This is a genomic window from Paenibacillus sp. plas6 (assembly GCF_057221655.1).
Map to the genome: position 1 here is coordinate 1007672 of NZ_CM170151.1, position 230686 is coordinate 1238357.

188 protein-coding genes, 1 pseudogene and 2 riboswitches (2 of these 191 cut by a window edge) are annotated in these 230686 nt (G+C 38.1%); of the genes and pseudogenes, 46 read left to right on the forward strand and 143 right to left on the reverse strand.

The window, feature by feature from the left end:
* From AC2TDL_RS04620 to AC2TDL_RS04700, 17 genes are all read right to left on the reverse strand, one after another.
* Nucleotides 1-542 carry the 5' end (the start) of a PH domain-containing protein gene (locus tag AC2TDL_RS04620; RefSeq protein ID WP_484699014.1) on the reverse strand. 1111 nt of this gene lie to the left of the window's left edge, so 542 of the gene's 1653 nt are visible here — the first part of the coding sequence; its start codon is at nucleotides 540-542; its stop codon lies beyond the left edge, outside the window.
* Nucleotides 535-1014 (reverse strand): PH domain-containing protein, encoded by a 480-nt coding sequence (locus AC2TDL_RS04625; RefSeq protein ID WP_484699015.1) that lies wholly within the window; start codon nucleotides 1012-1014, stop codon nucleotides 535-537. The genes AC2TDL_RS04620 and AC2TDL_RS04625 overlap by 8 nt, the downstream gene beginning before the upstream one ends.
* Before the next feature lie 28 nt (nucleotides 1015-1042).
* Nucleotides 1043-1528: a hypothetical protein gene (locus AC2TDL_RS04630; protein ID WP_484699016.1), complete on the reverse strand. Its 486-nt coding sequence runs from the start codon at nucleotides 1526-1528 to the stop codon at nucleotides 1043-1045.
* Between the two features lie 43 nt (nucleotides 1529-1571).
* Nucleotides 1572-1994: a hypothetical protein gene (locus tag AC2TDL_RS04635; RefSeq protein ID WP_484699017.1), complete on the reverse strand. Its 423-nt coding sequence runs from the start codon at nucleotides 1992-1994 to the stop codon at nucleotides 1572-1574.
* Nucleotides 1991-2137 carry a hypothetical protein gene (locus AC2TDL_RS04640; RefSeq protein WP_484699018.1) on the reverse strand — a complete coding sequence of 49 codons (147 nt, stop codon included), beginning with the start codon at nucleotides 2135-2137 and terminating at the stop codon, nucleotides 1991-1993. Before AC2TDL_RS04640 ends, AC2TDL_RS04635 begins: the two co-directional genes overlap by 4 nt.
* A 113-nt stretch (nucleotides 2138-2250) precedes the next feature.
* The gene (locus tag AC2TDL_RS04645) at nucleotides 2251-2400 is read right to left on the reverse strand and encodes a hypothetical protein (protein WP_484699019.1); all 150 of its coding nucleotides are present in this window, start codon (nucleotides 2398-2400) and stop codon (nucleotides 2251-2253) included.
* A gap of 41 nt (nucleotides 2401-2441) precedes the next feature.
* Complete coding sequence (locus AC2TDL_RS04650) at nucleotides 2442-3335, reverse strand: hypothetical protein (protein ID WP_484699020.1); 894 nt, start codon at nucleotides 3333-3335, stop codon at nucleotides 2442-2444.
* 43 nt (nucleotides 3336-3378) lie between these two features.
* On the reverse strand, nucleotides 3379-4326 hold the full coding sequence (locus AC2TDL_RS04655) for a type II secretion system F family protein (protein ID WP_484699021.1): 948 nt from the start codon (nucleotides 4324-4326) through the stop codon (nucleotides 3379-3381).
* Nucleotides 4316-5677: an ATPase, T2SS/T4P/T4SS family gene (locus AC2TDL_RS04660; protein ID WP_484699022.1), complete on the reverse strand. Its 1362-nt coding sequence runs from the start codon at nucleotides 5675-5677 to the stop codon at nucleotides 4316-4318. The genes AC2TDL_RS04655 and AC2TDL_RS04660 overlap by 11 nt, the downstream gene beginning before the upstream one ends.
* A 28-nt stretch (nucleotides 5678-5705) precedes the next feature.
* Nucleotides 5706-6554, reverse strand: coding sequence for a CpaE/TadZ family protein (locus AC2TDL_RS04665; protein WP_484699023.1), 849 nt, complete (start codon nucleotides 6552-6554; stop codon nucleotides 5706-5708).
* Nucleotides 6544-7266 carry an SAF domain-containing protein gene (locus AC2TDL_RS04670; RefSeq protein ID WP_484699024.1) on the reverse strand — a complete coding sequence of 241 codons (723 nt, stop codon included), beginning with the start codon at nucleotides 7264-7266 and terminating at the stop codon, nucleotides 6544-6546. Before AC2TDL_RS04670 ends, AC2TDL_RS04665 begins: the two co-directional genes overlap by 11 nt.
* A 143-nt stretch (nucleotides 7267-7409) precedes the next feature.
* Complete coding sequence (locus AC2TDL_RS04675; protein WP_484699025.1) at nucleotides 7410-7760, reverse strand: type II toxin-antitoxin system PemK/MazF family toxin; 351 nt, start codon at nucleotides 7758-7760, stop codon at nucleotides 7410-7412.
* Nucleotides 7761-7763: 3 nt separating this feature from the next.
* Entirely contained in the window at nucleotides 7764-8045 is a 282-nt protein-coding gene (locus AC2TDL_RS04680; RefSeq protein ID WP_484699026.1) for a CopG family ribbon-helix-helix protein, read from the reverse strand.
* A 257-nt stretch (nucleotides 8046-8302) separates the two neighbouring features.
* Nucleotides 8303-9478 (reverse strand): alanine racemase, encoded by a 1176-nt coding sequence (alr, locus tag AC2TDL_RS04685; protein ID WP_484699027.1) that lies wholly within the window; start codon nucleotides 9476-9478, stop codon nucleotides 8303-8305.
* A 220-nt stretch (nucleotides 9479-9698) separates the two neighbouring features.
* Nucleotides 9699-10934, reverse strand: coding sequence for a DUF4367 domain-containing protein (locus AC2TDL_RS04690; protein ID WP_484699028.1), 1236 nt, complete (start codon nucleotides 10932-10934; stop codon nucleotides 9699-9701).
* A gap of 180 nt (nucleotides 10935-11114) precedes the next feature.
* Nucleotides 11115-12464 carry a DUF4179 domain-containing protein gene (locus AC2TDL_RS04695; protein WP_484699029.1) on the reverse strand — a complete coding sequence of 450 codons (1350 nt, stop codon included), beginning with the start codon at nucleotides 12462-12464 and terminating at the stop codon, nucleotides 11115-11117.
* Complete coding sequence (locus tag AC2TDL_RS04700) at nucleotides 12457-13011, reverse strand: RNA polymerase sigma factor (RefSeq protein WP_484699030.1); 555 nt, start codon at nucleotides 13009-13011, stop codon at nucleotides 12457-12459. The genes AC2TDL_RS04695 and AC2TDL_RS04700 overlap by 8 nt, the downstream gene beginning before the upstream one ends.
* A gap of 509 nt (nucleotides 13012-13520) precedes the next feature.
* On the opposite strand from AC2TDL_RS04700, the gene AC2TDL_RS04705 reads away from it, so the two are divergent.
* Nucleotides 13521-17447, forward strand: a complete 3927-nt coding sequence (locus AC2TDL_RS04705) for a sialidase domain-containing protein (RefSeq protein WP_484699031.1) — start codon at nucleotides 13521-13523, stop codon at nucleotides 17445-17447.
* Nucleotides 17448-17529: 82 nt separating this feature from the next.
* Complete coding sequence (locus AC2TDL_RS04710) at nucleotides 17530-18546, forward strand: S-layer homology domain-containing protein (protein ID WP_484699032.1); 1017 nt, start codon at nucleotides 17530-17532, stop codon at nucleotides 18544-18546.
* A 161-nt stretch (nucleotides 18547-18707) separates the two neighbouring features.
* Here the strand turns inward: AC2TDL_RS04710 and AC2TDL_RS04715 are convergent, their stop codons facing one another.
* The 12 genes from AC2TDL_RS04715 to AC2TDL_RS04770 form a co-directional block, all read right to left on the reverse strand.
* Nucleotides 18708-19349, reverse strand: a complete 642-nt coding sequence (locus tag AC2TDL_RS04715; RefSeq protein ID WP_484699033.1) for an SGNH/GDSL hydrolase family protein — start codon at nucleotides 19347-19349, stop codon at nucleotides 18708-18710.
* Nucleotides 19350-19369: 20 nt separating this feature from the next.
* Nucleotides 19370-19834 carry a NanQ anomerase/TabA/YiaL family protein gene (locus AC2TDL_RS04720; protein ID WP_484699034.1) on the reverse strand — a complete coding sequence of 155 codons (465 nt, stop codon included), beginning with the start codon at nucleotides 19832-19834 and terminating at the stop codon, nucleotides 19370-19372.
* A 75-nt stretch (nucleotides 19835-19909) separates the two neighbouring features.
* Entirely contained in the window at nucleotides 19910-20764 is an 855-nt protein-coding gene (locus tag AC2TDL_RS04725; protein ID WP_484699035.1) for a MurR/RpiR family transcriptional regulator, read from the reverse strand.
* 51 nt (nucleotides 20765-20815) lie between these two features.
* Nucleotides 20816-21700, reverse strand: a complete 885-nt coding sequence (locus tag AC2TDL_RS04730) for an ROK family protein (protein WP_484699036.1) — start codon at nucleotides 21698-21700, stop codon at nucleotides 20816-20818.
* Entirely contained in the window at nucleotides 21700-22416 is a 717-nt protein-coding gene (locus AC2TDL_RS04735; RefSeq protein ID WP_484699037.1) for an N-acetylmannosamine-6-phosphate 2-epimerase, read from the reverse strand. Before AC2TDL_RS04735 ends, AC2TDL_RS04730 begins: the two co-directional genes overlap by 1 nt.
* Nucleotides 22417-22445: 29 nt before the next feature.
* A complete protein-coding gene (locus tag AC2TDL_RS04740) occupies nucleotides 22446-23303 on the reverse strand; it encodes a carbohydrate ABC transporter permease (RefSeq protein ID WP_484699038.1) in 858 nt (285 codons plus the stop codon).
* A gap of 11 nt (nucleotides 23304-23314) precedes the next feature.
* Nucleotides 23315-24070, reverse strand: coding sequence for a carbohydrate ABC transporter permease (locus tag AC2TDL_RS04745; RefSeq protein WP_484699039.1), 756 nt, complete (start codon nucleotides 24068-24070; stop codon nucleotides 23315-23317).
* 219 nt (nucleotides 24071-24289) lie between these two features.
* On the reverse strand, nucleotides 24290-25717 hold the full coding sequence (locus AC2TDL_RS04750) for an ABC transporter substrate-binding protein (RefSeq protein WP_484699040.1): 1428 nt from the start codon (nucleotides 25715-25717) through the stop codon (nucleotides 24290-24292).
* Between the two features lie 30 nt (nucleotides 25718-25747).
* Nucleotides 25748-26659, reverse strand: a complete 912-nt coding sequence (locus tag AC2TDL_RS04755; protein ID WP_484699041.1) for a dihydrodipicolinate synthase family protein — start codon at nucleotides 26657-26659, stop codon at nucleotides 25748-25750.
* Between the two features lie 402 nt (nucleotides 26660-27061).
* Complete coding sequence (locus tag AC2TDL_RS04760) at nucleotides 27062-27910, reverse strand: carbohydrate ABC transporter permease (RefSeq protein ID WP_484699042.1); 849 nt, start codon at nucleotides 27908-27910, stop codon at nucleotides 27062-27064.
* Between the two features lie 3 nt (nucleotides 27911-27913).
* A complete protein-coding gene (locus tag AC2TDL_RS04765) occupies nucleotides 27914-28849 on the reverse strand; it encodes a carbohydrate ABC transporter permease (protein WP_484699043.1) in 936 nt (311 codons plus the stop codon).
* 13 nt (nucleotides 28850-28862) lie between these two features.
* On the reverse strand, nucleotides 28863-30155 hold the full coding sequence (locus AC2TDL_RS04770) for an ABC transporter substrate-binding protein (RefSeq protein ID WP_484699044.1): 1293 nt from the start codon (nucleotides 30153-30155) through the stop codon (nucleotides 28863-28865).
* A gap of 211 nt (nucleotides 30156-30366) precedes the next feature.
* Here AC2TDL_RS04770 and AC2TDL_RS04775 point away from each other — a divergent pair, with 211 nt between their 5' ends.
* Both AC2TDL_RS04775 and AC2TDL_RS04780 read left to right on the forward strand, forming a co-directional pair.
* Nucleotides 30367-31326, forward strand: coding sequence for an IS30 family transposase (locus AC2TDL_RS04775; protein WP_484696739.1), 960 nt, complete (start codon nucleotides 30367-30369; stop codon nucleotides 31324-31326).
* A gap of 227 nt (nucleotides 31327-31553) precedes the next feature.
* Nucleotides 31554-32468 (forward strand): ArsR/SmtB family transcription factor, encoded by a 915-nt coding sequence (locus AC2TDL_RS04780; protein ID WP_484699045.1) that lies wholly within the window; start codon nucleotides 31554-31556, stop codon nucleotides 32466-32468.
* 123 nt (nucleotides 32469-32591) lie between these two features.
* Here the strand turns inward: AC2TDL_RS04780 and AC2TDL_RS04785 are convergent, their stop codons facing one another.
* Genes AC2TDL_RS04785 through AC2TDL_RS04825 form a run of 9 tightly spaced genes read right to left on the reverse strand, consistent with a single transcriptional unit; the run spans nucleotide 32592 to nucleotide 40919 of the window.
* Complete coding sequence (locus tag AC2TDL_RS04785) at nucleotides 32592-33005, reverse strand: 6-pyruvoyl trahydropterin synthase family protein (protein WP_484699046.1); 414 nt, start codon at nucleotides 33003-33005, stop codon at nucleotides 32592-32594.
* Nucleotides 33006-33021: 16 nt separating this feature from the next.
* Entirely contained in the window at nucleotides 33022-33933 is a 912-nt protein-coding gene (locus AC2TDL_RS04790) for a pseudouridine-5'-phosphate glycosidase (protein WP_484699047.1), read from the reverse strand.
* A 24-nt stretch (nucleotides 33934-33957) separates the two neighbouring features.
* Nucleotides 33958-35151: an amidohydrolase family protein gene (locus AC2TDL_RS04795; RefSeq protein ID WP_484699048.1), complete on the reverse strand. Its 1194-nt coding sequence runs from the start codon at nucleotides 35149-35151 to the stop codon at nucleotides 33958-33960.
* Nucleotides 35152-35158: 7 nt separating this feature from the next.
* Nucleotides 35159-36103, reverse strand: coding sequence for a carbohydrate kinase family protein (locus tag AC2TDL_RS04800; RefSeq protein ID WP_484699049.1), 945 nt, complete (start codon nucleotides 36101-36103; stop codon nucleotides 35159-35161).
* Between the two features lie 4 nt (nucleotides 36104-36107).
* Nucleotides 36108-37241 carry an ABC transporter ATP-binding protein gene (locus AC2TDL_RS04805; protein WP_484699050.1) on the reverse strand — a complete coding sequence of 378 codons (1134 nt, stop codon included), beginning with the start codon at nucleotides 37239-37241 and terminating at the stop codon, nucleotides 36108-36110.
* A 14-nt stretch (nucleotides 37242-37255) separates the two neighbouring features.
* Entirely contained in the window at nucleotides 37256-38062 is an 807-nt protein-coding gene (locus AC2TDL_RS04810; RefSeq protein ID WP_484699051.1) for a nucleoside phosphorylase, read from the reverse strand.
* 27 nt (nucleotides 38063-38089) lie between these two features.
* Entirely contained in the window at nucleotides 38090-38887 is a 798-nt protein-coding gene (locus tag AC2TDL_RS04815; RefSeq protein ID WP_484699053.1) for an ABC transporter permease, read from the reverse strand.
* Nucleotides 38884-39765: an ABC transporter permease gene (locus AC2TDL_RS04820; protein WP_484699054.1), complete on the reverse strand. Its 882-nt coding sequence runs from the start codon at nucleotides 39763-39765 to the stop codon at nucleotides 38884-38886. Before AC2TDL_RS04820 ends, AC2TDL_RS04815 begins: the two co-directional genes overlap by 4 nt.
* Nucleotides 39766-39806: 41 nt before the next feature.
* Nucleotides 39807-40919 (reverse strand): extracellular solute-binding protein, encoded by a 1113-nt coding sequence (locus AC2TDL_RS04825; RefSeq protein WP_484699055.1) that lies wholly within the window; start codon nucleotides 40917-40919, stop codon nucleotides 39807-39809.
* Between the two features lie 215 nt (nucleotides 40920-41134).
* Here AC2TDL_RS04825 and AC2TDL_RS04830 point away from each other — a divergent pair, with 215 nt between their 5' ends.
* Complete coding sequence (locus AC2TDL_RS04830) at nucleotides 41135-41935, forward strand: creatininase family protein (RefSeq protein WP_484699057.1); 801 nt, start codon at nucleotides 41135-41137, stop codon at nucleotides 41933-41935.
* A gap of 114 nt (nucleotides 41936-42049) precedes the next feature.
* Here the strand turns inward: AC2TDL_RS04830 and AC2TDL_RS04835 are convergent, their stop codons facing one another.
* From AC2TDL_RS04835 to AC2TDL_RS04875, 9 genes are all read right to left on the reverse strand, one after another.
* Nucleotides 42050-44320 (reverse strand): glycosyl hydrolase family 65 domain-containing protein, encoded by a 2271-nt coding sequence (locus AC2TDL_RS04835; protein WP_484699058.1) that lies wholly within the window; start codon nucleotides 44318-44320, stop codon nucleotides 42050-42052.
* A 15-nt stretch (nucleotides 44321-44335) separates the two neighbouring features.
* Nucleotides 44336-44980 carry a beta-phosphoglucomutase gene (pgmB, locus tag AC2TDL_RS04840; RefSeq protein ID WP_484699059.1) on the reverse strand — a complete coding sequence of 215 codons (645 nt, stop codon included), beginning with the start codon at nucleotides 44978-44980 and terminating at the stop codon, nucleotides 44336-44338.
* Between the two features lie 24 nt (nucleotides 44981-45004).
* Nucleotides 45005-47320 carry a glycoside hydrolase family 65 protein gene (locus AC2TDL_RS04845; protein ID WP_484699060.1) on the reverse strand — a complete coding sequence of 772 codons (2316 nt, stop codon included), beginning with the start codon at nucleotides 47318-47320 and terminating at the stop codon, nucleotides 45005-45007.
* A 184-nt stretch (nucleotides 47321-47504) separates the two neighbouring features.
* The gene (locus AC2TDL_RS04850) at nucleotides 47505-54425 is read right to left on the reverse strand and encodes an S-layer homology domain-containing protein (protein ID WP_484699062.1); all 6921 of its coding nucleotides are present in this window, start codon (nucleotides 54423-54425) and stop codon (nucleotides 47505-47507) included.
* An 89-nt stretch (nucleotides 54426-54514) separates the two neighbouring features.
* Entirely contained in the window at nucleotides 54515-55969 is a 1455-nt protein-coding gene (locus tag AC2TDL_RS04855; protein ID WP_484699063.1) for an ABC transporter substrate-binding protein, read from the reverse strand.
* A gap of 124 nt (nucleotides 55970-56093) precedes the next feature.
* On the reverse strand, nucleotides 56094-56966 hold the full coding sequence (locus AC2TDL_RS04860) for a carbohydrate ABC transporter permease (protein WP_484699065.1): 873 nt from the start codon (nucleotides 56964-56966) through the stop codon (nucleotides 56094-56096).
* Entirely contained in the window at nucleotides 56963-57892 is a 930-nt protein-coding gene (locus AC2TDL_RS04865) for a carbohydrate ABC transporter permease (protein ID WP_484699066.1), read from the reverse strand. The genes AC2TDL_RS04860 and AC2TDL_RS04865 overlap by 4 nt, the downstream gene beginning before the upstream one ends.
* Before the next feature lie 146 nt (nucleotides 57893-58038).
* Nucleotides 58039-59373, reverse strand: a complete 1335-nt coding sequence (locus AC2TDL_RS04870; protein ID WP_484699067.1) for a response regulator — start codon at nucleotides 59371-59373, stop codon at nucleotides 58039-58041.
* Nucleotides 59374-59409: 36 nt separating this feature from the next.
* Nucleotides 59410-61236: a sensor histidine kinase gene (locus AC2TDL_RS04875; protein WP_484699068.1), complete on the reverse strand. Its 1827-nt coding sequence runs from the start codon at nucleotides 61234-61236 to the stop codon at nucleotides 59410-59412.
* Between the two features lie 322 nt (nucleotides 61237-61558).
* On the opposite strand from AC2TDL_RS04875, the gene AC2TDL_RS04880 reads away from it, so the two are divergent.
* From AC2TDL_RS04880 to AC2TDL_RS04905, 6 genes and pseudogenes are all read left to right on the forward strand, one after another.
* The gene (locus tag AC2TDL_RS04880) at nucleotides 61559-65356 is read left to right on the forward strand and encodes a discoidin domain-containing protein (protein ID WP_484699070.1); all 3798 of its coding nucleotides are present in this window, start codon (nucleotides 61559-61561) and stop codon (nucleotides 65354-65356) included.
* A gap of 170 nt (nucleotides 65357-65526) precedes the next feature.
* A complete protein-coding gene (locus AC2TDL_RS04885; RefSeq protein ID WP_484699071.1) occupies nucleotides 65527-66501 on the forward strand; it encodes a LacI family DNA-binding transcriptional regulator in 975 nt (324 codons plus the stop codon).
* A gap of 124 nt (nucleotides 66502-66625) precedes the next feature.
* Nucleotides 66626-67969, forward strand: coding sequence for an ABC transporter substrate-binding protein (locus AC2TDL_RS04890; protein ID WP_484699072.1), 1344 nt, complete (start codon nucleotides 66626-66628; stop codon nucleotides 67967-67969).
* An 83-nt stretch (nucleotides 67970-68052) separates the two neighbouring features.
* Nucleotides 68053-68937 (forward strand): annotated as a pseudogene (locus AC2TDL_RS04895) (carbohydrate ABC transporter permease).
* Entirely contained in the window at nucleotides 68937-69773 is an 837-nt protein-coding gene (locus AC2TDL_RS04900; RefSeq protein WP_484699073.1) for a carbohydrate ABC transporter permease, read from the forward strand. The pseudogene AC2TDL_RS04895 and the gene AC2TDL_RS04900 overlap by 1 nt, the downstream one beginning before the upstream one ends.
* Nucleotides 69774-69804: 31 nt before the next feature.
* A complete protein-coding gene (locus tag AC2TDL_RS04905; RefSeq protein ID WP_484699074.1) occupies nucleotides 69805-71271 on the forward strand; it encodes a glycoside hydrolase family 32 protein in 1467 nt (488 codons plus the stop codon).
* A gap of 83 nt (nucleotides 71272-71354) precedes the next feature.
* On the opposite strand, the gene AC2TDL_RS04910 is transcribed toward AC2TDL_RS04905, so the two are convergent.
* The 6 genes from AC2TDL_RS04910 to AC2TDL_RS04935 form a co-directional block, all read right to left on the reverse strand.
* Entirely contained in the window at nucleotides 71355-72686 is a 1332-nt protein-coding gene (locus tag AC2TDL_RS04910; protein WP_484699075.1) for an ABC transporter substrate-binding protein, read from the reverse strand.
* Nucleotides 72687-72803: 117 nt separating this feature from the next.
* A complete protein-coding gene (locus AC2TDL_RS04915) occupies nucleotides 72804-73658 on the reverse strand; it encodes a carbohydrate ABC transporter permease (RefSeq protein ID WP_484699076.1) in 855 nt (284 codons plus the stop codon).
* A gap of 2 nt (nucleotides 73659-73660) precedes the next feature.
* Nucleotides 73661-74611, reverse strand: a complete 951-nt coding sequence (locus tag AC2TDL_RS04920; protein ID WP_484699077.1) for a carbohydrate ABC transporter permease — start codon at nucleotides 74609-74611, stop codon at nucleotides 73661-73663.
* Between the two features lie 221 nt (nucleotides 74612-74832).
* On the reverse strand, nucleotides 74833-76470 hold the full coding sequence (locus tag AC2TDL_RS04925; RefSeq protein WP_484699078.1) for a response regulator transcription factor: 1638 nt from the start codon (nucleotides 76468-76470) through the stop codon (nucleotides 74833-74835).
* Nucleotides 76471-76476: 6 nt separating this feature from the next.
* Entirely contained in the window at nucleotides 76477-78222 is a 1746-nt protein-coding gene (locus AC2TDL_RS04930) for a cache domain-containing sensor histidine kinase (RefSeq protein ID WP_484699079.1), read from the reverse strand.
* 182 nt (nucleotides 78223-78404) lie between these two features.
* On the reverse strand, nucleotides 78405-78593 hold the full coding sequence (locus tag AC2TDL_RS04935) for a hypothetical protein (protein WP_484699080.1): 189 nt from the start codon (nucleotides 78591-78593) through the stop codon (nucleotides 78405-78407).
* Nucleotides 78594-79309: 716 nt separating this feature from the next.
* On the opposite strand from AC2TDL_RS04935, the gene AC2TDL_RS04940 reads away from it, so the two are divergent.
* The 6 genes from AC2TDL_RS04940 to AC2TDL_RS04965 all read left to right on the forward strand — a co-directional run bounded on the left by AC2TDL_RS04940 (nucleotide 79310) and on the right by AC2TDL_RS04965 (nucleotide 85179).
* Entirely contained in the window at nucleotides 79310-80344 is a 1035-nt protein-coding gene (locus AC2TDL_RS04940) for a YncE family protein (protein WP_484699081.1), read from the forward strand.
* A gap of 76 nt (nucleotides 80345-80420) precedes the next feature.
* Entirely contained in the window at nucleotides 80421-82469 is a 2049-nt protein-coding gene (locus AC2TDL_RS04945; RefSeq protein WP_484699082.1) for an S-layer homology domain-containing protein, read from the forward strand.
* A 353-nt stretch (nucleotides 82470-82822) separates the two neighbouring features.
* Nucleotides 82823-83311, forward strand: a complete 489-nt coding sequence (locus AC2TDL_RS04950; protein WP_484699083.1) for a pyridoxamine 5'-phosphate oxidase family protein — start codon at nucleotides 82823-82825, stop codon at nucleotides 83309-83311.
* Nucleotides 83312-83616: 305 nt separating this feature from the next.
* Nucleotides 83617-84150 carry a GNAT family N-acetyltransferase gene (locus tag AC2TDL_RS04955; protein ID WP_484699084.1) on the forward strand — a complete coding sequence of 178 codons (534 nt, stop codon included), beginning with the start codon at nucleotides 83617-83619 and terminating at the stop codon, nucleotides 84148-84150.
* 82 nt (nucleotides 84151-84232) lie between these two features.
* Entirely contained in the window at nucleotides 84233-84865 is a 633-nt protein-coding gene (locus AC2TDL_RS04960; protein WP_484699085.1) for a hypothetical protein, read from the forward strand.
* Nucleotides 84866-84954: 89 nt separating this feature from the next.
* Nucleotides 84955-85179, forward strand: a complete 225-nt coding sequence (locus AC2TDL_RS04965; protein WP_484699086.1) for a hypothetical protein — start codon at nucleotides 84955-84957, stop codon at nucleotides 85177-85179.
* Between the two features lie 24 nt (nucleotides 85180-85203).
* Here AC2TDL_RS04965 and AC2TDL_RS04970 read toward each other — a convergent pair whose 3' ends face one another.
* From AC2TDL_RS04970 to AC2TDL_RS05060, 19 genes are all read right to left on the reverse strand, one after another.
* Nucleotides 85204-86094, reverse strand: a complete 891-nt coding sequence (locus AC2TDL_RS04970) for a cell wall hydrolase (protein WP_484699087.1) — start codon at nucleotides 86092-86094, stop codon at nucleotides 85204-85206.
* 166 nt (nucleotides 86095-86260) lie between these two features.
* A complete protein-coding gene (locus AC2TDL_RS04975) occupies nucleotides 86261-87976 on the reverse strand; it encodes a methyl-accepting chemotaxis protein (protein ID WP_484699088.1) in 1716 nt (571 codons plus the stop codon).
* Between the two features lie 223 nt (nucleotides 87977-88199).
* Nucleotides 88200-88679, reverse strand: coding sequence for a hypothetical protein (locus AC2TDL_RS04980; protein ID WP_484699089.1), 480 nt, complete (start codon nucleotides 88677-88679; stop codon nucleotides 88200-88202).
* Nucleotides 88679-88879, reverse strand: a complete 201-nt coding sequence (locus tag AC2TDL_RS04985) for a helix-turn-helix transcriptional regulator (RefSeq protein WP_484699090.1) — start codon at nucleotides 88877-88879, stop codon at nucleotides 88679-88681. The genes AC2TDL_RS04980 and AC2TDL_RS04985 overlap by 1 nt, the downstream gene beginning before the upstream one ends.
* Before the next feature lie 210 nt (nucleotides 88880-89089).
* A complete protein-coding gene (gene rfbD / locus AC2TDL_RS04990; protein ID WP_484701044.1) occupies nucleotides 89090-89938 on the reverse strand; it encodes a dTDP-4-dehydrorhamnose reductase in 849 nt (282 codons plus the stop codon).
* Complete coding sequence (gene rfbB, locus AC2TDL_RS04995) at nucleotides 89938-90948, reverse strand: dTDP-glucose 4,6-dehydratase (RefSeq protein ID WP_484699091.1); 1011 nt, start codon at nucleotides 90946-90948, stop codon at nucleotides 89938-89940. Before rfbB ends, rfbD begins: the two co-directional genes overlap by 1 nt.
* Nucleotides 90949-90960: 12 nt before the next feature.
* On the reverse strand, nucleotides 90961-91518 hold the full coding sequence (gene rfbC, locus AC2TDL_RS05000; protein WP_484699092.1) for a dTDP-4-dehydrorhamnose 3,5-epimerase: 558 nt from the start codon (nucleotides 91516-91518) through the stop codon (nucleotides 90961-90963).
* Between the two features lie 16 nt (nucleotides 91519-91534).
* A complete protein-coding gene (rmlA, locus tag AC2TDL_RS05005; RefSeq protein WP_484699093.1) occupies nucleotides 91535-92407 on the reverse strand; it encodes a glucose-1-phosphate thymidyltransferase RmlA in 873 nt (290 codons plus the stop codon).
* Nucleotides 92408-92496: 89 nt separating this feature from the next.
* Complete coding sequence (locus AC2TDL_RS05010) at nucleotides 92497-93480, reverse strand: glycosyltransferase family 2 protein (RefSeq protein ID WP_484699094.1); 984 nt, start codon at nucleotides 93478-93480, stop codon at nucleotides 92497-92499.
* Nucleotides 93481-93506: 26 nt separating this feature from the next.
* The gene (locus tag AC2TDL_RS05015; protein ID WP_484699096.1) at nucleotides 93507-95801 is read right to left on the reverse strand and encodes a glycosyltransferase; all 2295 of its coding nucleotides are present in this window, start codon (nucleotides 95799-95801) and stop codon (nucleotides 93507-93509) included.
* A gap of 20 nt (nucleotides 95802-95821) precedes the next feature.
* Nucleotides 95822-97369 (reverse strand): class I SAM-dependent methyltransferase, encoded by a 1548-nt coding sequence (locus tag AC2TDL_RS05020; RefSeq protein ID WP_484699097.1) that lies wholly within the window; start codon nucleotides 97367-97369, stop codon nucleotides 95822-95824.
* Nucleotides 97370-97398: 29 nt separating this feature from the next.
* Nucleotides 97399-98607, reverse strand: coding sequence for an ABC transporter ATP-binding protein (locus AC2TDL_RS05025; RefSeq protein WP_484699098.1), 1209 nt, complete (start codon nucleotides 98605-98607; stop codon nucleotides 97399-97401).
* Nucleotides 98597-99352, reverse strand: coding sequence for an ABC transporter permease (locus tag AC2TDL_RS05030; RefSeq protein ID WP_484699099.1), 756 nt, complete (start codon nucleotides 99350-99352; stop codon nucleotides 98597-98599). The genes AC2TDL_RS05025 and AC2TDL_RS05030 overlap by 11 nt, the downstream gene beginning before the upstream one ends.
* Before the next feature lie 327 nt (nucleotides 99353-99679).
* Nucleotides 99680-101455 carry a glycoside hydrolase family 2 protein gene (locus tag AC2TDL_RS05035; RefSeq protein WP_484699100.1) on the reverse strand — a complete coding sequence of 592 codons (1776 nt, stop codon included), beginning with the start codon at nucleotides 101453-101455 and terminating at the stop codon, nucleotides 99680-99682.
* Between the two features lie 41 nt (nucleotides 101456-101496).
* Nucleotides 101497-101751, reverse strand: coding sequence for a hypothetical protein (locus tag AC2TDL_RS05040; protein ID WP_484699101.1), 255 nt, complete (start codon nucleotides 101749-101751; stop codon nucleotides 101497-101499).
* 489 nt (nucleotides 101752-102240) lie between these two features.
* The gene (locus AC2TDL_RS05045) at nucleotides 102241-109302 is read right to left on the reverse strand and encodes an S-layer homology domain-containing protein (protein WP_484699102.1); all 7062 of its coding nucleotides are present in this window, start codon (nucleotides 109300-109302) and stop codon (nucleotides 102241-102243) included.
* A gap of 47 nt (nucleotides 109303-109349) precedes the next feature.
* Nucleotides 109350-110189 (reverse strand): carbohydrate ABC transporter permease, encoded by an 840-nt coding sequence (locus AC2TDL_RS05050; RefSeq protein WP_484699103.1) that lies wholly within the window; start codon nucleotides 110187-110189, stop codon nucleotides 109350-109352.
* Nucleotides 110190-110202: 13 nt separating this feature from the next.
* Nucleotides 110203-111141 carry a carbohydrate ABC transporter permease gene (locus AC2TDL_RS05055; protein ID WP_484699104.1) on the reverse strand — a complete coding sequence of 313 codons (939 nt, stop codon included), beginning with the start codon at nucleotides 111139-111141 and terminating at the stop codon, nucleotides 110203-110205.
* Nucleotides 111142-111227: 86 nt separating this feature from the next.
* Nucleotides 111228-112586, reverse strand: a complete 1359-nt coding sequence (locus tag AC2TDL_RS05060) for an ABC transporter substrate-binding protein (RefSeq protein ID WP_484699106.1) — start codon at nucleotides 112584-112586, stop codon at nucleotides 111228-111230.
* Between the two features lie 280 nt (nucleotides 112587-112866).
* Here AC2TDL_RS05060 and AC2TDL_RS05065 point away from each other — a divergent pair, with 280 nt between their 5' ends.
* Together AC2TDL_RS05065 and AC2TDL_RS05070 are read left to right on the forward strand one after the other, a co-directional pair.
* Nucleotides 112867-114645: a sensor histidine kinase gene (locus tag AC2TDL_RS05065; RefSeq protein ID WP_484699107.1), complete on the forward strand. Its 1779-nt coding sequence runs from the start codon at nucleotides 112867-112869 to the stop codon at nucleotides 114643-114645.
* Between the two features lie 29 nt (nucleotides 114646-114674).
* On the forward strand, nucleotides 114675-116300 hold the full coding sequence (locus AC2TDL_RS05070; RefSeq protein WP_484699108.1) for a response regulator: 1626 nt from the start codon (nucleotides 114675-114677) through the stop codon (nucleotides 116298-116300).
* A gap of 22 nt (nucleotides 116301-116322) precedes the next feature.
* Here AC2TDL_RS05070 and AC2TDL_RS05075 read toward each other — a convergent pair whose 3' ends face one another.
* Nucleotides 116323-117021, reverse strand: a complete 699-nt coding sequence (locus AC2TDL_RS05075; protein WP_484699109.1) for a TM2 domain-containing protein — start codon at nucleotides 117019-117021, stop codon at nucleotides 116323-116325.
* 395 nt (nucleotides 117022-117416) lie between these two features.
* On the opposite strand from AC2TDL_RS05075, the gene AC2TDL_RS05080 reads away from it, so the two are divergent.
* The gene (locus AC2TDL_RS05080; protein WP_484699110.1) at nucleotides 117417-117851 is read left to right on the forward strand and encodes a CHRD domain-containing protein; all 435 of its coding nucleotides are present in this window, start codon (nucleotides 117417-117419) and stop codon (nucleotides 117849-117851) included.
* Nucleotides 117852-117976: 125 nt separating this feature from the next.
* Here AC2TDL_RS05080 and AC2TDL_RS05085 read toward each other — a convergent pair whose 3' ends face one another.
* The gene (locus AC2TDL_RS05085; protein ID WP_484699111.1) at nucleotides 117977-118507 is read right to left on the reverse strand and encodes a hypothetical protein; all 531 of its coding nucleotides are present in this window, start codon (nucleotides 118505-118507) and stop codon (nucleotides 117977-117979) included.
* 121 nt (nucleotides 118508-118628) lie between these two features.
* Nucleotides 118629-118808, forward strand: a riboswitch (cobalamin riboswitch).
* A gap of 188 nt (nucleotides 118809-118996) precedes the next feature.
* Here AC2TDL_RS05085 and AC2TDL_RS05090 point away from each other — a divergent pair.
* The 4 genes from AC2TDL_RS05090 to AC2TDL_RS05105 are packed head-to-tail and all read left to right on the forward strand — an operon-like array spanning nucleotide 118997 to nucleotide 122739.
* On the forward strand, nucleotides 118997-120010 hold the full coding sequence (locus AC2TDL_RS05090; RefSeq protein WP_484699112.1) for an ABC transporter substrate-binding protein: 1014 nt from the start codon (nucleotides 118997-118999) through the stop codon (nucleotides 120008-120010).
* Between the two features lies 1 nt (nucleotide 120011).
* Nucleotides 120012-121043, forward strand: a complete 1032-nt coding sequence (locus AC2TDL_RS05095) for a FecCD family ABC transporter permease (protein ID WP_484699113.1) — start codon at nucleotides 120012-120014, stop codon at nucleotides 121041-121043.
* Nucleotides 121040-121834, forward strand: coding sequence for an ABC transporter ATP-binding protein (locus AC2TDL_RS05100; protein WP_484699114.1), 795 nt, complete (start codon nucleotides 121040-121042; stop codon nucleotides 121832-121834). Before AC2TDL_RS05095 ends, AC2TDL_RS05100 begins: the two co-directional genes overlap by 4 nt.
* A complete protein-coding gene (locus AC2TDL_RS05105; protein WP_484699115.1) occupies nucleotides 121831-122739 on the forward strand; it encodes a LysR family transcriptional regulator in 909 nt (302 codons plus the stop codon). Before AC2TDL_RS05100 ends, AC2TDL_RS05105 begins: the two co-directional genes overlap by 4 nt.
* Nucleotides 122740-123136: 397 nt before the next feature.
* Here the strand turns inward: AC2TDL_RS05105 and metE are convergent, their stop codons facing one another.
* Nucleotides 123137-125407 (reverse strand): 5-methyltetrahydropteroyltriglutamate--homocysteine S-methyltransferase, encoded by a 2271-nt coding sequence (metE, locus tag AC2TDL_RS05110; protein ID WP_484699116.1) that lies wholly within the window; start codon nucleotides 125405-125407, stop codon nucleotides 123137-123139.
* Nucleotides 125408-125631: 224 nt separating this feature from the next.
* Here metE and AC2TDL_RS05115 point away from each other — a divergent pair, with 224 nt between their 5' ends.
* Complete coding sequence (locus tag AC2TDL_RS05115) at nucleotides 125632-127161, forward strand: FAD-dependent oxidoreductase (RefSeq protein ID WP_484699117.1); 1530 nt, start codon at nucleotides 125632-125634, stop codon at nucleotides 127159-127161.
* Nucleotides 127162-127289: 128 nt separating this feature from the next.
* Here the strand turns inward: AC2TDL_RS05115 and AC2TDL_RS05120 are convergent, their stop codons facing one another.
* The 3 genes from AC2TDL_RS05120 to AC2TDL_RS05130 form a co-directional block, all read right to left on the reverse strand.
* The gene (locus AC2TDL_RS05120; RefSeq protein ID WP_484699118.1) at nucleotides 127290-128429 is read right to left on the reverse strand and encodes an ABC transporter permease; all 1140 of its coding nucleotides are present in this window, start codon (nucleotides 128427-128429) and stop codon (nucleotides 127290-127292) included.
* Between the two features lie 13 nt (nucleotides 128430-128442).
* Nucleotides 128443-129198, reverse strand: a complete 756-nt coding sequence (locus tag AC2TDL_RS05125; protein WP_484699122.1) for an ABC transporter ATP-binding protein — start codon at nucleotides 129196-129198, stop codon at nucleotides 128443-128445.
* Between the two features lie 725 nt (nucleotides 129199-129923).
* Nucleotides 129924-130922, reverse strand: coding sequence for a cell wall hydrolase (locus tag AC2TDL_RS05130; RefSeq protein ID WP_484699123.1), 999 nt, complete (start codon nucleotides 130920-130922; stop codon nucleotides 129924-129926).
* Between the two features lie 505 nt (nucleotides 130923-131427).
* Here AC2TDL_RS05130 and AC2TDL_RS05135 point away from each other — a divergent pair.
* Nucleotides 131428-131859: a GreA/GreB family elongation factor gene (locus AC2TDL_RS05135; RefSeq protein WP_484699124.1), complete on the forward strand. Its 432-nt coding sequence runs from the start codon at nucleotides 131428-131430 to the stop codon at nucleotides 131857-131859.
* A 73-nt stretch (nucleotides 131860-131932) separates the two neighbouring features.
* Here AC2TDL_RS05135 and AC2TDL_RS05140 read toward each other — a convergent pair whose 3' ends face one another.
* Together AC2TDL_RS05140 and AC2TDL_RS05145 are read right to left on the reverse strand one after the other, a co-directional pair.
* A complete protein-coding gene (locus tag AC2TDL_RS05140) occupies nucleotides 131933-134131 on the reverse strand; it encodes an alpha-galactosidase (protein WP_484701047.1) in 2199 nt (732 codons plus the stop codon).
* A gap of 76 nt (nucleotides 134132-134207) precedes the next feature.
* Nucleotides 134208-135248, reverse strand: coding sequence for a LacI family DNA-binding transcriptional regulator (locus tag AC2TDL_RS05145; RefSeq protein ID WP_484699125.1), 1041 nt, complete (start codon nucleotides 135246-135248; stop codon nucleotides 134208-134210).
* A 238-nt stretch (nucleotides 135249-135486) separates the two neighbouring features.
* Between AC2TDL_RS05145 and AC2TDL_RS05150 the strand changes: the two genes are divergently transcribed.
* Nucleotides 135487-135876, forward strand: coding sequence for an MmcQ/YjbR family DNA-binding protein (locus AC2TDL_RS05150; protein WP_484699126.1), 390 nt, complete (start codon nucleotides 135487-135489; stop codon nucleotides 135874-135876).
* Nucleotides 135877-135978: 102 nt separating this feature from the next.
* On the opposite strand, the gene AC2TDL_RS05155 is transcribed toward AC2TDL_RS05150, so the two are convergent.
* From AC2TDL_RS05155 to AC2TDL_RS05305, 31 genes are all read right to left on the reverse strand, one after another.
* Nucleotides 135979-136866 carry a DUF6612 family protein gene (locus AC2TDL_RS05155; RefSeq protein ID WP_484699127.1) on the reverse strand — a complete coding sequence of 296 codons (888 nt, stop codon included), beginning with the start codon at nucleotides 136864-136866 and terminating at the stop codon, nucleotides 135979-135981.
* Between the two features lie 224 nt (nucleotides 136867-137090).
* Complete coding sequence (locus AC2TDL_RS05160; protein WP_484699128.1) at nucleotides 137091-137573, reverse strand: hypothetical protein; 483 nt, start codon at nucleotides 137571-137573, stop codon at nucleotides 137091-137093.
* Between the two features lie 114 nt (nucleotides 137574-137687).
* Entirely contained in the window at nucleotides 137688-138761 is a 1074-nt protein-coding gene (locus AC2TDL_RS05165) for a CobW family GTP-binding protein (protein ID WP_484699129.1), read from the reverse strand.
* A 675-nt stretch (nucleotides 138762-139436) separates the two neighbouring features.
* Nucleotides 139437-140915 carry a methyl-accepting chemotaxis protein gene (locus AC2TDL_RS05170; RefSeq protein WP_484699130.1) on the reverse strand — a complete coding sequence of 493 codons (1479 nt, stop codon included), beginning with the start codon at nucleotides 140913-140915 and terminating at the stop codon, nucleotides 139437-139439.
* Between the two features lie 223 nt (nucleotides 140916-141138).
* Nucleotides 141139-141927, reverse strand: coding sequence for a hypothetical protein (locus AC2TDL_RS05175; RefSeq protein ID WP_484699131.1), 789 nt, complete (start codon nucleotides 141925-141927; stop codon nucleotides 141139-141141).
* Nucleotides 141924-142379, reverse strand: coding sequence for a VanZ family protein (locus AC2TDL_RS05180; protein WP_484699132.1), 456 nt, complete (start codon nucleotides 142377-142379; stop codon nucleotides 141924-141926). Before AC2TDL_RS05180 ends, AC2TDL_RS05175 begins: the two co-directional genes overlap by 4 nt.
* On the reverse strand, nucleotides 142379-143254 hold the full coding sequence (gene galU / locus AC2TDL_RS05185) for a UTP--glucose-1-phosphate uridylyltransferase GalU (protein WP_484699133.1): 876 nt from the start codon (nucleotides 143252-143254) through the stop codon (nucleotides 142379-142381). Before galU ends, AC2TDL_RS05180 begins: the two co-directional genes overlap by 1 nt.
* Nucleotides 143251-144546: a flippase gene (locus AC2TDL_RS05190; protein WP_484699134.1), complete on the reverse strand. Its 1296-nt coding sequence runs from the start codon at nucleotides 144544-144546 to the stop codon at nucleotides 143251-143253. Before AC2TDL_RS05190 ends, galU begins: the two co-directional genes overlap by 4 nt.
* A gap of 44 nt (nucleotides 144547-144590) precedes the next feature.
* Nucleotides 144591-145718, reverse strand: coding sequence for a glycosyltransferase family protein (locus tag AC2TDL_RS05195; protein ID WP_484699135.1), 1128 nt, complete (start codon nucleotides 145716-145718; stop codon nucleotides 144591-144593).
* A 32-nt stretch (nucleotides 145719-145750) separates the two neighbouring features.
* Nucleotides 145751-146842: an EpsG family protein gene (locus AC2TDL_RS05200; RefSeq protein WP_484699136.1), complete on the reverse strand. Its 1092-nt coding sequence runs from the start codon at nucleotides 146840-146842 to the stop codon at nucleotides 145751-145753.
* A 46-nt stretch (nucleotides 146843-146888) separates the two neighbouring features.
* Nucleotides 146889-147995, reverse strand: coding sequence for a glycosyltransferase family 1 protein (locus AC2TDL_RS05205; RefSeq protein ID WP_484699137.1), 1107 nt, complete (start codon nucleotides 147993-147995; stop codon nucleotides 146889-146891).
* Entirely contained in the window at nucleotides 147988-149097 is a 1110-nt protein-coding gene (locus tag AC2TDL_RS05210; protein WP_484699138.1) for a polysaccharide pyruvyl transferase family protein, read from the reverse strand. Before AC2TDL_RS05210 ends, AC2TDL_RS05205 begins: the two co-directional genes overlap by 8 nt.
* Nucleotides 149098-149107: 10 nt before the next feature.
* Nucleotides 149108-149962: a glycosyltransferase gene (locus AC2TDL_RS05215; RefSeq protein ID WP_484699139.1), complete on the reverse strand. Its 855-nt coding sequence runs from the start codon at nucleotides 149960-149962 to the stop codon at nucleotides 149108-149110.
* 8 nt (nucleotides 149963-149970) lie between these two features.
* Complete coding sequence (locus AC2TDL_RS05220; RefSeq protein WP_484699140.1) at nucleotides 149971-150852, reverse strand: NAD-dependent epimerase/dehydratase family protein; 882 nt, start codon at nucleotides 150850-150852, stop codon at nucleotides 149971-149973.
* Entirely contained in the window at nucleotides 150849-151454 is a 606-nt protein-coding gene (locus AC2TDL_RS05225; RefSeq protein ID WP_484699141.1) for a sugar transferase, read from the reverse strand. Before AC2TDL_RS05225 ends, AC2TDL_RS05220 begins: the two co-directional genes overlap by 4 nt.
* A 65-nt stretch (nucleotides 151455-151519) precedes the next feature.
* Nucleotides 151520-153370: a polysaccharide biosynthesis protein gene (locus AC2TDL_RS05230; protein ID WP_484699142.1), complete on the reverse strand. Its 1851-nt coding sequence runs from the start codon at nucleotides 153368-153370 to the stop codon at nucleotides 151520-151522.
* 69 nt (nucleotides 153371-153439) lie between these two features.
* Nucleotides 153440-154138, reverse strand: a complete 699-nt coding sequence (locus tag AC2TDL_RS05235; RefSeq protein WP_484699143.1) for a CpsD/CapB family tyrosine-protein kinase — start codon at nucleotides 154136-154138, stop codon at nucleotides 153440-153442.
* Complete coding sequence (locus tag AC2TDL_RS05240; protein WP_484699144.1) at nucleotides 154119-154868, reverse strand: YveK family protein; 750 nt, start codon at nucleotides 154866-154868, stop codon at nucleotides 154119-154121. The genes AC2TDL_RS05235 and AC2TDL_RS05240 overlap by 20 nt, the downstream gene beginning before the upstream one ends.
* A gap of 115 nt (nucleotides 154869-154983) precedes the next feature.
* Nucleotides 154984-157446, reverse strand: a complete 2463-nt coding sequence (locus AC2TDL_RS05245) for an S-layer homology domain-containing protein (protein WP_484699145.1) — start codon at nucleotides 157444-157446, stop codon at nucleotides 154984-154986.
* Between the two features lie 43 nt (nucleotides 157447-157489).
* Nucleotides 157490-158518, reverse strand: coding sequence for a stalk domain-containing protein (locus AC2TDL_RS05250; protein ID WP_484699146.1), 1029 nt, complete (start codon nucleotides 158516-158518; stop codon nucleotides 157490-157492).
* Nucleotides 158519-158541: 23 nt separating this feature from the next.
* Nucleotides 158542-159297 (reverse strand): tyrosine-protein phosphatase, encoded by a 756-nt coding sequence (locus AC2TDL_RS05255; protein WP_484699147.1) that lies wholly within the window; start codon nucleotides 159295-159297, stop codon nucleotides 158542-158544.
* A 628-nt stretch (nucleotides 159298-159925) separates the two neighbouring features.
* Nucleotides 159926-160864 (reverse strand): diacylglycerol/lipid kinase family protein, encoded by a 939-nt coding sequence (locus AC2TDL_RS05260; protein ID WP_484699148.1) that lies wholly within the window; start codon nucleotides 160862-160864, stop codon nucleotides 159926-159928.
* A 169-nt stretch (nucleotides 160865-161033) separates the two neighbouring features.
* Nucleotides 161034-161666: an FMN-dependent NADH-azoreductase gene (locus AC2TDL_RS05265; RefSeq protein ID WP_484699149.1), complete on the reverse strand. Its 633-nt coding sequence runs from the start codon at nucleotides 161664-161666 to the stop codon at nucleotides 161034-161036.
* Nucleotides 161667-161816: 150 nt separating this feature from the next.
* Entirely contained in the window at nucleotides 161817-162857 is a 1041-nt protein-coding gene (locus tag AC2TDL_RS05270; protein WP_484699150.1) for a Gfo/Idh/MocA family protein, read from the reverse strand.
* A 106-nt stretch (nucleotides 162858-162963) separates the two neighbouring features.
* Nucleotides 162964-164091 carry an NAD(P)/FAD-dependent oxidoreductase gene (locus AC2TDL_RS05275; RefSeq protein ID WP_484699151.1) on the reverse strand — a complete coding sequence of 376 codons (1128 nt, stop codon included), beginning with the start codon at nucleotides 164089-164091 and terminating at the stop codon, nucleotides 162964-162966.
* 85 nt (nucleotides 164092-164176) lie between these two features.
* The gene (locus tag AC2TDL_RS05280) at nucleotides 164177-164743 is read right to left on the reverse strand and encodes a DUF4256 domain-containing protein (protein ID WP_484699152.1); all 567 of its coding nucleotides are present in this window, start codon (nucleotides 164741-164743) and stop codon (nucleotides 164177-164179) included.
* A gap of 260 nt (nucleotides 164744-165003) precedes the next feature.
* Nucleotides 165004-168732, reverse strand: a complete 3729-nt coding sequence (locus AC2TDL_RS05285) for an alpha-L-arabinofuranosidase C-terminal domain-containing protein (protein ID WP_484699153.1) — start codon at nucleotides 168730-168732, stop codon at nucleotides 165004-165006.
* Between the two features lie 162 nt (nucleotides 168733-168894).
* Nucleotides 168895-169698: an ABC transporter permease gene (locus tag AC2TDL_RS05290; protein WP_484701050.1), complete on the reverse strand. Its 804-nt coding sequence runs from the start codon at nucleotides 169696-169698 to the stop codon at nucleotides 168895-168897.
* A 93-nt stretch (nucleotides 169699-169791) separates the two neighbouring features.
* A complete protein-coding gene (locus AC2TDL_RS05295; RefSeq protein WP_484699154.1) occupies nucleotides 169792-170808 on the reverse strand; it encodes a Gfo/Idh/MocA family protein in 1017 nt (338 codons plus the stop codon).
* A gap of 60 nt (nucleotides 170809-170868) precedes the next feature.
* A complete protein-coding gene (locus tag AC2TDL_RS05300; protein ID WP_484699155.1) occupies nucleotides 170869-171708 on the reverse strand; it encodes a sugar phosphate isomerase/epimerase family protein in 840 nt (279 codons plus the stop codon).
* 14 nt (nucleotides 171709-171722) lie between these two features.
* On the reverse strand, nucleotides 171723-172412 hold the full coding sequence (locus AC2TDL_RS05305; RefSeq protein ID WP_484699156.1) for a carbohydrate-binding family 9-like protein: 690 nt from the start codon (nucleotides 172410-172412) through the stop codon (nucleotides 171723-171725).
* A 67-nt stretch (nucleotides 172413-172479) separates the two neighbouring features.
* Between AC2TDL_RS05305 and AC2TDL_RS05310 the strand changes: the two genes are divergently transcribed.
* Entirely contained in the window at nucleotides 172480-173352 is an 873-nt protein-coding gene (locus tag AC2TDL_RS05310) for a helix-turn-helix transcriptional regulator (RefSeq protein ID WP_484699157.1), read from the forward strand.
* Between the two features lie 82 nt (nucleotides 173353-173434).
* On the opposite strand, the gene AC2TDL_RS05315 is transcribed toward AC2TDL_RS05310, so the two are convergent.
* From AC2TDL_RS05315 to AC2TDL_RS05340, 6 genes are all read right to left on the reverse strand, one after another.
* The gene (locus AC2TDL_RS05315) at nucleotides 173435-174004 is read right to left on the reverse strand and encodes a YhcN/YlaJ family sporulation lipoprotein (protein WP_484699158.1); all 570 of its coding nucleotides are present in this window, start codon (nucleotides 174002-174004) and stop codon (nucleotides 173435-173437) included.
* A gap of 80 nt (nucleotides 174005-174084) precedes the next feature.
* Nucleotides 174085-175557: an extracellular solute-binding protein gene (locus tag AC2TDL_RS05320; protein WP_484699159.1), complete on the reverse strand. Its 1473-nt coding sequence runs from the start codon at nucleotides 175555-175557 to the stop codon at nucleotides 174085-174087.
* Between the two features lie 62 nt (nucleotides 175558-175619).
* Nucleotides 175620-176525 (reverse strand): carbohydrate ABC transporter permease, encoded by a 906-nt coding sequence (locus tag AC2TDL_RS05325; RefSeq protein WP_484699160.1) that lies wholly within the window; start codon nucleotides 176523-176525, stop codon nucleotides 175620-175622.
* Nucleotides 176525-177472, reverse strand: a complete 948-nt coding sequence (locus tag AC2TDL_RS05330) for an ABC transporter permease (protein ID WP_484699161.1) — start codon at nucleotides 177470-177472, stop codon at nucleotides 176525-176527. Before AC2TDL_RS05330 ends, AC2TDL_RS05325 begins: the two co-directional genes overlap by 1 nt.
* 21 nt (nucleotides 177473-177493) lie before the next feature.
* Complete coding sequence (locus AC2TDL_RS05335) at nucleotides 177494-178762, reverse strand: Gfo/Idh/MocA family protein (protein WP_484699162.1); 1269 nt, start codon at nucleotides 178760-178762, stop codon at nucleotides 177494-177496.
* 143 nt (nucleotides 178763-178905) lie between these two features.
* Entirely contained in the window at nucleotides 178906-180195 is a 1290-nt protein-coding gene (locus AC2TDL_RS05340; protein ID WP_484699163.1) for an acyltransferase domain-containing protein, read from the reverse strand.
* Between the two features lie 184 nt (nucleotides 180196-180379).
* Here AC2TDL_RS05340 and AC2TDL_RS05345 point away from each other — a divergent pair, with 184 nt between their 5' ends.
* From AC2TDL_RS05345 to AC2TDL_RS05370, 6 genes are all read left to right on the forward strand, one after another.
* The gene (locus AC2TDL_RS05345) at nucleotides 180380-181402 is read left to right on the forward strand and encodes a LacI family DNA-binding transcriptional regulator (RefSeq protein WP_484699164.1); all 1023 of its coding nucleotides are present in this window, start codon (nucleotides 180380-180382) and stop codon (nucleotides 181400-181402) included.
* Between the two features lie 274 nt (nucleotides 181403-181676).
* Complete coding sequence (locus AC2TDL_RS05350; protein WP_484699165.1) at nucleotides 181677-182978, forward strand: hypothetical protein; 1302 nt, start codon at nucleotides 181677-181679, stop codon at nucleotides 182976-182978.
* Nucleotides 182979-183047: 69 nt separating this feature from the next.
* Complete coding sequence (locus AC2TDL_RS05355) at nucleotides 183048-183779, forward strand: ABC transporter ATP-binding protein (RefSeq protein WP_484699166.1); 732 nt, start codon at nucleotides 183048-183050, stop codon at nucleotides 183777-183779.
* Nucleotides 183760-184512, forward strand: a complete 753-nt coding sequence (locus tag AC2TDL_RS05360) for an ABC transporter permease (RefSeq protein ID WP_484699167.1) — start codon at nucleotides 183760-183762, stop codon at nucleotides 184510-184512. Before AC2TDL_RS05355 ends, AC2TDL_RS05360 begins: the two co-directional genes overlap by 20 nt.
* Nucleotides 184513-185952: a sensor histidine kinase gene (locus AC2TDL_RS05365; RefSeq protein WP_484699168.1), complete on the forward strand. Its 1440-nt coding sequence runs from the start codon at nucleotides 184513-184515 to the stop codon at nucleotides 185950-185952.
* Nucleotides 185945-186664 carry a response regulator transcription factor gene (locus AC2TDL_RS05370; RefSeq protein WP_484699169.1) on the forward strand — a complete coding sequence of 240 codons (720 nt, stop codon included), beginning with the start codon at nucleotides 185945-185947 and terminating at the stop codon, nucleotides 186662-186664. Before AC2TDL_RS05365 ends, AC2TDL_RS05370 begins: the two co-directional genes overlap by 8 nt.
* An 88-nt stretch (nucleotides 186665-186752) precedes the next feature.
* Here AC2TDL_RS05370 and AC2TDL_RS05375 read toward each other — a convergent pair whose 3' ends face one another.
* Nucleotides 186753-187463, reverse strand: coding sequence for an HAD family hydrolase (locus AC2TDL_RS05375; protein WP_484699170.1), 711 nt, complete (start codon nucleotides 187461-187463; stop codon nucleotides 186753-186755).
* 194 nt (nucleotides 187464-187657) lie between these two features.
* Between AC2TDL_RS05375 and AC2TDL_RS05380 the strand changes: the two genes are divergently transcribed.
* The gene (locus AC2TDL_RS05380) at nucleotides 187658-188203 is read left to right on the forward strand and encodes a glutathione peroxidase (RefSeq protein ID WP_484699171.1); all 546 of its coding nucleotides are present in this window, start codon (nucleotides 187658-187660) and stop codon (nucleotides 188201-188203) included.
* A gap of 43 nt (nucleotides 188204-188246) precedes the next feature.
* Here the strand turns inward: AC2TDL_RS05380 and AC2TDL_RS05385 are convergent, their stop codons facing one another.
* The 4 genes from AC2TDL_RS05385 to AC2TDL_RS05400 all read right to left on the reverse strand — a co-directional run bounded on the left by AC2TDL_RS05385 (nucleotide 188247) and on the right by AC2TDL_RS05400 (nucleotide 192208).
* Nucleotides 188247-188447 carry a hypothetical protein gene (locus AC2TDL_RS05385; RefSeq protein WP_484699172.1) on the reverse strand — a complete coding sequence of 67 codons (201 nt, stop codon included), beginning with the start codon at nucleotides 188445-188447 and terminating at the stop codon, nucleotides 188247-188249.
* 66 nt (nucleotides 188448-188513) lie between these two features.
* Nucleotides 188514-188834: a hypothetical protein gene (locus AC2TDL_RS05390; RefSeq protein ID WP_484699173.1), complete on the reverse strand. Its 321-nt coding sequence runs from the start codon at nucleotides 188832-188834 to the stop codon at nucleotides 188514-188516.
* A gap of 144 nt (nucleotides 188835-188978) precedes the next feature.
* Nucleotides 188979-190439, reverse strand: a complete 1461-nt coding sequence (locus AC2TDL_RS05395; protein ID WP_484699174.1) for an amino acid permease — start codon at nucleotides 190437-190439, stop codon at nucleotides 188979-188981.
* A 133-nt stretch (nucleotides 190440-190572) separates the two neighbouring features.
* Nucleotides 190573-190753: riboswitch (Lysine riboswitch) on the reverse strand.
* A 246-nt stretch (nucleotides 190754-190999) separates the two neighbouring features.
* Nucleotides 191000-192208 carry an MFS transporter gene (locus tag AC2TDL_RS05400; protein WP_484699175.1) on the reverse strand — a complete coding sequence of 403 codons (1209 nt, stop codon included), beginning with the start codon at nucleotides 192206-192208 and terminating at the stop codon, nucleotides 191000-191002.
* A gap of 342 nt (nucleotides 192209-192550) precedes the next feature.
* Between AC2TDL_RS05400 and AC2TDL_RS05405 the strand changes: the two genes are divergently transcribed.
* Together AC2TDL_RS05405 and AC2TDL_RS05410 are read left to right on the forward strand one after the other, a co-directional pair.
* On the forward strand, nucleotides 192551-193105 hold the full coding sequence (locus AC2TDL_RS05405; protein WP_484699176.1) for an HXXEE domain-containing protein: 555 nt from the start codon (nucleotides 192551-192553) through the stop codon (nucleotides 193103-193105).
* 165 nt (nucleotides 193106-193270) lie between these two features.
* Nucleotides 193271-194737 (forward strand): serine hydrolase domain-containing protein, encoded by a 1467-nt coding sequence (locus AC2TDL_RS05410; RefSeq protein WP_484699177.1) that lies wholly within the window; start codon nucleotides 193271-193273, stop codon nucleotides 194735-194737.
* 89 nt (nucleotides 194738-194826) lie between these two features.
* Here AC2TDL_RS05410 and xylF read toward each other — a convergent pair whose 3' ends face one another.
* The 11 genes from xylF to AC2TDL_RS05465 form a co-directional block, all read right to left on the reverse strand.
* Nucleotides 194827-195930 carry a D-xylose ABC transporter substrate-binding protein gene (gene xylF / locus AC2TDL_RS05415; RefSeq protein WP_484699178.1) on the reverse strand — a complete coding sequence of 368 codons (1104 nt, stop codon included), beginning with the start codon at nucleotides 195928-195930 and terminating at the stop codon, nucleotides 194827-194829.
* Entirely contained in the window at nucleotides 195927-197516 is a 1590-nt protein-coding gene (locus AC2TDL_RS05420; RefSeq protein ID WP_484699179.1) for a response regulator, read from the reverse strand. Before AC2TDL_RS05420 ends, xylF begins: the two co-directional genes overlap by 4 nt.
* Nucleotides 197491-198954: a sensor histidine kinase gene (locus AC2TDL_RS05425; protein WP_484699180.1), complete on the reverse strand. Its 1464-nt coding sequence runs from the start codon at nucleotides 198952-198954 to the stop codon at nucleotides 197491-197493. Before AC2TDL_RS05425 ends, AC2TDL_RS05420 begins: the two co-directional genes overlap by 26 nt.
* A complete protein-coding gene (locus AC2TDL_RS05430; protein WP_484699181.1) occupies nucleotides 198947-199939 on the reverse strand; it encodes a sugar ABC transporter substrate-binding protein in 993 nt (330 codons plus the stop codon). The genes AC2TDL_RS05425 and AC2TDL_RS05430 overlap by 8 nt, the downstream gene beginning before the upstream one ends.
* 251 nt (nucleotides 199940-200190) lie before the next feature.
* Nucleotides 200191-201366, reverse strand: coding sequence for a sugar ABC transporter permease (locus AC2TDL_RS05435; RefSeq protein WP_484699182.1), 1176 nt, complete (start codon nucleotides 201364-201366; stop codon nucleotides 200191-200193).
* Between the two features lie 15 nt (nucleotides 201367-201381).
* Nucleotides 201382-202902, reverse strand: coding sequence for an ATP-binding cassette domain-containing protein (locus AC2TDL_RS05440; RefSeq protein ID WP_484699183.1), 1521 nt, complete (start codon nucleotides 202900-202902; stop codon nucleotides 201382-201384).
* A gap of 110 nt (nucleotides 202903-203012) precedes the next feature.
* Nucleotides 203013-204107: a sugar ABC transporter substrate-binding protein gene (locus tag AC2TDL_RS05445; protein ID WP_484699184.1), complete on the reverse strand. Its 1095-nt coding sequence runs from the start codon at nucleotides 204105-204107 to the stop codon at nucleotides 203013-203015.
* Nucleotides 204108-204331: 224 nt separating this feature from the next.
* Nucleotides 204332-204982, reverse strand: a complete 651-nt coding sequence (locus tag AC2TDL_RS05450) for a hypothetical protein (protein WP_484699185.1) — start codon at nucleotides 204980-204982, stop codon at nucleotides 204332-204334.
* Nucleotides 204983-205138: 156 nt separating this feature from the next.
* The gene (locus AC2TDL_RS05455) at nucleotides 205139-205912 is read right to left on the reverse strand and encodes a DeoR/GlpR family DNA-binding transcription regulator (protein ID WP_484699186.1); all 774 of its coding nucleotides are present in this window, start codon (nucleotides 205910-205912) and stop codon (nucleotides 205139-205141) included.
* A gap of 74 nt (nucleotides 205913-205986) precedes the next feature.
* Nucleotides 205987-206382, reverse strand: a complete 396-nt coding sequence (mutT, locus tag AC2TDL_RS05460) for an 8-oxo-dGTP diphosphatase MutT (RefSeq protein WP_484699187.1) — start codon at nucleotides 206380-206382, stop codon at nucleotides 205987-205989.
* Nucleotides 206383-206692: 310 nt separating this feature from the next.
* Nucleotides 206693-208399 carry a methyl-accepting chemotaxis protein gene (locus AC2TDL_RS05465; RefSeq protein ID WP_484699188.1) on the reverse strand — a complete coding sequence of 569 codons (1707 nt, stop codon included), beginning with the start codon at nucleotides 208397-208399 and terminating at the stop codon, nucleotides 206693-206695.
* Nucleotides 208400-208932: 533 nt separating this feature from the next.
* Between AC2TDL_RS05465 and AC2TDL_RS05470 the strand changes: the two genes are divergently transcribed.
* The 7 genes from AC2TDL_RS05470 to AC2TDL_RS05500 all read left to right on the forward strand — a co-directional run bounded on the left by AC2TDL_RS05470 (nucleotide 208933) and on the right by AC2TDL_RS05500 (nucleotide 216279).
* Entirely contained in the window at nucleotides 208933-209364 is a 432-nt protein-coding gene (locus tag AC2TDL_RS05470; RefSeq protein ID WP_484699189.1) for a hypothetical protein, read from the forward strand.
* Complete coding sequence (locus AC2TDL_RS05475) at nucleotides 209343-211379, forward strand: transglutaminase domain-containing protein (RefSeq protein ID WP_484699190.1); 2037 nt, start codon at nucleotides 209343-209345, stop codon at nucleotides 211377-211379. The genes AC2TDL_RS05470 and AC2TDL_RS05475 overlap by 22 nt, the downstream gene beginning before the upstream one ends.
* Nucleotides 211380-211653: 274 nt before the next feature.
* Entirely contained in the window at nucleotides 211654-212703 is a 1050-nt protein-coding gene (locus AC2TDL_RS05480; RefSeq protein WP_484699191.1) for a siderophore ABC transporter substrate-binding protein, read from the forward strand.
* 22 nt (nucleotides 212704-212725) lie between these two features.
* Nucleotides 212726-213742, forward strand: a complete 1017-nt coding sequence (locus AC2TDL_RS05485) for an ABC transporter permease (protein WP_484699192.1) — start codon at nucleotides 212726-212728, stop codon at nucleotides 213740-213742.
* The gene (locus AC2TDL_RS05490) at nucleotides 213739-214806 is read left to right on the forward strand and encodes an iron chelate uptake ABC transporter family permease subunit (RefSeq protein ID WP_484699193.1); all 1068 of its coding nucleotides are present in this window, start codon (nucleotides 213739-213741) and stop codon (nucleotides 214804-214806) included. Before AC2TDL_RS05485 ends, AC2TDL_RS05490 begins: the two co-directional genes overlap by 4 nt.
* Nucleotides 214803-215558, forward strand: a complete 756-nt coding sequence (locus AC2TDL_RS05495; protein WP_484699194.1) for an iron ABC transporter ATP-binding protein — start codon at nucleotides 214803-214805, stop codon at nucleotides 215556-215558. Before AC2TDL_RS05490 ends, AC2TDL_RS05495 begins: the two co-directional genes overlap by 4 nt.
* 19 nt (nucleotides 215559-215577) lie before the next feature.
* Nucleotides 215578-216279, forward strand: coding sequence for a dihydropteridine reductase (locus AC2TDL_RS05500; protein ID WP_484699195.1), 702 nt, complete (start codon nucleotides 215578-215580; stop codon nucleotides 216277-216279).
* A gap of 134 nt (nucleotides 216280-216413) precedes the next feature.
* On the opposite strand, the gene AC2TDL_RS05505 is transcribed toward AC2TDL_RS05500, so the two are convergent.
* The gene (locus AC2TDL_RS05505) at nucleotides 216414-217259 is read right to left on the reverse strand and encodes a protein phosphatase 2C domain-containing protein (protein ID WP_484699196.1); all 846 of its coding nucleotides are present in this window, start codon (nucleotides 217257-217259) and stop codon (nucleotides 216414-216416) included.
* Between the two features lie 321 nt (nucleotides 217260-217580).
* Between AC2TDL_RS05505 and AC2TDL_RS05510 the strand changes: the two genes are divergently transcribed.
* On the forward strand, nucleotides 217581-223124 hold the full coding sequence (locus tag AC2TDL_RS05510; protein WP_484699197.1) for a sugar-binding protein: 5544 nt from the start codon (nucleotides 217581-217583) through the stop codon (nucleotides 223122-223124).
* A gap of 89 nt (nucleotides 223125-223213) precedes the next feature.
* Here AC2TDL_RS05510 and AC2TDL_RS05515 read toward each other — a convergent pair whose 3' ends face one another.
* From AC2TDL_RS05515 to AC2TDL_RS05545, 7 genes are all read right to left on the reverse strand, one after another.
* Nucleotides 223214-224344, reverse strand: coding sequence for an MFS transporter (locus tag AC2TDL_RS05515; RefSeq protein ID WP_484701053.1), 1131 nt, complete (start codon nucleotides 224342-224344; stop codon nucleotides 223214-223216).
* Between the two features lie 115 nt (nucleotides 224345-224459).
* Nucleotides 224460-224888: a MarR family winged helix-turn-helix transcriptional regulator gene (locus tag AC2TDL_RS05520; protein ID WP_484699198.1), complete on the reverse strand. Its 429-nt coding sequence runs from the start codon at nucleotides 224886-224888 to the stop codon at nucleotides 224460-224462.
* A gap of 82 nt (nucleotides 224889-224970) precedes the next feature.
* Nucleotides 224971-225408 carry a lysozyme inhibitor LprI family protein gene (locus AC2TDL_RS05525; RefSeq protein ID WP_484699199.1) on the reverse strand — a complete coding sequence of 146 codons (438 nt, stop codon included), beginning with the start codon at nucleotides 225406-225408 and terminating at the stop codon, nucleotides 224971-224973.
* A complete protein-coding gene (locus AC2TDL_RS05530; RefSeq protein ID WP_484699200.1) occupies nucleotides 225366-226028 on the reverse strand; it encodes a hypothetical protein in 663 nt (220 codons plus the stop codon). The genes AC2TDL_RS05525 and AC2TDL_RS05530 overlap by 43 nt, the downstream gene beginning before the upstream one ends.
* A gap of 179 nt (nucleotides 226029-226207) precedes the next feature.
* Nucleotides 226208-227185 (reverse strand): helix-turn-helix transcriptional regulator, encoded by a 978-nt coding sequence (locus AC2TDL_RS05535; protein WP_484699201.1) that lies wholly within the window; start codon nucleotides 227183-227185, stop codon nucleotides 226208-226210.
* 186 nt (nucleotides 227186-227371) lie between these two features.
* Nucleotides 227372-227581 carry a hypothetical protein gene (locus AC2TDL_RS05540; protein WP_484699202.1) on the reverse strand — a complete coding sequence of 70 codons (210 nt, stop codon included), beginning with the start codon at nucleotides 227579-227581 and terminating at the stop codon, nucleotides 227372-227374.
* Nucleotides 227582-227583: 2 nt separating this feature from the next.
* Complete coding sequence (locus tag AC2TDL_RS05545; RefSeq protein WP_484699203.1) at nucleotides 227584-228738, reverse strand: DUF4062 domain-containing protein; 1155 nt, start codon at nucleotides 228736-228738, stop codon at nucleotides 227584-227586.
* A 166-nt stretch (nucleotides 228739-228904) separates the two neighbouring features.
* Between AC2TDL_RS05545 and AC2TDL_RS05550 the strand changes: the two genes are divergently transcribed.
* Nucleotides 228905-229687 (forward strand): aminoglycoside 3'-phosphotransferase, encoded by a 783-nt coding sequence (locus tag AC2TDL_RS05550; RefSeq protein WP_484699204.1) that lies wholly within the window; start codon nucleotides 228905-228907, stop codon nucleotides 229685-229687.
* 155 nt (nucleotides 229688-229842) lie between these two features.
* Here the strand turns inward: AC2TDL_RS05550 and AC2TDL_RS05555 are convergent, their stop codons facing one another.
* On the reverse strand, nucleotides 229843-230157 hold the full coding sequence (locus tag AC2TDL_RS05555; RefSeq protein WP_484699205.1) for a methyl-accepting chemotaxis protein: 315 nt from the start codon (nucleotides 230155-230157) through the stop codon (nucleotides 229843-229845).
* A protein-coding gene (locus AC2TDL_RS05560) for a PAS domain-containing protein (RefSeq protein WP_484699206.1) crosses the window boundary here: on the reverse strand, nucleotides 230093-230686 show its 3' portion. The gene runs 63 nt beyond the window's last position; the window shows 594 of its 657 coding nt (coding positions 64-657); the start codon falls outside the window, past its right edge — the gene reads right to left on this strand; it ends in the stop codon at nucleotides 230093-230095. The genes AC2TDL_RS05555 and AC2TDL_RS05560 overlap by 65 nt, the downstream gene beginning before the upstream one ends.

Below are 230686 nucleotides of genomic sequence, written 5' to 3' on the forward strand. Positions count from 1 at the left end.
TCATCGCCAGCAGCTTGATTCTCTCTAAAAACATCCCTGTTACTCATATCAGGTATGTGCTGAGTTCCTTGCTCATTCACTGCAGCTTCCTTTTTACGTAATTGCTTTAACTGCTGCTGCAATTGGAGTGCAAAAGCATGCTTTAATACTCGTAATTCTCCCTCGGGTGAACCAGGTTTACCGCCAGGCGTTTCAATTTGCAGGGAAGCAGCTCCGAAAATTCTAAGTAAAAGCGGCTGCTGAACATTAACAGAGTGGATTCGATTATAATAAATCGTTTTTTCCTCGCGATTAAACACGCCTTTTTGGATAATCAAACGATCATCTTGTATGGAATATTGAAATTTTCTCCACGATAAGTATGCAATAACCGCATTAAAAATTAACGTTGCTGCAAGAATGATTAATATCCCCCAAAACTTCACTCCATCAGTATCTTGTAGCTTTAATAGCAACAGGATGAATATAGGAACAAAGTTACGTAAATTTTTAATAAAAGTTATTGGTATATCTAGTGGTGATAAGCGACGTGGGTTAGTCATGTTGTTCATCCACCTTAGCCAATTCTCCGATACGCAGTTTCAACTGCTCAGCAGCATCCTGTTGAACACCTTTAATTTCATGATCTGTTGCTGCTGTTACAATTTTAACACTGGCTAGCTTATATTTACGCATAATTGGTCCACTGCCCACCTCAACATGCTGTACACGAACCATTGGAATTAAGGTGTTTGTTCGAAAAATAATGCCGGACTGGATTTCGATTTCTTCTTCAAAAACTTCAAACGAAAAGCTACGATACTCATAGTTTGGATAAAACCAAGTAAATATAATGAAAGATAAAATTACGATTCCTCCCGTAATCCATACAGGAATAAGCGTCCATTCCTGCCATAGAGCAATTGCTAACCATCCTCCAACTAGCAGCAACAGAACTAAATGTAAAATTATATTCGACAATCTAGATGCTTTAATATAATCTTGATGAAGCTTTTGCCTAAGCTCTCGTTGCATGTACTTTTATTTCCTCCTGCAATTAAATTTATAGTGGTATTAGTTGAGCGCTTCCCACTATATCCCATTCTACAAGATTATGACTAGAAAATATACTAGGATATGATACATGTAAAACTATAATTACTGCAGGGGAGTAAAATACGGTTTGGAAGGAGTACTGGCTTAGCTCATAAGAATGGGGATAATCTAATGCAGCATTCAATACTTCAAAATAAACGATTTCAACCGGCTTACGAATAAACGAACGTTCTGTAGGATTACCTAATTCATCCAAATTAAGATTACGATAAATATATTGCTCAGCTTGCTGTCTGGCAGCTGCACTGTCAATCTGAAATATTCCATCTGCGAGTAAAGCTTGATCAAGCTGCAGGGCAGCCGCATGCGCACCTCGATTAACCGCCTGTTTCGCTTTATAGTAGGTTTTCATGGATAACTCCTGATCTATCCCGCTGCCATAGAAGGTAAGCCATATGATCATCATTAGCGGTACAATTAACAGCTTGTACATGTTTTCCTCCTAAACTGATAAGGCTAACTTCGAATAGCAGCCGTTACCATTCATGATACTCACTCATTTGCACACCATATGCTGAAATATATTGCTTATCTGGCGCTCCTATACCGATAAGTGCATCAATTGCAAATAAATTTTCCATTGGATAGCTAATGTGCAGTTCAATCCCTTCCCCGCGCGGCACAGGAGGTGCAGCAATAACAGCCTGACCAAGCGTGCTTTTAGCCTTATATTGCACAAGATGAGGATTAAGTCCAAAGCTTGCAAGGCGAGTGCGGGACTGTTCGATTAAGCTAGCAGGAATATAACCGTACTGTCCGCTCGTACTAACCTCTAATAAATAATCAACTTCCTGCTGTAACAGTGCTTGCCGCAAAATATATAAATGTTTATATACAGGGGCAAACATAATCCAGCATAAAAGCGAAGCTAGCATAATAAAGGCAAGTAACTGCTTCATGCATCAATGCCTCGCACATAATCAGTTACAGCTTCCTGTGCATGTTTCTGCCCTAGCTTTAAACCTGTTTCTCCATCAACAACAGCCATATAGATAGCTAACAGGCAAATTAGTAAAGCAACAGCGATTAATAATTGCTGCATGTTATCACAACCTTAAATTTATTGAGCTAATTTCTGTGAATAAGTCATTTTGAAAAAATATTATTCAGATGTGAATTGAGGAAATTGTGGATTTTATTGTGAATAAGAAGCTTCTATGGATTAATATTACCAATTTGTGTATTAGCTGATGCTCCTTTAGACTGGATTTGTGCTCTTGTGCCAGTTCCATCTTGTGCAATAATTGAGTTAAACAGCAATACAACGACAACAAGCAGCATAACTGTCATTAAAATATTTTTCATCGAACTCACCTCCTTTCAAGTCATAGATATTGAGACGAAAATTAGTTCATCATCGACATTAATTTATTCACCTCCTGAACCCACGGATACAAAAACACTTGAAACGTATATAAAATTGGTATGCCTGCGATAATGAATAACACATAGGAGGTTGTTTCCTTACGGCTTGCTTTAGCAAGTTCTAGCCTTTCCTTATAATCGCGTAAATGGGCACGTAATAGCTCATAAAAGCTGCTGTCGTGCTGCTGACGAAGCGCTGCGATTGTCTCAACAAAGCTAACCCCTTCCGGAGTCCCAATTTTTCGTTTGAATGTCTGTAAAGCTGCTGCTGGGTCATGATACCATTCTGCGAGAAGCGTCTCCATATCTTTGCGTAACAGCCTGCTATAAGGTAAACAACGGCGGAGCTTAGAATGAATATGCAAATTGGAATCCTCAAAATAAAGTAACTGATGACTTATTACATAAATTTCAGAGGTTATCGCTACCGCACGAATTTCTCGATATAACTTTAGCCAGTACACATCCCAAAATAATACAAGTAAGCAGACTAGCACTAGCGAGCTTATTCCTATCACCCATACATTTATCTTCCAAACTCCATAACTCATTCCAAGCATAAGCATCACAAACAGTAAGCTGCTTAGGATAATTAATAAACGACGATAAAAGGAATAAGTTAATACTGAAATCTCCCAGCCACAGCTTGCCAGCAATATCGCACGCTCATCCTCTAATAATTTATCCCGCTTTAATAACAGCAAGGCGAGTAGCTTGGCAGAAGGTTCATGCTGCCGCCATCCCCACAATCGCTGGTACCATTGTGAAGGGCGGAATCGTTTCGTAGTTGACAGTAACGAAATAAGCATATAAAGCGCCAGCATAATAAATATCCATTCTCCAATAAGGATGGCATAATCTAACCACATATACACAACCTTTCACTCCCTTTAAATGATTGCTCTGTTTTGAAGCACGCTATAGCTTTCTGCGTGATAAATACAATCCCATTAAAAATGATAAAAAGATCATAACCATCATATGGAGTAACATCTGGCGACCTTGAACATCGTAAAAATAGTAATAAAGCGATTGCTCTCGATTGTAGTAAATATTTATCCCGACAAATAAAGCAAGAAATAGCAGCGGAGTAAAATTGGCAATTCGAATTTCTAACAGACGATGACGTTCCTGCTCATTAGCAGCTCTGGCAGCTCGCATATCTGCAATTAGTTCACGAAGGCTGCTGCTTATGCTAACTCCCTCATTCATCGCAACATTTAGCATTTGTACGAAATAGTCGGCCCATATATGTCCTAAAGCATGACTGAATAGTTGTAAACTTTCCTCATCAGACTCTAACACCGATAAATTGCGATATAGCTGCTCAAATACTCGCTTCATGACGCCTGTCATCATCTTTTCATCAATTAACCGTGCCAGTGCAACCTTTACTTGTCGTTCTCCTGTAATTAAATAACACTGATAAAACGCCTCTAGCGCTGGCAGAAAATCAATTTGTGCTTCCATTCGTCTCTGTACAAGCATCAAGCGTAAAATTAAATAAGGCAATAAAGCTAGCATCCCGCCAAGCAGCAGCATTCCTTGAACTGTAGTAAATATCCAATAACCAAGTAGCATCCCACCTAGTCCGAGTGAAAGCAATAGCATAAACAACTGATCAGCTCTAATCGGCAAATGCAAAGTATGTATTAGCTGAGCTAGATGCTTCCTAATTCCATCCAATAGCTTACTAGCTTTGCCGCCTTTGGCATTTGCTATTTGCTTCGAGCTTGCTAGACCTTGTTTTAAGCGATTATGCAACGTATTGCGCTCGACAATTGATTGCAATATCCAATCTGTGACCATATACAGAAGTAAAAAAATGAAGCACAGTAAGATGAGCAAATATGTATTAATTGGCATCTTTAATTCCTCCATAATGTTGTGGAAAACAACGACGCAGTTCAGCCCAATTCATACGCCACTCATCCTTTTGTTCATCGTATGTAGCCCAATCTGTTACAACAACTTGATCATTCTCCCAGCCAATTCGTGCAATTCGTGAAATGACTCTTCTGCCATTCAAATATTTCAGTTGAATGCCAACCTCGGTAACATATAAGGCAATTCGTTTTGCTAAACGGTGAGGATCCATTGCTCGTCCATCAAGCATGCACATATCAACGATTGCATCTGGAATATCCTCTAATTCATTGGCATGAACGGTTGTCATACTGCCGCGATGTCCTCGGGTACAGGCTCGAACATAAATATTAGCATCATCATCGCGGATTTCCGCATGAATAATTCGTTGAGGAGATTGGCGCAAAGCCAACTTGAACGCTTGCTTAGAGCTGTGTAAATAGTCATCTTCATTAATTTCATATTCAACAACATTACGTTCAGGATAATCTCTGCTAATCATCAGCTCATAGCGTCCTTCGATTGTTATTAAGCGTTCCGTTGCTGGCAGCTCGGCAATTAAAGCTTTGAGTAAGTTCGTTTTCCCCGTATTCGTTTGACCGATTAAGACGAGATTGTATCGAGCGGAAAGAATGTAATGGAGTAATTGAAGAATTTCAGGTGAGAACATGCGATAAGGCTCTGTTGCCAAAACATGCAGAGGAATATTGCGCAGCGTATAAAAGCGTATTGTAAGCGTCGGCAAAGCAGTATATCCATTCCCTGTTATCGTAACCCGTGAACCATCACGCAACATGACCTCTGCCCAACGCTTTTTCATATTATATTGATCATTGTTATATAAGACGAGATTTTGCTGAATTCGCTCAACATCCTTTAGGTTTTCAAAACGGTACGAGGATAATTTTAGCTCGCCTCGGACAACAGTAAATATTTGTGTACCAACGACTTGAATTTCCTCCAAACCTTCTGTTTCTGCAATAATAGCTTCAAGTACATGCAGGCCGACAATCTCTGCAAACACTGCTTCTGCTAAAGTCGCATATGGATGGTGATAACCATCGATCTCTTGAATATGCAGTTGAAGTAAACGGTCTGAGATTAAATGCAAAATATATCGCCTTGCTTCTCCGTATCCTAGCACCGCCTGATTCAACTTCTCACTATACTGTCTGCGCTCTTCTTCTGTATAGCCGCGCGGTGTCGCAAGATAGCCGCGCATCTCATGACATAACCTTTGAAATTGCTGGTAACCTTCATCCTCTTGAATACCATGTACACGCTCTTCATACTTGCGACGCTTAGCCATATAATCAAGCGCTGAAAACTTTTTATTTTGAAGATCATTCATTGATTTTTTTCACCTTCTTCTCTATAGCTTACTTTTGCTTGTACTTCACTGTTGTTACTAGTGATAATGGCCGAAGCAAGTTAATGCTTCTGTTATGTGGAATTGTTGTCCCTGATAGAGGAATAAGCTGAGCTGTAAAGCCGCTAAGCCACTTTTTCCCTTCCCTATGTTGCTTAAGCCATAACGCCAATTCTCCGCGATCTAATGCTTCATATAAAGTGGCTGGAAGCGATACTACTGGCAACGACTGTCCTGTAAGCCCAGTAAAGCAATGACGCGGATGATATAGTCCGCCTGGCTGCTTAATGACGCAACTATAGATAGCTTTGCTGTAAAGCTGAATATGTTCGCCTAATACGCCAATCCAGCTTAAGTAGTCATCTTGAAAATGGGATAATGCATTGGTGGTAGTAATTACAACGCTGTCTGACTCTACTAGAGCACTTATCGTCGCTGCATTGTCCCAATAGGCATTGACGTCAAGCAGCACATAGTCAAACATCTTGCCTGCTGTATGAATCAGTTCCGTCAACTCCTCTACCCCATAATATTCAGCCGTTTCACGATAACGATTGCCAAATAAAATATACAGCTCCTTTTTCTCATCGTAACGATACATGGCATGCTGGAGCACAGCTTGCTCAAAACTTCCATTGCGCAAATGAGGCAGCAGTTCATCCAAGCTTGCTCGCCGCTCACCAACCCCTAGGTAACGATGTAGCTTGGAAGATTTTAAGTTAAAGCAAATATAGGCAACCTTCTTATTTTGTCGTTCAGCAAGCCTGACTGCAGTCGTAAAAGCAATTAACGTTGTACCTATATTGGGAGTAGTTCCAATAAACGTAATAAGATGACTTTGTAGCTCCTTACTTATCATTAAACATCTGTCCCTTCACTGGAGTAGGCAATGAATGATAGGCGATCACAAGCTTATTATCTCCTCCGCGACAAACGGCATCTAACTCTAGCCACTGATTTTCCGTCAAATTAAGGTTAATATACTCAATCATCCCATTCGCTTGTCTCCGAGAAGCATACATATGCTCGGCATTCCCCCATACAATCGTATTCCGCTCAGCTTCCTCTGGAACATCCACCTCATTATTTGCTCCTGTTTTTACAGAGGCGACAACAATCGCATCCGTGAACAATCGCTGTGATAATCCATCAGGTGAAGATACATATATCCATACTTGGTCTCCTGCACGAATGCCATTACTTATCGATTTAATATATTCCTTAGGAATTTGGAATGTCGCCTCTCCTTCACGCGGATGTAAGGCATAAGTGTTTAATTTCCATTCTAAAATTGGTTCATTAACACCAAGCGGAATAACTGCCTCCTGCCCAATAATATCTTCCATGCGATAAATCATATCTTCTGTACTAAGCGAGACTGGAATAGATAACCATGTCAATTGCTCGGCTGTTATCGACTTTCCTGCATCTATCCAATTATTAGGAACAACAACATTTACGCGCTCCTCAGCTTGAACACGAGCTAATTGAACATAGTACAAACCATATACAGCTAAAGCTGAAAGTAATGCAGCAAGAGTAGATAGCAACATGCGTCTTCTGCTTATCATTGAAAAGCTTCACTCCTTAATCCATTGATAAAAAATAAGTAACAAAAAAACGCAACGCTTGCCTAATGGCAAAACGTTGCGTTCTTCACACGTTTACTTATTACTTTTCTTTATCATAGCAAAAAAAGAAAAAATTGTCTATTCTAAAAATCGATCAATCCAACACTAATTAACAAGGCATCGTCGACCTTTCTCATCGTCTCATCATCTAAATGTGTGATTTTATCAGTAAGACGCTGCTTGTCAATTGTGCGGATTTGCTCTAATAACACAACAGAATCTCGATCAAAGCCATGTCTGTCAGCATCCATTTCGACATGTGTAGGTAACTTTGCCTTCTGTATCTGGGCTGTAATTGCTGCGACGATTACCGTTGGACTGAATCGATTGCCAATATCATTTTGAATGACAAGTACAGGTCTTACTCCACCTTGCTCAGATCCGACCACTGGTGATAAATCCGCAAAAAAAACATCTCCGCGTTTTACGATCAATCGCTACACCCCGCTAACAAGACGACCTAAAGTATTGTCGGCTTCTTCCTCCGCTTGAAAAGCTTCCGAGGCAATATTCAAATTAATTCTTGCCATCTCCATATAACCACGCTGCATCTTCTCGCGAATTTGTCTCTTCTTTCTTTCGAGAAGATAGAGCTTCATTGCTTGGCGAATGAATTCACTGCGATTTGAATTTTCAGTTGCAACAATTCCATCGACTTCTTCCAGTAAATGGTCTGGTAAGCTAATCATGATTCGCTTTGTATTATGAATATTGGCCACAGAAATCGCACCTCCAAAACTTTTCCAACACTATACTACACATTATGACATAATCACATCTATTCTATACTTCAATATATATGAAGCAGATATATCTTGTATGCTATACGTTCATTATCATAAAGGAAATTACCAATAGACCGTTCTAATTTCCCACATTACTATTATATTACACTAAAATAGAAGGTTTAGGCTAGAACTAATTAATGGAAAAAACTTCCCAAGGTACCATGGAATGAATAGCTGCACTAATATCCTTACATCCCGTTACTAACAGCAATAACCTTGCCATTTTCAATATAGCGGCGAGGCACTCGGCTAGCAAGCATACAAGTTAGTTCATAATTGATTGTTCCAATTTTATCAGCAAGTTCTTCTGTCGTTATCACTTCATCACCTTGCTGACCAATTAAGATAACTTCTTGATCCAATAATTCAGAAAGCGAGCTTTGTCCTTTAAGCTTTTCTAGCGAAACCATGCATTGGTCCATACAAATTGTCCCTACTACAGGAATTCGTTGTCCTTGCAAAAGAACCTCTGCTTTTCCTGTAAGCATACGGCTGAACCCATCGGCATAACCAATTGGCAATGTTCCTATCCATTCATCTTCCCCTGTATAATAACGAGCGCCATAGCTTATCCCCCATTGTTGCGGAGTTTGCTTTGTATGAACAATTTTAGTTTTCAAACTAAGTACTGGTCGCAATTGAATATGTTCTTTGCTTACTTCTTCAGATGGATATAAGCCATACATGGCAATCCCTAAACGAACCATATCTCCACCCCACTGAGGTGTATCCATACTTCCTGCACTATTCGCAGCATGAATGATTGGAATATCCCAGCCTTGCGCTCGAACATACGATTCAATTTCATGGAAGCGTTGATATTGCAATTTCGTATAGGTTTTATCTGCTTCATCGGCCTTGGAGTAATGCGTAAAGATTCCTTCTACGTTCAAGCTGCGAAGTGCGCGAGCGCGCTTAATAAAATGAATTGCTTGTTCCGTGCCCAGCACACCTAATCTTCCCATGCCCGTATCAACCTTAATGTGCACCTTGAGTGGCTCATGTGTGTTAGACAGGTTGGCTGCCGCTGCCAGTTGATCCTCACGGTACAAGGCAATCGTCACGTCATGCTGTTGAGCAAGCTCAAGATGCTCCGGCGCAACAAAACCGAGCACTAAGATTGGCAAAGTGATGCCTTCTTTTCTAAGCTGCAGGGCTTCATCGAGAAAGGCAACGCCTAAATAATCTAATCCATACCGTTCAACTGCACGAGCAATTTCTACAACACCGTGACCGTACGCATTTGCTTTTACAGAAGCAAGAATCTTTGTTTCTGGTTTTAACTGTTTTCTTACCTGTTCTATATTATGATAAAGGGCATCAAGCGAAATATCTGCCCAGGTTGGTCGATAAAAGGTACTCAATTACTCCACCTACTTCGTTTATTGCTACTTTCCTCAATACGTCAATAGTAGTAATGTTACGCCTACTTACTCATAGTGTCAATGTTCGAAGCAAATATAGAAACAGGCTTGCTAAAAATGTATGCAAGCTCTCCTCCAAACATGCTACAGAGCTAAGCTAGCCGCTGTGCATTTCATTGAAGGAGAGCTTGCCAATATCCACTATAAACGGTGGTGTTGATTATTTAGAAACTTCTGCTTGTACCGATTGAGCAATTTTAATCATTTCAGATTCAGGCAAATTCGCGCTGCTCAAACGATACATATTGCCGTGATAAGTCCAGCTTAATGTCTGCACTTCATCACCAGTTGTAAGTAAGCCAATTGTATATCCTAGGTTTACCAGATCTCCAGATACTAAGGAGGTAGCAACATCTTTAGCAGCAGTTTGGATAAGCGTATAGCTGTATTCACCATCGTAACGAGTCATTAAACCTTTATTACCTGCATATTCGATGTCAGTGGAATCCTTCCAATTCACTCCAGTTGGTGTATAGGTTGGTTCCATTGCAACAAATTCTGTTTGCTTATGTTTGTCTGAGTCTGCTCCTGCTGTCGTTGGTTGCTCGCTATTAGGCACTACATTTTCTTGGTCTGCATGTTCGTTAGCTTCTTCCTCATCTGCAGGTGCTTGTGCATCATCTTGAGCATCGCCTGTCAATTGCTCATCATCTGAAGCATTTTGCACATTGTTTGCGCCTTCAGCGTCTGGCGCAAGGCTTTGTTCTTGTTCAGACGAAGACGGCTGAGAATCTGCAGCTCCCTCAGGTGCTGGTGCTGTTGCTCCAGCTTTCATATTTGCATCCGTTGAGAAAAAGTCTTCCTTGAAGCTTGGATTAAATTCAAAATTATTAAATTTAACATCAACTAACACCGTTGCATTGCTGTCACTTACTTCAACTTGCAACGGATGATAATCATCTTGACTTAACCAAATTTTTTGTCTTGCCAGTGACGCATTGTTATATTGTGCCATGACATCAAATACATACGCATCATCTGTCGTTGTAAATTGACGTGAGCCATCAAGTAAAATGCTTTGCACCAATGTTTGGTACAAGTATACTTGGCCTTGTCTTTGCGGCCAATCACTTTGGAAACGGAACACTTTATTTTGCTCAGGTGTAAGGACAAATACTCCTTCATCATTACGAAGCACAATTTGCGTAATATTTTTTTCTACATTCGTTAATCTAATGCGATAGGATTCTGGTTTTTGGTAAGCTACCTCAACTTGATATACTTGTGGCTGCTGTCCGTTATGAAGCGTCATCGTACCGCTTCCTTGATAACCCTCCATACTATTTAAAAATTTGTCCAAATCCTTCACCACGGATTCGGCGTCCTTCTTGCCGCAAGCAGATAACACTAGTGCAACACTTAGTATAATTGCCGCGATCCATGTCAAGCGACGCATTTAATCATCCCCTCCACAACTTGAATTTTTGCTGGCTGATACATACTTATGAGGGGACTTGACCAATTATGCGGACTGGCATGACAAGCAGGAGAAATTTTTTTATGGAAATATAAAGGCTGCCAAATTTAACAAGAAGAAAGGCGAGAACTTGAAGATGCTCACCTTTTTATAATATGTTCACAGCTCAATTTCAATTGCAATATCATAAGGTTTATTCCAATACATTCCACCGATCATCATCTTCTCAACCTGAATTGGTTGTTGCATTTGTTCTGCAACCGCAAAAAGCAGTGTTCGATGTTTATAAATATTACCGTCGGCATCTTTTTCCCAAGATTCCTTAAACGTTGAAATTAACTCATGTTCGCCTTGCTTAGAAATTAATCGGACATCGTTTAACTGCACATCGGCATTTGTAACGATATCGACTTCGATATGGTGTGACTTTTGTTCAATGCTCCGAATCGTCAATGTTTCTCCCGTAGTCGATAAAGCTGTTGTAACCTCCTCCGCGTATCCCGCAACCAACTTCGCAACATCAAGTTGTTGCTGCAGTTCAATATATCCTGTAAACTTCTCCACCCATATTGACAAAGCTGTAACCTCATTAGGAAGCGGAGCATAACGAAGCTCAAAGGTTTTACCGTTTATATCCGTTCTGACCCCGCTGCCTTCCGTCTCCAGCTTCTTCCCATCAGCAATCAAATGAATGCTTCCTAATTCATTTAACACGGATAAATAGGTCTCTGCCTTTAATTTGCCTTTAACAATCGTCTCTGTAGGGGTAGCAATAATTTCTTTGAATATAATTCTCCCCTCATCTACGTTAACCGTCTTATTCATTCGCTTCTTTAATGACGTTGGCATCGCTTGACTAGGATCATATGCGAGCTTCACTTCTCGATATTCACCCGTTTGCTCATCAATAGGCATATAATAATTCAATTTTAGTTTTTTTGCCCAAGGACTGACAGGCTTAAATGATTGGGTAACGATCATCTCCGTACCGTCTTCATTGACCGTACTTGTTCCATAAGTTTTCAGCGAATTTGTAAAAAAACCTTGAATATCCGTTACTCGAAACCGCTCCTTTATCACGGCTGGAACACCATTAGCATTTTTTAAGCGATAATAAAGAATAAATTGATTTTCATCCGATACTAACGCATCAATCATAAAGCTTGTTCCATCTTCCAGCTCAATAGCCTTATCTACCCGCTGACCTACTCCCGCTTCATGCAGTGCAGCAATATGTTCTGCAACAAGCTCATCATAACCAACAATCTTTTTCCCGTAATAGGCAAACGCATTGTAATTAAAGCTGCCTAACAACATTAACACAACAACGATGCTTGCGATACTTAAAGCTAATTTACGGATAACGATGTTCGGCAACATACGTATTTTTCGTTCTGGAACGGTTGCCAGTGATCTCCGTAAACGTTGTTCAAACTCGTCAGGCGGGAGACTGAACTGGGTTTGTTCTTTTAATTTGCGTAAATGCTCATCAATATTATGTCTATTCATGCCGTTCTCCCCTTTCTACCAACTTAAATAATTGCTTCTTCGCATAATGAAGCCGTGACTTAATCGTTCCTAACGGCATACCCATCACCTCTGCAATATGCTGCAGTTCCAGATCGTACCAATACTTTAACTTTATAATTTCTTGGGTATCCTGTGGCAGTTGCTTTATTGCTGCTTCGAGATCAATCTTCATATCTACTGCTGTCATCTGAGACTGACACGCTGAATCAGTCAATTCATTTCCGTTGTGAAGCTTATCATCCTCTCCGAATGCAACAGCTTCCCTAGCACGCTTTAACAACATTTTCTTGCAAATGTTCACTAATATCGTTTTACTCCAACTGTAAAATGAATCTGGCTTCTTTAAGTATCGAAGCTGCTCATAAACGACAAGCAGCATTTCTTCACAGGCATCCATCGCATCATGTTCATGGTATAAGAAGCTGTAAGCCAAGCCATAGTAATCTTGTTTTTGAGCCATAATTAATGTAATTAATGCTTCTTTATCACCTTTCATTGCTGCTCTTATTAATTTTTTAACCGCCATTTCTTCACCTGCAATTCTCGCTATGTAGTAGTAAGAGTTTTATCTTCGTTAAAAAGTTCAACAAAGTCCAAATAAATTTTTTATTCTATAAAACAAAACCCAGTACTCTGTGAGCTGTACCTCCAACTGTTAGATGGTTTAGGGTCACTTCACTGCTGCATAGAGTGCTGGGTGTTGCATTATTTAACATGTAAAGCATCAACCGAATGCGATTATAAACAAAATATTATATCAATTGTAAGTTCCTCGTTCAATGGTGTTATTTTGACCATCTATAAACATCATCATATGTTTTTTACTACTGCGCCTGATTCTATGACTTTTCAACTTCTTATGTATTATTATAACAACGAACCGAAGGTCCAGTTGATTACAGCAGCATGTGCGACTTTAAAGACAAATCCAACAACTTCAATTCTAAAAAAGGAGGCAATAGTAAAACGCATATTTGATGTACATGTTACGTTAATTTACGCAATGCATTACCGATATGCAAAGGAGGTTGTCCAATGAAAAAAATGACTGCATTGTTATTGTCAATCTTATTAATCATTACGCTGCTGCCTGTACCGATTAGTTCAGCAGATTCTGACTCAAGACTTGTACTTCGTGTGGAAAACCAATCCGTAAACGGCAGCAATTATATCGATCTTACAGATCATCTTGATGAATTGAAGTCACTAGACGAAGGCACGATTGTCATCAAATTTAGAGCTAATTCCATTTCTGATGTGATGTCTTTATTTTCACTTGGTGATAATACGCAGTTTGCTGTCCACTTCAACTTTTATATCCGCGCTTCATTAATTGGCAGTGAAAACCGTACAACGTCAACGATTAAAACTGCTGCCAACTATACGTTCCAAGCCAATAAAGATTATACAGTAGCAATGGTTTTAGATAAAAATGAAGGATACAAATATTATGTAAATGGGGTTTTAGTTGGAGAAAACACGACAGCTAATAGAGTTTTCCTCAGTAATATTCCTAATCCTAACAATGCTAGACTTGGTCACACTGATCGCTCTAGCGGCAATGAATATTATTTCAACGGAGATTATCATTTTGTTGAAATTTATAGTGAACCTTTAAGCGATGATGAACTAACCACACTTACACTCCCTGAAATTGGACCGAATGATCTAGTGCTTCGCGAAGAAAATATGCAAATCTATTCTAGCGGTTTTGTTAGTTTAACTGATCAATTAGATGAGTTAAAGCATCTGGATGAAGGAACGATTATTGCACGTTTTCGTCCAAAAACGACAAATTCCATCATGTCACTGTTCTCTTTAGGAAATAATACGATGCCAAATGGACATTTTCATGTATATATCAGCTCAACAGGCATAGGCTTTGAAAATCGGCGTCAAACAAACCCCAGTGATACTGTTAACACCAGTCTGTTAGCCCAGTATACATTTAAGCCAAATCAAGTCTATACGGTGGCAATGGTTGCAGATCAAGGTGCGGGTTATAAATTATTCGTGAATGGACAATTAGTAGCGAACAATACGACTCTGAATCGAGTATTTTTTAACAATATTTACGAGCCAAATAACGTTAAAATCGGTCATACTGAACGACCTGCTGGTCAAAATCAATATCCGTTCAACGGAGAAATTGATTTTGTAGAAGTTTATAACGTACCTTTGCCAGATGTACTAATTACGGCGATGACGAGTATTACCGATGCACCTGAAATTGTAAATCCGCTTCCAGAAGGTGCATTGCTTACTGAGCCACAAGATATTTTCTATCCTGGTTTGTACGGCTCTAATAACTATCGTATACCAGCTTTACTATACACATCCAGCGGAACGCTGCTGGCTGGCATTGACAAACGTATCCCTCATGGCGGAGATTCTCCAAACAATATTGATATGGCGATGCGCAGAAGCTTAGATAATGGGGAGACATGGGAACCAGATGAAATCTTAATTAATAACTACCCTGGAAGTGCATCTAATATCGACCAGCTTCTTCTTGAGGATGCAACAACGAAACGAATTTTCTCAATTGTTGACGGTTTTCCGCAAGGGTATGGATACCCGCAAGCTAGACAAGGAACAGGTTTTAAGAAAATTAACGGTATTCCCTACTTGGTATTACACCCCAAATCTGGTAACGATATTGATGCAACTGTTCAATATACCGTTAGAGAAGAGGGCATTGTTTATGATCCTGACGGGAATCCAACAGAATATACGTTAGATCAAAAACGCAATTTGTATCAGAACGGAGAATATGTAGATAATGTATTGCTTCCAAGTTCTCCGCTGCAAATGTACAAAACCATCTTCTTAGAGCTGTACTACAGTGATGATGAAGGCTTAACTTGGACTGGACCAATTGATTTGAATGGCATGGTTAAAGAGGATTGGATGTATTTCCTCGGTACTGGTCCGGGCAATGGCATTCAAATTAAAGAGGGTCCATATGCTGGTCGGTTAGTCGCTCCTGTCTATTTCACTAATGAAAACAAAAAGCAAGCAAGTGCAGTAATATATAGCGATGATAACGGTCAAACATGGCATCGCGGCGAGTCGCCTAACCACGGTCGTATCGTCGGCGATCAGGTGTATGATGAAAGAACGTTTAATGGAAACGAAATTACAGAATCACAAGTCGTTGAACTTCCAGGCGGTCAATTAAAACTGTTTATGCGTAACTACTCTGGATTTGCACAAATTGCTACGAGTAATGACGGCGGTCAAACATGGGATGACATTATTGTAACAGAGACTGCCCTTGTTGCACCGTACAGTCAAATGAGCGTTATTCGCTATAACGGTCAAATCGATGGAAAAGAAGCTGTAATCTTCTCTAGTGCAAACCATAGTTCTAATCGCGTGAATGGTACGGTACGGGTTGGCTTAATTGAACAAACAGGTACAGATTCCGAAGGCTATCCGATCTATTCCTTCGATTGGAAATATTCACAATTAGTTAAAGCTGGTCACTATGGTTATTCAAATTTACAAAATTTAGCTGACGGTGAAATCGGTTTGTTTTATGAGGGGACCTCAGATACCGTGATGAGCTTTATTAAATTCAACACAAAATTCCTAAAATGGACAGATCGTTACGGTCAACCGCCTGAACTTGGGTTGGACAGCTTTTACATTACCAATTCTATAGATCATACTTTTGCAGTGGGAGAAACGATTCAAATTGAAGCAAAATTTGATGATTACGCAATGTTATCTGGTAATCGCAGCTTAACTGGATCCATTAACGGCGCGCCCATTTCATTTAACCTTGTGAGTTCGTCTGCTGATGGAAAAACGCATCTATTTGAAGCGATTGTACCTGAATTAGAAAATGGCTCGTATACGTTAACTGCTGAATTCCATAGCGAACTTTCGATTTACAGCAAATATGGTGTGGAATATGGTATGTCTCCTAGTGAGGCACTAAATACAACGATTACGATTGGCGTAAAGGCGACACCAGAGCCGACGGATACGCCTGAGCCCACAGCTTCGCCTGAGCCTACAGCTTCACCTGAGCCTACAGCTTCACCTGAGCCGCCTGCATCGGAGCCGTACTGGTCAACTGCGACACTTGCAACAACCAATCGCACTGTAGCAGGTGGAACTATAACGATTCAAATTGGCGTAGACAATGTTAATCAACCATTTACTACGATTGACGTCGTGTTAGAATACGATCCTGCGAAAGTAAGCTTTGCAACAGTAACGAGTGAATCAGGCACTGTAAGTTTAGCAGAAGGTGTAATTCATTCATCCAGAACGGGGTTACAATTGCTTGGCAATGCAGTGAAAGAGGATCAAGGCTTAATACGAATTCTAGCAATAATGACTGATGAAGAAAATGATATAACAGGTGAATTATTCAATTTACAAGGACAAATCAAAGCTGGTGCACCATTGGGAGGAACAACGATAGCCATTACAAGTTTTGACGTTTCAAGATTAGGAGAATTAGGGACTGTTCAATATCAAGAAGCAACTGATGAAATCATTGTCGTAGATCAGCCTCCAGTAAATACTGATAAGGATGAATTAAACGAGAGGATTGGGCTGATAGAACAAATGCTTTTAACGATCATCGAAGGTACAAAGCTGGGTAAATATGAACTAGGAACAAGAGCAGAGTTGCAAGCAGCGATTCAAGCAGGCATATCCGTATACGAAGATGTATGGGCAACACAAGCTGAGATAGATGCGGCGGTTACTGCATTGAATGAGGCTATTGAACAAGCGAACAGCCGCTTTAACAGTTTCGTTGAAGGTCAAACAACGGTTACGATTCGTGATCTATCGATTATTGCTAGTTATCTTGGCACTACTTCTAGTGATCCAGCATGGTCACAAGTTGAGATGGCAGACTTATTTGATGAGCAAGTCATTACAATACGTTCACTGGCAGCAGCAGCTCAGATGATTCTTGATGAGTGGAGCAACAGCTAACATTAAGCAATTACCAGTATTATTGAGGCTTGCTTGAGAAGGCGCATCAGCGCCTTCTTTTATCAGAAAGGAGGTTTGGCTAATGGTTAAATGTATCCGACATATGCTTTTAATAGTTATAACAAGCCTGTCTTTCATGTTGCTTCAACCTGCTTCTATATTAGCAGAAGAAACTGAACAACCAACGTTAATTCTAAAGTCTAATGTAAGTGAAAATACTGTTGAATTGACTGTACAAGGCAAACAGTTAACCGATGTTTATGCTTTTCAGTTCACATTGACTTATCCGCAGGAACAGTTGTTAGTTGAAGCAGCAACGACTTCTTATTCTGGGTTTTCTGTAAATAAGGAAATCGCTGAAAATGAAATTATGTTTGCGTTCACTAAGATTGGTTCTGCAGCAAGCATTAAAGGTGAGGCGCAGCTAGCGAAGTTTACTTTTTCGTTTTTAGCAGGCGGACAAGCTAGGTTTAAGCTTCAAGATATTCAATTTGTCAACTCTAAATTAGAGTTGCATAAGCAACAGGGCTCGGTAGAGTTTGAGACATCGACGCCTGAATTATTTTCTGATGTAGCAAAACATTGGGCATCAAAGTCTATCTATAAAGGGGTTAAATATGCCATCGCTAAAGGTTATCCTGATGCTACCTTTAAGCCTAATCAACCAATTAGCAGAATCGAATTTCTAGCAATGCTTTGTCGAGCTATAGGACTTCCAAGCAAAACAGCAAACGAGCAGCTTCCTTTCACAGATCATGAGCAAATCCCGCAATGGGCACGACCTTATGTGCATGCTGCCGTGCAGCAAGGAATAAGTGAAGGCTACGCAGACGGTACGTTTCGCCCGAATCAACGAATTACACGGACAGAAATGGTCGCCTTTGTTGTTCGTGCAAAAGGGAGCAATCAGCTTAGCGCTGCAGAAATAATTTCCTTCACCGATCAGCATGAGATTCCAGCATGGGGAATTCCTTATGTAAACATCGCTTCCCAATTGGGGTGGATAGAAGGAGTTGGGGTTCAGCGATTTGCACCATTACAACCTGCGACACGTGCTGAATCGGTTCATCTCATACTTACATCGTTCTTTAACAATTAAGCGGATTATGTGTGCTGGGAATCGATCTCACCGTCAACATCTCAACTACAAGCAGAGCTATGCAGCATAGCGACACTCTGTACGTATAAAAATAAGGAACTGGCATCAGCTTAACTGAACCAGTTCCTCAACTAATGAAACGCAATGCTGTATTAATATCGTCAATTAATAATCGCAGTAATGTTTCGCGACACAAACTCCGCCATTTTACGATGTCCCTCTTCATCGAGATGCATATAATCAATATCATTCATCTCAATCTGAGCAGCAGCGTCAGCAAAATGTATTCCTGTATCTTTGAGCAATTTTTCAAGATGCTTCTCAATCTGCTGAGACTTCACGTCGCACTCTTTTCCCATCGGCTCACCAATTTCAGTACGGATATACTCAGGTTTAATATGCGGCGGGGCAACAACGAGTACTTCTGGATTCTTTCCATTGATGCCCACGGTCATTCCTTTCGCTTTTTGCGCCAGTCTGACAATTCCTTGGGCAATATTATAAGCAGTAAGACCGAATCTTTCTTTTGTATCATTCGTGCCTAGCATGATGATAACAAGCTCTAATGGAGAATGTGACATCAAGCAAGGATAAATATAGTTGTAGCCATTTAGTCCTTCAAACAACGGATCATCGCATACACTTGTTCTGCCGCTCAAGCCTTCCTCAACAACATAATAGGAATCTCCTAAAGACTTGCTTAACAGAGCTGTCCATCTTGTATTTTCATCAAATCTTCCACCAGTCCGTGCATCAAATCCCCATGTATTCGAATCACCAAAGCAAACAATGGTTTTTTTCATATTTATCACCTAAAAAGATTTCATTGTACTTTAATTTTAACAACTGCTTTTTTAATTTTAGTGCCAGCAGCTCCCATACCTGGACGGTGAACATCCTCTGGGTAAAATACAGCAAACATATTTGGCTTCATCGAAAGCATCACTTCATCTTTTGCTGGAGCAAACAGCATATAGTCGTTTTCCTCATCATATGCCTTTGTTGGCTCTGCTGCAGGACAATCTGGGGACCAACCGATGAGTTCTTCTCCAGAAAACAAATAATGGACATCGATATATTTTTCATGCTTTTCGGCAATTTGTTCTTCAGTGGACTTCGCTTCAAGCTCCATCACGTTGATGTACATATTGTCGCCGTCGATTTCAATTCGACCAGGCTCTGGATTTCTTGTAGAAAGCTTAATGAGTTCCTCAACTGCCTTCACAATATGAGCTTGCTGGAACTTCCGTTGCTTATCCCAAGATGCTAAAGCTCCTAGTATCATCATAACCGCTCCTTGTTGTATCGTACGTTATTACATTTCTTTTAGCTTGAAGCATATATTTTTTCATCTATTTGCATGCTACATCAGTTTGCCAATTACTGATTGCGCCGTACTTTCCTTATTTACACTAGACTGCTCAAATGTGCGTTTGAAGTACTCAACGTACAAAACGTCCATTAAATAAAGCTGTGAAATTTTTGCAGATAAAGAGCCGCTTTGCAACGGACCTTCGTTCGCACCACAAAGCAACGTCAAATCAGAATAAGAGGTTAGTGGTGATTTCTCGAATCTTGTAATAGATATAATCTTCGCACCGCGCTCTTTAGCTTTTTTGGCAACTTCAATCGTATCCACGGTAGACCCAGAATACGAAATGATAACTGCAACATCTCGCTCAGTCATTAATGCAGCTTGCATCATCTGTAAGTGAGAATCGATCGAGCAGCCAGTTTTGTTCGTTATCCGCATAAATTTAATATTTGATTCCATCGCGGTCATAAGCGAAGAACCAACTCCGAAAAAGAGAATTCGCTCCGCTTCAATAAAATAGTCAATCGCTTTTGTAATCTTGTCGGCGTTAATTAGACTGAAGGTTTCATTCAATGCACTTATATTTGTAGCCAAAACTTTAGAGGCCACCTGATCAACCGTATCATCCATCAAAATTTTGTCCGCAAGTTGCGGGATTTCGTTGCCTGAGGTTAAACTGTGAGCAAGCGCGATCTTAAAATCCTGATAACCTTTAAAATTTAAAGACTTACAAAATCGAAAAATGCTAGATTCGCCGACTCCGCAAATATCTGCAATATCGGTAATGGACATATAGACGACATCGCTGGCATGCTCAAGCACATAGTCAGCAACCTTCTTCTCCGTATTCGTCAAATTATTATATTTTGAATGAATAGTTGAAAAAATATTAATTCCGCTCAATCTATCTCCTCTTTCTTGTAATGACAAGCATACATAAGCGTGACTGACTGGTTACTCAAAAAAGTGTGAGGCAGCTCCGATTAATCCAGCTTTATTTCCAAGTTCAGCTTTTCTAATTGAAACCCCCGTATAGCTTGGCATAATCAATTGTTTCGTCTGCTGTTCTACGAGTCGAACTAGAAAATCTTGCTCCATCACCCCTCCGCCAACGACTATTGCAGAAGGATTAAAGATATGAATAAGCGATGCGAGTCCAATGCTTACCTCAATAACCCACTCATGTAGAACTTGTGTTAATTTATCGTTTCCATTGTTGATTTTATCAAATAATTGCTTTCCGTTCACTATTTCAGAATCAACTTCCTGAGCTCTACGAATAAGTGCTGTTGTTGATGCATGATGCTCATAAAATGACTGTCTGCCCCTATTCGCAAACCCATTTGAAACATGGGTAAACATATGACCGAATTCAGCGGCAGATCCAGTAGCTCCGCGGTAAATTTGCCGATTAATAACGATTGCGCCGCCAATTCCTGTTCCGAATGTCAAACATAAAAAATCATTGTGATCTTTACCAGCACCAAAGCAAGCTTCACCAAGTGCGGCTGCATTGACATCATTTTCGACCTTTACAGGTTTGACAAAACGGTTTGAGACGATTTCTGCAAGCTTTGTTCCCGTATAGTTTGGAATATTTTCGTTCGCATAAACGATAACACCTGCATGATGATCCACTTGCCCCGCAGTGCTAATCGCAATTCCATCAAACGATTTTCCCTCATATTTCGCTAAGTGCTGCAGCAGCCTTTCCACAACATGAGGTCCTCCCAGATGACTTTCCGTTGCATATTCCATCGCTTCGACAATCGTTCCGTCTTGCTGGCAAATCCCCATCTTCGTGTTCGTACCGCCAATATCTGCTGCTAAGATGTTCATTATACTCCCTCCTGAACTCCTTGAGCATCCTGAACAGCTTTAACATAACGTTTTGTAATTTCCATTGGTCTAGTAATCGCTGATCCGACAACTGCAGAATGAACGCCTAAGTTAAACATTCGTGCCAATTCCTCCGGACTTGAAATGCCGCCTTCAGCAATGATGGGCGCAGTCAAGGTTTTTACTAATTTTTCAACTAACTCAAAATCAGGCAAAACCTTGCCTTTTGTTTTTTCAGTATAGCCGCTTAACGTTGTGCCGATACAATCAAATCCAAGTTTTTCAGCTAGGACTGCCTCCTCATACGTAGAGCAATCCGCCATAAACAATTGATCCTTGTACTTCTCTCGAATAATCGGAAAAATTTGATCAATTGTCGTACCGTCTGGTCTAACTCGATCCGTTGCATCGATTGCGATAATATCTACACCCTCTTGATACAGAGCATCAATTTCCTTCATCGTTGGCGTAATAAATACGCTTGAGCCTTCATAAACCTGCTTAATAATACCGATGATTGGAAGATCTACTTGCTTTTTAATTTCCTGAATATCAGCTACGCTGTTTGCGCGAATACCTGCGGCTCCTCCGCGATAAGCAGCAATCGCCATTCGCCCCATAATAAATGGACTGTGCAAAGGCTCCTCCGGCAACGCCTGACATGATACTACCAGCTTTCCTTTAATTTTATCAAGCATATTTTCATTTGTTTTCATATTATTCCATCTCCAAGTTATCTAGTCTGTTATTCCTTTACTGCTCCGGCAGTAATACCTTGTGTAAAGTATTGTTGGAACAATACGAAGATAATTAGCATCGGAATAGCGGCTACAGTAGCACCCGCCATTTTATAGGCAAAGTTTGGATTCAAATCTTGCATTAATGTTGCTGTACCTACCATTAATGTTTTAATCGTTTTTTCTTGACCAATTACCATTTGCCATAAATAATCATTCCATACTTGTACAAAGTTCAAGATGAACAATGCACCTATACCTGGTTTCACAATCGGAAGCATAATTTGCGTAAAGATTCTCCACTCACCTGCTCCGTCAATTCTTGCAGCCTCTCTTAGCGCATCAGGCGTTGTATCGAAGAAGCCTTTTAATAAGAATACCCCAAAGGCAATAGCGACGTTCGGCCAAATCATCCCGTTTAACGTATTCACCATGCCGAAATTTTGCACAATACGAAACAATGGAACGATCATAATTTCTTTTGGAATCATTAAGCTTGAAATAAAAATGATAAAGATTATATTTCTGCCCTTGAAATTAATTTTAGAAAATGCATAGGCAGCCATTGCCCCAACAATGATAACGAGAATTGTGCTTACACCTGAAACGAACAAACTGTTGTACGTCCAACGCAGCGCAGGCTGATTTTGAAAAATATCTACATAGTTCGAGAATGTAATTGTTTTTGGAAACCAATCTGGCGGCATTTTGACAACATCAGAGCTGTTTTTAAGTGAGCTAGTAAATAACCAATAAAGCGGAAAAAGATTTAGAATGGCAAACAACGTTACAATGATATTGGAGATAATATCGAATCGCTCAAGCCTTCTTTTTTTCGGTTTAATTGTATGTGATACACTTGACATGCTAATACCCCTCACTTCTGCTTAATCATGCTTCGTAATTGAGGCACAGACAGCAATAATGTAATTAGGAACATAATTACCCCTACTGCAGACGCAGTTCCAAGTTGATTAAACTTGAATGCATTGTTGTACAAGTAGTACATCAAGGTTACAGAGGCATTGTTAGGTCCTCCGCCAGTCAACAATTGAATAACAACGAATATTTTTAATACCGCAATAATATTTACGATCGTGATGTAAATTGTTGAAGGTTTAACGGATGGAATTAAGATTTTCGTAATAACATGCCATCTGTTGGCTCCATCTACCTCAGCGGCTTCGAATAAATCCTTCGGAACCCCAATCATTGCAGCAATATATAGAATAATCGCTTGCCCAACATTTGTCGCGAATGTTACGAAAATGATAACGGGCATAACTGATTTTGCATTCCCAAGTAAATTTACATAACCGAAACCAGCTTCTCTGGCAAAGTACGAAATTAATCCGTTTGCTGGATTCAGCAAGAAGCTCCAAACCATACTCATGACAACCATTGAAACCATAACTGGAATATAATAACTGCCTCTAATAAAAGACACATATTTTGCATTTTTATCAAAAACTGATGCTGCTACAAATAGTGCAAAACCTACGGTTAGTAGTACGATAAAGACAACAAATATAATCGTATTCGTTATTGCCTTGAAAAAAACAGGGTCATTAAAAAGCTTAATATAATTATCAAGTCCAACAAATTTTTCACTGTTATAATTGATTTGGTACATACTGAGGCGAATACCCTCAATAATAGGATATACCAAGAAAATAGCGAAAATTAACATTTGAGGTAAAATAAACAAATACCCCGTAATATTTTCTTTAAGAGCATTGCCACGTAGTCTCATAATTGTGTTTACCCCTTTAGTTAGCTGTGGGGTCATCTGACGACATCTGACCTTGCGACATCTGACCTTGCGTCCTCTGACCCCACTGCCTTATTTCAATTAATTATAGATGACAGAATTTGCTTTGTTTTCTTCAATAACTTTATTACCTTTATCTTGATAATCTTTTACAGCTTGCTCTGGTGTTTTTGCGCCCATATACATTGCTTGTAATTCAGGATATAGCACTTCACGAAGTTGGCTGTATCCAGGCACGTTACCAGTAAAGTTGAACAAGTATTTAGAGTTTTCGTTATAAACTTCAAATAGTGGATTTTCTGCTTTATAAGCTTCAGCTACAGAGGCTCTTACTGGAATACCGTTTTTCGATGCTTTCACTAATTCTTCGTCTGTAGAGAAGAATTTAACGAAATCTTTCGCAACTTCAATCCGTTTTTCATCGCCAGTGTTAAATACGCTTGCACCAACTACATATGTGAACGTAAGCGGATCTCCACTTTCAGATGGAATGTTAGCTAAACGGATATCAAATGGTGTAAGCTTGCCTGCATCCATATCTGCTTTAGCATTGTTGAATAGTACTGGGTTAGTAAAGCTGATTGCAAGCTGTTGGTTTTGGAACATGCCGTTAGCATCGTTAGATGATACGGATTCTGCACCAGGGTTGGTGTATCCATTGTCATAGATGGATTTCATCCATTCTGCTGCTTTATATCCTTTTTCATCAGCTAGAATGATGTTGCCGTTTTCATCAAAGAATTGGTTGCCAAACATTCTTAGGTATGCAAGGTTCCATGTATCACCTTGGTTGTTCAATGCGAATAATGCCATTGGATAAGCATTAGAGTATTTGTCTTTTGGAAGGTTTTCTTTAAGCCCTTTCAAAATTTCCATATATTCATCCAATGTCCAAGTTTTGATTTCATTTTCTTCGCCGATATATTGATCTAGTCCTGCAGCTCTGAACATGTCTGCGTTATAAACCAATGTACCTGGGTTGTTTTGGAATGGATAGAAGTAAACTTCTCCGCCAAATGTTGATGCTTCCCAATAATTTTCTGAAATATCGCTTCTTGCAGCATCATCAACAATATCAGTAATAGGAACTAACGCCCCGCGATGTACATAGTCGCCCATCGCAAAAATACTTTCAAAGAAAATATCAGGAGGTGTGTTGCTGCTTAGATTAACATTTAGCATTTGATCTCGTTGATCGCCTGCGATTACTTCAACATTAACTTTCGCATCGTATTTATCATATTGGTTAGCAAATTTCTCAGCCGCGTATTTGAAGAAGCTGTCATAATCTGCTCCTTCCTCTGTTGCGTCAATGACACCTTTCCATTGAGGGGTTAACCAAACACTAATTTCAACTTTTTCTTTGCTTTTGCTTTCTGTATTGCTTGAGTTGCTTGCGTTGCTGCCTGTGGAATTATTCGTTTGATTTGAGTTGCCTGAACATGCAGAAATAATTGCTGTCAGCATCATAAGCGTAATTAAAACCAGTAGAGAACGTTTACTTTTCACAATAACAACTCCCCTTTATATTTATTAAACTTAGTTGCAATAAGCTTCAATCGTTTGATCGATTTTCTTCATTGTTTCTTCGATTTTAGGAAGATCTTCTTCATAAATTCCTTCAAGCGGCCCTCTTACGCTGCCAATGTTAACGCCTTTTCTTTTAAGTACTTCTTTGATGCCTGCATACATCGAACCTTGAAGTGAGCATAGTGCAATAATGATGTCGTTAATATCACTCTGCAGTGCAGTTGCCTCTTGCAATCTGCCTTGCTTAAATAACTCGTCGGTTTTAAGATAAAGCTCTGGCATTGCGCCATATGTGCCTCCGATTCCTGCATCAGCCCCCATAATTCTTCCTGCTACAAACTGTTCGTCTGGACCGTTGAAGACGATCACATTTTTTCCGCCAACACGTTTAAAACGCTCGATGTCTAATGTTGGCATGGAGGAATTTTTGACACCGATTACTTTTTTGCTCTCAAGCATCTTCTCAAACAAAGCTGGAGAAAGCGTATACCCAGTCGTTTGCGGGATGTTGTAGATAATAAAGCTTAGCTCGGTAGAGTCAATAATTTCACTCCAGTAACGATACACTGCTCGGTCAGGAAGCTTAAAATAAATCGGCGGGATTGCAGACAATGCATCATAACCAAGTTGTTCTGCATGTTTAGCTAAGATGATGCTGTCTCTAGTAGAAGGAGCACCTACATGGGCGATAAGTGTCATTTTTCCTTTTAAATATTTCGCAACATATGTCAGAACGTCTTTACGTTCTTCAATGGTTTGATATATACACTCCCCTGAACTGCCTCCTACATACACACCTTGTACTTTTTTTTCTACCATGTAATCACAAAGCAATTTGGTTCGTTCTTCCGAAATATTCCCCTCGTCATCATAACAAGCATAAAAAGCTGGGAATATTCCGTGAAACTTGGTCAAGTCCATCTTTCTCCCCCTTATCTTAATTCTTGGATGCTTTTGCAAGGTTAGTATAGCATATGTAAAAAATTTTCGCCACAATTATTTTTGTGAAAATAATTTCCTATACTATCGTCAAGCTTATTACTGATGAGCATAATTTGGACTTTTTTGTAATCTTTTTATTCATAACAGCGCTACCTATATTTGTTACTCTGCACAAACCGAACATTGCAGCATTTTTAAACATAAAAAAGACACCCGATGGCGTCTTTATCATCTTCAGATTTACTGATATTTCAGCAGCAATCTCCGCAAACAGTTAATAAAAAAACATCTCCAAGCAGTAAACAGAGCTTACGAACTGTTTACATGACTTGAAGATGTTTGAAATAGACATTTAGCAAAATCGGATCAGATTAGTACTGTTTATCCTTTTACTCCTCCAGCAGTCATACCTTCAATGAAATATTTTTGGAAGAATAAGAAAACAATTAATATTGGCAGTATTGCAGCGACTGATCCTGAAATCAGCATATCGAAATTGTTGCCATAAGGTGTAAGCAAGGTTGATAATCCAATTGGAATGGTCAATTGCTCATTCGTTCTAAGCACAATTAACGGCCACAGGAAATTATTCCATGAGAATAAAGCTTGAAGAATTGCCATGGATGAAAACGCTGGCATCATGAGCGGCATCATAATTCTAAAAAATAAGCCAAACTCAGTACATCCGTCTACACGCCCTGCATCAAGAAAATCCTTTGGCAGCCCTCCTGCATATTGCCTAAAGAAAAAGATTGGCAATGGAGCAGCAATAAACGGAATAATTACCCCCCACATCGAATTGATCAAATTTAAATTTATCGATAGCTTATACAGCGGCAGCATAATAATTTCGATAGGGATCATCATTGTAACTAGCACTAATGTAAAAATAAGATTACGGAACTTAAAATGATAGACAGCAATTCCATAACCGACCATCGACGAAATGAGCAGGCAAAGTACGGTAAAAATCGCGGTAATTAATAAACTGTTACCATACCAAGTTAAATATAATGATTTACCCGAAACTAAATATGCATAGTTTTTTAATGAGATAATATCCCAGTCAATTTGAACATTAAGACCGTAACGCATTAGTTCCTGTGCTGGTTTCAGTGATGCGATCGCTAACACAATAATTGGAAACAGTGAAAACAATCCAAATATTGCGAATAAGATGATTAACAATGTACGTTGAATATTTCGTCCGATTCTAACTGAAACATTCATTGCTTAGTCCTCCTTTCGGAACATGCCAACCAGCTTTAATTGCGTGATCGTTATCATGAAAGTTAAAATGAGCAGCACAATTCCTACGGCTGAACCAAGCCCCATATTATTTTGCTCTAAACCATTACGGTACAAGTAACCAATAATTGTTAGTCCAATATCATTCGGTGATCGATTACCGTTCCAAAGCATATAGCTCTCCGTGAACATCGCTAATCCGCCATAGATACTGATCGTTAATACATATACGGTAATTGGTTTTAGCAGCGGTAATGTAATATGGATAAATTGCGACCATTTTGAAGCTCCATCGATCTCTGCTGATTCGTATAGCGACTTTGGTATATTTTGAAGACCAGCCATAAAGTATAGAACATTAACGCCAATCCATCTCCACGATGCCAGAATAACAAGCGTAGTCATAGACAAAACTGCATTGCCTAACCATCGTTGAGGCTCGAAACCAAATAAGCCGATAATGCTATTCATTAATGCTCCTTCTAACTCACCAAACGCTAGACGAAAAATCGTACCTGCAACAACGACTGAAGTTAACGCAGGAATAAATAATGTTGATCGAAAAAAATCTCTTAAAATCATTATTTTTGAGTTCAAAAATACGGCAAGCACTAATGGTACAGGGATTAAAATAGCAATCGTTAATACAGTATACTTCAGACTGTTTAGAATTGCCTTTCCAAAGGTAGGATTCCACAACTGCACGTAATTATCTGTACCAACAAATTTAACCATCCCTGGCAACACTTCTTGAAAACTCATTAAAATCGCAGAGAAAACTGGATAAGCAAAAAATATACAAAAAGATAGAACAAATGGTGCTACAAATATATAGGGAGCTATTCCTTGAGAGTACAGCCACTTCTTATGCTTCACAGTCTTTGTGCTCTGTATAGCTGCTTGGGTATTGGTATTGGCCATACAGGATCTCTCCTTATTTGCTTAATTGATTTTGTGCGTCTCCTAGCACTTTCATCACATCTTCTTGATCTTGAAGTGTTCTTACCAGAATAGATGTTTTTAACTCATCTGAAATAACAGGCGTGTTTTCATTTACGTTAATACCTTCAATTTCATCCTTAACTTCAAGTAAAACGTCAAAAATATCTTTACCAAAGTATTCTGTAAATTTGTTGTCCGCACGCAGTTCATCAGTATCCCAAACATCTGAACGAAGCGGATCAAATCCTAGGAAGTTCCAAATTTCAATATTTCCTTCACGAGACACTTTAGAGAATGCAAGGAAGTCTTTCGCTAATTGTTGGTTTTTCGAAGTTTTAGTAATAGCAGTACCTGTACCCCCCATACCTGCTGAACGCGGATCTCCCTCTTTCCATGCCGGCATTGGTTTGATTACAATTTTATTTTTAAGTTCAGGCATGTAATCTGTAAAGCGACCCATATACCACATAGGCATCCATACAGAAGCTGCTCCTCCGCCATTCATAAAGCCATAATATTCTTCTGCGTGATGGTTAGCACCAGGTGTCACAATCGCAATTCCATCTTTAATTAACTTTTGTTGAAATTGTAAAGCGTTTACAACTTCAGGTCCAGTTAAATTAAGTTGTCCGTCAGCGGTTTGGAAATCGTTAGGACCTGCAGCCTGTGAAACTTGTGGCCAGATTGACCATACATCCGAAGTTTCAATCGTTGTCATAGGAACCCCTGTTTTTTCGACTACGATTTTACCGGCATTGTAATAGTCATCCCAAGTTTTAATATCATCAATATTTACTCCTGCTTTATCCATAATTTCTTTATTATAGTAGATAACAGAAGCACCAACATGGAAATCAATTCCATAATATTTTCCATCTTTTGCATAAATATCAAGACGAGATTTTACTAAATTATTAATTTCTGGTTCAACAATATCATTTAACTCAACTAATTGCGGTTCACCCTTCAAATAGTTTGAAAATTTGTTTAATTCAATGTCCGAAATATCAGGAGCACCTGTTCCTGATTGCAAAGCAAGCAATAATTTATTATGCATATCATCATAAGGATAAACGTTAGCTACTAACTCAATTTGACGATCAGGATTAGCTTCATTCCATCGCTGTGCCATAAACTGATAAAACTGTTCATGCAATTCATTAAATGTCCAAAATTCCAGCTTCGTAGCTGAACCAGATTTTGAGCCTGATTCTTTTGAACACGCTGTTAAGAACGATGCTGCGACAAGCGTAAACGAAAGCAATAGTAACATTATCTTTCTCATACTTATCCCCCTATATCAAATTGTTTTAATAAAGTCTAAAATAAAAACCTTTAATTTCACTTTTATTTCAACCCTTATCATATTCATAATTATAAGTTGAGTAATTTGATTGTGATAGATTGTAATATGAAGTGCGACACCTAAAAAAATAACCCATGACGAATTCGTGTAGAATGAAGTTACCACACACCATCTACAAGGAGAAGTCGTCATGAGCTATAAACATCTTACCATAAACGAGCGTGCAAAAATAGAAACATTACTTAATTTAGGATGGAGTGCTAGAGCGATAGCTCAGCATATCAAACGTCATCATTCTACAGTATCTCGTGAGCTTAATCGCATGACGAGTCTTCCCTCTGCTTATGAGGCTAGCGATGCACAGGCAGATTACCAGCACAAACGCATGCAAAGTAAACCAAAAGGAAAGTGGACAAAAGAAAGAGCACACTACCTTACTCAAACACTGGCTGCAACATGGTCTCCAGAACAAATTGAAGCTCGAATGAAACAAGACTATCCTGAGCAAGCTGTATCTTTCAAAACCATCTATCGCTGGATTTATCATGGTAAGCTTGTCCAAGGCAACACTACCTTCTTGCGGCATAAGGGAAAGCGTAGAAAGCCGCGTGAAAACAGAGGTCGCTTTAATCTTGGGCTATCTATCAGGCAACGTCCAAAAGAAGTTAAACAACGTGAAACCTTTGGTCATTGGGAGCTTGATACGGTCGTTTCTAGCCGTGGTAAAAGTAAAGGTTGTTTGGCTACGTTTGTCGAGCGAAAAACACGCTATTACTACGCTGTGAAAATGCCTGATCGTTCAGCGGCATCCATGGAGCAAGCTGTTGCTACGGCTCTAGAAGAGCTTGCTTTACCTATGTTTACAGCTACCGTTGACCGTGGAAAGGAATTCGCTTGCCATCAAGCATTGTTAGAAGAGCATGGCTTAACGGTCTATTTTGCTGATCCCTACTCATCTTGGCAAAGAGGCAGTAACGAAAATGCGAATGGACTTCTACGAGAATTCTTTCCTAAGAAGTATGACCTAACCACAGTTGATCAAGCTGAACTTGAATGTGCCTTGGATTTAATCAATCATAGACCACGGAAATGTTTGAATTGGAAAACTTCTCACGAAGCGATTATGGAAGAGCTGTCGCACTTAGCTTGACAATCTATCTTGTCAATAAAAATGTAAGCGCTTTATATCAACGTAACAAACTTTATTTTAAATATATCTAAAACTATTTGTCGACTTTTCTTGATCTAAGTCATTTAATTTTTGTATAATGGATTAAAAACCAGTTTTAGTAAAAATAGTTAACAAATCGAGCTTGTTTTCATCACACTTTTCAACATTTGTTTTAAACAAAATAATGGTAAAGGTGGTAAGTAATTGTGCCTCACATTAAGGATTTGCGATCAGGACTTGATATATTTAAAGCATTAGGCTCAGAGGTTCGTATTGAAATCCTTGAATTGCTCTCGGAACACGGCCGAATGAACCTGAATGAACTTGCTAATAAGCTTAATTTGACAAATGGTGCAATTACGATGCATATAAAGAAGCTAAAAGAATGCGGACTTATTGATATCACGAGCACTGTAGGAAAACACGGCATTCAAAAATTATGCTTTCTTAACGAAAATCAAATAACAATAGATTTATATTCAAAAAATAAGACACAACTATATGAGGCTGAAATTAAAGTCGGTCATTATTGTGATTATCATGCGGAAATTACATGCGGTCTAGCTACAAAAGACTATATCATTGGAGAGTTTGACGAACCTAGATACTTGTCAGATCCAGATCGAATCAATGCGGAAATTGTTTGGCTAACAAAAGGCTTCCTTGAATATCGAGTGCCAAACTACTTAAAATCTAATCATGTTCCTAAAGAAATACAGTTTATTTTAGAAATTAGCTCAGAGGCCATCTGTTATAACGATGATTATCCATCTAATATTGAATTTTACGTAAACTCAAAATCTGTAGGTATTTGGACTTCCCCTGGAGATTTCGGTTCAACTAGAGGGCTCAATAATCCCGATTGGTGGCCACCGCATCTCAATCAATATGGGATGTTGAAACTCCTTCGCATCAATAAGTACGGTTCTTATATTGACGGACAACTTATTTCTAATACAACCATTACAGATTTAGAACTGCAAAAGTCACATGATATAAAATTTCGCATAAATGTTGGTCAATATAATGGCACATATAATGGGGTAACAATCTTTGGCAAGGAGTTTGGGAATTTTAAGCAACATATTATTGCCAGAATCCTTTATGATGAGCATCAATAAAGCAGTGAAGTCTAGCATTGACGCTATAACATATAACGAGGCAAAGACCTCCGAGCGTTCTATTTTTGCAGAACACTCGGAGGTCTTTGGTTTTAGGATGGATTTGTCTTACCACTTATTTACTTAAATATCTTCACGATAAATAACATAACTGCTCGGATTCTCTCTGACTAATACTTGCAACAACTTTGGCTGATTCGGATAAGAGAGCAATGCTTCCTTAATCGATTGATAGACAGCTTGAGCGATTCCTTCTGTCGTTGGCGGCACTTCTGCAAACTCTGGGTGATCATTTAATAAAGTATGATCTAATTTATCATGAACCAGCTCATTAATTGTGCCGAAGCTGACTAAAAAACCTGAGTCCAGTAATTCATTGCCGACAATCGTAATGCTGACAATAAACGTATGCCCATGCAATTGACTCGCTTTGCCAGCAGACGGATGGGGATTAAAATGTGCGGCTGACAATGCAATATCTTTAGTTAACTCAAATTTATAAGAATGAGGAATTGACGGATAATATTGAAACAACATTGTGAAAACACTCCTTTTATGTTTTTTGAGCCATAAATTTGGCATTTGCGACGGCAAGCTTGCCAGCAACTTCGGCAGTTGAAATAAGCAAGGCTCGATTTACTTCACCAGAACGTCCCTTTGTATACTCGTCTAACTTGTTAATAATATAGGGCGTAGCTCCTTTCCCTCCTGAAGCTGCTGTATAGCTGCTTAATGACTGCGAAATAACGCGCTCGATTTCATCAGCATCAAACGCTTCTTCCTCTGGCAAGGAAACTCCCAGCACAATCCCTGATTTTAAGCCAAGTTGCCAATGCGCATGAGCCATCGATACGGCTTCCTCAGCATTCGAGATTGTAGTTACTTTGTAGGGTGAACTGTGGACAAAGTATCCAGGAAAATAACTATTTTGATAGGACCAAGTCGGTACGCCCAACGTTTCCAGCACTTCCAAACTCTTGCCAATATCCAGAAATGTCTTAATTCCGCCGCATACCAGCATGACCGATGATTGTGAAACGGCTAGCAAATCGCCAGAAATGTCCCATGTCTCAAGCACATCGCGATGAACTCCGCCTAAACCGCCAACCATTGCCACTTTAATCCCAGCCTGTTCCGCAATCCAAGCTGTCGTAGCTGCCGTTGTCCCGCCGCTTTGCTTTTTAGCTGAGGCAACACCAAGATCTGCCATGGTCAACTTGACACGTTCTGGTTGCTGCGCTAACCACTTCAATTCTTCACGTTCAAGCCCTACGCAGATCTCACCGTTCACCATCGCCACCACAGCAGGCTCCGCTTTGTGCAGACGCACTGTTTCTTCAATATCTAATGTTAAATGCAATGAGCGCGGAAAAGACAAACCATGCGTTAATATGGTAGATTCAATCGCAACAACGGCTTCGTTGTTTGCTAGTTTTTGTTCTATTCTAGGCGAAATACGTATCATTGAACTCCCCTCCGATGTTCATTGCTATAGCTCAAGCATAAAGTTAAAATCTTGGATAACCGTTTGCCCAGCGCAAATAAAATGGCGAATATCGCTTGGCCCAGCACGATGAACGACCGACGAAAGAAGTTGATGCGTATAAACAAAAGCATCCTGTGTTGTATCTAATACGATAAATGAAGCGTCTTTTCCAACATCAAGGGTGCCAAGACGCGATTCCAGTTTTAATGCCTCTGCTCCTGACTTCGTCGCGGATGTAATTAAATATTCTGCACTTATTGCGCGAGGGTCTTTGGTTACACCGCGCGCGACGCGAGAAGCAGTATCCATTTCTCTAAACATATCAGGACTAGAAAACATCATATTATCAGAACCAATAGAGATCGGAATATTGCGAGTATAAAATTCATGCAGCGGCGGTACACCATCACCGAGAATTAAGTTCGTTCGCGGACAGCAGGCGATTTTTTGCTTATGCTCCATTAATAGTTCATAATCTGAAACGGTGGCTTGAGTAAGATGAATCATTAGATCAGGAGAGAAGGCGAAGGCACGTTCAACTTCAGTAGCACCATACTGTTCTAGCGAACGTTCATGATCACGCGGAGACTCACTTAAATGAATGGCCAACACTTTATCTTTACATATTTCACGAATTTGATGATAAATGTGCAGATCAAAAGCTCCAATGCTGGAAATTCCAAAACCATCCGCTTCCTCATAAACTGCTTCAAGCTCTTTTCTCGTCAATTCAAATCCCGCTTTATAATCTGCCATCGGTCTGCCTAAAATGACTGGTGTAATTGGTAAACCGCGACTGGCTGTGCGCAACGCACGAATTCCGTCTAAGCCTCCTTCACGAAAATCGCCAAACGCAGCAATTCCGCTTTTCAGCATTTCCTTTAGTCCTTGACGAATCGTTTCAATGAGTCGCTCCTCAGATAACTGCTGCAAATAACGATGTTTTAATCCGTTCGGTGGAAGTACAGCATCCTCAACAAGCAATCCTGTACCTAGCTCTTTCGCTCCTGTATCGGCGATATGCGTATGCGCATCAATAAAGGCAGGAATCACAAGTCCCCCTTGTAAATCTATCCCGTCAAGCTCACTGTCTTGCATAATAGATACAATTTTTCCGTTTTCTACAACAATCGTTCCATTTTCAATTATGGTAAGCTGATCTCCTACTGCTATTTTGCCATTTTTATAAACTTCCATTGTCTCTTCACTCCAATTCAAGCAAGTGTTGCCCATAATTAAGCAGCATAATGATAATTTCTTCTTCCGTAGGATAATAAACACGAAATTTTGAGCGGCTCACAGCGATCGCTGAAGCTGCAGTGGCACGACAGACTGCCTCATGAAGGGAAAGTCCGCCAACAATATTGGTTGTACATACACTTGCAAAAATATCTCCTGCTGCTAAAGAATTAGAAGTTTCAACAGCGATCGCTGGGTATTCACGCTTGCTCTGTTCACTCTGTACAATACAGCCGTGTTTGCCTCTAGTGCAGATCACGATGTTAACGCCAAAGTTACGCAATTCCTCGATTGCTTGTGTTAACGAAAGATAAGGAAATAACTCGTTAAGCGCTGCTTCATTAATAAATACAATTGAGGCAAGTGAGATTGTTTCAAGCACCGCTTCATTGCCCCAACGTTTAACTGATGAAGGTTCTACGTCTAAAGAGCTTAAAACTCCGTACTTTTTACATTCACGGAGCAGCGCATCTACGTAAGTTTTCAGAAATAAATGGGTATGCACATGATCGAATTGCTGAAAATTAAGATTAGTGAAATTTTGCAAATCAGGTAAGCAGCTCGCATTGATTGGCGGTGATAGCACTACTGCTTTTTCACCAGTACGATCAATCATAATAAGAGCGCTTGGTGTTTGCTCATCGATGATATGCATCACAGAATCTACACCATTTTGCTTTAGTTGCTGCTGCAATTGGCTTCCCATCGTGTCATTGCCAACCCAACCTAACACCTTTACCTGATTCCCCAGTTTTGCCGCTTGATTGGCATAGTGAACTGCTGGTCCGCCTGGCGCCCAGTTCACATGATTAGCAAATACTTTTTGATCATGCCCTGGAAGCTCATCCAACTGATATATGCCGTCCATCACGATATTGCCAAAACTTAATATGTTACACGGTCTGCCCATCTCTTCAACTCCCAATTGCGATCGCGTTGCTGCCCTCTACTAATGAAAAGCCCGGGATTGCTAAGGTCGACTCTTTATCAAACAATAAACAATTATCTAAATGTAATTGCAATGTAACGGTTTCCCCAACGCGCGGAATCCACTTGCTGTGAACTAGCGATGTTAATCTAACTTGCTCTAATTCCGTGCGAACATGAATCAATGCTGATGAACCAAGATGTTCAATCACTTCCACCTTCGCCAAAATTCCTTGTTGTCCAGGAACAACCTCTATATCTTCAGGCCGAACACCTAAAATAAAAGAACGATGATGCCAATTGTCACACTGATAACCCGCATCAACGACAACATTCCAAGCCTCACCAAAAGCTTCGATGCCAATCGAGCCTTGATGGATAATGCCGCTGCACGGATAGAAATTGATTGGCGGATCTCCTAAAAAGCCCGCTACAAACAAGTTAACAGGATTTCGATACAACTCCAGCGGGCTGCCGATTTGCTGAATGACGCCATGCTGTAAAACAGCGATACGATCTCCCATCGTCATTGCCTCTTCTTGGTCGTGAGTAACCATAATTGTCGCAACGCCTATTTCTTGTTGCAGTTGTTTCATTTCTAAACGAATTTGGCGGCGTAACTTCGCATCTAAATTAGACAGCGGCTCGTCTAGCAGTAATAATGAAGGGCGAAGAGCAACTCCGCGAGCAATCGCTACCCGTTGCTGTTGACCGCCTGAAAGTTGTTTAGGGTATCTTTTCTCTAATCCGACCAAACCTACCAGCTCTAATACCGAAGCAATTCTAGCTTTCATTTCATCTTTAGTCGTTTTTTGACACTTCAAGCCAAATGCAATATTTTCTTCTACGGTTAAATGAGGAAATAATGCATAATCTTGAAATACAACCCCAATATTTCGTTTATTAGGTGCAAGATCTTGAATTTCTTTGCCAGCAAGCTCGATAACACCCTCGTCAGGTGTTTCAAACCCTCCGATCATCCGCAAAATCGTACTTTTACCTGAACCGCTTGGACCAAGCAAACAAATAAACTCTGCGGGGTTCACCTCCAAGTTCACATTTTTTAGAACTTCTACCCCTTTAAAAGTTTTCGACAAACCTTTCAGTGCAAGCTGACTCATAGTCCTTCCCTCCTTTAAGCACGGATTTCTTGATCTAACATAACAATCGCTTCAAGCGCAGTTTGAATAGCTCCTGAGAACCCTGCACCCGCTTGGAATTTTTGACCAGTGACAAAATTGTCTCCGATCGCATTGACTACTCCGCCTCTTAATCCGTACAGCGTCGTTAAGGTCAGCAAAATTGCTGCCTCTCGTTCAACATTTAAGACACCGGCATGATACCATTGTTCAAAATCCTGCTTATGCTTTTCCAGCAAATAGCCATTGCGGCTAGGCCGCGCCACGCCGACATATTCTGAATCGACAGAACGCGTTAACCCTAAGTGATGACGATACCCTAACTTGGCAGCAGCTTTTTTCATTGCTAAAAGCAATTGCGGATCAGCAATCGCTGGAAATTGTTTAGGAATATAGCTCTGACTTGTTCCATCATCGCGTACCGCTCCTGTTGCAATAACCAGATCGCCAACCTCGACATGTTCCTGCATTCCGCCTGATCCGCCAACTCGAATATAGGTATGAGCATCGGTATTCATCATAAAATCCATCAAAATAATCTCCAATTCAGGAGCACCGCTGCCGCACGAAACGACCGAAACTGGAACTCCTTTATAAGTGCCTGTATATGTTTTCGCCATACCTGTGTCAGCTACTAACTCTTTCGTATCGAAATAATCAGCAACTTCTTCCGCTACATCTTTCTCACAGCCGTGTAACGGATCTTTAATCACAAAAATGACGTAGGGCGCTGCTTTCTCTTTTGTAATCTGGGTAAACGCTGGTTTTCCATTTATTTGAAAGGGTCCGATTTTGTTGATCATGCAACACAACTCCTTTTTTGTCTTAAATTAGAAATACCGTGACCACTTAGCAAATTTTTCTCCAACAAGCGACAGAAGAAATATAATAACGGTAATCACCGCCGACCAAGCGAGAACAATTTGATTAAGCCCTTCACTTCTTTGTTCAGAGTAGACGCGTACTGGAAAAGTAGGAGAGCCTGAACTTGAAATAAACATCGTCAAGGTCACGTCAGTAAATGACAATAATAATGCAAAGATTCCGCCGACAAGCACACCTGGAAAAATGAGCGGCAGCGTAATTTTGGTAAATACGGTGAATTTGTTCGCACCTAAACTAGATGCTGCCTCCTCGACCCGCCCATTCATTTCTCTTAAACTTTGAATAACGATACGCAAAATAAACGGTGCGACCATAACCGAATGCGCCAGCACGAGTGAAACAAAGCTTCCGCTTAGACCGACGATTCCGTAAAACTGCAATAGTCCTAATGACCAAATTACTAATGGAAAAAATAGTGGCGCAAGCAAAACGCTTTCGATCCACTTCACTTGCCAATGCCTTAACGCCAATGCTGCTGGAATTGACATCAATAATGAAATAACCGTCGATATTGCAGCAAGTTTAAGGCTGGCGATAATCGAGTTACGATACTCATCGTTTTCTATCATTTTCTCGAACCAAGTAAAGCTAAAACCTTCTAATGGAAACGAGAAATAATCTGCTTTATTAAAGGCAACGACAACCATAAGCACAATTGGCGCTAATACAAATGCAAATGCCAAATAAACCAGCAATCGATGAACAATGCGAAGCAATAAATGAGGTATACTTATTGATTTCATCCATGTTGCCCCCTCGTCCCATTGATTAAACGAGTGATAAACACAGTAACAAATAGCACAGCAGCTAAAAGGATAATTGAGATTACTGAAGCAAAGGACCAATCAAACACTTGAATCGCTTGCTGATAAATAATTTGTGACAATAACTGAATTTTCCCTTGTCCAATAATACCTGGCGTTGCAAATGAGCCTAATGTTCCGCCAAATACAAGCGCTGATCCTGCCACCATACCTCCTTTAGACAAAGGCAGTGTTACTTTCACAAAGGTTGTAAATGAATTAGCGCCTAAGCTAGACGCAGCATCAAAAATATTTTCAGGAATGCTTTTCAAAGAATTGACAATCGTCAGCACCATAAACGGTAAAAAGCCATGAATTAATGCAATAATTACCGCAGGATAAGTTCCTAAAAATTGAATCGGCTTTTCAATAAGGCCCATATCTTTCAACAAAGCATTAAGCGGTCCATATTTCGCAAAAACTAAAAACCAGCCTAAGGATTGCAATAAAGCGCCGCTAAATAAAGGGGTTAACACAATCGTAATGTAGCTTGTTTTCATAAAAGATTTTGCTTTATAGATATGGTAAGCGAGCAAATAGCCAATAATTAAGGAACAGAGCACAACGATAATTGAAACAACAACCGTTGTTCCGATTACGTTCATAAAATACGGTTCAGTAAAAAAACGACTATAGCTGCCTAAACTCAGCTCTCTTTCCCAAATACTTTTCTCAAGTTGATTGACTTGAATACTGTTCACAAACAGTACGATGACTGGAAGCAGAAATACAAGCCAATAGATGAGAAAAGCAGGGGAGAGCAGACCTATATTGGACCATAGTCGTTTACGCTCTTGGATTGAGCTTTTCGACTTCACAGTTGCACTCCTCATCTGTCTCTCCCTCTCTTCACGTTAATTTAATTGGATAAAATCTCCATGTTCCATTTTTGTGTCCATTCAGAACGTTTAGATATAATGTAATCCCAATCAAGCACTTCAAGTTTTTCTACGGCTTCAGAGCCATAAACAATGCGTGAAGCGGTATCGTCAGAAACAGTTACATTTTTATTGGTAGGACCGAAGAACAATTGTTCAGCAAATGCAGTTTGAGTATCTACCCCTATCGCTAGACTTACAAATTCTTCAGCAAGCTCTTGTACTTTTGTTCCTTCTGAAATAACAATGGTGTCTTTCGCCATGACAGGACCAGGAGTTGTTGGGTAAACAAACTCTACCTCATACCCTTTGCCGATGTACTCATATGCATAGCTGTTAAAAATCGGTGCAGCATACACACCGCCATTTTTCAATTCAAGGAACAGCTCGTCTAAGTTGTTGTAAGTTAACGGTACAGGACCAAGTTCTTTTAATTTTGCAAAGATTGCATCATCCTCGGTTTGGTCGTATCCAAAAGCCATTCCTGTAAGGGAAACTAAGGACTCAGCTTCAAAGCCAGGGAATGTTGGGAATGCTACATTGCCCTTTAACTCCTCATTCCAAAGGTCTTCCCATTCAGTAATAGGTTCACTGACATATTCAGGATTATAAACAATACCAAGTGCCATGTAAGTCATGCCATAGCCGTTTGCTTGTGCTGACGGATATAAATCTGATACATTCGGAATCTCTGGATTTACAGGTTGAGCAATGCCGTCATCGATTGCTTGTTTGGCTTCATATAAATTAAGAAAAGCAATGTCCATCGTTGGATTTCCTTTTTCAGCATACAACTTCGCTAAGCGATCACCTGTACCGCCAAGCACTAATTCAACTGTTGCCCCTTTTTCCTCAAGCGGTTTAACAACATGTTCTTCTAGCGTTTCGGCATAGGAGCCGCCCCAAACACCAACAACTAGTTTTTGACCTTTGTAAGGTTTTTCATCTGTACTAGCACTTGAACTTGCTGTCGGCTTGGTTGAACCTGAACCAGTTGTATTAGCGCCAGTATCATTGGAGTTTCCGCAAGCAGTTGCTAACAAGCTCATTCCTAGTAGTGCTACCAAACCTAACTTAAAACGTTTCTTCTCCATCCCCAAAAACCTCCTTGAGTGATCTATCTGTTTTTTCACAGGTTCAGTATAATCGCTATTTACTTGTTATGTAAATATATATAACATAATCTTGGTTTTTTGCACGAAAATCGAACTGATTTTTGTTTATTTACACATATTTATCGACAAATTCTAACATATGCATCATTTTAATGTTATATTACTTAACATAAACTAGTTTTAGGAGGTATATTATGCAAACAAGATATGAGGGTTCAGTATGGAATAATCGTTTTTTACCTCGTTTAACGACGAAAGAAATTTCGGACATTAACAAAAAAGAAGCGCTGCTAATTTTGCCGATTGCTTCTGTTGAACAACACGGACATCATCTTCCTGTATTTACCGACTCTCTTTTAAATGAAAGCTTAATTACAGGAGCGTTAAGTTTGCTGCCAGAAAGCACACCTGCTTGGCTGTTGCCTCCGCTTCATTACGGAAAAAGTATTGAGCATCATGGTTTTTCAGGTACATTCTCACTTTCGACAAAAACTTTAAATGCGGTACTAACTGAGCTGTTACAATGCGCACAAGCAGATGGCTGGAAAAAAGTGATGATTATTAATAGTCATGGCGGTAACCCAGAGTTAATTACACTAGCGGCACGTGACGCTCGAGTGGAGTTAGACTTAGAGGTTTATATGATTAATACAGGCGGAATGTATAACGATGAGGCGCTTTCACTAAGGGAATTGGAATATGGAATTCATGGAGGAGCTCTGGAAACCTCGTTAGTGCTTGCTGTTAAACCAGATTGGGTGCATCCAGAGCACTATAAAACGGAATATCCAGCTTATGCGGAATGCTCTTGCTTCAAGCTGGGCGGAGAAATGACGTTCGCATGGGCTACGAGTGATTTAAGCGAAACTGGCGTAATCGGTGATCCAACTCCATCCAGCGCTGAAATCGGTCAGCTCATTTACGATCGAGTAACTAAAAGAATCGCCGAGGCAATTAATGTTGCTATAACGTCTTCATATGCATCGAAAGAATAGGTTGGCTGATTAAAAAGATTAATAAGCAGAGAAAAGTTGCTCCGCCTTTAAAGACGACTGCATCCTTCATTTTTACGATTTGCAGTCGTCTCTAAAGAACGGATAGATGATCAACTATATATTCAATAATCGTTCCTTGCCGTATTCATTTAATGAAAAAAGAACTGTTCTCGTATTATGTTCTGACGGCACGATTTGAATATCTTCGTTCGTAATCGTAATACGATATTGCTGCTTTTCAATCGTCACCATAAAGGTGAGCGACTTCCATTCATTGGGCAAATGAGGATTTAACGTGATTTTCCCATCGCTATAGCTAAATCCAGCGAAACCGTAAATCGCCGCCATCCATGCCCCTCCATTAGCAGCAGGATGCGTACCGCCGATATATAAATCTCCGACGTACAGCTTCGACTCGCCTGTTAAATCAATTGTCGCCGTTCGCTTAAAATAACGATAAGCATAGTCGGTATACCCCAGCTTTGCCGCAACAATGCCGTAGATGCATGGACTTAAACTTGAACCATGCTCTGTTCGCGGCTCATAATATTCCCAATTGCTTTTTATGATTTGTTCACTAAATTGATTAGCGAATAAATGCAACATTAATACAACATCAGCTTGCTTAATGACTTGCGTAGTTGCAGCTAAACCATTTCCACCGCCTAAATATTCATGCGGATGTAACATTCTGCTCTTCATCTCTGGAATTGAAACATCCTCAAGCGAAAAATAAAAATCAAACTGCTCGATCACTCCGCGTGCATCAGGCTGCGGCAAATATAACTTGTTAGCCACATCACGAAGCAATGCGATGTCTGATTGCAAATTCTGCTTCATAATTAATGCATCATACAACTGCTCATGCTCATGTTGCAATCGATCGACCAGCTTTACCGCTTCTTTCAGTACATATGAAGCTAAATAGTTCGTAAACGCATTGTTGTGCACTCGTTCATGATATTCATCAGGACCAGTTACATCGAGCAGCTCATACCGCTCTTTGTCTGGTTTATAATAAGCAAATGAACTTAAAAATCTTGCACATTCAATAACAACCGCAGCTCCCCCATCGAATAGAAGGCTTTGATCGTTGGTTACCTTTATATATTGCAATATCGCATAAGCGACATCTGCGCTAATATGAATTTGTTTATCGCGAAAATAGGTGCGCATCGGTCTGCCTGTAAATACATCATTTACATTAAACAGCGTACACGCATCATCCCCTGTATCTTGGCTTTCCCACGCATAAAAAGCTCCTTTAAATCCATATTCTGCAGCTTTTCGTTTTGCACCGTTCAGCGTATGAACACGGTACATTAGCAAGTTTCTTGCCAGCTCAGGATCTGTGTATAAGAAAAACGGAAGCATAAATAGCTCAGTATCCCAGAATACAGCGCCTTTATATACTTGACCAGAGAGTGCTCTAGCTGGAATGGATAATTTTTCAGAATGATAAGGTGCTGCAATCATTAACTGATATAAGCTGTAGTTTAAAGCAAGCTGATCTTCTTTATTTCCTTCAATCGTTACGCCAGCATACGCCCATCTTTGCTTCCATACTTTACAATGTGCTTCTTTTAGCAGCTCATAGCCTTGATTGCGTAAACTCTCAGTCATTTCACCAGATAAAGCGATAAGCGCTTGATGGTCACTTGAATCGAGTGACGAATAAAGTGTTGTCAGCTTGCTGAATTGTATCCACTGATTCGGTTCACAGGTCAGCTCCATTGTGCGGACAAATTGCAACTGCTCTTCTCTAACCGCAGAAAATTGTCCTTCTGCAGCAATTCCTTCAGCTACAACGACGATTTTTTTCTGCTCCTGCGTTTCGGCAACAACCTGCAAAATACCGTTAACCAACGACGTTTGCTTAATATTTTGTAAATGCGGACCGTTAATATCCCATACATCAGCATCAATGCCTGTGACGATTTTTACGTTGCCTGCGTGAGAGCAGCACACTTGAAAATTCATCGCCAGCAAATGATGATTATGCGCGCTGGCAAAGCGTTCGGATTTAATGATTAATCTGATATTGCCCTCAAGCTCAAATTCCGTATGACGATATAACACTCCTGAAGCAATGTCTAGCTGCAGCTTATGATTTATAATTTTAGTAGTTAATAAATGGATCGGCTGATCGTTATAATAGATGGCAGTATAAAGCGGGTTCGGCGCATTAATCAGCTCACGCCAGCTAGCTCCGACCTGATCGTACAGTCCGCCAACAATTAATGCCGTCAGATGCTCCTTATTACATTCTTCAGCAGTTCCGCGATAACCAAAATATCCGTTTCCAATTAAAAATTTATTGCCAATTGCTGCAATTTTCTCAGGCTTAAAGCTCTGCTCGTATTGTTCTTCAACAATCCAGCTCATCTTCCCGCTCCTTCCCTACAAATGTATAGGTAACAATTCGCTCAAATTTGCGACAACTTGATCTGCCTCGGAAAGTTGACTGACTTGACCTACGCCGATCACCTTCATATTTGCACGCTTGGCCGCTTCGACTCCCGCTTTTGAATCCTCAAACACCACGCAAAGTTCGGGCTCAACGTCTAAAGCACGACTGCCTAACAAAAACACCTCTGGATCAGGCTTCGCGCGAGAAGTATGATTGCCGTCAATAATGGCATCAAACCAATCCAGAATCCCTAGCTTATTTAAGATCATTTGCGCATTTTTACTGGCAGAACCAAGTGCAATTTTAATCCCCTGCTGCTTCAAGCTGCGAATCAGCTCCTTTGCCCCTGGCAACAAATCGGAGCTTTGCAAGCGTTGAATATAGGATACATACAGCTCATTTTTCTCCGTTAACAAAGCTTGCTTTTCTTCCTCATTCAGCTTGATATGACCAATTTCCAGCAAAATATTAAGAGATTCAACACGGCTGACTCCCTTTAACCGTTCATTATCCTCTTCTGTAAATGTAAAGCCTAGCTTACTTGCTAATTGCTTCCATGCGAGGTAATGGAATTTTGCAGTATCAACGATTACTCCGTCTAAATCAAAAATCGCTGCTTTTATTTGAGTTAACATTTTCTCACTCCTATACAATTTACGCTATGAAATTCGTACTTCACCTTTTTTCAGTTGAAGCTCAATAGGCTGCTGGGAAATATGAATGATTTCGCCATACACTTCAATTTCAATTGCTTGCGGCTGATTAGTTGTTATTCGTAAACGATCTTGAGTGACAACAACACTAACGATGCAATTCAAATACGTAAATTTAAATGAGTATTGATTCCAATGCTTAGGAATAATCGGGCTTAACTTCAAAACTTCGCCATCCGAGCGCAATCCGCCAAAGCCATATACGATATTTAACCATGCCGCAGCTAATGAGGTAGTATGCAAGCCTTCTCTTGTATTGCGATTGTAATTATCTAAATCAAGACGAGTGGCAAACTCAAAAAAGCGATAAGCCTGCTCCTCTTTTCCCAATTCAGCAGCAAATATCGAATGGATGGATGGCGATAATGACGATTCATGAATCGTGCGCGGCTCATAGTAATCATAATTTGCCTGCTTCACTTCTTGGGAAAATTCACTATTATATAAGAACATAAACATTAGCACATCGGGCTGCTTAACCATATCATATCGATACAATTTGTCATAAGACCACGAATGATATAATGGGAATTGCTCCACAGGGATAGTCGAAATATCGATATGCGGCATATTAAAGAAACCGTCATGTTGCTCATACAGCAAACGCTCCTCGTCATAAGGAATGCTCATATGCTCAGCAAGATATAACCAATGCTCTATTTCTTCATCGGTTACCTTCGTTTTTAAGCGCAGTTGTTCCAGCTCATCATTCGCTGCTTGCTTCATCTCCTCATAAACTGCTGCAGCAAATTCAAACATTTTTTTCGCCATAAAATTCAAGTAACAATTGTTATTCACCATCAATTGGAATTCATCTGGTCCCATCACGCCAAAGAAACCAAATAATTTCGTTTCTTGTCCCCATTGCCCGCGACTGGCATTAAATCGGTTAATGTGAATGAGCATTTCCATGCCTTCTCGATATAAAAATGCTTTGTCATTCATCATTTTTGTATAATGCCAAATGCCATAACCAACTGCCGTTCCGACTTGTAGCTGCAGGTTGGAATGCTGCCACAGATCGCAACTTTCCGTGCCGTCAATCGTAGCAATTGGATAAAATGCCCCGTCACAGCCAACGGCTTTTGCCCGCTCAATCGCATTTGGCAGAGAGCGATAGCGGAATTGCAACAAACTTTTCGCCGCAGTCGGATTGTTAAATAAATAAAATGGCAGACAATAGGTTTCCGTGTCCCAAAAAGCGAGTCCGCGATACGCTTCCCCCGTCAAACCTTTGGCACCAATATTAAAGCCTTCATTCTTCCCGTGATACGTCTGATAAAGCTGAAAAATACAAAAACGTATGCCTTGCTGATTTTCAGGATCACCGTCGATTTCAATATCTGATTTCTCCCAAACGTGCTGCCAAAATTTCGCTTGCTGCTCGCATAAGCTTTGAAAATCTAGCTCCTTCGTTTGTTTAGAAAGCTCAATGCATCTGTTCCAAACCTCTTCATCTGTAAGCTCTTGATTTTTATGCGCGACATTTGTCACCAATTTTTCAAAGGAGTATGACTCTCCTTTTCCGAGTCTAATCGTTCTTGCCAGTCCAATATATTGCTCCTGCTCTTTAATTAAAACTGAGGTAACTGCTTGCTCGTCATCATTAATGCTCATGCTGGCGCATAGCTGACTTCCTACCGTTTTCGTCTTGGCAAATCCTGTTACAACCCCTCCTTCAAAAGCATGCCGTTCTAATTTCCAAAACGATTGGTTCTGATCCTCATGAATCGTATTAAAATCGATTCCCGCTTCAATGACGACCTCTCCTTCAAAATCGATCGATTGCAGCGTAATCCGTTGTGCGCCAAGGTGTGAGTTGTTCATGCTGACAATTCGTTCAAAGCTAAGCTTAATTGTACCCCCTGCTTGTACATGCCATTGAAACTGGCGAGTATATACCCCTGTTTGAAAATCTAGCTTTCTTGAAAACTGCGAAAACTGGCTTTTTGCTAAATCTAATTGCTCGCCATCGGCAATAATTCTCGTATGGAGCCAATCTGCCGCATTTACCATAAAGCGCAGACTGCGAATCGTGCCTTTATAATGCGCTTGAACAGGAGTTTCTTCATAAACTCCATTAAAATAGCTGCCTATTAATTGATCTCCGCTATAGCCTTCATCAAAATAACCGCGAACCCCCATATATTCATTGCCAAGAGAAAAGATAGATTCAGAGACTCGGTTTCTCTCCATATGAAAGCCTTCTTCTACAACTGACCAAGGATCTACCTTTAAGTAACGATCCGCTATTTTTACCATCCTTTATCCCTCCATTTCACATCTATCTGTAGCATAAAGAAATTAGGAGGCGATAAGAATGTTCATTCAAACGAGAACTATGCGTGATTTTACGTAGTTTGCTTATTAGTAGTTTGCTTATTATAAGAAGAAGGCTGCTTGAATCATCAGGTTATCCTGAATTCAAACAGCCTTCTATTTCCTCTTAATTTTCGTCAAGTAGCTGCATCGCTACTAACAAGCGACCAAGTACAATTACAGCTTCAGCACGGGTTGCTTCTGCTTTCGGTGCAAAGCGTTGACCAAGCTGACCATTCATTAATCCTAGACTAACCATTTGATCAACTGCTGCTTTAGCCCAAGCGCTAACCTCTTGATAATCACGGAACGCATCTGCTGCTCCGTTGCTGCTATCGCTTACACCAAGCGCATTCGCTAAAATAACCGCCATTTGCTCGCGAGTGATTGTATCATTCGGATTGAAGCGAGCTTGACCAACACCTGAGACAATGCCATATTGCGCTGCGATCGATACCTCATTATAGAACCAATCGCTAGGAGCAATATCAGCAAAGCTGCTTGCGCTGTCTTCAGCAGTTAAACCAAGTGCACGTACAAGCAATGCCGTAAATTCAGCTCGAGTAATGGATGCTTGCGGTGCAAAACGCTCAGCAGACTTACCAAACACAATTCGCTTAGAAGCCAGTTGCTCGATTTCTTTTTTAGCCCAATGCGCTTGAACATCAGAGAACGTTTTATTTCCTTCAGCAACGACGAAAATGCCATTAACCGGACTTAAAATCGTCACCGTCGTTTTATTTCCTTGCACCGTAAAGCGCGCAGGAACATAACGAAGTTGCTTAGTCGTCGGATCATATACGAGTGCAGTTGAATTTGTCGGATCAAGCTTTTCATCCAGTGTAATGATATGCTGTATATAGTTACGTCCAAAGTTGGATAGCTCCGTCTGCTGCTCTCCTTGCTTCAACCACAATTGGAATTGAAGCGGCTCCCCAGCAACACGAAGACCCTCTGCTTCTGCTTGAAGTATGATTTCACTGCTTTGCTGCTCCGTGACATCGCTAATTTGCATTACCACTGTTCCGTCTTGTACATCTGTTGCAGCAGATTGACTAGACAATAGTTGTTTAATCCATTGCGCAACCTCTAGCGGCAATAGATAGCTTGCTTGATTTACGTTCATGACGATTGAAGCATTAGGATTTTGCTCTGCCGCAGCTATCAGTGATGCAAGCGGCAATTCAGCGACGCCTTGCTGATTTGCAGACAGTTCAATCATATCTTGTTGCTGCTCTAAGCCTTCTTTTAATTTTTGCTCATTATCCTCCAAGGAACCTGGTTGCGGTAACAACTCTGGAACATCAATTCCGCCAGGGTTACGTGGAGTAGTCGGCTCCTCATTAGCAAGTATATGAATGTTGAACTTATCTCCTGCAGCATTATGAATATTGCCCAGCTTCGTATTGCGAATCGCAACATTTTTGAAATTAATCGCACCTTTTACGGTTGAACCAATATGCACGCCAGTTAAACCTGCACCATCGATGACCATATTTTCAACGGTTACTTTTGCTTTTTTATCATTGATTGAGCCAAGTGTTCTTCCGCCGTCAACTGATAAACCATAATACGTGCTGTCAATAGCAGTATTTTGACGAATAATGACCTCAGTATCGATATCGCGATCGTAAGCATAGATCCAAATCGCTCCTGTATTGTAGCCCGCTCCTGCATCTTTGCTGCCAGTGCGAATGAGTGTATTGCGTTCAACAATAATTGTTCCTTCATATGGTGTCGGTGTAAATTTGGTAGAAACGGAAATACCAGAGCCATGTGTTACGGTATCCAACACGATATTGTCTTGAATCTTATGATTTTTACCGCCGAAAATGATGATATTATTCGCCAGCCAAGGAAGCTGAACTGTATTAAAGCGGTACGTATTATTTTCTGTGAAATCTGTCGGCACATTTTCTACAAATGACCACATCGCCATACCGTCATCGCCAGAATAACGAATATTCATATGCTCAGCCATACTGTTCTTCGTATTTACCGCAAAATTCATGCCGTCTGCCATCACATTTCGCACACGAGAGCCTGCAATGTAGAACTCATTTGTCGACAAATCGGTATTAAACTCATAGCCAAACTTGTTAATCGGACGAGTCAGCCATAAACCTGTTTTCGTATGCTCAATCCATACATGTTGAACGGTAGAGCCCGGACCGAATGCTCCCTCAAACCCATTCGTTTGTGCTTCATCGTCACGAACGCTAATTTTACCGTCAATCATTAGGTCATACACCTGAATATCGCTGCCATTGCCGAAAAATTTCGCTTCATTTAATTTCGTGTGCCACATACCCGCACCGCGAATCGTAATATCATCTAAAATAAGCAGGCCGTCACCAACCTCGAATGTTCCTTCTGGGAACCATACACCTTTATCCTCTTCCTTCGCTGCTTCCATTGCAGCTCGGAAAGCATCGGTATCATCCAGTCCGTCATTCGCCACCGCGCCAAAATCAGTGACTGACAAGAAGCCTTCAGGCATTTCATATGGATCAGGCACTAACTCCAAATCTACTAAATCGATTATATAATAGTCCGCATCGTCTCCATCGCGAACTTCCAGTCGAACTGTAGCTCCTGCAGGAATATCTCCGATCAACGCCTGTACATCATCGAAGAAGCGATGCGCACTGCCTTGCTTAGGATCATTTGACCATGGATAGTTGCCATACACCCAAGCGTACTTGGAAGTCAGCGTTAGTTCAGTACGGAATTCATCATTGACGTATACGCCTAACGTCGCTTCAATACCATCTCCTTGCAGCGCATCTGGAATAGAGTAACGCACGACGATAGAGTTGGCAGGTTTTGCAGCTTCAAATTCCACATAATGTCCTGTCTGATCAAGCTTCACTGCTTGCCGCCCAGAAGCCTCGGATGCAACGTCTAAATACACCCTTGATGGACCAATTAAACTGCCGTTAGTATCCATATGCTCTGCCTCATAGGTAATATACGGCAATGTCGCTCCGCGATAAGCTAAGTTCACATTATTTTCGATTATGACTGCATCGATTTCGACTTGACCATTGCCTGTATCAGCATCCGTTTTTTGCAATGTAAGCGAGTTGTATCCTGTACGAAGCGGCAATGTTACTGCGAGCTCCTGCCAGTTTCCTTTGCCAGTTGGAGCAAATTCAAGCTGATCCAGCACAATACCATTTACAAGCAGGGTCAGTGCTTCTGTCTCGCTTGTTGGATTGCTGTATACGATGTTCGCTTCATAATTTGCTTGCTGTTGTCCATTTACTGCCAAAATAAGACGCGCACCAATTTCCGCAAAACCAGTTGCTACTTCTGAACCGCGAGGCAGACCTGAGGCAGCAAGCTTCGTTGTTGCTCCGCCAGCAAGGAATGCTCTCTCCGCCTCATAACGTACTGTTCCTGCGATTGGCTCGAGCATCCATAAGGAGGCAACATCCTCTGCCGCACTCACATTGATTTGATCGCCAGCCTGTGTTAACCACAGTCCTGCTTCTGCCACACTTTCCAGCTTTTGATAACCAAGCAAGTGATGAACTTTCCACTGTGCGCCTACATCAATACTTCCTGTGGTTGGTTGTTTGACTAACGATAGTCCGCTATCTGTCAATTGCAGCAGCTCTCCCGTTGCTTTGTTTTCAAGCAGCTTATGTCCGTTATAATCCTGCAACAACCAGTGAGATTGCTCATTGTCTGCAAGCTCTGCTGCATTAGCAAGCACAACCTCTTGATCTTGTGCAACCAGCAACTCTCCTGATTGCTTATTTATGAGATGAACATAGTTGGAATCAGCTAAGCTTACATTGACCACAGCAGTGCTTGGCTGCTCTTGAGCAGGCGGCGTTACCGCATCAACTGGGGCAGCTTCAAATATCCAATGCAAGCTCGTTTCAGACGTCAATTGCAGCCCGCGTTCAGGATAACCTGCATTAGACAACGTATGCAAGTACTCATCATTATATCCGGCGTAATTGCTGCGAATTAAATACGCATCACCAATTGGTGCTCCTTCTACAATCCAATGTGTCTCTTGAGCATCCACATCCTGAATGGTTTCGACATATTGATAATCTGGCGTTAGGGCAATATACATGCCTGTTGCGCGGTTTTTCAACTGTTGCACACCATCGACACTTTCAATAATCCAATGGGAGTAAGCATTATCTTCCTCAGACTGTCCATATACGACGATATTTTGCTCAGTCTGTATTAAATATTGATTGTTGGCAGCATTTTTAATGCGAATTGGTTCAGTAGGAAGCACGAGCTGTCCTGCTGGAATGCCCTCGATTACGAACTGACTGCTGTCATCATCTGCAGTTGCATGCTCGATTTGCTGCACATGTCCGAGCTGATCCTTTACCGATAAGAAACGCCAAGGATTCCACAGGTTTTTAAATTGGACATGCCCAGGCGCAGCCGCTTCTTCAATAAACCATTTTGGACTAGCCGATCCCCATTCCAACTCAAAATGTTCAACGCTAATCGGTGAACTTGGATCATCTCTGTCCATAAATTCAATATTTATAAAATGTCCAGTTGCACGATTGCGCACATATTGCGCACCATCACCGGCATCCTCTAAGAACCAATGAGAGCGTGAGTCGGCAATATCGATATCGCCATATTTTAATTGCTTATCTTCTTCATACCAATACTGATTAGAGTCTTTATTTTTAATGCGAATATAAGGTGAAAGATTCGGTGCATCTTCCAAGGCAAACCATTTACTTTGCTCAGCTTCTTCACTGACAAGCCCAGCAGAACGGATTCTTTGCAAATGACCAAGCTCATCTCTTGTTGTTAAATAATGATCATTGGTCCAGCCGCTCTTCAATGCAATAAAATCTCCATCCTCCTCAACAATCCATTTATGACTTGCCCATGAAGGCTCTGCCTCAATACTGCGCACGGCAATTTCCGTAATCTCAATTTCCGATTCATCAGGTCCAGCAGGCTGCATAGACAAGAAATGACCTGTTGCGCGGTTACGAATGACTTTTTGACCGCCGCCAACTTCTTCAATCAGCCAGTGTGAATTGAAGTCATTTTCATCAGGAGTGCCGTATTTTACAATTTCCTCATCTTCATATAAATACATATCTAACGTATTACTGCGAATCCGTACATACTTAATGTCGTCATCGCTTACATTCAGAAACTGCCATTTTGGACTGCCCCAATTCGGATTAATTGTGCTATATTCGACATATTTCGTTAAATTTTGCAAATTCAGATACGATTGTTGCTCAGCAACATTATTCAGATCGCGAGCGCTCCAAATATTTTTAGCGCCGCCATTATCTTTAATCCGCCATAATACTTGCTGTAATTCGGCCTCGTCTAATTCATCAATATTAATCGCTGACAGCGGAATATGCCCTGTCGTTTGGTTTAATAAATTCAAGTAATGACCAGTTGCACGATTTTGGATCAAGTTGCGACCATGATAACGGGTAATAATCCATTGTGCGCGCTGATCTGTTGGACTTGCATTGCCGTATTTCAATTCTTGATTTTCATCCTCGTACAGATACATACTGTTCCATGCGTTGCGAATTTGTACGATTTGCGGTTCACCGCCGCCGCTAACGGATGAATCTTCAATATACCATTGTGCCGCACTTTCCGTCGGAGCAATATCTCCTGCTTGTGCAAAGCCCAGTTCTCCTACAATATGGATAAATTGCCCTTCTAGTAAACTATTTTCGATGCTGACAAAATTGTCGTACAGATCCGATTCATTGAACTTCCAACGACCTGCTTCTGCTTCAGCCAACACCTCTAGCGGATCGTCAGCATTGGTGATGTTGTCCGCCGTGATATACTTGCCTGTCCATAAATTGCGAATTCTTTTTTCATCGTTATAATCTTCGATTACCCATTGATAGGCAGCATTGCCAGACTCTAATGCACCATACATGACCTTTCCATCTGCTTCATATAAATACACCTTGCTGCTTTCATCGCCAATATCACGGTAATTGACAAGTCTGACTGGCTGAACCACTGGTGCAATTTCGATGCGCCACTGTGCGTTATCATTGCCGACATTCGACCAATCGTTGGAGCGAACATAAATATCTTCAAATTGTGTATTTAACACATAGTTGCCCTGAGGAATATCATCAGGTGTTGATTCTGTATTTTCCAATGGAAACACATTCGTAAAGGTTACAAATTGTTCATCTGCTGCGCTTGCCATAATCCATTGGCTTTTTAAGCTGTCAGTTGATGGCTTGGCTATAATCTGCGCCCAAAATGTGCCCTGTGTAATGACATTGCCTGTTAGAGCGTTGCGCAGCTCAACGATTTGCGCCCCTTCTTCTCCATCAGAGAGGACATCCACATACCAGTGAGAACTGACATCATTGTAGCTAGGCTGTCCATATTGAATCTTGCCTAAATCTTCGCCTTCCTCAGTCACCTCATACAAATAGGCTTGACGATATTTGTTGTAAATTCGCACAGCCTGTGAAGTTGGTGCGGCTTCAAATGACCATTGCGGGCTTTCCCATTCGGCACCGATATCACCGCTTACCTGTGCATAGCCGAGCTGATCCTCTTGATGAATAAAATACGTTTCATTCGCAAACTTGGCACTGCGAATCGTATATTGTCCTTCACGGTTAATCGCAGGCTCGATAATCCAAGCTGTCTCGCTTGAGGTTGCTGTTTCACCAGTCGTTAGCATGCTGCTGCGTCCTGTCACCTCTGCAACTGTAATATAATGTCCAGTTGCACGATTGCGAATAACTGCGGCATTGCTATCAGTCGTCGACTCTTCAATGACCCAATGTGAGCTTGGATCGGTGGCTGCTGTAAAACCGTAACGAATAACAGCGCTTTCATCCTCGTACAAATAATTGCCTGTCCACTTGTTTTTAATTCGTACATACTCAGCATCTATATCTGCTGGTATTGCTTCAGCTCTGACAACATTCGATTCGTTTAATGGAGAAATGCCTCCAACCATCATTGCAGACAGCACCATAATAACTGTCATCAGCATCGCTATCTTCTTGCTAAGCTTCTTGTCCAACACCATCTAACCCTCCTAAACGTTTAATAAATAACCTCCTTCAGGTTATTTGAACAATTCCTGAAGGAGGTCTTCTTGCTAATTGGATCAAGCAATTACAGCTCGATTAAATCATAAAATTTTTCTTGTACTAATCTTGCAGCTAAATCTAGTTGTTCTTTTAGATTTGTATTTTTGTTAGAGAACACCTCTTGAATAACATTGGTCATTGTTCCGTAGTAATCCTGAGTATTATATTGAGATTCTGGTTTACCGTCGATTAGCTCAAGTGTTTCTGCTGCATATTGATAAACGTTTTCGTATTTATCAAACAATGCTTTTTCCTTCTGACCGTATTCAGAATCTGGTTTATAGTAGTTCAAAACTGCAGGAACATAGAATTTATTGTCATTTACACGCTCTTGAATATTGCGCTCAAGTGATTCCAGACCTTTATCGGAGAAGTAGTCAAAAGTAGCGTAATAGAAGGCAATTCGTCTTTCATCCTCTGTTGCATTAGGGTTAATAACTAGATAGTCACCGCCTAATACGCCATAATGTTTACCGCCTGCCTCAGAGACTGGTATTGGGTATACTAAAATATCTTCAGGGTTCATGCCGCCTTGGTTCAGCGCTTGATCAACAGGTGCGTCTGGACCAGCAATGACCATCGCTGTTCTGCCTTGTGCAAAGGAGCCTACAGCATCGCCCCAGCCTAAAGCCCAATCTTGAGGAATTGCATCAGCTTCCCATTTCAGTGCTTTATAGTATTCTAGCGCCTTCAAACCTGCATCAGAATTAAATGTAGCTGTTACTTTGCCATCTTTAATATCTTGAATGTCTCCGCCAGCAGTAAATAGGAAGTTAGTCCAGTTCCAGCCTGCTTCATTCCCTTTACCCATTGGCGCGATACCAGAAATACCAGCTTTAGGATCTGATACAGCTTTAGCTGTTTCCAGCATTTGATCCCATGTCCAGTTAAACGGAGGAAGCGGGACATTCTTTTCATCTAACAATTTTTTGTTAAGAACAACTGCAGTAGAGTAACCTTTTTGTGCAATACCGTACACTTTGCCATCAATAATGAATAGATTTTGCAGGATCGGATTCATTTGATCTTTGTACTCGTATTCATTGTATAGGTCTGTAATGTCGGCAGCCCAGCCTTTCTCAGCTAAAAACTTACCTTCGGTAGCGTACGTATTAAACAAGGTTGGTGCTTCGTTAGCAGCCATCTTAATACCAATTTCATTCGGGTTATATTGCCAATCGCTTTTTATAATTTCAACATTAGGAAACACTTCATTAAAGCGTCTAATCTTGTCATCCTCAAGCGCACGTGCCTCAACAAGATCAGGCGTCGGATAATAAATGCTAATCGTAACCTTTTTCTGTGTGATATCGTCTTCTGCAGGAGCTGGGGTATTGTCCGTAACAGGTGCTTGCGTATTGCTAGAATTGCTAGAGTTCGTATTGCCTCCATTCCCGTTGCTGCCGCTATTGCTGCTGCAAGCTGAAGTTATAAGTGATAAAGCCAACAACGTCGTTAAAGCAATGGTTCGTTTTTTCATCATCATTTCCCCTTTTTTTCAAAATTTAACTTACATTTACATCATAATGAAAGGTTCGTTATCATGCGATGTGCATATCTATGATATTCATGTGTAAATTTAAGCACATCTTTATTAATTTTAGCTATCCCTTAACGCTGCCCATATGCAATCCTCTTAAAATAAACTTTTGGAAGAAAAGAAAGATTACAATTGGTGGAAGCATTACAATCGTTAAAATTGCAAACTTAATATTGGTATCTAATCGGCGCGCATTAAGCACAAAATCTTTGATCGCTACAGATAATGGTTTATTTTCTTGACTCAAAATGAAGCTTGGCCAGAACCAGTCGTTCCAGGCAGTAGAAAATATAAAAATGGACAGCGTAGCGAATATCGGCAGTGACAACGGCAAGGCGATCTGAAAAAATGAACGTACCTCCGATGCACCGTCAATTCGTGCAGATTCAAAAATTTCAATATGAATTTCGTCAATAAACGATTTTAACAATAAGAGAAAGAAGGCATTTGCACCAGCAGGCAGCCATATTGCTGCAAACGAGCCCATTAATCCTAAATCTTTCAAATTAATGAAGTTCGGAATCATATACGTCGTTGCTGGAATGAATAATGTAATTAAGAAATAATAATAGATGCCAGTTCTAAAAGGAACCTTCATTTTAGAGAGCGCATAGGCTGCCAGCCCTAGTACGACTACAACTACGATTAAGTTTCCGACAAAAAGGATAACTGTATTTCTAAAATAATACGTCAGGTCAACATAATTCCAGGCAGTCACGTAGTTTTCAAAATGCCATTCACGCGGAAAAAACGTCGGCGGGAAACGATTAACCTCCGTATTTAATTTCAAACCATTTAACAATGAAATTAATATCGGATAGATCATACAGCACATCATCAGCAAAATGATGAGATACATGACAACATACGCCAAGCGTGTTGAAGGTCTTTTCAAATCATAATTCGACATAATGCCGCGTTCTTTAGCTTGCTTCATGATTGATCGCCTCCTTTGTTATTCAATCGATATTGCACAATAGCGAGTATGCTTAGGGCGATAAACATAAGCACCCCAAGTGCCGAAGCTACACCATAATCTTGACGAACAAAGGCATAACGAACAATTAGTAAAGCATAGGTAAGCGTTGCATTGTTTGGTCCTCCGTCTAGCATCGCATATTGGGTTTGAAAACCCTGCGATGTTGCGATTAACTGAAGGACAAGCAAAAGAATAATTTGATTGCGAATCGCTGGCAGCGTAATATGACGTACCCGTTGCCATATTCCCGCTCCATCAATTTCTGCCGCCTCATACCAATCACGCGGCACACTCAGTACGGCTGCTAAATAAATGAGCATCGCTGAGCCAAAGCTTTGCCACGTTTCCATAATGACAATGGAAATCATAGACCAGCTTCGATCTACTAAAAAGTTAACCTGATCAATTCCGAAAAACTCCAACACTGCATTAATTGGTCCTACAGGATCGTATAACCAGCGCCAAACTCCGTATAACACAACGAACGGAACAACATACGGCAAATACGCTGCTACTCTGGCAAAGCCTTGAAATCTTCGCATTTCCGAAATACATAATGCGAAAAATATCGGAACCCAAAAACCGATTACAAGCGCTAAGCCCATGTAATATAACGTATTTTTTATTGAAGTTAGTACATCAGGATCAGAAAAAATCGTGCGATAATTGGCAAGCCCAACAAATGAATTGCCTTTTACGAAATCAATCGAATAAAAGCTGTTTAATATCCCTTTGGAAATTGGAAGCCACAGAAACAGTGCAAAGATAACAAGTGCGGGCAGAACAAACAATACTCCCCATACATATCTCTTCCAGTTCGTAAACTGCTGTTTCTGTGGCCTATTAGTTTTTATGGATAATTCAATGTTATTCGCATTTTTCATGCAGCTCCCTCATTCCATCAGTAAATCTACCTTGCCTGTAAGATGAGTTCAATGCCGGCTAATTGAGCATCATCTTAGAATAACTTCATTGTAGATAACTGAATATGGAAAAACGAGGTGTGAATCTATGAAAATCATAGGCGATTTTACTTCTTCATTTCTGACGGACTAATCCCGAAATATTTCTTGAAAATTTTGCTGAAATGCTCAGGTGATTCATAGCCGACTCGCTCAGCGATTTCATATCGACGCAAATCCGTATTTAACAATAGTCGTTTGGACTCCTCCATCCGCAACTTAACAACGTATTCCCACAAATTGTAGCCCGTAATTTTTTTGAACAAATAACTTAAATAGTTCGGGCTGACATGATTTTTTTGCGCAATTTCATTTAAAGTAAGCCCTTTTTGCCCGTAGTTTTGCTCAATATATTCGCGGCAGCGGGTCACAATTAAATTGTTCTGTTCAGCCAGCTCCACTTCACTTGGCTCATTCTCCTGCAGTACGCTCCATCTAAAATCACCGAAATAAAACACATAATGATCTTGATAGCTGCGACTCCAATTTAATGCTTTTTCAGCTTGGCTATGTGCCTCATGAATAAATTCAATCCCTCTAAAAATTTGGCTTATCCCTACTACTGAGGATAATCCTAAATATTTTTCGACATTATGATGCAGACTTCTGCCAATCATCTCAAGCTGATTGATATGATTAACCGTCGCTTGCTCGTATTTCTCCTCGCTCCATTCGATAATCATTGTAATTTGTCCTGCATCGTCTTCAAACAAGCTGTGCCTCCAGTGCTGATCGAGCAGCTCTGCCGCAATATTAAGCGTCGCATAACGCAGCAATCTCAGATCTTGCAGCGAGTGGTTTTGCTCCTGTTCACGGCTTGGTTTAAGCAATAATTTAATAACCGCAAAATACGGCCCTTGCAAATAAGTTTGATGACGACCGGCAAGTTCTTCAAGCAGACTTGCTGCTGTCTCATCCTGCTGTGTTAAGCGGATAAGCAACTGATCGCGTTCTGGCTGCGACGCTTTCATACGAAAACTTTCATTGTTTCCCATCTGGGCAATGAAATCTTCCTGCTCCTGCTCTTTCTTATTAATATGAAGCAAAATATGCCGTACGGAAGCAAGCAAATGCTCGCTGTTCAGCGGCTTGATTAAATAATCCTTCGCCCCTAGCCGCATCGCTTGTTGGGCATATTGAAAGGTTTCATGAGCTGAAATAATAATGACTTCTATCCACGGCTTAATAATTTTCGCCTGCTGCATCAGTTCGATGCCGCTCATCGAGCCCATCTGAATGTCGGTAATGAGTAAATCAATCGATTCCAAACGTATATAGTCAAGTGCCTCATAGCCGCTTAACGCTGTAAAGACATGATTGACGGGTATGCCAGAAGAGCCAAGCAAATTGCTTAATCCCTGACAAATAAGTGGCTCATCATCAACAATTAGTATATTGTACATCAGGCAACATTCCTTTCTCTGTTAATGATTTACATACTATTGAGGCTGCTGTTCATATACAACTGGAAGTATAATTGTAGCAATTACCCCTCCGCCTTCTCGCTCACGATAACGCAATCCATAACTTGCTCCAAAATGCAGTTGAATCCGTTGGTGAATATTACGAATGCCGTAGCCGAGTTGAGGGTTTGGCTGCTCTTCATATAACAATTGTTCAATCGCTGTTATATTAATTTGCTTGTATCCATTATCTTCTACTTTAATAATGACACGTTCTCCCTCCATTTCAGCAGAAATATGGATTTCTCCATCGTCACCCATTTGCTTAACGCCATGATTGATTGCATTTTCAATCAGAGGCTGCAGCGTAATTTTAGGAATTAAACTTCCTTTAACGGAATCAGCGATATGCCAGCTCACTTGAAACTCATAATTATAACGTTGCTGTTGCAAGTGAACATACGCATGTGCATGTTCCAGCTCTTCAGCAAGCGTAATCAGCTCCCTGCCCCTGCTTAATCCAATTTTCATTAATTTAGACAGTTCTTTAATCATGTACGCAGTTTCCTCACTGCCCTCTAACTTACTTTTCCAATAAATTGATTCTAATGTGTTGTAAAGCAAATGCGGATTAATTTGCTGATAAAGCAGTTGCAGTTGAAATTCCTTCTCTTTAATGTCCATTCGATATTTGTAATGAATAAGTGCATTAAGTCTGCGTGCCATATCATATAACGAAGTCATTAGAATGCCAATTTCATCTTTGCGATGTTTAGAAGTTGTTTCAGGAACAATTTTGCCTGGCTCATATGTGCGTACAAAGTATGCCAGCTTTTGCAGCGGGCGCATTAATGAACGCCAGAAATAAATAAGTATTATGCAGCATAGCAACATATAGGCTACGGTAATCAGTTGAATTACCCGCTTCAGCTCATTTTGCTGTTTAAGCAGCGACTGTATCGGAATTTCATAGATAAGTCGTTGCCCCGATTGTTCGTATTGACTCATCACATATATGGCATTGTCGGTAATTAACTCGCTTGTGTAAAAGCTTGCTTCATCATCTATCGGCGGCTTCATCAATTGTTTTTCCAGCAGTTGCTGCGGTATTTCCAATTGCCCTCCAATTTGCTCAGGCGTAGTTGAACTTAAAATGCGATTATTTTCATCCACAAAATAAATCGAGCCATTCGGCAAAGACACAGATTGCAATGATTCTGCTAACTTAATATCCATTTTTATTGCTACAAGCACACCTATGTATTGCTTGCCGTTATTAATGTTACCAACCGCCCGAATATGCGCTAATGTGCTGATGGTAGAATATCCCGCTTTTATATTGATAATATCCATATATCCTCTGCCGCGCTTACGAATCGCTTCATCAAACCATTGCGGTTTCGTCACATCATTATAAAACCGTACCCCGTATTGCTGAAACTGCTGTTTAGGCACAAAATAAAACAGTTCGTTCGGATCATAAATATGCAGCGAATAATAGACTGCCTCACCGCCATTGATCGGAATCGAGTAGCTTGCCAGCAGTCGATCTAAATTATCGTATTTCCGTACTCGCTCAATCACACTTTCATTTTCACTTGGAATAATTTGCTGCGTAAATGGATGTTGAATAATGGCTGAAGTAATTTTATTCACTGTATCAATATCACGGTGAATGATCGAGTGATTTTGCTTAATTAATTCGACATAGGCATTGGTTACATGATTTTTCAACAGCTCTTCAGCCTGATCATTGCCATACCAATGCAATAATAAAATTGGACATACCATAATGAGAAACAATAAAATCAACTGCTGCTTAATATTCATTCTCGTCAATGGATTAATAATAATGTGCCGCATGTCCATATCTCCCTGTCGAAGCTTTGTTTAATTAACAACTCTTTACTTGAACTATATCAAAAAAACAATAAGGCGAGTGTAGCTAATATTAAGCAAATTACGAATCTCACAAAAGAAAAAATCGTAGAAATGCACACACTTTCAACACGTTGTAAACGTTGATTTTGGCAATGTGAATCCGTTTACATTTGCATAATAATAGACATGTTCATCGTAGCATCGCTCATTGGGATTCCGATTAATTTTGCGTATGCTAAACTTGACAAGCAAGGATGCGCTTACATGAAAAAAATTTTTAAAAAATTAAGAAAGGATGAAAGGAATGAAGAAAAAACTCAAATCATGGTGCATCTCTATCTTCGCTTTGATGTTATTTCTCTCACAACTTAATCTTGCGCCTGCTGTGTTTGCTGACGGTGACAGTAATCTGGCAGCAGGCAAGCTCATAACAGCCAGCAGTTATACCGACGTCTATCAAGCCAGCAATGCAATTGACGGCAACCAAGGCAGTTATTGGGAAAGTCAGAACAATGCTTTTCCGCAATGGATTCAAGTTGATCTTGGCAGCTCAGCAACCATCAATAAGCTTATCTTGAAGCTGCCTGCAAGCTGGGAAACACGCACGCAGCAGCTTACTGTTGAAATCAGCTTAAACGGCTCAGCTTACAGCACCGCAGCTTCTTCTAACAGCTATACGTTCAATCCAGCTTCCAATAACATCGTCGAAATCCCACTATCTTCTATGGAGGCAAGATATGTCAAACTTACCTTTACTGGCAATACAGGTTGGCCGGCGGCACAACTGTCTGAGCTGGAAATTTACGGTCAATATCAATCTAATGATCCGCAAGGCGTCTATCAAGCCGAACTTGCCAGCCTTTCTAATGGCGCGAAAGTAAATAACGATCACACAGGTTATACTGGCAGCGGCTTTGTTGACGGCTATTGGATTCAAGGAGCAACCACGACTTTCACTGTTCAAGTTGCAGCAAGCGGTCAATACGATGTCGCATTAACATACGGCAATGCAACTGGCTCAAGCAACACGCTCAGCATTTATGTTAACGGCAACAAAATCAAACAAACGGTATTGCCTAATCTTGCGAACTGGGATAGTTGGAGCAGCAAAACTGAAACATTAAGCCTGCTTGCGGGCAGCAATACGATATCTTACGTCTACGATAACGGAGATAGCGGCAATGTAAACCTCGATAAAATTACGATTACACCTTCAACAAGTACTAGCCCGACTCCGAGCCCGACACCAACTGTGACACCAACACCTACTCCTACGTCAAGTCCAACACCTACACCAACGACTACTCCACCGCCAACCGATAATATTGCGCTCAATAAACCAATCAACGCCTCTTCGTTCATTCACATTTATGAAGCTAGTCATGCGAATGACGGCGATCTGGAAACTTACTGGGAAGGCGGAGGCAATCCTAGTCATATTACAGTGGACTTGCAAGCTCAATACTCAATTAGTTCGCTTACGATACGTTTGAATCCTGCTCAAATTTGGGCTGCACGAACACAAACCATTGAAATTTTAGGCGCAAGCAGTGATTCATCACCATTCACTACGCTGGTTAGCGCTCAAAACTATACCTTTAATCCAAACAGCGGCAATCTCGTAACGATTCCTGTCAGTGCCACTGTTCGTCAAGTACAAGTTAAAATTACAAATAATACTGGAGCGCCAGCAGGTCAAATCGCTGAACTGGAAGTATATGGAACACCTGCTCCTAATCCAGATTTGGTGATTGAAAACATGTCTTGGACACCTGCTTCGCCGCTTGAAAGTGACAATATTACGTTGCAGGCAACGGTGAAAAATATCGGTACATTAAGCGCAGCAGCTTCAACAGTAAACTTCTATGTCAACCAAGTGCTTGCAGGCACAGCCAGCGTCGGTGCACTTGCAGTAAATGCTTCACAAACGGTCACATTATCGATCGGTGCAAAGGATGCAGGAGACTATACGATTAGCGCAGTCGTAGATGAAAATAACGTCATTAATGAACAAAATGAAAGCAATAACAGTTATACGAGCAGCAGCCAATTAACCGTTAATCCTATTCCAAGCTCCGATCTCATCACAACGACGACTTGGAATCCAAGCAATCCGAGCAGCGGCAATCAGCTTTCCTTCATTGTTACGTTAAAGAATCAAGGCAATATCGCAACAGGCTCAGGACCTCATCAAGTAACAGTTACGTTACGCGACAGCAATAATGTCGTCGTACAAAGCTGGACCAGCTCATATCAAGGTCAGCTTGCGCCAAATGCAACCGCGACATTGCAGATCGGAAACTGGACTGTAGTAAATGGCAACTATTCCGTAACGACGACGGTTAGCGCAGACAGCAATGAAGTTCCGCTTAAACAAGCGAACAACAGCAGTGCAGCTAGTCTGTACGCTGGGCGCGGGGCGAATATGCCGTTTACGATTCTTGAAGCTGAAGCAAGCTCCAATACGACCAATGGCACAATTCTTGCACCAAGCTATGCGCCAGGCACGTTTGCAGGTGAAGCTTCAGGACGTTCTGCTGTTTATTTGGATGCACAAGGTGAATATGTTGAATTTACATTGACTTCTCCTGCCAATGCATTTGTGTTACGCAATGCGATCGCAGAAAATACTAGCGGAACTATCAGCTTATATGTGGATAACGTATATAAAGGAAAGTTTAATGTTAGCTCCAAATTTGCTTATGTATACGCATCGCCAACTACATTAGGTGAACTTGGCTATAACAATTCACCAACTTCATCAGGCTCAACGGCATACTGGTTATACGAAGACGCACAGCTATTGTTGAATGAAGTGTTCCCTGCAGGCAGCAAAGTAAAAATTCAAAAGGACAGCGGTGATGTTCCGTGGATCTACGTTGATATGATCGAAACAGAAAATGTCGCTCCGCCTGCACAAAACCCTGATCCAAACAAATATGTTGAAGTTTCCGCGACAAAATCAATCGAGCAAGCGCTTTACGAATTTAGAGAGGACAGTTCTAAGCTAGGAATTTTTATCCCTGCTGGGGAATGGGAAATGAATAGTAAAATTTACTTGTATGGCAGAGCTACTGAAATTATCGGTGCAGGTCCATGGCATACAAAACTTGTCGCTCCGCAAAATCAAACGAACACTGATATCGGCTTTAATATTAGCTCATCTGCAAACGGTACAACGATAAAAGACTTGTCTGCATGGGGCAACTACGTCTATCGAATCGACGGACCAGGTAAATTTATTGATGGCAATAACATGCAAAATGTAACGATTGAAAATTTGTGGGTTGAGCATTTCATCTGCTTATATTGGGGCGTTAACTCTTCCTACAACGTATTTAAAGATAATCGTATTAAAAATGTGTTTGCTGACGGCATCAATATGACAAATGGGTCTTCCTACAATATTATTGATAACAACTACGCGCGCGGTACTGGCGACGATTCCTTTGCATTATTTAGCGCGATTGATGCAGGCGGCAGCTATAATGTCGGCAATCAATACACGAACTTAACAGCAACGAACGTCAGAAGAGCAGCAGCCTTCGCGGTTTATGGCGGTTCAGGAAACGTATTCCAAAATCTATACGCAGCAGATACGCTCACTTATCCAGGGATTACGATTAGCAGTCTGAGCTTCGGCTATAACACCTTAGGTTTTGGCGACCAAGATACGATTATTGACGGCGCTACATTAGATCGTACAGGCGGAGATTTCTGGACTAGTGTTGGTGCAGATGATAAAATTAACGACTATCAAAACTTCGGGGCGATCTGGTTCTTCGGCGGCGACCGTACGTTCCAAAATATTTTGGTAAAAAATGTGGACATTAATCAACCGATTTACTTCGGCTTAATGTTCCAAACGAAATCACCTGAAAATTTAGATATGCAAAATGTACGCGTAGAAAATGTAAACATCTATCAGCCAGGTCGTTATGGCATTAAGCTGGTAGTCAGTGCAGAGCAAGGACAAGGTCCAGTAAGAGGTTCGGCAAGCTTCAAAAACGTTAAAATCTATCAACCGGGGGTAGCATCTATCTACGGTGAATCAGGCAGTCCGAACTTTACCGTTATTCGATTAGAAGGAAATAACTGGTAATTATTAGTTAAGCTTATAAGTACAGCTTCTTTTCAAATTAGGGTTGTCCAGATTAATCAGTGATTAACTGGCTGCCCTAATTTTTATATTCTATGAAAAGTAATCATTTTTGTTTGTTGCTGTTTTATATGATATAATTTTGACGATATTTTAAGAGAGGAGGATAGGAGATGCCAACGATAAAAGACGTTGCAAAAAAAGCGGGAGTAACGGTAACGACGGTTTCACGTGTTCTGAATAACCGTGGTTACATAAGTGAACTTACCAGAAAAAAAGTTAAGCTGGCGATGGAAGAATTAAACTATCAGCCTAATGAGATTGCACGTTCATTAACTAGAAAACGTTCTATGATGCTAGGAATGATTATTCCCACGATTGCACACCCTTTTTTCAGCGAAATGGCAAACGCAATAGAGAACTATGCTTCTTCGTTAGGGTATAAACTATTAATTTGCAACTCTAGAATGGAGCAAGCCAAAGAAAAAGAATATATCGATATGCTAAAAAGCAACCGTGTTGACGGTGTCATTATGGGAAGTCATACGCTAGAAGTTGAGGAATATTTGAATTTAAATAAGCCGATTATTACCTTTGATCGAAAAATAGCCAACATACCCTATGTTTCATCAGATAATTATCAAGGCGGAAAACTTGCTGCTGAGCTGCTTATTGCCAAAGGCTGTAAAACGATTGCGCATATAAGTGGCGATCTATCACTCGATATGTTAAGCAATCGCAGAACAGAAGGGTTTATTGATACATTACGCAAGCATCATATTGAGCCTGTTATTATTCAGCTTGGCACAGACAGCTTTGATCAAAGCTCATACGAATCCATCATTACTTCCTTATTTGAAGCAAAACATAAGTTTGATGGAATATTTGCTTCCAGTGATATTGTTGCGATGAAAATTATTAAATTTGCTGCAAAAAGAAACCTTTCCGTACCTAAAGATTTGAAGCTGATCGGCTACGATGATATTGCATTTGCTGAATTAAGTAATCCAAGTCTAACGACGATTAAGCAGCCTATTGAAGAAATGAGCAAGCTTGCAGTTGAATTACTGAACAAGCTTATCAATGGTGAAGAAGTTACTCAAGAGCATACTCTGCCAGTCACGTTAATCGAACGCGATTCAACCTAACTGTTGCCGAATAAAAAAGTTCGGCTTTTATTATGATTTGATATGTCAAGCGGTTGACATGTTAATCGGTTGACATATATAATACCAATTGTAAGCACTTTATTTTATAATTTAGGGGGAAATAATGATAAAAATATTATCATGGTTAACGCTTGTTTTAACTTTCTCACTTCTAGTTAGCGCCTGCAGCAGCAACAACGCTAACAACAGTAATAATGCTAATCAAGCAAATACGTCAAGTAACCAAAGCAGTTCAGAACAAAGCAGCAACAGCAGTGATAATGAAAACGTGAAAATTACGATTCTAAACTCCAAAGCCGAAATACATACGCAAATGACTGAGGCTGGGGAGTTATTTTCAAGTGCTTATCCTCATATTGAGGTTGAAGTTATCTCAACAACTCAAGATCAATCTCCTGTAGAACGTGCATCTGCACTTTATGCATCAGGAAATCCGGCAACATTAACAATGCTTGATACTGGCGATATTGAGAAGTTCGCAGATAAAGCATTAGATCTATCCAATGAAAAATGGGTTGCTGATCTTGCACAGCAATTTTTAATTGACGGAAAAACAATTTCCTTCCCATTTGCCGTTGAAGGTTATGGTTTAATTTATAATAAAGAAGTGCTTGATAATGTTACTGGCGGTTCCTTCGACCCTGCAACGATTAACACAACAGCTAAGCTGGAAAACCTATTCCAAAGCATTGAGCAAGCAGGAATTGTTCCACTTTATATCGGCAGCATGGACTGGTCGCTAGGTAATCACTACTTGGCAATTGCTTACGCTACTCAGCCAGATACAGATGTAAAAGGTTATCTTGAAGTCTTAAAGCAAGGAAATGCTAATCTAGTGAATAACGCTTCCTTTAATGGTTTGCTTGATACATTTGACGTGATGAAAAAATATAACGGCGGTAAAGCTGACCCGATGGCTGTTATTTACGAGCAAAGTACTGCCGCTGTCGCTAAAGGTGAGGCAGCAATGACCTTTAACGGAAACTGGTTTATTACTGAGCTATTAAAATCGAACCCGAATGGTGAATATGGTTTCATTCCTGTTCCAATTTCAAATAATGAAACCGATCATGCTAACTCTTCTGTAGCGGTTGGCGCAACTAAACAATTCTTTATTGATGCAGAAAAAAGCACGCCAGCACAGCAAGAGGCTGCGAAACAATTCTTAGATTGGCTAGTTTACGAGGCTGAAGGTCAAGACTTCCTAGTTAATAAGGCGAACGTTATTCCTGCCTTCAAAAATATTAACCTAGAACTAAATAACTCACTAGCGAAAGCGATTAATGAATATAACGTTACTGGTAAGTCGATTGAATTTGCGGGTAACTTTGTACCTGGAGATCACTGGAAAGTACTAGGAGCTTCCATGCAAAAATATCTTGCTGACAAAGCAGATCGCGCAACTTTAGCTGCAGAAATTGAAGATTATTGGAAAAGTGTTCAATAAACAATAAAGGCTGCATGTTCAGAAAGTCGATAAACGCTGCGTTATCGGCTTTCTGTTTTATATTGCGGTAAAGGAGGAGCTATATGCTAACAGAAAAAAAGCTTTCATCAAGATTAGGTAATCAACTATTGTTTACTGGTCCAACGCTTATAGCATTTATTTCTGTCATTATCATTCCATTTATATACGGGATTTATATGACTTTCTTCAAATGGGATGGAATTTCATCTACAATGCCGTTTAGCGGATTTGATAACTATATTGCAGTTTTTCAGGATAAAAAGTTTTGGACTTCTGTTGGCCTAACGATTAAATATGTAGCGGCAAGCGTCATCTTAATCAACGCATTAGCGTTCTTTCTAGCTTATCTCGTAACAATTGGGATTCGCGGATAGAACTTCTTCCGCACTTCCTTCTTTTCTCCGAATCTGATTGGTGGATTAGTACTGGGCTTTATTTGGCAGTTTATCTTTAATGTATTCCTTCCTTCCATCGGAGAAAGCAATAACTGGGCAATTTTTACGAAAACATGGCTAGGCGATGAGACAAAAGCATTTTGGGCACTCGTCATTGTTACGGTATGGCAATACGCCGGATACATGATGGTTATTTTTATCGCAGGCTTGATGAGTGTACCTAAAGATATTTTAGAAGCAGCAAAAATTGATGGCTCTAACGGGTTTAAACAAATTATTTATATGATCCTGCCATTAATGATCCCTTCGTTTATCGTTACGGTGTTTTTATCATTACAACGAAGCTTTATGGTATACGATGTCAACTATGCGTTAACAGGTGGAGGACCATTCGGCAGCACTGTCATGGCTTCCATGCATGTCTATGATAAAGCGTTCCAACGTTTTGATTACGGTGTCGGTCAAGCAGAGGCATTTGTCTTGTTCTTTATTGTAGCAGTGATTACAATTACTCAGGTTTATTTGACGAAGAAGCTGGAGGTGGAGGCATAATGAATTCTGCTATTTCAAAAGTATTGTCCTACTTCGTATTAATTATCGCCTTTATCTTTTTTATTTTTCCATTTGTCATATTAGTGCTCAATGCCTTTAAGAGCAATTCTGATATCGTCTCAGCTCCATTTGCCTTGCCTTCTAGCATAAGCTTCAGTCAATTTGGACTTGCCATGGAGCAAATGAAATATTGGAGCTCTTTTAAAAATTCATTTGTTATTACATTCGTAAGTCTATTCATTATTTTATTGTGCTCAGCGATGACCGCTCATTATTTCGTTAGAAATAAAACGAAAAGCAATAATTTCTGGTTTCTTGCCATGGTTGCTTCCATGATTATTCCGTTTCAGTCGATTATGATTCCGCTTGTTTCAATTTATGGAGCAAAGCTAGGCTGGATTCAAAATATGCCGCATCTCACACTGATGTTTATGTATGTTGGCTTTGGCAGTTCGCTGGCTGTATTTATTTATCATGGTTTCATTAAAAGTATACCGCTTGAATTAGAAGAGGCCTCCTACATTGATGGCTGTAATCGAGTGCAATCCTTTTTCAAAATTGTAATGCCAATCTTGATTCCTACTTCCGTAACGATTGGCATACTGCATGTACTATGGATGTGGAATGACTTTTTATTACCATTGCTCATCTTGCAAAATGCAGGTGCGGATAGCTATACATTGCCGTTAGCAATCCAAGTATTTAAAGGAACGTACTCTTCTGATTATGAAAAATATTTGCCAGCCGTTGTGATGGTTGTGCTTCCGATTATGGTTCTATATTTATTTGCACAGCGCTTCATTATCCAAGGTGTAACTCAAGGTTCAGTTAAATAACAAAGGAATGCAGGTGAGATTTTTGACGTCAATGATTCGACATAAGGAGGCTATAGCCAAAGCTGAACGCTATACACAACTTCAATTAGAAAAAAACGAACAAGATAAGCATCGTCCATCGTTTCATGCTGTACCTAGAATACATTGGATGAATGATCCGAATGGGTTAATTTATTATAATCAAACGTATCACTTGTTCTATCAGCATAATCCTTATTCAGCGGAATGGGGCAATATTCACTGGGCCCATATGAAAAGCACTAATCTAATAGACTGGGAACACTTGCCAATTGCGCTTGCGCCAAGTGAACAATATGATCGTGACGGCTGCTTCTCTGGCAGTGCCATTGAACATGAAGGGAAGCTGTATTTATTTTATACCTCTAATATTTTCACTTCACCGCAAGGGTTGCCAGATGATCTGCTGCAGCAGCAATGCTTAGCGATTTCTGCGGATGGAGGATTGACCTTTAAAAAATATGAGGGGAATCCAATCATCAGCTCACCGCCTGAACATATTGGTGATAATAACCATTTTCGTGATCCTAAGGTTTGGAAGCATCAGGATCGATGGTATATGGTCTTAGGTACGAAAAAGCATGGAAAAGGCAAAGTAGTTTTATATCAATCAGATAATTTATTGGAATGGAAATTTAAGAGTGTTCTTGTAGAAAGTGATGGAAACATGGGACATATGTTTGAGTGTCCTGATCTATTTACAATAGATGACCATGATATATTGCTTATTTCTCCTGAAGGGATGATGGAACGCCCTGTTTCAGGATATTTTGTAGGCAAGCTAAACTATGAAACTGGCGAGTATGAGCACGGAGAATTTCAATTCTTGGATCATGGACTTCATTTTTACGCGCCGCAAACGTTTGAAGATGAATACAATCGTCGAATTTTGATTGGTTGGATGCCTATGAAAGGCAGCGCCCTTAACAAAAACTGGTCGGGCAGTATGACATTCCCTAGAAAACTTAGCTTAGGCAGCGACAATCGTTTACGCTTCGCACCAGTTGACGAAATCGCTGAGTTGCGAGAACAAGTAGAGCTTCCTTCAATGCCTAATACTTTAAATAATGAAGAAATTGATCTGTATCGCGGAACAGAGCTTGAACTGCTTATTACATTTGATCTAATGAATTGTTCAGCTAAGCAAATCGGAATTCATTTTTTCAAGTCATCCTGTGAACATGCGTTGCTTGGCTACGACCTAGAAAATAATTGTCTCTTGGCAGACTTTAGCAACATCTCTTCTACACCTTATGATAAAACAATCATTCCATTGGGTGATAAGCGAAATTCAAAGCTATCGCTTCAACTTATCATTGATCGTTCGACCGTTGAACTGTTTGTCAATCATGGAGAACTGGCTTTTAGCGCATTAATCTTTCCTCATTTAAATAGTCAGGAGATTGCAGTTTTTGCTAAGGAAGGCTCCGTACATCTGGAACAGCTTCAACTGCATCGGCTAACTAAAAAAAGTAAATGATATAAAACTAAACCCTCCTAAGCCTTAATAAGACTTGGGAGGGTTTTTTATCGTATTATTCCAGTACAATGATTTGATTTACCTTATTGATAATCAGCAATAATTTGTGCTAACTCTTCATAACCTTGCTCTGGTGTAATCACACCAAAAATGATTTTATCTGTTACATCTTTATAATCTTTACGAGCAAAGTTTGCCCAGCCTTCAGGCTCAGGAACATATTCTTGTGCATCTGGCGCTGTATTTTCAATCAAGCGTTTACCCATAAGGTCACCTTCACTGAATGTTGGCGTTAATTGCTCTAATATCGTTTTTGATACTGGCATACCACGGCTGCTTCCTAGAACTGGTGCAACCTCGGCGTTATTAATAAACCAATCAATAAATTTTTGTGCTTCATCAGCATATTTTGAAGACGAAGATACACTCCAATGCATGGATGGTTTTAACCAACCTCCTGCTTCTACATCGCGTGGGAATGTCACCATCTCATACACACCAGGATTAAAGCTGTCTAAAGCATTGGATTGAGATGCGTGCAAGTTTCTTAAAATGACTGTGCCATTCACAAGCAAATCGGCATTCGGATCAAGCTCAACATCCTTAACGCTAATCTCACCTGGAGGCACTACTCCTGCTTCACGAAGCTCAGCAAATTTCGTTTGGAATTCAATAAATGATTCTTTATCAAAATTCAATGAACCGTCTGGTTGGAAAATTTGACCCTTCCCTTTACTTAGCTGATAAGCAGTATACGATTGGAAATGATTCGAAAAATCTTGCAACACATATGGATTGCCTTCTAATTTTTCCTTAGCCTCGTAACCAAAAGCAAAAAAATCATCCCAAGTCCAGTTGTTTTGCGGCAAAGTAATGCCTGATGATTCAACAGCTTTTTTATTGTAGGCTATACCAAAGGCATTATTTCCTAACGGAATTGCATATTGCTTACCGTTATATTTACCAGAGTTCACGAGTGCTTCATCCATATCAGACGTATCAATAGCTGTCAGCTCAAGTAGTTGATCCCTGCTAGAATAGTCTGCTAAATAGCTTGGATCCATTTGAATAATATCTGGCAAGTTTTTTGCTGCAGATTGAGTAGCTGCTTTATCCCAATAACCATCCCAGCCAGAAAACTCTGGTTCAAACGTAATGTGAGGATTTAGCTCTTCATACATTTCAAGCGCTTTCAAAGTTGCGTCATGTCTAGCCTGTGATCCCCACCACATAATACGCAGCTTAATCGGTTCTTTACTAGAAGTTGATTCCTGTGCAGTATTATTCTTTGCTGAATTATTGTCTGAGCTTGTGTTACTTGTCGTTGAATTACTTGAACCGCATGCAGCCAGACCCATAAGCAGTAAAGAAGATGCTAAAAGCGTTGTCATCGTTTTTCTAGCAGAAACCTTCATGGATTATCCCCCTCAATTTTAGATTAAATAAGTTAGAACCTATTACACCCATATCTTATCAACCAAATTTCTGCAAATATATAAGAACGATGCACAATAACTTTCAAAAATGCACAATTATCCTTTTACAGAACCTGCTGTCATCCCATCAACAAAGTGACGTTGAGCTAAAAAGAAGATGATAACTGCTGGTATAATTGATAATAATGACATGGCTAATAATTGTCCCCATGGCATTGCCGATTGCGTATCAACAAATAAACGAAGTGCTAAACCAACCGTATATTTTTCAACAGAGTTAATATAGATAAGATGTCCTAAAAAATCATCCCAGTTCCAAAGGAAACAATAGATTGCTGCACTGACTAAGGCAGGCTTCGTTAGTGGAAGCACAATACGCCAATAAATTCCGAACCAACTGCAGCCATCCATTTTCGCTGATTCATCCAAGTCTCTTGGAATACCGCGTATAAATTGCACCAGCAAGAATACACAGAACGAGCCAGATATTCCGCCCGCCAAAAGATGCGGAACAAAAAACGGCAAATAAGTATTTACCCAATTCCAGCTATTAAACATTACATATTGCGGAACCATTGTTACTTGAGAAGGCAGCATTAACGTAATAAGCAGTATTGCAAACCACATACCTTTTAACGGAAAATCTAGTCTAGCAAAGGCAAAGGCTGCAAAGCTGCAAGAAATCAATGTAAATAACACTACTAAAGTAATAAGATAAAAGGAATTAATATAGAAAGTTGTAAATGTGAAATTAGGGATTGCCTTCCAACCTTCACTAAAGTTGCTCCACATCGGAACTTCTGGGAAAAGACCTGGATTTCTCATTTCCTCATTCGTTTTTAGTGAAGCACCTATCCACCAAAAAACGGGATACATCATAAATAAGCTAACGAGAATAAGAAATAGATGACTTTTCCATGTTTTGTTTTTAGCTAATCTTTGCACGTTCATGCTTATTTACCTCCTTCTGACTCATAGAACACCCAAGTACGAGAGCTCGCAAAAATAAGGGCTGTAAATACCGCAATAATAACGAGCATGATCCATGCGAGTGAAGAAGCATAGCCCATCTGTAAGCGAGCAAAGGCCCGATCATAAAGATAAAGCGCATACATATACGTCGAGTTTATCGGACCGCCCTTCGTAATAATGAATGCTTGAGTGAAGGTTTGAAAAGCATTGATCGTCTGCAATACAAGATTAAATAAAATAACTGGAGAAAGCATCGGCAACGTAATTCTAAAAAACTGACGTATTTTACCCGCTCCATCTACAGAAGAAGCTTCATACAGTTCAGTAGGAATCTGCTTTAAACCAGCTAAGAAAATAATCATTGATGAGCCAAATTGCCAAACGACTAACAGAATCAATGTTCCTAACGCCGTCTTTGGATTAGTAATCCAGTTGACGCCTTGGATTCCGAATAGCGCTAACACTTGATTGAAAAGCCCTTCTCCATCGAAAATCTGCTTCCATAAAATAGAGACAGCAATACTTGTTCCAATCAATGATGGTAAATAAATCATCGTTCTATAAAACGATATTCCTTTAATCTTTTTGTTTAACAGCATCGCGATTAGCAAGGCAGTTAATAATTTTAGTGGAACTGAAATAAATACAAAAAGAAAAGTAACTTTTAGTGACTGAACAAATGTGGAATCCTGAGTAAAGATCCGCTTATAGTTATCCAAGCCTACCCATTGCGGAGCTTCAAGCAAAGAATATTTTGTAAATGAAAAATAAAGTGATTGAAACATCGGCCAAAAGGTTAACAGAAATATTCCTAATAACCAAGGCGCTAAAAATAAATAGCCAGCAATAGGTGAATTCCAGCGACTTAAAAACCTCTTTAATGCAGATTTCTTTCTAGGCACTTCAGTTGCAGCTAATGATTTTGTTGTCATAATGACGATCACCTCGGCATCTTGTTCTTAATGTAAGCATAGCGAATTTACTTCCCTTAACATATAAGAAGGATGCACAATAACTTTCAGTATTGTAAGCTTTTTTGCAAATGACAACTATTTTGAAAATAAGCTTAGCTGCTGCTTAATAAAAAGCTGATCTTTGTTCCTTTTTGTAGTCGTATCCCTTGACAAAGTTGGCGAAAAAAACTAGAACGCTACTAAAGCTTATATAACTCCGTCGGCTTCTTCCCTGTATATTTTTTGAACTGTGTACTGAAATAAGGAACATTTTTATAACCAACATGCTCGGCTATTTCATAAATTAACAGCTTTCCTTCCAAAATCATTTCTTTCGCTTTTTCCATTCGCACACGGGTTAAATAGCTGTTAAAAGACTCGCCTATCGCTTTTTTGAAAAGATAACTTAAATAATTTCGCGAAATATACATCCGATCAGCCAAATCTGTAATCGTGATTTGCTCATTGTAATGTTCATGAATATAGCTTACTAAATAATCGATGACCCGTTTATGCTTCACATTATCGACATCAATATTTTGCTTATAATTACAAATTTCTTTCACTTGCTCACAAAGCCAATCAGCAAATTGACAGGCTGTTGTCACAGCTTTTAATTTACTTTTTGCACTTTTCTCGTCAATAATCTCCTCCAGCTGGACATTTACCTCAAATAAAGCATAAGCAAGAATCATCCACACCTCATCCCCTAGCTGCTGCAGCCGTTGCACCTGTAAGCTCTTATTTCCAGCCAGTTCTGAACAAAAATCATAGATGGTTGCGATACTCTTTTCTTCATTAAACCCTTTAATTGCCTCTGATATTTGTTGATAAAAATGAATCGGCCGCAATTGATGTGGATTATCCTGAGCACGAGATGATATCGTGTGATTGTAAATATAAAGTGGAATATCATGCTCCGGATTATAAACTTTCGTATTTATCGCTTGAAACGCTTCTTCCGTAGAATCCGAAATTTTTTCCCAGCTTTGCTTTAGTAAGCCTAAGCCAATATGGATAGTCATTTGCAAATACTGCTCTACATTTTTAATTAATTGTCTTGCTAATAAACGTAAACGTTGTTCAATCTCCAATTCCTTTTCACTTTTCGCAAAATGTAAAATAATCGCTAAATGATTGCTAAAAAGTTCTACATATTCAAAATTGGTGACATGTTCTTGACAAACCTCGTTTATAATATTGCTTACGGCAAAGCGGAACAGACTAAGATCTTTTGACGAGACCGTTAATCTTTCAGTAGGAATAATTTCAATCGCTAGCACAATATGCTGCTGATGATGCCAATGCTGATATTTAGGCGGAATCATTGCCATAGTCCCGATTTGTGAATTTCTTGCAGCGATTGTGATCGACTTTACCCATTCCTTTTCTACGAAAGGCTCATACATTTTTAGTCGTTGTTCCAGTTCGACGTTTTTGTTTTTTTGCTTCAATTCTTCATCAAGCTGCTGTATCACATTTTCCAATACGTTTTTTATAGACTTTACCGTAATTGGCTTATTTAGATAGTCAACGATACCAAGGCGCAAAGCCTTGCGTGCGTATTCAAAATCAGAATAACCGCTTAAAATAATAATTTTCCCGCAAAAATCTTTATGTTCTGAACTTAGCTGCTCAACCATTTCTAGCCCATTCATAATAGGCATATAAATATCGGTAATGACGATGTCTGGATTTACAGTTTTAATTAACTCTAAACCTTCTTCGCCATTCGCTGCCTCGCCTACCCATTCCAGCTCTAACTCCTCCCATGGAATAACTGACTTCATTCCTTGAAGAACATTTTTGTCGTCGTCAATAATAACTACCTTCCACATGTCTATTCACCTTTCGTCATGATTTTGAAGTATAGGAATGGTTATCTGGACAGTTGTACCTTTCCCGCCCGCATTATTCATAAGATGAATGCCATAGTCATCGCCAAAAAATATTTGAATTCGTTCTCTTACATTGCGAATGCCATAGCCGCCTGTTTTCTTCTTACCTTGAATTTCCCAATTTTCTCGTAATCCATTGCCGTCATCAATGATTTGAAATTCAATTTGCTTCTCCTTTTCATTTGCAGCTGCTTTTATAATAACTTGTCCGCTATCTCTTCCATGAAATCCATGGATAAATGCATTTTCGATAAACGGCTGCAAGGTCATTTTAGGAATGTAACATTCCATTAAATTTTCCGGAATTTCGATTTGTAAAGTAAATTGCTCTCCCAGTCGAAGCTGCTGAATTTCCATATAACAAGCACTTAATGTAAGCTCATCTCTAATCGTAATTAAGCTTTCTCCATTCGATAAGCCGATGCGGAACATTTTCCCCATCAATTCAAGCACCTGACTAATTTTCTCTTGTCCTGATCCGATCGCCATCCAATTTAATTGATCTAAAGTGTTATATAAGAAATGAGGGTTAATCATCGCTTGCAGCGCTTTAATTTCTGCTTCCTTTTGATTTTTATATTGCTCTTCTAATGAAGCGTACAACGCCTCAATTCGTTCAATTAATTTGCGATATCCGGCAAACATTCGACCAAATTCATTAGAATAATCTGTCGGTAAATTAATTTTGTTAGTGCTGCCAAAATAGCTTCCCATTTCCTTTAGTAACAAGCGAATCGGCTTAACAAATTGTCTTGCAAAAATTAATGTGCAAATTAACGCAACAACAATGACACCAATTCCTACAAATCCTAGTACGACAGCAATCTTCACGCTGCCCTTCGTTAGTTCAGCTAATGGTGTGAATTCTACTAATATCCAATTCTCATTTATATTTTTCGACCAAACCATTAAATAATCGTCGTCTTTGCCAGAATTACTTTTTATTTGAACCCGCATATGACCTTTGCTGTTCGTAATTGAGGATAAATATTCGTTAACCTGCTTCGTATCTAAATCAAGCTCCCCGATAGACAGCATCAGTCTGCCACCAGAATCAAGCAGTAAACGATTAGCATCATTATTACCTTGAAACAACTGCTTAATTGAAGCGCTATCAATATTTAAAAGCAATAATCCTTGATAGTCTCCCGCTTCTGAATATACTTTTCTGGCAAAACTAATTACATTTACATCACCGCGATGCGATTGAATACGATGCTCGCCTATCCAATGAAAATCAGTATTTCTCAACTCCTCGGAATACCATGGTTCATGTACCATCTGATCATGCTCAATAAAGCGAACTGGTGAAGCAGTAATCGGATCCGACCAATTATCCACATAAAAGTAAACGGTTTCAATACTCTTTGTTGCATAGGTAATTTGTGCAAGTAATGATTTTACTTCTTTTTGCTTTGCATACGTTTTATAGCTGCTATCATCAGCTTCAATATACTTTAATAAATTAGGATTTCGACTTGTCGTTAATGACAATTGCTCAACTGCTTTTGTTTGCAATACAACTTTATTGTAGTATTCATTTAATAAATTTTGTTGGTAGAAAGAGGTGTTTTGCACAATTTGCTGAGCAGAATAAGAATACGCTACCCAACTGACAATGACTAATAACGTTGTCGTAAAACCAGCTATACAACTAAAGAGAAGGTATTCTATACGTACTTTTTTAAACATACATTTTCCACCTTGTCAATAATGTAAAAACTAGATCTTTTTTTCATGCACTAGATGTGGCGTTAAATTTGAAATGGACAGTTAATAAAAAATGATTGCATTTTGCCCGCTAAATGTATAAACTATTAATAATTTCAAGGTAAATAAATCAATAATAACCATATAATTGAATATTATTTAATCTATTTACGCTTATTTTTTTCAAAGCGAGCAAATACAATTAAGGCAGCTAATACCATTCCTATTAAACCTAAATTTGAAGCTGTCTCTAGTTCCATTCCAAGTAGTAAGCATAAATTCGTTACAAAGCTCTTGGCTATTAGTGCAATCGCAATAAGAAGAAATGGACGCACAAAATTATATCTTTTCAACAGTTCTTCACACTCCCGCCTCTAATGTCTAATATTCTGTTAATTCCCAATTAGTATAGCAGAAACTAGCTGGGAAAAAGTATAATTTTCTTGCCTTCCTACTTTCTCTTGTCTTATACCAAGAGATATAGTTACTATTCGATCATTCGGGAAATAACTAACAATCTTCTATCACTTTTTGTGCTAAACGATAATAAAGATTGCTTCTCCCCCGGCTACTACACACATCATCCGAAATCTCACAATCGTTTGGGCTGGCATTTTTATATCTGGCAATAGCTCTCTTAATATTATTTAATATAGTCGTTTTTTTACATTAAATGGAACAAAAATTTGTACTCCGTTATATTATCAGCTCCTAAGTAAAAAAATCAATTTTGTAATTTACATTACAGACTTCTAATTGCTTCAACCATACAATTAGCTAAAGTATAGCTGCTGTTTTTTTGATTTTACATTTTGAGGGTGGTGTTGCTTTTGAAAATAAATGTGCTAACAAAAAGCTAATTATTTTGTCAGCTCTATTTCAATCAATTTAAGGATGGTGTAAAAATGAATCAAAAAAAGACAAAAGGTTGGGCTGGCAGGCTAGGGAAGTTGTTGCTCTCTGCAACTTTAGTCGTTTCAGCATTTACAGCTCAATTAGCTGTACCTAAACTGAGGCAGCTTCTATTTCAGAAAATGTATCGACAAAATTGTATATGCAGAGTTTTTCATTGGCAACAGTTTCAAATCAAGATACTGTAACATTCTCATTGACTCCGTTTAACATGTACAATTACCAAGCTGAAAATAAAGAAGGACTATTTCCCTCTAGCAATACTCTTCGTCTTAGTTATGATAGCAGTCGTTTAATTAGTGCACAGGCTATAAGCCCTGATGGCAACTATAGTGCATTCGCTTATAAAAGCGGCAATCAAAACACTTATATTATGATTACGAATTTATCAGATGGTAGCGTAAAATATATAACTTATAGCGGAACTCAAAGTACTCAAGGTTTTTATCCCACTGATGCAACTTTTTCCCCAGATGGTACTAAGCTGTTGTTAGTTGGCGGCAGTACATCAAATCTAAGCAGCGGTGTTGCTAAGGTGCTGGTATTTAACACAATCGACATCCTTAACGCCAACCCTAGCAATGTTCTAAATCCTGTCGCTGATTTTAAAATTTCATCACGCTTTAATCCAAGCTCAATCGTAGCTGTAGGTGACTATTACTATGTATCGTTCAAAGATACAAATAGTGGTTTACCTACTCCGGCATCGGTTGTTGAAGTATTTTCTCTTGCGGATCACAGCAATGTAGACTCAATTTCTTTGGATACAGGATCTGGGATTTCCCATCGAGTTAATCAGTTAATCGTAAGCCCAGATAATAAAAAAATCTATGCTTATGAAATTACAGGCAGGAAAGTTTCAGTAATTAACGCTCTTACGAATCAAGTTGAGTCAATTCACACATTAGATGTCTCTTATTTTCAAGGTGCAGATCCGATGGGGGCTGGACTTTCACCTGATGGAGATACTTTCTATGTAGCTTTTAAAAAGAATTCTACTAATGGCAGTAAAACAGGTTTTGCAAAATATGATACAACGAACTTTAGTGATTCAGGCACAAAAGAAATTGTGAGCGATGGATCAACTTCATATTATGCCTATAATGTTGGTTTAAGCCCGGACGGTTCTAAACTTCCCTGTACAATACGGGTATGCTACGGATTTACAAGGGATTTCAGTAGATCAAGCTAATATAAGCCTGAATAATATTCTTCCAGCTGCACTTCCAGCTGTTACCGCTAGCTATTCTAATGGACTATCTTATACAGTGCCAGCAAATGAAGTTACAGCTACATCCAGTGATTCTAATATTTTAGAAATTGATAGCAGTAACAGACTTGTAGCTAAAAGCACTGGAGATGCAACTTTAACTTTAGAATACCTTGGTAAATCAGTTGAAGTGGATGTTTCAGTCAATCTAGTTGCAACTTACTATAAACTAAATTATTTTAACGATAATATTGCTCTAGGTTCTTCTGTTCAATTAGAGCTTATGGGTTATAACGATAACGATGATCCCGTTGGCAAAGTTCCAAATAACCTAGTAACGTACACATCAATCTTGAATCCAAATGTTGTAAGAGTTTCGAATGATGGTCTCGCTACTGCAATCTCAACAAATGCTGGTTATGGAATTATTTCAGCTAGCTACAATGGTGCTGAAGTAGCAAGAACTCAACTTAATGTTACTTCTATGACATTAACTAAGTTAGAAGTTGCTAATTCACCGGTTACAATTGTTCAAGGAATTCCACAAGCCATCAGCTTTGACTTAACGTATGGCGTTAATAAAATTACAGTTGACAGCAATGAAGTTTCTGGCATTGATTTAACTTCAAGCAATACGAATATTGTAGAAGTTGTAAACGGCAAGGTATTAGGTGTTGATGCTGGAACAGCTTCGCTCACTGCAAATTACAGTGGAAAATCTATAACATTCGATGTTACTGTAGATGAAACTGTTACTTCTTTATCATTTGATAAAACCGAATTTATTATGGATCCTACTGTATTAGCACCTGAGTACTTTACACTTACGGCTCACTATCCAAATCATGTTGATGTAGTGCTTAATGCTCAACATAACGTAAACTTTACCTTTGCACCTGCTAATTTCGGATATGTTAGCTATGACAACGACGAAGGCAAATTCTCTTATACTGCGCTTATGGCAAATGAAGGAGAAGGTACACTGACTGCTAAACTGGGCAGTGCTTCAGCTTCTGTACCTGTAACAGTATTTGCTCCGATCGATGGAATTCAAGTAATAGGTGATGATATTCTTGAGGCAGGAAGCGAGTCACAATTAACGTTTTATAGAAAACTCGGCGCCAATATGTACAATTATTTAGAATCAGATAGTACAGAATTAACAGTAACGTCTTCGGACAGTTCAATTGCAACTGTTAGTAATAATTTTACAGTAACTGGGGTATCAGTTGGTACGGCAACAATTTCTTATGCTTACAAATATTTAGATGGCGTAACATACACTTATGATTTTGAAGTGGTTGTAGAAGCTGGAGCAGCAACTCCTACTCCTACGAATGATGGTGGCGGTGCTCAGCCTTCTCCATCTCCTTCTCCATCCCCGACTCCTAGTCCGACGAGTCGCCCAGGTGGTGGAAGTGGAAGCAGCGGTGGTGGCAGCAGTGCACCGGATCCAAGCCCAAGTCCTAGTCCTAGCGCTAGCCCGGTAACGGAAGAGCCTACTGCAAGTGCTACTCCTGAGCCTAGCAGCCCTGTGGCTACACCAAGCCCAGGTTCAGAAACTGTATCTGCACCAAGTTTTACTGATATCGATAACCATTGGGCATCTATGTCAATTAAACGCGGAGTAGAAAGCGGCTTGATTAATGGCTTTAGCGATGGAACATTCCGTCCTGACGCCGAGGTATCTCGCGGTCAATTTGCAGTAATGCTTTACCGCGCATTAGGCTTAACTAATACAGAAGAGACAAACTTTACAGATGCTATCCCTGCTTGGGCTAAAGATGCAGTTAATGCCGTAACGAAAGCTGGTTACATGAAAGGATACATGGATAACAGTTTCAGACCAGAGCAAACTATGACACGTGCTGAACTAGCTGTAGTTGTCACAAGATTGCTGAATCTGGAATCAAGCGCAACAAGTACTTCATTTAACGATGCGGCATCTATCCCAACATGGGCAATTACTGCTATAAATGCTGTCTCTGAAGCAGGAATTATGACTGGCTATTCAAATGGCTCATTCCGTGCAGACGAAATTGTAACACATGCTGAAGCTCTTGTTGTTCTGCTTCGAGTATTAGACAATATGGAACGTAATCAATAAAACTTTATAAAATAACTTGGTCTCACTAAATAAGGTTGGAAGAAAAAATGGAGCTGCATCATATAAAATGCAGACTCCAATCTTCCAACCTTTGTTATTTATTTTTAAAATGTATTTTCTGATAAAAAAATTAATATATTAATTACAATATTTATGTCTTCTGTTCAATCAAATCAATTATTTTCAATAAACCTAAACAAATTAGAGTATAAATAAACAATTGAATATATATTCGATGCTCATCTAACTCATAAATTCCCTTACATTTTTTAAATGAACGTAATGAATTTTATAACAGATTAACGGTAACAATAAAAATGATCTACTTTAATATAGATAGGAGCTGTTATCTCATGACCCAATCTGATCATGAAAAGGCAATAGAAACCGTCCGTAAATTAATTAAAGGCATCGATATCGCAATGCTAACAACAATTACCTCTGAGGGCTTAGTATCAAGACCTATGAAAACACAGGAAGTGGAGTTCGACGGAGATCTTTACTTTATTACGAAAAAGGATACAAGCAAATATGAGGAGTTAGCACATAATCCGCATGTTAATGTCGTCTATGTTGGAGATTCCTATGTATCTATTCGCGGAAAAGGGCAGTTAATACAAGACCGAGATAAAATAAAGCAATATTGGAACGTCGCTTATGAAAAAATGCTAAAAACAACAAGCGATGATCCTAACCTAATTCTAATTAAAGTAAATGCTGAAACTGCTGAGTATTGGGATACTGGCAATTGGCTTAAATCTGCTCTAGCCTTTGTCTATCAACTATCAGGTAAAAAAGATCCTGATCAAACCAATATTAACAATACTATCAAGCTAAAGTAACTTTAATCTAAAAGAACTTCAGACTTTAACATAAAATATAAAATGAAAACGAGCTAAACCATTATGAGCTCGTTTGTTTTATATAATGAGTTCCTCTCAATTATTAAACTATAAATACTTCCTCTCATTCCTTCCTTATTTAAATAACTCCCTTCTTGCTTCTTGTTTTAAATACTATACATCTACTTTATTACAGAAATATTGCTGAATTAATTTATAATAAAAAGTGGAATTTATATTTATTTTATTACAAGCAGCTAATTATTCCGTTATACTTATTATTAGTAACAACAAAGGAGCGAAAAATGAAAATATTATTAATAGATCAACTTAAAAACTCAACTTTTTCTGATGATATATGGAAATTAATTGTAACTTATGATTACAGCTTTATACCTCCGCTATCAGCAAGAGAAACATCTACGCAAAGCAGTTTAATACCTAATAGAGAAGCGCCAAACATCAAACCATATAAATACTTTGCAGCGTTAAAGGAACAAAGCTGCTATATTGCCCTAAATTCTGAAGATAAGGTTCTAGGCTTTATGTCCTTTCGCCCGCACTATATTTGCGAGGAACTGAACGATAACATTGATACACTATATATTTCAACGATTATTGTTGATGAGCAATATCGCGGTCAAGGAATTACAAATTCATTTTACGATGAAATTGAACAACTTGCAGCTAACGAACAGAAACCTGTAACAACGCGAACGTGGTCTACCAATGACAGTCACATCCATGTATTAAAAAAACGAGGCTATAAAGAGGCTCTTGTCATTAAAGATGGTCGTGGTCCACAAATTGATACCGTCTATTTTCGTAAATCAATATAAGGAGCAATAAACTGTAATAGAACGTAAACTTTCACTTTGGCAAAAACTTGTTGCCTATAAGCTCAAAAATAATATCTATGTATTGGCGTTACTGCTTATCAGCGTTTTACTTTCCTTTATTGTTTATGCTTCACCTTTAGCTTCTTTCAAATTCGTACCAGAAATATCGTTAGCTATCGCGACCTCATTACTAGCAACAATCTTTTCGATTGTTGCTGATATGTATGTAAAATTTAGAACCTATGAAAATGATCAGCTAATCGAAGGAATCCATGAATTTGGAATTGGAGACTTGCACTTTAATAAGCAGCAATTACTAGAGCATTTACTCGCCTCCTGTGATAAAGAAGTTTGGGTGTCTGGTTATCGCTTAATTGTTACCTCAAAAATTAAATCAAGTCTGGCTCAAGCGCTCAATCAAGGAGCAAAGATGAAAATTTTAATCTGCCCTCCGTGGCAGGATGGATTCCGCATTGTATATGGGCAAAATGAGAAGGTGATTGATAATTACTGCCAAGTATTTAATACGCTCATTAAAGCAGCCAAAGAGAAAAATAAGTCTATCGAGGAATTATGCGAGGTACGTTTTACTAACAAGCCACTGTTTAATGATACGTATAAAATTGATATGCACTTAATAACAGGCTCTTATATGCATAATAAGGACGATGAACATCAGCATATTACAGCCATGATTTTTTTACCTATAGCCTAATACGAAAAAGCAGACTATATCATTTAATTGAAAATGAATATTTAACTCTTTGGAATGAAGCAGAGCAACAACTGAAATGGGATAAATACTTGCAAGCCGCTGAACAAATTCGAATAGGTGACTTGCGTGAAAGCGAAAAAGTACAGTTAATGATAAACTCCTGTACAAGCAGCCAGCAAACCAAAGAAAAGAAAGCTATTACTCTGCTAAAATCTAAAAAAACCAAGCTAGAAACGACCGTAGCATGTATGCACCTTGCTAAGCTCATTTCTTCTAGCTTGGTTTTCTTTTTAATTACTTTATTGATTGGTTAAGTCAAATTTACAAATTCAATTGCACTATTTAGCAAATGTATGATTACCGATCTTTGTAGTAACTGTACGATTGCGTACCCATGCATTGCTCGTTTTACGTGGATTATAGAATACAACAGCACCTAAGCTTGGATCCGAGCCATTAATTGCATCCTGTACGGCCCGCTTTGTATCTTCACTTGGCTTTACACTATAAATACGTTTATCTAACACTGGAGAATATTGATAGTAGGCTTTGCCGTTATAATATTCTACTTGAAAGATTGTATCGATGATTGAATCAGGCCATTCATCACTAGCAACTCGATTTAAAATTGACGCAGCAACTGCTACTTTACCTTTATAGCTTTCTCCGCCAGCTTCAGCCTCTGTTATTTGATAGAGCCAATGCAGCTCTTCCTCAGTCGGCTGAATCGTTGAGCTGGAAAGCAGTTTCATATCAGATTGAGCTAGAGCAACTACTTGATTTTCTGAGGTTGAAATGACCGCAGCTCTCAGCTTGGCATTGTACTGAACAGTTAAGCCTAGTTTCTTTGCTGTATAGGCTAACGGCACGTAGCTGATCCCATTTATTAATGTAGTTCGGGTTTCTAGCTGGTCTCTCATCCATTTTTGATTATCTTGGATATGATAGTCTGTATGTAACGTCCCTATTGGATAGCTTATTTCAACTAAGTCATTACTTAGCACTGCTGCACGATACTGTGAGTTCCATGTTACCGAAACATCAAACATACGGAAAAAGGAAGCTGGCACTAACTGATATCCATTTTGCTTTATAACTGTCGTTTGAACTGGTTGATTATTAATATAAATTTTTGTTGTGCTTGCTGCTTGTGCAGAAGCTGTAAAATTGGGAAGGGTCAATCCAATTGCTAACATAAATACTGTTAATAATTTCGTTCTTTTTTTCATATAATGACCTCCTGCTTGCCTCATTATACAGGAATATTGTCATAACTTATGATGGTAAAAGAAGGGTAATGAGAGAGACCACTTCCACTTAATTAGCTAAAATTAGCGCTACATCTATAATTCTATAAAAATAGCGTTTTACATTTATGAAAAATCTTAAAAGATTCTAATCAATTTTGAAACGCTCAATTAGACGCTCAAGTTCAACCGACATTTCTCCTAACTGTAAGGATGCAGCTGATACTTCCTCCATTGAGGACGTTTGCTCCTCAATTTCTGTATTAACTACCTGTGCTCGATCAGAAGCCTCATTGGTAACCACTAAAATTTGATCCATAACATGAACCATATGATCAGTATTCGCATGAACTTCCTCTACGATCGCGGAAATTTCCTGACTTTGTGCGGATAGCTGACCTATGGCATGAACAATATGTTTAAACATATTCCCAGAATTGTTTACATAGCTTATTCCTTGTTGTGCCACGACTGCTCCTTGTCTCATTGAGCTTACGGCGTGCTCAGCTTCTCTTTGTACCATTTCAATTAACTCACGAATTTCATCTGCGGACTTAAGAGATTGATCTGCTAACTTTTTCACTTCATGAGCTACTACACTAAATCCTGCACCATGCTCGCCAGCATGCGCCGCTTCTATTGAGGCATTTAACGCTAATAAATGTGTTTGATTCGCTATTTCAGAAATCATTGTAACAATACTGCTAATTTGCATCGTTTTTTCATTTAATCGCTCAATTACATCGGATGCCTTTGATACCGTCTGATCGATCATTTTCATCTGATTAATCGTAGCTTCAACGATTTGTTGACCTGCGTTTGCTTCTTCATTCACTGAAACTGCAAACTCCGTCATATCCTGTATCACAATAGCTGTCTGCTGCATCCCTGAAGCAATTTCATTGGTAGCAATAGTCGCCGAAGTTAAGCTGCTTTTTTGCTTGTCAGCACCGATTGCAACTTGGTTAATTTCCTCACTAATTTGCTCTGCTGATTTCGTTGTTTGCTCTGTACTTTGCACAAGCTGCTTAGAAGCCATTGAAACTTTATGTGATGTACAAGCTACCTTAGATATAAGCTCTTTAAGATGACCTATCATTTTCTCTATTGAGTGTAATAGTTGTCCAATTTCATCATTCATTTTAACTTTTGGCACATGAGCAGTTAAATCTCCATTTGCTACAGAATCTAATACTTTTACAGTACTTTGAATCCGTTGTATCATTGGGCGAGTAAACAAATAAATCAATGCAAATGCGGCTATTAGAATAATGGATGCTTCTAAAACAACTTTTTGCAATAGCTCATCCTTTATTAATTGAATTCGTTCATTTGCATCAGGAGCGCCTACATATAGTATCCCAACAATTTCGCCTGTCTCATTTTTTAAAGGCATATATGCAGCCTGATAGCTATTCCCCACTACATTTGCAGTTCCATAGAAATTTTCACCTTTAACTAAAACCTGTTGCTCTACTGCCTTGGATATCGTTGTGCCGATGGCTCGTTCGCCATTATCAGTTACTACATTTGTAGCTACACGAGTATTTCCCATAAAAATAGTTACAGTATCACCATTTGTAAATTGACCAAGCATATCAATCATATCATTGTTACCATTAATTAATGTTGTTCCTTTATACAATTGATTTTCTTTAATATGCCATTCCCCTGGTATTTCTAGGTCTATTATATGATAGCTCATTTGCAAATCAGCTTTTGCCTTTTCTAGAGCTTCATTTTCAATTACATTCGTAGCAACATTAACTTGCTGATAACAAAGTACTGAAAAAGATCCTATAAGAATAATCATATATATACCAAAAACCTTCGTTCGAATCGATTGAAATAATTTTTTTATCATAACTATTTCTCCTTTTTGGTAATGTGTGTTAATATTTATTTATATTTTTACTGTAACAGTTATAGCTGTTTAATCTGTGCGAAAAATCACATAATTGAATAATTTGTAATTTTATACTGGTTGTTTCATAAATAACACTATTATTTTTTATTTATTTACACTAATAAAAAATGCATAGTCTGGAATATAAAATTCCGTAGACTATGCATTAAATTTATGTGCGTTATTGTTTAAGTTCCTCGTTTGCGTTACGTAGAGCAGTAATTGTCGTTACGATATTGATCATAATCGGAGGAATAGCGGCCAATATCACTTTCCAATTATCGATGAGCAGAGCTATTACAACAAATAATAAGGGCAGCAAGATACCAATTAAGATTGACGATACAATGATTGCTTTTTTCATTTTTATCCCTGTAAAGCCCATCGCATATACAACACTAGCTATCCCCCAGCTTGCAAGCATAACGAACAATAGGATTGACAAGGAAGGCATAATGTTTAGCTTTACTCCTACAATGTGTAAGGACATTAATAAATAAATCGCCGCAATCGTCATGAACCAAGAAAAAGAACGTGCTTTTAGCATAATATGAACTTGCAATTCATCCATACGTCCCTTGTTATGCGCTGCTTTCCTTCCAAAAAACCAGCCTATTACAGCAAGTGTTAGACCGCCATACAGTCCAAGTAACTCCATCATTACTCCTCCTTTTCAAAAATAAACACTTCTTCAATTGACCGTTGAAATGAACGTGAAATTTTAAACGCAAGTTCTAAGGATGGATTATATCGCCCATTTTCTATGGCAATAATGGACTGACGAGATACACCTACCTGCTCTGCCAATTGCTCCTGAGTAATATTGAACTGGCTGCGCAGATCGCGAATGCGATTTTCCACACAATAGCCCCCTAATGTAAAGTTAACTTTACAATAAATATAAAATATGGGTTTAATAATGTCAAGTGAGCTTTACATATAAACTTAATCTATATAGTTAACTTTTTATAGTAGCTGTTCATATTAAAGAATTTACGAATAAAGAAAAAAATGTTCAGATAAACTATTTATCTGAACATTTAATCTTATTCATATAAACCTTTATAAACCTCATTGGATAGCAGAATCAGTTAAATATTCTTTTAAAGCTTCTTTCCAGTGTCTTCGTGGTTCAAAGCCGTTCAATCTTAATGCTAAATCACCTAGTACAGAATATGCAGGACGTTTAGCTGGACGTGGAAACTGATCCGTTGTCAATGGATTAACGGTAACTTGTTTGTTTGCCAGCTTAAAAATTTCTAATGCAAACTCATACCATGAACATGTTCCGCTGTTTGTGCAGTGGTAAATCCCATACTTTTCTGTTGCGATTAGTTCTATTAGAAATTGTGCTAGATCAACGGTATAGGTAGGTGAGCCAACTTGATCATGAACTACACCAAGTTGATCCCGCTCCTCTGCCAATCTTAGCATTGTTTTAACAAAGTTAGCACCATACTCACCATAGACCCATGCCGTTCTTACAATAAAGTACTTGCTGCTTAATGAGGAAGTTAAACACTCTCCAGCATACTTCGATTGCCCATAAACCCCTAACGGCTCGGTCTGACTATATTCATTGTATGGCGTAGTCGCTTGTCCATTAAACACATAGTCTGTGCTGACATAACAAATCTTTGCTCCGATTTTTTCTGCTGCTACAGCAAGGTTCCGCTGCCCTATGGCGTTAACCTGAAATGCAAGTTCAGGATTGGTTTCTGCTCCGTCGACATTCGTATATGCCGCGGCATTAATAATTGCATCAGGTCGCAATTCATCACATACCGCTAAAACTTGCTCACTGTCTGTTATATCCAATTGCTCTTTCGTAAAGGCAAAAAGCTTATGCTCACTTGCAGACAATTGCTTTACCAACTCTTGTCCTAATTGTCCATTAGCTCCCGTAACCATAATCTTCATCATAATTTTCCACCATACTGCTGTTTATAATAGTTTTGATAATCGCCAGAAATAATATTTTCCCACCACTCGCGGTTATCTAAATACCATTGCACAGTTTCCTTTAACCCTGTTTCAAACGTATATTTAGGTTTCCAGCCCAGCTCTTGTTGAAGTTTAGTCGGATCAATTGCATAACGATGATCATGGCCTAAACGATCCTCAACATATTGAATCAAGCTTTCAGGTTTACCGAGTAGCTTAAGTATTTCTTTAACTACATCTATATTCCGTTTTTCATTGTGACCGCCAATATTGTAAACCTCACCGCTTCTTCCTTTATGAAGTACCAAATCAATCGCAGTACAATGATCACTTACATGCAACCAGTCACGCACATTTTTACCGTTTCCATACACTGGAAGCGGCTTATTATGCAAAGCATTAATAATCATTAACGGAATAAGCTTTTCAGGAAAATGATATGGTCCATAATTGTTAGAACAACGTGTAATGTTTACTGGTAAGCCATATGTTTCATGATAGGCAAGTACTAGCAGATCTGCTCCCGCCTTACTAGCACTATAAGGACTATTCGGAGCAAGTGGAGTTTGCTCAGTAAAATAGCCTTCTTCTCCTAACGAGCCATAAACTTCATCTGTTGAAATTTGAACATACTTTTGCACCTTATATTTTCGTGCAGCATCTAACAAAACTTGAGTGCCTTGCACATTTGTTTGCACAAAAACGCCTGGATTCGTAATACTGCGATCAACATGGGATTCTGCAGCAAAGTTAATAATTGCATCAACTCCATCTGCAATAAGCGAATCCATTGTTGCAGCATCTGTAATATCTGCTTTTACAAACTGATAATTAGGCTTTCCTTCAGATTGCTTCAAATTCTCTAGATTTCCGGCATAAGTTAACGCATCTACATTCACAATTTTGTAATTCGGATATTTTGCAACCATGTAGTTCACAAAATTGCTGCCAATAAAGCCTGCTCCACCCGTTACTACTATTTTCATCTCTCTCATTCCTTACCCTTTATAAATAAATTGAGGTTCTAAATCTTTCAGAAACGGTTGTTTCGTATCTTTTTCAGATAATATCGGATTTGAAATCGGCCAATCGATATTTAAATCAGGATCATTCCAAGCGATTCCACGATCATGCTCAGGAGAATAGTAGTTATCCACTTTATACAGAAACTCAGTATGCTCGACTAAGGTGCAATATCCGTGTGCAAATCCTTTAGGAACGAGCAGTTGTCGCTTATTGTCCTCACTTAAAATAAAACCTTGCCATTTCCCATATGTAGGCGAGCCGACTCTTAAGTCAACGATAACATCATAAACTGCACCTCGTGTTACACGTACCAGCTTCGTCTGAGCATACGGTTCGAGCTGGTAATGCATTCCGCGCAGCACGCCACTTTCTTTAGATAGTGCGTGATTATCCTGAATAAAGTTTATTGAGATGCCATGCTTTTCAAGCACTGCCGCATTATAACTTTCCATAAAAAAGCCGCGATGATCTCCAAAAACTTTAGGCTCTAATATATATGCATCTGCCAAGTTTGTTGCAAGAATGTTCACTTTTATATCTCCTTATCTATAGCTTTCTATTTGCAAGCTCAATTAAATATTGTCCATAGCCGCTTTTGCTAAGCGGTTCAGCAAGCTCTAACAATTGATGCTTGTTTATGTAACCTTTACGATAGGCAATTTCCTCTAAACAAGCGACCTTTAAACTTTGTCGACGTTCAATCGTTTCGATAAAGATGGATGCTTCCAGCAACGATTCATGTGTTCCAGTATCTAACCAAGCGAAGCCTCGTCCTAGAAGCTCAACATGCAGCTTCCCAGCCTCTAAATAAACCTTATTGACATCCGTTATTTCTAATTCTCCACGTGCTGAAGGTTTAATTGACTTTGCTATTTCTACAACATCGTTATCATAGAAATATAAGCCTGTAACAGCATAGCTTGATTTTGGCTCTGCAGGCTTTTCTTCTATAGAGATAGCTTTTCCTTCTTCATCAAACTCGACGACGCCAAAGCGTTGAGGATCTTTAACATTATAACCAAATATCGTTGCACCGCTGTCTCTTGCAGCTGCTCGCTCCAACATCGAGGTAAATTGATGACCATAAAAAATATTATCGCCTAATATTAAAGCAACAGAATCATCACCAATAAATTCTTCACCGATAATAAACGCTTGTGCCAGTCCATCTGGCGAAGGCTGCACAGCATAAGATAAAGAAATTCCTAACTCTTGTCCATTACCTAATAGTTGCTTAAAGCGCGGCGTGTCCTCAGGTGTAGAAATAATTAATATATCTTTAATTCCAGCTAGCATTAACACAGACAAGGGATAATAGATCATCGGTTTGTCGTAAATTGGTAGTAACTGCTTTGAAACTGAACGTGTCAGCGGATATAAGCGCGTGCCGCTTCCCCCTGCGAGAATGATGCCTTTCATATAAAAAGCTCCTTTTAACATGGAAATGTTGAAATTTTAAAAATAACAGTAAGTAGGTTTTATCTATAAAATGGCTGTTGTATGCACCACTACCTAAGAGCTTGCCTGATCATCAACATTACATAAGCTATTATCGGAAAATTCAAGTATATAATCCACCATAAATTTCTAAATAAACCGAAACTCTTAAACTTTAATTTAAAAACAAAACCGTCTAGACTAAATTTAAAATACTTAATTCTTAAAAACTTATTATAATAATTTATCAAAATATTAATACTATCTATTACTTCATTTTCATTAATTTTTTTATATGAAAGTAAGCTATTAATATTATCTTTAATAACAGATTCGCGTTTTTTAAGAAAGACTGTATAACTATTATTAATTAAATTCATTCTATCATAACTATTGTGTCCCCCAATAACATTCGACTCATGTTGACGATATTGAAGAGTTACAATATTAATATATTTTAATTCACCATGTACAGCTCCAACTAGTGCTAACCATGCATCATGCATTGGAATATTTTTCGGAAAGGGTAAAGCGTATTTTTTTATCTTTTTATTAGCAATTATCGTACACCCAGTTACAATATTTTGAACTAACAGTGTTTTCCAATGAATATTTTTTATCTCACTAATCCCTTGATATTTTAGATACGACTGTTGTTTTACATTCAAATCTTGGTCTACTAATTGTAAATCAGTAAATGCTATCATTGCATTTGTCTCTTTGATAGCATCTAATGATTTCTCAATTTTTTCTTCTAGCCACACATCATCTTGATCACAAAGCATAAAATATTCTGCATTTGATAAATTAATGAGTTGTTCAAAATTTTTAATTACACCTAGGTTAATCTCATTCTGAATAACATGAATCCTAGAGTCTCTTTTTTGATAGTCTAATAAGATTTCTAAAGTAAAGTCAGTAGATTTGTCATCAGCAATAATTAAATTGAAGTCAGAAAAAGTTTGATTCAATAAACTATCTAATTGTTGCTTAATATACTTTTCACCATTATAGGTAGCCATAAGTATATCTACTTTTTTCTCACTAATAAACATTTAGATACCTTCTATAATCATGTACATTAAGTACGTTTTTTTATTTTAAGGATGAAATAAATTAATCTTTTGCCAATCCGCAACACCCAATTATGCTGTCTTCTTAATCTTTCTAACACTTTATATCCAATTGTACTTTTTATTAGATACAACTCATGTTCTAATTGTGTTGTGTAACTAGTATCAATAGTTTTATCACTAGTCGGATAATAATATTTGATTGCATTGCTTATCTCACGATTAGAAAATTTTAGCTGTGAGCCGCTAGTACTTGCAGTTATGTTTCTTTCATAAAGAGCTAAATATACATTAGCCATTTCTTTGTTAGAAAGAAACGCAATATTCTCAATATTAGACTGCACTCTTTTCATTTCTTTGTCCAAATTATAGAGAATGCTATCCAAAGCACTCTTTATTGACTGAAGATCTGTTCCCTTTGTTATCCAACCCCCGCCTGTTTTTTCTACACGTTCTTTTAATGCCCCCATTGGTGTAACAAAAACAGGGATTTTGTGTTTCCAAGCCTCTGATAGTGTATAAGAATAAGTTTCTGGCCATGGAGATAATAATGCAATAATATCAATATCAAGTTTGTCTAGTATATCTGATAACTGTTCTCTTTGATAAGGACCATGCTTAATTACATTTGATTGATTTAAGAGATTAAGTCGCTGATCTCCAATTCCACCAATCAAATGCCATTCAATGTTTTTATTTTTATAACTTGTAATTAACTCGTAGATTAGATTACTTCCTTTGGTCGGTGATAATCCTCCTAAAAAGCCAATTGAAAGCTTCTCTTTTTTCGTTGGAGAATCTACCTTTTTCTTGCTCAAGTCTAAACCATGTTCTATTACAGTTATTTTGTCTATAATCTCTGGAAAATCAACAGCAAAAATATCTTTTGTTGATTGAGACGGAGCAAAAAAATAATCTACTTGTTTCATCATTTCTTTTACTTGCTGTTTCCAAACAGATATAAAATCAGTATGGAAATGATGAGATGACTTAAGACAAGTATTACATTTCTCCTGTGTTCGTTTGTCTAAACAATATTCATTATTTTCATCTAACAGATTAATTCTAGGACAATATAAATAAAAATCATGTAACGTAAAATAGACTGGAATATTATATTTTTTAGTGATATATGGCGCATCAAAAGAATGCTTTATTAAATGATGAATATGTACGAAATCAATTTCAAAAGTACTAATAATTTTTTCAAAGATCTCGGCATACTCTTTATGATGAAAATGTGTTAATGTAATTGGGGTTGTTAAGCCAAATCTGTACTTAATAATTTCGATTCCATTTCGAAAATGTTTCAACACCAATTCTGTTCCATTAGTTACCAATACATATACATTATAATCTTCCATATGCAGAACTAAATCTTTGACATGATATTCAGTTCCACCTACAGGATGATTATAAGGCTGATCAAAAAAATTGTGCATGATAAAAAGAGCATTCCCTTTAGTTTGCTCTTTGTTTTTATACTGAGGCATGCGTAAATGTATTGCTTCATGGATATGTTTCAGCGGATTATATAGATGGATAAAATCATGTACAGATTGTTCATAATAAGAATATCTTTGATTTAGCTTTTTTAGGTTTTCATTAACTAGTTTTGCCTTTTCACCTTGAAAAGACATCGAGCCTTTATGATAAATAAATGTATCATCCGCTAGTATATTTTTATAACCATGCTCGATTACGCGACAACAGAAATCATTTTCTTCACCATATCCTTTTCCAAATGTCTCTGCATCAAATACACCAATTTCTTGAATAACTTTACGCTTTATATACATGCAAAAACCAACTGCTGTTGGCAATTCAGGATAACTTTTTTCAGATATTTGCTCAATAAAATAAGCAAAACTATCTACAGTAAAGCCTTCTGGAATATCATTATCTTCACAAAAGTTTGGTAGAGAACAAATTGTACCACTATTAGTAAATGGTGTTACTGTAGCTACCGAATCATGAGAATATGCAGCTTCATATAATTTCTTCAACCATTTTTCAGTAACAACTGTGTCACTATTTAATAAAATGACATCATTATTAGAATAATTCATTCCTTTGTTAACTGTACCAACAAATCCTAAATTAATTTCATTTTCTAGAATAATAATATCCTCTGCATTATTTAGTGTTGCTAAATACTTTTTCACATTAGGATCCGGACTGCAGTCATTGATAATGATAATTCTAAACGGCACATTATCTTTATGTCTAAGAATAGATTCCACACATTCAGCCAACTCATCCGGTGCATTATAGACTGGGATTATTATATCAATCGTATTCAATACTTACACCTCATATTCGGTCATCGTTTAACAAGCTTCCTATAGATTCTTTTTATTAAATTAGGTTTATTTAGTATTTGCTTAATTTCTAATAATTGAATCTGATTGTTTTCTACTACACTAGAAATATGCTTTTGAATTTTTGATTGGTCGTTAAAAATGTTTTGAGATATATCATTTATATTTTGAACCATTCTAGAAAGACCTTCGAATGCTTCTTTTAAATCGTCTTTATTCTCAATATGTTGATGTTCTATTACTTCACAAATTTTCTCAATAGTTGTATTAATCTTAGAAATATTCTCATATTGAGAAACTATCTTGTCATAATCAGAAATTCTTTGTTCTAACATATTAATTTTCTGTTTAAGTTGTTCATTTAGCTCTCTTTCTCTCTGTAACTCTATATCATTCATTTGAGTTTGATTACCATAACTACCAAGCTTATGAACAAGATAATTGATTATCTGAGAGACATCTTTTTTTATTTTCACCTTAATTTCTATATACCAATGACTATCAGCTTCACTTAAGCTAAAATTATTTATCACAAACTGCGGGTCATTACTTGTCGTAATAAACTCAACAAAATTATTATGTTGAATCAATGAAAGGTTATAGAAACTAAGTGATGTAGCTTTTTTATCCCAAGAATAAACTACATTTGATTTATCTTCTGAGTAAATTTGAATATCATGAATTTCTCCACATGATAGTTCACTTGAAAGATCGATTCTTACTTCCCCTAATGCTCCTATAGGTAATTTCAAATTATAGCTGACTATTTCTTCAGTTACTTGATGAACCTTTCGAACCGAATGTTCCTCAGAAAAAACTGATTTTGATCCCCAAAAAATCTGTATAAAATCAGAGTCCAAGTAATTGATATATTCTGATTCAAACAAATTATCATTATTAACAAATTCTTTTTTTCCTGAAACGGTTACAAATTGATACACATCGCCATCAGGACGAGATTGCAAGTATTTACGTACTTCAATAGGGAAGTATCGATAATCCTGCTTAAACTCAGTAGTCTCAGGCTTTCTTTGTGTAACCAACCATTCAATTGGAGCTAATCCAGCGTACTCAAGCATTTTTAACACATTCGTTCTAGTAAAGAATTTGATATGTGTTTCATCTAACAATCCGATCGGCTTATATTCAAATTTCCCTTGCATTAATTCCATAATAATTGCGTTATGAGAGATATTAGGTACAGAAGTAATAATGTTTCCTTCATCCTTAAGCAAGTTGACCACTAGCTTCAAAATAAGCTCAGGATTTCTTAAATGCTCTAACACATCAGCAAATAAAATATAATCGAATTGCTCATCTTTAAGTATCTCATACCATTTTTGCTCTTCAATATCCCCAACAATCATTATTTTTGTGTATGGTTCAGCGTATTTTGCAGCCTCTTGATCTAGTTCAACTCCGTAAACCTCACAATTCAATACTTCACGCATATACTTTGTCATATAGCCTGAAGCAGTACCAAATTCTAAAACTCTAGAATTTGGTCTAATCCGACTAAGAATTAACGTATGTGATGTAGCTGCTGACATATCTAATTCAACACTGTACTTCATTAGTTTCACTTTCCTTTACAATTCCATTCATGCTCTAAATATGAAATTCCTTCTGCTAAATACTCATCTGAACTTACAGTGAATGAACTAATTTTTGATCTATAATCTAATCTTGCCACTGCAGAACTCTCAAAAAAGCCTACATCAATAAAGTATGTGCCCGGAAGTAAATTCAATTTATCATAACAGCACTGCAAATGGTATACACCAGGTTCACTAGGTAGTGAATATCTATCTAGTTTAGTATTTAATCCACATACATAAGTATTTTGGCTATCAATTATAGCAACTCCACCTACTATTCCTTCTATAGAACGATGCAAAGTATACTCCACATCTACAATAAGTTTTTTGCCAAATTTCAAGATATTGCTTACTTGCCCTTCATCGTTAATAAAATTCACTTTATTTATTGTTAAAAACGTATTTTCATCAACGTGAGCTTGTAAATCAACCTCACTAGCAACAACACTTTCATTGTTTCTCATATAATCCTCATATAAGTCCGTTACCCTTTGGACATTACCTCGCATGTGAATCTGTCCATCCTTCATCCAGATAACTTCATCACAAAAGTTTTTCACAGAATAAGTATCGTGACTTACAAATAAAATCGTCTTGCCTTCTTTTTTAAATGACTTCATTTTTTCCATACATTTTAATTGAAATTGCATATCACCTACAGCAAGAGCTTCATCAATAATTAAGATATCTGGGTCTACATTAACAGCGCAAGCAAAAGCTAATCTGACAAACATCCCTGATGAATATACTTTAACTGGTTGATCAATAAATGTCCCAATTTCAGCGAAATTTTCAATATCACTCATTCTTGCATCAATTTCAGCTTTTGATAATCCCATGATGCTGCCGTTAAGATATACATTCTCTCTACCTGTATATTCCGGATTAAAGCCACTACCTAATTCTAGAAGTGCAGCTACTCGTCCATTTACATTTACTTGTCCCTCACTAGGTTGTAATGTCTGAGTGACAATCTGTAACAACGTACTTTTCCCCGAACCATTTTTCCCAATAATACCAATCGTTTGTCCTTTAAATACATCAAATGATACATTTCTTAAAGCCCAAAATTCAGTATAAAGTTTCTTTTTATCGCGATAGAAAAATTGCTTTAATCGATCTTGCGGTTTTTCATACATTCGATAACTTTTACTTACATTAACCACGGATATCGACGGATTATAATACATCTGCAAACCCCCGTCTCGTTTTTTTGAACCATAGGTAACCTAATGCTGCAACAACTAAACCTATGATAGTTCCAATTGCTAGCCATGTGAAATCAGGTGCCTCATTCCATAGTAACACCTTTCTCATATCTTCCACAGTATAACTTAATGGATTAAGATAATATAAAAACTTTAGAGAATCTGGCACTGATGATACAGGATAAAAGATCGGACTCAAAAACATTAATGCACTTGTACAAACATTAACGATATAACCTACATCTCTAATATAAGTACCTATTGAAGCAAGAAACCAACTTAATCCAAAACTCATTAATACAACAGGAAGAAGTACTAAAGGTAAATATAAGATCGTTAGGCTTACTCCACCCATAAAAATACAAATTCCAATAATTAAAATAATAACACTGATCATTGCTTGAACTAGCGCAGAAATTGTAATAGAAATTGGTAGAATCGCTAACGGAAATACTACTTTTTTTACATAATTAGCGTTATTTACTATTAAAGAAGAAGAACGATTTAAAACCTCAGAGAAAAAGTTAAATACTGTCATACCTGAAAAGATAATAAGGGCAAATTCTACTTTATTAGTAGATTCAATATTCCAACGAGCCTCAAAAACCACACTAAATACAAAAGTGTAAACAACTAGCATTAATAGAGGAATAATAAATGACCAAACTATTCCTAAATATGAGCCCTTATATCTACTCGTTACATCTCTTTTCACTAGTTGTCTCAATAAGTTCAACTTCTGGGCAAACATCATCACACTTCCCTTTGACTAAATAGATTAACTATGTATAGACAGAATGACTCTAGTCATCCAACATCCATAAACAAAAAAAAAGCGAAGCGTCTTTGTTTCGAGACGTTCTGCTATACGCCTGCATATAATCTCTAACGAGTTATTATCACACTTTAGCATTATATCAAAATTCCATTTAAAAAACATCCATATGTAGCCCCCACAATCTACCACAGAAAAAATAGTCCCTTACGATAGACATTAACTTTTTCATTTGTCTATCATTAAGGGAACTAGTCACTCTTTTTATTTACTTTTCACTCACTTCCTCGCATAATACTCCTGCATTACATAAAAGGCAGGCTTTTTATAGGTTTTATCTGCTGAAAGTAAGCCCTTTGTATTATAATACTCCTGTGTAAAATGTAAGCGGCGTGGACAGCGGAAGTCATAAAGAATCCATGGGCTTAATCCTTTAACATATTGAATTTTCTCAAGTACGCTAATTTGCTTTTTATAGATGTCGAGTTGACAATCCTCTGTTCCCTTCTCATCTGCTGTACCTCTGTGATGCGGTTTAGCATCCGCTCCAAACTCTGTAATGATAACTGGCTTTGTAGGACGACTATTTTCAAACAGCTTAATTAAATTGTTAAAATCCGTCTGATACCAGCCATAATATTGGTTTGCACCTATCACATCTAGATATTCAGCCAAACGGTCGTCAATAATATGGTTAATATGATCGAGCATACAAGCAGCCGAAACAAGACGTGTTTGATCCAGCTCTTTAACCAGCTTAGTGAGACTGCTCATAAAGTGAAGCCGTGCATCAGTATCTGCATTTTCATTGCCTACCGACCAAATAATTACACTTGCACGATTCCGATCACGCTTGATTAATTCAGTAAGCTGATTTGCAGCATCACGATATGTAGCTTCATTTGTAAATGCAATCGCCCAATAAACAGGAATTTCCTCCCATAACATTATTCCCATTTCATCAGCAATTTGTGCAGCCCGTTCCGTATGCGGATAATGAGCAAGCCGCATATAATTGCAATTCATTTCCTTAGCTAGCTGAAAATTTTCGCGAATCTCGTCATCGGTCATTGCTTTGCCATTTAGTACACTTTCCTCATGAGTGCTAATGCCTTTCAAATAAATGGGTTGACCATTTAAGAAAATATCAGTACCTTGAACAACAATCTCTCTAAAGCCAATTCGTTCATTGATTCTATCATTGCCATAACGAAGTTGAACATCATAGAGCTTTGGATTTTCAGGACTCCATAGTTCCGGTGAAGCATTCAACGTTAGTTTGCCTTTACCTTCTATGATCGGAATAGCTACATTAATACCCAGTTCCTTTATCGTGACATAAGCCTCTCCGCCCTGCTCATTTGCTCCATCAATTTGCAATTCAACAGCAATAGAGGAAAATTGACTATTTGGTACAAGATAAATATGCATCTCTTTAATAAATGCTTTAGGCAAGCGAATTAACTCAACATCGCGATAAAGTCCGCCATAATTAAACCAGTCAGTATTTTCACATGGGACATTTGTGCGCTTTCGTGTATTATTTACAACGACAATAATTCGATTTTCCTCTAAAAGCTTGCCAGTCACTTCTAAATAAAATGGAGTTGAGGCTCCTTGATGCATCCCTAAATACTGCTTATTTAAAAACACTTTTGCTTCATAGCTTGCAGCACCGAATTTAAGAAATATACGTTCCTCGCCACGATGAATATATTTGAATCGCCGAGTATATACTGCACTGCCTTCATATAACAGCCATTTTTCTTTTTGCGTATTCCATACAGACGGCACTTGAATCGTTTCCCATTGATCAAAGCTAAAATCTATCGGACGATCGCGCCCCTCTGCATCCTTTGTTACTTCCTCATACCATTTTGCACGAATGCATGTATCATATTGGTCGATGCCAAAATTCCATCTTCCATTGAGCGATTCTTTTTCTCTACCGCGATCATAAACAAATGATTCGTGAGTTATTAGCTTGTTGCGATATACATCCTCATAGGATTCATTATGTATATCTTCTACAAAATTATTAGGTCTAATAGTCATGCTTGACTCCTCCTATTTCAGCGCTCCGGAATAACCATCTTTCATCCGCTTTTTAAACCTGATGCTCCACTCTTTTTCCATCTGTCAGCATCAGGTTTAAAGGCGGACCTCTTCGCTTTCCAGATGGCTTTTCCTCCGCTTGCAGCTTTGTTCATTTCTCTATGCAGCCTTTTTTGTTGTTCCGATCCGTTGAATTTTGCTCCTTCTTCGAAGCATGCCTGCCTCTTGCTTTTCTGCGCTCCGGAATAACCATCTTTCATCCGCTTTTTAAACCTGATGCTCCACTCTTTTTCCACCTGTCAGCATCAGGTTTAAAGGCGGACCTCTTCGCTTTTCAGATGGCTTTTCCTCCGCTTGCAGCTTTGTTCATTTCTCTATGCTGCCTTCATGTTGTTACGCTCCGTTGAATTTTGCTCCTTCTTCGAAGCATGCCTGCCTCTTGCTTTTCTGCGCTCCGGAATAACCATCTTTCATCCGCTTTTTAAACCTGATGCTCCACTCTTTTTCCATCTGTCAGCACAGGTTTAAAGGCGGACCTCTTCGCTTTCCAGATGGCTTTTCCTCCGCTTGTAGCTTTGTTCACTTCTCTATGCAGCCTTTTTTGTTGTTCCGCTCCGAATTAATCATCACTCTAGCCTCGTAGAAGAGCTAGCTTGGCAGCTTCTGTAGCCTTAAAAAAGACCACGAACCGCTGCGACAAGCTAGCTTGCTTTGACTGCCTACGCATTTCTAAATCTGTTTTCATTCACTTTATCCAGCACATCTGTTCCCTTATGCTTCAACCTCTACTCCAAAAGCTGCAACAAATTGTAGAGGACTTGCACACTTTCGGCGCGAGTCGTTATAGCTTGCGGAGCAAAGCTACCGTCGCTATAACCCTTGATAATCCCTAGAAGTTGGGCAGCAAAAACTGAGGATTTTGCCCATTCACTAACTTTATCTATATCAGTGAATGCTGAATCAGTTGCCTGCACCTTTTTGCCCAGTGCATACTCATAAGCTCGCACAATCATAACTGCCATCTCTTCACGAGTTACTGGAGCGTTCGGCTCAAATTGCCCATTGCCTCTGCCTTGGATAATGCCAGCTTTCGCAGCTGCAATAACCGAATCTGTATACCATGTTTCTGCTTTTACATCACTAAAGGAAATTTGAACTCTTTCCTCTGGTGTCAATCCTAATGCTCTTGCTATGAGGGCTGTGAATTCGGCTCTCGTTACGTTGCTATTTGGCTTAAAGTGTTCATCTGAAACACCATTAACGATATGCTTTGCTGCCAATTGCTTAATCACGTCGCTTGCCCAGAATGAATCGCTCACATCCTCAAATTGCTTATTATACTCAAGCACTACATATTGACCTGGCTGATCCACTTGTACCTGTACTTCTCCATTCACTAAAGTACCGCCAATATATTGCAATGAGCCATCAGCAGTTAGTTTATAAACACCAAGCAATTGAGCATTCGCCTCTTCGTTTATGACAAACGATACTGATACTTGCTCTGTCAGTTCTGTTACTGGAATGCTATCACCATTTGCTAGTATTAGGTCAAAGTTAAGATCCACAATTGTACTAGCCACAGAAAATGCTGTATTTGTAGTCGCGAGCTCTGCGATTCGCTTCACCGCTTGTTGACGAGCCTGTTCATGAGCTAGAATTTGCACAGTCACACCGGTTGCATTAAGATTAGTCGCAGCCTGCATTAGCTGCATGAACAGCTTATTACTTACTTGAACGCTGACTTGTTGCTGTTTAAGCTGCAATGCTTGCTTACCAACAAATTCTGCTGCATTGCTTGGCACATATACTGCATCTTTACTATCCGCTACCTGAACAATAACTTCAGTACCATCTCCTTGCTTTAAGTCATCACCTGTCAATTGTTGTGTAGTTGCTGGTAAGGTTGGTGAAGGTACTGGAGTCGGTGTTGGTGCTGGTGTAGAAATCGGTCTTGATGTTGGTCTTGGAGTTGACGTTGGTGTCGATGTAGGATCCGGTGTTGGCTCGGTTGTTGGTTCCGTCGTTGGCTCCGGTGTCGGTGTCGGTTCCGTCGTTGGCTCGGTTGTTGGTTCCGTCGTTGGCTCCGGTGTCGGTGTCGGTGCTGGTTCCGTCGTTGGCTCCGGTGTCGGTGTCGGTGCTGGTTCCATCGTTGGCTCCGGTGTCGGTGTCGGTTCCGTCGTTGGCTCCGGTGTCGGCGTTGGTGTCGGTTCCGTCGTTGGCTCTGGAGTCGGCATTGGCGTAGGCTCATTTGGCTCTGTTGCCTGCTTCACCACAACCGTACGTATCACTTCATCCGCTGCATTGCCTGCAGTATCACTTACGTTATAATGAATTATATACGTACCAGCTTTTGTAGTATCAATTTCAGTTACTATATGACCTTCATAAGTAATCACAGTCAGAATGCGATCCGTAATATCGCCATCTTGATTATCTGCTGCCGTTGCACCTGCATCGACATAGGTTGCACCGTTATCTACCTCAACATAAGCATCGCCTAGCAAAGTAATTACTGGTTTCTCCGTATCTGGAACCTCTACTTCTCCAGTGGTCTTAGCTATAATGATCCAGCTTAGCTGAATATCTGAATGATTACCTGTATTTGCAGGAGCAATTTCTATCTCCATTACGCCGTCCTGAGTTAGCTCGATTGCTTTATGTCCTGCAATATCATAAGAGGAAGTTAATACTCGATTGCTTTCCACAGTTAAACCATTAATAATCGTATTAGCTAAACGGTAGCCCTGCGAGCTGGAATACCATGGATCGTAGAAGCCTAGGAATACGTTATAACTTCCTGTCTCAAGCTCAAACTTATAAATTAAGCTGCGAGGCGAGCTGCTATTAACATAACGCAAACTCTCAAAGAGATTCGCTGTGCTGCTGCGAAGTGTACTATTGCCGCTAATATAGCCCCATGTATTTCCATTATCCGGATCATACTCTTGCTCTGGCACCTCATGGCGCAAGGTTTGACCTTTTTCTGCAACATAATCAGCAACTAACTCCTCATATTGCGCAACTGGACCTGACGCTGGATTGACAAAATAAATCATATGATCAGGCAAAGTAATAGTTATTGCATATTCCACATTGCGACCAGAAAGTTCACCGCCTAATGTTCCTTGCACAGTTGTTGTACCAAGCGTCAACGAAGCTTTTGCTAAGCTGGCTTGATCCCATACAACAGGAACATCAGAATAAACCCGCTCACCTTTTTCTACATCTAATCTATCTGGTAAATCGATAGAATCACCTAAGCCAAATTTAAGATCACCATCATTAATAACTCTAATTGGCTCATTATCTTCCCCGGGCTCTTTTTCGACTGCTGCAATCCCAACAAAGGAAAGCATCGGAGCCTGATTATTTTGGACAGCCTTTAGTTCTAATTTAAGCGTGCCATCCGCTTGCAAAGTAACAGGATATGAGCGTACGATACTATAGTTGCTGCTATTTAGCACAAAGGTATCAACCACTGTGCTGCTTCCATCATGAATTAAGCTAACATCGGCAGTACGAGTGTTACTAGGCCACCAGCTATAGGAGCCCAAAGTTAACGTATAATCTCCAGCCGGCAAATTAGCAAATGTATACGTCACTGTTGAACCGTTTTGATTTTCGCCGTACATTCCTGTTGTAGTTTGTTTGCTGTATGGACCTGCTACAACACCTTTATAATTGTTTCTTAAATTACCGCTAGCATCACGTGCTTCATGCCCCCAACCGCTATCTGCATCAAATGGCTGGTCAGGTTTGTCATTAAGCAGCGGTTTGCCACTGTTAGCTGCAAGTTCAGCAATCGATAAATAAGCTGGTGAATTATATCCAAGAGAGCCACTAACCGCATTAATATCAACAAAATAAACGATGTCTTTCGGCACAACTTCAATGTATGCTGTAGTCGTAAGCGCTCCTAATGTTCCAATTACTGTCACTTGGGAATATGGAGTATCAAAGCTAACATCCTCTAAATCCCAATTAATAGGAACTAATATTGTCGAATTATCCTCACGAATCGCTTCAATTTCACTTGGCAAATTAGGAGTTTCACCCTCATAGGTTGCTAAATAAATAGGCGACTTAAGCTCACGCACATCGTTATATAGAAGCTGATAATATGCATTTAGCAAACGATCATGGATTTGCTTTGCTCCTTCTTGATCGAGATGATAAACCTCTGGTTGAGTCACTGCCTCATTCGCAGCGTGACGTGCTGCCACAAAACGTTGCCAGCTTGACTCAGAAATTTCATCATCACGCTCAACATCCTCTGTTTCAGCAAGTAAAGCTTGCAACTCGGTTGTATCAACATCACCAATTACTGTTCCATCAACTACAGCAACTGCGTCAACAACTAATGTTCCACTAAGCACTTTAAATTGCACGGTATGTGTGCCATAGGCTAAGCCGCGCAGCGAATAGGTTTGATACAATTCATTGGCTGCATTTGTACTAGCTGCTGGAACAAGCACTTCACCATCAACCGTTACCTCTAGCCTTGCTGTGCCATCATTTGGACCTAATAAATCAATTCCAGTTCCAGTAAAGCTATAGCTTAACGTTGCACCTGCTCCTGTATTAGTAGAAAGTGAACGTTGATAATGGTACATCCCTTTGCCGTTTTCATGACTCCACGCACCGTCATAGATTAATTTAACTGCTGGTTGCGGAGCCAAATCATGCATTTCCAAATTATCTAATAACTCGGTGTAATATGGCGTATAACCATCCACTGTTTCAACTAATAAATTATCAAAACGAACATGATAATATCCGCTTGCAAGATCGACACGACCTGATAGCTTTGGATTAGCATCTACATAAGAAGCTAGCTTCACGCCATCCAAGAAAGCCGTAATTTTATTGCCTGCCACCTCGATCGCAAGATTATGCCAAGCATTATATGCAGTATTGAAGTCTGCAATTTGCACGCCTCCTGTGCCAGTCGCAACATTACCGCTTGCCACAACGCTGTTATGAATAACTAGCTGCCAACCGCCATCGAACCAGAACTTCAACACATAAGGCGTGCCGCTAATACTGTGTGAATTGCCACCACCTTGATATCTTGCACCGATCGCTGCGTAGTTTGCCCCGCCTTGTGTGCTATTGTTTTCAAACGATACATCAACACTTGCCTTATAGTTCAGCCAACGATTATCGCCAATAGCTGTCACTGGCTCACCGTTATTCCATGTACCGCCAAGTCCCATTATGGAGCGATCTAGCTGCTGACGAAGCACATAATTTTCACCTGACTCATCCAAATAAGCCTCGAATGCTCCGTTGCGATCATGCGTATAACGCGGAATTGCTCCTGTTACCCCGCCACGTTCATCAACATAGCTTTGCGGATAGTCAAAATCATCAGCGTAAAGGATATTATCCGTTGTATTTTGCACCTTGCCTGTTGCGTCAGTATCTAATAAGGTACGTTCCCCTTCAACAGGAAGCGGTGTATAGCTGCCTGCTTCTAATGTTGTAACTGTAACGATTGAGTAAGGCTTAACTTGTACCGTATAATAGCCGCTACCATCTGCATTTACCTCACCGCGATAAGACATATAATTGGTATTAAATGCTTCTCCCTGTTCAGCGGCACGAGTTTCCCATACCTCTAGCGCAGGATTACCACTAATATTCATATTGATTGCACTAATTTTATAAATTCTCGAATATTCACTGTCATTTACGATAATCGTTGAGAAGTCACTTTTATCTGGAGCAGCTAATGTAATATAGTTTGGCAAACCATTACGCCCATCAACTGGATTTGTCCCAGTAGCCCCTGTGGAGCTTGCTTGCGGAACAGCTCGCCATATTCCCGCACTGTTATCCTCATTCTCCCAACCAATTTTGGCGAATCTGCTAAAATGCTGCAAAACGACTAAGCCAGCATCATAATGAATCCAGCCAGACCATGGATCACGTGCGCTTAATAGCTCCTTAAATGAATATTGTCCTCCCTCATAGAATGATCCGATTGCAGGCTGATAGATGAAGTGCGTACGGCGAGAATTGACAAAGCCTTTAATAATCGTATTGGCCATTTCCAATGCGCTTCCTGTACCGCCAATACCTGTTCCCGCTACAGACGGAAGCTTCATATTGTTATTTGGACGGAACGCTGAATTACTAAAGGTGGCTTGCGCTTCACTGTTCCAAACCTCGATATCATATTGCTCAGCAAGCCTTTTAAAATTGCCTGAACTATCATCATCAGTATTATAGTGATAACCAGCCACTGGAACAGCCTCTCTTAGCGAAGCATCACTAACCATCGCACCGCCAAAGCTGCCGATACCTACCTCATCGGAAATGACTACCTTAATTTTGTTATACAGTGCTTGCTCCTCTGCACTTGCAAAGCCATCTTGATCTGTTTTCACACGATTAGCATACTCCTTCGTCCAAGTTAAATCAGGGGCATGCTCGTTAATATACGGGTTGACATAGTCTACCATATAGCCAAATTCACGATAAGCAGCTAGAATCGTATTTTTATACCATTTGTAAATTTTATCGTTTGCATTTGCCCATGCCGGGGCATTCCAACGCAGCAGACTTACTTTAACATCGGGATTAATTGCTTTGGCATCAGCAGCCAGCAAAAAACCAGGATGTCTTCTGACATTTGCCTCCTCATCTTCAGTACGCATCGTCGCTGGGTCTGGACCGGTTGAGTTGTTGCGGTCGTTACCCATCTCAATTTTCACATGGGTCATTATTGGATTATCGCCGCCAAATAAAATTTGCAGCATTTCTTCATACACTTCTGGATGCTCGTACTTATAATCGATTAGCAGTGCACTTGTACTATTAGCACTTAATACGCCAAAGCCTTTAAATGTTAATCCATTTTTATTATCAGCTTTAATATCATTACCATTTAACAATACATTGACCACAGAGGCTGCTGCTTGACGAGCGTCATCAATATAATGTTTGATTGCTCCTTCAGCAATTGCAAACCAGCTAAGTATCGGTTTTTCCCCTGAAGTATATGCATAGGTCAATGTCATTGGAACACTCGTATCGACATCAGCTGGAATCGTAAATTCATAAGACGTAAACTTTGTCGAACTTGTATTGAATTGTGTCATATAAATCATCTGGTTCTCGCCAGCTAAATTTGTATATTCTAGCTGCGGATGTATTTCACGGTAGCGATTACCGTACCAGTCATAAAATCCGCTGCTAATCGTATACGTTCCTTGCTCCAAAGCTTTTAGCTTATATTCGATATGCGAATAATCTGGATGAGCACGTAAGCCTACTTTCCAGATAGAGGGATCAGTAGCTGGGTCAGTTAAATTACCAGTTTTTGAGTTTCTAACTTTATAAATGGAATCATCAAAGCCCCAATCCGTAATTCCAATTTCATACCGTTGATCTGGCTGCTCATTTAACAAAGTACCATCTGTTAACGCTTTCACTGCATTGTAAAATGGAGAAGCGGTTGCCCCATTCCCTTCAGAATCCCCGCCTCTTCCGCTATCAACGAAGTACTTCAGTGTATTTTCTTGTGGTGGAATGATAAGTACTTCCGCAAGCACAGTTTCGCTGCCAGCAGTACCGGTAACTGTTACTGTTTCATATGGTACAGCGAAAGTATCTCCAGCAATATGCCAAGTCACCGGAACAGCTGTTTCATCAATTGTTATACTGCTTGGTAAAGTCGTATCGCTAAGGTCTTGAGCTCCAGCATAAGCAGCACCATAAATTGTAACAACCGAATCCGCTGCAACATGCGGCAGCTGGACAGGTGAAAATAAGCCTAGCACCAATGCTGCTGCGAGAAAAATTGAGCATGCTTTCCTGACGAGATTTCGTCTCTTCATTTACTTCATTCCTCCTTGAAACATTAATCAATAAGAATAATGAATCATTAGCCCTTTATCCCTGAAGTAACTACGCCCTGCACAAAGTTCTTTTGCAACGCTAAAAAGATGACCAAGACTGGAATAATTGAAACAACACTTGCTGCCATAATCAGTCCATATTCTGCTGAATATTGTGAAATAAACATGCGCAGACCGATTTGAATGGTCTTTAGCTCAGTTTTGGTTAAATAAATCATCGGTCCAAGGAAGTCATTCCATGTCGCAACAAATGTAAAGATCGTTAAAGTTGATAATGCAGGCTTGGACAATGGCAGCATTAATCGTGCCCAAATTCCGTACTCACTTAAGCCATCAATCCGCGCTGCCTCAACTAGCTCATCTGGAATGCTCTGATAAAATTGCCGCATCAAAAATACGCCAAATGCTGAAAACGCTTGAAGAAATATAATTGACAAATGTGTATTGTTTAAGCCAAACTCGCGCATCAAAATAAACTGCGGCACCATATAGGCTTGCCATGGAATTGCAATCGTTGCAATATAGGATAGAAATAACGTATTTCTGCCGATAAAGCGAAGCTTAGCAAAGGCATAAGCTGCAAAACTTGATGATAGCAGCTGCAACAAAGTAACGATAACCGATAATTTAGCTGTATTATAAATAAATTTGCCTAGCGGAATTTTCGTCCATATGTCTATATAATTCTCCCAGCGCGGAGTTTCCGGAATCCACACCATTGGAAAGGAAAATACATCTTTATTCAATTTAAATGAGGAGGACAACATCCATATATATGGGATGATCATAATAAAGGCAACAGCTGCAAGTGCGATATAAGCCAGTGTTATCCATACATAATGAGTTTTCTTTTTAGCTCCAATCATTCTTGTGTCCTCCTTATTGACCATATTTCTTCTCGCCAGCAAACTGAACTAAGGTGATGCCCAAAACGATAAGGAATAACACGATCGCCATCGCATTTGCATAGCCATAATCCAGTGAGCGGAAGGCTGTGTTATAGATTTGATAAACCAGTACGCGTGTCGAATCATTTAACTGGTTATCAGCCCCAGCAAATAGGTTAATAAAGATGTCGTACACCTTGAACGAGTTAATGATCAAAATCATTAACACAAAGAATGTTGTTGGTGCTAATTGTGGAATCGTGACGTTTCTAAATCGCTGCCATGCATTTGCCCCATCCAGCTCAGCCGCCTCATAAAGCTCTTGGTTTACTCCTTGAAGACCAGCTAAATAAATAACCATATAGTAGCCCATATTCTTCCATACCGTAAATAACACAACGGTAAACATCGCCCAATCCTTATCTGCTGCCCAGCGTGGAAGCTCCTCAATCGGTATGCCTGTTATCGCATGCAAAATATTATTTATCGGCCCCATTGTCGGGCTGAAAATAAAGTTCCACACCGCCGCCACAGCAACTAGCGAAGCAACGTACGGGAAGAAAAAAGCAGTTCTTAAGAAGTTTCTTGCTACAATTTTTTGATTTAATAGTATGGCAAGTGCCAGGGCACATACCATCGTTAACGGCACAACGCCAACGGTATATACCACCGTGTTCCATAGCGCTTTATGAAAGGTAGAATCCTTAATCAATCTAGTGAAATTATCTAACCCAACATAAACCATAGGGTTAGCTCCATCCCATTTAACAAAAGCTAAAATAAGTGCAAATATCATTGGGACGAGTGTAAATACAGCAAAACCGATGAAGTTCGGCGCAATAAAGCTATATGCGACCAAATGATCTCTGACTTTCTTTGATAAGAACGAGCCCTTGTTTTTTTCAGTTTTTAGTGTCGCATCTCTTTGCATGTTCTCCCCTCCAAACCTACTGTCACTTCTCTAGTTAGAAAGAGGCGGACCTTGCTCCGCCTCTTAGCTCATTTACAGGACACTAACTAATTGTTTAAAACTTGTGCTACTCGTTCGTTCATATTTTGAATAGCTTCATCGATCGTTGTATTTTTTGTCATAATGTTGTCATGGTTTTCATTTAGAATAACCTCAATATCTGCACTCTTTTCATGCAGCGGCATTTCTAAATAAGTTTTATACGTGTTCAAAGCTTCTTTACTGTTTTCGTCTTGTGGGAATCCATCAATGCTAGAAATATATTTAAGAACTTCATCATTTTTAATAGCTGGAATTGTACCAGTGGAAGCAATAACCTCTGCCCCTGCTTCACCAGTTACGAATTTTAAGAAATCAAGTGCTGCTTCTTTATTTTTAGAGTTTTTGTTAACGGCTAGCGAAGTAATTGTACCTAATGTCGTACCTGCTTCTACGCCATCTGGATGAGGATATTTGACAATTCCCCAGTTAACAGCTTGAGACTCACCGCTTTTGACTTTTTCGATTTGCGTAGCGATGAACCAGCTGCCCATGTTCAACATTGCAACGGAGTTGTTGTAGAACACCCCAGAATAGTGCGTGCTAGATGTTTTTAATGTTGCATAGTCCATAATGATACCATCATCTTGCATTTTTAAAATGCGCTCATAAGTTGGTTTCAAGAAGTCATAAGTGCCGTCAACAATCGTATGTTGACCGTCCAAAATTGCAAACAATTGAACAGCACTGCGCCATGTGTGATGGTGAGCGCCATATACTTTGTCAGCTCCAGAGCCAGAAGTTAATTTTCTAGCTAGCTCCTCGTATTCATCCATCGTCAAATCATTGTCTGGATAAGGAACTCCCGCTTTATCAAATAAATCTTTGTTATAGAAAAGTACCCAGAAGTCACTGCGGAAAGGAAGCGCATACACTTCGTTGTTTATTGAAATTTGCTCTACTGTGCCGCCATATAGATCAGTATTAATGCCTTGCTCACTAATAAAGCCGTTAAGCGGTTCCAAATGATTTTGTTTAACTAGGTTCGCATAACCTGGAATATCTTTAATTGCAAGTACATCAAGATCTGCTCCGCCCGATAATTGTGTGCTTAACATAGTCATATAATCGGTAGAGCCAAGGTCGACGTATTCAATCGTAACGTGAGGATTTTCTTTAGTGTAGGCTTCAATAAGTGGTTCATAGTAAGCTGTTGCCTCCCAGTCCCACAGTGCCCATTTGAGCGTAACAGGTTCTTTTCCTGTATCCGCAGGAGTCGATGCATTGCTTGTTTCTGTCGTCTTTGGCGTGGCTGTAGGTGTATTATTCGAACCGCCATTACTGTTGCTGCTGCTTGAACAGCCAGCAATTAAACCTAAAGCAAGTACAGCAGACAAGCTAATTCCTACTGTTTTTCTGAAATTCATTTGCATACCCCTTTTCTTAATGATTTGATTGAACCAGTTCAAACTTAAGAACTTAATAGAAGTTTAGAATATCTTTAAACTAATGTGGATATAAAATTATCAGCTTAATATTCACTATCTTACTAAGTAAAGCGTTTTCAAAATGAAATCCTGTAATATCTTTCGATAAACCTGTAATTTTTTCTTATTTTCTTTACTCACTTCTATTAAATTTATAAGCTATGATATGATTAGACTAGTGTGTGTAACGTCAAGAGCTCCCCATATGGAGGTATTGCGATTGAAAAAAACGAGACATACGAGTATTAAAAGTCGAATTATTTTAATTATGACCGTTTTTGCACTGCTAATCGCTTCTCTCTTGTCCATTTTCAGCTATGAGCTAATTTCCTACTATCAGCGAAAAACAGCGGTGCAGGCAGCAGAATTTAACCTGCAACTTGTTGCCAATATTATTCAAAAAGATTTAAGCAACCTATCTACTTTAGCGATGACAGCCAGTGCTAATTCTAAGACCAACACCTTACTCGCAGATTATTTCACTTCAAACAGCGCAACAGCAATGGATGCAATTAATGTATACAATTCTATGCAGGAGGACTTTCGAGCCAACTATTCCAACAATTATGTACGCAGACTTGTCGTTACAGACAATGCAGATAAATTTATTCAAGTCGATAATGTATCGAGCAGCACAATGCAACCATTAAACAGGCATAATGTTCATTTGCTAACGACGATTAAACATGCAAAGACAACCTATTGGGGACAGGTAATCAAAGACCCTTTTTCGAACTCAACCGTAATTCCTTTTATATTTCCTATATATAATCAAAGCAAAATAATTGGCACTGTCTATTTGCTTGCTTCTACTTCGGTAATTACTGATAAGCTGCAAGGCTATACGCTACCGCCTGGTTCGCAATTGCTATTAACACTGGACGATACCCGTTATGAAATTGAAGGAGAGCGCATCACATCCCTTTCTGTCGCTCTTGTTGATACCGCTTACATTAATGATTACTCAACTGGATCACAAACTGTCGTTTCACAAATAGAAACAGAGGACGGAACTCGTGGCATTAGTGTATCCTATCCGGTTACAGATGGCATTACACTAACACAAATTTTAGCTATGAATCAACTAACTTCACTGTCTAATATATGGATTTTACTAATGATCGGCGTATCTTGCTTAGTACTTACCCTTAGCGGCATTATTATGGTTTACTTAACTCGCACAATTAGTAACCCAGTAGAAAAGCTGAAAAAAAGAATGGATAAAATTGCCCAAGGACAATTTTTCGTAGACAAAATGATTGAATGGAATAATGAGCTTGGCGATGTAGGCAGAGGAATAAATAAGCTTTCTCAAGATATTGTTGCCCTAATGGAATCTCGGTTAGCAGATGAAAAGCAGAAGCAGGAGCTTGAATATCGCATGCTGCAAAGCCAAATTAATCCTCATTTTTTATATAATACACTCAACTCAATTAAGTGGATGGCTACTATTCAAAATGCTTATGGGATTGCCGAAATGACAACCTCATTATCAAGATTACTACGCAATATTACAAAGGATATTCGTAAATTAGTCACACTCCGTGAAGAACTGGAGCTGCTAGATGACTACTTTCTAATCCAAAAATATCGCTATGGAAGCATGATTACATTAGAAAAGCATATACTCGCAGAAGAACTGCTCGAATGCCTCATCCCTCGCTTTTCTTTGCAGCCTATTGTGGAAAATGCAATTTTTCACGGTATTGAACCAAAAGGCTCCGGCGGAAACATTGATATTACAGTTAAGCGTAGCGGATCATTTGACATGCTTATCGTCATCGAAGATAACGGAGTTGGAATTGAGCAAGAAAAAATAGAATCTATTCTTTTAAAATCTGACTCAAATTCGGCAGATCTTATGACACATCTAGGGTTAAGCAGTGTTCATGAGCGTTTGCGCCTTGCTTTCGGTCCAAAATACGGTCTAGTTATTGAAAGTGAGCTATCAAAATATACAAGAATGTCCTTATTATTACCTGCCAAAACCAAGGAATGAGCCAAAGGCATGTTCAAGGGGGAATGACAATGATAAAGCTATTAATTGCGGATGATGAAACGCTAGTCTGTGTAGGGCTGCAATCCATGATCAAATGGGAACAATACAATATCGAAATTGTCGGTACCGCGCAAAATGGCGCTCAACTAGAGGAAATGATTGATCATTTACGCCCTGATATTGTCATCTCAGATATTAAAATGCCTGTCAAAAGCGGGCTTGATGTAGCCAAAAACGTACGAAAAAAATATGGTCGCATTCCGCTCTTTATTATTTTGACTAGCTATGAAGAGTTTCATTATGCGCGTGCTGCGATTGATGTTCAGGCGGCCGATTATTTAGTCAAGCTGGAGCTTACTCCGCAAGCGCTAAGCGACTCGATTGTGAAAGTGATTGCTAGACTTGAAGAATATCGTGAGCTTGAAACTTCGCCAAGTTTGGAATATCGCAGCAATCTCAATGCTCAGCGAGATAAATTTTTTATTCGCTTGTTTAACAATTTATTTGAGAACCGAAACCAGTTTTTACTGCACAAGGATGATCTTTCAATTGAATTATCTGAACCAGCTTACACTGTATGTGTTTGTCAAATTCAAGAGCCAGATACTGTTCCGCCGCATGGTGACAAGCTAGTGGCGCTTTGTTCTAGTACTTTGCAAATGGCAAAAAACACATTGCAATCCGACCGTCCTTGCTTTGTAACAGGTCTAGATTTACGCAACTTTGCAATTACAATTCCGCTGCCTACTACAGATCCGCTCGGTTGGATGCCCGAGGTGGAGAAGCTGCTAGAGCATATGGCAGTAATTTTACGAAATTATTTTAATGTAACGATTATGGGAGCAATTGGCCATGCAGTAAAAGATGCTTATCAAATTCGAGATAGCTATCAGGTCGCACGTCAAATGCTGCCTCAAGCTGTTCAGCATAAAGGATTTATTTTTTATACAAGCAACAAGTCTAAACATGAACAAGCAATCTTTGATTTCTCTGCAATGAGCTCTGAATTGCGTCGCGCCTTCGAAGAATATGATACCTCTGCACTGCATGCGGTTATTACGAAAATGATTGAGACGTTTAAGGGCAGGCATGATGCACTCGTATCTGCAATTGATGCTTCCTGTAATGTTTTATTTATGGCAACTGCAATGCTAGCAAATGGGAGAGACATGGTAGAGAAGATTTTTGAGGACATGCCTGAAGGGTATCGCAGCATTTACCAAATGCATACGATAGAGGATGTCATTGATTGGCTAACACGCTTTAGAGATGGCTGCTGCGAGTTTCTTTCCTCGCATAGACAAAGCTATAAAGCACAAATTGTAAATAATGTGCAGGACTATATTAAACGCAACTTAAATGTAAAACTTACACTCAATCATGTTGCCGATGTGTTTAACTTTAGCCCTAATTATTTAAGCTCTCTGTTTTCAAAGGTAGCAAAAGTAAACTTTGTAGAATACATTACCGAGACAAAAATCGCTGCTGCAAAAGAAATGATGATGCGCGGAGAAGGACGAATATATGAAATATCGCAAAAGCTCGGCTACGACAACGCCTTTTATTTTAGTAAAGTCTTCAAAAAAGTAGAGGGCATTTCACCAAGGGAATTTTTACAGCGGCTTGAAAATGATTCGACGGCTCGCAAAGCATAAACTGCAAGCCGTCATTTTTTTATTAACGACTGTATTTTCGATGAAACTCTTCTTTGCTCACTAATAAATAATACAATGCCTCTAATATACTTACGACAAAAGGAATATACGTCCATATAAAAAGAATATAAATTATCCCCCAGCCTGGTCGTCTTAAATAAAATTTATGCAATCCAATTGAACCAAAAAAGAAAGCTAGAAGCGCTGCGATATATTTATTTTTTGGATTACGGTACTGCATCACATAAGGTCCAGCATTACCTTGCCAATATCCTTGATCATACGACTGCATAGGCGGCGGTGGCGGCGGTGGAGACTGATATTGGACTCTCACGTTCACATGAGAATGTTTAATTTGACCATACTCATGTTGTTGGTACTCCGTATATTGTCGATAGTGTCCCTGCTGCCACTCTGATTGTTGATGCTGCTGCTGGAATTGTCCTTGCTGCCACTCTTGCTGATGATATTGCTGATATTGCCCTTGATTTTGCTCTCGTTGATGATTTCTCCTTTTTATTTTTCTAGCTTTTGGCTGTTGCGACGCTGATTGCTCCCTAGACGACTGCTTCTCCTTTGCTTCCTGCAAATCTTCTTTTACCTTTGAAGTGGTATTAAATAAATTAGGCATTGCATCCTCAAGTCTCCCATCACAATAATTACATCTAGTAAGATGGAGAGCAATTGGGGACTCACAGTGAGGACAAGTTCTAATGCTCATTCGTTATCACTCCTTTAAGTCAAGTCTGGCTTTCCCTCTTAAAGTGTTCTTGTGTAAACTTCTCGTTTCTTTGCAGAATTGCAAGTATAGCTAAGCATCGGTAATTAATATCGAATGAATGGATAGCAATATATAGTACATTGTAACTCATTCATCTATATATGAAAATTACTTACATTTTTTCTTTGTTACATTATGTACGAAAACTCCCTCACTAAAGTGGCATTTCTCCTAAAATTTTGCTTCATAAATTATCACTTCTTAAATTACATATAGCTTTCTCTTTTCTATTAAACACGTAAATCTACCTATTTTTTAGCAAATAGACTGCTATACAAGCTAATTTAGTTGATTGGAATATAGTATAGTATCTTTAAGTTAAGGAGTGAAATTCATTGAGCAAATTATTTAAAGCATGGTTAACTGGATCACAAGAAGTGCCAAGTGTGTCAACAAATGCAACAGGAAAAGTACTATTTAAACTTAAAAGAGTGAATGGCAAATTCAAACTATTCTATCTAGTTAAAGTAAAAAATATTGCAAATGTTACTAGAATTGACTTACAACTTGGCAAAGCAGGTCATAATGGTCCTCGTATCTATAACTTGTATGGTCCAACTAACCCTGGCATCTCAGTGAATAAAGGTGTCGTATTCGGCGAAGTTAAACCAAGTAAATTTGTAGGGCCATTGTCTGGTCACTCCCTATTTAAGCTAATCAAATTGTTCTTCAAGAAGAAAGTATATGTAAATGTTCACACTACTCAACATCCTTCCGGTGAAATTCGCGGGCAAGTTAAACCTGCTCATCGTTGCTGGAAAATTTCCTAACTAATCGCAACTAGACTTAACTCCCTTTCAAGTGTTTGCAGCGCCTTTACTATCATTCGTAACAGGACTGCTAAACATCTTTGCAAGGGAGTTTTTTCTTTTATGCATTAACTGTATTCATTTTTCTATTTAGATTTTCCATATGATTTCGAAATAAAGGGTATTTCATTTACATCGCTAAGCTTATTTGCTTCAATTGCCAGTACGAAAAATACATTCGCCAGCAATCCTAAAAACATAAATAAGATTTCTGGCACTTCTTTTTCTAAGCTAACTTTATGCAGTGCCCTATAGCTTTTTTTAGCCTCAGAACGACACAAGTGTAAGCTGGTAGCCGTACTATGACCTTGTGGTAGGACAAATTGATGAATTTTTTCGCCAGCACACTGCACAAATTCGTCATAGATTTCATTGAGCCAATCTAAATCTGCTTGTTCAATAGCCAGTCTTCCACGCACAGAGCCGTTAGCATGATAAACCAAAGGCTGAATACGTTCTAAAATAGCCGTTATTTCATCAAATTTTTTGTCACACTTTAATATACTTATCGCATGACCAATATGAGTTGTTAAACAATCCGTTCTTATTTCATAGTCAACTAAACAGCTAGCCTCTCGCATAAAAGGATAGGATATATAGCGCCAGTCCTTTGCCATAAAATCACCTCAAATTTATGAATCATTTAATGCTTTTAACTATATATAACTCTAGTTTCACTGTAAACGTCAAAATTCCATCATTTGATTTTTTCGCAAAGTATGCTACAGTATAACTAAATTGAATACAGGATGTAAAAGTGCTTATCGAAGGATAAGGTAAAAGGGAAACTAGTGAAAATCTAGTGCAGCCCCCGCTACTGTAACGGCGTATGAACCTACAATACCACTGAGCAATCGGGAAGGTGTAGAAGTAAGATGATGCCGAAGCCAGGAAACCTGCTTTTACATAACGGATGGATCGACTTTTCGGTGGGTGAAGTACGGCGAAAATTTTAGAGGATTAGTTTGTCTTCTATACGATTAAAGCCTATTTTCTTACGAAAATAGGCTTTTTTTATTTCGTTCTCCTTATCTTCGATTTAATATCTGCTGTTTTCCTGTATTTCTACTATCTACAAAAAAAGATAAGAGGGAGAGAGATTTATTATGAAAGTACTTAAGCATTTAGTTATGCTGCTCTTAGTGTTATCATTAGCAGCATGCGCACAAGAAACAAAGCAAGAAAATAACACCACACCAACGTCAACACCAACTTCAGAGGTTACGAATAATGAAGCGACATCTTCGGTAAATGAACAATCAACTTATCCAAAAACTTTTATCGATGGTCGCGGCAAAGAAGTAGTGATTGCCTCTAAACCAACTAGAATTGTTTCAACAACTTTAGCTGTCGATGAATATTTAGTAGAGCTGGCTGATATTTCTAACATTGTTGCTGTTACTGGCTTGTCGACTGATCCATCCATTTCTAATGTAGCAGGTAAAACTGATGAGATTGAAACTAAATTTGAAACTGTTACTGCTGAACAAATTTTAGTCCTGCAACCTGATTTAGTTCTTGTCCCATCCTATGTTAATCCTGAAGTTTTAGATCAATTAGATGCTGCTGGAATAACAACTTATCAGGTCGTTGACGATTCCTCATTTGCAGGAATTTTTAATTCAGTAAAAGTAATTGGGGATATGATTGGAGAAGAAAAAAAAGCAGAAGCATTGTTAGCTGATTTAAATACACGCTATGAACAATTAAAAGCAAATGCAGAAAAGGTGACTACTCCGAAACGTGTCCTTTATTATACAGAATATTTGTCTAGTGTAACGGATAATACAACAATTGGAGAAATGATTAATCTTGCAGGCGGGAAAAATGTAGTTGCTGAAGCCGGTATTGTCGGTGATGACTACCCTGACTACCCAAATATATCAAAAGAGCTGCTTGTTTCACTTAACCCTGAAATCATCTTTACTACTGCATGGGGATCGGCTGAAGGCGAAGAACCAGCCTTCGTTACAGAATGGAAAAACGATCCTGCATTAGCAACAGTGGATGCAATTAAAAATAATAAAATCTATGTCCTAGATAGCGCTAATGTAACAACCGCATCTCATTTCGTTATCGAGGGTGCTGAAGAAATGAAGTCCATTTTAGCAGGAGAGTAGTATGCTGAAATCATATAAAACTGCATCTTTATTTGCTCTATTATCTTTCATATTACTTTCAAGTATCGTCATGTCCACCATGCTTGGTGGCGTGACGATTCCTTTTATTGAAACGATTAAAATATTTATCTCTAAACTGCCCTTTATAAATACTCATACTGAATCGATGTATACCCAAATCATTATGCAAATTAGATTTCCTAGAGTACTGGTCGCTGGCTGTGTTGGTGCCAGCTTAGCTGTCTCAGGTGTTGTTATGCAAAGTTTGTTTAGAAATCCGATGGCAGATCCAGGCATTATAGGGGTAGCTTCAGGCGGTTCACTCGGTGGAGTTATATCCATTTACTTTGGTTTTACTGCTATAGGCAGCTTTATGACCCCACTATTTGGCTTTTTAGGCGCATTTATTACCTTATTTATTGTATATTTTATCTCCACACAAAATGGTAAAACCTCTATTCTTACATTATTATTAACAGGAGTAGCATTCAGTTCATTTTTTTCTGCATGTACTTCGCTTATTTTGACATACTCAAACATTGCTCAGCTTCAGCAAATTTTATATTGGTTAATGGGAGATTTAAATGGACGAGATTGGGATCATTTGCGATTATTGATTCTTCCGAGTATCGTTTCTTTTATTATTTTCATTTACTTTCGCAAAGAACTAGATATTTTACTGTTAGGGGAAGAAGAAGCCGAAAATTTAGGGATTAATGTACAATTCACAAGAAATTTCTTACTAATTATCGCTTCGTTGTTAACTGGAGTAAGTGTTTCCCTCACTGGAGCAATTGGTTTTGTTGGTTTAGTTGTACCGCATATGATAAGACTGTTAATCGGACCTTCCCATCGTGTACTTATCCCAGCAAGCATATTAGGGGGAGCCACTTTTTTAATATTAGCCGATCTTGCTGCCAGACTCATTATACGACCGGCTGAAATTCAAATCGGTGTAGTGACGGCATTTGTCGGTGCCCCATTTTTTATCTACCTAATTATTCAAAATAAACGTAAGGAGCATGAAAAATGAACGCTATTGAGCTTAACAAAGTAAAATTCAGACGTACTTCTCATACTATTTTTTCACAGTTTTCCGTAACGATTGAAGATGGAAAATTTATTGCCTTACTAGGACCTAATGGAACGGGAAAATCCACATTATTAAAGCTGATGTCTGGTTTACTTGCTATAGAACAAGGCGAAATACGTTTATTTGACAGAAACATTAAAGAGCTATCCGCTATAGAAAGAGCTAAAATCATCTCGTATATGCCGCAGTTTTCGCAAACGCTAGCTGAATTTACAGTAGAACAGATTGTAGCGATGGGGAGATATCCTCATAAAAAACGCTTTTCTTCTTGGAATAATGAAGATCAATCTCTTGTAGAGCATGCCCTAACAATGGCTGAAATTACTCATCTTAAAGATAGATACATTACCCGCTTATCAGGCGGAGAACGTCAACTTGTTTATTTAGCTAAAGCTATTGCTCAAAATACCCCTATTTTGTTGCTTGATGAGCCAACCTCTGATTTAGATATTTATCATCAAATTGTCGTGACGAATATTTTAAAGAAATTGCAAGCAGAGGGAAAAACAATTGTAGCAGCAATCCATGATATTAATCTTGCTGCACGTATATGTGACAGCAGCTTATTAATCCGCGAGGGCAATATCGTCCAATATGGCAATCATGACTTGATCATAAATCATGAATCGCTAAAACAAGGTTTTCAAGTTGAAAGCTATATTTACACTGAAGGTTTAACAAATACTAAACAGATGATACCTTATAATGCTATAAAGGAGCTGAAGGGATGACATTACAGCAGCTAAAATATGTATTAACGATTGTCAATTGCGGCTCAATTAGTGAAGCGGCCAAGCAACTATATATATCCCAGCCAAGTCTTTCCAGTAGTATAAAAGAACTTGAGCAGGAGCTTGGCATTGAAATCTTTATTCGTTCAGCGAAAGGAATTGCCTTAACGAATGATGGAGTTGAATTTTTATCGTATGCTCGTCAAGTGATCGAGCAGGCAGAGCTTCTTGAACACCGCTACATGAGCAGCAAGCAGCCCAAAAAATTAGTATCTATTTCTACGCAGCATTATGCGTTTGCAGTAAAAGCGTTTGTGAGCCTGCTTAATGAGCTGAATGAAGCTGAATATGAGTGTACGTTAAGAGAAACGCGCACATCAGAAATTATTGAGGATGTCTATCAATTCCGCAGTGAGTTAGGCGTTTTATTTTTAAGCTCATATAATGAAAAAGTGCTTAGAAAGTTGATGGATGATAAAGATTTAACATTTATCCCTTTATTTGAAGCAAAGCCGCATGCATTTATAAGCGAGCGACATCCACTTGCTGCAAAAAAGGTCATTACCCTCGAAGAACTAGATCCATATCCTTGTTTAGCGTTTGAGCAAGGAGAAAAAAACTCTTTTTATTTCTCTGAGGAACTCTTAAGTACGATGCATTATAAGAAGAAAATTTTAGTCAGTGATAGAGCCACGCTATTTAATCTGCTAATCGGGTTAAACGGCTTTACAATTAGCTCAGGTGTGCTAAATTCTGATCTTAATGGCACGCAAATAAAGTCGGTAAGAATAAAAACAGATGAGTCAATGTTAATTGGCTATATTATCAATAATAAAACGAATTTAAGCCCGCTTGCACTTCGCTATATTGAGGCGCTCAAAGCTAGTATTGAGGCTACGGAATAGTAGACTCTGCAGTCGCTTTGCATCGCTTCGGAATCAGTTAACCCTTGCCGTCGCTTTTTAAAGCTGATGCTTTTAATGATTTTATTGTTAGCATCAGCTTTAAAGGCGACCCACTTTCGTTGTCCAGGGTTAACTATTCCTCCGCTAGTTGTTTTTTTCTGCCCCGCTTCGCTGTCCAGGGTTAACTATTCCTCCGCTAGTTATTTTTTTCTGCCCCGCTTCGTTGTCCGGGGTTAACTATTCCTCCGCTAGTTATTTTTTTCTGCCCCGCTTCGTTCTTCGGAGCTCACTTTCCTCTGCTGTAGCTGTTTCAGGTTTCTTAGCTGTTTCTATTTGCGTACCGTTTCCAGTATCTATCCAACGTTCATCCTCATTTGGCTTATCTTATTTGGTCTCTTCAATTAACCCTTTGTTTAAATAGCTTAGTTGCTTCAACTAGGTTAGCAAGGGATGCCCATGTTTCATGTTCACCGCGTGTTTTCAAACCGCAATCTGGATTAATCCATAGCTTGCTTATGTCTACTTTACTAGCTATTCTAGCAATAGCCTGCTCCAGCTCCTCAACACTTGGAATACGTGGAGAATGGATATCATATACCCCTGGACCTACTGCAGTTTGGAAATTAACTTCATGTAACGTATCTATAATGCTTAAATCTGAACGTGAAGCTTCAAAGGTAATAACATCTGCGTCCATTGCGTCGATTTCTTCAATAATATCGCTAAATTGGCTATAGCACATATGTGTATGAATTTGTGTTTCAGGCTTCACCTTGCTATGAGTTAAGCGAAAGCTTGGAATAGCCCAATCTAAATACTCTGTATGCCAATCTGATTTTCTTAGCGGCAGTTTTTCTCGTAATGCGGCTTCATCAATTTGAATAATTTGAATACCATGTTTCTCTAAATCTAGCACTTCATCGCGAATAGCAAGCGCAATTTGATAAGCCATTTCTTTTAAACTAATGTCTTCTCGCGGGAACGACCAATTTAGTATTGTGACGGGGCCAGTCAGCATTCCTTTTACATATTTACTCGTTAAGCTGTTAGCATAAACCGAGGTTTCTACCGTAATCGGACGTGAACGTGATACATCTCCCCAAATAATCGGCGGTTTTACGCAACGAGTTCCATATGATTGCACCCAAGCGAATTGAGTAAAAATAAAGCCATCTAGCGCTTCACCAAAGTATTCAACCATATCATTGCGTTCATATTCCCCGTGTACCAGTACATCAAGCCCAATTAACTCTTGCTTTTCAATACAAGCTTTAATTTTTTCAAAGTTAAATTGTTGATACTGCTCCTCTGTAATAGAACCTTTCTTATATGCAGCACGATTTGCTCGAACATCCGCCGTTTGCGGAAATGAACCGATTGTCGTTGTTGGCAATAAGCCAAGCTGCAACACTTCTTTTTGAATTTGTTCACGTTCACAAAGACTCGGCAAACGAGTAAAGTCTTGCTCTGAAAGCTCTGCAATTTGCTTTTTTAACTGCTCATTACGGACAAAACGTGCTGTTTGTTGCTGTGCCTGGTTAGCTAAATAATACTTATGTTGAGCGGGCTGAATAGCTTCTAAAATTGTTTGCAGCTCAGATAGTTCATTAAGCTTCTCCTCAGCAAAAGCTAAGTGTCTTGTAATTTCATGACCAAGCTTTGTTTCATGCGCTACTGTGTAAGGTACATGCAGCAATGAGCAAGAAGTGCTTATGACAACCTTAGCGACATCAGTTAATTGACGAATAATCTGTAAAGTTTGTGCGTAATTATTTCGCCAAATATTTTTCCCATTCACTACACCTGCAAATAGAATTTGCTCCTTATTCCAGCCATACTGTTTAATCAATTGAAGCGAATGTTTTCCTTCAATGAAATCTAATCCTACGCCATCAAACGGCAACGACTGAATAACGGTAAAGCAATCTCTTACGTCGCCAAAATACGTTTGCAGCAGCAGCTTGCTTGTCGTTTTATAAGCCAATATTTGTTTATAAAGATCTTTAAATAGCGCAATGTCTTGCTCAGATAAATCAGTAACAAGCTGAGGTTCATCAAATTGAATCCATTTCACACCTAACGCTTCAAGTTTATGAATTAGTTCAATATACGCTTGTCCTAACTGTACTGAGAAATCTCTACTAGCTTTTAAGCCCGTATATTTTGCTAGCTTTAATAGTGTAAATGGTCCTATTAACGTAGGTTTCGTTTCTATATTTAATGCTTTAGCTTCTAAATATTCATTAATAATTTTAGAGCCTGCTAGCTTAATTTCTGTACTATCTTCGATTTCAGGAACAAGATAATGATAATTTGTGTTATACCATTTTTTCATAGCTAACGCCTTTACATCGCCTTTGTTCCCCTGGTAGCCTCGTGCCATCGCAAAGTAAGTATCCAGCTCATTAAGCTGCAACTTCTGATAGCGTTCGGGAATGATATTAAAAAGTAACGCAGTATCAAGCACACCATCGTAATATGAAAAATCATTAGAAGAAATAAAGTCGATTTTATTGCTAGACTGCTTTGCCCAATGAAGCTGGCGTAATGACTTCGCTGTCGCTTCAAGCTGCTCCAGTGTAAGTTCTTGTTTGAAATAAGACTCAAGAGCAAATTTTAATTCTCGTTTAGTTCCGATCCTTGGATAGCCAACTACTGCTGTTTTCATGTTTACCACTCCTTTTATTTGTTGGCATAAGTATATAGGAGCAGGGATATGAAATGGTAATATATAAAAACTATTTGCAGGTATAACTTTTTTGTATAGCAGCCGCTTAATCCAATTTTTCCTTATTACCTAAATAAAATAAGAGTAAAGCCTCAAACAATACATATATTTTTATCAATAGCAAATAATAACAAAAAAACAATAAGAAAGGTGACATCATCCAAATGGCTAATGAAGCATCAACATTGCCACAATATCCAGAGTCCTATTGGCTTAACTCCGTGACATTGCCACACTTTCCTGCGCTTACTGCCGATGAAAAAGCAGATGTGACCATCGTTGGCGCAGGAATCACTGGAATTACGCTTGCTTATTTGCTAGCTAAACGAGGACTCCGTGTTATTTTGTTGGAGGCAGGAAAAATATTAAGCGGTACAACAGGACATACCACTGCTAAAATTACAAGTCAGCACGGCTTAATCTATGACGAGCTTATCGCTCACTTTGGAGTAGAACGAGCTAGGCTTTACTATGAAGCCAATGAGGAAGGTTTCAATTGGATTAAAAATACAATCGCCGAACATCAAATTGATTGTCAGTATCAAGAGGATAGCGCTTGGCTTTATACAAAATCGGTCGATTATATTCCTCAGCTAGAGAAGGAACTGCAAGCCTATGAAAAGCTGAACATGAATGGCAGACTTACAGACCGCAGCCCGCTTCCTTTTGAGATTAGAGCAGGACTAGTGATGGACAAGCAAGCACATTTTAATCCTGTGCAATATCTTACTGCACTATTAAAGCTTGCTTTACAGCATGGGGTTAAAGTATATGAACATACGCAAGCGATCAATGTGGAAAAAGGCGATCCTGCTTATGTCATGACTAGAGAAGGACATCATGTATATAGTGAGCATATCGTTTCCTGCTCACATTTTCCGTTTTATGATAATATGCAGTTCTTTTTTGCTCGCATGTATGCGGAACGCTCTTATGCAGTTTGCTTTTTACCGGAGCAGTCATACCCTGGCGGCATGTATATCAATATTGAGCAGCCAACTCGTTCGTTGCGGGAAGTAGCGATTAATGGCGTGCAATATGTAATTGCAGGCGGTGAAAATCATCCAACTGGTCAAGGAATCTGTACGATTAAGCATTATGAAGCATTGCAGCAGTTTGCAGAGCAAAGCTTTGGCGTGCGCGACATCCCTTATCGCTGGTCAACTCAAGATTTAATCACACTGGACAAGCTGCCATTTATCGGGATGACTAATGAGGATCCGCAAATTCTTGTGGCAGCAGGCTATAAAAAATGGGGGATGACAACTGGAACAGCTGCTGCCATTATGTTAGATAAAATGATTAATGATGAGGAATCTCCATATGCTGAATTGTTTGGACCATCTCGCTTTTATGCAGACCCTACCTTAAAAACTTTCTTTACCTATGCAGGAAATACGATCAAGCATATGGTAAAGGGGAAATTATTTCTCGATAGTTCCCAACATCCTGAGGAATTAAATAAAGGGGAAGGCTCCGTCGTTAGCTTAAACGGAAAACGAGCGGGTGCCTATCGTGATGAGACAGGCAAGCTTTTTGTTGTTGATACAACCTGCACACATATGGGCTGCGAAGTTGAGTGGAATAGCGGGGATTTATCATGGGATTGTCCGTGTCACGGCTCTCGCTTTTCCTATGACGGAACCGTGCTTAATGGACCGGCAGATAAACCGTTAAAGCGACTTGATGCTTAAATGCCGTTCGTAGCTTCATATCCTTTACCATCTGCTTATTGCCATTCACCAATTACAAAAACCCCGATACAAAGAATCTATATTTCTCTGCATCGGGGCTGTTTTCTTTCTCATTTATGTTATAAACGTTAGAGCGTAAAACCTAATACAACTAACCAAATAATTATTCCTGGAACAGTTAAAATATTTGTTGATAATTTTTTAGCTTCCTTTGTTATTTGACTATCAGTAAGATATAACTGAATATATTGCTCATTAATCCATTGTCCCCATTGCATATTCAGCCACACTCTTTTCAAAAAGACAAGTCCTACCGCAACTGCAATTGCACCAGTTCCCCCTGTTAAAATTATCGCATAACTTCCACTAACAATAATCGTAAGTCCAACTCGCAATATATTGGTTGAACGGAGCAATGCTTTAATTCTAAGTTCACTCACTGTATAGACAAGATTACTGTTTTTAAATAGTTTTTGCGAACTGCGAAAAATCCAAGGCTTCTTACGTCGCTTCGATGGTCTTTTCTCTTGGACTTGACTAAGTAATATACTTGTAATGCTCATCCTAAAATCAAGCTCTTGTTGCAGTTGCTGATTAAAAGGTAGCGGCCTAGCGATATAGCGCCATAGACTAACAATTACCACGACAAGCAAGCCGAATAATAATAAACTAAAGTCCCATTGCTTAAAGCATAAGCCGTAAGCTGGCAATATCCATATCAATGTAATAACAGTAATTTGAATAGTAAAAAATATAGTACGCTGCCACCATCTGCCTTTTTTATGCAAAATAGGGCTTAACATCAACATAGTCATGACTACTCCGATGCTGTAGATAAAAAACAGAACGATATCCATGAATGTAAAACCGTTTGCTTGTACTAAAAATGGGCTTAGTAAACAAATAAGCAGAGATATTCGAACAATAGTCATAATAAAACTATAGCCTAGCCCCCACTGCTTCATTACTTTAAACCATGCTTGACGCTGTAAAAGAAGCAGCTGATCAGCTTCAGCTACGCCTACATATGGTTTAGTTCCCATTGCAAATATACTTACAAGGGCAATCATTATCCATTCCCAAGATATAAAGTTAGCCCAATCGGGAAATCTCCGCCATAAATCAACATATAACCCAATACCAACTACGATCAATGGCACGACAAAATATACCCAAACTGACCAATCTAAAACTGAATTGAAAGACTTCGTTATAAAGCGAGCATGCTGCTTTAAACGAATAAAAAATAATTTTGTTGGAGTAAGCATATCTGTATCTCCTTTACTCGTTACGCTTTGTTGTTTTAGCTTCACTTGTTAATACATGAAAGCAATCAAACAACGAATGCTGGCTACTTAAACCAGCTTGCATACGGAGCTGCTCTAAATTACCGCTTGCAACAATTGTACCTTGATGCAAACAAATAAAGGAGTCACATAAACGTTCAGCGCTGTCCAAGACATGCGTGCTCATCAATACAGCCGCACCGTTACTTCGCGCTTCATTTAGCAAACTAATAAAATCAAGCGTAGCTTGTGGATCTAGTCCAATAAACGGCTCGTCCACTATGTATAAATCAGGCTCTAACATAAAAGCGATAATAAGCATTAGCTTTTGCTGCATTCCCTTAGAAAAGCTGCTCGGATAATGATGCTTCTGCTCAGTAAGCTTAAACTTCTCTAATAGTCGCATACCACGCGCTTCAAATTCTGCTTGAGATAAGCCATTTACCGATGCAGCCAACCATAAATGCTCCCATAATGTAAAATAATCATAATAAATCGGCTGTTCAGGAACATAAGCGTATGTCCCTGTTTCTCCATCACTGCCTAACTTAATCTCACCTTTACGATAAGGAGCTAAAGACATAATCGATTTAATCGTTGTACTTTTTCCCGCGCCATTCGGTCCTATTAGTCCAACTAATTGTCCTGCCTTCACTTCAAAGTACAGGTTAGATATTGTTGCTTCCTTCTCCTTATATCCTGCTTCCTCTAATGCTACTTTTAATTGAACTTGCTGCTCTCTATCACTCATGCTGTTTCCCTCAAATCAAATCATAAAGCCTAAACTATTAAAATCTTACCATGAAATTCTATACGCACTTGATAGAAAAAAAGTTACATCTATTCAACACACAATACATAAACACTATTAAAGAAATTGAAAATTTTTCTCAATTAGAACTTGATTAATGGTGAAAGTCATGTTATTATAGTTTATGATAATGATTATCAATATCATTATAAAGGTTACTCACCTCCTTTACATGACGTATAACGTTTATTCATTCCTGTTGTCCTCTCCATTAACGATAATCCATTGACCTAGAGTTGAGCGCTGCAACTCTTGATGATCAATGTAGGAATGAGTTACGTCATAGGTCTGTACCTAGGTGTGCAACAGATGGAATGGAGCCGCCATCTCCAACCATCTAACACTAAAGTTGCCATCACAAACCATGTATTAGCTCATATCTAACCCCATAGCATGAGCCAATATGAGTGGCTCCAGTATGTTTTAACATAACTGGAGCCACTCGTATTTTAAACCGAGAATGTACTGGGGAATTAACTTTAAGTACAAATAGTTCGTACCAATCGACACATGAAACGATATTGAGAGGAATGAGTGATACAAGTCACTACATATCCATATATAAAAAAGCACATCACTGGATAACATCTAGTAATGTGCCTTTAATTAATGCGTAACTTATAAAAATAAACACTATTGAATGACTATTCTAGTAATCTATTAATTTATTTAGCAAAACGATGATTGCCGATCGTAGTGATCACCGTCAAGTTATCCCAGAACGAGCCTTTAGAGTACTTCGGATTAAAGAAGTAAACTGCGTCTTCAACATTGTTTTTGCCGTTTAAAGCATCTTTAGTAGCTCTTAGCACACTCTCATTTGGCTTGCTTCGATCGAGCAGACCGTTATGTGCTGGCGGGAATTGTTTGCCGGCATAAATCACTTCTTTAATCGAATTAGGAAATTTACTATTCTTCACTCGATTCAATATAACATTGGCAACTGCTAATTGACCTTCATAGCCTTCATAGCCCGATTCTACTTGCACAAGCTTGGCTAGCAGTTGATATTCTGCTTCCGTATAGCTTTTTGCCTTATTCTCAAACACAGAAGGGATAATAACCGCTAGCTTCATTCCATTTTTAATTGAATCCTTGGAAGAGAAACCATTGCGTGTAACAACCTGTGATTGCGTCAATGAATATCTTGCACTAATATCCGCTAATGTGTTGTCTTCGCTTACGACTTCAAGCGGAACACTTTCTAACGTAACTGTCTTGCTGCCTTCATCCCAAGTTACATTTGCATGTAAAAACTCTGCAATATAACGGACTGGAACAAAGAATCTGCCCTCGTACAAATACGGTGCAGCGTCCATAACGTAGCGTTGACCATTAAAATAAACCGTTGGTACTCCGTCACCTAAAATAATCTCATCATTGCTTTTGGAAATCAATGTTGCTTCCATCGTTGATGAATCCCACTCTAGGGATGCACTAAGCTCGCTAGCTACCAAAGCAATTGGTAAATACAATCTTCCGTTGACCATATGTAATGAAGAATGCAATGTTATCTTTCTGCCATCTAAAATTAAATTTGATCCAGATAACTCTCGCGAATCATGAGATGATGCCGACGCTGCTAGTGGAACTGCAGTAAGTAGAATAATCACTAGCATTGCTAGCACACTTAATCTGCTTACTTTTAATGTTTTATTTAACATAATTCCTCCTAGTTTTACCTTAACAACTTGTTAAGGAACTGTCTGTTAAGCATTATAGCATAGCGATTTAGGCATTTTGGATTAGGTTTATCTCATAGATGAAGTTTTCATGAAGATTGCTAAGCGTTTTCATTCTCACTGTATTCTCATTACGATTTTCTCAAACTCTGTGAACCCCTTGCCAGGCTTGGATTTGCCAAGCCATACTCAAAGCTTGCAGATCTTTTTCGGACAAGCGAAACATTCCTGAAAATTTTTTTGTTTTTTTCATCATTTTCATATGACTTGAAGGGGAAAATGAGTAATTTCTTAAAAAAATGAGAAAGCATTAACCCTTCTCATTAAGATGAACTAAAATCCGTTCCATGTTAATATAAAGTAAGACCCTGGTTTTATCGCTAGGGTCTCTTAAGTATATAAAGTTAATTACAGGAGGAATGAAATATGAGGCATCAGAATGAGCGCTTTTGCTTACAGATGGCAGCTGTTGGGAGGGATATCTACTATGAACCATAGATCTCAATGGGAAAGTGAAAAAGCAAGATTATTGCAGCAAATTGAAGATGTTGAAGAAATTCGCAGTAAACAAATGGAGCAGTATATCCTGCAGAACAGCATAGAGCATAAACGATTAGAGCAATTGTTGGATAACTATATTCAACACGTCAAAGGGATGATTTCGCAGTATGAGCCTCCAGAGCAGCAGCTCGTATTGCTCAACCAAAAAATTGAAATCCAGTATCTTGAGGATGGCTTTATCGATACCCTATCAATCGTGCTTCCTAATGATGTAGATCCTGAACAAGGAAAAATATCATTGCTGTCACCAGTCGGCAAGCAGCTACTGCTTGCCCCGCTTCACAGTTTACTTGATATTCAAACTCCTGCAGGGCCTGCACGAATTAAAATAATGTCAATTTCGCCACTAGCTGCATAGTTGGTAAAAAAGAACAACCGTCACTTAGTCAAGAGCTTTCGCTCCTATAGACGAAATGACGGTTGTTTTTTTATTAGTTAACAGCTCTTAAACGATAAATCACACTTTGGAAATCGCCATAGAAGTGAGGCTTCGCCAATCCTGCATAAAGCAAGTGACTACCTCCATATACGCCAAGCTGCTGTCCTTCATAAACCTCATATGTTTTGTTCGGATCTAATCCTTGTAAACGGAAGAAGCCAATTGGCGGGTTAGGCTCCTGCAAAACAGTAGCAAACATTACGAAAGCTTCATTTTTGTCTTTGGAAACAAACATCCAAGCTGTATCGTTGCCTTCAAATGGGCTAAGCAAACGATAAAAGTCGCCAAATTGCACGATGTGACGAATTTGTTTGTAAGTTTCTACTTGCTGCTTAACAATCTCCTTCTCCTCATCAGTGAATTTAGAAAGATCAAGCTCATAGCCAAAGTTCCCAGACAATGCTACATTACCGCGTGTTTCAAGCGATGTAATACGATTTACCTGATGGTTTGGAACTGCTGAAACATGTGCCCCCATCGAGCTAACAGGATAAACGATACTTGTGCCATATTGAATTTTCAAGCGAGACACAGCGTCCGTATTATCGCTAGTCCATGTTTGCGGCATATAATACAGCATTCCAGCATCAAAACGACCGCCGCCGCCAGAGCAAGATTCAAACAGAACATGTGGGAAGCGCGACGTAATCGTCTCCATTACATGATATAAACCAAGCATATAGCGATGTGCTGTTTCACGCTGACGGTCAGCAGGCAGAAGCGCTGAACCAATTTCAGTCATATTGCGATTCATGTCCCATTTAACATAAGTAATTGGTGCGCTCGACAAAACGTCGGAAACTGACGAAATAATGTACTCCTGCACATCTTGACGAGATAAGTCGAGAACTAGCTGCTTTCTTGCTTGCGTACGATCGCGCCCTTCGACATGCAAACACCAATCTGGATGCTGACGATATAGATCGCTATCAGGAGATATCATCTCAGGCTCGAACCATAGTCCAAATTGCATTTCCTTTGCTTTTACTTTAGAAACGATGCCTTCCAAACCATTTGGCAGCTTGTTTTTGTCAACTACCCAATCACCTAAGGAACAATCATCATTATTACGTTTGCCAAACCATCCATCATCAAGCACGAATAGCTCAATACCAAGCTCTTTACCAGCATTAACAATACGTTCAAGCTTTTCTTCATTAAAATCAAAGTACGTTGCTTCCCAGTTATTTACGAGGATTGGACGAACTTGATCACGGAATTGCCCTCTAATTAAACGTTGACGATATAGGTCGTGGAAGCGACGTGACATACCGCCAAGTCCTTCATAAGAATGAACCATAACAACCTCTGGCGTTTGGAATACTTCTCCAGCATCCAGCTTCCAGTTAAAATCAAACGGATTAATCCCCATAAATAGACGTGAATGGTGATATGGATCAACCTCTACCCCAGCAATAAAGTTACCGCTGTAAACAAGATTAATTCCATATACATCGCCGTATTGCTCTGTTGCCCCTTCACTTAGCAGTGCAAGGAACGGATTTTGCACATGGCTGCTTGCCCCGCGACGGCTTTCAATTGATTGCATGCCTGGTTGCAACTTGCGACGATAAACATGACGCTCACGAATCCATGTTCCAGATAAATGAAGCATTTCATAGTTGTAGCCTGGCAAATCTACATTCATACTTAGGGCACGTTTCAGATTTAGCACCTCAGTACCTTCATTGCGATATTGTACCGAGCGTGTAATCGCAGCATAATCACGGAATACCGTATAGGATAATACAATTGCTGCATTCGTTTTCGCATCACGCAAAGTAATAAGCAATGTTTGCGCCTCATCCTCTGCTTCAACATAAACGGCTGGTAAACCAGATAGCTTAGGTTTTCCTGTAATAATTTGATGAGATTCATATAAGAAATTAGTCACTGTGCTGCCATCAGCTAACTGAAACTGATAAGCAGGAGTACGGAAATCTGAATTTCCGTAGGCTGGAAGCTCCTGTTGCAAAGTATCTAATGAATAATCTAATTGATTCAAATCTGTACTAGGTGTAAACGATGGACGCTGTGCACGAATATGCAATTTACTGTAATCGCTTTCTTCAATTGCACGACCCCAGTATAAATGAGCTAAATGCCCCTGATCTGTTATCTTGAGCAAATAGCTAGTATCCACTGAACGAAGGTGAAAAATTTTAGAATCCTCATAAAAAGTAATCATTATATTACCTCCCATTGTTGTTAGTTCTTAGAGCTAAGGCTAAATTAAATCATCAATTTCAATTTTTTGCAGTAAGCTGCTAATTAAACTCAGTGAGACGCTGACAGCTATCTCGCTCAATAAATGTAGTCGCGATTTTTACCTGCAATGCTGCTTCACGTCCTTCCAGTCGCTCCATCAATAGCTTGACTGCAGTACGACCTAGCAGCTCTGCATGTGCTCGCACTGTCGTCAGCGGGGGAATAACAAAGCCAGCCAGCTCGATATCGTTAAAACCAACGATGCTCATTTCCTTCGGAACTTGAACACCGTTCTCATGCAAAGCTCGCAGTGCTCCAATCGCCATTGCATCACTTGCAACAAGACAAGCGGTTGGTCGTTTATCCATCGACAAAATTCGCTTCATCGCTTCATAGCCACCTTGCGATGACCAATCTTCGACTTCCTCGATGCATTCATATTGTTGTCCATATTTTTGCTTCATTTCGAGGAATGCACGATGACGCTGCTCCATCCCGCGCCGCAGTTGCCCAGCATTTTTTAGTGAATGAATATACTCTACACCGCCAATAAAGCCAATATCTCGATGGCCGAGTTCATACAAATAACGATATGCCTCTTCAACTGCACCCTCAAAATGAAGATGCACCGTATCGCAATCATAGATAGTTTCACTATGATTGACGAATACTATCGCATTAGACTTAGGGAACACTGTTAGTACTTCATCCACTTCAATCGATCCAACAACGATCAATCCATCTAGTGAGGATGCAACTTGCTCAACCTGCACCAAATCACCACGTATGACTTTGCTAATATGCAACCCATGTTCCTCACAATGCAACTCAATCCCACGTCGCACTGCTTTAAAATAAGGATCATTATTCTCTTCATCAGCAGTCGACCAAAATAGCAGCCCTATTTCTGTAATGGAACGTTGCAATTCTAGCTTTTGTTTTCGCAATTGCTTAGGCTTATATCCAAGCTGCTCGGCAATTACAAAAATTCGTTGCTTCGTCTCAAGACTTGTACTTAATGTTGGATCATTATTTAGGACACGCGAAACTGTTGCAGTTGATACTTGTGCGAGCTCCGCAATTTGTCGAATGGTTGCCATATGATCCCCTCATTAATTTGTTTAGTTAATATTTTTACTTAACGTTATCTATAATATAACTAACATTTACTATTCTTGCAAGCGTTTTTTTTATATCGCTTACATATTTCTTTACTCGCCTTCACCACATTATTTGACCAATCATGCAGCATGCCTTCATAATAAATAGAGAACATATAATGGCAGACGGAAAAGCATACCGTAATTTACCAAGGAAAAATTAAGGAGGATTATTGCTTTGCTTGAACCATTAAAAAATGAAAAGATACTATCGAGCTATGAGGATTTGCAGCAATTTTGCCAAACTTTTGCTGGAGTAACAGCAGAATTCCCTTTTGGTCCAACCCCCTTAGTTATGAAGGTTGCCGGTAAAATGTTTGCGCTAATTAGTCCAACTGAGCCTTATCCAACAATATCGTTAAAGGGAGATCCCTTTATGAATGAGCTGCTGCGTGCGCAATATGCATCAATCAAACCAGGCTATCATCTTAATAAGCAACATTGGATAACGATTGAGGTAGATGGAACAATACCTAATCAAGAGTTGCAAGAGATGATCACAAACTCCTATCAATTAGTTTTAAAAAAATTGCCAAAGGCTGTACGAGCTCAATTAATAAACGAATAAAAAAGCTGTTCAGTTTGTCAGTTCCAATCTGACTTCTGAACAGCTTTTTCACGCTTTGGAATTAGATTGCCTTTTAACATTCACCATTCAATAGCAAAAAGCTTATTGTTGTGGGATTGTAACCTCTTGTGCATTTAATGCTTCTTCAGGCAGAACAATTTCCTTAATTCCATTATGGTTGCTATATTTTGTTGTAATTTCAGATGTAATTTTAACTGGTTCTCCTTCTTCAGTGCTATCCATGATCATATCCATCGTCACATCGATAGCTAGAAGCTTCTTCGTATCTTTCTCTACTTGAATTAAATATTCAAGTGTATTGATGTCCATACTAAGTCCTTCTACTGGCAGCTCTTGACCTTCTAATGCACTTTGGATTAGCTCAGAAAATGCTTCTCCCTCTGCCTTTAAGGTTAAATTATAGATTCCATCCTTCTCTTCTACAGTAAATTGATCAGCGTAATCTAATAATTGTTCAAGCTGAGCAGTTGGATCTAAAGCTTCTTGATCAACACCTTGAAGTGCTGTATTCATCATATCACTAGGCAGTTTCATCCATCCGCTTGTCTCTGGATTAAGCAAAAAGAAACCGTCTTTCGTGTAATACGACTCGATTTCTTGTGATTGTCCTGCCATCTCTACCTTTGTAATTTGCTTAAATGCTAACTCAGGCTTCATAATAATATCCATTGTACTTTCAGTTTTAGTATTCATTTCTTGGCCAGCAATATCCATTTGTTGATCAGCAATCATCTCTGCAGAAAAGCTATCTAAGTTTGAAGCTTCACTAAGCACTGCAACAAATAAATCTTTATCATTGCTAGGTGTTTCTGTGTTTTCAGTAGTATTAACAGGAGCCTCCGCAGTAGTCGTTGGTTCACCAGATGCACCTGTCGATGTTGTTGTTTCAGACTCTCCACATGCAGCTAGCGATACCATTGCAGCTGCTAAAAACAAAACTTTCAACGAATTCAAAAAACCTTTACTCAAATGATTTCCTCCTTATCCAATTAGCATCAATCTTATACAAATAATGGATGCTTTTTTTTAACCAAGGAAGATTATACCATGCAAAAAAGATACGTCAAGTCTTATAAATTTTTGTAAATTTTTATCGAAATTAAAAAAATTGTAACAATAAAAGAGGCTTTATCTAGTTATTCACTAAATAAAGCCCCTTGAAAACCATACAATTATGATTTATTTCCTATTACTCAATGTTGATGGTAGGATCGTTGTTCTAGTTCTTTCAACTCATCATGGAGTTGCTCTAACGTTTTTCCCTCAACTTTTAATCCTTTTGCTTTTGCAAATTCACGAATTTTTTCTAATTTTTTTGCACGATATTGCTGCTTGAATTCTTCCCATTTTTCAGGCTGAGCTTTCTTAGCCGCTTCAATTTCTAAGCGTAGCTGATCTAGCGATTTGCCTTCTGTTGGAATATTAAAAAATTCAGCTAAACGCTGCAGCTTTTTTAAGCGCATTTGCTTAATTTCCTCACTGCTTAATTTTTTATGACTATGTGAATGGGAGTGGTTTTGTTGCTTATTGTCATCTGCTTGCTCAGCCTGCTGTTGCTGCTTGGAGCCTTTCGTATCTAAATCAGACATTTGCCCACTTGCAGTCGGCAGCATCATGCTGTATGCAAGCAGCATTGTCCCAATAATCCATAATGCATTTTTCTTATGTTTACCCATGTTGTAACCTCCATTGCACTAAGCTGTTCATCTAACTTGGATTACCTTACCAGGATAAGCTATAGTATTCCCAAGCAATGACATCTTAATCATCAAAGGTTAAATGGAGAAAATCTATGAATTATTGCCTTCTAAACGTGCAAGTTCTGCCCGCAACCATTCTCGGTCAAAATGTTCTCCAATAAATACAGCAACATCATGTACTTCCCCTTGCGGCTCAATCCGTAAAAAATCTGATTCACGATAAGCAAATTGGAATAAGTAGCGACTTGGCAGGTCACGGAAAGTGACAATGCCCTTTGCACGATAAATATTTGCTGGAAGATTAGCGAGCCATGCCTCAAACTGCTCACTATGTGGTCGTGCCTTCCAATAGTGCGTATATGCCATCACATGAGCATGATGCTCACTTGAATGGGTGCTATGCGTATGCTCTTGATGGTCATGTTCATGGTCATTATCATGATTATGATCATGGTCAGGTTTATGCTCGCTATGCTCTTGAATAAGATCGTAACCATCTTTTTGCCTGCTTTGCTTACCGATACGTTCCTGACTGTCCTTAGCCTTATCATCATTATGCTTCGATTGAACAAGCCAGCTCCAGTCTTCAAGCCTAGCATAAGAAGTTGTAATAAGCTTAGCATAAGCGTTTAATTCTCTTACGAGCTGCTGAATTTCTACGATTTGCTCAGGTTCAAGACGATCGCATTTATTCAAAATAATCATAGTGGCACAGCGTATCTGCTCCTGCATTAAACGATATGTTTTATCCTTGCCCTTTTTAGAGCGTGCTAGCATATGCTCGCTATCGACTACAGTAATGATTTGCTCAAGCTTAGCATGCTTGTACATTGAGGTTTCGGTAATTGCATCTATACTTTCTAAAGGATGTGCCGCGCCAGTCGATTCAACAATAACAAGATCAGGCTTGTACATCTGCAGCAGGTTATGTAATTCCAAGGACAAATCTCCCCTCATACTGCAGCAAATACAGCCTCCCAATACTTCAGCCATCGCAATTTCCTTACTTACAAACTGACCATCTAAATTTACTTCGCCGAGCTCATTCATCAAAATTGCTGGTGTTAATCCAGCAGCCTTTGCCTGCTCAATCATTTCGGTCAGCAATGTTGTCTTACCACTGCCTAAAAAACCAGACAATAAATAAATTGGTACCTCATTCATCGTTAACCCTTCTTTACTATAGAACTTGCCTTATTATAGCCTAATTTTTTAAAAAGAAGAAAGCCCTTGGTTTCCCAAGGACCTCCTTCCTGCGTCCGCTCGCTCAAGTTGAAGTTTACGTTACTGGATTAACACACACAAACAAGAAGTACTAACAAAATGAATAATACTAGAATCCAGCCTGCGTTTAATCCGTGATGAAAACCTTTCCCTGCATACGCTGGGCTTACTCCAGAAACATTTGCCGCATAATTCATACTGGTCAACTCCTTTAAATTAAGGTACACCACATCATATGTTACGAAAATGGATAGGTATGGGCCGCTGCCTAACTGTTTGGCCAAATCCCGCATTTTCCACACTTGCCTATATTTATACAATACTGGTCATTCGTCCATGCTGAACTGTTCAGTCAAGCATATAGTATGGTGTAGTCACTTACTTGAGGAGGTGCATGTTACTATGAAAGGTTACGCTGGTGGATACTATAACTCTGCATTTATTTTGGTGTTATTCATTCTGTTAGTACTTCTCATCGCTTGCTTCGGCTACTAATCTAATCAGCAATCATACGATGTAACATGACATGAAAGATACGCAGCTAAAAGGGAATGCGATATGGGGATCGCATTCCCTTTATTATATAACTGCAATCTTATACGTAGATGCACATTTTTAATTAGAAAATTGCTCCTTTATTTTAGAAGCAAGTGCAGCGACATATTCAATCTCTTGGTCAATGTTAGTCGTTACAATCTGCTGTTGCTCAGTAGCTGTAAGCAACTGTTCGATTGAAACTACCCCTTGTTCGGTTATAGATGCCATATTGATCATTTCATCATACATATGACGTGACTTTTCTCGCAACGTGCGACCTGATGCATATAAATGTTCAATAATTTGAGTCATTTCTATTTTTGCTTGCTGCATCTCCGTATATTGCTCTACAGCTGCGCGGGAAAGAAGAACCGTTTGTTGAGTTCCTTTGTCCCCTTCATCTAATCTTTTAGCCATTAATTCAGCTTCTTGTACTATGCTGCTAAGTAATTGATGAATTTCTTCCGCTGCTTGGTGAGACTGATCTGCTAATCTTTTAACTTCTGATGCCACTACTGCAAAGCCTTTCCCATGCTCGCCTGCTCTAGACGCTTCAATCGAAGCGTTTAACGCCAGCATTTTAGTTTGCTGCGATATATGCGTAATGAGCTTCATTGCATCGTCAATTTGTGAAGTTGTATAGTGGAATGCCTGCGCTCCTTTTGCCGTTTGCTGAATGGCCAGAGACACCTGTTCAATTTGATCAGTTAATTGATTTAAAGCATCATAACTTTGTGACACTTTATTCGATACTAATTGAGTGTGTTCATATAGTTGGTCCATTGACTCAGAGTTATCTTTAATTAAATCCTGCACCACATTTAACTCCTGATGTACAACACGAATTGCTTCGTTCTGCCGTTCTAAACCGTTAGTCACTTCATGAAAGGATTGCAACATTTCATTAGAAGTTTTAACATGTTGACTGGATTGCTCACTCATCTTCTGTGATCCCGTATCTAACTGTAAGGAAAGCTGCTCCACTGTAGCCATTAATGCCTTTAACTTTTCATCCTTTTCCTGTTTCTCCGCTTCAATTGCTGCTACTACTCGCTGTTTTGAGTAAATCTGGCTTGTTGTCGCTAATGAAGTTAACACAAGAAAGAATGCATGGACAACTAACATTCCAAACGAATACGAATCTACCCCAAATACGAGCTGCGGGATAAAGAAAAATCCTAAAATATGCTGCAAAGCAAAGATAATTGTGCTTACTACAATTAATTGGATTTGCTCATAATAAGCAATGACCGCCATAATCATAAAAATAGAAAAATGCAGCTCTAGCATCCCACCACCGCCAGCAATGATAGAAATACTAGTGAAAGTAAGCGACAACGTGTTCATCAACGGAATCCATGGGTGCTCTGAATGACGACGATATAAGACTATCCCCGTAATAAGGAAGATTAAAGGCAAAATAAAAAGCGCATTAAGCGCAGTCCCATACACAGCTTCTTCAAGTACGATATACGAATGTGCGCCCATCCCTAGATGGGTCCAATGTTGTAAAACACCAAAGGCTCGGTTTAATAAATGAAATACTAAGCTTAACATGATGCCAACTGATGCATAGATCAGCATCAGAAAATTTTTCTGTCTTAACATACTCGACTCCCTATTCATTTCAATCTATGTGTAAATGATAATACCTCAACTATTATATGAAAGATTATGATCAATTTCTGAACAAGCGATACTAATCAATATTTTAAAATAGTATAAGACGTACCCTCACGACAGCAACTACAACTGACATGAGAATACGTCTTATTGATCATTACTCTTTTTTAGATTCTGCGTATGTTTTACCTTGACTCAATCCATGCTTAGCAGCAATAGCGATCAGTTCATTATATTGATCTTCTGTTAGCTTATTAAGTAAAAGCTCTTTTGCTTCACGTTTTTCCTCTACAGTTAACCCACCACTGGCTAGACTTTGTAGAGTGGAGATGTCTGAGGCAGAAAGAGTTTGAGATAAAATTGCGATAACTTTGGCTTTATCAGTTAGAGTAATATTCTCTTGTACTTCCTTAGCCTTTTCTTTGTCTACTTCTGGAGTGTAACCACTAGAACCAGAACCCTCAGATCCAGACTGTTCAGATCCTTCATTCCCAGCTTGACTAGAACCTTCGTTATTACTATTGGATTGCGTTCCATTAGAATTGCTTGCATTATTATTATTATTATTATTATTATTGCTATTAGTATTGCTATTAATATTGCTATTAATATTGCTATTAATATTGCTATTAATATTGCTATTAGTATTGCTAGATTGGTTGCTCGAATTATTATTACTTACAGAAGTTTCTTCACTGGATACATCTGAGCCATTATCAGCGTCTTCTGCTCCGTTAGAATTCGTGCTTTCCTCATTATCAGATGGTGTCGGTGTATCATTTGAAGCATCATCATCCGCCTCTTCTTCGAATAAATCATCAACACTCATCCCAACCATAGAATCAAGCACTTTATCTACTGCATAATTTGCAGCAAATAAGCCTCCTACAACAAGTACAATTACAATACTAACAATCCAAATACTTATTTTTTGCCACTTTTTCACTTTCTCCATCTCCGTCCAACTAAAAATACTACGATTACTCCAATAATCGCTCCAGCACTATCAATCGCTACATCCTTTATACTTGCCCCTCTGCCTTCAACAAATAATTGGTGGGATTCATCGACAACTGCATAGCTCATACAGATGAATAGTGTAATAAAAGCTGAGTTTCGCCAACTAAGTCGGTTTATCTTACAAATTGATGTTACAATCATACCAAATAAGAAAAAGAGCGAAAAATGAGCTATTTTACGCAGAATACGATCCCACTTAGCTAGTGTTAAGTCTATATCGAAGAATCTTTCAACATACGGCAAAGAGTAAGTAGCTACTGACATACTTAAATTAGCAGATTGACTCGCAGTTTGATTCGACAATAAATAAATCATAACTGCTAGTACAATTAGAAGCACTACTAGAATTAGACGTAAGATAGTTCGATTTTGTTTCATTATTCTTGATTACCCTTAACAATAGCATTCAAATAAGCCATAAACGGCTCTCTTAATTCATCTCGACGCAGCGCATACTCGACAGTCGCTTCAAGAAACCCCAGCTTATCCCCAACATCATAACGACGCCCACTAAATTCATAAGCATATACCGCTTCTGTACGAGAAAGTTGATTAAGCGCATCAGTTAATTGAATCTCACCATTCGCACCAGGCTCTGTATTTTCAAGAATACTAAAAATAGCTGGAGTAATAATGTAGCGACCAAGAATAGCAATATTCGAAGGCGCTTCTTCTGTTTTCGGTTTTTCTACAAGACGATTAACACGAGAAACAGAAGCATCAATTTTATGTCCATCTACAATGCCATATTTATGAATATCTCTTTCCTCTACTCTCTGTACTCCAAGCACAGAACTATTGTAGTATTGATATACATCAATTAATTGCTTTAAGCAGGGTGTTTCACTATATACAATATCGTCTCCTAACAACACTGCGCATGGTTCATTACCGATAAAGCTCTTTGCACAGTAAATTGCATGTCCAAGACCTTTAGGTTCTTTCTGACGAATATAGTGAATATTCACCATGTTTGAAATTTTACGCACTTCTTCTAGAAGATCGTGCTTTCCTTTTGCTTCAAGTTCTAGCTCTAGCTCTACTGATTTATCAAAATGATCCTCGATCGATTTCTTATTGCGACCAGTAATAATCAAGATTTCCTCTATTCCTGATTCAACTGCTTCTTCAATTATATATTGAAGAGTCGGTTTATCTACAATAGGCAACATTTCCTTTGGTTGCGCTTTTGTTGCTGGTAAAAATCGTGTGCCTAATCCTGCTGCTGGGATGATTGCTTTGCGAACAGTCATAACCTATACTCCTTACTATTTTTTATATTGTATCCTTCTATCTTTGAAATTTTTACAATATAGAAGATAAGTACCAAAGTGAGAGTAATTTCAGAAATTAATGATGCAGTTGCAATTCCATAAAGATTCCACTTATAACCTAAAAATAAAGTAAAAACGATCAATGATAAAAAAGCAAGCTTAAAGGATTTACTATATTCTTTTTCATAACCACTTGCCACTACAATTTGAATACCTAAAAAATTATTTAGAATTCCAAAAATCATGCCTATAATCATAGGAATTAACAATAACCAATAATCAGAATAATCAGAGCCAAATAATAATTTAATTAGATCTTCTGAGCAATATATTACTAGTAAGCCTATAAGAATTGAAAAAGATACTACATAAACACTTATTTTTAGCACTTTATTTCTTGCCATTAAAAATGATTGATTATATAACTTTGCTATATAAGGATACAAAGCTTGGCTAATAGGTGTGATCATCATAATGATTAAAATTGGAATTTTTTGAATTGCTGTATAAACTCCAACTAAAAACTCAGTACTAGTAAATCCTAGCATAGTAATACCAATACCACTGAAAATTTTAGTCAATGCTGATGTAGAAAAAATGTACCATCCAGATTTTAATTCATTAATGATTTCTTTTAGCGGTGGTAATTTAAAGTGAATATTAAATTTCTTATTTATCAGTATAGAACTAAACACTCCACTAATAACAAAAACAATAGCATATAAAAAACTATACATATATACATCATCAGAATTTTTAACCATAATAAAGATTAACAACATCGACAGTAATCTACTAATAACATTAATGATTGTAATGTATTTCATATCTTGTAATCCATGGAATAACCACGTTTGTTGTAATGAAACTCCTAACACAATCAAATATAAAATATACATATTTTTAATTTGATCATGAGATATGTTAAATACAATTATTATAATCGTTAATAATATAAAACATAATATTAACAACAGCATTTTACAAAAAAATATTCTATTGTATATTTTTTCAATCTCTTGCTGAGACTTTGCAACTGCAGCTTTCCTTGTTCCAGTCAAATTAAACCCATATTCAACCACCACTTGAAAATAACCAATTAAATTAAGTGAAAATGAAAATAATCCAAATTGTGAAGCTCCTAGTACCCTTGTTACATATGGAATTGTTAACATTGGAATTAATGCATTAATCAATTGAAGTAAATAAAACCAAGATCCATTTTTTATTACTTTAGAAGATAATAGCAATTTGATTTTTTTTAGACTCACTAGTCTTCTTCCTTCTTTTATATCTTAATTAATTCATAATTTTATTACTCTAATGAATTAATTATTTTTCTTATTTCTTCTTTAATACTAACGCTATCATAAAAACTCTTTGAATTTTTACTCATTTGAGGATAATTATTTTCTATATATTTAATTGCCTTGATAATTTCTTCCTCATTAAATTCATCAAAACATCTTCCACATTCATATTTATCATATATATTTCTCAATCCAGGTATATCATTTCCAATCATAGGAATTCCAAACATAGCATATTCATATAACTTGTTAGGTGCACAGTATATTGAATTTAGTTGAGAATATTCATTTATTGTAGGTACATAAGCTAGAACACCAATATATGCATGACTTGTTACTTCTAGATGAAAGGGTGATGGTATATATGGTATACAATACAGATTTTTGCTATTATACAATTCTTTGTTAATCATTTTATTGGACATTATTACAAAAGCATATTCATCACCGAGTTTATTTACTGCATTTATAAAAGCATCTAGAGGCCTTTCTGGACTTATAATCCCTTGATATAAAATTATTTTTTTATTTGTAAGCTCTTCAATAATTTTTTTTGCCTCTATATTTGATATATTATTATTTTTAACAATCTTCTTTGATATATAAGGTTTATTCGGAAGAACAAATGGAAGTTTTTTTAATTTCCACCAAACTTTCGCAATATGTGCTCTATTATATTCTGCTTGAATTACAGCAAGAGCTTTTTGAGCATATTTCTCTGTATTCATTGATAACATTGGAATTTTTCTATAGTATAATGTTCTTTTGCTTAACTCAAACATATGAAGTATGAATCGTCTATTTAATAGTTCCTTTCCTAAATGCTTTAATGCTAGATCAGAAAAAACCCAAATCATGGAATCTTTTGAATAATATCGATCAATTTCTTTCCAAATTCTTTTTCTAATTTTCAACATTCTAAAATACTTTAATATTGGCGATATTGAGTTTTCATAACTAACATTCAGATTTACTACATTTATATTAAGTTGTTGACACATATTTAGTGTATTTTGATCTATATCGGTGACACATAACAATATGTCAATTCCTAAATCGTTTAAACATTGTATTACTGTTAATGCTGGTGGATACTTTATAATCGGACCGATGTGTACCAATATTAATTTCATAATACACCCCCATAAAATAATTAATTATAATATTAGCTCCAAAAAAACTCATAAGGATAAATTTGATTCCATTCAGGTCGCAATATTTGTATTGTTAGTGCATACAGTATAAATAAAATAACAGTAACGTATATAATGAAGCGTTTAAGTTCAATAGATTTTAATGTTGAAATTGCATTAGGTAAAAACACAATAGCAAAAACAATAAAATAATCTCCTACTCTATCTAATAAATTAAAATTAAAAGATATTACTGTGATAACAATACCTATTAACATTAGAAAAGACATTAATTGACCTTCATTAGATTGTTTAATGTTTTTATCCCCATAATCAAATTTGTTATGATAATTTGTAAAATATCCTAAAATAATTATTGATAATCCTACTAGCATATTCATGATACTTGCTAATCTAACTTTACCGTTCATATATTCAGAACCAATATAGTATTGATATGTTGGAAATAAATATAGAACAGCATCTAATATATAAGGGAATAGAAAATAACAACCTAATCCCAAGGCTGTGATTATTGTAACTGATTTCACATTATATTTTAATTTAGTGACAAACCACGCTACTAAAAAGACAATTGCTGTTCTATGAAAAAGAGAAGCAATGATTACTGTAATAACAAATTTTAACAACTTTCTTTCTTTAAGAAATTCATAAGAAAATAAGATTATAACAATTGCCAGATTTAGTCGAATTGTGTTTAAAGTCATTCCAAAATAACCTAAAGTAAAAAACAATAAAACACTTAGCCAATGAATTTTAGAATATTTTTTTATAAATCGAGCAAATCCTATTAAAATGATAATACTCGTTACAATAAGTATTACTTGACTATTCGTGGTAAAATAACCAACTATCTTATTTAAATACAAATATCCTAGTTCATATCTCCATGAATATTTGGATAAATCATTATCATTTATAATCTCATTAAATAAACTTAAATAAATTTCTGTGTCATTACCTACACTAGATGATCTAAAAGCAGCTAATATCATAAAAATGCTAAAGGTCATAAACAAATAAATCTTTTGATTAGTTGTATTTTTACGAAACAAAACTGCTAAACCTAAAATGTAAATTATTAAAAAATAAAAAAGCCACATTTTGATCTTCCTTTAACATTTTCAATAATAAATTATCCTAAAATCTTTATAATTTTAAATACATGTCTTGAAGTTCATTAGCAGCATTTTTAACATCGTATCCTGCTTCGACGATAATATTGCAAGTTGAAGTTCTTTGCATATTCTCATAACTTAGAATTTTTTCTACCCAAACACTCTTATCCTCATTTAAATTAATAAAATCCACATTATTTGTTAATTTTATTTCTTTTGTAATAACATCCGACATAATACATGGTAAACCAGCAGCCTGAGCTTCAACACCAACTAATGGAAGTCCTTCAAACAATGAGGGTAGTAAAAACAGATCAAAAGCTTGTAATAAATGAGGAATATCTTTCCTCATCCCAAGAAATTTAACATTTTCTTCAAGATCAAGTTTCTTAACTTTATCTCTTAATTTACTTTCTAATTCCCCGGAACCAATCAATAAAAGTAAACAATTATTATTTTTTTTCTTAAGTTCTTCAATAATATCCAAGATAAAGACATGATTTTTTTGGTAATTAAACCTTCCTATATGTCCTATTACAAACCTATTCTCTATACCTAATTCTTTTCTCATTTTACTTCTAATTTGTTCGTTATAATCAAACTCTTTTGAATTAATAGCATTTTTAGCTATATATACTTTATTTTTATTCAACAATTCTTCGCCAAATAAGAATTTAGCTGCTAAATGCGAACAAGCAACATATTGATTAGCAAGTTTATTTACAGGTAATTGCAATAAGTAATTTCTAATAGCATTTATTTTTCTATCTGAATACTGAGTATTATGACTATGAATAATTCGATGTTCTATTCCATAATATCTAGAGATCAAAAAATTAAATAGTGCAATGTTAGGTGTATGCACATGAACTGCTTTATAGTTATTATGTGTTTTATAAAAATCCTTGAGTTTTGATAGATAATTGAATGTATTTTTATACTTTAGCTCAGGCATTATATAAACATTTCCGCCTAATTCTTTCACATTCTTATCAAATACTCCTGTTTCAGATGCAGATGCATTGATTAAGTAATCAAATTGCATTTTAGTTCTATCGATGTTTCGATGCATGTTAATAAGAAATGTCCCTACCCCTCCTACAGGTCTTTTACCAATAACATGGAGTATTCTAATCATTTATTACTAACACCTCATCTATTATATTTGTAATCTGACTGAACAAATGTTGATACTTAGTCATGCTATAAGGTTTTACTTCAACGTTATTTATTTCCTTTATTGCCTTTATTAATTCTTGTTCATTACATTTACACATTTTTATATAATTTAAATGCTTTAACCAATTAAATTGTCCTGTAACTTTATGATTATATGTTTCCAATACAATACATGGTGTTGAAGTTATTGCAGCAAATATCATTCCATGCAATCTATCAGTTATTACTAATTTAGATTCAGAAAATACTTTCCATATTTTATCAAGTTCATTTTTTCTTTCGTCAATGGAAATGGGATAATCTGTTACTGTATCAGTAATATTAACCTTACTAAAGTAGTCACTGGATATTCTCTTAATCAATTGTTTTTGGGTAATATCATATACCCCTTCTTTATCTGCTCTCAAACAAATAGTGATTCCATCACGACTACAATCTTGATTTATATTATCTAAGGTTAAAGCTACATCAGGAATAAAATATAATCGTTCAGTAAGATAACTACTAGCCATGTCGAAAGAAACTTTATCCCTTACAAATAGGTGAAAGTTAGAATGAGCATTAAATATTTTCATAGTTTTAATGAATTCTTTATTTCCTTTTTTATTCTCAGGAAAATATATAGTTTGAGGAAACTGGATTATACTATTATTCGGTAACTTATTAATAAGTATTCTCCTATATAATTCTTCTCTAAAATATTCTAAGCCAATATTCCCTCCTCCCTTAAATGTGACTACGTCATTTTTTGCAATTCTCTTCACAATAAATTTCAAGTACTTCAATGTATCACTAACTAAGATTTCAATAATTTGTGCATCAGGATATCTTTCTTTTAATAACTTGATATGAGCATAAGTCATTGCATGATCACCAAGATTAGAGTAATCTGTACTTAGCATCACAAATATCTTAGTTTTTTCACCAAAATTAACGATTTTTCTAGGAAAGAAAAAATAAAAAATATACTGCATTTTCACTAAAATTTCGATAAGGACTATTTTTAATCCCAATGGTAAGACTGATTTAAACCACCTAATAATTCTAATATTATTCCACATAGAACCTCCATCAATTTAAGCTCTCTGACTTAATATTTTTACTGTCTTTTCTTAAAAACCAACTTGATAACAATTTTAATAGCCAAATTGGTGAAAAATACATTACTAATTGTCCAACAATTACTACTAGCAAATCTAGTATACTTGAATAACCATCTTTCCAAAACTGGTATATAACTTTAATATAACTCTTACAGTTTCCCCAGTCTTTTCTTCTTTCAAAATTGTTATCATTAATTCTGTATAATAATAATGAACTGTTAATATTCATAGAAAGAAAACCACTTTTAAGCATTCTACCAAACAATTCAATATCTTCTTTTCTTTTTATATCGTGATAGCCACCAATTTCTAATACTTTTGATCTTCTATACATGACTGTAGGATGATTAAATGGACTTCTACGTTTTGAAAATTTTACAATGTTTTCATGTTCTAAAGGAACTATTCTCATGTCCTTAATATTATTTTGAGTACCAACAAATTCTGTAATCATTGTACCGACAATAACTAAATTAGGATTTTTTTCAAACTCTTTCACTTGTAATTCACAACGCTTAGGTAGTGAAATGTCATCAGAATCCATTCTAGCTACTAATTCATTTCTTGCAATTTTCAACCCTTCATTTAATGCCAAACCTAGTCCTATATTGTTTGATAATTCCACTATTGTAAATAATCCGGGGTAACTATTGTTGTAATATTGAATAATAGAATCTAATTCACTTGTAAGTCTACCGTCTTTTACAATTACGAATTCATCAGGTTTTAATGTTTGATTTAACATGCTTTCAATACTTTCTTTCAAGTATAAAGGATTTTCTTTTATATAAACTGACATCAATACACTATATTTCATTCCCATTATTTTACCTACTTTTCAGATTTTATTATTGAATCTTTTAACGTAAAAACACAATAATTTTCTTTATAAGAACTAACACTTTGATCATAATATAAATCGCCAAATAATTTGTTTAAGATGTTTATTCTTTTTATTAATATTTTAATTATTGGGTTAAATATAGTTATTGTTCTGATTTTCCTATTATTGATCTCACCTATTAATTTAACTAATTCACTAGTTTGCATATATTCGGCATTTTGCGGTAAAAAAATGCCTGATTCTTCATTTATAATCATTAATTTTATGAATTCACACAGATTATCAATATAAATCATACTTCTTGTATTTGAATAGTTAGGAAAGAAATTTATATACTTAGCTAATTTTGATAATCTTCTATAGTTTCCTTTTGAATTTTTGCCATAAACCATAGGTGGTCTTATTATAACAACATTAAACTTATCAGATTGTAGTTTTTTTATCCCTTCCTCAGCTTCTAGTTTACTAACTCCGTAAAAATTATCTGGTTTGGGAACAGTTTTAACATTTATTGACTCACCATTATAAAATTTACTTCCATAGACAATAATACTACTTAAAAAAATGAATTGCTTTACTCCTTCAATCTTCGCTTTTGTTGCAATCTCTATTGTTAAATCTCTATTTACTTTATAGTATAATTGCTCATTACGTGGATTAGTTGATACATGAGCAATACCAGCAACATGGACTATAACATCATATTTAGAGAAATTTGATTGTTTCCAATCTTCGTTTTTCAAGCTTATTGTATCAACCACAAAAACATCCACAGTTTTTTCTAACCATAATTTCAAATTACTACCAATATAGCTATTAACACCTGTTATAAGCACTTTTTTCAATCGATATTCATCTCCTTGAATCATTTACCTCCTTTTGTTGAAGTAATCTTCCCTTCAACAATACCTTTCCGTTTTATAACATTTATTAGAGTCAAAAAAATACATTTTATATCCATATGTAAACTTTTTGAATAAACATATTCACCATCGTACTTTGCCTTTATTTCAATAGGTAATTCATCTCTTCCATTAACTTGCGCCCAACCTGATAATCCAGGAAGCACATTGTTCGCTCCATATTTATCCCGTTCTTCAATTAAATCAAACTGATTCCATAAAGCAGGTCTTGGCCCGATAAAACTCATTTCACCTTTTAATATATTAATTAATTGAGGCAATTCATCTAGACTGGTTTTTCTTAATATTTTTCCTATTTTTGTTATATACTTATCCGGATTATCTAATAGATGGGTCGGAGAATCTTTAGGAGCATCTATATACATTGTTCTAAATTTTAATATATTGAAATAATCTTTATTTTTACCTACTCTCTTTTGTTTAAAAAGAATTGGTCCTTTTGATTCAATTTTTATTAATAGTGAAATAAGTAAAAGTATAGGAGATAAAACTATCAGTAAAAATAACGCCCCAAGTATATCACAGATTTTTTTTATTTGATCGTACATCAGATCACCTACTTTACTTTTATAACCTAATAAGAGAAGCAGAGCAACTCCGCTTCTCTCTTGTGTTAGCTACTCGGCACAAGCACTTTTTCGCCTTTACGTCCACCGCTATAGGTAGGAACAATGCGCGAAAGCAATTCTTGGATCATTTCTTTATCTTGACCTAGTATGCGTTCTAAGCGACGAAGCTCAAGCTCAATACTTTCTCGTTCAAAATTCGCTGGCTTGCCAATAAAGATTCGTTTATGCTTCGTATCAGTCATACCTTCCTCGTTCATTAGCAGCTCTTCATATAGCTTTTCGCCTGTGCGAATTCCTGTAAACTCGATCATAATGTCAACATTAGGCTCATATCCAGATAGCTTTATTAGGTCATGTGCCAGATCAACGATACGTACAGGCTCACCCATATCCAGAATAAAAATCTCGCCCCCCTTAGCATAAGCACCAGCTTGCAATACAAGTCGCGAAGCTTCCGGGATTGTCATAAAGTAACGAATCATTTCTGGATGAGTCACTGTAACAGGACCGCCTTTAGCAATCTGTTCTTTAAATAGCGGTATAACACTGCCACGACTGCCAAGCACATTGCCAAAACGCACCGCACTAAAGCTAGTTTTAGATTGCTTAGCTAGGCACTGAATGTACATTTCAGCAATCCGCTTTGTCGCTCCCATTATGCTTGTTGGATTTACAGCTTTATCTGTAGACACTAGCACGAACTTTTCTGCTTCGTAGCGGTCAGCTAGATCCGCCACATTACGTGTACCGAAAACATTATTTTTTATTGCCTCTGATGGATTTTCTTCCATTAAAGGGACATGCTTATGAGCCGCAGCATGAAAAACCACCTGTGGCTTAAATCGTCGGAATACATCCTCCATTCGTGCGCGATCCTGCACATCCGCAATGATCGGAACGACCTTAACATCCTTGGAAGAAAGCTCACGATGAATCTGATAGATGCTATTCTCGCCATGCCCTAGTAACAATAGTTTACCTGGATTAAAGTTAGTCAGCTGTCTGCACAATTCAGAACCAATTGATCCTCCAGCACCAGTTACTAGAACAACTTTATCTTCCACATACTCTTTAATGCCATCACTTTCAAGAACGACAGGATCTCGACCCAATAAATCTTCGACCTCAACATTACGAAGGGATTTCATTGTGATCTTACCTTCGATAAGGTCATGAATATGCGGAATAATTTTCATATTTGCATTCGTACGCTTGCAAATAGAAATAATTTCTGAGATTTCCTTCCGAGATACAGAAGGCAACGCAATTATAATCTCTGAAATATCATGTTCTTTTACTATTTGCGGGATATGTGAGCGATTCCCTAGCACTGGCAAGCCTACAACATTCTGATGTAGTTTAAGTGGATCATCATCGATAAAACCAATAGCGACAAGATTAGAGTTGGAGTTTGATTTCAACTCACGCGAAACGAGTACTCCGCATTGACCAGCACCTATAATTAATGTTCTCTTTAATCCATCCATATCTGGTTTTACCAAATAGTCCTTTGCTAATCTTATCGCAAAGCGCGATGCTCCAACACCAAGCAAAATCAGCAAATAGCTGTTTACAGCGATAACTACAGGTACATATAGATTGGGCAATAATAATGTGAAGATATAGGATAAAGCCATGCTAAAGGTAACAGCTTTAAAGATTAATAGCATTTCACCTACGCTGGCATATTGCCATACACGTTTATATAGTGAACTAATATAAAAGCAACCAAAGCTGAATACGACACTAATCCCTAAAAATTGTAATGCTTTAGAAAAATTAATTTTACTTATTTCTCCATTAACATTTAGCAAATAGGATAATGCTACACAACCTGCAACTATGCATATATCTATTACAATAAGTAATAACGTATATTTACGAAATTTAAACATACTAGCCTCCCACTTCCTTTTACTAACAGAAAACTAACTGTATATAAAAGGAACTTCGCCTACGAGCAATTACTTTTCTTCATGTCCATAATAATAGTAGTAGTAATCATCCTTGGCTTTACGCTTCGCATTATTAATTACTACTCCAATAATTTTCGCTTTAACGATTTCCAATCTTTCCTTGGCATCTAATAATGCACTGCGTTTTACTTTTCCTGCCTCAGCAACGAGCACCACACCATCACAATGTGTTGAGATAAGCTGTGCATCAGTTAAAGCTAGCACTGGCGGAGTGTCAATTATCACTTGATCAAATAGTTCACACAATTGCTCAATAATTTTACCTAATGCCTTTGAACCAACTAACTCGGAAGGATTGGGAGGAATCATTCCGGCAGTTATTGCACTTAAGTTAGGAATAGCTGTATCTTGAATGACTTCTTCAAGCACAGCCTGCTTAGTCAATACATGGCTAATTCCTAAGCGATTAGATAATTTAAATGTTTTATGCACCGTTGGTTTTCGTAAATCCAGCTCAACCAATACCGTGCGCTTATCACTTTGTGCATAAGTTGCTGCCAAATTGGCTACTGTTGTCGATTTCCCTTCACCCGGTCCAGCTGAAGTTACCATTAATACTTTTAATTCTTCATCTATTGCTGAAAAGCTAATATTAGTACGTAAAGTTCGATACGCTTCACTAATAGGGGATTTAGGATTAGTAACAGTAATCAGGTGCCTCATTTGCTCACTTAGAGACTGTGACATTGCTTGCAACCTCCGTTCTAACCTTTTTCTCCGACACTTTTCCCCTACTCAAATCTTCCTCTGTTACGGTTGGAATCGTCATTAGAACAGGAAGACCAATATATTGCTCTACATCCTGCTCATCCTTAATACTATCATCAAGATATTCAAGTAATAACGCAAGTCCAATACCTAGCAATAATGCAACAATGATACTTAGAGCTATATTTAATATTGGATTTGGAGCAACAGGAGAAGGATTATCAACTAACTTTGCCTCATTTAGAATGCTCACATTATTTACAGACATTATATTAGGAATTTCTTCTACAAAAACTTTTGCTACTTCATTTACTATTCTTACTGTTGTTGGATAGTCGCTGTATCTAGCCGAAATACTTAGTACTTGCGTATTGCTAACAGAAGATACGCTAATTAAATTTGATATTTGATCTCCTGTTAATCCTAAATCGGCATTACGTTCTGCTACTTTATCGGTTATTGCTGCTGTCTTAATAATCTGTTTATACGTATCTACGAGTCTAATATCAAGGTTGACACTGTTAATATCCAGCGTTCTTGACATATCCTGTGAATTATTCACGATCAGTTGCGTAGAAGATTCGTACTTTGGTTTCATAAACCAATAACTAAATATAGCTGTTACTATTGCAATTACAACAACTAACCATAGAATTAGCTTTATCCGCTTTGCAATAATCCTAAAGTAGTCTTTAAGCTCTAGTTCCATGGACTTTTTATAACCTCCAAAACTATAAATCGACCGCAATCAGTCAGTAAGAGTTTCCATTCAGCACAAAGCTGAACAAAAACTCTTACTAAGATTGCTAGGTCGATATAGTATATTATCTTAGATCAAGAATAGATGCAATAATAACTGCTACTTCTGCTCTTGTTGCATTACCTTTAGGATCGTAATTGCTGTTGCCTTTACCTTGTACAATACCGTCATTTGCTAATTGAGCAACATTTGCTTGATGTACTGGAGCAACTTTATTACCATCATTAAATTTATTTAGAACTTCATTTGCATTAGCAGGAGACTCAAAGCCAAGAACCGCTTTTAATGCGTTAGCTGCTACACTTGCCATTTCTTCACGTGTAATTGAAGCATTAGGATCAAACTTATCAGCACTGCGTCCTTTAATAATGTCATATTTATATGCCGCAGCAATTACATCATGGTACCAAGCATTTTCAGATACGTCTTTAAATGTTAGGTTAGCCTCTACGCTTAAGTTAAGTGCACGTACAACTAGTGCAGTAAATTCAGCACGAGTGATGTTGCTGTAAGGATCGAATTTACCTTCGCCTTTACCTTGGATAATACCTTTATCTGCCAGTTTTTGAATTGCATTAGTAGCCCAAGTAACATTAGAAATATCATTGAATTCTGCTTTATTTTCAACTACTACGAAATCACCAAGTACATTTGTGTAGAATGTAATTGTTTTAGTTGCAGGATCGTATTGACCACCGATTAGTGTTTGGCTGCCGTTACCTAGCAATGCAACTGTTACATTGCTGCTGTCACCATTCACAGGAAGAGTAACACGATATTGTTGTTTGAAGCCAAGTACGTCTTTGCCGTTAGCATCTTTTACAGATAGGCTATATACATCAGATTTTGCACCTTGTACATTGCTAGCTTCTGATTTATTAATTGTAAGCTTAGTATTGCTAGTTAATTGACTTACTGCAGCTTCAATTACAGCATCGCCAGAACGAACTGCAACATTAGCAATGCCTTTGCCAGATAGTGTATCAAGTGAAGCTTTGTTAATGTTCAATTGAGCGTTAGCTGCTACTCCTACGTTAAATGTTAATGTTGGAGCAACATCAAGTTTAATGCCTGCTGCTTCAAGAGCTGCTTTTAATGTATTTAGTACAGCAGTAACTTGCTCATTATTAATTGTAGTTAATTTACCTGGTACAATATCCAGTGTGGTTACACCGTTAACAGTTGTCGTTGCATTTGCTGCTGCAACTGTTAATGCTTGACGCAATTGCTCTTCAATGATTTTTTTCAATCCATGTACTTGAACGTTGTTGCTAAGTACTGGGTTTTTGCTTAAGTAATCTGAAATTAAAGCAGAAATAGCTGCTGCTTTTTGTTGATAGTCACCAACAAGAGTTAATGAATTATCAATAACTGATCCACCGCCAGAGCTTGGACGATTTGCTGTTACAGAAATTTGTTGACTAAATAGTTCAATTTCTGCTTCTGCAAAATCATCCGGAATTTCGAAAGCTCCTACTTTAAATTTTTTCAATTTAGCTGTTACATTAATATTGAAAGTACCATAACCGTTAACATTTAGTACTAATACGCCATTATTATCTACGCCGATATTGTGAGGACCAGCACTCCAATCTAGAGCAGATACTAGAGCAGATAATGTAAGATCATCAATACCTGGGAAATTAGGATTCAATTCTACTTTGCTACCTGTACCTGTATAGCTACTCTTAAGCGGACGGTATCCTTCTTGTTCTAATTGATATTGTGCTGCTGCAATTGCAAATGCAAGTGCACCTTTTTTGTAAGTTTCTTTTTTGCTTGCATTAGCATTAAGCTCAGACTTAACGTTTGCTTTTAATGTATCAAAATCTGCTTCAAGATCATCAAGGCTGCTGTATGCGTTTTGAAGCACGATAGAGAAAGTATTGTTAGTAGATTGATTTTCATATTCAGCTTTAGCAAAAGCTTTTAGAGCATCTAACACTTGGTCTTCAATATTAGTATAGTTAAAGTTTCCGTTAAGGAATGACTCTTTTAGTGCCACTAGAAGTTTAGCAGCATCATCAGTTGTTAGATATTGATCGTTTGCTAAAAGTCCTGCATCTTGCAAAGCATCATTCAACTTATAAATTGCATCTTCAACATTAGATGGTACATCATTCAAGTTAGTGCTCAAGTTAGGGCTGTTAGATTTGTAGGATGAGATAGCTTCTTTAATTAAAACTTCCACTGCTTCTTCAAGCTTAGATACAACTGTTCCGCCTAGACCATTAATTTTGTTATATAGGTTAGGAAGATCAGCTTGAATGTCAAGTGATTCAACATCAGTATTTGCTTGATCTAGTGCAGCATCAAATGCATTTGCTAGAACTGCAGAACCGTTATATTGAACATTCAACTTTTCATATACACCTTTTAGCTTAGTTGCAACACTAATTTTCTCAGCGCTAGCTGGTGCAGAAGCAGCATCCACTTTGTCGATTACTTTATAAGATACTGGAGCAAATGTCATAGCACTTGCCATCGCTAAAGCAATTGTAGTAGTTAGTAATGTTTTTTTCTTCATATCATTCTCTCCTTTACTAATTGCATTTCTATAATAGTTTTATTTAAGAATTAGAAAACCTTTGGTACATAGCGTTTTTTTCCGCCTGATAGGTTTCTAAAAACTTGCTACCTTCATTGCCAATTTCATAATTATATTTGCCTAGCTCGCTATTCATATTTTCGATAATTTTAGCGACTTCAGCATCTGCGTCAGCAAGAGCCTGCAATCCTTCAGCAAGCAACTTCGCTTTTCCTTCGTCATCCGCCTCTAAATATTGGGAATACAAAGAATATGCTTTTGTAGACAATCTAGATTTCAGACGTTTAAGCTCAGTTTCTGCAGAAGAAATAATTTGCTGTCTAGTCGGCTGATTTTCTCCACCACCAATAGACCCGTTAGATCCATCAGTGTTCTCCCCAATAGAACCATTCGTTCCATCAGTATTTTCACCATTAGAGCCATCAGCATTCCCTCTACTGCCGCCATTATTGCCAGATTGATCATTGCTTGCAGTACGAGATTTCATAATAACACTTTTCGTTGCAGAGTTATATGTAATATCGTGTTGAATCGACTCAGCAAAGAAGCGAAGCGGAACATAAAGTGTCCCTTTGTGCATAAAAGTAGTAACATCCTTTGGAATTGATAACTGTTTTCCAAAGAAGTTGTAGCTAGCTACGTCAACTGAAGCATAAATTTTTTCTTTCTTCCATGATGATGCTGCCTTAGATGTATCAGCATTTGCAACAGAATATTGTGCTTTATAACTTTGCAACTGCTTTAATTGATTAGCATTTGGCATCGAAATTGATACAGTAGAAGTACTGTTATTCCAAACTACCCATTTTTCTAGCAAATAGCTTGCAAAGCGTATAGGCACATAAACTCGGTTATTATATAGAAAACCTTGTGTTTCCTTTGGAGCATGATATACCTTACCATCAACGATGAAATGAAAGTCTGCTTTATTTACAGTAACGTATTGCTGCTTACCGACTGCATAAGCTGTTGGTGTAGCTCCAACACTCACAAACAAAGTTGTGATTAATGCTAATAACAAAAATTTTATACTAACCTTGTTTACCTTCACACCTAATCCTCCTTTCTTGAATTCTACCAGAATATAAATCTCCGCTTCACGGCTGGCATCGTGTCCAGAATACTCTGACCACGGATGATCCGTTCAGCATTGAGCTGATAGTATTCGACCACTGCTTGTCCTAGTTGCTTTTCTAACACTTCATATCCTTGTTTTAGATCAAATGGACGATTAATCGCATGATGAGCGTCAGAAGCAACAAAGTGAATAAGTCCCTTTTTACACATTTCAATTGTAATTTTTTGCAGTTTCCGCCCCTTATTGCCGCTAGCTGACGAGCTAGTAATTTGCGCCAATGCCCCTGCTTTAACTAAGCTGGACAAGCGTTCAATATTATTCGCTAACTCGCTATTTCTTTCTGGATGAGCAATAATTGGGGTTATGCCTAATAAAATAAGCTCATGAAACAGCTCCTCTACATGGGTAGGCACCTTAGAAGATGGGAACTCAACAAGCAAATATGGACTAGACGCAATTGTCTGCAATTGTCCATTCTCTAAATCTTCTAACAGGTTGTCATAGACTCTAACCTCTTGACCAGGCAGCACTTCAAGCTGAATATTGTGTTTACTCAGCTCTTCATTTAATATTGCAACCTCTCTTTTAACCTGTTCCGCTTCACAGTAAAATCCTCTTGCATGGTGATGCGGCGTAGCAACAACAACAGTAATACCGTTACGGGAGGCTTGTTCTGCTAACGCCAATGCTTCATCCAATGAGCCAGCACCATCATCAAAACCCGGCAATATATGTGTATGTATATCTATCAAAATGGTAACCCTCTCATTCTATTGTATACTATTTCATTATGCTAGATATATATCCAAAATAAAATAGTAAATTCGCTCCAATTTCTGGAGATTAAAAAGCCATTGCTAAACATAGTAGATTCGAGTATGATTTTATTACCTTTTCAAAATATCTTTTAATTCTTATTTTGTCTATCATTGGCTTTTTTAATTTAGACTAAGAGAAATATTTCATTATTTAAAGAAACCATTAACTTATATCTTATATCCAAAAAAAGGATCTCGACATTTTTTATCATACCATTTTACTACTAATTAATCAAACTGAATTTCCAGTCACCTCATCTGCATTTAAGTCTTATATATCAGGAAAAATTGCTCCTGCAAACTGACTAACATCAAACTCTTACGTATTACATGAAAGACTTAAATTCACTGCCCTCGTCTAGGATTCTCATGCGCATCATAATTATATACGCATTTGTCTGCTAAAATGTTCCGGAGATAACTAAAAATGATTTCACTTCTTGAATAAATTGAAAATAAAATATGGAATCTACCAAAGTTAATTATAGCGAACATAAAAACGGCAATCAATGTGGAGCTATTACCATAATAACTGTAGAATCACTAGATAATCCCATTTTAATTAATCTGTCACAGCAAAGCTCCATTTTTTATTACCAATTCCACATCGTACACGTTGTTTTGATTTTACTAGACCTAAACTTTCGCCATCTACATGAGTATGAGCCTCACTATCTAGTTGTATTTCAAAATTTTCTCCTTGCAGCATCGTTACTTCTTTAAATCGCTCATGTTTGCCCCAAAATACAGTTAGAAAAACCGTTAAAAGCTTGATACGTGATAGTTGATGAACAATGGTCAGCTCAAGCTTCCCATCACTGCTGTTTGAGCGAGGTGAAATCTTCATTCCTCCGCCGAAATAAGGCTGATTACTTACAGCAATAAACCATACCTTACTAAAATGTTGTTCAGAACCTTCATTATATATCGTTGCATTAAAGCGTTTAAACCTAAATAACCCCAGTACAGTCGAGATAAGGTAACCTAGCTTACCTAGCTTTAATTTATTTAATACTTTTTTATATGTGGAAGTATTGGTTAAATAGACAACATATGCATCAAATCCTACCCCTGTATTGTTTACAAAGCTAGCTTTTTGATCGCCATATATTAAATATCCAAGATCCATCGCCTTACCGTTATAGTTACGCTCTCGCACATATTGCTCTAAGTGCGCTATTGAAGAAAAAACTGAATACCCTCTTGCAAAATCATTGCCTGAGCCTGCTTTTATTGCACCAATAATAATTCGCTCACTTCCAGCAGCACCCTCTATCACTTCATGAATCGTGCCATCTCCACCAACAGCAATTAGCAAATAACTTGCATGAGCATCTATAGCAATACGTTCTTTGTAATCTCTTGCAAGCTTTATCGCATGACCAGCGTACTCTGTGCAATGCTCAATAAAGTCAATCGTAAGTTGCTGTTTATATTTACGCCATAATGCAGCTGCCCTACCGCCTCCAGCCTGCTCATTTACAATGAAAATAACATTCACGGGATTAAGTTCCCTCCTAATCGTATTTCTATCTCTATAAGCTTAACGATAGCGGCTTGGTTTTGTCTAGTTATGTCGAAAAAAATAAAAGGGTCGATCTGGTAGACCGGCCCTTTTTAAGATGAAGCTAGAATAATCTAGCCATATATAGTTAGTTACGAATTTATAATTACTTAGCTGCAACAAGTGATAGTTTTTCTGCAGCTGCTTTTACACGCTCTAAGCCTTCTGCAATAATAGATTCTGCTTGTGCTGGATTAGCGTTATGTCCTTCAATTACAACCTCATCAATAATTTCCATACCAAAGATTCCACCAAGAACATTACGCATATAATTTAATGACATTTCCATAGGTGCAGCTTCAGGAGTTGAATAGTATCCGCCACGAGCGTTTAGCAATATCGCTTTTTTGTTAGTTAGTAGCGGCACTAGCTGACCTTGCTCATTGTATTTGAAAGAATAACCTGCTTGATAAACATAATCAATAAAAGTTTGCAATGCAGCAGGAATTGTTAAGTTCCACAATGGGAATGCAAATACTACAACGTCAGCAGCTGACAATGCATCCATAGCTTTTTGCTTAGCTGCAAGCAGACGTTGATCCTCTGCAGTTAATGTACCAGCTTGTGCTCTGCCAAATGCTTCAAAAAAGTCTTGGCCGAAGTAAGGCATATCTTCAGCAAATACATCAAAAGTTGAAACTTCAACCCCTTTTAGATTTGCCGCAAATGCCTCGTACATTTTGCTTGATACCGCATCTGTAGCAGGACGATTGTTAGCTTTTACCAATAAAACTTTCATCTCTCATACTCCTTTATGTCTAGACTTTTTATACATTGATGTTTAAATACTCCTTAAGTATAGCTCATAAAGAAGAAAAAATAAATAGCTACTATAAAAAATGAAGTTACGGTTTTTTGACAATTAAGTTTTAATTAAATAGCTATTCGCTTATAAGCGGATTTCACAGCCCTGTTTAGATGAACGATAAATCGCATCTAATATTTTAATCATATGCACACCATCCTGTGGTGTAATCGTAGGGCTTTGCTCACCCTTTATACATTTAATAAAGTGAATAATATTTTGTACATGCTGCGTCTGTTCCTCATACGGCAGCTCTGGTCGCTCTGCGATAACTTGTCCATCTCGCTCGACATATATTGTCAGCTCGTCATTAATAATTGAGAAGCCAGCTTCTGTTCCCCGCCATTCAATAAATTTCTGCTCACGTTCAATATTTGATGCCCAGCTAAATTCGATTTGCAATGCAGAGCCATTATCATAGCGAATAAAGCCCATCGCTAAGTCCTCTACATCAAATGTTCCAGTCGGTATTTCTCCGTTTGCATCTGGTCGATCAGCAAATTTTCGGTAGGTAGCACCGCTAACCGTAGTTGGTTCAGGATTTCCAGCTAGCCACATCGCTAAATCAATCATATGTACGCCAAGATCAATAAGCGGCCCTCCACCAGATAGCTCCTTAGTTGTAAACCAGCCGCCACGACCTGGAATGCCTCGTGTTCGTATCCAGCCGCATCGACCAGCATACAGCTCGCCAAAAAAGCCTTGCTCAACTAACGCTTTAACATGCTTTGCTGCCGCTGTAAAACGATTGTTACGCATTACCATTAGCAGCTTGCCGCTATGCTCGGCGATAGCGGCCATTTTCTCAGCTTCCTCCGGATTAATCGCATCAGGTTTTTCACAAAAAACATGCTTGCCGTTTTTTAATGCTTCAATTGCGATTATGGAATGAAATTTGTTTGGAGTTGTAATACTAACAATATCAATATCATCACGAGCAATAAGCTCCATATAATCCGTGTATACCGTGGCACCTGGAAAGTCTTGCTCCGCAGCACGCGCGAGTTCTTCATTCGCATCACATACTGCAACAACTTCCACTCCTTCTGAGATAGCTGTTCGCCAACCCTCCAAATGCGCATAGCGATAAATTCCACCTGCTCCGATAATCCCAACTCTTAACATGAATAAACCTCCTAAGTTAATTGAAGTAAGCACTATCTTGTATTCATATAAAGAATAGCATAAAAATAAGGTTCACCAATAAAGGAAAATCACTTCTACATTGACATTAAGCTGTAATCATTGCCTGCGCCACTGCATAATCCTCTAAATGGATATCAAGCTCCATATCTAAAGCAAGCTTAGCAAGCTGCTGACCGATATACGGTCCCATTGTTAATCCTGATGACCCTAGTCCATTGGCTACTATTAGTTTTTGCCAGCCATCGATTTTTCCTAGTACAGGAAGAAAACCAGCGGTAAACGGGCGAAAACCTACTCTAATCTCATGCAAACTGCAATCCGCAAGTCCTGAAGCGATATCCATGCCTTTTGTTAAAATTTCATGCATGCCGCCTGCAGTTACATTTGTATCATAACCGACAACATCATTTTCATGAGTTGCACCAATCACAATTCGACCTTCATCAAAGGCTAGCAAATATTGATCAGTCGGCGGCATCACAACCGGCCACTCCGCTGTTTTAACATCCGCTTCCGTTTGCAAATGCATAATTTGTGCCTTTTGATACCGCACATGCATCATAATGCCAAGCGGGTGGAGTAATTGATTTGACCAAGCACCTGCACATACAATAAACTCATCAGCCGTAAATGTTTCTCCATTTACCTTAACTGCTGTTATCATTCCGTTTTGTTGTTGCAGCTGAGCATTGCCTGTAATGAGTCGTGTGCCATGACGCTGAGCTGAACTTAGTAAAGCATCGCGCAAACGTCTACCATCTACCCTTGCCGCCCCAGTAACATGAAGCGCCGCGTAACCTTCTGATAATAAAGGAAATCTTTCTTTTGCTTCAAGTTCTGTTAGTAAGGTGAGCTCACCAATTTCAGGAGCGTCTTCCTTACGCTTTTCCGCTCTTTCTTTCATCTTAATTAATTTGTCATAATCATGATGGATACATAAAGCTCCTACCCTGGCATAGCCTGTATTTCCTTCTCCATCCTGCTTAAGCTCGGCAATTAATGAAGGATAGTATCTTGCTCCTGCTTTAGCAAGACGATACCACGTTTGGTTACGGCGTTGCGATAGCCATGGACAAATTATTCCTGCCGCTGCATCGGTAGCTTGTCCTTTGTCTTGGCGATCGATAATAGTAACCTCAGCTCCTAATTTACTTAGATGGTAAGCGGTCGAAGCCCCCAATATCCCTGCCCCGATTACAATTATCTTTTTCATGTCTATACCTTCTCCGTTGTTTCCTCTAATTCATCTTAAATAAGCAAAAATACTTCACTGACAATGAAATAATGATTCACAAATGCTAAACTCTTAGTGAACCGCGCACTCCTCTGGCAGCATAGTATGAATCTGCTCCATTATGGTAAACAAACACATGTCCATAACGATAATCACCAAATATTGCACCGCCGAGCTTTCTAATCTCAACAGGCGTTTTTAACCAGCTCGATGTTTTCGTATCGAATGGACCTAATGTTTGCAAATAGCGATACTCTTCCTCATTTAAAATATCGATTCCGATCTCATTTACAAAATCAATTGCACTGTTTTCAGGCTTATTTTGCTTTCTTGCTTCTAATGCCTGACGATCATAGCACAAACTTCGTCTCCCTCTCGGACTTTCTGCTGCACAATCGTAGAAAATATATTCTCTAGTCTCCTCGTCGTAAGCAACAACATCAGGCTCTCCACCTGTTGCTTCCATTTGCTGCAGTGACCACATTTTTTGCGGGTATTGCTCGAGTCTAGCTTTGACCTCCTCCCACTGTATTCCATTATGACGATGCATATTTTTAAAAAATCGAGTTTGTAATACTTCAAGCAATTGCTGAGTTTCCTCTTGTAATAATTCTCTTTTGTTATTAGACATATAGGTATACCTCCTTTTATTCGAACGCATTAACCCTATACATGTAGTTTTCCTACATATCATAACGCATTCCCTCAACAAATAGCTAATATTATTCCCTACAAATATACGATTATGCTCCAGAAATTGGTCAGCTAAAAGCAAATAGACCGCTTCTCAATAAAAAAGATTAGCGGTCTATTTAAAATCATTTGTCTTAGTCTGTCTCTCTTACGAATAATTCGCAAAAAGTAGTGTTCCCTTAATAATCTATTTCCCCCTCACTCAACCTTCACATAGGCATATGCTCTTACATACGTACCTGCAATTTCACCTTTCACCCTAAACATACCTGGCTTGCTTACTTGTGCAGCATCAATTTCCTTCCACTGTACCGCTGCCTCCTCTGTTAAGCCATCGCTAGTAGTTACGACGACTTTGGCTGGAAGGGCTGGCTTTTTACCTACTGCTGTTGTAAGCTGTACATCCTCTGCTTGAACGATAATCGGCTGATCATTAGTATGCAGGCGCATAATCGTAAGTGAATATGGCGGAAACTCATATTCGAAGGAAGCAGCCGCATGCTCGATTTGCTTTTGTTTAGGCACAATATTGCTATCATGTTCAAAAGAGTTTTCATCAGTTAATGCTGATGAGGCTAACTCAAATACGGTTGCGTTTGCTGCAATATAAGAGGCCCCATTGACATTTAACTTAGCCAACTGAGCATTTCCTGAGCTATTAACAACCTTTAAGATGATATCTCCTGTTTCCTTATCGACTGAAGCCGAGCTATACAGCGGCCCAGGCGTAATTCCTTCATCAAGCTCAAATAGCAATTGCTCATCCATATAGGCTTCAATCCGAGAACCATGCACTACAATTTTAATCTTATACGTTTTATTACTTGCAATTCCTTGATTAATAACTGGTGTAACAATACCTCTTGAACCATTCGAAGCTTTTTCAATAACGATCCGTGTATTGCCCCAGCCCCCTATGTTAAGCCAGTAATAGTTATTGCTATCAGTAGCAGCAAAACCAATTAAAAAGCCTTCATTCCCGCTCTTCTTAACAGCATCTACCTCAAGAGTATAGTTACTCCAGCTCTGCCCGATGCCAAGCATATAACGCGTATCTTCTCGACTGCTTGTTTGCTTAAGTACACCATTCTCAAGGCTCCAGCTTTCACCGTTAACTGCTTTAAAATCATTTGCAGTCGCACTGTCTGAAAAATCATTACTATATAATATTGTGCCGTCATGCGCAGTTACCACCAGATTGTCATACTCAACCTGCGTTGCCCATGTTGCTAGGAAAACAGAGCCAGTAATAGACTTCACTGTTTCGCTGCGTTTGATTGCCGTAATTGGCAGCGTCTGATCACCTTGATGATTCATAAACAGCTTCTGCACATAATAATTTGGCGTTTTTAAGGTTCGATATTGATCAAACCAAATCATATCAGGGGTCCATTGTGTAAAGCGGGAAGGCTGACGACTAAATAATGGCGCATATGAAGCCATCTCAACAATATCCGCATTGCGCTCCAGGCCCGTCATAAAGGCAGCCTCCGTTAATGCAGACTCCATATTGTTCCGCTTACCAACGCCATGCGATGCATATTCACCCACAAATACTTTTGCCCCGCTTCGACTAAAATCATCATAGCGGTTCACATTTTCTAACATCCATGAAGGTGACTGATACATATGCTCATCTACTAAATCTGCAGGATAATGGTTACGCGCTAGCCAGTTATAAGCATCACTATATGCTCCGTCATTCGGGAAGGCGCCTGAGCTGAAAATTAGCTTTATTTCTGGATGCTTTGCTTTGATCGCATCGTAGAACATTTTATAGCGCTCATAATATTTTTCACCCCACAGCTCATTGCCAATCCCTAAATATTTCAAATGAAATGGTTCAGGATGACCGTTCGCTGCGCGAATGGCCCCCCATTTTGTTGTAATATCGCCATTGGCATATTCAATTAAATTTAAGGCGCTGTCTATATAAGGCTGCAGCTCATTTAATGGCACAGTTTCAGGATTTGATGTACAGGATTCGATCCCTATAAAAATAACAGGCAGCGGCTCTGCACCGAGATCCTCTGCAAATTGGAAATATTCCCCGTAGCCTAAGCCAAACGATTGGTAGTAATTGTTTGCCCACTGATTGCGCTGAGTTTCTCGCGCAGCAACATCACCGATCGTATTTTCCCAGCGATAATGATTGTCCAGCGCCCCGCCTTCAACAATACAACCGCCAGGGAAACGCAAGAAGCCAGGCTCCATATCATCTAACAGTTCCGCTAAATCATAGCGCAAGCCATTGCTCCGATTGTTCCAAACTTTTTGCGGAAACAAGGAAACCATATCCAATGAAATTGTCGCCGGCTCATGGACTAACAGCACAAACTGAGCATTATAATCCGTACTACTAGCAGTGATTAAACATTGATGCTTTTGCCAATCCTTTGTAATTCCATCAACATTGCAGCTGCCATAATCTTTGCCTTCTGCACTGCGAAGAGCTGCGGTAATCGGCTGTGAAAGCTTACTGTCACTTTTTGCGTATAGGGAAAACTCATAAACTTCTCCGACTTCAACCGCAATGCCTGAGTAACCAGCATTGGAAAGCCCGACCCCATCTCCTGCATCTGTAACCGACAATTCTACATATTTATGATTGTTCTCATTCAGCGGCTTCTCGCTTAAAACTTTAATGGTGCCTTTACCCCCGCCAAGCTCCTCCAGCTTCCAACCATATAGCGGTACATTAAATTCAAAGGAGCGATTTTGTAAAAGCTCTGCATACAAGCCGCCATCTCCAGCATAGTTAATATCCTCATAAAATAAACCGAACATTGTTGGGCTAATATCATGTTTAGGGTTTGCTGCGTCTATATTCATTTCATAGGCAACAGCACCTTCTGCCCAAATCGTTAGCTGGAATTCTTTCGTATCGGTCACATTGTCTTTGCTTAGTGTTGCTACTAAAGTTACTTTCGCATCTGCTTCATCCTTTAATGGACGAGTAACCTTTCCTTCGTTGCTTACGTAAGCTTCATTGGAGGATTGCCAGCTTATCGAGGTTCCTAATGGACCATTAGTCGGTAATATAAGATCGTTTGTTACTTCTAATAGATTTACTCCGAGATCAAGCCAAGCTTTATCTAAGGCAATTGCTTCTGCCGCATTCATCGTTTCGCTCATAATTTGTTTAAGCTCAAGTTCACTTAGCGCTCGCTTATACATGCGATAATCATCAATCTGCCCAACAAAATTCGGATCAGAAGTGAATTGCGATTTACCGATATAATTAGCTGTTGTTGCCCCTAATTGATCTGGCGTAATCGTCAAATTCGTATTTTTAAGTACCTCCATCCCGTTGACATAAACAATCGCAGTCTTATCCTCAATCGTTACAGCGATATGCTGCCACTCGTCTGTTGTTGTAAAAGGAACACCGGCTAGCGACTGCACTGTATCGCCTAGCCGCATTTCAAATAATACGGAAGAACCATTATTTAGTGTTAAAAACATATAATTCGTAGTCGAGCTGCCAATATCAAAAACTCTTGCCCAAACTGGCAGCGACGAAGGCTTAACCCATGCAGCAATCGTCATCGCCTGTTGCTCTGCTGCAATCCCATTCGGCAGCTTTATATAGCCTCCGTTCAATTGGAGCGCTCCGCCTTCTCGTCCCTCCTCATAAGCAGCGGAGCCTACAATAAAACCATCATTACCATTTCCACTTTGATCAACTACTGTCGTACCTTCTCCTTCATTAAAGTTATAATGTAATATTAAATCCTCTTGAAAGCTTACATTAACAATGCCCGCATCTGGTTGTGTAATAGTTTGATGAACGCTTGATGCAGTGTTAACCTCGCTATCCCCATTATCTTTACCAGTAAATAACCAATAGAGCAGCCCTATCATTAATAAAACGATTACTAATAATAGCGTGATAAAAATATACCGCTCTTTTCTAAATTTCATCATATTCCCCCTCCATGCTACAATTGAATACGTTTTCATTTTAGGTTTTTGTTAATTTAATCATTAATAATTAATATCTTTATTAAATTCTACTATGGTTATTGTTAGAAATCAATCAATAAAAAAAGAGAGAATCTGTTTCCAGACCTCTCTAATCTCCCCTATCTACACGCTAACATCTCGCTTTGCAAATACGCTAAAGGCGATAACATGAAAAACAATAAAATAGACAGAAAGAACAATAACGGAAAACTGTAATGTCATTCCAGGCAACGGGGAACTTCCATTAAAATAAGGCGATAAATCTGTATTAGCAAACAAAATATATTTAGCCCATTCATATTTAGCAACTAGCCTCATCAGTACCTCGCCTAGCATTAATAGCAAGACAGAAATCGTAGTAGCTAAAGAGCTGCTGCGTAATACGGCAGACAACATAAAGGCAAGCGTAAAAATTATCAGTGATCTAATTCCTTCCGTTAAATAAACACGAAGTGTATCTAGCGCCATTGAGCTTTCCTGAACGATGCCATTCTTAACAACTAAATTAGTTGCAGCAAAACTATCAAAACCATAAATTACGCCCCCGATAATCAGCGAGCAAACAAGCAAAATAATGAAATTTAGAGCAGCAAAGAGCAATAATGCAATATACTTGGAGAATAATATTTTTATTCGAGACGCAGGGCGAATTAAGAGAAGTTTCACTGTGCCCCAACTAAATTCTGAAGCAACGATATCAGATGCTACCATAATAATAAAAACAGTAGCGATATAAATAATAAACGTCCATTCATTAACAATTATCCACAAAGATCCATCAGGGGCAATATCATGCTCTAATCTGTAGTTTTTCATTAAGATCGCATCATTAATGTTTTGCTTGTCTTGTTTACTTAACTCATCAGCATATTCGGTTAACTGGGCTTCATATGAGGCTGGGACAAAATAACCCAGCCTCTTAAATATTTATCAATAGTGAAGGATGGTGATTATACAAAAAACAGTAACAGAAAAGAAGAAAATTAAATGAGATTACTTTATGATTAAAAACCGATTAGATTATGAAAGTGAAACCCACTGGCCGCATTGTCGCGCAGATTGCTCTTCCGCTTCAATAATTTTTAGCGTCACATAGGCGCTTTCTGGAGCACTAGTTTCAATCTTTTCATCTTTTTCGATTTTTTCAATCATATAAACGAGCTCACGGTAATATCCATCGTCGCTTGGCAATTCAGGCACAAAACCTGCTCCGTCGTTAGGATTTACTTTAAGCTGACCATTTTTCAAAACGATATTACCTTTTTCAAAATTAACGCGGAATGTCATTTCGAAGCCATGATCTCCTTCTAACGTCCAGTCAGATTGTGCATTGACAACTTTACCGTCCGCATAGTAGTAATTTGTAGATACGATGTCAAAGCCCCCGCCTTGAGAAACAACATTTTTACCAAGCGTAGATACTCGCTCAGGAGTGCCAAATAGCCAGTTAATCATATCTGTGTCATGGATATGCATATCCATTAAGTTACCACCGCTTAATTCAGCATTCATAAACCAGCCTTTAGGCGCTTCTGAACCACGGAAGAAATAGGCGCCAGTTACTTTACCGAATGTTTGGTTATCAATAGTTTCTTTTAAGTATTCATAGAAAGGCCAGAAGCGTAAGCATTGACCGATTAACAGTTTTTTGCCTGATTTTTCTGCAGCTTCAATCATACGTTTTACACCTTCCGATGTTCTTGCTGCTGGCTTTTCACAGATTACATGATAGCCGCGTTCAAGCAAGTCGCAAGTTAAATCGGCATGCAGCGGAGTTGGCAGAGTAATATCAATTAAGTCTAGTTCTTCATTGGCTAGCATATCCTCGATTTGCTCATACAAATGATAATTGCTAAGATCATAAATTTCTTTACCAGTAGCCATATTGCCGTTAGCTTTCGCATTTTTCAATGTTTCAATTGCAATATCGCATACTGCTACTAGCTTAACTTGTTTTCCTTCGCTCATTAAACGCTCGTAGTTGTCAAAATGCATGCGTCCCATAAATCCGAATCCAATTAATCCAACCTTTAACATGTTAGTGCCTCCGTCTTTTCTCTAAAATAATTAATTAATTCTCTTCTATCTCTAGCAAAATTATCTACCTAAAATCGCATCCATCGCTTTAGAAGCGTTATAAATAATTGTATTGCCATAATGTTTGTAGCCTGGAATCATTTCTGCAGTAACATAGTTGTTATAGCCGATTTTTTCTAGCTCTTGTACTACAACTGGATAGTTCACATCACCAGCAAGCAAATCTACGAATCCATGCAAGCCGCCTGCCTCACGACGGTAATCTTTAAAGTGAACCTTTTTAATGCGAGAGCCTAAAATTTGAATCCAATGCTCTGGATAACCATTGTAAACTACATTCCCTACATCAAAATAAGAACCTACAAATTCGGAATTTACTGTATCAATAAATTGCTTCATTTCTAGCGGGGATACTAAAAACTTGTTCCAAACATTTTCAAGTGCGATGCTTACCCCATAGCCTTTGGCATCCACAGCTAACTCTTGAATTGCTGCAAGGGCACGCTCATAAGCTACCTCATAGTTGACTACTTCGCTATTCGGAATAAAATCTACTCCTACAGCACCTGGAATAACTAGAATTGCATCTACCCCAAGAATGGATGCAAACTCAAGCTGTTTCTTACAAACATCTTTAGCTTTTTGGCGAGTTTCAGCATGTTCACTTGTCATTGGATAATCCCAATAAATTCCTGTTGCAAGTCCAGCCACTTCAAGCCCTGCATCTTCGACACGAGCTTTAATTTCAGCAATTTCTTTTTCAGTAGATTGTAAACCTAGCTCACCGCTGCCGTTTAGTGACAACTCAATCCCCTCAAAGCCTGCATCTTTTGCTATTTTAATTGCTTCTGAAATAGTTGTTCCTTCTGCAAATGACCAAATATTAATGCCTTTTTTCATTTATTATCACCTCATTATGATTGTAAAAGCAGAGTTCCAAAGCGCTGTGGCAAATGATATTGCACTGCTCCTGTCGGACTCCATGCTTGATATTCACGTGTGCCGTCTCGTTTTTCATCAATACGATAAAAATTCACCTTAAATTGCTGTCCTTGCGTAAACGGCTGCTGAAAGTTTTCGGCGTAAATACCAACGTAGTAGGTATAGCAACCTTCATTTACCTTGACCACATCTGTTTGCAAATGAACAGCATCCCATTCCAGTTCTGTTGCTAAAATTTTTCCGGCCCCATCATTATGTATCATTGCATCAAACACAATATTGTTAGGGCTAACCTCCAGCTCGATATAACGTTTACCAGTGCCAAGCTCATCAATAAAGATTTCAATAACATCCTGTTCATATAACGGGTCATCATGCTGAGTAAAATCAGAAACAATGTAATCGTCCAAACAGACAAACTGAAAGAATAACATCTCCTCTGTCCAAAAAGAGCGAACATTGGTTGTTTCAGACAAGCGACTTCCTGTTACAGTATCGACTAGCTCCACTGCAGGAATTTGCTCCCAAGGGAAGTCAGTAATTCGCTTAGCACGATACTCCTTGGATAAATACGTACTGGAATATAGCTTATTCTCGATAATTACTAACCACCTTTCTACTGCTCTTTCGCTGTTTATGTTAAAATTATAATCAACTAACACTTTTTTTTATTTAGATTCATCAGAAATAAAGTGGACAATCCCGACATTTTTTAAGGAGAATTCTAGCATGCTGCAAATTCCATTCAAACAATGGTCTCCAAGCATACATTATGCACAAACACAAACGCTCGAACGGCAAAAATTAAATAGAAGAAGACTATATGATTGTGAGCTCCTCTACGTTAGCAAAGGTGAGGCTGCAACGATAATGGAGAACCAAGTTTATCACTTACATGAGGGTAATCTTATCTTCTTAGCTCCGGGTGTTTATCACCAAAATGAAGTGCTAACTGAGCAAGCTTCCTTTATTGGTATACATTTTAGTTTTTTGGATAATTCCGACATTATTACCGAGGAAGATATGATAGTCAATGAACAGGATGTACAGGAACATAAATTTTCGGCAGAACTTATACAAGCACCATTCGCTAAGCTGTCTGCAGATCCGCTCTATCGACCTACGCATTCCTGTGTAAAGCTTATGGAGGATTTAGTGCATGAGTTTAATCATCGAGCACCTGGTTATGAGCTCATTTGCAAAGGATATATGCTGCAAATTTTAACGTTATTGCTGCGCTCGCAATTTACGAAGCGATTAGAGGAAAAATCCGTCCATAGTGTTGCAATTCGTAAAATTATTAAAGATATTCAGGATAATCCTGCTTATCGCTGGACGAATAAACAATTTGCTAAAGAAATGAACGTAAATGAAGATTATATGGCAAAACTTTTTAAGTTATTTGTCGGTGTAAAGCCTAGTGTCTATATCGCTGAAACTCGCCATCATCTAGCAAGAAAGCTGCTAAGAGAAACAAATCTTTCGATCGAAATTATTGGGGAAAAGGTAGGATATGACGATCCTCATTATTTTAGTCGTATTTTCCGCAAATATGAGGGAATATCGCCGCGCGAATACCGTAAACTATCGCGAGTGTTATAGGAAAAGCTGTTTTGGGGTAAATTAAATCCGAAGGTATGACTTTATATTTGCAGTACCTTCGGATTTAATTTGTTTTTTAGTATTAGCGTAATGGCTCTGTTACCATTTTTCCCATATCTTCTAATAAATTTTCAATGTCCTGAGCCATGTTACGAATTGGATGGCCGTCCATTGGAATAATCTCGCCTTTAATTTGGCGAATTCGTTCGTGCAATTCTGCATCGCTTGTTACATGCACATCATATCCTGAATAGTTCGCTTGCAAAGTCTTTTTTATCTTTTTTTCGATTTCTGCTGCATTACGATTGTCCGTAACATCAAGTCCAACTACAATATCATTTCCATTAACAAATACCGTTGCATCGTCGACTCCGTTAATTTTCTTAACTTGTTGTAATAGTCGCTCCTGCTGTTTATCAATATCTCTTGCATTCAACATACTGTCGTTACGAATCTTATCATTTGCATCATTATTACTCGAGTCACGGTTACGATTGAGATTTTGATCAAATAAATGGTTCATACGGTCAGTCGACTGACTTCTAACCCCATTTATTTCCCTAGCTGTATCGTTGTCTTCTCTACCGCAAGCGGTCATACTGGCAATTAATGCAGCGCCTATTGCTAATACTGCAACACGTTTGTACATCATATATGTCTCACCTCCAACATATATCATGCACAATAATTTTGCTTTTAAAGCTGGTGTATCTTCTCAATTTTAAGTTTTTATTATTTGTTAGCTAAAAATTCATCAAGTTGACGTTGGTATTCAGCAACATATTCATCAATGCCAGCTTTTTTCAAGGCAGCAATTGCATTAGCATATCCTTCTTCATACTTCACAAAGCCTGTACGTAATGCTGCTATTTCTTTACCTGCAACTTCAGTTAATGCTGTTTCGATTTGCTTTACATTTTCATTATTAAACTTAAAGCCTAAAGATTCAGATACTTTTGCATCTTTATCCCAGTCTAGGTAATTATCAATATCAGCTTGCTCAATATTTGGAGCAAACATTTGATAGTTCAAATTTCTAAACATCCACTCATAGAAGAAGTCATTAGATGACAGCTTGTTAATACGTCCATCCACAATCTCATAGTCTTTACCTTCTGCGCCATATAGGGCAAATAAGTAGTTTTCTTCAGATCCATACAGCCAGTTAAGGAATTTCATCGCACCTGCAGGATTTTTAGCTGAATATGGAATTACCAACACTTCACCGCCAGTAGCTGTGATATAACGAGGTTTTTCATCAGCTAGAAGATAGGATTTCAAGACAGCATTAGGAGCTGCTGATTTAACCGTACTAATGATTTCCATTTCTTTTCCAACTGAACCTTCAACCCATAAGTACAAACCAGTCTGCATACGAGAGTCGCGTTCGTTATATTTAATTGTTAAATCTTCTGTATACAGGCCTTCGTCATACATTTTGTTATTAAACTTCACCAGCTCCTGGAACGCTTCTGTTTCATAATAGCTGTATGCTTTTTTCGTTTCTTCGCCAAATACAACAAGATCCTCTGGACTAATAAAGTTGTATTGCTCATCCGCATAATAACGAGTAAGCGGCTTAAAGACTGGATCAGCTGGACCTTTCATTTCAGGGAATTGCTCTGCGGCGCGCTTCGCGAATTCATACAAATCATCTGTTTCTTTGATTTCCGTCATACCGACTGCTTCAAGAATATCTTGACGTACAGTTACCAATTGGTACATAGCCGAGGATGGAGCATATGCAGAAGGAATACCATAAAGTGTGCCATCTACTTTACCGCCCTCTAATTGCGATTCTGGCAATACCTTTAGCAGATTTTGGCCGTATTCATTAAGTAAATCATCTATAGGTTGTGCTTGCTTATTGTTTACGATTTTAGCTAGATCTGCAAGACCATCCCAATATAAATCAATCGGCTCTGATGCAGCAAGCATTATTTCTTTGTTTTCCCAATATTGAGACCAAGGAACAAAAGTGAGTTCAATTTTGAGGCCTAGCTCACTTGCCATTTTTTCAGCAAACTCATTATCTAAAAATTGTGTAAATCGTTCACTAGGTTCACCAGGATACAGAATGTTAACAGTTTCTAACTTACCTGAGTTTGAGCCACCGCTACTGCCTGTGTCATTTTTACTTCCACAACCAGCAAGCAACGACGTTGAGATAGCTGCTACAGCAAGTACATTCAACCACTTTTTCATATTGATTCCTCCATTTTTCATTTTGTTTATATTAATCCTTGCTGGATTAATTATTTAGTCTCCTATTCCTTTACTGCACCTGCCATAACCCCTTGTACAAAGTACTTTTGTACAAAAGGATATAGAAACATAATTGGACCAATTGTAATCATCGTAACTGCCATTTTTACCGTTTCTGCTGGTAATGTAAGACTTGATGCAGCACCGGAAGGAACACGTCCTGAGCTAATCGCATTTACATTCGATAGAATATTAAATAGATAGTATTGCAGCGGAAATAGATCTTTGTCGTTAACGAAGATGAGCGCATGCCACCAATCGTTCCAATACGTTAGTGCATACATTAGACCTACCGTCAACATCCCTGTCTTGCAAAGCGGTAAAGCAATCCTCCAATAAATCGTGAAATAATTTGCACCATCAATTTCTGCTGCTTCAAACAGTGCTGGTGATATATTGGAAAAATAAGTTCGCATGAGGAACATATTCCAAACGCTAAACATCATTGGCAAAATTAGTGCCCATATCGTATTTTTTAATCCAAATACGTTAACACAAACGATGTACCAAGGAATTAATCCCGCTGAAAAAATAATTGTAAAGTTACTAAAAAACGCTAAATAATTGCGATATTTCAGACTTTTTATCGATAGAGCAAATGCCATCATACTAGTAACTAACAGAGAAGCAAGTGTGCCGAATACCGTAATAAAGATTGTTACGCCATATGACCTTAAAATACTAGAACCACTATGAATGAAAATATAACGATACGTATCTAGCGTAAAAGCTTGCGGTATAATAGAGTAACCATTTCTTGCTACTTCGCTCTCAGCTGACAGGGATACGCTGATAACTAAAAGCAAGGGATACAGGCATGCAAGAGCGAATATTCCTATAAATAAATAAGCAAACCACGTAACAGCACGATCACCTAATGGAACTTTTTGCGCATGTGCATGTGTCATTAGAATAATCCCTCCCCGTCATTGAATTTCTTAGCTGCTCTATTAGCTATCGTAATTAAAATTAACCCCATTACCGATTGGAACAAGCCTACGGCTGTAGCATACGAGAAGCCTAATGTGCGCATAGATTGATAGACATATGTATCAATGACCGACACATCCTCGATTAGCACCGGGTTATTACCAATTAATCCGTAAATCATTCCAAAATCACCATAGAAAATGCGACCTACATCTAGTAATACAAGGACAACAATTGTCGGTTTCAGCATCGGAACTGTTAAACGCATAATTTGTTGGAATCTGCTCGCACCGTCAACTTTAGCTGCTTCATATAAGCTACTATCGAAATTTGACATTGCAGCCATATAAATAATTGAACTATAACCGCTCCACTTCCATACGTTTGAAATAATAACGATTGCCTTCCAATATTTTGGCTCTGAGTACCAGCGAATGGGTTCTAATCCTAATGCCTCAAACAAATTGTTGACAATCCCTACATCGGAGGAGAAAAAACCGTAAAGAATAGCTCCTACAACAACCCATGAAATAAAGTATGGAAAAAACATCATACTTTGTGTAATGCTTTTATATTTTTTAATTGCAATTTCATATAAGCAAATCGAAATGGTAACAGGAATAAGGACGCCTAAAATAATACTGAACGTATTAATAAACAGCGTATTGTAGATGACCTTCCAACCCATACTGCTCTCAAAGAAAAACTTAAATTGTTGCAAACCAACAAATTTACTTCCAAAAATTCCATCTACTACATTGAAATCTGTAAAAGCCATATACACTCCGCCAAACGGAATATAGCAAAACATAATTAGCAAAATTAGAGCGGGCACACACATGAGATAAAGCAGCCAATGCTTTCTCATTTCATAGACGAACCCTTTTTTCATTGGGATATCTGATGTTTTTTGTAGAGAGCTCATTAATTCTCCTCCCTTCTTGATTTATGATTTGCTGTAAATCTTCTCTAGCAGCTCTGCTTTCAGTTGATCAATATCAATAATTTGTCCAGTCACTCTCGCTTGCTCAGCTGCATAAGCCATAATATGACTTTCTACAGATTGATTAATTGAAGAACGACTATCAGCTGCATCGGAATTACTAATATTTTTTAGGAAATCCTCCATTAAACCAGTGTCGCCGCCATTATGTCCTCCAATGACTGTTCTTGGATGAATGACACGTTGCTCATACTTCTGATCAATATTTGAGACAAATTTGGTCACTTCAATTACATTTAAGCTGTCGTCTCCACGGATTTCGCCATGCTCGCACATTATTTTTATCGTGCGACACATTTTGTTCGTAAATCCGCTTAAGTTAAATGTGACAGTCACACCGTTTTTAAACTCAATAATTGATACTTGGTGATCGCATACATCATTGCCTGCACGGAAAACGCAACGACCATATTGATTATGTTTTAGCGCTTCAAGTAAGCCTTCTTCAGATTGATCAACCGAAACGGCTGCCGCTGGCCAATTTCCGCGAATTTCTAAATATGTTTTGCGAACATCAAAGCGACAGCTATCCGCAACTTTACACTCTAAACAACGTTCTGCACTTCCTTCTGGAGCATTTTCCTCTTTGAAATAAGTGAGATCTCCGTAAGAAGCTATTCGTTTCGCTTCACTGCCTACTAGCCAAGCTAAAATATCCATGTCATGACAAGACTTCTGCATAATAATCGGACTAGATAATTCACTTTTTCCCCAATTTCCGCGTACAAAAGAGTGAGCCATATGATAGTTACCGATGTTTTCGTTATGCTGAATTGTAACGACTTTACCTAGCTCATTGCTGTCAATAATCTTTTTAATTTCGGCAAAAAAGTTTGTATAACGCAACACATGACATACAATAACTTTTCTACCAAGCTTATTTGCTTTCTCTTGAATTTCAAGGCATTCCTGTGGACTAGGTGAAATCGGTTTCTCTAATAAGATGTCATAGCCAAGGTCTAAAGCTTTCATCGTTTGTTCATAGTGATCAAGATCCATCGAGGAAATGATCAAGGCATCGCTTAACTTTCCTTGACTAAAAAAATCATCGACATTCGTAAATACTCTATCCGCTGGAACACCTAATTTCTCAACAGCGTCTTTTCTTCTTCCTTCATGAGGCTCAACCACCGCTGCTATTTCCGCTTTATTCGCTGCATAATTTGCATAAATCATTCCACGTTGTCCTGCTCCAATTAACGATATCTTCACAATGTTCCCTCCAGCTGTTGTTTATTTTCATCAGTACTCTGCACATTTGTGTCAGGAAAAAGTTATATTTCAGTCAACAAACCTAACATCAATAGATAGCACTTGTCCAATTGGTTTCAACCATTAAAACGTTTGCTTCTTTATTATTCAAGATGACTATCTACTACGCTTCGGAAATGATTGATATCTTCTTCAGTAATGTAAGTGATGTCTCCAATCTGCTCAACTTCTTCTCGCAAGAAAATCATACTTAGCTGATTAAAACGACCACCCTGTTTCATATACTCTAGCGCTGCCTTTTGCAGCGAAGAATTTAATGGTACATTATCTTTAAGTGGATCTACTGTTCTGCTGCCATATAGCTCATAACGAAGCATTTGATCCCCATCACTTGTTGGATAGTTATAAAATTGACGCTGTACTTTTACAATATTGCTGCTTTCACTATTGAGCACTAGGGATAGACGCGTATCATATAACCAACTTGAGCTCCAAAAACCTTTAATGTTCATTTCAGGATAATATTTATCAAAAAATTGTAAGGCTAACGTCATTGAAGACTTTAACCGTTCAGGCGTATAACCGGGACCTGCTGGAATATGGAGCGCGATAAGGGTATCTCCTTGTTTTAATGCCGGTTGCCATTGCTTCGTGTCAATCGTTATCGGCACTTGCTCAATAAATCCCATTGGATTAATGCGATGCGCTGTAATCTCGCCTTCTTGCTCAACCCATGTCGTTGTAAAGGCTTGCAAATCGAATACACCGTTAATCCCATTCATTTGACCGTCGCGACGAAATTGCTCACCGGCATGCTTAAGCGCGATTACTTTATTGGACTCAATATTGCGATACATCGTAAATGTATCCTCATACACATGCGGAATAAATAAGAAACGATCTAATAAAAAGATGGAACATGTATAAAAATTTAAATCCCAAGGAAAATCGTGCACCTTATAATCACTGTTATTTAGTATTTTTTCAAATTGTGCACGTAGTGGTCGATGAGGTATGTGCTCATAGTATTCTTTTGGAATTCCACGAAGCTTAGCTTGCTCTATACTTAGCTTAATGCAAGCTAGTAGAATAATGAAGGAATATAATTCCCCATAATTGTTCATGCATTTAGGAGTCATGCTGTTATAAGGAATCGGGTCGAAGCTATTGCGTGCCTTGCATAGCTGCTTTAAAAGAAATCTGCTAAAACGAAACAGCAACTCATCTTGCTCAATTTCTTCAGCTGCTGCAAAAAAATCATTTTTCAATGTACTAGAAATTTGATATTGCTCTAGAATCTCATTGAGAAATTGTCGACAAATTAAATTCGTAACAGGCTGGTCAACATATTGTTCATATCTTTCAGCTAAACCTTCAGGAATGTAGTCGAATTTGCAATGATCTACTAGGGCTTGAAACTCAATTGTTTTCACTTACAATCCCCCCAATTGTGCTAGTTATTGTTACGTTTTTTTTCATAATAAGCCAATAATAGCAAACTAAAACTCAACGAAACAAGATTATAATACTTTTATGAAACATAGATATTTCCACGTAACATCATTGGTTAGCAAATCAAATTAAATGGATCTGTTCCACTCTAGGAGGTTGAACGTTATGAGTACGATAAGAGATGTAGCAAAATTAGCTAACGTTTCTATAGCTACTGTTTCTCGCGTTTTAAATAACGATACTCAATATAAAATTACAGAGGAAACTCGCAACAGAGTTTGGCAGGCAGTTGAACAATTAAATTATTCAATTAATCGGAAGCAGAAACGGCAAACTCGCGCCGTAAAGGAACAGCCAGTGGCAACAACAACAAAAATCGGCTGCGTTTTAAGTGTGACAAAAAATAAATATAATGATCCTTACTTTATGTCGATTTTGACTGGAGCTGAAGAAAGATTAGCAAGCAAAGGGTATAGCATATCGTTTATTCGCACTGGTCCTGAGCTAGAGGATCCAAAAATATTGCAGCAGACCTTTAGCGAACAAGTGGATGGCTTAATATTAATGGAAACTCTTCCTCCTGATATTTTTAATTATATAAGGACTCAAGTTCCATATATTATCGGCATCGATACTGATAGTCTGGAAATTGATAATGTAGGTTATGATCACCATCGTGTTTCTTCCTTGGCAGTTAATCATTTAATCGAAAAGGGCCATACTAAAATTGGCTATATTGGTGGAAGGGGCAGTAAAAAATCAATTAAAGAGAGCAGTCGTTATCATGGTTACGTTTCTACGTTACATGAGGCCGGATTAGAGGTAAACAGTGAATGGACAGTTGACTGTCAGTGGGATGAGAAGCTATGTATTGAATTAGTTACGGCGCTTTGCAAAAATAAAAATCTTCCTACTGCTTTTTATGTCGCAAGTGATTTAATGGCCATCGCAGCGCTAAACGCCTTATATAGCAATGGCTTAAAGGTTCCTGATGACATCGCTGTTGTTGGAATGTCAAACATTGAAATGTCTAGCTATTCTAATCCGCCATTAACAACAATTGATGTACCAACTGAGCAAATTGGCATGGTGGCAGCTGATCTGTTAATTGATCGGATTATGGGAAATACATTATTGCCTAAACGTGTTATTTTACCTACACAGCTCGTAGTGAGAAGTTCAACTTAATGCTTCAAATGTAAATGTATTGCAGCGCTTCAGAATAGATAGTTCTTACCATGTCTTTCACTAGAACTATCTATTCTTTTTTTGTATTTTGTTATAACAACCCGCTTTCTTTTCCTTTACTTTTGTCTTTTCCTATTTTCTCTACCCCAAAATAATTAATTTCTCTTCTCATTGTTAATAGTTTGTTAATATTTTCGTTAGAAATCCTCAACAACCATTTTTTATACTTACATTAAGCCAAAAAAATAAGTTTAATGATAAGGAGTGCAAATAAATGAAACTAACTTTCAAAGTTAAAACTTTTGTTGCATTAGGGATTGGTGCTAGCTTATTTTTTTCAACCGCCTTTGCCGACATGCTGTTAAGTTCAGGCTATGAAAAAATTAAAAAATCATTAAAGTATACTACTGAGCAACTAGCGAGCGGTCTTGATAGTTTTACGATGGAAGGAACTTATCAAATCAGTGTCGATGATCAAAAGCTAGCATATGAGTATTCTAAAGAAAAATATGATCTAAAAAACTTAAAACAAGAGACTTACGGCATTAATGAAACTTACTATGAATCTAATACATATGAGCATTATTACTACCGCGATCAGAATCAATCCGTTTGGAAAGATTATGATGAAAATAAATTGTATGTAACTCCGTTCAGCGATGATCATTTTGAGAAATATCCTTATGACAAAGTTCATTTTGAAAATCCTTTTGCCGAAGAAGGAGCAGTCGAGTTTGAAAAAATTGTTGATGCAGTTGTCGGCAATTTGCAGGATGTTGTCATTGTTGAATCAACGAATGAAGGCGGTTATGAATATAGCGGCTCTCTAAACGAGGCACAGATTCCATCTATAATCAATGCCATTTCTTCCTACCTTGCGAAGCAACATTATAATGACATGTTAAGATATAGTAGAAGCAATACTAATCAATTTCCTACATTAGCTACCGATATTTCAATCGATTCTGTTACTGGTCAAGTGATAGAAAATGATCAAGGTCTAGTTACAAATATTAACGCTAATCTATCGTTTAGCGGAAACGATGAGCAAGGTGTTTCTCATACTGTTGAAGTAAATGTCGAATTACTCCTTTACGATATCAATTCGACTGTCGTTGAATTACCAGACTTAACAGATGCGATTGTTCAAACTGAGAATTATTCTATTGTAAATATGCTGACCCAAGAAAGCAGCGTAGGTACTTATAGTAACAATATCGTAATCGAAAAAGATGGAAAGATTATTAAAATTGGTGAGCGTCAGCTAAATATTGAAGCAATCTCTAAGGACATTATCAAAGGCAGTATGAAGGAAATCTTGTATGAAGGCTACGAGAATGAGTACAACCCGCTTCAATTAACATTTACAAGCATTGAAGTTATCGATAATATTGCTATTATTCATTATCTCGATAACAATGGCAATGAAAATACCGCTATCGCACGTATGCCTTATCTTGATACGATTGAATTTGAACCAGATGTATTTTTTAGATCCTACGAGGATGGCGGTTATAGCTACTCATCAACACCATTGCAACACTTCAACATTAACTTTACAAAAACAATAGAATAGGCTGATTGAGGTAGACTAGTCACTGTTACTAGTCTACCTTAGTTGCGATATAGGAGGTACAACGAAACGATGGATATAGCAATTCAATTTGATCATTTAACTAAACTTTATGATAATGGTCGAGGCATCGATGATCTTAATCTTACGGTAAAGCAAGGAGAAATTTTCGGATTTTTAGGACCAAACGGAGCCGGGAAAACAACAGTAATGAAGCTAATGACAGGCATCATTCAACCGAGCTTTGGCGATGTATCGATCTTTGGGGCAAGCGTTCAGGAGCAGTTTGTGGAAGCAATGTCGCATGTAGGCTGCTTAATCGAAACTGCAGAATCATTTCAATATTTAACTGCCTACGAAAATTTAATGCTGTCAGCACGCTACTACGAGCATGTCGACGCAAAACGAATACATGAGTGCTTAGAGCTTACTGGTCTTAGTAAATATGCTCATGAAAAAACAAGAAAATTTTCGCTTGGCATGAAGCAACGGCTAGGTATTGCCAATGCGCTTTTATCTAACCCTAAGCTGCTTATTTTAGATGAGCCGTTAAATGGCTTAGACGTTCAAGGGATGCTTGATATGCGAAATCTTATCAAAACACTTTCAGAGGAGCATGGAATGACCTTTTTCATCTCAAGTCACTTGATTCATGATATTGAACTAACTTGTAATCGTGTGGGCATCGTATATAACTCCAGATTAATAAGTGCAGATACGACAGAGGACATCTTAAAAAACTTTTCTTCGTTAGAACATTACTTTATCAATGAGGTGGAACGAAATGGCCGGGTTGCAAGCTAATTATCTAAATGAGCTATATAAAATACGCAAAAAGAAAAAAATCGTAGCAGGCAGCATATTATCAATCCTAGCAGTATTAATTGGTCAAGTTTCTGTTACGATAATTAATCAAAGTCTTGGCTTACTTATTGTACGCAGCACAGAGCTGCCATTAATGATATTAAGTGTTATGATGTATAGTATTTTTCCATTATTTATTACTTTTTTAACTATTGATATGTTTAATAACGAGTATAATAGCAATACAATGAAGCTAATTATTACTAGACCTACCTCACGTTTTAGTATTTATACAGGAAAGCTTCTAGCATTATTTACTGTACTAGTAATTAATATCGTAATCGTTATGGTGCTGTCGCTCATTATTGGCATCCTTTTTAACTTTAGTTCGGTTACAATTAGCGGGATTGGACGAAGCATTATCGCTTATATGGTCAGCATATTACCTTTAACCGCGTTTGCGCTGTTTGTTGTCATTCTCGCCAACATTGTAAAAGGCGGAAATTCCGTGTTTTTCTTAACTGTTCTTTCTTTTATCGCCATGTATGTTATCGGTATTATATTCCATCAAACCTCTAGCTTCTTATTTACTTCCATGTTTGATTGGTTCCGTCTATGGATAAGTGAGGTTATTCAATGGTTTAAACTTTTACGAATGAGCTTAAGTATGATAGGATTTTGCATAATGTTATTTTGTATTGGCTATCTACTATTTGAACGTAAGGTGGTTTAATTGAAGCTAACGAAACGAATCCTGCAGTACCAGCTTATTTCGGTCATTGTTGCCCTTATTGCAGGAGCAATTGTTTACAGTGTCACTTTGTCAATTCTTACTCAATTATCGATAAAACCAGTATCCTCGAATATGATTAAGCAAAGTGTTGAGCGTCAGCAGCTACTCAATGAGCTGGCGCTGCAGCTTGATCAGAGAAGTCTTGAATCGATAAATAAGAGAGTTTTTCTTGATGCGGTGACAACCAATTTACGAAGTGTAAACGGCGAATATGTTTTGCTGCAATACGGAACAGTTCTTGATTCATCTATTGAATTATCTCGATCTGAAATAGTTGCAATAGAAAACTTAATTAAGCAAGAGAATGCTACAATTAAGCTTGGTAAGCAGACCTATTCACTAGACTCATTTCAGATTACAAGATCTCAGGCAACATTCGTTATGCTGCTGCCTGTTACAGATTTATCGATTGTTACGTGGCTGCCTATTACACTTTCACTACTGTCATTTCTAGCAATTTATATACTCATTAGCAGCTGGATTGCACGCACTGTCTCACGGGAAATTGTTAAGCCAATTGAACGGCTGCGGCAATCTGCCTTGCAAATAAGTGAAGGACAGCTAGATTCAATTATTACAGAAGACGGTACAGGGGAATTGCTTGAGTTATGTCGTGCCCTCGAGCAAATGAGAATTAAACTTAAAGAATCTGTTTATTTACAGCAAAAATTCGATGATAATCGGCGGTTTTTAATTTCTAGTATTTCCCATGATCTTCGGACGCCGGTAACCTCCATTAAAGGTTATATTGAAGGCATTATTGATGGAATCGCTAATACAGAAGAAAAGCAAAGACAGTATCTATTAACCGCTCATCGTAAAACGATTGTTTTAAACACGATGATTGATGATTTATTGCTATTTTCAAAGCTTGATATGAATCAAATGACGTTTGATTTATCAGAGATTAATCTTGTTCATTACATAGAAGATTGTATTCAAGAGCAACAGGCTCAATTTACAGAAAAAAATGTACAAGTCTCACTGCAGCTTGAAGCAGTTAAACACCATATTGTTAAACTTGATCCCGAACGTTTTATGCGAGTCCTGCAAAATATAATTGATAACGCCTTATTCTACAATGATAAGGATCAGAAAAAAATAGATTTTATGCTGCGCGAAACATTTTCTTCGCTTATATTAGAAATTAGAGATAATGGAAATGGAATGAAAGAAGAGGAAGCACAATATATCTTTGATCGTTTCTATCGTTCCGATACAGCGCGCAAAGTAGAATCAGGAAGTGGATTAGGTCTAGCCATTGCCAAACAAATTGTAGAAGCTCATCATGGCAATATATGGGCAAGAAGCCAGCTTGGCATCGGAACAAGTATTTACATATCCTTGCCTAAGCAACGGAAGGTGAACATAAATGCGTAAAAATGTACTAATTGTAGAAGATGATTTAGAAATAGCCGAACTGCAAAAAGATTATTTGCAAATTAATGATTTTAACGTTTCCATTGTAGATAGTGGACAAGCATGTATTGATTTACTAAAACAGCAAAACTTTGATCTCATTTTATTAGATATTATGCTGCCAGGAATTGATGGCTTTGAAGTTCTCTCCACCATCAGACAACATAACGACATTCCAGTTTTACTAATTAGCGCACGTGCCGAGGACATTTACAAAGTGAAAGGCTTAGGTCTCGGTGCAGACGATTATATTACGAAGCCGTTTAGTGCTGCTGAGCTAGTCGCAAGGGTAAAAGCGCATATTAGCAAATATGAACGTATTACTGAACGATTATCTCAGCAAATGAAAGATAGCCGCGACGAACTTAAACGCAATATTATTCAGGTTAGAGGCTTAACAATCGATACTGATGCACGCTTAGTGTATGTTAACGGCCAAGAGGTTACTCTTGCTAATAAAGAGTATGATTTGCTGCTTTTTCTCGTACAGAACGCTAATCGCGTATTTAATAAGGAAGAGCTGTTTGAGCGGATATGGGGAATGGATGCCTTCGGTGATACGACAACTGTAACCGTACATATCGCAAGAATTCGAGAAAAAATAGAACCAGCCCCAGGTAAACCTTCTTATATCGTTACCGTATGGGGGGCTGGTTATCGTTTTGTTGTGTAGCGATAAATTAAGATGCCGCCTCTAGGCGGCATCTTACATTGCTTACCTTGTTCCTTTATTTAAATTAGCTTTTGCTTAATACTTGATATTAGTCGATCTGCTTTAAATAAGTGATTAACTCCTTAAATCCGCCTTGCGGATAGGCTGAAATATCTTTCTCTTCTTTATTAATTAAACAATCTGTCACAAGAAAAACTTTCATTCCCAGCTGTGCAGCGACCATATCCTCATTTGCATTGTTACCTACCATTAAACATTGCTCTGGCTGACAGTCAATTTTCTCTAATATTTCAGTATAGTAGCTTAGATTTGGCTTGCAGAAAGAGGAATTTTCATAGGTTGTATAATAATCAAAATCCTCAGGTTCCAGTCCTGCAAGCTTAATTCGCGTTTCAGTAGCAATAGAAGGAAATACAGGATTAGTAGCAAGCACAAGTTTTATGCCTTTGCTGCGTACATAATGAACAGCTTCCTTAGCTAATGGATTAAAGCCGCAAAAAGCCGCTACTTGCTTAAAATCACTAGCATAAAATTCATCAAAATGAGGCTTATCTTCATGTACTCGATCCCCTAGCACTTCCGCAAATGCTTGCCAAAAGGCTTCCATATTTAACTTTTGTCCATCATTTTTAAACATCGCTTTAAGCCCAACATGAACGCCTTGGATTAATTCATCCGGCTTATAGCCAACACTAGCTAATTTATTAGCAAGCAATTTAAAATAACCTTTTACAAACATTTCCTCATCCATGGGAAGCAATGTACCATCCAGATCAAATAAAACAGCCTTAATACTCATTGAACGCCGCTCCTATTCTGTCCATTTAGTATAAAAATGAGATATTAACCAATCATACTTAAGCTTTGCGGTTGTTGCAACAGAAGTTAATAGATAGTTTATCACGTAAAGACTTACAATTTAAGCTGCAAAGCGATAGAATAGAGGTTAAGCATTATCATATATTATAGACAACAAGGAGGAGCAGGAGAAAAGTGAGCATTTATAACTATCTAGCTAAAAAACCAAATGGGGATATTGTTTCCATGCAAACGTATAAAGGTAAAGTGATGTTAATTGTGAACACTGCAAATAAATGCGGCTTTACCTATCAATTTGATGATTTACAACGTATGTATAATAAATATAAAGATAAAGGCTTTGTTGTGCTTGGTTTTCCTTGTAATCAATTTGGTCAACAAAACCCAGAAAATGGCGAAGAAACAGCTACTGTGTGCAGAACGACATTTGGCGTAGAGTTTCCAATGTATGACGTTATTGAAGTAAATGGAGAGTCGGCTCATCCTCTATTTAATTATTTGAAACATGAGGTTAATGTTCGCGAGCTTGATCCAAACAATATTCAAGAAGCGCTAACCGTTGAAAAGATTAAAGTTGCTCATGCGGATTATTTAATTGGAAACGCCATTCGTTGGAACTTCACTAAATTTCTAGTAAATCAAGAAGGCAAAGTTCTTGCTCGTTTTGAACCTTGGGACTCCTTACTTGATATTGAACAGCAAATTGAAGCACTGCTCTAATTCATTGCCGTATTAAATGCAAAAAGCAGCCTAGCTATCATGTTCATTCGAGCATGACTGCCGGGCTGTTTTTCTTATTGCAAAGAATATGTGCATTTGCTTTCGCATAAAAAATATGAGGAGTTAAAAATACAACATATCCGCGTTGCTCTGCTTCTTTTAATTTTTTCTCTTTATGATTATATATGATGCCAAGAATATCAACGCCTGCAGGACCGCCGCTAAATAATGAGCCAGTCGACAATGATTTTGTAACATCAAAAATAGAAACATTATATTTTTTTGAAACATCATTTATTTTTCTGTTTGCTTACTGTCTAAGCTCTGATTTCTGTTTTTCTAACGAATCAAGCTTATCAATTAAAGAATTAGATAATGCATCGTAATTTGCAACTTGCTGTTCAATAAGCTGTTTTGTCGCCAAATATTCCTCTTCAAGTTGATTAAATACTTTGCTATATTGATGTGCTGCTCTAGCGTATCCTTGTTTCTTACCGTCGGTTTCGACATCCTTAAACAGCATATCTACTTTTTCTAGCATGGTCGGTTCATTCGATTTTTTCAATGTTCGTAACCAATCACCGCTAATTTGATTTCTGCCGAAAGGGTTACCTCCACCAAATAGTCCCATTAAATTTCCCCCTCTGTCTATCTAAGTTGTCCATCCATCATAACACTTTAGCGTAAAAAGTAAATGCAAAAAAAGTCAGTATAGACGTCTTGACGCTATACTGACTTTTCATTAAGAAAGCATATCTAATATCTATCCTTGCTTCTATTCAGTTGTTTCAAATTTACACTCTGTAAGCGGAATTAGCTTTGTTTTATGGACAAATTTATAAATAAGCCAAACAGCTAGAAATAAAGGAATGCCGCAATAGGATACAAGCACACCATACCAATCAATCGTTTCTGCAGTAAAAGCTTTAAAATTTTGACCAATCATAACAAATAAACATAAAGCTAATGCGAATAATGGTCCAAATGGAAACCATCTTGCTTTATAAGGGAAATCATTTAGATCTCGCACTTGGGCAATATATGCCCGCCGAAAACGATAATGGCTAATCGCAATACCAAGCCAAGTAATAAATCCGCACATACCAGAAGCGTTCAGTAGCCATAAATATACTACACCATCACCGAAAAATGAAGCGAGAAAGGCAAGCATCCCAATTACAGTTGTAACCAATAACGCATTAATTGGAATACCGCGTTTGTTAAGCTTTTTTAGGAACTTCGGTGCTTGTCCCTCTTTAGCAAGACTCCATAACACACGCGTCGCTGCATACATCCCAGAGTTACCAGCAGATAGTACTGAAGTTAAAATAACTGCATTCATCACTGCAGCTGCAAATGCCAATCCTGCTTTTTCAAAAACAAGAGTAAACGGACTAACAGCAATATTCTCAATATCAGCTTGCATTAAGCTAGGATTTGTATAAGGAATTAGCATCCCAATAACGAAAATCGTGAAAATATAAAAAACTAGGATACGCCAAAATATTTGCTTAATCGCCTTTGGCACATTTTTTTCTGGCTCTTCACTCTCACCTGCAGCGATACCTACTAGCTCAGTTCCTTGAAAAGAATATCCTGCTGCCATAAAAATACCTAAAAATGCAAGAAAACCACCATGAAACGGTCCGCCATCTAACGTGAAATTCTCAAAACCAACCGGCTTTGATCCACCCATAATTCCAGCTATCATAAGTACCCCTGTAATTAGGAAAATAACAACGATAGCGATTTTTATTAGAGCAAACCAATACTCTGATTCACCATAGCCTTTGACAGACAATATATTCAGTCCAAAAATGACAGCTAGAAACAGAAAGCTCCATAAAAAAGAAGGGCTATTAGGGAACCAATATTTGATGATTAATGTAGCAGCCGTAAGTTCCGAAGCAATCGTTATCGCCCAGTTAAACCAGAAATTCCAGCCTAGAGCAAAGCCTAGTGCAGGATCAACAAAGCGGCTTGCATACGTATTAAAAGAGCCTGATTCCGGCATAAAGGTTGCCAGCTCACCAAGACTGCTCATTAGGAAATAAACCATAATTCCTACTGTAAAATATGCTAGCAGTGCACCTCCTGGCCCTGCTTCTGCTATTGCGCTGCCACTGGCAAGGAACAGTCCTGTGCCAATTGAGCCTCCAAGTGCAATCATTGTAAGATGTCGAGCCTTAAGTCCACGTTTTAATCGCTTTGGCTCAGTCGAATAGTTTGATGACATTTAAACTAACACTCCTTAATCGTGCCTTAATCAGTTTATCGATCGACTGTTATGTTCTGGAGTGAAGAACAAGATAGGTCATAAAAAAACGTTCACAGAAGTGAACGTTATCAATTATTCCCAACTTATCTGCTTTCAAGATAGCTCATCACAAATGAATCATTTGTGACAGTCCTGCACCTTTCGGTAACAGTCCCAGCTTAATTGCCCAGAGCAGCAATTAAACTTCGGCGATTATTCCTTTCATCAGCTTCATTGACGTTCTCTGCGTCTCCGCTTATTTACTACTAATAACCGCGACCTCTACCTCATCGTTTGATAGGATGAGGGTGATATTTAATTTTACTTAATAACTATTATAACGAAGAAAATAGTTAGTAGCAATGGAATAAAAAGTATTTCCAATCTCTGTTTTCATAGTATGATGCAGTTCCCACTCAGAATATTAACAACTGTTATCATAACATGAATAAGTAAAAAAATGGTGAAGAAGAAATGAACTTAGTCACGACTACAATGGATATACAAAAAATTGCTCCGGCGGAGAAATCATAAGTTACTTATTTTGATGCTCTTACAGGACCGATGTTTTTAAATATTTTTAACTTGTCTGCCATTGTAAAAATTACTGCTGTTACTACAGTGAAAATAAAGATCGTAATAGCGATGCCTGATACGTAACTGGACCAACCTAATGAACCGATAAACATTCCTAGGCTTCCAAGAATCGTGAAGCCAAAGTTCATTACTGCTGATGCTGCACCGATGTTCTCCTTTTGCGCATTTAACAGCAATTCAGAAATATATGGTCGAATATAGGTAGACATTATGGCAAATGGAATATAGCTTATTAAGAACAGGATTGGACTAATTTTTCCCATTGTTATTAACAGAATCCCTGCTATTGTCGCAACAGTAAAGCAAATCCACAGAGCCCTTTTAAACGGTTTTTGTCCTAGTCGAGCATAAAGTAATGGACCTACGACAGTAAAAGCAGAAGTTACAGCAAAATACATACTGAACATCGTTTCCGAGGTATGAAATTCATTCACATATACATATGAAGCTACAGATATGTATGCCATAAACGGAGCAGTTAATATTCCGCCTACCAACAATAAATTTGTAAACACGGGGTTTTTAACAATTTTGGACAATCCTAATATTGATTGAAATGTGCTCTCTTGAACACGTCGCTCTACAGGCAATGTTTCATCCAATAATAGCACAATGACTAGCGTTAATGCATTCATTACAGCTAAAGCGATGAATGTCATGCTCCAATCTGAAACTTTCAAAATAAATGCTCCTAAAATCGGTGCTGCTACTGGAGCAATAAAAATTAAAGCTTGCGTAATCGATAGCACCTTCCCCATCTCTGGCCCTTCAAAGCTATCTTTAATTAATGCCGAGCCAATCGCTAACATCCCTCCTGCGCCTAGCGCTTGAACTGCACGTACGCAAATTAAAAAAATAATTGTTGGAGAAAATGCACATAGAACACTGCAAATCAGGGTCAAAACAGTACTGCAAACCAAAACTGGTTTTCTGCCATATTTATCACTGACAGGACCTAAAACTAATGTACCAAGTGCCATAAAAATAAAAAAAATCGTCATCGTAAAGCTCGTCATTGAAGTTGTCGTATTAAAATGTGTAACAATCTCTGGCAGCCCCGGCATATATAAATCAGTTGCAAGAGGCGGAATCATTGATAATATTGTAATTAAAAAAATTAGCCCGCCTTTTTTTAATCTACGCTGTTTCATTTAGCTTGCTTTAATCTCCTTTCTAATTCCATACATATAATTAATATGTATTAGTTACTATATATTTAATTAATGATCATTACTATATTTAAAAAATATCTTAAATGCAATATAAACCTTATACAAAAAGGATAGATTTAAGCAGGTATACTTTCCTGTGCATCTACCCTTTCCTTAACTTATCTCTGCGTTTCTTAACCTTAAATTTACTCCTTAAGGAAAGGTTAAAACAAACTAAATCTTCCTTGAAAATGAGAAGTTACAACGTAAAAGGAGAGAGGGCTATGAAGGAGAATATAGTATAGTACTTTATTCCATTCACAGTAGAAATGAGGTTACTCTATGATTCAACTATTGGATTCCGCAATTAGCCTTCAATCCTTAATTTGGTTATTTCTTGCCGCATTTATGCTCCATGATTTTGAAGAGATTATTCGAATTGAACCTTTTTTTCGCAAATACCATAAAGAACTTCTAACTAAAGTACCCGCTAATTTCCATAGCACTCTTAACTCGTTAGCAAAAACGACTACACCGCAATTTTCAATTGCGGTGTGCATTGAATTTATTATTTTTATTCCTGCTACCTTTCTCGCAGCTGAATCAGAACATTATTTATTATTTTTAGGATTTAACTGCGTGCTATTACTTCATGTATTCATGCATATTGCTCAAGCTGTCATTGTACGTAAATTGGTTCCAGGAGTAGTCACAGCAGCAATCATTACCTTGCCTTATTCTGTTTATTTGCTCTATCGATTACTCAATGAAAATATTATAGAAGTTTCTGATATTTGGCTTAGTCTTCCATTAGGACTTACATTGCTTCCTATTGTTCTGTTTGGACATTGGCTAGGTGAAAAACTGATTCCATCACCGCCATTAGACTCACAATAGATTGACAAGCAATAAAGGTTGTACCGCTAGTTCCAATGCAGCACATTAATAAAATTAAATAGTTATCCAAAAGTCACTGCTAATCTTGCCAAAAAGTCACTACGAAGCGTGACTTTTTTTGCTTACAATTAAAATTAAGAAAGCAAGAGAAAAGAGGAACGCGACATGATTAAAGTTATGAAATGGTTATTATGTTTTACCTTCCTTCTTGCCTCATTACCAATGGCAAGTTTAGTTAATGCTGAAACAGCTCAAAAAGGGCAATCTTTGCCAATCGAACAGATCGACTCCTACATACGAGAACAATTTACAGAAGCAGCATTTCCAGGCGGAGCTTACGCAGTCTTTGAACAAGGTAAAATCGTGCTTTCCAATGGAATCGGCTACTCGGATAAAACTACAAAGCAAGCTGCGACAGAGAATACAGTGTACTCTATCGCTTCAATTACAAAGGTATTAACCGCGGCTGCAATTCATAAGCTGGCAGAGGAAGATCTGCTTGATCTAGATGCACCAGTCAACAGCTACTTACCGTGGTTTCACTATAAAGATGTTGAACGCTCAGAGAAAGTGACTGTGCGACATCTATTAACTCATTCCGCTGGAGTAAGCCGTTATGTTGCGGATGGCGCTATCTATAAAGATATTAAAAACAATCGTAATTCACTTGAAAATGCAGCAAAATCTCTGCAAACCGTTAACATGAACAATGAACCTGGCTCAGTCGGTCAATACTGTAATACCTGCTATAACCTGCTTGGACTAATTATTGAAACTGTCACGAATGAAGATTACGAAGCATATATGGAGCAACAATGGTTTGACAAGATTAACATGAATCATACGACTTTTGCTCCATATAATATGCCTGATGCTGATGTAGCTAAAGAATATGGCTATCTATTCGGCTTTCAACGCCAGGTAAAGCCTTATTGGGAGGAATTCGGAGCAAGCCAAGCTCCTGAAGGGGGAGCATATAGCAGTGCAATAGATCTTGCAACATGGGCTATCCATATTATGGACGTCTCCTCACCGCAGGTGTTTGAAACAGGTGTAAATGCTTCAGATCTATCAGATACCATCTATACGGAAAGCGGCTTTGAACGCCATGTTATTAGCGAAAACGCAGTACTTATTAAGTCTGGCGATGGCATGGGCTCAAGCTCTTATATGGCATTGATTCCGGATCTGCAATCAGGATTTGTCCTCTTAGTTGGTGAGGCAGATGGAGAGACTACGAAAACTATCGGTGAAGGTATAATTCAACTAATGCTTGGTATGCAGGCGAAATCTGTAAAAGGTTCTCTCAATGTTATGAAAACACTAGGATTCATCTCCTTATTTATTTTCTTACTTAGTCTATTACTAATTATTCTTTTACTGCGAAGCATTTTCCGTTTAAGTCATACTCAATTCAAAATAAAACGTCGTTGGACGGTTATTTTAAGATTACTGTTATTTAGTTTGCTAGCCATTCCTTTTTGGCTGCTATTAATTAAAGTTCGTCCAACGGAAGCAGGCTTCTATGGCTATCCATATGATTTAGCTGCAGCAATGATCGCTTTTGCAGTAACTACGAGCTTATGGGCTTTATATAGTGCGGTCAGTCTATTGTTAAGAAGAACGAACTAATAAAATTAGGAATGCTCTAAAATAAAAAGGGCTATCTCTCCCGCGCGAAGCTATTAGCTTTCAGCAGAGATAGATAGCCTTATTTATTGTTAACGATTTATACCGCCGTAAACTTGCTCGCGCATATGAAAACCATCCGCGATAATTGTTTCCTCGATATTAGAAATATCTACTGCGATTGGTTCTAGCAGGATAGATGGAACCTCGATTTTTCCGTTGTTGACCTTGCGATCTGCCGTGATTTCCTCTCCATTGGCTAGTTTGATCGCTAACTCAGCCGCTTTATCAGCAAGTTGCTTAATTGGCTTATAAATCGTCATCGTTTGCGTCCCTGCAACAATTCGTTGAATCGCTAACAGATCCGCATCTTGCCCTGCTACGGGAATCGTGCCAGCCAAGCCTTGCTCTGCAAGTGCCTCAATTACTTTTCCTGCAGTTGCATCATTGCCAGCGATGACTGCATCAACTTGATTTTGATTTGCTGCAAGTGCTTCTTTCATATTGTTTAATGCTTCACTTGGCACCCAATCCTTCGTCCATTGATCATAGACGATCTGAATATCTCCACGGTCTATATAAGGTTGCAATACATGAAACACCCCCTTCTTAACCATATGAGCATTGTTATCTGTATCTGCACCGCCAATATATACATATTTTCCGCTTGGAACTAGCTTTGTGAGCAGTTCAGCCTGCAACTGACCAACTTTTTCGTTATCAAAGGAAACATATAAGTCGATATTTGCATTGTTCACTAAGCGATCATAGGCAAGAACTTTAACTCCCGAGGAGTGTGCACGCTGCACAATTGCCGCTGTTGCAGCAGCGTTATGCGGAACAATAACAAGCACATCAACCCCTTCACTAATCATTTGCTCAGCCTGAAAAATTTGCTTAGCATCATCTCCATTAGCAGCCTCAATCGTTACCTCAGCTCCAAGAGCCTCTGCTGCCGCCTTAAAAAAATCACGATCGCGCAGCCAGCGCTCCTCCTGTAATGTATCCATCGCAAAACCGATTTTAATCGCCTTATCTTCTTTTGGCACTTTCTGCTCAAGGTTAGAATTATTTTCAGCAAGCTCCTCCCTCTGCTCCTGCGAAGACTGTTTTAAGCACCCAGCACAAGTTATTGAAATTAGCAGCAGTAGGCAAAGAACAGCTATTGTCCCGCTCCAGCTAAATCGTTTCATCATTCTCCACCTCGCTTACCAAAAAGCGCTCGACGATATTCGGTTGGCGATTGATCAGTTAACTTTTTAAATACTTTGCTAAAATAATTCGGATCATGATAACCTATTTCAAATGTAATCTCCTTTAAACTGCGCGCAGGATCAGCCATTAATCTTTTTGCCTTTTCAATGCGACACTGTGTTAAAAAATCAATATAATTTATGCCTAGTTGATCTTTAAACATTTTACTGACATAGACAGGACTTAAACCAATTTGCATAGCGATTGTTTCCAAAGAAATATCCTCGTGAGAATGCTCAAAAATATATTGCTTCATTCGGCCTATTGCATCTGGTTTAATTTGTGCTTGATAAGCCCTTGCCGTTTGCTCTAGTTTTGCAAGTAAAAGGTAAGCTTCTTCTCTTAAACTCTCATAACTATTACTTTGCGCAGAGAATAACGGTGTTTCAATTTCGACCCCCATCTCTGTTAATACTCTGGTAACAAGCCATAACAGCTCAAGTGCACGCTGCTGGCCAATGTGCGGCGCTATTCCGTCCTTCTCGCAATTTCTTAATAGCTCGGCAATATCAGCCTCAATTTGCTCCCAATGACCTTGACGAATTCGTTCAATAAATTGTCTTTCCCACTGATTAACTGATACTCTTTCTTTTGCTGGACCTAGCACGGTAGAATCTGCATAAAATTGATACTTAATTGGCAAGGTTGTATCTAACGAAGCAATTAATGCCTCATGATAAGATTGCTTAATCTCATCTAGAGACTGACATATGCCGCCTATACCAATAAAGCACGGCGCTTCTAAAAATTGCTTACCGCTGTCATGCACTTTTTCTGCACTTTGTTTAAATTGCTCAACAACAGCTAACAATTCACGCGCCAGCTTAATCGCTTGCGTTCGATATGAACGCTGGCTATCGCGAAATACAATAATCGGTAAATAACGCCCATTAAGTGCACCGACTAAGCAATTGCTCTGCTGTCGTGCCTTCTCTCTAATTTTCGAATAAAGCTGATCTGAGGGAGCCTTAAGCAAAATCGTTATAACAAATAACTCATGATTAGGAATGATGCCAATGAGACTAAGTAATTCGTCAATATGAACATCATGCACATGATCAAATAATAGTTGAGTGACCAGATCTGCCTCAATAACTGGAAACATTTTATTTAATGTTTCCTGCTGTCTTGAGCTTGCCTCTAAGCTTTTACGCTCCTCGGCAATTTCCTGTAGCACTTTATCAACAGTAGCTACAATGTCACTTGCTTTACTAGGCTTTAGTAAATAATCTTTCACACCTAACTTAATTGCTGACCGTGCATATTCAAACGTATCGTAAGCTGTTACCATAATGAACTTAATCGCAGGGTAATCCTTCGCAATTAGCTCAATCGCTTCAAGTCCGTTTATTCCTGGCATTTTAATATCCATCAAAACAAGATCAGGTTGTAATTCAGCACAGATTTCAACAGCTTGCTTACCATTTTTCGCTTGCTCGATTTGTATCTCAGAAAACGCATCACGCAAGATCGCTGTTATTCCATCACGTTCAATTTGCTCATCATCCACGACCAAGATCTTTGTCATCACCATACATTCTCCTTGTTTTTGGTATCGTTAATTTCACCTTCGTTCTACCCTGCATGCTCTCTATGTCAATAATGTCTTCAACCCCATAAAATAGGCGAAGCCGCTTTACTACGTTTGAAAATCCGATTCCAGTTGAATGCCCTGCTGTATGAATATTTTGCTCCGTTAAAATTTGCTTGATCGTTTCTTGAGACATGCCTGGACCATCATCCTCAATCTCTACGATAACCACAGTCGTCGCATCTTTTATTCGGAAGGTAATCGTTCCTCCATCCTCTCGAGGCTCGATCGCATGAATTAAGGAGTTTTCAACAATCGGTTGCAGTGTCAGACCAGGAATTTGAGCATGAAGACAGCTTTCATCGATATCCATTTCGAAACGTAGGCGCTCAGAGAAACGTGTTTTTTGAATTTCAATATATTGCTGCAGCACCTTTACTTCGTCATAGAGTGCTACAGAACGGTCAAGCCGCTTCAAATTATATCGTAACAATCCTGCAACATTAGCAATTAAATCGCTTGTTTCATGAGCTCCTTCGAGATAAGCTTTTTTTGATATTGTGTCGAGTGTATTAAACAGAAAGTGTGGATTAATTTGGCTTTGCAAACTTCGTAGCTGACTTTCCTGCAGTAACATTTTATTTTGTTGCAGCTCATGTTCAAGCTGTGCCTTCTGCTGTATTTCGGAAATGAGATTGTTAATACTGATACGCATACGCTCAAACATTTTTGCTAGAAACGAAATTTCATCATTGGATTTAACTTCTATCTTTAAATCCATTCTGCCTCTAGCTAATTCTCTTGCTGCCTGTGTCAGCTTTTTAATAGGTTGGGTAATGCTTTGTGAAAACGCGTAGGAGAATAATAAAAGCAGCAAAGTAACACCTAACAGCAGCCATATTCCTAGCTTTTTTAATTCACCAGACTGCTCAATAATGCCACGGTAAAATTGATCATATGTTTTTAGATCGTTATCTATTAATGTTAAAGTCATTTCAGAAATATATCTGGAAATGCGTGTTGCTTCAGAAAAAGCTTCTTCTGAGTCTTCTATTTCTTGCTTGTCTTGAAAAAGCAACGAGCGATCTGTTGTCTCAAGTAAACTATTCACCAGATTCATATAACCTGTAATCGTAAAATTGTTATCGCTGTTACGAAGAGAAAGGATATCTGTTCTTGCTTGATGTAGCTCCTCTTTATTTTTATGTAATAAAAATAGATTAGCTTCATTCGGATTTAATAAATAGTTGTTAAGCAATACGATTAGCTGCTGACTCTCATTCTTTATTTCATTCAATCGCAAATAGCGCTGCAAAATATCGTTATATTGAGCCTGCATTCTTTGATTGTAAAAGGTTAGCATCGTCCAGATGAACACCATAATAATTAATACGACACCAACAAGCAGCCAAATTTTACGTTGAATACTAATCATTAAATTCCACATCCTTCCGTTTCAGCAGCTTGATTTCGGTCAGATAACCTTCGGAATTTAACGGCATCAATTCGCCACTAATCCATTTCATCATTAATTCAACGCTTTTTTTGCCCATTTCTTCCGGCGACTGCTCGATTATGCCATCAAGCTTATCTTCCATTAATAGCTGCATGCTATCTGGACTATCATCAAAGGTATATATGTAATAGGCATTGACCTGCGAGCGTCGACTAATTTCTTTAATCATCGCAGAGGTCATATTTGCATTTAGTGTAACAAAAGCGGTTACATTTGGAGTTTGGTTTAACACCTTCTGAGTTGCAGCAAGCACTTGCTCCTCTCGCTCCTGTGTCTCCTCATACACAACAGCTATTTTTTCATAGTTTTGCAATACCTGTTGCAAGCCAGTCAGTCTTTGCCTCTGATAATATTCCTGATTACTGTCACCAAGAATCACGACTGTACCAGAGCTTCCCATATCCTTAAGCAATTGCTGAGCGATTAATCGTCCTGCTGCTAGTTGATCAGAGCCAACGTATGTTCTTCTTAAGCTGTCTTCCATTGGTACATCACTGCCTACTGTAATAACAGGAACACCATAGAACGCTGCACGAACCTTCGTTAATTCTTTAAATCCATCGGTATCAAGTCCTTGAATAATAACACCATCAACATTGGAATAAATTGCAATTTCCAGCTTTTTCAAAAAGTCTTCGTGATCATTTCCATAGCTGCCCCATACTTCAAGACTTGCTCCAAGTCGTTCTGCTTCTTCTCTGGCACCATTTGCTACCTTATCCCAGAAAGGCGTTTCAAGCTCCTGCGTAATTAGCACAAGCCGATAGTTCTCCTGATCCTCAATAGTTATACTTGGCAGTTCATGCTGAGATTTAAAGATGAGATAGGCAGAGCGAGCAGTAAAACCAAGCAGTACAGCGCATAATGTTCCAAACAAAATGAACATAAACAGCATTTTTTTCATGTAGTTTCACTCCATTTCCTATTTCCACTCTTTTAGAAGGCGTGTGCAATAGGCTATATAAACAACAACTCCCCCACTTCTACCGAAGCAGGGGAGAGCTTGAATACTCCATGCTGTTGAAGCTGTCATTTAACCATGCGTCAACATATAAAAGATAAAAGGAGAACTACCAAGTCTCAATCATGTTAAGGATGAACTCCCCATGTCACATATTCGACATGAGCATTTGTTTCCCTTTCAAGTCTTGATTACTACTTACGTTTTTTTCGCGTCATAATATCGAAAATAACGGCTGCAGCTAATACTCCGCCACGAATCATATATTGATAAGAAATACCTACACCAAGCAAGTTCATTCCACTTGATAAGGAAGCCATAACAATCGCTCCGATAATTGAACCTGTTACTTTACCAACACCGCCTGCTGCAGATACACCGCCAACATAAGCTGCTGCAATTGCATCAAGCTCAAACAACGTGCCTGCAGTTGTCGTTGCTGATTGCAAACGGGCTGTATAAAGAATTCCGGAAAGCGCGGACAACATCCCCATTGAACCGAATACAATATAAGTGATTTTTTTAACGCTAATCCCGCTTAAATGTGCAGCTTCAGGATTGCTGCCTACCGCATAAATATGACGACCTAATACGGTTTTGTTCATAATGAAATGATAGATGATAACAACGGCAAGCATAATGACAACTGTCCATGAAAAACCGTTATAACCTGCTAATATATAAGTTAAATATGCTATAATTGCTGAAATAAAGACTAGTTTTGCAACAAAGATCCCTGTAGATACTACTTCAAATTGATATTTTATTTTATTGCGACGATTCACAAATTCAAAATAAATATAAAGCACGATAACTACTAAGCCAAGTATTAATGATAATAGATGTAATCCTCCTACTTCGCCTAATGAAGGAATAAATCCATTACCGATGGCATTGAAATATGGATCACTAACAATAATAGTGCCGCTTTTCTCTGTTACGAGCAGCAATGCACCACGGAATAAAAGCATCGCAGCAAGCGAGGATACAAATGCTGGAATACCGACCGAAGCTACCAGCACGCCATTAAACATTCCGATAACGATGCCCAGCACTAAAATAACTGGAATTGTAATATAAACAGGCACACCCCAATGAGACAGCATAATTGCTGCGATAGCTCCCATAAAACCAGCGGCAAAACCAACGGATAAATCAATATGTCGAATAATAATTACTAGCGTCATGCCGACAGCTAATACAGCGATATATCCTGTAGCATCTAATAGATTACTAATATTACGAGAGGACATAAATAGTCCATCCGTTAATATCGTAAAGGTAAGCATAATAACGAACAATGCGATATACATTCCGTACTCGCGAATATTTTCTTTAATTAATGCCTTTGCTTCAGAAAAAAAACTCATGATGTTTTCCTCCCTCTATTGAGTAGCGAGCTGCATAATGTTTTCTTGATTCGCTTGCTCAATTGGCAGCTCTCCTTTAATACTGCCCTCTGCCATAACATAGACGCGATCACTCATGCCTAGCACCTCGCCAAGCTCTGAGGAGATCATAATAATACTCATGCCCTGCTCGATCAGCTTGTTCATAATCGTATAAATTTCATATTTTGCACCGACATCAATTCCTCGTGTCGGCTCATCAAGAATGAGCAGCTTTGGCCCAACAAACAGCCATTTTCCTAATGAAACCTTCTGTTGATTACCACCACTTAAGTTGCCAACTATTTGCTCAATTGATGGTGCTTTTACATTCATCGATAGCTTATATTCGTTAGCCACCTTCACTTCTTCATTTTCATTAATAACTCCGCTGCGAGCGATTGCATTCAAATTCGCAATAGTAATATTGTTTTTAATATTCTGGATTAGAAACAGTCCATCTCCTTTGCGATCCTCTGTTACATAGGCGATACCAGCCTTTATTGCATCACTTGTATGTCTAAAGTTACGAACAACCCCTTCAACGATAAGCTCTCCTTGTAATTTGTAGGATTTTGGATTGCCGAAAATGCTTAATGCTAATTCAGTTCTGCCTGACCCCATTAAGCCCGCAATTCCAACGATTTCCCCTTTTCTTACATACAAATTAGCATTTTTGACCACTTCTCTGCTCAATTGAACATCGTATGCGCTCCAGTTACGAATTTCTAAAATAGGTTCGCCAAACTTCTTATTCTGACGTTTTGGATAAATATCTTCTAATTCTCGTCCCACCATATGCTTAATGATCGCTGCCTCTGTAATTTCACCCCTTGCTGCATCTAACGTACAAACCGTTCTGCCATCACGTAAAACGGTAGCTTTGTCGGCAATTGCAATGACCTCTTTTAGCTTATGGGAAATCATAATACAAGTAATACCTTGCTTTTTTAGCTCAAATAAGAGATTAAGCAAATTTTCACTATCATTTTCATTTAACGCTGCAGTCGGTTCGTCTAAAATAAGCAGCTTAACGTCTTTACTTAATGCCTTTGCAATTTCGACAAGCTGTTGCTTACCTACTCCTAAATCCTTAATTAACGTTTCAGGATTTACATTTAATCCGACTTTATTTAGCATACTTTGTGCCTTTACGATCGTTTGGTTCCAATCAATAACTGAACCATTTTTAACTTCATTACCAGCAAAAATATTTTCGTAAACCGTTAAATCTGGAAACAGCGCCAACTCCTGATAAATGATGACAATGCCAGTCTTTACACTGTCACTAATTTTCGCAAAAGATTGTACTTTCCCATCAAAAATGATGTCGCCAGAATATGTGCCATAAGGATAAACACCGCTTAACACCTTCATTAGTGTCGATTTTCCTGCACCATTTTCACCGACTAAGCAATGAATTTCCCCTCGCTCTACCTTAAAGCTAACATCCGATAACGCCTTGACACCTGGAAATTCCTTCGTAATATTTTTCATTTCTAAAATAATGTCGCTCATACTCTTCACTCCTTAGATGACCAACAATGATGGGATCGTAAACAGCTTCGTGCTACGATCCCCCTAATATTAACGATTCCGTCTAAGTAAGAAGCAGGCAGCAGGCACGATTATAGTCCGCTAAATTCGCTAGCTTTATAATAATCAGAATCGATAATTTCTTTTTTAACATTGTCCTTATCTACTACAATAACGTTTGTTTGCTTAGCACTTACTTGTTTTTTACCGTTGTCATATGAGCCAGTAGTAGATGGTGTTTTATCCTCAAGAATGTCGATTGCCATTGCAATTGCATCCTTAACTAAAGTGCGCACATCTTTGAATACGGTCATTGATTGTTTGCCATCAATGACGTATTGAATTGAAGCTTTCTCAGCATCCTGACCTGTAACGACATAGCTAGTAATTGCTGAATCTGCAGCAAATACATCAGCGATAGAACGAGCCGTACCATCATTAGGAGCTAAAATTAATACATCACCTTTTAGCTCATCTGAAACAGAAGTTAGATGAGTTTGAGCTTTGTTTTTCGCTTCGTTTGCATCCCAGTTTGTTGTTACTTGACCGATGATTTTTGCCATTTCATCGCGTGTTAATTCACTCTTACCTTGTAGTGCAACAGCTTCACTAGAGTTAGCAATAACGAATGTACCGTCAACGAATTTTGGCTGTAATACTTCCCATGCTCCTTCAAAGAACAAGAAAGCATTGTTGTCAGAAGCTGCTCCAGCATACAGATAAAGCGGTTGAGCGCTTCCTGCAGCATGGTCAATTAAATATTGTGCTTGCGCTGCACCAACGGCTTTACTGTCAAAGGTTACATAATAATCAACTGCATCAGTACTTGTAATTAAGCGGTCATAAGCAATAACCGTAATTCCTTCTTTCTTTGCAGCCTCTACTGCACCTGCTGCTGCATCACCATCTTGTGGACAAATTATTAATACTTTAATGCCTTTATTGATTAATGTTTCTACATTTTCTTTCTCTTTCGCAGAAGAGCCCTGACTAAACAAAATTTCAGTTGTATACTTGGTATCCTTTAAAGCTTCTTTAAATCGTTGTTCATCCTGAACCCAACGAGGCTCATCCTTCGTTGGCAGAACAATACCAATACTAATTTTTTTGTCGTTGCCGCCGCATGCAGCAAGCAAAGCAGCTACAAGCATCATCATTAAAACTAATGCAATGCCTCTTTTCTTCATCCTTTTGATCCCCTTTCATAACTTTTATCATTCACAAACCTCACAAATTAGTGGGCTTGAGCAAAATATACCACCTTTTGAATGCGCTTTAATTTACAATAACAAGTAATCTTTTAAGATCATCTGTAGATTTTTAACAATAAAAAAACAAGGTGCTGGACTTCATTTCCTGCACCTTGTTTTATGTTGTAAATATTTATGTATATAATCTCCCTCACTGCAAATTAAAATAACAGTTGAGGTATAAAGCTAAACAATATGATATACCCAGCTATGGCAACGATAAAATATAAACTTAGCTTTTCATGTGCTACGCGATACAGCTCTGCACCTGCAACTAAAGTCAACACAAGCAAGATAAGCAGCGTGATGCTAACAATTAAAATAGATAGACTAAAGCTAACGGACAGAATGCAGGCAAGCAAATAGCCAGCACAGCCAATATAGTGAATTCCACCAATCCGCGTTACAAATGCTTTAATTTCTGGCTTACCCCCGCTTTGCCACCAGCTTACAAGCCACACTACGCCTAAGAGAGCAATAATTCCCCATAATCCAGTTAACAGAAGCTTACTGTACGTCGCAAAAAATAAAGAACCACGAGAGCTAGCAGCCCCAAATAAACTTGCCAGCTCATAAAATGGATTGAGGAATTCGCTTATTCTTTTCGTTACTAGCAGCGACCATAGCAAAAAAGCTACATAGGAACTTGCAAGTCCGATAATTCCGTAGAGAAAATCCTTGTCTGACAGCTTTAAACTTTCTAAAGGATTGACGATTAACCTCACAATCCTTTTATAATCGATCCCTTGCGAATTTTGCGTCACAGAAATCGGTTCAACGCTTTCAAGCCCTTCATTGCGTTCAGTTTCCATAAAAACTCCTCCCTTTTTCATTAACTACTATCAACTTTATGCGCAGCGTCTAGATATATACTAAACCAAAATAAGGGAGTTAGGCACTACTTTTTTACAAAAAAATCTATTTAATTACATCAATTTTACCAACGTTTTGAAAAGCAACCTATATGTTTATACCTCTGCGATGTATAAAGTAATATCACGCTCGCTCATATAAGTTTTCCACTCATCGCTACATTTGCTGTCCGTAATAATTGCATAAACATCATCTAAGGAGCAAATGTTAGCAAAAGTAGGCTTGCCAAATTTAGAGGAATCCACTAAAAAAATCGTTTCATCTGCTCGTTCCATCATTTTTCGAGAGATTGTCGCTTCTGAAAGCTCATAATCTGATATTCCATCAACTAGTGAAATACCGCCAGCCGAAATAAAGGCTTTATTTACTCGTAATTGATTCAGAACTAACTCAGCAAGTGGACCAGAAGCAGACTTCTGATGTCGATTCACCTCACCGCCAACAAAAAATATACGACCAGGAAATTGCTCTAATGCAAGCAGTATTGCTGGTGTCGAATGCGTAACAATCGTTACATCAGGACGATCAGTTAAATTGCGAATGATCTCCAGCGCAGTCGTACCATTTCCCAGCATTATTGTCTCCCCGGGTTTAATTAGCGATGCAGCTAATTTTCCAATCGCTTCTTTTTCCGCTTTATACAACTGCGTTTTCTGTTCAAATGGAAGCTCCGAAGAATCTGCTCTAACCTTAACAGCTCCACCATATACTTTTCTTAATTTCCCTTCACTGCTTAAACGCTCAAGGTCACGTCGAACCGTTTCTGTCGATACATCAAATTCTTCTGCTAAAATATGAACTTCAACCTTACCGTCTCTATTTAAGTATTCGAGAATTTTTTTCTTTCTTTTTTCATAAGACAATGACATTACTTTCACCCTAGCTTGATTTTCTATTTGCTTTCACTCTTTTTAGCGATAACTCCGGACGACAACAAGTATCTCTACTCGCAATAATCGGCTATTACTTTTTTCGCAATCGGAATATCTGCTGGTAACAGCTCGTATTCCAGCAACTCATTTATTTTAACCCACGCCAATTTATCATGTACGGAGATTTGAATGTCTCCGCCAACAATAGTGCAATAATATGCAATTAAATTAATATGCATATTCCCATAATCATGGGTTACTTCTGTGCAAAATTTATCTACTGTTACGTCAATGCTTAACTCTTCTTTAAGCTCTCTAGCAAGACAAGCTTGCGGAGTTTCATTTACTTCTATTTTTCCGCCAGGAAACTCCCAGCCACCAGCCATATTTTCTTTTTCTGCTCGTCTTGTAATTAAAACTTTGTCCTTATCTAAAATTACCCCTGCAGTAACTTTTATTGTTCTCAATCGCCTTACACCTCTTTATTACTTTAACTATCATCATAGCATAGCTATGTAAACACAACAAAAAAACCGTCTTGCTAAGGACGGTTAGTATAGCCAAGTACATCTGGTATCCGATATTTTGCTACAACTGCTAGCCTTTAAGTACAATTGTATCAAGCTGGAACTGAAGCCCTTCCTCTCTGCCGCGATGTGCAAATTCGGTAAATTTATTCAAATATTTCCATAAAAAAAGCATCGTTTATATAAGCTATCTACTTATATAAGCGATGCCCTTTTTTATCTGTCCGTTTTCAAAACAACATTAATTTAATTAATCCAATTCTGAAATTAGCATATCAATTTGTGCAATGACCTCTTGCGAAGCTTGTTCAATGGATTCCAAATGTTTTTCAGCAAGATGAATGTCCCCTTTAAGATAAGCCTCAGCCGCTAGACGAGCATGCTGATGCACAAGTTGATGTGGTTTATCTAAATTGTGATAGGATTGATATTTTTGGAATCTTCTATTGCTTTCCTCGCTGAAATACCATTTGCCCAGTCTGCAATCGCGATAGGAACTAACATCTTCTGGATCCACCTTGTCGTAACCCATTATCATACTATAAATTCGCCATTTCCACATAATATGATCTGATTTTGTTAGTTGAAGCAGAGCTTTCGTGGAAAGTCTAATATTATTAGAAAATATCGTTTTTCTAAAAGCTTCTATACGTTTGCTAAGCTCATATACATCGTTTCCTGTTTTAATTGATAAATTCTTAGCATTGCTTGTCAATTCTGCAACTTGGATTATTCTGTCAGTTACATCATTAACCGCCGCTGCTTGTTCTTGCGAAATCTCAGCGATTTTCTCAGTTGCTGCATTAACTTCAGAAATTTCCTCTGTAATTTGGGTCAATAACGGCAATGCTTCCTCAGCTTCCTTTACCCCGCGCTTAATTACGTGTTGAGTAGAATAGATCGATTTCGACACACTTTCGGAAACACGACTTACTTCTGCCACATTTTTGCTAACAACCTTTAGCGAGTCCATTGTAGAGTTAGCAAGCTTACGAATTTCTTGGGCAACTACTTCAAATCCGCTGCCTATATTTCCTGCATGAGCCGCTTCAATCGAGGCATTTAAGGCCAGCAACTGGGTTTGATTCGCAATATTATCAATAAGACCTACGATATTTTGAATATTCTCTAAATAGTTTTGTAATTCATTAAAACTTGCAATAATTTGATCAAAATGTTTATCAGAAGTAATAATTTCATTTAACGCGACGGAAATGATTTGCTTACCTTGCTCGGTATCCTTTACCACATTTTCTGTTTTCTCAGCAACATTTATTGCATTATGGGCAACTTCATCAACAGAAGCCGCCATTTGTTGAGCAGCAGTAGCAACGTTGTGTGATAATTCATTTTGTTCTTCTAACTTCGCTAAAAGGTCCTTTACGTATATAATATCTGAAATTTTTCCCATCAGTTGCGTCATACCATCTGATGCTGATTCAATCATGCTTTCTGTAAATACTTCTACTAATATTTGCTGATCTATATTTACAGCACGTTGTAATGACTCAAGCAGTTCAATACACCTATGAGGAAAAATTCCTTTTTCGGATAATACATGGGTAACAAAAAGGAAATGAAGCTGATTAAAAACTACAACGAGCTTACTAACATTGTAGCCTTTAAGCTTTAACTCTTTAAAAAATGGAAGAATACGTTCTACATACTCCTCAGTGCGTGACTCGTTTAAAAAAGTACGTAAATACTCCTCAATTAATTGTCGCTCGATTGGTTTATCTGAATAAGTCAGTAGATTAACAGTATACCCATAAAACAAATCTGCAGCTTCTTCAAGCACAGACTCTAGTAACTGAGCTAAAGACTCCATGTTTGATTCATCAGTAGTTGTAAAGTGGTTATATGAAAGAGTGTCATTAAATCTACTTTTAAGTGTAATATCTGAACCAAATTTTAATAACTGCTCTGTACTTGCCTTCGGTTTAAACTTATTTAGCATATCTTCTCTCCTTATTAAATCAAATAAATAGAAATCAATTGAATTAGACCGGTATCCAATCCCTAATATAAATCATTTAATGGATTACTAATATATAATTATAAAATTAAGTATTTATCAATATGATTATGCATTAATTTTAGTCATTTTGTGAAACAAAAAGCGTGTTACACCATAAATTTGCATTTAAACATAAAAAAGTGGGCAAATTCGCTCACTCTTAGCAAAAACTATAGCAATCAAAATAAAAATCACTCTAATCAACAGGAAACTAGTCAACAGGAAAGTCAAAAATAACCACTGCAAAAGTTATAGAAAAAAATACGTGTTGCTTAAATGAAATTTAGGTACTATATCCTATACTCTTTTATATATAATAAAGATTAATCCTACATAAGTTAGAATTTTCAACAAAAAATTCTCTTTTATTTCCTTTTTTAGAATTTTTAAACATAATAATACAGGATTTTTTACCTAGAAAAAGCTATATTTATAGTATCGTTTTACACTCTTATACTAATGGAGGATCTTGAATGAACATTAAATCTATTCGAAACGTCTTAGCTACAACAACGTTATCAGCTATGCTCGTACTTTCAACAACAGCTCCTGCTGCACTCGCTCAAGAAGTTAATTCTACACCAGAACAAGCTCTAACTCAAGAAGCTGAAGTTACAGTTTCAAGCGAAGTTCTTTTACCGAAAGCTGAATCTGTAACCTATGTTCAAAAGTTACCACTAGCAGGTACAGTTAATAACATCGGTGAATATTCGAATTTTAATGATTTAACTAGTGCAATCATTAACGAAAACATCAAAAATACGAAAAGTTTTTCATTCACTTATAAAGGTGATATGACAAACTATGTAAATGATTTTCGTGATGCATATGATAGTGCACTAAAATCAGCTGGTAATGACTATGTATACGGTACTATTAAATCTTGGAAGTATTCGATCAGCTAGGCAATGTTACGATATCATTCACATATCAAGGTACTCCTGAACAAGAAGCTTATGTAACCGAACAAGTAAAATTAATTGCTGCGTCATTAACTAAAGATGGAATGTCTGATTTTGATAAAGTTCGTGCGGTTAATGACTATGTTGTAACACATACTGTTTACTCCAAAACTGCTAAAACAACTCCTCACCATATTTACGCTTATCTAAAAGAAGGTAAAGCTGTTTGCCAAGCATATGCATTGTTAACGTATCGTTTGCTTGATGAAATGGGCGTTGAAGTTCGTTATGTTACTGGATTTGGTCAAAAAGAAGCCCATGCTTGGAACTCCGTAAAAATAGATGGCAAATGGTATCATATGGATACAACTTGGAATGATGGAAATGATTTTTACGGGAATACCTCATATAAATATTTCCTAGTTACTTCTGAAACACTAGCAAAAGATCATACTTGGGAGCAAGATGATTATCCTGTAGCTACAGATGATTCTTATAGTTACTTGCATGACGTATATATGGGCGTTGAATATAAAGGAACTGTTTATTATAGCAGCTATGCCAATAATAATAAGTTCTATAAACTTGATCTAAGTACAAAAACTAGCAGTGAAGTACTTAATAAAAGGGTTTTATATTTAGCAGCGCATAACGATAAAAATTACTTCTCGGATTATTCCAATGGCGGTTATTTAACTGCTTATGACATTAAAACAAACGCTACAGAAGTGGTCGATGCCACTTATGCTGTAAACCTTAATATTGTAGACGATGTTTTAAAATATAAAGATAAAACTAGCGGAAAACAAAAATCATATGAATTACCGCTAACTGAAGATCAACAAAAAGTTAAGTCTGTGAAAAACGCAATCAATGCTATTAAAACTACAAGCAAAACTTTTATAGGAGATGTTGATAAAGCTTCAGAATTATTCACTGCGCTAGATGAAAATCTAAAAAGTGAAGTAACTAACTCCGTAACATTATCAAGCTACGTTGCACAAGCAGAAAAAGCAAAATTAGTTTACAATGCTATTAACGAGTTAGATGGCTCATCTGTTGAAGCTATTCAAAAAGCACGTGAGGCTTATGATGAACTAACTAAAGCTGAAAAAGTTTGGGTTTCAAACTACACTACATTAACGAAAAAAGAAGCTGAGGTTAAAGCCGCAGTTACTGCCATTGCAGCTATTGAAGCAATTGATCCTGTAAGCACAAAATTTGTTTCTCAAGTAACAGCTGCTCGCACAGCTTACACTAAAGCAGGCGCTAAACAAGACTTAGTTACAAATTACGAAACATTAGAGAAACTTGAAGCTCAAGCAGAAGTAATCACGCTAATTTCTCAACTAAAAACAGCAAACAAAACATATATTGCTGATGTAACTGAAGCAAAAGCTGCATTTGACGCTTTAGAAGCAAGCGACTATGTAACAAATGATGCTAAAACAAAATTAAGCACAGCAGTTGAAGCAATTAAACCAGCCCAAGATGTTGTTGCACAAATCGACGAGTTAGATGGCACATCTATTCAAGCTATTTTAGAAGCACGCGAAGCTTATGATAACTTAACTAAAGCAGCAAAGGTTTGGATTACAAATCTTGCTGATTTAACTAGTCTTGAAAAAACTAATGCCGCAGTAATTAAAGTTATCGGTTTAATTGAGACAGCTAGTGCTACTGATGTTTCTAAATCTACGTTCTTAACAAATGCTCTAGCAATGAAAAAAGCATTTGTAGCATTAACAGATGATCAAAAAGCATCCATCACAAATGCTGATGATTATAATTACTATGTTGCCCTATATGAAATTAAAAACGCACAAAAAACCCGCAAATGGACAGAAGTAACTGTTGAAACATTTGAGGCACTTAGTCTTACAGGCGTAACAGAAGATAATTTGGAAGCTGTTATTGCTGGCTTCAATGCATTAAAAGCTGGTACAGGAACTTCTACAGTTGAAGAGATTCAAGAAAAAATCACTTCCTTTGTATCTAATCCATCTGAAGGAGAATAAGTTCAGCTTAAATCTTTAAACGACTGTAAACCTTCATCATTTATACGGTCTTAAAAACACAATGGACAACCAGTCTTCGATATTTTATCGAGACTGGTTGTTTTTTTGTCCTCTTACTTAATTAGTCTCCATATACTTTTATAAATGTAATAACTAGAAAACTTCTCCTAAAAATTAAATTTCAGTATTGATATTTATGAAAAGAGAAGCTATAATGATAAAGGTCTGTTAATGATAATCATTATCAATAAATAAAAAGGGAGAGAAATACATAATGAAAAGATTTTCAACAATCATTCTATCTGCTATTCTTGTGTTTGTATTAGCTGCTTGTGGTAATACAAACAATGCTGCAAACAGCTCAAGCGGTAGCGGAAGCAATTCTGCCTCTAATGCTGCAGCAACTAATGAGCCCGCTGTTACTGGAGAAGCAGCACCTACTACAATTGAAATTACAGATGCCCATGGTACTGTAACTGTTCCAGTTAATCCTAAAAATGTCGTCTCTCTAGATAACAGAACTTTTGAAACACTTGAAGCTTGGGGAGTTAAACTAGCTGCAGTTCCTAAAGCTGTTATGCCGGATGAACTAAGCTATGTTCAAGATGAGAATGTACAAGATATCGGTAACCATAGAGAACCTAATCTAGAAGTTATCGCTGCTGTTAACCCAGATCTTGTAATTGTTGGTCAGCGTTTTGCAAATTTCTATGAAGATATTAAAGCACTTGTTCCAAATGCTGCAGTCATTGATATCAATATCGACGTATCTGCTGGAGACGGTACTGCAGGTGAAAACTTAGTTAATGGCTTCAAAAACGTAACGACTATGCTAGGACAAATTTTTGATAAAAATGCTGAAGCTGAAGCATTAAACGCTGAGTTTGATCAAGCGATTGAAGCTGCTAAAGCTGCATACAATAATACGGATAAAGTAATGAGCGTAATTGTTTCTGGTGGTAACATTGGTTTTTCTGCACCACATAACGGTCGAGTTTGGGGTCCACTATACGATATCTTTGGTTGGGTACCAGCTCTAGAAGTTGAAAATGCAACTACTGACCACCAAGGTGATGAAGTCTCTGTAGAGGCTATCGCACAAAGCAATCCAGATTGGTTGTTTGTACTAGATCGTGATGCTGCAACTTCAAGCGGTGAAGAGAGCGTTCCAGCACAAGATGTAATTGCTAATGCACCAGCTCTACAAAATACAACCGCAGTATCTAAAGGTCAAATCGTGTATGCTCCTGCTGACACATACACAAATGAATCTATTCAAACATTCATCGAAATCTTCGAAAGCATCACTGAAGCTTTAAAGTAGTAGAATAAAGGAGATACAACCGGTGTCCAAGAATGTTATCGCTGAGGTTGAGAGTTACTCTCAACCTCTTTCTGAATATAAGAAGAAATTATGGACGTTTCCTTTTATCCTGGCAGTTATTGTCGTATTACTTCTTGGTGTCATTTCCCTATTTACTGGTGTCTATGATATTTGGAACCAAGCTGATGGCTGGGACATGTTCTTCATCACTCGTGTTCCTAGAACGATAGCCCTAATGCTCACTGGAGCAGCGATGGCGATGACAGGACTGATCATGCATCTAGTAACTCAAAATAAAATGGTAGAACCAACTACAATCGGAACAACAGAGTGGGCTGGCTTAGGATTGCTTGCCGTCTATCTCTTTATTCCTAGCCCTTCTTTGGTATTGCGTATGACTGGAGCGATCGTCTTTTCCTTTGTTGGTACAATGATTTTCTTCCTTTTCTTAAGAAGAGTTAAACTTCGTTCCTCTCTGATTGTACCGATTATAGGATTAATGCTTGGGGCAGTCATTTCAGCGTTTTCTTCCTTCGTTACACTTTACTTTAATATGTCTCAAGTGATTGAAGGATGGTTTATTGGTTCATTTGCTCCTGTCCAAAAAGGCAGATATGAATATTTGTGGATTATCATTATTGTTACATTAATTATTTTCTTATATGCCAACCGCTTGACGTTGGCTGGCCTAGGTGAAGATATTTCGAAAACATTAGGCGTTAATTACAATGCTCTTATCCTATTAGCCAATGCACTGATTGCCATTACTGTAGGGGTTGTTTCTGCAGTCATCGGTAACATTCCATTTTTAGGGTTAATTGTCCCTAACATCATATCAATGATTCGTGGAGATGATTTACGAAGTAATCTACCATGGACATGTGTGCTGGGGATGGGCATAATCACTCTATGTGATATTATATCTCGAGTCGTTATAATGCCTTTTGAGGTTCCTGTCTCATTGATACTTGGAACGTTTGGGGCAATCGTGTTTATCTTAATTTTGCTAAGACAACGTAAAAGCAGGAGGCTGAGATGAGTACATTAGAATCCCAGTTAAATATGAATAGCAACTTTAACCCCAGCCTTGCTGTTAGAACTTCGAGAACAACAAATGCATTTGCTAGTAAAAGACAAAAAAGACGTTATTGGCTAATATTATTAGGTTGTATTAGTTTAGGTGTACTGGCATCTCTCGGATTATTACTATATAACAATCCTGTTCCAGTTGATTCGCCTTCTTTTATCCCTGTTGTTAAACGACGATTGACTGCGATTATTGCAATGCTTGTCGCAGCGCTTTGTCACAGCTTTTCCACTGTAGCGTTTCAATCTGTAACGAGTAATCGAATTATTACTCCTTCATTACTTGGTTATGAATCGCTATATTCATTTATTCAAACAAGCACATTGTTTTTCTTTGGTGCTGGTGCTCTGGTTAGTTTTACAGGAACAGGAGCCTTTTTCTTTCAAGTTGCAATGATGATAACACTAAGTTTAATTCTATATGGCTGGCTTTTGGCTGGAAAATATGGAAATTTGCATTTGACGTTGCTTGTCGGAATTATAATCGGTGCAGGGTTAAGCTCCGTTTCAGGCTTTATGAGACGCGTGCTATCCCCGTCAGAGTTTGACCTTTTACAATCAAGGCTGATTGGCTCAGTCAACAATGCGGATTCAGAATATTTTCCGATCGCCATTCCGCTTGTTATTTTGACTGTTTTATGCTTATTCTTCTTTTCTAAAAAGCTGAATGTATTATCGCTTGGAAAAGATGTTGCAACTTCCTTTGGTGTTAAATATCAGACAAGCATTATATTTGTACTAGTTTTAGTTGCAATTTTAATGTCTATTTCTACTTCGTTGATTGGTCCAATGACCTTTTTTGGTTTTTTAGTCGCTATGCTAAGTTATCAGGCAGCACCAACCTTTGATCACAGATACGTATTTCCAATGGCATTTGCAATTGGATATGCCATTCTTACTTCAGCATACTTCTTACTGTATCATCTGTTTAATGCTCAAACTGTCGTATCTGTTATCATTGAGCTGTTCGGTGGAATTATATTTCTTATTGTTATCTTAAGGAAGAGGTCACTATGATAAATATTAAAAACGCTAGAAAATGGTATGGTGATGAGGTCAAAATTGGACCTTTAAATATCGAAATTCCAAAAGCAGGGGTTACTTCGTTAATCGGACCTAACGGTGCTGGAAAGTCAACAACTCTGCTTATGATCGGAAGATTGTTAAATATGGACGAGGGTCAAATTACAGTCGCCAATATGGACGTTACAACCTCTAAATCTAAAGATTTGGCTAAAATTTTGACTATTCTAAGACAGGAAAATCATTTTGTGACTAGACTTACAGTCAGACAGCTCGTCGGATTTGGCAGATTTCCGCATTCAAAAGGAAGATTAACGAAAGAGGATGAAATGATCATCTCCAAATACATCGATTTTCTTGAACTTACGGAGCTTGAACATCGGTATTTAGATGAACTTTCAGGCGGACAAAGACAACGAGCTTATGTGGCAATGGTGTTATGCCAAGAAACGGAGTATGTGCTATTAGATGAACCGCTAAACAATCTTGATATTGCCCGTTCTGTACAAATGATGGAGCATTTAAGAAAAGCAGCTGTCGAGTTTGGCAGAACTTTCGTAATGGTCATGCACGATATCAACTTTGCAGCAAAATACTCCGATCGAATTTGCGCAATGAAGCATGGACAAATTGCCGCATTCGGAACTGTTCAGGAAATTATGAGGTCAGAAATTTTAACGGACATCTTTGAAACTAAAGTTGATATTATTGATGGTCCTTATGGTCCTCTAGCAGTGTATTATTAAAAGTAGGAGACGATTACTTATGCAAATCTTCTGGTTAAAAATTAAAAAGATTGTAGAGGAAACATCTGAAGTCAAAACATATTTACTTGAACGCCCGACGGAATTCACATGGGAAGAAGGCGCTCATACGCATTTTGCAATGAAAGGCTTTAATGCAGGAGACAAGCCAAATCGCAGTCTCGTTCGTCATATGTCGATTTCTACTATCCCTTCGGAAGATGTGATTGGCATTACAACGCGAATTAAGGAACAATGCTCTGAGTTCAAATCTATCTTAAAAGGACTCAATATTGGCGATGAAGTTGCACTTTTCAAAACACATACCAATATGCCGTTAAGACGTGAAGGAAGAAAAGTATATCTGCTTTCTTCGGGAGTCGGTATCGCTACTTTCCGTTCGATTGCCTTAAATTATTTAAGTGATTCCGATGGTGTCGAGCATCTACATTCTTTAAACATCGATTCTAAGCAAGAATTCTTATTTACAGATGTGTTTACTTCTAATGCAGATAAAAACTTTACTGCCCTGTTTGTAGATAATCGTAAAACATACTATGAGGAATTAGAGAAGCTTGCTGCTGACAAAGAAGGAATATTCTATGTTGTAGGTAGCGATGAATTTTTAGTGCAAAACATCGCCATCTTGCGTGAAAAAGGTATTCCTGCAGCCCAAATTATGCTTGATAAACGTCCTGATCAAAAAGCAGAGCTTTTAGCATAAATCTACGATATAAAGACAAGAGCGAAAAAGTAAGTCATGTTGTAACTGCTAATCGTTAGAGCAATCAAATCTAACTTTTTGGCACACAACCTCTCTGCCTTACCCTTTCGCTCTTTTGGTTTTACAAATTCAATTTAAAATACTATCTTAATCCCTGTTTTATCATCCGATATTTTTAAACGCATATATTTCTCGCATTTTGCATCTGCCTGCTCTTCTTCAAGCAGCCAATTTGCATAACCTGTGAAAGACATCTCATCAATTAATGATATCGTTTTAGTCCACTGCTCTTCTTGAGAAGAAGCCATTTCTGAGGGTAAAAACAATCCATCGCTCATAATGTAAATCGCCTGTAATCCATTCCTATTAATTGAGCCGTATTCTAAAAAATGAATAAGCTCAGGCTGCCCATTCACAACGGAATATCCGCCAACTTTATTAGCCATAAATCGATTGCTTCGCAGTGTCGGTTTAATAAGCTCCACGATTTCAGCGTGACTATAGCTTGCTTGCTCCTTATAGTGCTTATACAAGGCAAGAGAACGCTCTCCAATTGGAGCAACCTGATCTCTTGTAATTAAGCGAATGTCTCCAGTTTCATATTTAGCGATGATCATGCAATCTGCGGCTTGTACATAGTCAATACGATACTCTGATATTTGTATACACGCTAGTGCACAGCTCCATAACGCAGCAGCATCGTCGGTATCAATATGAGCGTTCTCCATTTCTTCACGCAGTACTTGATTTGCGTGTAAAACTGCTTCAACTAATGAGCTATTGGCATTACTGTTATCCTCTAACTCACGTTTCACGATTTGCGCTGCTAAATAAGCACCTGTTTCTCCATTACTTCCTTGATAAGGATATAACGAGGTTGCACCATCGAGGACACCAAATCTAGCTAAACTTTGATTTTGAACAAGTGCATCCTCGTACCATGCGTGATTTCCTTTTAGTCCAACTGTTTCGATAAGCATATTAATGACTCCTATTCTTCATGTGAATATATCTTCAGTAAGCTTAATTATTCATGATTCCTATTATACTTTGAATGATGGCTGATGCAGACTTTATTTAAAATTGACTCTGTATAATTTTTCTATTTCATATAATGTAAGCGATTACTATAATTTGTGGGGTTAAAACCTTTAATTATTTCAGTGAAAAAATTTAGCGCCGGTCATACCATTAAATTGGATGATTGAAAACTTGGCTATAATTGTCCGTTTTCCAATCTATCCAAATACAATGCAGGGAAGCTGTATGTGCTACAAATCGAAAAGGAGGATTAAATGTTAATGTCAAAACGATTTAACAAACTAATCACTTTCCTCTGTTGCTTTGTAATGTTAACGTCACTAATGCCTGTCGGCTATGCCGCCGACCCTGACAACATTGAAAACACTACAGCAACACCGACCGCAATGTTTGGAACTCCCGAGCTTGGATCCAATGACCCGCTTTGGTTCAAAACAACAGAGTATCCGATTAACAAAAGCACTGTACCTGATGACCCAAGACCTCATGCTACTGGCACAGTAAGACTTCTTTGGGATAATGACTACATGTATGCCCGAGTAGTTGTCGAGGACAGCAATCTGTATCAGGGAGCTGGTGCAGATCATACGTACGACAGCTTAGAGTTTTATCTTGGTCCAGGCTCCAGCGGCTCCAATCAATGGCGTGTCAGTGCAACTGGTGTATTCTCAGGACAGTCCCATACTGACAGAGCTGCTTGGACCGAAATTACAGACACAGGATATATTGTGGAAATGAGAATTCCTAAACGCGATCTAATCTTGCAGCCAGGCAAGCTGACCTTCGAGATTTATATTAATAATTCATCGGCAAATGGCGGTGACCGTTATGAGGTCGTTTCTGCTTTCGGAGATCCAGATACGGGGTATAGCAGTGATGCTGCATTTAGAGACAGCATAGAGCTCATTGAAGCCGATGATATCGACACTAGATTCTCAATTCACATCTCGACAGACACCGGAGGAAAAGTAACACCTAATGCACCCGGTAATGTTCTAAGGGTTGAAAACGGTGAGGATGTAACTTTTACGGTTTCTCCTAACTACGGTAAAATCCTCAATACTGTAACTGTTGATGGTGAGGTGATAACCATATCTAATGATAATACTTTTTCTTTAACCAATATTAGCGCAAATCATAGCATTCATGTGACGTTCAAGGATGATCCATCCGCTGCTCAACTTCCCTTTATCGTCTGGAATGACAACTTTGCAAGAGGAGAGTACACAACCGCTCTTATTATTGACTTAGGTGAAGGACGGAAAGCACTAGGCTCCGAGCTTCATTCAGATCTGTTTACCGTATCAGCTAGAAACACAACCTTAAGCGGAGATTCCGTAGTCTTTGAAGGAAAACGCAACATTTCCAGAGTATACGCTAATGACGAACCGAAAGTGCGCGGTTATCTTGGAAAAGTGCATCATTCACCAGATTATCAGGATGGACTGGAAAGTGGCCGTTATATCGTAGTTGAGCTTGAGTTTTATACTGAAGTCGGCGGCAATACAACGCTGGATGGCAGCAGCAACTCAACAAAGCAAAATTACAACATTGTGCAAAATGGCAACATTGTACTAACCGAAGGTGAACCGATTAGCTATGCTGTCTTTAAACAAGAAAACGTTATTAATCCGATTCTTGACAAGTTTACAACACATACAAGCGGATCGCTCAATTACGCGCTTTACGTGCATAAGGATGAAGCTGGTAAAGAGGTAAAAGGATTGCCGCTTTATGTCTATACGCACGGCATGTCACGCGGCGGCACGCAAGCACATATTGACCAAAAAGCATCGATGAAATCTGCTAATGGTTCAGTTGCCCTAATGAAGAAAATGGAAGAAGATCCTAACAAATATGCCAGCCATATTCTGAACATTTCCTATATTGGAACTTCTACTCCACAAACAGAAGATGTAAAGAAGGTTATTGACGATTTAATTGACAGCGGGTTAGCTGATCCTAACCATATTTATGCCGCTGGTTTTTCATGGGGCGGTGCATACACGAACACTTTAATTAATACGTACCCTGGGTTCTTTGCGGCTGCTGCACCTATGGCTCCGGTATTTGGCTCACCGGAAGCAAGCACAAACGAAGCTCATAAAGATTTGGCTTATTGGATGTTTATAAATGCTCATAACACTGGTATATATCAGAATAATTTGAATAATTTTATATCCACTAATATGCCAGAAATGACCAATGCAAGAGCTTCTAATTTTGAGAGTAATGAGGCGCTTACTTGGCCGTACAATCAATATGATCAGCCTAGTCAAAGACCTAATCCAAACAATAATCCTGTTATGGAAGACTATATCGCACACGAAGTTGAAGCAGCAGTTCTTTACAACCAGATTACTATGGAGAATCCATTTGTTGGGGAGACTTGGAGCATAGCTCCGATAGCACAGTCCCCGAATTTGCCTGCTTGGGACAATGACTACACAGATGTGTTTGATTGGATGTTCTCGCAAAGTAAACAAGGCATTCAGCCTAATGGTCCGACCGCAATGTTTGGAACTCCCGAGCTTGGATCCAATGACCCGCTTTGGTTCAAAACAACAGAGTATCCGATTAACAAAAGCACTGTACCTGATGACCCAAGACCTCATGCTACTGGCACAGTAAGACTTCTTTGGGATAATGACTACATGTATGCCCGAGTAGTTGTCGAGGACAGCAATCTGTATCAGGGAGCTGGTGCAGATCATACGTACGACAGCTTAGAGTTTTATCTTGGTCCAGGCTCCAGCGGCTCCAATCAATGGCGAGTTAGTGCAACTGGTGTATTCTCAGGTCAGTCCCATACTGACAGAGCTGCTTGGACCGATATTACGGACACAGGATATATTGTGGAAATGAGAATTCCTAAACGTGAGCTAATCTTGCAGCCAGGCAAGCTGACCTTCGAGGTTTATATTAATAACTCATCGGCAAATGGCGGTGACCGTTATGAGGTCGTTTCTGCTTTCGGAGCTCCAGATACAGGTTTTAACAGTGATGCTGCATTTAGAGACAGCGTAGAACTCATTGAAGCCAATGACATCGACACTAGATTCACAATTAATATCTCAACAGACACCGGAGGAAAAGTAACACCTAATGCACCAGGTAATGTTTTAAGAACCGCTCCGGGTTCAAACATCACATTTACGGTTATCCCAGACTACGGTAAAATCGTCGATACTGTAACTGTTGATGGTAAGGCAGTGACCATATCTAATGATAATACTTTTTCTTTAACCAATATTAGCGCAAATCATAGCATTCATGTGACGTTCAAGGATGATCCATCCGCTGCTCAACTTTCCTTTATCGTCTGGAATGACAACTTTGCAAGAGGAGAGTACACAACCGCTCTTATTATTGACTTAGGTGAAGGACGGAAAGCACTAGGCTCCGAGCTTCATTCAGATCTGTTTACCGTATCAGCTAGAAACACAACCTTAAGCGGAGATTCCGTAGTCTTTGAAGGAAAACGCAACATTTCCAGAGTATACGCTAATGACGAACCGAAAGTGCGCGGTTATCTTGGAAAAGTGCATCATTCACCAGATTATCAGGATGGACTGGAAAGTGGCCGTTATATCGTAGTTGAGCTTGAGTTTTATACTGAAGTCGGTGGCAATACAACGCTGGATGGCAGCAGCAACTCAACAAAGCAAAATTACAACATTGTGCAAAATGGCAACATTGTACTAACCGAAGGTGAATCGATTAGCTATGCTGTCTTTAAACAAGAAAACGTTATTAATCCGATCCTTGACAAGTTTACAACACATACAAGCGGATCGCTCAATTACGCGCTTTACGTGCATAAGGATGAAGCTGGTAAAGAGGTAAAAGGATTGCCGCTTTATGTCTATACGCATGGTTTTTCACGCGGCGGTACACAGGCACATATTGACCAAAAAGCATCGATGAAATCTGCTAATGGTTCAGTTGCCCTAATGAAGAAAATGGAAGAAAATTCTATCAAATATGCCAGCCATATTCTAAATATTTCTTATAGCGGCGGTTCTGCTCCACAAATAGAAGATGTAAAGAAGGTTATTGACGATTTAATTGCCAGCGGGTTAGCTGACCCTAACCGTATTTATGCTTCTGGCTTCTCATTGGGCGGTATGTATACAAATAACTTAAACAACACATATCCTGGCTTCTTTGCTGCAGTAGCACCTATGGGAATTGCAGCTGGCTGGCCTATAGCAAAGGAAAATGAAGATCACAAAGATACTGCTTACTGGATATTTGTTAACACTTATGACACGCGAGTAGGAGCAGGTAATCTCGATAATTTTGTCAACGATATTTCAGATTTAACCAATGCAAGAGCTTCCCGTTTTGATAGCAATGAGGCTCTTACATGGCCATATAATCAATATGATCAACCAAGTCAAAGACCTAATCCAGAAAGCACACCTCCTCTGCTTGAATATATTGCACATGAAGTAGAGGCAGCGGTACTTTACAACCAGATTACTATGGATAATCCTTTTACCGGAAAAAGCTGGAGCATTGCTCCGACTTTACAATCTCCTAATTTACCGGCTTGGAACAGTGATTACACAGATGTATTTGATTGGATGTTCTCGCAAAGCAAACAAGGCGTACCTGATGTTCCAAGCAACTTAACAGCATCGACTGGCGATGGCAAGGTTACTTTAAAATGGTCGGCTCCTGTAAACCACGGCGACAAGGATCTAATAGGCTATAAAGTTTGGTATGACGACGAAACACCGATAGAAGTGGATGCAAATACGTATGTTTATACCTTTACAGGACTTACAAATGGTCAAAAGTACACCTTTAATATCGTCGCAGTTAACGAAAAAGGCAACAGTTCTGTGGCAAGTGTTACGGCTACACCGAAGAGAAGCAGCACTCCTGCAGTAAGCGATCCTGTCAACGAGAATGACGGTACTTCCAGCGAGCCTAACACGGAAACAGATGCTGGTTCATCTAAATCAACCTATACACTAAACACGCCGGCAGATAAACCTGCAGTTACTGATCAAGCTGGAAACACTACACTTCCAGGTGGCGGTGAAATTGTAATTATAGGCGGAATTAAAATCAATGTGCCAGCAGGTACAATTATTCACTCAAGCGGCAAGGTTGTGATAGGAACAGGCAGTACGACTGTTAGCTTAAATAATGGATTAACATTCGGCATTCGAGATACTGCAGAGCTTATGCTTAATGAGAACAATGCACTAGGCTTCACCGTATTGTCCGGCAATCCTTTCGAAGATGTCAATGATACAGCCTGGTTCTACAATTATGTAAATTCTGTTTATACATTCCGTCTGTTTGAAGGTACATCGTCAACATCGTTCTCGCCAAATATCTCAATGACACGCGCAATGTTCGCTCAAGTATTGGCTAATCTTGAGAACGTAGAACGCTCCGACTACAAAAATTCTCGTTTCCGTGATGTAGAGGATGGGCAATGGTACACTTCCGCAATTGAATGGGCGGCTAATAATGGCATAGTTAACGGTATAAGTGCAGAACTGTTTGATCCGAATGCACCGTTGACACGGGAACAGATGATAGTGATTTTGTACAATTACATGAACTATAAAGGATATAAGGTACCTCGATACGAAACACAATCCTTTGCTGATGAAAACGAAATTAGTTCATGGGCAATGGAAGCTGTTCAAATACTGCACGGCATCAACATTGTAACTGGTAAGGGAAACAACATCCTTGACCCTAAAGGAATCGCTACTCGTGCCGAAGTCGCAACCGTCTTTATAAAATTGCTCGAATATGTTGCTAATGTAAAAGCATAATCAGAAAAGCAGCCCCTTCCGACCGAGTATTATCTTGCAGGAAGGGGCTGCTTCTATATTTACAATCTATTTTCAAATGCAGTTGATTCCTACTTAACATTTAATTTAAACGTTAATAGTGCTGATAATAGATAAGCTGCTGCACACAATATACCAACAGCAATAAAATTAAACGAATTGAGAAGCGCTACGCTTACCGCACTTAACACAGTTGCTCCAAAATACATTGCGGAGGAGTTTAATGACATTACGGTTGTTCTAATGACATCACTTTGGCTTGACATATAAGTATTGATTACATTTTGACCAAATGCGTAAAAAAATGACCAAATAAAGTTTAATCCTATAGATATATAAAGATATTTATCATTTAAGGTTAATAGCATGATTGAGATTAAGGAGCCAATAGAAACCCATAGCAGCATCGGTTTCTTCTTATGCGGCTTGCTCATTACTTTACCACTAACGATGCTGGCAACGATACTAGCACCTCCGGCAAACAGAAGAATAATGCCAATAATCGACGCATCTAATTTAAAATACTTATAATAATAAACACCGATAACAGAAAAAATAGCTTCTAATCCGCCATAATACAAAAATGAAATGAACAGCGTTAAAGTAACCGTACGATTTGATAAAGCACTTCCTAACATTTTTAGTAAAGAATTTGAACTGGTAGGTTTGAAATTAGGAATCGTAAATATAGCAACAATCAACATCACAATTCCGATAATGCCTAAAGCAAAAAAGGATATGCGCCAATTAAAAACATCTGTTAAAAAACCTGCAATCGGTATTCCTACAACGGTCGGAAGAATTAGTGCGACAGAGACAAGCCCCATTACTTTTCCTCGTTGCATATAATCCACGACTTCACCAACGATCGCATAATTGGTAGGCTGAATCATCGCAGCTCCTAAACCGGCTAAAATTCTAAAAACTATCAATGTAATTAAAGATGCAGACAGACCTGTTATAAATGTCGCACTTGAAAATATAACGATACCGATTAATAGCATTTTCTTTTTTCCAATCCGATCAGAAACGCTGCCGGTTATTAATCCAAAAATGGCATAGGACAAAGCATATGCCGTAAATAAAGCTCCGCTAATTTCCATGTTTATTTCTAAATCGCTGCTTATCGTCGGTAGCATTGGAACAGTAACAATTAAATCAAAACCAACTAAAAAGGATAATACACATAATGTCATAATCATTTTCTTCAATTTAATCAACCTCCAAAAAATAATTAATCAATTAGTAATTAATTAGTTAGTAATTAGGTACTTAACTATTTTTCAAAAAATAAACCCTATTATTTCAAATAGGGAGCTACAGACGATTCATAATAGCTAAAAGTGTGCCTTTTTCGTCCTCACTAAGATCACTAAATAAATCTTTAATCACTTCTTCATATATCGGCCATGCCTTTGTCAAAATGCTTTTCCCAGCATCCGTCATAACTACTTTTACTCTTCTGCGATCATTTATGTCAAATTTTCTTTCGATATAATCTAGCTTTTCCAAAGCATTTAATAACCCGCTAATATTGGCTCTAGTAACTGCAAGATCATCACCCAATTCAGAAGGTAATGCTTCATAATTTTTCTTCTCCAGCATATAAAGCAAACATAGTCGTCCTAAATTTAAATGAAGATCTTTAATTTTTGACTCCAATACTTTCGTTAATTTGCTTGTCTTTTGGTGCAATGTAAGGAAAAGCTGTATATCGATATTTGGTTTATCGAGTGGATGCTTCAAATATTTTCAACTCCTTTCTTTAGTAATCTTTTACCATTATTATACTGACAAATAGTTAACTGTCAAATAGTTAATCACTTAATTATTTTAATAATTGTGCTAATTCGTGTACTCTTTCTCTAGTCAGCTCTGCACCCTTTACGTATTCTATCATTGGCTGAATACTTCCACCTTCATATGCTGAACCTGCTTCTTTTACTTCCTTCTCTTTGCCAGCAATCCATTCCCGCTGCATGGACGTTAAGTTATCCATTGCATCCTTATCAAGAGTATCCTTTAAATATCCCCATATTCGATTAATTTCATCATCCCATAGTACATACATATCATTTGCTAGAGCATTCATTTCTGACTGAGTTAAATCATCATGTTTTAGCTTTTCATTCAGTCCCTCATATTGCTTTTCAATATTTGCAATTTCTGCTTCAATATCAAATTTGGCATCTATATTTTCGCTATATTCTACTATTTCATCAATTAAATAACTAGAAAATCCACTTTCAGTTTCGACATTGTACAAGCCATAAAAAGTTCCTCATCAGCTAATTCCATAAAGCCCGCCCAATTTGTAAATCCTTCAGGTAAATCTTTTATTTTAGCTTCTGATGTATAGATAAAAATATCCTTTGCATCATCTAAGTCATAAGGTTTGCTGTAAATATATTTGAACCCATCGACAATTTCCTCGCTGCCTATTTCTTGTTCAAGCTCGATTGCTTCAATGGAAACAGCATATGTATATTCATTTACTTGTATTGGTTTTGTAAATTTACCTTTAAATGTTGAAGAATAAACAGTTCCGTTTGGATACTTTTCACCAGCATCGCCCATATCAGAATCATAATAATCGCCTGTAAATGAACCATCAGCATTAACATTTAGCATCGTTTGCCAGCCTCCAACTCCACTAGAAAACACAAATTGATACTTTGCTAAATCAGAAAAGAGCCCTTGTGATTCATTGCTGCTATTTTCATTTTCTTCTGGGGATGGTGTCACTGCTAATAAATTTGCTTCTTGCTTTGCTGCACCGTTTTCTGTTGAAGTGATATATTCACCCTGACAAGCTGCAAATACTAAAGCAGTACTACACATTGCCGCCAAAACGATTAACTTTCGCTTATTGCTTTGCTTTTTCATAGGTTGACTCCTTATTGTCTAGATAATATTTACTCATAATATTCTTATTTCCATAAACATGCATGAAGCAATAACTTAAATAAGGTTTCCAGCAATCGCTAAAATTGATTGAGCGTCCGGAAACCTTTTTCAACTCATTTATAAGACCCAACCAGACAGGGCGAGTCTAGTTTTTTAGACTATGCTTTTTTGCATACTGGTCTTACATATTTAAAAAATCTCTCGCAGTCGTGATAAAAATAAAATACTCTGCCTTGAGTTAAATCTAATTGATACCCGCTGCTTTCATAATCAAACTCCTTCATAGCGGATTCAATTTTTGCCTCTACGCTTTGATTTTCTGTTTCATAATCAAAAGGTCCATGCTCAAATACAATATATTCACCCTCGGGTACATCCATTAACTGCATTTGCTGCGGCACTTCTCCACTATAATCACTAGGCAGTCTCACACCATACGCCTCTGCCAATGGAATCCCCCATCTGCATATTCTTCCGCTAGGCTCATTTATCCAAGCCATAAGCTGCCCGCTGCCAGCGTTTGCTTCTGTGCCGCCTTCGTCATCAAGCTTTCCTTTAATGCTGTCCAGTAAACCGCAAATCGTTTCACAATCCTGACCAGCAATCTTACTTTGCTTTTGCCAGAAATCCCAGTAGCCAATACTTTCATAATTTCTAATGTGTAAAAACTTATGTGCCGGAATTTGAACAAAGTAAGTTTTTACTTCACCAATGCTCTGTTTTTGCTTCATAATAGTCATTGCTCCTTCCATTAAATAACAATCAAAAGGCTTGATGATTGTTCGGAGTACAACAGGAACAGGATTAATGCGAAATTCACTTGGACGAATACCGTATGCCTCTCTGAATGCGCGGGTAAATGCTTCATTAGACGAAAAGCCATACTTTAAAGCGATGCTAATAATGCTATAATCCGTATCTCTTAGTTCCTTTAATGCAAAAGCAAGCTTACGGAATCTAATGTAATCCTTCAGTGTCATACCCGATACTTCACTAAATTTTCTCGAAGTGTAGTATTCAGAATAGCCAAGTTTTTCAGCTAAAGCAGAAAGTGTAAGTGCTTCATCATCTTCATTTTTTATGCATGCGTCAATCTCATTTACGATTGCTTGAATGTATCTTTTCCACTCCGACATATCCTGTGCCTCCTTACAACCATCTGCTTTTATCTTATAAATTTAGAGCAGTGTTATCTTGATTCCGGTTGCGCTAGTTTCCTGTACGAATAAAATAAGGGTTTCCACTCATTAACATTTTCGAAATGTTTCTAAAGAAGAAAATGTAATGTTGGGAAACCCTCAACGTAAAAGTTAAAGCCGATATTAAAAAGTCGGCTTTGGTTTATTATTTATTTTCTCAAGCATCTTTTCAAGCGATGTAGATACTTCATTATAAGCAATTTCTTTTTGTTTACGATATTCCTTGGGTGATTTTTCAAGCGGAGAAAAAATTAATGCATTTTTAGGATATTGTTTGCCCCTAACAACTTCTGTAACATCTCCATTAATTGAGACATATATTTTTCTCTCCATATTTAAATCACCCCTTCTAAAATCTTGACTAACATATCGAAAAGCTCACCATTTTTATTCATCATATCATGCTCGACATTTTTTTGATAGTCTACGAACAATTCTAAATTCCATTCATCGCCACATGGAAAATGAAACGTTATAATAAAATCAATTCCTTTAAGACAAACGTAAAGTGTATTATTGTATTCTCTATAAAATATATTATCAGTGTTTCCTTTTTGTGTAATAACTACATAGGAAGAATCATCAGAAAGGCTAATAAAATCCCTTCCATTAGCTTCTCCTACAGATTTTATTAACTTCATCGTATCTTGTTCTTTTTTATAAATGGTAACTGCAGAACAATCATTAATCTTGCCAATTTTACGCTTTACATATCCTAAATCATTAACAATATCGGTTCCTTTTGCGTTATTTTTAGATTCTAATAATAAATCGGGAAGGTCGGCTTTAAATCCTAGTCTAAGGAAAGGAATAATCTTTGAGGTAAAGTTTTTATAGTGCTGAAGTTCTTTGGATTGAATCATGGATCGTTCAATATCTTTTTTATTTCGCAGCATTTCAACTCCATCTCGAAGCATATCACTTAGCAATATATCCCACTCGATGGATACCCCTGGAGTAAGATCTCCTACAAATATCTTTTCTTCAGATATAACTTCGTATAGAAAATACCATACATAATCATCAACTCTATGTAGTCGCGCATTAATTCTATGTTTATGAGAAGAAATGTGTTGAATAATATCATTTGAACGTGGCTTACTTGAACCATTTGATCTGCAGAGTGATACGTACTCCGCAATCATATGATTAACATTTTCTAAAAACTCACATTTTAGTTCTTGTTCAACAAAAACTAAAATAGGTTTTTCTTGTTCTAAAGCTTTTTCAAACTCCAAATGTGTAACAGATCTTCCATGTGGAGTTATAGTTCCAGCCTTATCACCTATGAACAATACAAAAATGTCACACTCAGAAACCATTCTTAAGCATCTTGTGATGGAATCTTCTCCATTATGCCATGCGCCAAAATTGCGTTCAAACATCATTGGTTCATGACCAAGCGAAAGAAGTTTCTCAAAGCTACTGTTTCTAAGTGCCGAAAATGAAGGCTGAGAGGCTGAGCTTAAAAAGATTTTTGTTTTTGGCAAAATACACACCCCTTTATCAAATAAATAAAGGATAACCAAATTATATTATAAATTGTAATTTTTTTAAATAATTTATAGCTATTATATTAACCATTGTTAAACTGTAAATATCTGTATATAATGAATACAAAGTATCAAGCTTAAAAAAAAATATACTCAACACAAAATGATCCTAACTTTATGTTTAAGAGAAAAAGTACGAAAAGAGGGAATTGATATGGAACGAAGGAAAGTCTCCTTTAATATTGAGAATATACCGCAAAACATTAGACATTACATAAAAGGGGCAACTTTTTATGATAGTAGTTGCTCAGAACATGCAAAGACATTTTTTGTTCAAGGTAAAGAGCGTGCGTTTCTGAAGATAAGCAAAAGGGGCTCACTTGAACGTGAGTATAAAATGACTAACTTCTTACATAAGCACCATGTCACCCCGAAGGCCATAGCCTACGAATCAGATTCAGAGTATGACTATTTATTTACAGAAGCAGTAAGTGGCGAGGATGGAACAGCAGTGCCACATATTGAAAATTCCAGTAAATTAGCCAGCGTATTTGGCGAATATCTAAAAATGTTGCACTCACTGCCAACCGAGGGTTGCCCGTATGTCAATAGAACTAATGAATTGTTAAGTCAAGCTCAAAGTAAAGGGATAGAGCTTAGTACATTGAATGATTACAAATATTCAGCTAAAGACGATGTAATTATACATGGTGATTATTGCTTACCTAATATCATTATGGATAACTTTGCATTTAAAAGTTTTATTGATGTAGGCTATGGAGGAATTGGTGACAAGCATTATGATATTTACTGGGGAATTTGGACACTAAACTATAACTTAAAGTCGGATAAATATAAGGATATATTTTTAGATGCATATGGAAGAAATGATATTAATGATGAAGGACTTATATTTTTTTCAAAACTGATTGAGTTAACGGAGTAAATTCGCTTTTAAGTTTTAGCGCGTTATTTTAATAAAACTTCTCTCCTTTAACAGGACTAACAGCAGATGTTTAAAGAGACATCAAAAACAAGGAAGCCCAGCCTATAACTGCTGAGCTTCGCTTAGCTATTTTGGAGTGGGAGTGAAATTACTGATTAGATTGATTTAACGATATTAACTAAGTTTTGTGACATGGCGCTAATCTCTTCCATCGATGCGTTCAATTGCTCGGTAATTGCTGCTTGTGATTGTGTCATTGTGGTCATTTGACTAATTTGATGCTGAATTTCGTCGATGGATTTGTTCATTTCATTGAGGCCTTTTTCGATATTTTCTGTGGCCACTGAGCTATTGTCAGCGAGTTTGCGAACTTCATTGGCAACAACGCCAAATCCTCGGCCATATTCAGCTGCCCGCGCTGCCTCGATTGCAGCATTTAATCCTAGCAGGTTTGTTTGATCTGCAATCACGGATGAAGACCGAAATGTTTTTAGTTTCCTCTGAGCTAACTTTTACCGCATTCGCAGCTTCCATCGATTTCTCTTGTGCAGCGGCCATTTCCTGTGCTTGAATGGTTACATTTTCAATGGCACTTGTCATCTCTTGAATCGAAGTCGATAACTGTAGCATGCTTTCATTCACTTGGATGATCGCACGTTCTTTATTTTTCTCATGAGAAATATCGCGAATTGTCCCCGCAAAACGTAATGGGACACCATCTTTGTCACGCAAAGTTTTTCCTGTAGCGTGAATCCAAAGGTAGCTACCGTCATTCTTTCGCATTCGCAGGTCTACGTTATAAGGGGTTTGACCTGAGTAGTCATTTAAGCTTGCAGAAAATTGTTCGAGAACTCGATCACGATCGTCGGGATGCATTCCGTTTGAAAAGCTTTCGAACTCATTTGGAAATTCCGACTCTTGCGTATAGCCTAACGTCTTTCTTAATTGCTGAGAGTACCATACATTTACATTTTCCAAATCCCCGTTATGAACGGTAAA

Coding starts and splice junctions, on each gene's coding strand:
- galU (WP_484699133.1), bottom strand. CDS start 143,254: ATGACTGTTCGCAAAGCAATCATCCCAGCAGCAGGATTAGGCACACGA.
- AC2TDL_RS04980 (WP_484699089.1), bottom strand. CDS start 88,679: ATGATGGAGTTACTTGGACTGTATGGCGGTCTAACACTTGCTGTAATA.
- rfbB (WP_484699091.1), bottom strand. CDS start 90,948: ATGAAAATAGTAGTAACGGGTGGAGCAGGCTTTATTGGCAGCAATTTT.
- AC2TDL_RS05270 (WP_484699150.1), bottom strand. CDS start 162,857: ATGTTAAGAGTTGGGATTATCGGAGCAGGTGGAATTTATCGCTATGCG.
- AC2TDL_RS05450 (WP_484699185.1), bottom strand. CDS start 204,982: ATGGAAACTGAACGCAATGAAGGGCTTGAAAGCGTTGAACCGATTTCT.
- AC2TDL_RS04715 (WP_484699033.1), bottom strand. CDS start 19,349: ATGAAAAAAACCATTGTTTGCTTTGGTGATTCGAATACATGGGGATTT.
- AC2TDL_RS05350 (WP_484699165.1), top strand. CDS start 181,677: ATGAAACTAACTTTCAAAGTTAAAACTTTTGTTGCATTAGGGATTGGT.
- AC2TDL_RS05500 (WP_484699195.1), top strand. CDS start 215,578: ATGCAAATCTTCTGGTTAAAAATTAAAAAGATTGTAGAGGAAACATCT.
- AC2TDL_RS05440 (WP_484699183.1), bottom strand. CDS start 202,902: ATGAGCGACATTATTTTAGAAATGAAAAATATTACGAAGGAATTTCCA.
- AC2TDL_RS04745 (WP_484699039.1), bottom strand. CDS start 24,070: ATGTACCAAATCAATTATAACAGTGAAAAATTTGTTGGACTTGATAAT.
- AC2TDL_RS04795 (WP_484699048.1), bottom strand. CDS start 35,151: ATGGAAGTTTATAAAAATGGCAAAATAGCAGTAGGAGATCAGCTTACC.
- AC2TDL_RS05480 (WP_484699191.1), top strand. CDS start 211,654: ATGAAAAGATTTTCAACAATCATTCTATCTGCTATTCTTGTGTTTGTA.
- AC2TDL_RS04760 (WP_484699042.1), bottom strand. CDS start 27,910: ATGAATGTTTCAGTTAGAATCGGACGAAATATTCAACGTACATTGTTA.
- AC2TDL_RS05220 (WP_484699140.1), bottom strand. CDS start 150,852: ATGATTCAAGGAGATGAATATCGATTGAAAAAAGTGCTTATAACAGGT.
- AC2TDL_RS05505 (WP_484699196.1), bottom strand. CDS start 217,259: ATGCTTATCGAAACAGTTGGACTAAAAGGAAATCACGCATGGTACGAG.
- rmlA (WP_484699093.1), bottom strand. CDS start 92,407: ATGAAAGGCATCATTCTCGCAGGGGGAAGCGGCACGCGCTTATATCCG.
- AC2TDL_RS05245 (WP_484699145.1), bottom strand. CDS start 157,446: ATGAAGAAAAAAACATTACTAACTACTACAATTGCTTTAGCGATGGCA.
- AC2TDL_RS05090 (WP_484699112.1), top strand. CDS start 118,997: ATGAAAGTACTTAAGCATTTAGTTATGCTGCTCTTAGTGTTATCATTA.
- AC2TDL_RS05205 (WP_484699137.1), bottom strand. CDS start 147,995: ATGATTAGAATACTCCATGTTATTGGTAAAAGACCTGTAGGAGGGGTA.
- AC2TDL_RS05210 (WP_484699138.1), bottom strand. CDS start 149,097: ATGTGGAATAATATTAGAATTATTAGGTGGTTTAAATCAGTCTTACCA.
- AC2TDL_RS04730 (WP_484699036.1), bottom strand. CDS start 21,700: ATGAACATCTTAGCAGCAGATATTGGCGGTACGAACACGAAGATGGGG.
- AC2TDL_RS05425 (WP_484699180.1), bottom strand. CDS start 198,954: ATGATTAGTATTCAACGTAAAATTTGGCTGCTTGTTGGTGTCGTATTA.
- AC2TDL_RS05180 (WP_484699132.1), bottom strand. CDS start 142,379: ATGAAACAAAATCGAACTATCTTACGTCTAATTCTAGTAGTGCTTCTA.
- AC2TDL_RS05325 (WP_484699160.1), bottom strand. CDS start 176,525: ATGACACATGCACATGCGCAAAAAGTTCCATTAGGTGATCGTGCTGTT.
- AC2TDL_RS05420 (WP_484699179.1), bottom strand. CDS start 197,516: ATGACAAAGATCTTGGTCGTGGATGATGAGCAAATTGAACGTGATGGA.
- AC2TDL_RS04830 (WP_484699057.1), top strand. CDS start 41,135: ATGCAAACAAGATATGAGGGTTCAGTATGGAATAATCGTTTTTTACCT.
- AC2TDL_RS04740 (WP_484699038.1), bottom strand. CDS start 23,303: ATGTCAAGTGTATCACATACAATTAAACCGAAAAAAAGAAGGCTTGAG.
- AC2TDL_RS04875 (WP_484699068.1), bottom strand. CDS start 61,236: ATGCGGCACATTATTATTAATCCATTGACGAGAATGAATATTAAGCAG.
- AC2TDL_RS05145 (WP_484699125.1), bottom strand. CDS start 135,248: ATGGCAACCATTCGACAAATTGCGGAGCTCGCACAAGTATCAACTGCA.
- AC2TDL_RS04915 (WP_484699076.1), bottom strand. CDS start 73,658: ATGAACGTGCAAAGATTAGCTAAAAACAAAACATGGAAAAGTCATCTA.
- AC2TDL_RS04890 (WP_484699072.1), top strand. CDS start 66,626: ATGATAAAAATATTATCATGGTTAACGCTTGTTTTAACTTTCTCACTT.
- AC2TDL_RS05130 (WP_484699123.1), bottom strand. CDS start 130,922: ATGTTAAATAAAACATTAAAAGTAAGCAGATTAAGTGTGCTAGCAATG.
- AC2TDL_RS04810 (WP_484699051.1), bottom strand. CDS start 38,062: ATGATCAACAAAATCGGACCCTTTCAAATAAATGGAAAACCAGCGTTT.
- AC2TDL_RS05100 (WP_484699114.1), top strand. CDS start 121,040: ATGAACGCTATTGAGCTTAACAAAGTAAAATTCAGACGTACTTCTCAT.
- AC2TDL_RS04645 (WP_484699019.1), bottom strand. CDS start 2,400: ATGAAAAATATTTTAATGACAGTTATGCTGCTTGTTGTCGTTGTATTG.
- AC2TDL_RS04860 (WP_484699065.1), bottom strand. CDS start 56,966: ATGAAGCAAGCTAAAGAACGCGGCATTATGTCGAATTATGATTTGAAA.
- AC2TDL_RS05045 (WP_484699102.1), bottom strand. CDS start 109,302: ATGAAGAGACGAAATCTCGTCAGGAAAGCATGCTCAATTTTTCTCGCA.
- AC2TDL_RS04920 (WP_484699077.1), bottom strand. CDS start 74,611: ATGACAACAAAATCATTAGCTGCAACTGAAGTGCCTAGAAAGAAATCT.
- AC2TDL_RS05050 (WP_484699103.1), bottom strand. CDS start 110,189: ATGATTGGAGCTAAAAAGAAAACTCATTATGTATGGATAACACTGGCT.
- AC2TDL_RS05120 (WP_484699118.1), bottom strand. CDS start 128,429: ATGCTTACTCCAACAAAATTATTTTTTATTCGTTTAAAGCAGCATGCT.
- AC2TDL_RS05445 (WP_484699184.1), bottom strand. CDS start 204,107: ATGAAGAAAAGAGGCATTGCATTAGTTTTAATGATGATGCTTGTAGCT.
- AC2TDL_RS05060 (WP_484699106.1), bottom strand. CDS start 112,586: ATGAATTTCAGAAAAACAGTAGGAATTAGCTTGTCTGCTGTACTTGCT.
- AC2TDL_RS05515 (WP_484701053.1), bottom strand. CDS start 224,344: ATGATTATGACATTATGTGTATTATCCTTTTTAGTTGGTTTTGATTTA.
- AC2TDL_RS05300 (WP_484699155.1), bottom strand. CDS start 171,708: ATGAAAAAAGGCATTAATATTTGGTCATTTGCAGAAGGAACAACTATT.
- AC2TDL_RS04845 (WP_484699060.1), bottom strand. CDS start 47,320: ATGGTAAAAATAGCGGATCGTTACTTAAAGGTAGATCCTTGGTCAGTT.
- AC2TDL_RS04955 (WP_484699084.1), top strand. CDS start 83,617: ATGAAAATATTATTAATAGATCAACTTAAAAACTCAACTTTTTCTGAT.
- AC2TDL_RS04815 (WP_484699053.1), bottom strand. CDS start 38,887: ATGAAATCAATAAGTATACCTCATTTATTGCTTCGCATTGTTCATCGA.
- AC2TDL_RS04720 (WP_484699034.1), bottom strand. CDS start 19,834: ATGATGATACTAGGAGCTTTAGCATCTTGGGATAAGCAACGGAAGTTC.
- AC2TDL_RS05280 (WP_484699152.1), bottom strand. CDS start 164,743: ATGTCTAATAACAAAAGAGAATTATTACAAGAGGAAACTCAGCAATTG.
- AC2TDL_RS05200 (WP_484699136.1), bottom strand. CDS start 146,842: ATGTGGCTTTTTTATTTTTTAATAATTTACATTTTAGGTTTAGCAGTT.
- AC2TDL_RS05550 (WP_484699204.1), top strand. CDS start 228,905: ATGATCCTAACTTTATGTTTAAGAGAAAAAGTACGAAAAGAGGGAATT.
- AC2TDL_RS05025 (WP_484699098.1), bottom strand. CDS start 98,607: ATGTATTATAATCCGTCGATATCCGTGGTTAATGTAAGTAAAAGTTAT.
- AC2TDL_RS04855 (WP_484699063.1), bottom strand. CDS start 55,969: ATGAAAAAACGAACCATTGCTTTAACGACGTTGTTGGCTTTATCACTT.
- AC2TDL_RS05230 (WP_484699142.1), bottom strand. CDS start 153,370: ATGTTTAAATTTCGTAAATATACGTTATTACTTATTGTAATAGATATA.
- AC2TDL_RS04670 (WP_484699024.1), bottom strand. CDS start 7,266: ATGATAAGCAGAAGACGCATGTTGCTATCTACTCTTGCTGCATTACTT.
- AC2TDL_RS04660 (WP_484699022.1), bottom strand. CDS start 5,677: ATGAATGATCTTCAAAATAAAAAGTTTTCAGCGCTTGATTATATGGCT.
- AC2TDL_RS05215 (WP_484699139.1), bottom strand. CDS start 149,962: ATGGGAATGAAATATAGTGTATTGATGTCAGTTTATATAAAAGAAAAT.
- AC2TDL_RS05395 (WP_484699174.1), bottom strand. CDS start 190,439: ATGTCATCAAACTATTCGACTGAGCCAAAGCGATTAAAACGTGGACTT.
- AC2TDL_RS04790 (WP_484699047.1), bottom strand. CDS start 33,933: ATGATACGTATTTCGCCTAGAATAGAACAAAAACTAGCAAACAACGAA.
- AC2TDL_RS05405 (WP_484699176.1), top strand. CDS start 192,551: ATGATTCAACTATTGGATTCCGCAATTAGCCTTCAATCCTTAATTTGG.
- AC2TDL_RS04900 (WP_484699073.1), top strand. CDS start 68,937: ATGAATTCTGCTATTTCAAAAGTATTGTCCTACTTCGTATTAATTATC.
- AC2TDL_RS05085 (WP_484699111.1), bottom strand. CDS start 118,507: ATGGCAAAGGACTGGCGCTATATATCCTATCCTTTTATGCGAGAGGCT.
- AC2TDL_RS04770 (WP_484699044.1), bottom strand. CDS start 30,155: ATGAGAAAGATAATGTTACTATTGCTTTCGTTTACGCTTGTCGCAGCA.
- AC2TDL_RS04910 (WP_484699075.1), bottom strand. CDS start 72,686: ATGAAGGTTTCTGCTAGAAAAACGATGACAACGCTTTTAGCATCTTCT.
- AC2TDL_RS04755 (WP_484699041.1), bottom strand. CDS start 26,659: ATGGACTTGACCAAGTTTCACGGAATATTCCCAGCTTTTTATGCTTGT.
- AC2TDL_RS05355 (WP_484699166.1), top strand. CDS start 183,048: ATGGATATAGCAATTCAATTTGATCATTTAACTAAACTTTATGATAAT.
- AC2TDL_RS05275 (WP_484699151.1), bottom strand. CDS start 164,091: ATGAAAAAGATAATTGTAATCGGGGCAGGGATATTGGGGGCTTCGACC.
- AC2TDL_RS04655 (WP_484699021.1), bottom strand. CDS start 4,326: ATGCCAATTAATACATATTTGCTCATCTTACTGTGCTTCATTTTTTTA.
- AC2TDL_RS05530 (WP_484699200.1), bottom strand. CDS start 226,028: ATGAAAAAGCAAAGCAATAAGCGAAAGTTAATCGTTTTGGCGGCAATG.
- AC2TDL_RS04885 (WP_484699071.1), top strand. CDS start 65,527: ATGCCAACGATAAAAGACGTTGCAAAAAAAGCGGGAGTAACGGTAACG.
- AC2TDL_RS05540 (WP_484699202.1), bottom strand. CDS start 227,581: ATGGAGAGAAAAATATATGTCTCAATTAATGGAGATGTTACAGAAGTT.
- AC2TDL_RS05330 (WP_484699161.1), bottom strand. CDS start 177,472: ATGAGCTCTCTACAAAAAACATCAGATATCCCAATGAAAAAAGGGTTC.
- AC2TDL_RS05075 (WP_484699109.1), bottom strand. CDS start 117,021: ATGAGCATTAGAACTTGTCCTCACTGTGAGTCCCCAATTGCTCTCCAT.
- AC2TDL_RS04775 (WP_484696739.1), top strand. CDS start 30,367: ATGAGCTATAAACATCTTACCATAAACGAGCGTGCAAAAATAGAAACA.
- AC2TDL_RS05105 (WP_484699115.1), top strand. CDS start 121,831: ATGACATTACAGCAGCTAAAATATGTATTAACGATTGTCAATTGCGGC.
- AC2TDL_RS04870 (WP_484699067.1), bottom strand. CDS start 59,373: ATGTACAATATACTAATTGTTGATGATGAGCCACTTATTTGTCAGGGA.
- AC2TDL_RS04905 (WP_484699074.1), top strand. CDS start 69,805: ATGATTCGACATAAGGAGGCTATAGCCAAAGCTGAACGCTATACACAA.
- AC2TDL_RS04850 (WP_484699062.1), bottom strand. CDS start 54,425: ATGGTGTTGGACAAGAAGCTTAGCAAGAAGATAGCGATGCTGATGACA.
- AC2TDL_RS04835 (WP_484699058.1), bottom strand. CDS start 44,320: ATGAGCTGGATTGTTGAAGAACAATACGAGCAGAGCTTTAAGCCTGAG.
- AC2TDL_RS05345 (WP_484699164.1), top strand. CDS start 180,380: ATGAGTACGATAAGAGATGTAGCAAAATTAGCTAACGTTTCTATAGCT.
- AC2TDL_RS05115 (WP_484699117.1), top strand. CDS start 125,632: ATGGCTAATGAAGCATCAACATTGCCACAATATCCAGAGTCCTATTGG.
- AC2TDL_RS05265 (WP_484699149.1), bottom strand. CDS start 161,666: ATGAAAGTTTTATTGGTAAAAGCTAACAATCGTCCTGCTACAGATGCG.
- AC2TDL_RS05375 (WP_484699170.1), bottom strand. CDS start 187,463: ATGAGTATTAAGGCTGTTTTATTTGATCTGGATGGTACATTGCTTCCC.
- AC2TDL_RS05010 (WP_484699094.1), bottom strand. CDS start 93,480: ATGTTTATTAGTGAGAAAAAAGTAGATATACTTATGGCTACCTATAAT.
- AC2TDL_RS05510 (WP_484699197.1), top strand. CDS start 217,581: ATGTCAAAACGATTTAACAAACTAATCACTTTCCTCTGTTGCTTTGTA.
- AC2TDL_RS05295 (WP_484699154.1), bottom strand. CDS start 170,808: ATGTTAAAGGTTGGATTAATTGGATTCGGATTTATGGGACGCATGCAT.
- AC2TDL_RS05135 (WP_484699124.1), top strand. CDS start 131,428: ATGAACCATAGATCTCAATGGGAAAGTGAAAAAGCAAGATTATTGCAG.
- AC2TDL_RS05235 (WP_484699143.1), bottom strand. CDS start 154,138: ATGTCACAGTCTCTAAGTGAGCAAATGAGGCACCTGATTACTGTTACT.
- AC2TDL_RS05410 (WP_484699177.1), top strand. CDS start 193,271: ATGATTAAAGTTATGAAATGGTTATTATGTTTTACCTTCCTTCTTGCC.
- AC2TDL_RS05465 (WP_484699188.1), bottom strand. CDS start 208,399: ATGCTAAATAAGTTTAAACCGAAGGCAAGTACAGAGCAGTTATTAAAA.
- AC2TDL_RS04625 (WP_484699015.1), bottom strand. CDS start 1,014: ATGCAACGAGAGCTTAGGCAAAAGCTTCATCAAGATTATATTAAAGCA.
- AC2TDL_RS04825 (WP_484699055.1), bottom strand. CDS start 40,919: ATGGAGAAGAAACGTTTTAAGTTAGGTTTGGTAGCACTACTAGGAATG.
- AC2TDL_RS04925 (WP_484699078.1), bottom strand. CDS start 76,470: ATGTGGAAGGTAGTTATTATTGACGACGACAAAAATGTTCTTCAAGGA.
- AC2TDL_RS05165 (WP_484699129.1), bottom strand. CDS start 138,761: ATGAATGAGGTACCAATTTATTTATTGTCTGGTTTTTTAGGCAGTGGT.
- AC2TDL_RS04800 (WP_484699049.1), bottom strand. CDS start 36,103: ATGGGCAGACCGTGTAACATATTAAGTTTTGGCAATATCGTGATGGAC.
- AC2TDL_RS05535 (WP_484699201.1), bottom strand. CDS start 227,185: ATGTCGGAGTGGAAAAGATACATTCAAGCAATCGTAAATGAGATTGAC.
- AC2TDL_RS05285 (WP_484699153.1), bottom strand. CDS start 168,732: ATGATGAAATTTAGAAAAGAGCGGTATATTTTTATCACGCTATTATTA.
- AC2TDL_RS05195 (WP_484699135.1), bottom strand. CDS start 145,718: ATGAAATTAATATTGGTACACATCGGTCCGATTATAAAGTATCCACCA.
- AC2TDL_RS04970 (WP_484699087.1), bottom strand. CDS start 86,094: ATGAAAAAAAGAACGAAATTATTAACAGTATTTATGTTAGCAATTGGA.
- AC2TDL_RS04705 (WP_484699031.1), top strand. CDS start 13,521: ATGAAAAAAATGACTGCATTGTTATTGTCAATCTTATTAATCATTACG.
- AC2TDL_RS04805 (WP_484699050.1), bottom strand. CDS start 37,241: ATGAGTCAGCTTGCACTGAAAGGTTTGTCGAAAACTTTTAAAGGGGTA.
- AC2TDL_RS05430 (WP_484699181.1), bottom strand. CDS start 199,939: ATGAAAAAAATGCTGTTTATGTTCATTTTGTTTGGAACATTATGCGCT.
- AC2TDL_RS04690 (WP_484699028.1), bottom strand. CDS start 10,934: ATGCGTCGCTTGACATGGATCGCGGCAATTATACTAAGTGTTGCACTA.
- AC2TDL_RS05240 (WP_484699144.1), bottom strand. CDS start 154,868: ATGGAACTAGAGCTTAAAGACTACTTTAGGATTATTGCAAAGCGGATA.
- AC2TDL_RS04665 (WP_484699023.1), bottom strand. CDS start 6,554: ATGATAAGTAAGGAGCTACAAAGTCATCTTATTACGTTTATTGGAACT.
- AC2TDL_RS05320 (WP_484699159.1), bottom strand. CDS start 175,557: ATGAAAAAGTGGTTGAATGTACTTGCTGTAGCAGCTATCTCAACGTCG.
- AC2TDL_RS05490 (WP_484699193.1), top strand. CDS start 213,739: ATGAGTACATTAGAATCCCAGTTAAATATGAATAGCAACTTTAACCCC.
- AC2TDL_RS04710 (WP_484699032.1), top strand. CDS start 17,530: ATGGTTAAATGTATCCGACATATGCTTTTAATAGTTATAACAAGCCTG.
- AC2TDL_RS04695 (WP_484699029.1), bottom strand. CDS start 12,464: ATGAATAGACATAATATTGATGAGCATTTACGCAAATTAAAAGAACAA.
- AC2TDL_RS05470 (WP_484699189.1), top strand. CDS start 208,933: ATGAACATTAAATCTATTCGAAACGTCTTAGCTACAACAACGTTATCA.
- AC2TDL_RS05125 (WP_484699122.1), bottom strand. CDS start 129,198: ATGAGTGATAGAGAGCAGCAAGTTCAATTAAAAGTAGCATTAGAGGAA.
- rfbD (WP_484701044.1), bottom strand. CDS start 89,938: ATGAAGATTATGGTTACGGGAGCTAATGGACAATTAGGACAAGAGTTG.
- AC2TDL_RS05020 (WP_484699097.1), bottom strand. CDS start 97,369: ATGTCAGCAGCTACATCACATACGTTAATTCTTAGTCGGATTAGACCA.
- AC2TDL_RS04950 (WP_484699083.1), top strand. CDS start 82,823: ATGACCCAATCTGATCATGAAAAGGCAATAGAAACCGTCCGTAAATTA.
- AC2TDL_RS04635 (WP_484699017.1), bottom strand. CDS start 1,994: ATGAAGCAGTTACTTGCCTTTATTATGCTAGCTTCGCTTTTATGCTGG.
- AC2TDL_RS05170 (WP_484699130.1), bottom strand. CDS start 140,915: ATGTTAAGCTTAGTATTTCATTTATTAAACCGAGCCTTTGGTGTTTTA.
- AC2TDL_RS05055 (WP_484699104.1), bottom strand. CDS start 111,141: ATGCAAAGAGATGCGACACTAAAAACTGAAAAAAACAAGGGCTCGTTC.
- AC2TDL_RS04765 (WP_484699043.1), bottom strand. CDS start 28,849: ATGGCCAATACCAATACCCAAGCAGCTATACAGAGCACAAAGACTGTG.
- AC2TDL_RS05315 (WP_484699158.1), bottom strand. CDS start 174,004: ATGATGTACAAACGTGTTGCAGTATTAGCAATAGGCGCTGCATTAATT.
- xylF (WP_484699178.1), bottom strand. CDS start 195,930: ATGATGAAACGATTTAGCTGGAGCGGGACAATAGCTGTTCTTTGCCTA.
- AC2TDL_RS04785 (WP_484699046.1), bottom strand. CDS start 33,005: ATGTTGTTTCAATATTATCCGTCAATTCCTCATTCTTATAAATTTGAG.
- AC2TDL_RS05070 (WP_484699108.1), top strand. CDS start 114,675: ATGATAAAGCTATTAATTGCGGATGATGAAACGCTAGTCTGTGTAGGG.
- AC2TDL_RS05310 (WP_484699157.1), top strand. CDS start 172,480: ATGCTGCAAATTCCATTCAAACAATGGTCTCCAAGCATACATTATGCA.
- AC2TDL_RS05455 (WP_484699186.1), bottom strand. CDS start 205,912: ATGTCATTGTCTTATGAAAAAAGAAAGAAAAAAATTCTCGAATACTTA.
- AC2TDL_RS05360 (WP_484699167.1), top strand. CDS start 183,760: ATGGCCGGGTTGCAAGCTAATTATCTAAATGAGCTATATAAAATACGC.
- pgmB (WP_484699059.1), bottom strand. CDS start 44,980: ATGTTAACTCAAATAAAAGCAGCGATTTTTGATTTAGACGGAGTAATC.
- AC2TDL_RS05435 (WP_484699182.1), bottom strand. CDS start 201,366: ATGAGTTTTTTTTCTGAAGCAAAGGCATTAATTAAAGAAAATATTCGC.
- AC2TDL_RS04735 (WP_484699037.1), bottom strand. CDS start 22,416: ATGAAAACAAATGAAAATATGCTTGATAAAATTAAAGGAAAGCTGGTA.
- AC2TDL_RS04865 (WP_484699066.1), bottom strand. CDS start 57,892: ATGAAAAATGCGAATAACATTGAATTATCCATAAAAACTAATAGGCCA.
- AC2TDL_RS05095 (WP_484699113.1), top strand. CDS start 120,012: ATGCTGAAATCATATAAAACTGCATCTTTATTTGCTCTATTATCTTTC.
- AC2TDL_RS05160 (WP_484699128.1), bottom strand. CDS start 137,573: ATGGGTAAACATAAGAAAAATGCATTATGGATTATTGGGACAATGCTG.
- AC2TDL_RS05390 (WP_484699173.1), bottom strand. CDS start 188,834: ATGGGACTATTTGGTGGAGGTAACCCTTTCGGCAGAAATCAAATTAGC.
- AC2TDL_RS05495 (WP_484699194.1), top strand. CDS start 214,803: ATGATAAATATTAAAAACGCTAGAAAATGGTATGGTGATGAGGTCAAA.
- AC2TDL_RS04930 (WP_484699079.1), bottom strand. CDS start 78,222: ATGTTTAAAAAAGTACGTATAGAATACCTTCTCTTTAGTTGTATAGCT.
- AC2TDL_RS04640 (WP_484699018.1), bottom strand. CDS start 2,137: ATGCAGCAATTATTAATCGCTGTTGCTTTACTAATTTGCCTGTTAGCT.
- AC2TDL_RS04880 (WP_484699070.1), top strand. CDS start 61,559: ATGAAGAAAAAACTCAAATCATGGTGCATCTCTATCTTCGCTTTGATG.
- AC2TDL_RS04975 (WP_484699088.1), bottom strand. CDS start 87,976: ATGATAAAAAAATTATTTCAATCGATTCGAACGAAGGTTTTTGGTATA.
- AC2TDL_RS05400 (WP_484699175.1), bottom strand. CDS start 192,208: ATGAAACAGCGTAGATTAAAAAAAGGCGGGCTAATTTTTTTAATTACA.
- AC2TDL_RS04700 (WP_484699030.1), bottom strand. CDS start 13,011: ATGGCGGTTAAAAAATTAATAAGAGCAGCAATGAAAGGTGATAAAGAA.
- metE (WP_484699116.1), bottom strand. CDS start 125,407: ATGAAAACAGCAGTAGTTGGCTATCCAAGGATCGGAACTAAACGAGAA.
- AC2TDL_RS05370 (WP_484699169.1), top strand. CDS start 185,945: ATGCGTAAAAATGTACTAATTGTAGAAGATGATTTAGAAATAGCCGAA.
- AC2TDL_RS05035 (WP_484699100.1), bottom strand. CDS start 101,455: ATGACTATTAGACCTAATAATTTTGTAGAAGATATACATAATGAATCC.
- AC2TDL_RS05225 (WP_484699141.1), bottom strand. CDS start 151,454: ATGTACGATCAAATAAAAAAAATCTGTGATATACTTGGGGCGTTATTT.
- AC2TDL_RS04630 (WP_484699016.1), bottom strand. CDS start 1,528: ATGTACAAGCTGTTAATTGTACCGCTAATGATGATCATATGGCTTACC.